General features: G+C 69.2%; 222 protein-coding genes, 4 tRNA genes and 1 pseudogene (1 of these 227 cut by a window edge). 110 read left to right on the forward strand and 117 right to left on the reverse strand.

All coding sequences use genetic code 11. The annotated features are described in order from the left end of the window. The first annotated feature begins 575 nt into the window (after nt 1–575). Complete coding sequence (locus LCL87_RS01280; protein WP_225015807.1) at nt 576–725, forward strand: hypothetical protein; 150 nt, start codon at nt 576–578, stop codon at nt 723–725. 52 nt (nt 726–777) lie between these two features. Here LCL87_RS01280 and LCL87_RS01285 read toward each other — a convergent pair whose 3' ends face one another. The 3 genes from LCL87_RS01285 to mca are packed head-to-tail and all read right to left on the reverse strand — an operon-like array spanning nt 778 to nt 4,032. After that, nucleotides 778–2,811 (reverse strand): thioredoxin domain-containing protein, encoded by a 2,034-nt coding sequence (locus LCL87_RS01285; protein ID WP_225015809.1) that lies wholly within the window; start codon nt 2,809–2,811, stop codon nt 778–780. Nucleotides 2,812–2,818: 7 nt separating this feature from the next. After that, complete coding sequence (locus LCL87_RS01290) at nt 2,819–3,154, reverse strand: hypothetical protein (protein WP_225015811.1); 336 nt, start codon at nt 3,152–3,154, stop codon at nt 2,819–2,821. After that, nucleotides 3,154–4,032 (reverse strand): mycothiol conjugate amidase Mca, encoded by an 879-nt coding sequence (mca, locus tag LCL87_RS01295; protein WP_225015813.1) that lies wholly within the window; start codon nt 4,030–4,032, stop codon nt 3,154–3,156. Before mca ends, LCL87_RS01290 begins: the two co-directional genes overlap by 1 nt. Before the next feature lie 206 nt (nt 4,033–4,238). Between mca and LCL87_RS01300 the strand changes: the two genes are divergently transcribed. Together LCL87_RS01300 and greA are read left to right on the forward strand one after the other, a co-directional pair. Continuing rightward, entirely contained in the window at nt 4,239–4,664 is a 426-nt protein-coding gene (locus LCL87_RS01300; protein WP_225015815.1) for a DUF4307 domain-containing protein, read from the forward strand. A 246-nt stretch (nt 4,665–4,910) separates the two neighbouring features. Further along, nucleotides 4,911–5,405 carry a transcription elongation factor GreA gene (gene greA / locus LCL87_RS01305; protein WP_005514653.1) on the forward strand — a complete coding sequence of 165 codons (495 nt, stop codon included), beginning with the start codon at nt 4,911–4,913 and terminating at the stop codon, nt 5,403–5,405. A gap of 91 nt (nt 5,406–5,496) precedes the next feature. Here greA and LCL87_RS01310 read toward each other — a convergent pair whose 3' ends face one another. The 5 genes from LCL87_RS01310 to LCL87_RS01330 all read right to left on the reverse strand — a co-directional run bounded on the left by LCL87_RS01310 (nt 5,497) and on the right by LCL87_RS01330 (nt 12,157). Next, complete coding sequence (locus LCL87_RS01310) at nt 5,497–7,368, reverse strand: SEC-C domain-containing protein (protein WP_225015817.1); 1,872 nt, start codon at nt 7,366–7,368, stop codon at nt 5,497–5,499. 10 nt (nt 7,369–7,378) lie between these two features. Further along, the gene (locus LCL87_RS01315; protein WP_225015826.1) at nt 7,379–8,743 is read right to left on the reverse strand and encodes a bifunctional lytic transglycosylase/C40 family peptidase; all 1,365 of its coding nucleotides are present in this window, start codon (nt 8,741–8,743) and stop codon (nt 7,379–7,381) included. Between the two features lie 162 nt (nt 8,744–8,905). Continuing rightward, nucleotides 8,906–10,060 carry a cystathionine gamma-synthase gene (locus LCL87_RS01320; RefSeq protein WP_225015828.1) on the reverse strand — a complete coding sequence of 385 codons (1,155 nt, stop codon included), beginning with the start codon at nt 10,058–10,060 and terminating at the stop codon, nt 8,906–8,908. A 39-nt stretch (nt 10,061–10,099) separates the two neighbouring features. Then, nucleotides 10,100–10,510, reverse strand: a complete 411-nt coding sequence (locus tag LCL87_RS01325; RefSeq protein ID WP_225015830.1) for a hypothetical protein — start codon at nt 10,508–10,510, stop codon at nt 10,100–10,102. Nucleotides 10,511–10,774: 264 nt separating this feature from the next. Beyond that, a complete protein-coding gene (locus tag LCL87_RS01330; RefSeq protein ID WP_225015832.1) occupies nt 10,775–12,157 on the reverse strand; it encodes a cystathionine beta-synthase in 1,383 nt (460 codons plus the stop codon). Nucleotides 12,158–12,298: 141 nt separating this feature from the next. Between LCL87_RS01330 and LCL87_RS01335 the strand changes: the two genes are divergently transcribed. Both LCL87_RS01335 and LCL87_RS01340 read left to right on the forward strand, forming a co-directional pair. Further along, a complete protein-coding gene (locus LCL87_RS01335) occupies nt 12,299–13,276 on the forward strand; it encodes an SGNH/GDSL hydrolase family protein (protein WP_225015834.1) in 978 nt (325 codons plus the stop codon). A gap of 38 nt (nt 13,277–13,314) precedes the next feature. Further along, entirely contained in the window at nt 13,315–14,532 is a 1,218-nt protein-coding gene (locus LCL87_RS01340) for an acetyl-CoA C-acetyltransferase (RefSeq protein ID WP_225015835.1), read from the forward strand. A gap of 68 nt (nt 14,533–14,600) precedes the next feature. Here the strand turns inward: LCL87_RS01340 and LCL87_RS01345 are convergent, their stop codons facing one another. Continuing rightward, nucleotides 14,601–15,446 (reverse strand): Bax inhibitor-1/YccA family membrane protein, encoded by an 846-nt coding sequence (locus LCL87_RS01345; protein WP_225015843.1) that lies wholly within the window; start codon nt 15,444–15,446, stop codon nt 14,601–14,603. A gap of 244 nt (nt 15,447–15,690) precedes the next feature. On the opposite strand from LCL87_RS01345, the gene LCL87_RS01350 reads away from it, so the two are divergent. After that, complete coding sequence (locus LCL87_RS01350) at nt 15,691–16,038, forward strand: hypothetical protein (protein WP_225015845.1); 348 nt, start codon at nt 15,691–15,693, stop codon at nt 16,036–16,038. Between the two features lie 3 nt (nt 16,039–16,041). Here the strand turns inward: LCL87_RS01350 and LCL87_RS01355 are convergent, their stop codons facing one another. Further along, nucleotides 16,042–17,178, reverse strand: coding sequence for a methyltransferase (locus LCL87_RS01355; protein WP_225015847.1), 1,137 nt, complete (start codon nt 17,176–17,178; stop codon nt 16,042–16,044). Between the two features lie 94 nt (nt 17,179–17,272). Here LCL87_RS01355 and LCL87_RS01360 point away from each other — a divergent pair, with 94 nt between their 5' ends. Next, nucleotides 17,273–18,070: an SDR family NAD(P)-dependent oxidoreductase gene (locus tag LCL87_RS01360; RefSeq protein ID WP_510850683.1), complete on the forward strand. Its 798-nt coding sequence runs from the start codon at nt 17,273–17,275 to the stop codon at nt 18,068–18,070. A 3-nt stretch (nt 18,071–18,073) separates the two neighbouring features. On the opposite strand, the gene LCL87_RS01365 is transcribed toward LCL87_RS01360, so the two are convergent. Together LCL87_RS01365 and LCL87_RS01370 are read right to left on the reverse strand one after the other, a co-directional pair. Beyond that, nucleotides 18,074–19,129, reverse strand: coding sequence for an alpha/beta fold hydrolase (locus LCL87_RS01365; protein ID WP_225015857.1), 1,056 nt, complete (start codon nt 19,127–19,129; stop codon nt 18,074–18,076). Between the two features lie 41 nt (nt 19,130–19,170). Then, nucleotides 19,171–20,265 carry an LLM class flavin-dependent oxidoreductase gene (locus LCL87_RS01370; protein ID WP_225015859.1) on the reverse strand — a complete coding sequence of 365 codons (1,095 nt, stop codon included), beginning with the start codon at nt 20,263–20,265 and terminating at the stop codon, nt 19,171–19,173. A 161-nt stretch (nt 20,266–20,426) separates the two neighbouring features. Here LCL87_RS01370 and LCL87_RS01375 point away from each other — a divergent pair, with 161 nt between their 5' ends. Both LCL87_RS01375 and LCL87_RS01380 read left to right on the forward strand, forming a co-directional pair. Beyond that, nucleotides 20,427–22,064, forward strand: coding sequence for an acyl-CoA dehydrogenase family protein (locus LCL87_RS01375; protein ID WP_225015861.1), 1,638 nt, complete (start codon nt 20,427–20,429; stop codon nt 22,062–22,064). Nucleotides 22,065–22,161: 97 nt separating this feature from the next. After that, nucleotides 22,162–22,668 (forward strand): SRPBCC family protein, encoded by a 507-nt coding sequence (locus LCL87_RS01380; RefSeq protein ID WP_225015863.1) that lies wholly within the window; start codon nt 22,162–22,164, stop codon nt 22,666–22,668. On the opposite strand, the gene LCL87_RS01385 is transcribed toward LCL87_RS01380, so the two are convergent. Together LCL87_RS01385 and LCL87_RS01390 are read right to left on the reverse strand one after the other, a co-directional pair. After that, entirely contained in the window at nt 22,622–23,887 is a 1,266-nt protein-coding gene (locus LCL87_RS01385; protein ID WP_225015865.1) for a DUF6596 domain-containing protein, read from the reverse strand. The two genes, LCL87_RS01380 and LCL87_RS01385, sit on opposite strands and share 47 nt — an antisense overlap. 13 nt (nt 23,888–23,900) lie before the next feature. Continuing rightward, complete coding sequence (locus LCL87_RS01390; protein WP_225015867.1) at nt 23,901–24,263, reverse strand: YciI family protein; 363 nt, start codon at nt 24,261–24,263, stop codon at nt 23,901–23,903. Nucleotides 24,264–24,367: 104 nt separating this feature from the next. On the opposite strand from LCL87_RS01390, the gene LCL87_RS01395 reads away from it, so the two are divergent. Continuing rightward, on the forward strand, nt 24,368–24,709 hold the full coding sequence (locus tag LCL87_RS01395; RefSeq protein ID WP_225015869.1) for a GNAT family N-acetyltransferase: 342 nt from the start codon (nt 24,368–24,370) through the stop codon (nt 24,707–24,709). Nucleotides 24,710–24,799: 90 nt separating this feature from the next. On the opposite strand, the gene LCL87_RS01400 is transcribed toward LCL87_RS01395, so the two are convergent. Together LCL87_RS01400 and LCL87_RS01405 are read right to left on the reverse strand one after the other, a co-directional pair. Beyond that, a complete protein-coding gene (locus LCL87_RS01400) occupies nt 24,800–25,003 on the reverse strand; it encodes a cold-shock protein (RefSeq protein ID WP_225015871.1) in 204 nt (67 codons plus the stop codon). A gap of 160 nt (nt 25,004–25,163) precedes the next feature. Continuing rightward, nucleotides 25,164–25,616: a hypothetical protein gene (locus LCL87_RS01405; protein ID WP_225015873.1), complete on the reverse strand. Its 453-nt coding sequence runs from the start codon at nt 25,614–25,616 to the stop codon at nt 25,164–25,166. Nucleotides 25,617–26,104: 488 nt separating this feature from the next. Between LCL87_RS01405 and LCL87_RS01410 the strand changes: the two genes are divergently transcribed. Beyond that, nucleotides 26,105–26,392: a hypothetical protein gene (locus LCL87_RS01410; RefSeq protein ID WP_225015875.1), complete on the forward strand. Its 288-nt coding sequence runs from the start codon at nt 26,105–26,107 to the stop codon at nt 26,390–26,392. Between the two features lie 488 nt (nt 26,393–26,880). On the opposite strand, the gene LCL87_RS01415 is transcribed toward LCL87_RS01410, so the two are convergent. The 6 genes from LCL87_RS01415 to LCL87_RS01440 all read right to left on the reverse strand — a co-directional run bounded on the left by LCL87_RS01415 (nt 26,881) and on the right by LCL87_RS01440 (nt 31,577). After that, nucleotides 26,881–26,954, reverse strand: a tRNA-Leu gene (locus LCL87_RS01415). Nucleotides 26,955–27,031: 77 nt separating this feature from the next. Next, entirely contained in the window at nt 27,032–27,988 is a 957-nt protein-coding gene (locus LCL87_RS01420; protein ID WP_225015877.1) for a Ppx/GppA phosphatase family protein, read from the reverse strand. Continuing rightward, nucleotides 27,985–28,521: a DUF501 domain-containing protein gene (locus LCL87_RS01425; protein WP_225015879.1), complete on the reverse strand. Its 537-nt coding sequence runs from the start codon at nt 28,519–28,521 to the stop codon at nt 27,985–27,987. Before LCL87_RS01425 ends, LCL87_RS01420 begins: the two co-directional genes overlap by 4 nt. Beyond that, nucleotides 28,518–29,240, reverse strand: coding sequence for a septum formation initiator family protein (locus LCL87_RS01430; protein ID WP_225015881.1), 723 nt, complete (start codon nt 29,238–29,240; stop codon nt 28,518–28,520). Before LCL87_RS01430 ends, LCL87_RS01425 begins: the two co-directional genes overlap by 4 nt. A gap of 8 nt (nt 29,241–29,248) precedes the next feature. After that, complete coding sequence (gene eno / locus LCL87_RS01435) at nt 29,249–30,535, reverse strand: phosphopyruvate hydratase (RefSeq protein WP_225015883.1); 1,287 nt, start codon at nt 30,533–30,535, stop codon at nt 29,249–29,251. Between the two features lie 181 nt (nt 30,536–30,716). Further along, complete coding sequence (locus tag LCL87_RS01440; protein WP_225015885.1) at nt 30,717–31,577, reverse strand: lytic murein transglycosylase; 861 nt, start codon at nt 31,575–31,577, stop codon at nt 30,717–30,719. A gap of 180 nt (nt 31,578–31,757) precedes the next feature. Between LCL87_RS01440 and efeU the strand changes: the two genes are divergently transcribed. The 6 genes from efeU to LCL87_RS01470 all read left to right on the forward strand — a co-directional run bounded on the left by efeU (nt 31,758) and on the right by LCL87_RS01470 (nt 38,111). After that, a complete protein-coding gene (gene efeU / locus LCL87_RS01445) occupies nt 31,758–32,669 on the forward strand; it encodes an iron uptake transporter permease EfeU (protein WP_225015887.1) in 912 nt (303 codons plus the stop codon). Then, nucleotides 32,666–33,826, forward strand: a complete 1,161-nt coding sequence (efeO, locus tag LCL87_RS01450) for an iron uptake system protein EfeO (RefSeq protein WP_225015889.1) — start codon at nt 32,666–32,668, stop codon at nt 33,824–33,826. Before efeU ends, efeO begins: the two co-directional genes overlap by 4 nt. Further along, nucleotides 33,807–35,120 (forward strand): iron uptake transporter deferrochelatase/peroxidase subunit, encoded by a 1,314-nt coding sequence (gene efeB / locus LCL87_RS01455; protein WP_225015891.1) that lies wholly within the window; start codon nt 33,807–33,809, stop codon nt 35,118–35,120. Before efeO ends, efeB begins: the two co-directional genes overlap by 20 nt. Before the next feature lie 106 nt (nt 35,121–35,226). Continuing rightward, nucleotides 35,227–35,445 (forward strand): class I SAM-dependent methyltransferase, encoded by a 219-nt coding sequence (locus LCL87_RS01460; protein ID WP_225015893.1) that lies wholly within the window; start codon nt 35,227–35,229, stop codon nt 35,443–35,445. A gap of 35 nt (nt 35,446–35,480) precedes the next feature. Then, nucleotides 35,481–35,984, forward strand: a complete 504-nt coding sequence (locus LCL87_RS01465) for a DUF6301 family protein (RefSeq protein WP_225015895.1) — start codon at nt 35,481–35,483, stop codon at nt 35,982–35,984. Between the two features lie 516 nt (nt 35,985–36,500). After that, a complete protein-coding gene (locus LCL87_RS01470; protein WP_225015897.1) occupies nt 36,501–38,111 on the forward strand; it encodes an ABC-F family ATP-binding cassette domain-containing protein in 1,611 nt (536 codons plus the stop codon). Between the two features lie 4 nt (nt 38,112–38,115). On the opposite strand, the gene LCL87_RS01475 is transcribed toward LCL87_RS01470, so the two are convergent. The 3 genes from LCL87_RS01475 to LCL87_RS01485 form a co-directional block, all read right to left on the reverse strand. Then, nucleotides 38,116–38,802: a nucleoside triphosphate pyrophosphohydrolase gene (locus LCL87_RS01475; protein ID WP_225015899.1), complete on the reverse strand. Its 687-nt coding sequence runs from the start codon at nt 38,800–38,802 to the stop codon at nt 38,116–38,118. Between the two features lie 5 nt (nt 38,803–38,807). Next, on the reverse strand, nt 38,808–42,485 hold the full coding sequence (gene mfd / locus LCL87_RS01480; protein WP_225015901.1) for a transcription-repair coupling factor: 3,678 nt from the start codon (nt 42,483–42,485) through the stop codon (nt 38,808–38,810). A 106-nt stretch (nt 42,486–42,591) separates the two neighbouring features. After that, complete coding sequence (locus LCL87_RS01485) at nt 42,592–43,182, reverse strand: TetR/AcrR family transcriptional regulator (protein WP_225015903.1); 591 nt, start codon at nt 43,180–43,182, stop codon at nt 42,592–42,594. A 219-nt stretch (nt 43,183–43,401) separates the two neighbouring features. Here LCL87_RS01485 and LCL87_RS01490 point away from each other — a divergent pair. From LCL87_RS01490 to LCL87_RS01515, 6 genes are all read left to right on the forward strand, one after another. Next, nucleotides 43,402–43,472: transfer RNA gene (locus LCL87_RS01490), tRNA-Gln, on the forward strand. 265 nt (nt 43,473–43,737) lie between these two features. Beyond that, entirely contained in the window at nt 43,738–45,207 is a 1,470-nt protein-coding gene (gene glmU, locus LCL87_RS01495; RefSeq protein WP_225015905.1) for a bifunctional UDP-N-acetylglucosamine diphosphorylase/glucosamine-1-phosphate N-acetyltransferase GlmU, read from the forward strand. Further along, nucleotides 45,204–46,184, forward strand: a complete 981-nt coding sequence (locus LCL87_RS01500; protein WP_225015907.1) for a ribose-phosphate diphosphokinase — start codon at nt 45,204–45,206, stop codon at nt 46,182–46,184. Before glmU ends, LCL87_RS01500 begins: the two co-directional genes overlap by 4 nt. A 66-nt stretch (nt 46,185–46,250) precedes the next feature. Then, on the forward strand, nt 46,251–46,886 hold the full coding sequence (locus LCL87_RS01505) for a DUF2461 domain-containing protein (protein ID WP_225015914.1): 636 nt from the start codon (nt 46,251–46,253) through the stop codon (nt 46,884–46,886). Between the two features lie 152 nt (nt 46,887–47,038). Beyond that, nucleotides 47,039–47,719: a hypothetical protein gene (locus LCL87_RS01510; RefSeq protein ID WP_225015916.1), complete on the forward strand. Its 681-nt coding sequence runs from the start codon at nt 47,039–47,041 to the stop codon at nt 47,717–47,719. Between the two features lie 12 nt (nt 47,720–47,731). Beyond that, nucleotides 47,732–48,220: a GNAT family N-acetyltransferase gene (locus LCL87_RS01515; RefSeq protein WP_225015918.1), complete on the forward strand. Its 489-nt coding sequence runs from the start codon at nt 47,732–47,734 to the stop codon at nt 48,218–48,220. Between the two features lie 12 nt (nt 48,221–48,232). Here the strand turns inward: LCL87_RS01515 and egtD are convergent, their stop codons facing one another. From egtD to egtA, 4 genes are all read right to left on the reverse strand, one after another. After that, a complete protein-coding gene (gene egtD / locus LCL87_RS01520) occupies nt 48,233–49,204 on the reverse strand; it encodes an L-histidine N(alpha)-methyltransferase (RefSeq protein ID WP_225015920.1) in 972 nt (323 codons plus the stop codon). A gap of 62 nt (nt 49,205–49,266) precedes the next feature. Further along, on the reverse strand, nt 49,267–49,995 hold the full coding sequence (egtC, locus tag LCL87_RS01525) for an ergothioneine biosynthesis protein EgtC (RefSeq protein ID WP_225015922.1): 729 nt from the start codon (nt 49,993–49,995) through the stop codon (nt 49,267–49,269). Further along, nucleotides 49,995–51,287 carry an ergothioneine biosynthesis protein EgtB gene (gene egtB / locus LCL87_RS01530; protein ID WP_225015923.1) on the reverse strand — a complete coding sequence of 431 codons (1,293 nt, stop codon included), beginning with the start codon at nt 51,285–51,287 and terminating at the stop codon, nt 49,995–49,997. Before egtB ends, egtC begins: the two co-directional genes overlap by 1 nt. Then, the gene (gene egtA, locus LCL87_RS01535) at nt 51,284–52,522 is read right to left on the reverse strand and encodes an ergothioneine biosynthesis glutamate--cysteine ligase EgtA (RefSeq protein ID WP_225015925.1); all 1,239 of its coding nucleotides are present in this window, start codon (nt 52,520–52,522) and stop codon (nt 51,284–51,286) included. The genes egtB and egtA overlap by 4 nt, the downstream gene beginning before the upstream one ends. An 87-nt stretch (nt 52,523–52,609) precedes the next feature. Here egtA and LCL87_RS01540 point away from each other — a divergent pair, with 87 nt between their 5' ends. From LCL87_RS01540 to pth, 5 genes are all read left to right on the forward strand, one after another. Next, nucleotides 52,610–53,785, forward strand: a complete 1,176-nt coding sequence (locus tag LCL87_RS01540; RefSeq protein WP_225015927.1) for an aminotransferase class V-fold PLP-dependent enzyme — start codon at nt 52,610–52,612, stop codon at nt 53,783–53,785. Nucleotides 53,786–53,886: 101 nt separating this feature from the next. Further along, nucleotides 53,887–54,408, forward strand: a complete 522-nt coding sequence (locus LCL87_RS01545; RefSeq protein ID WP_225015929.1) for a hypothetical protein — start codon at nt 53,887–53,889, stop codon at nt 54,406–54,408. A gap of 192 nt (nt 54,409–54,600) precedes the next feature. Then, nucleotides 54,601–56,076 (forward strand): FAD-dependent oxidoreductase, encoded by a 1,476-nt coding sequence (locus LCL87_RS01550; protein WP_225015931.1) that lies wholly within the window; start codon nt 54,601–54,603, stop codon nt 56,074–56,076. 258 nt (nt 56,077–56,334) lie between these two features. Further along, nucleotides 56,335–56,931: a 50S ribosomal protein L25/general stress protein Ctc gene (locus tag LCL87_RS01555; protein ID WP_225015933.1), complete on the forward strand. Its 597-nt coding sequence runs from the start codon at nt 56,335–56,337 to the stop codon at nt 56,929–56,931. A gap of 113 nt (nt 56,932–57,044) precedes the next feature. Then, nucleotides 57,045–57,623, forward strand: a complete 579-nt coding sequence (pth, locus tag LCL87_RS01560; protein ID WP_005514714.1) for an aminoacyl-tRNA hydrolase — start codon at nt 57,045–57,047, stop codon at nt 57,621–57,623. 25 nt (nt 57,624–57,648) lie between these two features. On the opposite strand, the gene LCL87_RS01565 is transcribed toward pth, so the two are convergent. Next, complete coding sequence (locus tag LCL87_RS01565) at nt 57,649–59,238, reverse strand: HNH endonuclease signature motif containing protein (protein WP_225015935.1); 1,590 nt, start codon at nt 59,236–59,238, stop codon at nt 57,649–57,651. Nucleotides 59,239–59,376: 138 nt separating this feature from the next. Here LCL87_RS01565 and LCL87_RS01570 point away from each other — a divergent pair, with 138 nt between their 5' ends. Further along, nucleotides 59,377–60,243, forward strand: a complete 867-nt coding sequence (locus tag LCL87_RS01570; protein WP_225015937.1) for a ribonuclease H family protein — start codon at nt 59,377–59,379, stop codon at nt 60,241–60,243. Nucleotide 60,244: 1 nt separating this feature from the next. Here LCL87_RS01570 and LCL87_RS01575 read toward each other — a convergent pair whose 3' ends face one another. Both LCL87_RS01575 and LCL87_RS01580 read right to left on the reverse strand, forming a co-directional pair. Further along, nucleotides 60,245–60,475 (reverse strand): hypothetical protein, encoded by a 231-nt coding sequence (locus LCL87_RS01575; protein WP_225015939.1) that lies wholly within the window; start codon nt 60,473–60,475, stop codon nt 60,245–60,247. A 1,042-nt stretch (nt 60,476–61,517) separates the two neighbouring features. Next, a complete protein-coding gene (locus LCL87_RS01580) occupies nt 61,518–63,146 on the reverse strand; it encodes a fatty acyl-AMP ligase (protein ID WP_225015940.1) in 1,629 nt (542 codons plus the stop codon). 168 nt (nt 63,147–63,314) lie between these two features. Here LCL87_RS01580 and LCL87_RS01585 point away from each other — a divergent pair, with 168 nt between their 5' ends. The 3 genes from LCL87_RS01585 to LCL87_RS01595 are packed head-to-tail and all read left to right on the forward strand — an operon-like array spanning nt 63,315 to nt 66,554. Beyond that, the gene (locus LCL87_RS01585; protein WP_225015942.1) at nt 63,315–64,991 is read left to right on the forward strand and encodes a peptide chain release factor 3; all 1,677 of its coding nucleotides are present in this window, start codon (nt 63,315–63,317) and stop codon (nt 64,989–64,991) included. Further along, on the forward strand, nt 64,988–65,656 hold the full coding sequence (gene pnuC, locus LCL87_RS01590) for a nicotinamide riboside transporter PnuC (protein ID WP_225015943.1): 669 nt from the start codon (nt 64,988–64,990) through the stop codon (nt 65,654–65,656). Before LCL87_RS01585 ends, pnuC begins: the two co-directional genes overlap by 4 nt. A gap of 28 nt (nt 65,657–65,684) precedes the next feature. Beyond that, entirely contained in the window at nt 65,685–66,554 is an 870-nt protein-coding gene (locus LCL87_RS01595) for an LLM class F420-dependent oxidoreductase (protein WP_225015951.1), read from the forward strand. 10 nt (nt 66,555–66,564) lie between these two features. Here the strand turns inward: LCL87_RS01595 and LCL87_RS01600 are convergent, their stop codons facing one another. Continuing rightward, entirely contained in the window at nt 66,565–67,014 is a 450-nt protein-coding gene (locus tag LCL87_RS01600; protein ID WP_225015953.1) for a MarR family transcriptional regulator, read from the reverse strand. Nucleotides 67,015–67,159: 145 nt separating this feature from the next. On the opposite strand from LCL87_RS01600, the gene LCL87_RS01605 reads away from it, so the two are divergent. The 5 genes from LCL87_RS01605 to LCL87_RS01625 all read left to right on the forward strand — a co-directional run bounded on the left by LCL87_RS01605 (nt 67,160) and on the right by LCL87_RS01625 (nt 71,780). Next, on the forward strand, nt 67,160–68,356 hold the full coding sequence (locus tag LCL87_RS01605; protein ID WP_225015955.1) for an MFS transporter: 1,197 nt from the start codon (nt 67,160–67,162) through the stop codon (nt 68,354–68,356). 43 nt (nt 68,357–68,399) lie between these two features. Then, entirely contained in the window at nt 68,400–69,227 is an 828-nt protein-coding gene (locus LCL87_RS01610) for an aldo/keto reductase (protein ID WP_225015957.1), read from the forward strand. Between the two features lie 120 nt (nt 69,228–69,347). After that, nucleotides 69,348–69,770, forward strand: coding sequence for a hypothetical protein (locus LCL87_RS01615; protein ID WP_225015960.1), 423 nt, complete (start codon nt 69,348–69,350; stop codon nt 69,768–69,770). A 22-nt stretch (nt 69,771–69,792) separates the two neighbouring features. Beyond that, nucleotides 69,793–70,494, forward strand: a complete 702-nt coding sequence (locus LCL87_RS01620; protein WP_225015962.1) for a response regulator transcription factor — start codon at nt 69,793–69,795, stop codon at nt 70,492–70,494. Next, the gene (locus tag LCL87_RS01625) at nt 70,491–71,780 is read left to right on the forward strand and encodes a sensor histidine kinase (protein ID WP_225015964.1); all 1,290 of its coding nucleotides are present in this window, start codon (nt 70,491–70,493) and stop codon (nt 71,778–71,780) included. The genes LCL87_RS01620 and LCL87_RS01625 overlap by 4 nt, the downstream gene beginning before the upstream one ends. A 6-nt stretch (nt 71,781–71,786) precedes the next feature. On the opposite strand, the gene LCL87_RS01630 is transcribed toward LCL87_RS01625, so the two are convergent. The 8 genes from LCL87_RS01630 to LCL87_RS01665 form a co-directional block, all read right to left on the reverse strand. Next, on the reverse strand, nt 71,787–72,821 hold the full coding sequence (locus tag LCL87_RS01630; RefSeq protein ID WP_225015966.1) for an enoyl-CoA hydratase/isomerase family protein: 1,035 nt from the start codon (nt 72,819–72,821) through the stop codon (nt 71,787–71,789). Between the two features lie 25 nt (nt 72,822–72,846). Continuing rightward, the gene (locus tag LCL87_RS01635; RefSeq protein WP_225015968.1) at nt 72,847–73,551 is read right to left on the reverse strand and encodes a pyridoxine/pyridoxamine 5'-phosphate oxidase; all 705 of its coding nucleotides are present in this window, start codon (nt 73,549–73,551) and stop codon (nt 72,847–72,849) included. A 9-nt stretch (nt 73,552–73,560) separates the two neighbouring features. Next, on the reverse strand, nt 73,561–73,971 hold the full coding sequence (locus tag LCL87_RS01640; protein ID WP_225015970.1) for a VOC family protein: 411 nt from the start codon (nt 73,969–73,971) through the stop codon (nt 73,561–73,563). Beyond that, on the reverse strand, nt 73,968–74,462 hold the full coding sequence (locus LCL87_RS01645; RefSeq protein WP_225015972.1) for a nuclear transport factor 2 family protein: 495 nt from the start codon (nt 74,460–74,462) through the stop codon (nt 73,968–73,970). The genes LCL87_RS01640 and LCL87_RS01645 overlap by 4 nt, the downstream gene beginning before the upstream one ends. A 120-nt stretch (nt 74,463–74,582) precedes the next feature. Further along, a complete protein-coding gene (locus tag LCL87_RS01650; protein ID WP_225015974.1) occupies nt 74,583–76,373 on the reverse strand; it encodes an ABC-F family ATP-binding cassette domain-containing protein in 1,791 nt (596 codons plus the stop codon). Then, the gene (locus LCL87_RS01655) at nt 76,373–77,308 is read right to left on the reverse strand and encodes a 4-(cytidine 5'-diphospho)-2-C-methyl-D-erythritol kinase (RefSeq protein WP_225015975.1); all 936 of its coding nucleotides are present in this window, start codon (nt 77,306–77,308) and stop codon (nt 76,373–76,375) included. The genes LCL87_RS01650 and LCL87_RS01655 overlap by 1 nt, the downstream gene beginning before the upstream one ends. 62 nt (nt 77,309–77,370) lie before the next feature. Beyond that, entirely contained in the window at nt 77,371–78,114 is a 744-nt protein-coding gene (locus LCL87_RS01660; RefSeq protein WP_225015977.1) for an ABC transporter permease, read from the reverse strand. Nucleotides 78,115–78,182: 68 nt separating this feature from the next. Beyond that, complete coding sequence (locus LCL87_RS01665; RefSeq protein ID WP_225015980.1) at nt 78,183–79,142, reverse strand: ATP-binding cassette domain-containing protein; 960 nt, start codon at nt 79,140–79,142, stop codon at nt 78,183–78,185. A 109-nt stretch (nt 79,143–79,251) separates the two neighbouring features. Between LCL87_RS01665 and LCL87_RS01670 the strand changes: the two genes are divergently transcribed. After that, on the forward strand, nt 79,252–80,220 hold the full coding sequence (locus LCL87_RS01670) for a helix-turn-helix transcriptional regulator (RefSeq protein ID WP_225015982.1): 969 nt from the start codon (nt 79,252–79,254) through the stop codon (nt 80,218–80,220). On the opposite strand, the gene LCL87_RS01675 is transcribed toward LCL87_RS01670, so the two are convergent. Next, entirely contained in the window at nt 80,205–80,702 is a 498-nt protein-coding gene (locus LCL87_RS01675; RefSeq protein WP_225015984.1) for a nuclear transport factor 2 family protein, read from the reverse strand. The genes LCL87_RS01670 and LCL87_RS01675 overlap by 16 nt on opposite strands. 137 nt (nt 80,703–80,839) lie before the next feature. Next, complete coding sequence (gene cspE / locus LCL87_RS01680; protein WP_137723532.1) at nt 80,840–81,043, reverse strand: transcription antiterminator/RNA stability regulator CspE; 204 nt, start codon at nt 81,041–81,043, stop codon at nt 80,840–80,842. Between the two features lie 333 nt (nt 81,044–81,376). Between cspE and LCL87_RS01685 the strand changes: the two genes are divergently transcribed. Genes LCL87_RS01685 through LCL87_RS01695 form a run of 3 tightly spaced genes read left to right on the forward strand, consistent with a single transcriptional unit; the run spans nt 81,377 to nt 84,794 of the window. Next, entirely contained in the window at nt 81,377–81,586 is a 210-nt protein-coding gene (locus tag LCL87_RS01685) for a cation transporter (protein WP_225015985.1), read from the forward strand. A gap of 8 nt (nt 81,587–81,594) precedes the next feature. Continuing rightward, nucleotides 81,595–82,524, forward strand: coding sequence for a DUF8832 domain-containing protein (locus LCL87_RS01690; protein ID WP_225015987.1), 930 nt, complete (start codon nt 81,595–81,597; stop codon nt 82,522–82,524). Continuing rightward, nucleotides 82,524–84,794, forward strand: a complete 2,271-nt coding sequence (locus LCL87_RS01695; RefSeq protein WP_225015989.1) for a heavy metal translocating P-type ATPase — start codon at nt 82,524–82,526, stop codon at nt 84,792–84,794. The genes LCL87_RS01690 and LCL87_RS01695 overlap by 1 nt, the downstream gene beginning before the upstream one ends. Nucleotides 84,795–84,868: 74 nt before the next feature. On the opposite strand, the gene LCL87_RS01700 is transcribed toward LCL87_RS01695, so the two are convergent. The 6 genes from LCL87_RS01700 to LCL87_RS25705 form a co-directional block, all read right to left on the reverse strand. Beyond that, nucleotides 84,869–86,479 (reverse strand): ABC transporter substrate-binding protein, encoded by a 1,611-nt coding sequence (locus tag LCL87_RS01700; RefSeq protein ID WP_225015991.1) that lies wholly within the window; start codon nt 86,477–86,479, stop codon nt 84,869–84,871. 124 nt (nt 86,480–86,603) lie between these two features. Beyond that, complete coding sequence (locus LCL87_RS01705) at nt 86,604–87,425, reverse strand: hypothetical protein (protein ID WP_225015993.1); 822 nt, start codon at nt 87,423–87,425, stop codon at nt 86,604–86,606. 151 nt (nt 87,426–87,576) lie between these two features. Further along, the gene (lppU, locus tag LCL87_RS01710; RefSeq protein WP_510850684.1) at nt 87,577–88,182 is read right to left on the reverse strand and encodes an LppU family putative lipoprotein; all 606 of its coding nucleotides are present in this window, start codon (nt 88,180–88,182) and stop codon (nt 87,577–87,579) included. A gap of 109 nt (nt 88,183–88,291) precedes the next feature. Further along, a complete protein-coding gene (gene rsmA, locus LCL87_RS01715; RefSeq protein ID WP_225015995.1) occupies nt 88,292–89,182 on the reverse strand; it encodes a 16S rRNA (adenine(1518)-N(6)/adenine(1519)-N(6))-dimethyltransferase RsmA in 891 nt (296 codons plus the stop codon). 29 nt (nt 89,183–89,211) lie between these two features. After that, nucleotides 89,212–90,339: a resuscitation-promoting factor gene (locus LCL87_RS01720; RefSeq protein WP_225015997.1), complete on the reverse strand. Its 1,128-nt coding sequence runs from the start codon at nt 90,337–90,339 to the stop codon at nt 89,212–89,214. 9 nt (nt 90,340–90,348) lie between these two features. After that, nucleotides 90,349–91,476 (reverse strand): resuscitation-promoting factor, encoded by a 1,128-nt coding sequence (locus tag LCL87_RS25705; RefSeq protein ID WP_510850678.1) that lies wholly within the window; start codon nt 91,474–91,476, stop codon nt 90,349–90,351. 200 nt (nt 91,477–91,676) lie between these two features. Here LCL87_RS25705 and LCL87_RS01735 point away from each other — a divergent pair, with 200 nt between their 5' ends. Beyond that, nucleotides 91,677–92,669, forward strand: a complete 993-nt coding sequence (locus LCL87_RS01735; protein ID WP_225015999.1) for a pirin family protein — start codon at nt 91,677–91,679, stop codon at nt 92,667–92,669. Nucleotides 92,670–92,673: 4 nt separating this feature from the next. On the opposite strand, the gene LCL87_RS01740 is transcribed toward LCL87_RS01735, so the two are convergent. Then, on the reverse strand, nt 92,674–93,513 hold the full coding sequence (locus LCL87_RS01740) for a TatD family hydrolase (protein WP_225016000.1): 840 nt from the start codon (nt 93,511–93,513) through the stop codon (nt 92,674–92,676). Between the two features lie 20 nt (nt 93,514–93,533). Between LCL87_RS01740 and metG the strand changes: the two genes are divergently transcribed. From metG to LCL87_RS01755, 3 genes are all read left to right on the forward strand, one after another. Then, a complete protein-coding gene (gene metG / locus LCL87_RS01745) occupies nt 93,534–95,120 on the forward strand; it encodes a methionine--tRNA ligase (protein WP_225016002.1) in 1,587 nt (528 codons plus the stop codon). Nucleotides 95,121–95,165: 45 nt separating this feature from the next. Further along, on the forward strand, nt 95,166–96,446 hold the full coding sequence (locus LCL87_RS01750) for a DUF2786 domain-containing protein (RefSeq protein ID WP_225016004.1): 1,281 nt from the start codon (nt 95,166–95,168) through the stop codon (nt 96,444–96,446). Between the two features lie 91 nt (nt 96,447–96,537). Further along, nucleotides 96,538–97,827: an aminodeoxychorismate synthase component I gene (locus LCL87_RS01755; RefSeq protein ID WP_225016006.1), complete on the forward strand. Its 1,290-nt coding sequence runs from the start codon at nt 96,538–96,540 to the stop codon at nt 97,825–97,827. On the opposite strand, the gene LCL87_RS01760 is transcribed toward LCL87_RS01755, so the two are convergent. Beyond that, on the reverse strand, nt 97,748–101,818 hold the full coding sequence (locus LCL87_RS01760) for an nSTAND1 domain-containing NTPase (protein ID WP_225016008.1): 4,071 nt from the start codon (nt 101,816–101,818) through the stop codon (nt 97,748–97,750). The two genes, LCL87_RS01755 and LCL87_RS01760, sit on opposite strands and share 80 nt — an antisense overlap. A gap of 222 nt (nt 101,819–102,040) precedes the next feature. Here LCL87_RS01760 and LCL87_RS01765 point away from each other — a divergent pair, with 222 nt between their 5' ends. Next, on the forward strand, nt 102,041–102,283 hold the full coding sequence (locus LCL87_RS01765; protein ID WP_225016010.1) for a hypothetical protein: 243 nt from the start codon (nt 102,041–102,043) through the stop codon (nt 102,281–102,283). 61 nt (nt 102,284–102,344) lie between these two features. On the opposite strand, the gene rsmI is transcribed toward LCL87_RS01765, so the two are convergent. After that, nucleotides 102,345–103,175, reverse strand: a complete 831-nt coding sequence (gene rsmI, locus LCL87_RS01770; RefSeq protein ID WP_225016012.1) for a 16S rRNA (cytidine(1402)-2'-O)-methyltransferase — start codon at nt 103,173–103,175, stop codon at nt 102,345–102,347. 23 nt (nt 103,176–103,198) lie between these two features. Here rsmI and LCL87_RS01775 point away from each other — a divergent pair, with 23 nt between their 5' ends. Together LCL87_RS01775 and LCL87_RS01780 are read left to right on the forward strand one after the other, a co-directional pair. Continuing rightward, the gene (locus LCL87_RS01775) at nt 103,199–104,758 is read left to right on the forward strand and encodes a phospholipid carrier-dependent glycosyltransferase (RefSeq protein WP_225016022.1); all 1,560 of its coding nucleotides are present in this window, start codon (nt 103,199–103,201) and stop codon (nt 104,756–104,758) included. A gap of 71 nt (nt 104,759–104,829) precedes the next feature. Beyond that, complete coding sequence (locus LCL87_RS01780; RefSeq protein ID WP_225016030.1) at nt 104,830–105,873, forward strand: phosphatidylinositol-specific phospholipase C domain-containing protein; 1,044 nt, start codon at nt 104,830–104,832, stop codon at nt 105,871–105,873. A 12-nt stretch (nt 105,874–105,885) separates the two neighbouring features. Here LCL87_RS01780 and LCL87_RS01785 read toward each other — a convergent pair whose 3' ends face one another. The 4 genes from LCL87_RS01785 to LCL87_RS01800 form a co-directional block, all read right to left on the reverse strand. After that, nucleotides 105,886–107,442, reverse strand: a complete 1,557-nt coding sequence (locus LCL87_RS01785) for a BCCT family transporter (protein WP_225016032.1) — start codon at nt 107,440–107,442, stop codon at nt 105,886–105,888. An 82-nt stretch (nt 107,443–107,524) separates the two neighbouring features. Further along, nucleotides 107,525–107,953, reverse strand: a complete 429-nt coding sequence (locus LCL87_RS01790) for a DoxX family protein (protein ID WP_225016034.1) — start codon at nt 107,951–107,953, stop codon at nt 107,525–107,527. A gap of 44 nt (nt 107,954–107,997) precedes the next feature. Continuing rightward, entirely contained in the window at nt 107,998–108,357 is a 360-nt protein-coding gene (locus LCL87_RS01795; protein ID WP_225016042.1) for a GntR family transcriptional regulator, read from the reverse strand. A 53-nt stretch (nt 108,358–108,410) separates the two neighbouring features. Then, the gene (locus LCL87_RS01800; RefSeq protein WP_225016044.1) at nt 108,411–109,097 is read right to left on the reverse strand and encodes an SDR family oxidoreductase; all 687 of its coding nucleotides are present in this window, start codon (nt 109,095–109,097) and stop codon (nt 108,411–108,413) included. Nucleotides 109,098–109,178: 81 nt separating this feature from the next. Between LCL87_RS01800 and arsC the strand changes: the two genes are divergently transcribed. Then, nucleotides 109,179–109,535, forward strand: coding sequence for an arsenate reductase (glutaredoxin) (arsC, locus tag LCL87_RS01805; protein WP_225016046.1), 357 nt, complete (start codon nt 109,179–109,181; stop codon nt 109,533–109,535). Between the two features lie 11 nt (nt 109,536–109,546). On the opposite strand, the gene LCL87_RS01810 is transcribed toward arsC, so the two are convergent. After that, nucleotides 109,547–110,773: an arginine deiminase gene (locus LCL87_RS01810; protein ID WP_225016047.1), complete on the reverse strand. Its 1,227-nt coding sequence runs from the start codon at nt 110,771–110,773 to the stop codon at nt 109,547–109,549. Nucleotides 110,774–110,865: 92 nt separating this feature from the next. Here LCL87_RS01810 and soxR point away from each other — a divergent pair, with 92 nt between their 5' ends. Further along, on the forward strand, nt 110,866–111,327 hold the full coding sequence (gene soxR / locus LCL87_RS01815; RefSeq protein ID WP_510850679.1) for a redox-sensitive transcriptional activator SoxR: 462 nt from the start codon (nt 110,866–110,868) through the stop codon (nt 111,325–111,327). A 10-nt stretch (nt 111,328–111,337) separates the two neighbouring features. On the opposite strand, the gene LCL87_RS01820 is transcribed toward soxR, so the two are convergent. Genes LCL87_RS01820 through LCL87_RS01830 form a run of 3 tightly spaced genes read right to left on the reverse strand, consistent with a single transcriptional unit; the run spans nt 111,338 to nt 113,701 of the window. Continuing rightward, nucleotides 111,338–111,847 carry a DUF2505 domain-containing protein gene (locus LCL87_RS01820; protein ID WP_225016051.1) on the reverse strand — a complete coding sequence of 170 codons (510 nt, stop codon included), beginning with the start codon at nt 111,845–111,847 and terminating at the stop codon, nt 111,338–111,340. A 22-nt stretch (nt 111,848–111,869) separates the two neighbouring features. After that, nucleotides 111,870–112,496, reverse strand: a complete 627-nt coding sequence (locus LCL87_RS01825) for a response regulator transcription factor (RefSeq protein WP_225016053.1) — start codon at nt 112,494–112,496, stop codon at nt 111,870–111,872. Next, a complete protein-coding gene (locus tag LCL87_RS01830; protein ID WP_225016055.1) occupies nt 112,493–113,701 on the reverse strand; it encodes a sensor histidine kinase in 1,209 nt (402 codons plus the stop codon). The genes LCL87_RS01825 and LCL87_RS01830 overlap by 4 nt, the downstream gene beginning before the upstream one ends. Nucleotides 113,702–113,828: 127 nt before the next feature. Between LCL87_RS01830 and LCL87_RS01835 the strand changes: the two genes are divergently transcribed. Both LCL87_RS01835 and LCL87_RS01840 read left to right on the forward strand, forming a co-directional pair. Then, the gene (locus tag LCL87_RS01835; RefSeq protein ID WP_225016056.1) at nt 113,829–114,896 is read left to right on the forward strand and encodes an ABC transporter permease; all 1,068 of its coding nucleotides are present in this window, start codon (nt 113,829–113,831) and stop codon (nt 114,894–114,896) included. Between the two features lie 29 nt (nt 114,897–114,925). Beyond that, entirely contained in the window at nt 114,926–115,618 is a 693-nt protein-coding gene (locus LCL87_RS01840) for an ABC transporter ATP-binding protein (protein ID WP_225016058.1), read from the forward strand. On the opposite strand, the gene LCL87_RS01845 is transcribed toward LCL87_RS01840, so the two are convergent. After that, entirely contained in the window at nt 115,602–116,441 is an 840-nt protein-coding gene (locus tag LCL87_RS01845; RefSeq protein ID WP_225016060.1) for an SDR family oxidoreductase, read from the reverse strand. The genes LCL87_RS01840 and LCL87_RS01845 overlap by 17 nt on opposite strands. Nucleotides 116,442–116,590: 149 nt before the next feature. Further along, nucleotides 116,591–116,734: a hypothetical protein gene (locus tag LCL87_RS01850; protein ID WP_225016062.1), complete on the reverse strand. Its 144-nt coding sequence runs from the start codon at nt 116,732–116,734 to the stop codon at nt 116,591–116,593. A gap of 236 nt (nt 116,735–116,970) precedes the next feature. Here LCL87_RS01850 and LCL87_RS01855 point away from each other — a divergent pair, with 236 nt between their 5' ends. Beyond that, nucleotides 116,971–117,387, forward strand: a complete 417-nt coding sequence (locus LCL87_RS01855) for a helix-turn-helix domain-containing protein (protein ID WP_225016064.1) — start codon at nt 116,971–116,973, stop codon at nt 117,385–117,387. 106 nt (nt 117,388–117,493) lie between these two features. Here the strand turns inward: LCL87_RS01855 and LCL87_RS01860 are convergent. Together LCL87_RS01860 and sepX are read right to left on the reverse strand one after the other, a co-directional pair. Further along, nucleotides 117,494–117,569, reverse strand: a tRNA-Ala gene (locus LCL87_RS01860). Between the two features lie 165 nt (nt 117,570–117,734). Continuing rightward, a complete protein-coding gene (sepX, locus tag LCL87_RS01865) occupies nt 117,735–118,529 on the reverse strand; it encodes a divisome protein SepX/GlpR (protein ID WP_225016066.1) in 795 nt (264 codons plus the stop codon). A gap of 515 nt (nt 118,530–119,044) precedes the next feature. Here sepX and LCL87_RS01870 point away from each other — a divergent pair. Beyond that, nucleotides 119,045–119,794: an MspA family porin gene (locus LCL87_RS01870; protein ID WP_225016068.1), complete on the forward strand. Its 750-nt coding sequence runs from the start codon at nt 119,045–119,047 to the stop codon at nt 119,792–119,794. 63 nt (nt 119,795–119,857) lie between these two features. Here the strand turns inward: LCL87_RS01870 and LCL87_RS01875 are convergent, their stop codons facing one another. From LCL87_RS01875 to LCL87_RS01885, 3 genes are read right to left on the reverse strand one after another with little or no spacing between them, the layout of a single operon-like run. Then, entirely contained in the window at nt 119,858–120,517 is a 660-nt protein-coding gene (locus LCL87_RS01875; RefSeq protein ID WP_225016069.1) for a GNAT family N-acetyltransferase, read from the reverse strand. Continuing rightward, the gene (gene glp / locus LCL87_RS01880) at nt 120,501–121,760 is read right to left on the reverse strand and encodes a molybdotransferase-like divisome protein Glp (RefSeq protein WP_225016071.1); all 1,260 of its coding nucleotides are present in this window, start codon (nt 121,758–121,760) and stop codon (nt 120,501–120,503) included. The genes LCL87_RS01875 and glp overlap by 17 nt, the downstream gene beginning before the upstream one ends. Before the next feature lie 53 nt (nt 121,761–121,813). Beyond that, nucleotides 121,814–122,737 (reverse strand): UTP--glucose-1-phosphate uridylyltransferase, encoded by a 924-nt coding sequence (locus tag LCL87_RS01885; protein WP_225016073.1) that lies wholly within the window; start codon nt 122,735–122,737, stop codon nt 121,814–121,816. A gap of 61 nt (nt 122,738–122,798) precedes the next feature. Here LCL87_RS01885 and LCL87_RS01890 point away from each other — a divergent pair, with 61 nt between their 5' ends. The 4 genes from LCL87_RS01890 (at nt 122,799) to mscL (ending at nt 125,113) form a co-directional block, all read left to right on the forward strand. Next, nucleotides 122,799–123,389, forward strand: a complete 591-nt coding sequence (locus tag LCL87_RS01890; RefSeq protein ID WP_225016074.1) for a 5-formyltetrahydrofolate cyclo-ligase — start codon at nt 122,799–122,801, stop codon at nt 123,387–123,389. A gap of 113 nt (nt 123,390–123,502) precedes the next feature. Continuing rightward, nucleotides 123,503–123,784 (forward strand): FmdB family zinc ribbon protein, encoded by a 282-nt coding sequence (locus tag LCL87_RS01895; RefSeq protein WP_225016077.1) that lies wholly within the window; start codon nt 123,503–123,505, stop codon nt 123,782–123,784. A 108-nt stretch (nt 123,785–123,892) separates the two neighbouring features. Next, nucleotides 123,893–124,597, forward strand: coding sequence for an SAF domain-containing protein (locus tag LCL87_RS01900; RefSeq protein WP_225016079.1), 705 nt, complete (start codon nt 123,893–123,895; stop codon nt 124,595–124,597). An 81-nt stretch (nt 124,598–124,678) separates the two neighbouring features. Continuing rightward, nucleotides 124,679–125,113, forward strand: a complete 435-nt coding sequence (gene mscL / locus LCL87_RS01905; RefSeq protein WP_225016080.1) for a large conductance mechanosensitive channel protein MscL — start codon at nt 124,679–124,681, stop codon at nt 125,111–125,113. A 19-nt stretch (nt 125,114–125,132) separates the two neighbouring features. On the opposite strand, the gene LCL87_RS01910 is transcribed toward mscL, so the two are convergent. The 9 genes and pseudogenes from LCL87_RS01910 to mrf all read right to left on the reverse strand — a co-directional run bounded on the left by LCL87_RS01910 (nt 125,133) and on the right by mrf (nt 131,966). After that, the gene (locus tag LCL87_RS01910) at nt 125,133–125,303 is read right to left on the reverse strand and encodes a hypothetical protein (RefSeq protein ID WP_225016082.1); all 171 of its coding nucleotides are present in this window, start codon (nt 125,301–125,303) and stop codon (nt 125,133–125,135) included. 2 nt (nt 125,304–125,305) lie between these two features. Further along, a complete protein-coding gene (locus LCL87_RS01915) occupies nt 125,306–125,800 on the reverse strand; it encodes a MogA/MoaB family molybdenum cofactor biosynthesis protein (protein ID WP_225016084.1) in 495 nt (164 codons plus the stop codon). Between the two features lie 80 nt (nt 125,801–125,880). Further along, the gene (locus LCL87_RS01920) at nt 125,881–127,263 is read right to left on the reverse strand and encodes a trypsin-like peptidase domain-containing protein (RefSeq protein ID WP_225016086.1); all 1,383 of its coding nucleotides are present in this window, start codon (nt 127,261–127,263) and stop codon (nt 125,881–125,883) included. 165 nt (nt 127,264–127,428) lie between these two features. Beyond that, nucleotides 127,429–128,895, reverse strand: a complete 1,467-nt coding sequence (locus tag LCL87_RS01925) for a sensor histidine kinase (protein ID WP_510850680.1) — start codon at nt 128,893–128,895, stop codon at nt 127,429–127,431. Then, complete coding sequence (locus LCL87_RS01930) at nt 128,895–129,581, reverse strand: response regulator transcription factor (protein WP_225016088.1); 687 nt, start codon at nt 129,579–129,581, stop codon at nt 128,895–128,897. Before LCL87_RS01930 ends, LCL87_RS01925 begins: the two co-directional genes overlap by 1 nt. Nucleotides 129,582–129,643: 62 nt before the next feature. After that, nucleotides 129,644–130,255, reverse strand: a complete 612-nt coding sequence (locus LCL87_RS01935) for a trimeric intracellular cation channel family protein (protein WP_225016090.1) — start codon at nt 130,253–130,255, stop codon at nt 129,644–129,646. A 33-nt stretch (nt 130,256–130,288) separates the two neighbouring features. Further along, nucleotides 130,289–130,461, reverse strand: a pseudogene (gene rpmF / locus LCL87_RS01940) (50S ribosomal protein L32). A gap of 3 nt (nt 130,462–130,464) precedes the next feature. Next, the gene (locus LCL87_RS01945; protein WP_225016092.1) at nt 130,465–130,734 is read right to left on the reverse strand and encodes a type B 50S ribosomal protein L31; all 270 of its coding nucleotides are present in this window, start codon (nt 130,732–130,734) and stop codon (nt 130,465–130,467) included. After that, entirely contained in the window at nt 130,731–131,966 is a 1,236-nt protein-coding gene (gene mrf / locus LCL87_RS01950) for a ribosome hibernation factor-recruiting GTPase MRF (RefSeq protein ID WP_225016678.1), read from the reverse strand. The genes LCL87_RS01945 and mrf overlap by 4 nt, the downstream gene beginning before the upstream one ends. Before the next feature lie 122 nt (nt 131,967–132,088). Between mrf and rpmB the strand changes: the two genes are divergently transcribed. From rpmB to LCL87_RS01985, 7 genes are all read left to right on the forward strand, one after another. After that, a complete protein-coding gene (rpmB, locus tag LCL87_RS01955) occupies nt 132,089–132,325 on the forward strand; it encodes a 50S ribosomal protein L28 (protein ID WP_225016094.1) in 237 nt (78 codons plus the stop codon). Nucleotides 132,326–132,330: 5 nt separating this feature from the next. Continuing rightward, entirely contained in the window at nt 132,331–132,495 is a 165-nt protein-coding gene (rpmG, locus tag LCL87_RS01960) for a 50S ribosomal protein L33 (protein ID WP_225016096.1), read from the forward strand. 3 nt (nt 132,496–132,498) lie between these two features. After that, complete coding sequence (gene rpsN, locus LCL87_RS01965; RefSeq protein ID WP_225016098.1) at nt 132,499–132,804, forward strand: 30S ribosomal protein S14; 306 nt, start codon at nt 132,499–132,501, stop codon at nt 132,802–132,804. A gap of 9 nt (nt 132,805–132,813) precedes the next feature. Further along, nucleotides 132,814–133,068 carry a 30S ribosomal protein S18 gene (gene rpsR, locus LCL87_RS01970; protein WP_225016100.1) on the forward strand — a complete coding sequence of 85 codons (255 nt, stop codon included), beginning with the start codon at nt 132,814–132,816 and terminating at the stop codon, nt 133,066–133,068. A 102-nt stretch (nt 133,069–133,170) separates the two neighbouring features. Continuing rightward, a complete protein-coding gene (locus tag LCL87_RS01975; RefSeq protein ID WP_225016102.1) occupies nt 133,171–134,358 on the forward strand; it encodes an ABC transporter substrate-binding protein in 1,188 nt (395 codons plus the stop codon). After that, the gene (locus LCL87_RS01980) at nt 134,355–135,392 is read left to right on the forward strand and encodes an iron ABC transporter permease (RefSeq protein ID WP_225016104.1); all 1,038 of its coding nucleotides are present in this window, start codon (nt 134,355–134,357) and stop codon (nt 135,390–135,392) included. Before LCL87_RS01975 ends, LCL87_RS01980 begins: the two co-directional genes overlap by 4 nt. Next, complete coding sequence (locus LCL87_RS01985; protein ID WP_225016106.1) at nt 135,389–136,165, forward strand: ABC transporter ATP-binding protein; 777 nt, start codon at nt 135,389–135,391, stop codon at nt 136,163–136,165. Before LCL87_RS01980 ends, LCL87_RS01985 begins: the two co-directional genes overlap by 4 nt. A 16-nt stretch (nt 136,166–136,181) precedes the next feature. Here LCL87_RS01985 and LCL87_RS01990 read toward each other — a convergent pair whose 3' ends face one another. Genes LCL87_RS01990 through LCL87_RS02005 form a run of 4 tightly spaced genes read right to left on the reverse strand, consistent with a single transcriptional unit; the run spans nt 136,182 to nt 137,544 of the window. Further along, nucleotides 136,182–136,517: a hypothetical protein gene (locus LCL87_RS01990; RefSeq protein WP_225016108.1), complete on the reverse strand. Its 336-nt coding sequence runs from the start codon at nt 136,515–136,517 to the stop codon at nt 136,182–136,184. Continuing rightward, on the reverse strand, nt 136,514–136,738 hold the full coding sequence (locus LCL87_RS01995) for a S1 domain-containing protein (protein WP_225016110.1): 225 nt from the start codon (nt 136,736–136,738) through the stop codon (nt 136,514–136,516). The genes LCL87_RS01990 and LCL87_RS01995 overlap by 4 nt, the downstream gene beginning before the upstream one ends. A gap of 40 nt (nt 136,739–136,778) precedes the next feature. Continuing rightward, nucleotides 136,779–137,174 (reverse strand): hypothetical protein, encoded by a 396-nt coding sequence (locus tag LCL87_RS02000; RefSeq protein ID WP_225016112.1) that lies wholly within the window; start codon nt 137,172–137,174, stop codon nt 136,779–136,781. Between the two features lie 49 nt (nt 137,175–137,223). Next, complete coding sequence (locus LCL87_RS02005; RefSeq protein WP_225016114.1) at nt 137,224–137,544, reverse strand: MerR family transcriptional regulator; 321 nt, start codon at nt 137,542–137,544, stop codon at nt 137,224–137,226. Between the two features lie 145 nt (nt 137,545–137,689). Here LCL87_RS02005 and LCL87_RS02010 point away from each other — a divergent pair, with 145 nt between their 5' ends. Further along, nucleotides 137,690–138,616, forward strand: a complete 927-nt coding sequence (locus tag LCL87_RS02010) for an AEC family transporter (RefSeq protein ID WP_225016116.1) — start codon at nt 137,690–137,692, stop codon at nt 138,614–138,616. 16 nt (nt 138,617–138,632) lie between these two features. Then, on the forward strand, nt 138,633–139,019 hold the full coding sequence (locus tag LCL87_RS02015; RefSeq protein WP_225016118.1) for a VOC family protein: 387 nt from the start codon (nt 138,633–138,635) through the stop codon (nt 139,017–139,019). A gap of 7 nt (nt 139,020–139,026) precedes the next feature. On the opposite strand, the gene LCL87_RS02020 is transcribed toward LCL87_RS02015, so the two are convergent. Next, nucleotides 139,027–140,976, reverse strand: a complete 1,950-nt coding sequence (locus LCL87_RS02020; protein WP_225016120.1) for a vWA domain-containing protein — start codon at nt 140,974–140,976, stop codon at nt 139,027–139,029. Next, nucleotides 140,973–142,367 (reverse strand): ATP-binding protein, encoded by a 1,395-nt coding sequence (locus LCL87_RS02025; protein WP_510850681.1) that lies wholly within the window; start codon nt 142,365–142,367, stop codon nt 140,973–140,975. Before LCL87_RS02025 ends, LCL87_RS02020 begins: the two co-directional genes overlap by 4 nt. Nucleotides 142,368–142,453: 86 nt before the next feature. On the opposite strand from LCL87_RS02025, the gene LCL87_RS02030 reads away from it, so the two are divergent. Next, entirely contained in the window at nt 142,454–143,419 is a 966-nt protein-coding gene (locus LCL87_RS02030; protein WP_225016123.1) for an alpha/beta fold hydrolase, read from the forward strand. Between the two features lie 359 nt (nt 143,420–143,778). Continuing rightward, nucleotides 143,779–144,051, forward strand: coding sequence for a hypothetical protein (locus LCL87_RS02035; protein WP_225016126.1), 273 nt, complete (start codon nt 143,779–143,781; stop codon nt 144,049–144,051). A 43-nt stretch (nt 144,052–144,094) separates the two neighbouring features. Here the strand turns inward: LCL87_RS02035 and purH are convergent, their stop codons facing one another. From purH to LCL87_RS02060, 5 genes are all read right to left on the reverse strand, one after another. Continuing rightward, nucleotides 144,095–145,648, reverse strand: a complete 1,554-nt coding sequence (gene purH / locus LCL87_RS02040) for a bifunctional phosphoribosylaminoimidazolecarboxamide formyltransferase/IMP cyclohydrolase (protein WP_225016128.1) — start codon at nt 145,646–145,648, stop codon at nt 144,095–144,097. Then, nucleotides 145,641–146,252, reverse strand: coding sequence for a phosphoribosylglycinamide formyltransferase (gene purN / locus LCL87_RS02045; protein ID WP_225016130.1), 612 nt, complete (start codon nt 146,250–146,252; stop codon nt 145,641–145,643). The genes purH and purN overlap by 8 nt, the downstream gene beginning before the upstream one ends. A gap of 84 nt (nt 146,253–146,336) precedes the next feature. Further along, the gene (locus LCL87_RS02050) at nt 146,337–147,848 is read right to left on the reverse strand and encodes a cell division protein PerM (RefSeq protein ID WP_225016131.1); all 1,512 of its coding nucleotides are present in this window, start codon (nt 147,846–147,848) and stop codon (nt 146,337–146,339) included. A gap of 97 nt (nt 147,849–147,945) precedes the next feature. After that, nucleotides 147,946–148,848 (reverse strand): DUF5336 domain-containing protein, encoded by a 903-nt coding sequence (locus LCL87_RS02055; protein ID WP_225016133.1) that lies wholly within the window; start codon nt 148,846–148,848, stop codon nt 147,946–147,948. 89 nt (nt 148,849–148,937) lie between these two features. Further along, entirely contained in the window at nt 148,938–150,335 is a 1,398-nt protein-coding gene (locus LCL87_RS02060; protein WP_225016136.1) for a DUF2252 domain-containing protein, read from the reverse strand. A gap of 74 nt (nt 150,336–150,409) precedes the next feature. Between LCL87_RS02060 and LCL87_RS02065 the strand changes: the two genes are divergently transcribed. Then, complete coding sequence (locus tag LCL87_RS02065; RefSeq protein WP_225016138.1) at nt 150,410–151,048, forward strand: YigZ family protein; 639 nt, start codon at nt 150,410–150,412, stop codon at nt 151,046–151,048. A 96-nt stretch (nt 151,049–151,144) separates the two neighbouring features. Here LCL87_RS02065 and sucD read toward each other — a convergent pair whose 3' ends face one another. Both sucD and sucC read right to left on the reverse strand, forming a co-directional pair. Beyond that, the gene (gene sucD, locus LCL87_RS02070; protein ID WP_127915149.1) at nt 151,145–152,047 is read right to left on the reverse strand and encodes a succinate--CoA ligase subunit alpha; all 903 of its coding nucleotides are present in this window, start codon (nt 152,045–152,047) and stop codon (nt 151,145–151,147) included. Nucleotides 152,048–152,062: 15 nt separating this feature from the next. After that, on the reverse strand, nt 152,063–153,232 hold the full coding sequence (gene sucC / locus LCL87_RS02075; protein ID WP_127915150.1) for an ADP-forming succinate--CoA ligase subunit beta: 1,170 nt from the start codon (nt 153,230–153,232) through the stop codon (nt 152,063–152,065). A gap of 544 nt (nt 153,233–153,776) precedes the next feature. On the opposite strand from sucC, the gene LCL87_RS02080 reads away from it, so the two are divergent. Beyond that, nucleotides 153,777–154,778: a M23 family metallopeptidase gene (locus tag LCL87_RS02080; protein WP_225016140.1), complete on the forward strand. Its 1,002-nt coding sequence runs from the start codon at nt 153,777–153,779 to the stop codon at nt 154,776–154,778. Between the two features lie 86 nt (nt 154,779–154,864). Here the strand turns inward: LCL87_RS02080 and pcrA are convergent, their stop codons facing one another. After that, nucleotides 154,865–157,339 carry a DNA helicase PcrA gene (gene pcrA / locus LCL87_RS02085; protein WP_225016142.1) on the reverse strand — a complete coding sequence of 825 codons (2,475 nt, stop codon included), beginning with the start codon at nt 157,337–157,339 and terminating at the stop codon, nt 154,865–154,867. Nucleotides 157,340–157,673: 334 nt separating this feature from the next. Here pcrA and LCL87_RS02090 point away from each other — a divergent pair, with 334 nt between their 5' ends. Continuing rightward, complete coding sequence (locus LCL87_RS02090; protein ID WP_225016144.1) at nt 157,674–157,967, forward strand: chorismate mutase; 294 nt, start codon at nt 157,674–157,676, stop codon at nt 157,965–157,967. Nucleotides 157,968–158,060: 93 nt separating this feature from the next. On the opposite strand, the gene LCL87_RS02095 is transcribed toward LCL87_RS02090, so the two are convergent. Next, a complete protein-coding gene (locus LCL87_RS02095) occupies nt 158,061–159,512 on the reverse strand; it encodes an NAD-dependent succinate-semialdehyde dehydrogenase (protein WP_225016146.1) in 1,452 nt (483 codons plus the stop codon). Nucleotides 159,513–159,601: 89 nt separating this feature from the next. Between LCL87_RS02095 and pgi the strand changes: the two genes are divergently transcribed. After that, entirely contained in the window at nt 159,602–161,251 is a 1,650-nt protein-coding gene (gene pgi, locus LCL87_RS02100) for a glucose-6-phosphate isomerase (RefSeq protein WP_225016148.1), read from the forward strand. Between the two features lie 2 nt (nt 161,252–161,253). Here pgi and LCL87_RS02105 read toward each other — a convergent pair whose 3' ends face one another. Then, nucleotides 161,254–162,054 carry an FAD:protein FMN transferase gene (locus LCL87_RS02105; protein ID WP_225016157.1) on the reverse strand — a complete coding sequence of 267 codons (801 nt, stop codon included), beginning with the start codon at nt 162,052–162,054 and terminating at the stop codon, nt 161,254–161,256. A gap of 172 nt (nt 162,055–162,226) precedes the next feature. On the opposite strand from LCL87_RS02105, the gene LCL87_RS02110 reads away from it, so the two are divergent. The 11 genes from LCL87_RS02110 (at nt 162,227) to LCL87_RS02160 (ending at nt 174,099) form a co-directional block, all read left to right on the forward strand. Next, nucleotides 162,227–162,994: a crotonase/enoyl-CoA hydratase family protein gene (locus LCL87_RS02110; protein ID WP_225016159.1), complete on the forward strand. Its 768-nt coding sequence runs from the start codon at nt 162,227–162,229 to the stop codon at nt 162,992–162,994. Between the two features lie 17 nt (nt 162,995–163,011). Then, nucleotides 163,012–164,283: a hypothetical protein gene (locus LCL87_RS02115; protein WP_225016161.1), complete on the forward strand. Its 1,272-nt coding sequence runs from the start codon at nt 163,012–163,014 to the stop codon at nt 164,281–164,283. Nucleotides 164,284–164,369: 86 nt separating this feature from the next. Continuing rightward, nucleotides 164,370–164,885, forward strand: a complete 516-nt coding sequence (locus LCL87_RS02120) for a hypothetical protein (protein WP_225016163.1) — start codon at nt 164,370–164,372, stop codon at nt 164,883–164,885. A gap of 44 nt (nt 164,886–164,929) precedes the next feature. Next, nucleotides 164,930–165,775, forward strand: a complete 846-nt coding sequence (locus LCL87_RS02125) for a DUF4097 family beta strand repeat-containing protein (protein WP_225016165.1) — start codon at nt 164,930–164,932, stop codon at nt 165,773–165,775. Nucleotides 165,776–165,807: 32 nt separating this feature from the next. After that, the gene (locus LCL87_RS02130; RefSeq protein WP_225016167.1) at nt 165,808–166,770 is read left to right on the forward strand and encodes an ATP-binding cassette domain-containing protein; all 963 of its coding nucleotides are present in this window, start codon (nt 165,808–165,810) and stop codon (nt 166,768–166,770) included. Beyond that, nucleotides 166,767–167,558 carry an ABC transporter permease gene (locus tag LCL87_RS02135; protein WP_225016168.1) on the forward strand — a complete coding sequence of 264 codons (792 nt, stop codon included), beginning with the start codon at nt 166,767–166,769 and terminating at the stop codon, nt 167,556–167,558. The genes LCL87_RS02130 and LCL87_RS02135 overlap by 4 nt, the downstream gene beginning before the upstream one ends. 50 nt (nt 167,559–167,608) lie before the next feature. Further along, nucleotides 167,609–169,063, forward strand: a complete 1,455-nt coding sequence (locus LCL87_RS02140) for a dihydrolipoyl dehydrogenase family protein (RefSeq protein ID WP_225016170.1) — start codon at nt 167,609–167,611, stop codon at nt 169,061–169,063. A 46-nt stretch (nt 169,064–169,109) separates the two neighbouring features. Then, entirely contained in the window at nt 169,110–169,706 is a 597-nt protein-coding gene (locus tag LCL87_RS02145) for a hypothetical protein (RefSeq protein WP_225016172.1), read from the forward strand. Between the two features lie 4 nt (nt 169,707–169,710). Next, the gene (locus LCL87_RS02150) at nt 169,711–170,349 is read left to right on the forward strand and encodes an RES family NAD+ phosphorylase (protein WP_225016174.1); all 639 of its coding nucleotides are present in this window, start codon (nt 169,711–169,713) and stop codon (nt 170,347–170,349) included. Between the two features lie 334 nt (nt 170,350–170,683). Further along, nucleotides 170,684–172,342 (forward strand): steroid-24-oyl-CoA synthetase, encoded by a 1,659-nt coding sequence (gene casG / locus LCL87_RS02155; protein ID WP_225016176.1) that lies wholly within the window; start codon nt 170,684–170,686, stop codon nt 172,340–172,342. Nucleotides 172,343–172,356: 14 nt separating this feature from the next. Continuing rightward, on the forward strand, nt 172,357–174,099 hold the full coding sequence (locus LCL87_RS02160; RefSeq protein ID WP_225016178.1) for an amidohydrolase family protein: 1,743 nt from the start codon (nt 172,357–172,359) through the stop codon (nt 174,097–174,099). A gap of 12 nt (nt 174,100–174,111) precedes the next feature. Here the strand turns inward: LCL87_RS02160 and LCL87_RS02165 are convergent, their stop codons facing one another. After that, complete coding sequence (locus LCL87_RS02165) at nt 174,112–174,516, reverse strand: DUF4259 domain-containing protein (RefSeq protein ID WP_225016180.1); 405 nt, start codon at nt 174,514–174,516, stop codon at nt 174,112–174,114. Nucleotides 174,517–174,629: 113 nt separating this feature from the next. On the opposite strand from LCL87_RS02165, the gene LCL87_RS02170 reads away from it, so the two are divergent. Genes LCL87_RS02170 through LCL87_RS02185 form a run of 4 tightly spaced genes read left to right on the forward strand, consistent with a single transcriptional unit; the run spans nt 174,630 to nt 178,804 of the window. Next, nucleotides 174,630–175,235 carry a hypothetical protein gene (locus LCL87_RS02170; protein ID WP_225016182.1) on the forward strand — a complete coding sequence of 202 codons (606 nt, stop codon included), beginning with the start codon at nt 174,630–174,632 and terminating at the stop codon, nt 175,233–175,235. A gap of 56 nt (nt 175,236–175,291) precedes the next feature. Next, nucleotides 175,292–176,833 (forward strand): carboxylesterase/lipase family protein, encoded by a 1,542-nt coding sequence (locus LCL87_RS02175; protein ID WP_225016184.1) that lies wholly within the window; start codon nt 175,292–175,294, stop codon nt 176,831–176,833. Continuing rightward, nucleotides 176,830–178,305: a carboxylesterase/lipase family protein gene (locus tag LCL87_RS02180; RefSeq protein ID WP_225016186.1), complete on the forward strand. Its 1,476-nt coding sequence runs from the start codon at nt 176,830–176,832 to the stop codon at nt 178,303–178,305. Before LCL87_RS02175 ends, LCL87_RS02180 begins: the two co-directional genes overlap by 4 nt. A 58-nt stretch (nt 178,306–178,363) precedes the next feature. Continuing rightward, nucleotides 178,364–178,804: a GtrA family protein gene (locus tag LCL87_RS02185; RefSeq protein ID WP_225016188.1), complete on the forward strand. Its 441-nt coding sequence runs from the start codon at nt 178,364–178,366 to the stop codon at nt 178,802–178,804. Here the strand turns inward: LCL87_RS02185 and LCL87_RS02190 are convergent. Next, nucleotides 178,787–179,653, reverse strand: coding sequence for a DNA-formamidopyrimidine glycosylase family protein (locus tag LCL87_RS02190; RefSeq protein ID WP_225016190.1), 867 nt, complete (start codon nt 179,651–179,653; stop codon nt 178,787–178,789). The genes LCL87_RS02185 and LCL87_RS02190 overlap by 18 nt on opposite strands. Nucleotides 179,654–179,693: 40 nt before the next feature. Beyond that, nucleotides 179,694–180,467 carry a precorrin-6A synthase (deacetylating) gene (gene cobF / locus LCL87_RS02195; protein WP_225016192.1) on the reverse strand — a complete coding sequence of 258 codons (774 nt, stop codon included), beginning with the start codon at nt 180,465–180,467 and terminating at the stop codon, nt 179,694–179,696. On the opposite strand from cobF, the gene LCL87_RS02200 reads away from it, so the two are divergent. The 3 genes from LCL87_RS02200 to LCL87_RS02210 all read left to right on the forward strand — a co-directional run bounded on the left by LCL87_RS02200 (nt 180,466) and on the right by LCL87_RS02210 (nt 182,226). Continuing rightward, nucleotides 180,466–181,308, forward strand: coding sequence for a thymidylate synthase (locus LCL87_RS02200; RefSeq protein ID WP_225016194.1), 843 nt, complete (start codon nt 180,466–180,468; stop codon nt 181,306–181,308). The genes cobF and LCL87_RS02200 overlap by 2 nt on opposite strands. Further along, nucleotides 181,308–181,790 (forward strand): dihydrofolate reductase, encoded by a 483-nt coding sequence (locus LCL87_RS02205; protein WP_225016196.1) that lies wholly within the window; start codon nt 181,308–181,310, stop codon nt 181,788–181,790. Before LCL87_RS02200 ends, LCL87_RS02205 begins: the two co-directional genes overlap by 1 nt. A gap of 109 nt (nt 181,791–181,899) precedes the next feature. Further along, the gene (locus LCL87_RS02210) at nt 181,900–182,226 is read left to right on the forward strand and encodes a cupin domain-containing protein (protein WP_225016198.1); all 327 of its coding nucleotides are present in this window, start codon (nt 181,900–181,902) and stop codon (nt 182,224–182,226) included. Nucleotides 182,227–182,243: 17 nt separating this feature from the next. Here the strand turns inward: LCL87_RS02210 and LCL87_RS02215 are convergent, their stop codons facing one another. Continuing rightward, the gene (locus LCL87_RS02215; RefSeq protein ID WP_225016200.1) at nt 182,244–182,858 is read right to left on the reverse strand and encodes a TetR/AcrR family transcriptional regulator; all 615 of its coding nucleotides are present in this window, start codon (nt 182,856–182,858) and stop codon (nt 182,244–182,246) included. Between the two features lie 201 nt (nt 182,859–183,059). Between LCL87_RS02215 and LCL87_RS02220 the strand changes: the two genes are divergently transcribed. The 3 genes from LCL87_RS02220 to LCL87_RS02230 all read left to right on the forward strand — a co-directional run bounded on the left by LCL87_RS02220 (nt 183,060) and on the right by LCL87_RS02230 (nt 186,707). Beyond that, nucleotides 183,060–183,956, forward strand: a complete 897-nt coding sequence (locus LCL87_RS02220; RefSeq protein ID WP_225016202.1) for an AurF N-oxygenase family protein — start codon at nt 183,060–183,062, stop codon at nt 183,954–183,956. Next, nucleotides 183,953–185,722 carry a DUF4873 domain-containing protein gene (locus LCL87_RS02225; protein WP_225016204.1) on the forward strand — a complete coding sequence of 590 codons (1,770 nt, stop codon included), beginning with the start codon at nt 183,953–183,955 and terminating at the stop codon, nt 185,720–185,722. The genes LCL87_RS02220 and LCL87_RS02225 overlap by 4 nt, the downstream gene beginning before the upstream one ends. A gap of 127 nt (nt 185,723–185,849) precedes the next feature. Continuing rightward, the gene (locus LCL87_RS02230) at nt 185,850–186,707 is read left to right on the forward strand and encodes an aldo/keto reductase (RefSeq protein ID WP_225016206.1); all 858 of its coding nucleotides are present in this window, start codon (nt 185,850–185,852) and stop codon (nt 186,705–186,707) included. Nucleotides 186,708–186,829: 122 nt separating this feature from the next. Here the strand turns inward: LCL87_RS02230 and LCL87_RS02235 are convergent, their stop codons facing one another. Further along, nucleotides 186,830–187,684, reverse strand: a complete 855-nt coding sequence (locus LCL87_RS02235; RefSeq protein ID WP_225016680.1) for an aldo/keto reductase family protein — start codon at nt 187,682–187,684, stop codon at nt 186,830–186,832. 362 nt (nt 187,685–188,046) lie between these two features. Between LCL87_RS02235 and LCL87_RS02240 the strand changes: the two genes are divergently transcribed. Further along, entirely contained in the window at nt 188,047–189,732 is a 1,686-nt protein-coding gene (locus LCL87_RS02240) for a GAF domain-containing protein (RefSeq protein ID WP_225016208.1), read from the forward strand. Between the two features lie 250 nt (nt 189,733–189,982). Here the strand turns inward: LCL87_RS02240 and LCL87_RS02245 are convergent, their stop codons facing one another. Together LCL87_RS02245 and LCL87_RS02250 are read right to left on the reverse strand one after the other, a co-directional pair. After that, on the reverse strand, nt 189,983–190,966 hold the full coding sequence (locus LCL87_RS02245) for a hypothetical protein (RefSeq protein WP_225016210.1): 984 nt from the start codon (nt 190,964–190,966) through the stop codon (nt 189,983–189,985). Nucleotides 190,967–191,605: 639 nt separating this feature from the next. Further along, nucleotides 191,606–192,244 carry a response regulator transcription factor gene (locus LCL87_RS02250; RefSeq protein ID WP_225016212.1) on the reverse strand — a complete coding sequence of 213 codons (639 nt, stop codon included), beginning with the start codon at nt 192,242–192,244 and terminating at the stop codon, nt 191,606–191,608. Between the two features lie 150 nt (nt 192,245–192,394). On the opposite strand from LCL87_RS02250, the gene LCL87_RS02255 reads away from it, so the two are divergent. After that, on the forward strand, nt 192,395–192,751 hold the full coding sequence (locus LCL87_RS02255; RefSeq protein ID WP_225016213.1) for a hypothetical protein: 357 nt from the start codon (nt 192,395–192,397) through the stop codon (nt 192,749–192,751). After that, nucleotides 192,744–193,382 (forward strand): Dabb family protein, encoded by a 639-nt coding sequence (locus tag LCL87_RS02260; RefSeq protein ID WP_225016215.1) that lies wholly within the window; start codon nt 192,744–192,746, stop codon nt 193,380–193,382. Before LCL87_RS02255 ends, LCL87_RS02260 begins: the two co-directional genes overlap by 8 nt. Nucleotides 193,383–193,405: 23 nt before the next feature. Here the strand turns inward: LCL87_RS02260 and LCL87_RS02265 are convergent, their stop codons facing one another. Continuing rightward, nucleotides 193,406–195,739, reverse strand: a complete 2,334-nt coding sequence (locus LCL87_RS02265; protein ID WP_225016218.1) for a LuxR C-terminal-related transcriptional regulator — start codon at nt 195,737–195,739, stop codon at nt 193,406–193,408. Nucleotides 195,740–195,898: 159 nt separating this feature from the next. Between LCL87_RS02265 and htpG the strand changes: the two genes are divergently transcribed. After that, nucleotides 195,899–197,863 carry a molecular chaperone HtpG gene (gene htpG / locus LCL87_RS02270; RefSeq protein ID WP_225016219.1) on the forward strand — a complete coding sequence of 655 codons (1,965 nt, stop codon included), beginning with the start codon at nt 195,899–195,901 and terminating at the stop codon, nt 197,861–197,863. Between the two features lie 163 nt (nt 197,864–198,026). After that, complete coding sequence (locus LCL87_RS02275; protein ID WP_225016221.1) at nt 198,027–199,016, forward strand: rod shape-determining protein; 990 nt, start codon at nt 198,027–198,029, stop codon at nt 199,014–199,016. A gap of 81 nt (nt 199,017–199,097) precedes the next feature. Here LCL87_RS02275 and LCL87_RS02280 read toward each other — a convergent pair whose 3' ends face one another. Continuing rightward, nucleotides 199,098–201,974, reverse strand: coding sequence for an FtsW/RodA/SpoVE family cell cycle protein (locus tag LCL87_RS02280; RefSeq protein WP_225016223.1), 2,877 nt, complete (start codon nt 201,972–201,974; stop codon nt 199,098–199,100). After that, entirely contained in the window at nt 201,971–203,185 is a 1,215-nt protein-coding gene (locus LCL87_RS02285; protein ID WP_225016225.1) for a hypothetical protein, read from the reverse strand. Before LCL87_RS02285 ends, LCL87_RS02280 begins: the two co-directional genes overlap by 4 nt. Before the next feature lie 293 nt (nt 203,186–203,478). On the opposite strand from LCL87_RS02285, the gene LCL87_RS02290 reads away from it, so the two are divergent. Then, nucleotides 203,479–205,053, forward strand: a complete 1,575-nt coding sequence (locus tag LCL87_RS02290) for an FUSC family protein (RefSeq protein WP_225016226.1) — start codon at nt 203,479–203,481, stop codon at nt 205,051–205,053. Between the two features lie 15 nt (nt 205,054–205,068). Here the strand turns inward: LCL87_RS02290 and LCL87_RS02295 are convergent, their stop codons facing one another. The 4 genes from LCL87_RS02295 to LCL87_RS02310 form a co-directional block, all read right to left on the reverse strand. Further along, nucleotides 205,069–205,761 (reverse strand): SDR family oxidoreductase, encoded by a 693-nt coding sequence (locus tag LCL87_RS02295; RefSeq protein ID WP_225016228.1) that lies wholly within the window; start codon nt 205,759–205,761, stop codon nt 205,069–205,071. A 188-nt stretch (nt 205,762–205,949) separates the two neighbouring features. Continuing rightward, complete coding sequence (locus tag LCL87_RS02300) at nt 205,950–206,846, reverse strand: universal stress protein (protein ID WP_225016230.1); 897 nt, start codon at nt 206,844–206,846, stop codon at nt 205,950–205,952. 141 nt (nt 206,847–206,987) lie between these two features. Next, on the reverse strand, nt 206,988–208,028 hold the full coding sequence (locus LCL87_RS02305; RefSeq protein WP_225016231.1) for an LLM class F420-dependent oxidoreductase: 1,041 nt from the start codon (nt 208,026–208,028) through the stop codon (nt 206,988–206,990). A 51-nt stretch (nt 208,029–208,079) separates the two neighbouring features. Continuing rightward, a complete protein-coding gene (locus LCL87_RS02310) occupies nt 208,080–209,006 on the reverse strand; it encodes a universal stress protein (RefSeq protein ID WP_225016232.1) in 927 nt (308 codons plus the stop codon). Nucleotides 209,007–209,258: 252 nt separating this feature from the next. On the opposite strand from LCL87_RS02310, the gene LCL87_RS02315 reads away from it, so the two are divergent. The 5 genes from LCL87_RS02315 to LCL87_RS02335 all read left to right on the forward strand — a co-directional run bounded on the left by LCL87_RS02315 (nt 209,259) and on the right by LCL87_RS02335 (nt 213,253). Then, a complete protein-coding gene (locus LCL87_RS02315) occupies nt 209,259–209,705 on the forward strand; it encodes an Rrf2 family transcriptional regulator (RefSeq protein WP_225016233.1) in 447 nt (148 codons plus the stop codon). Between the two features lie 25 nt (nt 209,706–209,730). Next, nucleotides 209,731–210,954, forward strand: coding sequence for a globin domain-containing protein (locus LCL87_RS02320; RefSeq protein ID WP_225016234.1), 1,224 nt, complete (start codon nt 209,731–209,733; stop codon nt 210,952–210,954). Nucleotides 210,955–211,049: 95 nt separating this feature from the next. Next, complete coding sequence (locus LCL87_RS02325) at nt 211,050–212,072, forward strand: Dyp-type peroxidase (RefSeq protein ID WP_225016235.1); 1,023 nt, start codon at nt 211,050–211,052, stop codon at nt 212,070–212,072. Continuing rightward, nucleotides 212,069–212,869, forward strand: coding sequence for a family 1 encapsulin nanocompartment shell protein (locus LCL87_RS02330; protein ID WP_225016236.1), 801 nt, complete (start codon nt 212,069–212,071; stop codon nt 212,867–212,869). Before LCL87_RS02325 ends, LCL87_RS02330 begins: the two co-directional genes overlap by 4 nt. A gap of 135 nt (nt 212,870–213,004) precedes the next feature. After that, nucleotides 213,005–213,253 carry a hypothetical protein gene (locus LCL87_RS02335; protein ID WP_225016238.1) on the forward strand — a complete coding sequence of 83 codons (249 nt, stop codon included), beginning with the start codon at nt 213,005–213,007 and terminating at the stop codon, nt 213,251–213,253. A gap of 66 nt (nt 213,254–213,319) precedes the next feature. On the opposite strand, the gene LCL87_RS02340 is transcribed toward LCL87_RS02335, so the two are convergent. Beyond that, complete coding sequence (locus LCL87_RS02340) at nt 213,320–214,171, reverse strand: M23 family metallopeptidase (protein WP_225016240.1); 852 nt, start codon at nt 214,169–214,171, stop codon at nt 213,320–213,322. A 521-nt stretch (nt 214,172–214,692) separates the two neighbouring features. Between LCL87_RS02340 and LCL87_RS02345 the strand changes: the two genes are divergently transcribed. After that, nucleotides 214,693–214,765, forward strand: a tRNA-Arg gene (locus LCL87_RS02345). A 435-nt stretch (nt 214,766–215,200) separates the two neighbouring features. Here the strand turns inward: LCL87_RS02345 and LCL87_RS02350 are convergent. The 5 genes from LCL87_RS02350 to LCL87_RS02370 all read right to left on the reverse strand — a co-directional run bounded on the left by LCL87_RS02350 (nt 215,201) and on the right by LCL87_RS02370 (nt 217,656). Then, nucleotides 215,201–215,410 carry a hypothetical protein gene (locus LCL87_RS02350; RefSeq protein ID WP_225016241.1) on the reverse strand — a complete coding sequence of 70 codons (210 nt, stop codon included), beginning with the start codon at nt 215,408–215,410 and terminating at the stop codon, nt 215,201–215,203. Between the two features lie 81 nt (nt 215,411–215,491). Beyond that, a complete protein-coding gene (locus tag LCL87_RS02355) occupies nt 215,492–216,421 on the reverse strand; it encodes a MaoC family dehydratase (RefSeq protein ID WP_225016243.1) in 930 nt (309 codons plus the stop codon). Between the two features lie 112 nt (nt 216,422–216,533). Continuing rightward, on the reverse strand, nt 216,534–217,025 hold the full coding sequence (locus tag LCL87_RS02360; protein ID WP_225016245.1) for a GyrI-like domain-containing protein: 492 nt from the start codon (nt 217,023–217,025) through the stop codon (nt 216,534–216,536). Between the two features lie 15 nt (nt 217,026–217,040). Then, the gene (locus LCL87_RS02365; protein ID WP_225016247.1) at nt 217,041–217,418 is read right to left on the reverse strand and encodes a hypothetical protein; all 378 of its coding nucleotides are present in this window, start codon (nt 217,416–217,418) and stop codon (nt 217,041–217,043) included. Nucleotides 217,419–217,512: 94 nt separating this feature from the next. Then, nucleotides 217,513–217,656, reverse strand: coding sequence for a hypothetical protein (locus tag LCL87_RS02370; RefSeq protein ID WP_225016249.1), 144 nt, complete (start codon nt 217,654–217,656; stop codon nt 217,513–217,515). 227 nt (nt 217,657–217,883) lie between these two features. Between LCL87_RS02370 and LCL87_RS02375 the strand changes: the two genes are divergently transcribed. Then, nucleotides 217,884–218,261 (forward strand): hypothetical protein, encoded by a 378-nt coding sequence (locus LCL87_RS02375; protein ID WP_225016251.1) that lies wholly within the window; start codon nt 217,884–217,886, stop codon nt 218,259–218,261. An 11-nt stretch (nt 218,262–218,272) separates the two neighbouring features. On the opposite strand, the gene LCL87_RS02380 is transcribed toward LCL87_RS02375, so the two are convergent. Further along, nucleotides 218,273–218,662, reverse strand: coding sequence for a hypothetical protein (locus LCL87_RS02380; RefSeq protein WP_225016253.1), 390 nt, complete (start codon nt 218,660–218,662; stop codon nt 218,273–218,275). 271 nt (nt 218,663–218,933) lie between these two features. On the opposite strand from LCL87_RS02380, the gene LCL87_RS02385 reads away from it, so the two are divergent. Further along, complete coding sequence (locus tag LCL87_RS02385) at nt 218,934–219,284, forward strand: MerR family transcriptional regulator (protein ID WP_225016255.1); 351 nt, start codon at nt 218,934–218,936, stop codon at nt 219,282–219,284. A gap of 8 nt (nt 219,285–219,292) precedes the next feature. Here LCL87_RS02385 and LCL87_RS02390 read toward each other — a convergent pair whose 3' ends face one another. After that, nucleotides 219,293–221,539, reverse strand: coding sequence for an ATP-dependent DNA ligase (locus tag LCL87_RS02390; RefSeq protein ID WP_225016257.1), 2,247 nt, complete (start codon nt 221,537–221,539; stop codon nt 219,293–219,295). A 79-nt stretch (nt 221,540–221,618) separates the two neighbouring features. On the opposite strand from LCL87_RS02390, the gene LCL87_RS02395 reads away from it, so the two are divergent. Beyond that, complete coding sequence (locus LCL87_RS02395) at nt 221,619–222,518, forward strand: ABC transporter substrate-binding protein (protein WP_225016259.1); 900 nt, start codon at nt 221,619–221,621, stop codon at nt 222,516–222,518. Nucleotides 222,519–222,548: 30 nt separating this feature from the next. Here LCL87_RS02395 and LCL87_RS02400 read toward each other — a convergent pair whose 3' ends face one another. Continuing rightward, nucleotides 222,549–223,694, reverse strand: coding sequence for an acyl-CoA dehydrogenase family protein (locus tag LCL87_RS02400; RefSeq protein WP_225016260.1), 1,146 nt, complete (start codon nt 223,692–223,694; stop codon nt 222,549–222,551). 122 nt (nt 223,695–223,816) lie between these two features. Between LCL87_RS02400 and LCL87_RS02405 the strand changes: the two genes are divergently transcribed. After that, on the forward strand, nt 223,817–224,440 hold the full coding sequence (locus LCL87_RS02405) for a TetR/AcrR family transcriptional regulator (protein ID WP_225016262.1): 624 nt from the start codon (nt 223,817–223,819) through the stop codon (nt 224,438–224,440). 34 nt (nt 224,441–224,474) lie between these two features. On the opposite strand, the gene LCL87_RS02410 is transcribed toward LCL87_RS02405, so the two are convergent. Together LCL87_RS02410 and LCL87_RS02415 are read right to left on the reverse strand one after the other, a co-directional pair. Next, on the reverse strand, nt 224,475–225,941 hold the full coding sequence (locus tag LCL87_RS02410; RefSeq protein ID WP_225016264.1) for a cellulase family glycosylhydrolase: 1,467 nt from the start codon (nt 225,939–225,941) through the stop codon (nt 224,475–224,477). A gap of 118 nt (nt 225,942–226,059) precedes the next feature. Further along, on the reverse strand, nt 226,060–226,684 hold the final stretch of the coding sequence (locus tag LCL87_RS02415; RefSeq protein WP_225016266.1) for a long-chain-fatty-acid--CoA ligase. It continues 920 nt past the right edge of the window; 625 of the gene's 1,545 nt are visible here — the last part of the coding sequence; its start codon lies off the right edge, out of view — the gene reads right to left on this strand; the stop codon is at nt 226,060–226,062.

The following is a 226,684-nucleotide window of genomic DNA, read 5'->3' on the forward strand; positions in this document are numbered from 1 at the left end:
GCCCGTGCAGACACGCACGGGCCCACGGCGTTTGTGGTGCCAGGCTTCGACCCGACGGAAAATAGGCACAATTCGTAATATCGCCCCATTTGCCCCGAACGTTACAGACTTAGAATTTGTTGCACTTGTTCCCGCCCAGTCAGCGGTCGAACAACCGCGCTACACGCACTCAAAGAGCGCGAATGGTACGTCACTGATTCCCGGAATCGACCGCTTTCACGAATTTCTGAAATCGCCACAAAACATACCAACTGATTGCTAGCGTCACACCCGTCACGAGTCGGACGACTCGCGGACAGACCGCGCACCGCTCGAGTAGCGGGAAGCGCAGACCGCACTGACGCAAGGAGATTCACATGGGATCGCTCGATACCGCGTTCGACAATTCCTCTGCCGCCCTGGACGGCCTACTCACCGCCGTCAAGGCCCTGTTCTCGGGCATCTTCGGCAGCCTCGACAGCTGAAACCCGATCGCGTCCGCCGAGTCGTAATCTCGGCGACCATGCTCCCCTAGGGAGCACCCCCTCAGTTCGCAGGCCGAAGATGCGGTCCTGCACCAATTTCGGAGGTTCAACATGGGTTCCATCGAGACCGCTATCCAGATTCCGCTCGGCAGCGCCGACGCCGCCCTCGCCGGCATCATCAACTCGGTGACGGTTGTCGTCAGCGGCATCGGCACGCTGTTCGGCGAGGCGCTCGGCAGCGTCAGCAGCATCAGCGGCTAGAACGCAGCTCTCGACGAGGGCCCGCGCGGATCACCGCGCGGGCCTTCGCTCGTCAGAGCTCCCGGAGCAGTTCCCGCAGACCGTCGACCTCGGTCACCGGCCGATCGCACACGAAGCCCCGGCATACGTAGGCCGCGGGCGCCCCGTCGATCTGCGGCCGGTCCGCCAGCAGCGGCGTCGAATCCGCCCGTCCCGCAACCACGACCGCCCCGCCGGGCGCGAGAACCCGTGCCTGCCTGGACAGCTCGGACGGCGCGTTCTCCGACACCGCGATCTGCATGGGTCCACGCACGAACGCTTCGGCCACGGCCAGCCAGTGCCCCGCGGATCGCGGCGCACGCTGCAGGGCCACCGCGGCACGATCCAACGAATCCGCCGCGGCGTCCGCATACTTCGCCGACCGATCGGCGTCCACCAGGCAGGAGGCCGTGAGCAGCGCCTCCGTCGTCACCGACGCACCGGACGGCGTCGCCCCGTCGAGCGGATCGCGTGGCCGCGTCACCAGCGTCTCGGCGTCGTCGGCAGTGTCGAACCAGCTTCCCGGCTCGTCGGGATCGGCGAAGTGCTCGATCGCGGCGTCCAGCAAGCCCGTTGCCGCGTCCAGCCACTCGACCGTGCCGGTCGCCTGGTGCAGTGCCAGCAGGCCCGTCGCCAGTGCCCCGTGGTCCTCGAGAATGCCGACCGGCTCCCCCACCAACCCGCCGAGCGACGCGCGCCGCAGCCGGCCATCCACGAGGTGCGTGGACAGCACCATGTGCGCGCATTCCTCGGCGGCCTCGACCCAGTCACCACGTCCGAGCGCGGCGCCGGCCTCGGCGAGGGCGGTGATCGCCAGCCCGTTCCAGGCGGTGACGACCTTGTCGTCCCGCCCGGGCTGCGGGCGCCGGGTCCGCGCAGCGAGCAGGCGCGACCGGACATCGGCCAGCCGATCCGCGTCCGCCGGAGCCGGATCGACTGGCAACTGCAGCACCGAGGTGCCACGTTCGAAGGTGCCCGCGTCCGTGACCGCGAACATCTCGGCAGCCCACGGCCCGTCGCCGTCTCCCACGACGTCGACAATCTGCTGTGGCGTCCACGCGTAGGTGAGGCCCTCCTCGCCGTCGGTGTCGGCGTCGAGCGCCGACGCGAACGCACCCGACGCGGTCCGCAGATCCCGGAGCAGGAAGTCGACGGTCTCCTCGGCCACCCGGTGCGCCAGCGGCGAACCGGTCCGGCGGGCGAGGTGCGCGTAGAACCGCACCAGCAGCGCATTGTCGTAGAGCATCTTCTCGAAGTGCGGCACCACCCACTCGGCGTCCACCGAGTAGCGGGCGAAGCCGCCACCGAGCTGGTCGTAGATGCCACCGCGCGCCATCGCCTCCGCGGTGCGCTCGACGGTACGGAGCGTCGGTTCGGCCGACGTGCGCTCGTACGACCGCAGGAGCCCCTCGAGCAGCATCGACGGCGGGAACTTCGGCGCCCCGCCGAACCCGCCGCGGTCGCGGTCCTCCTCGCGCAGCACGCTCGCGACGGCACCCGACAGCAGCGGGACGTCGATCGGCGCGCCGCCGACGGGCAGCGCGCCGCTGCTGCGCCGCAGCTCCTTCACCACCGACGCGGCCGCGTCGTCGACGTCACCCCGACGACCCCGCCACGTGTCGGTGACGGCGTGGAGCAGCTGCGTGAACGACGGCATCCCGCCGCGCGGTTCCTTCGGGTAGTAGGTGCCGCAGTAGAACGGTGAGCCGTCGTGGGTGAGGAAGCAGGTCATGGGCCAGCCGCCCTGCCCCGTCATCGCGACCGTGGCGTTCATGTAGACGGCGTCGAGGTCGGGCCGTTCCTCGCGGTCCACCTTGATGCACACGAAGTGCTCGTTCATGACCGCCGCGGTCGCGTCATCCTCGAACGACTCGTGCGCCATGACGTGGCACCAGTGGCACGCCGCGTAGCCGATCGACAGCAGGATCGGGACGTCACGCTCCCGCGCCCACGCCAGCGCCTCCGGCCCCCACTGGTGCCAGTGCACCGGGTTGTCGGCGTGCTGACGCAGATACGGGCTGGTCGCGTCGCCGAGCGTGTTGCGGTCACGTGCCCCCGGCGCGGTCACGAGTGTCCTAGCTCGCCGGCTTCGCGGGCGGGTCCTGCTCGGTCCCCGGATCCCCGGACTTGTGCCCGGCCGTCTGCTGCGGCTCGGTCACCTCGGCGATCGTCGCGGCGCCCCGGTCGGTGCCCTCGTCCGCGGCCTGATCGGCCTCGGGGTGCTCCGGCTGGAACGTGTCCGGCAGCTTCTTGAGCTGCTTGTTCATCGAACGGATCAACAGGACCGTGCCGACCAGCAGCGCCACGACGAGCACCAGACCGAGCGGTGACGCCTTGCCGAACTCCGGCCCCTGCGGGCTGCTCGGGGTGCTGGTTCCCTGAGCGAGGATCTCCCACGCCAACGTCGTCATCACTGCTGCTCATCCTTCACGATGCCCGCGAACAAATCGTTCTCCGGGATTGCGGTGTGTACCCGGGTCTTCGCCAACTCGAACTCTTCGGTCGGCCAGATCTTCTGCTGGATGTCGAGCGGCACCGCGAAGAAGGACCCGTTGGGATCGATCTGGGTCGCATGGGCGCGCAGGGCGTCGTCGCGCTGCGGGAAGTAGTCGCCGCACTCGATCTGCGTGGTGACCCGGGCCATCAGATCGCCCTGTTCGGTCTTCCACTTCTTGAGCCACTCGGCCATCGGGAATTCCTCACCGCGGCGCTCGTACTCCTCCTGGAACTGGACCAGGCGCTTCCGGATGAACCCGTGCGAGTAGTAGACCTTCTGCACCTCCCACGGCTCGCCGGCGTCCGGGAACTGCTCCGGATCCCCGGCCGCGTCGTAGGCGGCCATCGACACCTCGTGGCACTTGATGTGGTCCGGGTGCGGGTAGCCGCCGTTCTCGTCGTACGTGGTCATCACGTGCGGACGGAACTCGCGGATCACCTTGACCAGTGCCTCGGTGGGAATCTCGAGCGGTTCGAGCGCGAAGCATCCCTCGGGCAGCGGCGGCTTGGGATCGCCCTCCGGCAGGCCGGAGTCGACGAACCCGAGCCACGTCTGCCGCACCCCCAGGATGCGGGCGGCCTCGGCCATCTCCTCCTGCCGCACCTCGGTCATCCGCTCCCGGATGCCCGGCACGTCCATCGCCGGGTTGAGGATGTCGCCCCGCTCACCACCGGTGAGGGTCACCACGAGGACCTCGTTGCCCTCCGCGGCGTAGCGAGCCATCGTCGCAGCACCCTTGCTCGACTCGTCGTCGGGATGGGCATGTACGGCCATGAGTCGGAATCCGCTCACGTGTGTCTTCACCTCAGCTTCGCGTGTCACCGTCGTGGCGTGTCACCTGCAGTGTCCGACCGCTACCACTCGCGGGGCGCCGTCGTCCTTCCCCTATAGTTCCACCTGGCACATACGACCGTCTGTCGTACCCCCGCTACGCGCGGTAAACGGCGACTCCGACGGCCGCGCACAGCCCCCTTGACCGACGGCGCGAGAGCAGAGTGATGAGCAGTACCCCATCCCCGGACCGCTACGGAACCGCCCGACGACGGTCGGGTCCGCTGCCGTGGGGCAAGCTGCTGATGACCGGCCTCGTCGTTCTCGCCGGCATCGGAATCGCGTACATCGGCTACACGAAGTTCGCGGTCAAGGACGTCGAGGGCAAGCAGATCGCGTTCGACATCGTCGACGACCGGACCATGAACATCCAGTTCACCGTGACGCGCGACAACCCGTCCGAGCCCGCGGTCTGCATCATCCGAACCCGGTCCAAGGACGGCTCGGAGACCGGCCGCCGTGAGGTGTACGTCGGCCCGTCGGATTCGGACACCGTCGAGATCACCGCCCCGGTCTACGCCTCCAAGCCGCCCGCTATGGGCGATCTGTACGGATGCAGCACGACCGTTCCGGACTACCTTCACGCGGGCTGAACGGGCGACCGATCGGTCTTCGTTCCGATCGGTCGAAAACCCTCATCGTGCTAAAATAAGTCGATACACGGTTCCACTCGGAACCGTGTATTGCTGCATTGACGGCAGGACGAGTCTGCTCACGCGGTGGGCGTACCCGGGGGATTTCGCCACGGACTAGAGCCGGCCTGCCCGTTGATCGCTGCTGTTCGCAGCGATCTGCCGAGGGAGTCCACCCGGACTTCAACTACAAGGGAGTGATCGAGAATGACCGAGACCCAGGTGACCTGGCTTACTCAGGAGTCTCACGACAGGCTCAAGAATGAGCTCGACCAGCTCATCGCCAATCGTCCGGTCATTGCCGCCGAGATCAACGAGCGTCGCGAAGAGGGCGACCTCAAGGAGAACGGTGGCTACCACGCCGCTCGCGAGGAGCAGGGCCAGCAGGAGGCGCGCATCCGCCAGCTGCAGGAGCTGCTGAACAACGCGAAGGTCGGCGAGGCCCCCACGCAGTCCGGTGTCGCGCTGCCCGGCTCGGTCGTCAAGGTCTACTACGACGGTGACGAGTCCGACACCGAGACGTTCCTCATCGCGACCCGCGAAGAGGGCGCCCGCGACAACAAGCTCGAGGTCTACTCCCCCAACTCGCCGCTCGGTGGCGCGCTGCTGAACGCGAAGGTCGGCGAGACCCGCGAGTACACCCTGCCCAACGGCAGCCTGATGAAGGTCACGCTCATCAGCGCGGAGCCGTACCACGGCTGATCAAGCCGCGAACACCGACGAACCCCGGCCCGAGCCTCCGCTCGGACCGGGGTTCGCTCGTTCCCGGGGTTCGGTCGTTCCCGGGGCTCGGTCAGTTCAGAACGTCGATGACGTCCTCGGGTTCGACGGCGTCGCCGGTCAGCACGGCGAGCACCGCGTCCCGCTGATCCGGGGTGACCGGTTCGGCGCCACCGAGGACCTGCGTCCGCTCCCCGGTCGGCACGACCCGCGCGCACAGCAGATCTCCGACGGCCCATCCACCGTCCTCGACGACGGCCGTCTCGTCGGTGCCGAGATCCCGCAGCGTCGCAGTCGTCCCGTCGACCACCGTCACCTCGTGCACCGACCGCCGCACCTGCAGCCAGCGGTCGGCCAGTGCGCGTTCGTCCGCCGGCAGCAGGACCCCACGCCGGGCGACGAACAGTTGGAACAGGCCGCCCTCGAACAGTGCGGTGTCGATCACGAGCGGCTCGTCGAACGCCCGCGCAACGGCCTCGTCATCGTCCCAGTGCGCGGCCCGACGCTGCGCCAGCCCCAGAACCAGGTCGAACAGCATCGTCGACTGCGCGTACAGCGTCGCCTTCTCGTACAACCAGTGCGCGCGGTCGTCGAGCGTGGCGTCGGCTTTGCCGAGGTGACACGCCTTGTACTTGCGTCCCGACCCACACCAGCACTGGTCGTTGCGGCCGAGTTCGGGATGCTCGGTGGGCGCGAACCGCGTCAGCACGTGGTGCAGACGTTCGTCCCGGCCGCCCTCGATGCGCCCGAGCAGCGACAGCCCCCGCTGCGCGTCGCCGCGATCGGACGCGATCTGAGCCAGCTCGAACAGCGCCGGCGTCCACTCCTCGTCCATCGCCGCTGCGTCCGCGAAGTGGCGTTCCGCCTCCAACACGTCACCCAGGGTGTCCGCGGCCATCCCGGCCAGCCAGTGACCCGACGCCTTGGCTCGCCTCGGTCCTCTGCCGGACACCGCGAGTGCTGTCGTGTACAGCGCGGGGATGTAGTCGTCCTCGACCGCGTTGACCAGATCGAGCGCGGCGGCAGCTGCAGCCGGATCCTCGAGTCCGACAAAGGAATCCGCATCTTCACCGACCCGGCCACGGACCTCGTCGAGACCGAGCTCGTCGTCGTGCACGATGCCGACCAGCTGGACCAACGACACCACCGCGGCCGCCTCGTCCGGGTGCAACTCGTGGTCGCGTCCGACCAGCGCGACGTGAGACGCGAGGCGGTGTGCGTCGAAATCGAACCCGCGCGCCGCGACATAGTCGCCCTCGCGGTCGTAGCCCGCGGCCTCGATCAGCTCTCCGAGCGGCACCGTCGGCGCCGTGAACAGGGCATCGTCGTCCGCAAGCAGCTGCCAGGCAACGGTTTCCAGGTTGTCGGCACTGTCCACGCCGACGATCCCGGCGAGCCGGTCGGCCATGCCAGGAGTCTCGACGAGATCGGCTCCGACCGAGGACAATTCGAGCGTCCCACCGGAACCGACCGTCACCGCGACCACATCCCCGGACGAATAGCCCTGCAGTGCTTCGGATCCGAACAGAAGTCCGGCGCCGTCCGGGAAGTCCTCGTCCGCGATCCCGAGTGCCACGATCTCGTCGGCGTCGTAGTCCGAGAACAGGACCCGGACCGGACCGTCGTCGTGAGCCATCGCCAGCAACACCAGCGGTGCCAGATCGGGGTCGGCGTGCAGCAGTCCCGACGCGACTTCGCCGTCCGACAGTCGATGGGTGAACACCCGGCCTTCCAGCAGCGTGTCCAGGACGGCATTGCGGCCGTCCGCGAGCAGCACCACCTGGGGATGGTCGAGCAGTTCGACGAGCTCGGTCATCTCCTGTACCGAACCGTGTCCGGCATCGACGAGTCGACGCGTCCAGTCCTCGTTGGTCGACGGGCCGCACTCACGCAGGTCGGCGATGGCAGCGGAGGTCAGGTCACGGGGATCGGGCGTCGCACTCACCCTCGTGATCCTAGGCCAGCACCCGGCGCGCCTTCATCCCGTCGAAGACCGGGCCGATCTTGACCACGTCGCCGAACGTCGGCGCGTGCACCATCATGCCGTTGCCCATGTAGATGCCGACGTGTCCGGGGCCGCCCGCCTGCCAGTTGCCGAACACCAGGTCACCCGGCTGCGCGGCGGCCATCGGGATCTCGGTTCCGACGGCCCACTGCGTCTCCGACGTCCGCGGCAGCGCCACCTTGCCACCGCTGGCGGCGAAGATGGCGTACGACGTCAGCCCCGAGCAGTCGAAGCCGCCCGCCGTGGGACCGGTGATGTTGCCGCCACCCCACACGTACGGCAGGCCCAGGTACCGCATCGCGAGTTGGACGATGGCGCCGCCGATCCCGGTGGTGGGCAGGTTGATGTCGAGATTGAAGTTCGCGAACGGCGAGAGCAGTTGCTCGAACTGCCCCTCCGACGCCCGGATCTTCTGGATGTACGGACCGCTCTGGTCGGCGGCGTCGTCGGCGCCCGACGGCACCCCGCCCGCCTTACGGACCGCGCGGGTACCCGCGTTGAAGGCGGCCAGCGCGAGGTCGAGGGTGTCGCCCTGGACGAGCCCGTCATTCTTCCACGCCTCGACCTGAGCGTAGTTGTCGCACAACATGTGTCCGGCCGCCATGACGGAGTCGGCGACCCCGAGGATGTCGGCGTTGCCGTCACCGTCGGCGTCCTTGCCGTACTTGGCCCACTCGCTCGGCATGAACTTGGCCGGTCCGCGTCCGCCCGCGAGCGACACCGGCGCCGTGGGGCCGTACCGGAAGTCGTTCTCCACCGAGAACAGTGCCGCGAGCGTGGGCGCCTTCACGCCGCCACAGATCTCGCCGGCCTGACGCAGCCACGGCGCGAACACCGCGATCGCGCCGACCTGGCCGAGATTGGTGGTGGGCAGGATCGCCGGCAGCGTCGGCAACGTGAGGCTGCCGATCCCGGGCAGGGTGATCGCGGGGGCCGCAACCGGGGCAGTGTCCGCGACCGTGGCCGGCGCGGACACGACGGGCGCGGGAGCCGCGGCCACCGGCGGGGCGGGCTCGGGCGCAGCAGGTTCCGGCGCGGGCGCCGCCGCGGTGGACGGATCCGGCACGGGAGGCTTCGGGGCTTCGAGAGCGGGGATGGCCCGGACGAGATCGGTGGCCGCCTGCTGCCGCATCTCCGGCGGGAGCAGCGCGACGATGCTGTTGACCGGCTCGACGAGCTGCGGCGCGGACTGCAGGGCGGCCGGTACTTGTTGCGTCTCGGGAGCTTGATCGGGTGTTGCATTCGCAACGGCTGGGAACGCGACACCTGTTACTGCTGCGACAGCCACAACGGCGGCTGCGGGCTCCCATTTCATACACCGCTCCTGGGGTCGTACTTGATCCGAGGACTCACGGTAACGGGCAAACCGACTGCCGCGGGTGGGATTCAGGAAACCCTCAGCGTTTCGCGCACTTGTCGTCGAACGGCGTGGGCCGGATGCGACGACAAGTGCGCGAAACGCGGGATCAGGGGCGGATCAGCCGAGCGCCTGCTCGACGTCGGCGAGCAGGTCCGCCGCGTCCTCGATACCGACCGACAGACGCACCAGGTCCTCGGGAACCTCGAGCGCGGACCCGGCCGTCGACGCGTGCGTCATCGCACCCGGGTGCTCGATCAGCGACTCGACGCCGCCGAGCGACTCGGCGAGCGTGAAGATCTGTGTGCGCGCGCAGAAGTCGAGCGCCGCCTGACGGCCGCCCTTCAACCGCACCGAGATCATGCCGCCGAACCGGCGCATCTGCTTGGCCGCCACCGCATGGCCCGGATGCGACTCGAGACCCGGGTAGATGACCTGAGCGATCGCCGAGTGCCCGGTGAGCAGGTCGACGATCTTCTCGGCGTTGTCGCTGTGCCGCTCCATGCGCAGCGCGAGCGTCTTGATGCCGCGCATCGTGAGGAACGCGTCGAACGGGCCCGGCACCGCGCCGGCGCCGTTCTGCAGGAACGCGAACTTGGTGTCGAGTTCCTCGTCGTTCGTCACGAGCGCGCCACCGACGACGTCGGAGTGTCCGCCGATGTACTTGGTCGTCGAGTGCAGCGCGATGTCGGCGCCCAACTGCAGCGGCTGCTGCAGGTACGGCGACGCGAACGTGTTGTCCACCACCAGCTTCGCGCCGGCGGCGCGCGCCACCTCGGAGATCGCGGCGATGTCACCGATGTTGAGCAGCGGGTTGGTCGGGGTCTCGACCCACACCAGCTTCGTGTTCGGCCGGATCGCGGCGCGGACGGCATCGACGTCGGACACCGCCGCCGGGGTGTACTCGATTCCCCACTGTGTGAAGACCTTGTCGATCAGCCGGAACGTGCCGCCGTAGGCGTCGTTCGGGATCACCAGGTGGTCGCCGGGGCGCAGCAGCGACCGCAGCACGCAGTCCGTCGCCGCCATGCCCGAGCCGAAGGCCCGCCCGAACGTGCCCGATTCGAGCGCCGCGAGGTTGGCTTCGAGCGGACGACGCGTCGGGTTGCCGGTGCGCGCGTACTCGAACCCGCCGCGCATGCCGCCGACGCCGTCCTGCGCGAACGTGGAGCTGGCGTAGATCGGGACATTGACCGCACCGGTCTGCGGATCCGGCTCGTAACCGGCGTGGATGGCCCTGGTGGAGAAACCGCTGGAGATTCCCTGCTCACTCATGGCGACCAGCCTAGCGACCGGCGGCCGAGTGTCCTCGGCTCAGCCCGCGATTACCTTGCCGACGGCCACCAGAACCTCCGTCATCTGCTGGCGTGTCATCTGTTCGCCACCCCCGGTGTGGACGGACACCAACACACCCGGCATCGCGAGCGCGAGGTCACCCGTACCGAGGGGATCGGAGATGAACCCGCCCAGGCGCGTCGCGGCCGACGATTCGACGAGCTGTTCCGGCTTCGATTTCGCCAGGTACTCCTGGGTCCGGGACAGCTCGTCGGCGCTCTTGTCCGACACCCCCATGGCGACCGCGAAATCGTCCGCGCCCGTCTTCCCGTCCTTCATGAAGAAACACATCGTCGCGCCGCCGGCCCCGGGCTTGGCCGGGGCCGGGTCGAGCGCGTAGCGCCGCACCACTCCGGCGACGGCCGATCCGATGTCCGCGCACGGCGGCACACCGCCCACGCTCGACGGCGCTTTCGGTGCCCCCGTCGTTAGTGCCCCCGTCGTTGGTGCCCCACTCGATGGTGTCGCGATGCTCTGCGCTCGCGGCGTCCCCTCGACCGCTCCCCCGCATGCCGCTCCCGTGACCACCACTGCCGCCAGACATGCGGCAGCCCCCACTGCTCTCCCCCAATGCATGGCGCCGAGCGTAACCGACCCCCCGAAACGACGAATTCCCGGTGGGCGTCCACCGGGAATCCGTCACGATTCGGGCAATCAGGCTCCCGCGCTGAGGAACCCGAGCAGGTCGTGGCGGGTGATGACGCCGACGGGCTTGCCGTCGTCGACGACCATGAGCGCGTCGGTCTCGCCGAGCGCCTTGGTGGCCGACGACACCGGCTCGTGCGCGCCGATCAGCGGGAACGGCTTGCTCATGTGCTTCTCGACCGGGTCGGCGAGGGCCGCGCGGCCCTCGAACACAGCGCTCAGCAGATCGCGCTCGGACACGCTGCCCGCGACCTCGCCGGCCATGACCGGCGGTTCGGCGCCGACGACCGGCATCTGGGAGACGCCGTACTCGCGGAGGATCTCGATCGCGTCGCGCAGCGTCTCGGACGGGTGTGTGTGGACCAGGTCCGGCAGTTCACCGGACTTGCCGCGCAGCACGTCGCCGACGGTCCGCTCGCTGGTGTCGCCGTCGAGCGGGGTACGCAGGAAGCCGTACGACGCCATCCACTCGTCGTTGAAGATCTTCGACAGGTAGCCACGGCCGCCGTCGGGCAGCAGCACGACGACGACGGCATCCGGGTCGCGTTCGGCGACCTTGAGCGCCGCGACGACGGCCATGCCGCACGAACCGCCGACCAGCAGGCCCTCCTCGCGGGCGAGGCGCCGGGTCATCTCGAAGGAGTCGGCGTCGGAGACGGCGATGATCTCGTCCGGCACGGACGGGTCGTACGCGGAGGGCCAGAAGTCCTCACCGACACCCTCGACGAGGTACGGCCGGCCGGTGCCGCCCGAGTAGACCGAGCCCTCGGGATCGGCGCCGATGACCTTGACCTTGCCGCCCGAGATCTCCTTGAGGTAGCGGCCGGTGCCGGTGATGGTGCCGCCCGTGCCGACGCCGGCGACGAAGTGCGTCACCTTGCCGTCGGTGTCCCGCCAGATCTCGGGGCCGGTGGTCTCGTAGTGGCTGTCGGGTCCGCCCGGGTTGGCGTACTGGTTGGGCTTCCAGGCGCCCGGGATCTCCTTCACCAGACGGTCGGAGACGTTGTAGTAGCTGTCCGGGTGCTCGGGCGCGACCGCGGTGGGGCACACCACGACCTCGGCACCGTACGCGCGCAGGACGTTGCGCTTGTCCTCGCTGACCTTGTCGGGGCAGACGAACACGCACTTGTAGCCACGCTTCTGCGCGACCAGGGCCAGGCCGACGCCGGTGTTGCCGGACGTGGGCTCGACGATGGTGCCACCCGGCTTCAGCTCGCCCGACGCCTCGGCGGCGTCGATCATCTTGACCGCGATGCGGTCCTTCGAGCTACCGCCCGGATTGAGGTACTCGACCTTCGCCGCGACCAGGCCGGAGTTCGCGCCGACGACCGAGGACAGCTTGACCAGAGGTGTGTTGCCGATGAGATCGACGACATGATCCGCGATGCGCATGCCCCCATGTTTCCAGATCGAATTCGGACACGTGCCGCGAAGGGGGCATTACCTGCGCCGACGGTTCCCGGAGTCGTCGACTCCAGCTTGTCGAGGCGACTAGATTCAGGAGTCCGACGCGCTTCTCGGAGGGTGAGTCCGATGGACCGGTGGCGGACGGCTGCGAAGGCAGGGACGGCTGCCCTGCTGGCGGGCTCCGGTGCGGGTACCGCCTCCTGGGCCGCCTACACGTATCTCGTGTGGCAGGCCGGGCTCGCGCGGGGTCAGATCGTCCCGACCCGCCGGTGGCCCCCGGAGGCCGACGGCGTCTACACCGCCGGGTGTGCGCACCCCGAGCGGTGGCGCCGCGGCACCGACGTCGACCTGCACCTGATGTTGTTCGGCGACTCGACCGCGGCCGGACTGGGCTGCGACCTCGCCGAGGAGGTCCCCGGTGTCCTGCTGGCCCGCGACCTCGCCGACCGCACCGGAGCCCGGATCCGGCTCAGCACCAAGGCGCTCTCGGGAGCCACGTCGCGCGGTCTCGCCGGACAGGTCGACGCGATGCTGGTCGCCGGTCCCGCACCCGACGCCGCGGTGATCATGATCGGCGCCAACGACGTCACGGCCGGGATGCCGCTGCGCGGTTCCGCCCGGCGCCTCGGCAGGGTGGTGTCACGGCTGCGGGACGCCGGCGCCGTCGTGGTCGTCGGCACGTGCCCCGATCTGGGGGTGATCACCGCGATCCCGCAACCGCTGCGGGCCCTCGCCCACGGCTGGGGGATGCAGTTGGCGCGACTGCAGGCCGCGGCCACCCGAGCGAGCGGTGGCCATCCCGTCCCGATCGGCCGTCTGCTCGCGTCCCGATTCCTCGAGGACCCCACGACGATGCTGTCCGACGACCACTACCACCCGTCCGCGGCGGGCTACCGCCTGGCCGCCGAACGCCTCGCTCCGGCCCTGATGCGGGCTCTCGCTGAGTGGGACGGACCTTCGTCACGCGGCCGCCCCGAACACGTTCCAGAAGCCGGTTCGTTCTCGCAGGTCGACGCCCCGGCACCCCCTGGAAACATGCTTCGAGACCCGCTCCGGACACCGTTCGGGAGACGGCGAGGTGGTGATGCCGCCCCGGCAACGTAAGTTCAAGGGCGAAGAGACCACCGTACGAAGGAGTTTCCATGCCCGAGGCAGTCATTGTCTCCGTTGCCCGCTCGCCCATCGGCCGCGCCGTCAAGGGCTCGCTGGCCAGCATGCGCCCGGACGATCTGGCAGCTCAGATGGTTGCCGCGGCGATCGCCAAGGTTCCCGAGCTCGATCCCACCGAGATCGACGACCTGATGCTGGGCAGCGGTCTGCCCGGTGGCAAGGCCGGCTTCAACATGGGTCGCATCGTCGCCATCAAGCTCGGCTACGACACCCTCCCCGGCACCACGATCACCCGCTACTGCTCGTCGTCGTTGCAGACCACCCGTATGGCACTGCACGCGATCAAGGCCGGCGAGGGTGACGTGTTCATCTCCGCCGGTGTCGAGTCGGTGTCGAGCTTCGCGGCCGGCAACTCGGACTCGCTGCCGGACACGAAGAACCCGTTCTTCGCCGAGGCCATGGAGCGCACCGCCGTCGCCGCACAGGGTGGCGTGCAGTGGAGCGACCCGCGTGAGAACGGCATCGTCCCCGACGCGTACATCGCGATGGGCCAGACCGCCGAGAACGTCGCGCAGCTGACCGGCATCACCCGCGAGGACCAGGACCGCTGGGGCGTCCGCTCGCAGAACCGCGCGGAGGAGGCCATCAAGGCCGGCTTCTTCGAGCGTGAGATCACCCCGGTCACCCTGGCCGACGGCACCGTCGTCAGCACCGACGACGGCCCGCGTGCCGGCGTCACCTACGAGGCCGTCAGCCAGCTGAAGCCGGTCTTCCGCCCCGACGGCACCATCAACGCCGGCAACTGCTGCCCGCTCAACGACGGTGCTGCCGCGCTCGTCATCATGAGCGACACCAAGGCCAAGGCGCTGGGCCTGACCCCGCTCGCGCGCGTCGTGTCGACCGCCGTCTCCGGCCTGTCCCCCGAGATCATGGGCCTGGGCCCGATCGAGGCCACCAAGAAGGCGCTCGCCCTCGCCGGCAAGTCGGTCAGCGACATCGACCTGTTCGAGATCAACGAGGCCTTCGCGGTGCAGGTGCTGGGCTCGGCCCGCGCGCTGAACATCGACGAGGACAAGCTGAACGTCTCCGGTGGCTCCATCGCCATCGGCCACCCGTTCGGTATGACCGGCGCCCGCATCACCGCGACGCTGCTCAACAACCTGCAGACGTACGACAAGCAGTTCGGTGTCGAGACCATGTGTGTCGGCGGCGGCCAGGGCATGGCGATGGTGCTCGAGCGCCTGAGCTGATCCTCAGCTGAACCGCGAACGGGCGGCCACCGCAGATGCGGTGGCCGCCCGTTTCGTCTGGCGCGAGACTAGTCGTTGTTGAAGTAGCTCAGCAGGCGCAGGATCTCGACGTACAGCCAGACCAGGGTGACGGTCAGGCCGAGGGCGACGCCCCACGCGGCCTTCTCCGGCGCCTGGGCGCGGATCAGCTGGTCGGCAGCGTCGAAGTCCAGCAGGAAGCTGAACGCGGCGAGCGCGATGCAGACGAGGCTGAAGACGATCGCGACCGTGCCGCCGTCGCGCAGGCCGAAGCCGCCGTCGGTGAAGAAGCTGGCGATCAGGTTGCCGATCATGAGGACCATGACGCCGATGAGGCCGCCGATGATCATGCGGGTCAGGCGCGGCGTGACGCGGATGGCGCCGGTCTTGTAGACGACCAGCATGCCGAAGAACACGCCGAACGTGCCGAGGATGGCCTGGCCGATCAGGGCCGAGCCGCCGACACCACCGAATTCGACCTCGGTGAACATGAACGACAGCGCGCCGAGGAACACGCCCTCACACGCGGCGTAGGCGAGCACGATCGCCGGGTTGTCCATCTTGCGGCCGAACGACGCGACCATCACCAGCACGAAGCCGATGAGACCGCCACCGATGACGAACGGGGCCGCGAGGTCGGTGTTTCCGTCGACGAGGAAGTACGAGATGATCGCCGACACGGTGAGCACACCGAGCGTGATCGCGGTCTTGGTGACGACGTCGTCGATCGTCATCGCCCGCTGCGTGGTCTGCTGGTACTGCTCGGGAGCGCCGTACTGCTGGCCGTACTCCTGGGTGACCTGCGCGGCACCTGCCTGCGCCGATCCGAACGTGGCGTAGCCCGTGCCCTCCTGTTTGGGCAGGTTCTTGAACACCGGGTTGCTGGTGGTGCGCACCGTGCACATCCCTTCTCGTGGTCGTCTGTCGAGCGGGTCGGGCTCGAGTTCGGCCGGGTTCGACCGGCGTCGTTGTCCATAGAACGCACCGCACGGGAGGGAAAGTTCCCACACCACGAAGATGACTTGGACAATTCGGACCTTACCGGGCGCGCGCAATCACGTGCCATCCGAGCGCCTGATCAACCGTATCGTCGACGACCACAATCCAGCGCGAATTGGCGATCCGGAACAGAATGAAGTCATGGGCATCGAAGAAGGACCAGACGACACTCTGGACGTCAGCGAGAGCCTCGATTCGGACGAGGTCCGCAACCAGGACGGCGACGACGTCGTGGATCCGCCGGACCACTGGAGCGAGGCGGACCGGTTCGGCACCACCCTGCGCGAGGCCGAGCAGGGCGAGAGCCTCGACCAGCGACTTGCCGAGGAGGAACCCGACGTGCCGCCGTCCGGTGGCGAACGTGAGTACGCCGAGGACCCCGACGAACTCCAGGGGGCCGAGATCATCGACGGCGTCATCGTCGAGGACGTCGGCCTGCATCACGGACAGGTCGACGGCGATGAGGCGGGCGGCGGACCCGTCCAGTAGCGGCTACACTGCGCGCACGGACCGCGTGACGGTGAACTTCGGGTTGCGCCCGGCCACCTCCGTGCGGCCCACCGCGCGCGTCAACGCGCTCTTGTATTCCAGATGCGAGTTGAACACGGTCCACATCTCGCCGCCGGGGCGCAGGACGCGTCCGGCCTCGGTGAACATCTTCGTCGCAGCTCCGGTATGAACCGCAGCGCCCACATGGAACGGCGGGTTGCAGACGATCAGGTCGACGCTGGCATCCGGTAGAGACTTCATGGCGTCGTCGCGAAGTCCGCGCACCCGGTCGCCGACACCCGCGGCACGGGCGGTCGCCTCTGCGGACGCGACCGCTGCAGCGGACTGGTCGGTCGCGACGACCTCGATCTCGGGGCGCCACGACGCGAGGGCGACGGCCAGGATGCCGGTGCCGCAGCCGAGGTCCACCGCGGATCGTGCGTCGGGCATCGCGCGCGGCATGAACTCGAGCAGGTAGCGGGTGCCGATGTCGAGCTTGGTGCCGGCGAATACCGCACCGTGCGCGAAGACGTCGAGGTCCAGTTCGTCGAGATACCCGGAGATCGGGAACCGCGCTTCCGGAGAGATCTCCCGCGGCGTGTCCGCGATCAGCACGCGCGACTTCTGCCGACCGCGGCTGGCGCGGACGTTGACGAAGGACCGGGCCAGCACCTCGTTCATCGTCTGGGTGATGTGCTTCTCGCGTCCGCCGGCGAACACGACCACGTCGGGATCGGCGTGGCGCGCGACGGCGTCGGCGATCTCGTCGAGTTCGTCGAGGCTGCGGGGCAGCTGCAGCAGAACGACACGGGCTCCGACCAACAGCTCCTCGCCCAGGCCGCACGATCGGTAGCTGCCGGACAGTTCGAACGTGGACGCATTGTTCGCGAGCGCACGTTCCCCGGTGATCGAATCCTGATGCACCCGGATCCCGGTCGCCCCGAACCGCACCGCGGCGCCCAGCGTGAGCGCGCCGTAGTGATCACCGATCACGGACACCGACCCCGCCGGAGCCGACGTCAGGGCCTCCGCCGCCTCGTCGAGGATCAACCGGTCCGCTGCGTCGACGGCGAACAGGTTGGGGGCCTCGACGTCAGGGAATCGGCGCATGAGGCTGAACAGGTTTTCGGCGGAGAGCATGAGGACAAGTGTCCTCGACGGCGGGAAGGGCGCGGCCGTCGGCCCGACAGGCCCACACTGGTATCGGATGGGGACACCCGACGAAGGGATCACCATGAACCGGCTGGTCGACAAGAAGGTCGTGATCACCGGCGCCGCGAGCGGCATCGGACGGGCGGCAGCGGGCCTGATGGCCGCCGAGGGCGCGCGCGTGCTGATCGCCGACCTCGACGCGGACGCCGCAGGTGAGGCGGCCGAGCAGATCGGACTCGAGGGCGGGCGTGCCGTGGGCATCGCGGTCGACGTGATGGACGAGAAGTCGGTGGCCGCGATGATCGATCGGGCGGTCGCGGAGTTCGGCGGGCTCGACGTCCTGTGCAATCACGTTGGCGGCAGCAATCCGCGCACCGACCTGGATCTGCTCCGAATGGACCTGGCCGAGTGGGACCGGGCGATGGCACTCAACGCGCGCAGCACCGTCGTCGCGTCCCGCCTGGCACTGCCGCACCTGATCGAGGCGGGTGGCGGGTCGATCGTCAACACCGTGTCGGTCGCGGGCCTGACCGGCGACGTGCTGCAGTGCGCGTACGGGGCCTCGAAGGCGGCGGTGATCCGCCTGACCCAGTACGTCGCCACCCAGTACGGCCGGCACAACGTGCGCTGCAACGCCATCGCGCCCGGCGCGATCATGACGCCCGCCCTGCGCGACAACCTGCCGTCGGACGTCATTGCGGACATCCGCGATCACAACGCCCTGGACCTCATCGGCGAACCCGACGACATCGGTTGGGCGATGGTGTATCTCGCGTCCGACGAATCGCGCTACATGAGCGGGCAGACGCTCGTGCTCGACGGCGGCCTCACCGCGCAGAGCCCGATCGCGGCGAGCCGCCGCGTGCTGCTCGACGACTGACCGTCAGGCGTCGACGCGCTCGCCGAGGAACGCGTCGACGTGCCGCCACGTGGTGTCCCTCGCACCGGGGCCGGCGAGCAGGCCCAGGTGGCTGCCGGGTGCCGTCTCGAACCGAACCGACGGCGAACCGGTCAGGACGTCGACGATCGCGCCGACCGAGTCGGCGGTCGCGATGACATCGCCGGTGCCGCCGACCGCGAGCACCGGAACGGCCAGTTCGGCGAGCTTGATCGTCCTGCCGCCCAGGGTGATCCGGCCGTCGCGCAGACCGTTGCCGAGCACCAACTCCTCGGCCATCTGATAGAACAGGCGCGCCGGGTAGCCGGGCATCTCGGCCATGAACCGGTCGATGGCCTCCATCCGCGCCAGGGTCTCGGTGTCGTGCAGGTTGTTCGCGATGAACCACGGCTTGAGCAACTCCCGCTGCGGCGCGGTGGCCCGGTAGGCGATCTGGACCAGCGGCGCCGGCAGCCCGCCCATCAGTCGCGTCAGTTCGGTGACGGGGCGGTGCCCGGTGACCCGGCCGACGGTCTGCGCGACGGCCATCGTCGGGATCAACGAGTAGTCGATCGGCGTGCCGAGCGCGGTGACCGACGCGATCGGCAGGTCCGGATGCGCCGACGCGGTGAGCAGCGAGATGGTTCCGCCGAGGCTCCAGCCGACGACGTCGACGGGGACGCCGCCGTGCAGGGCGCTCACCCGCCGCAGCGCGCCCGGGACGATGTCGTCGATCCAGTCCTCGAACCCGAGGTTCCGGTCGGCGTAGCCGATGGTCCCGTAGTCGACGACGTACGGCGTGTGCCCGGAGTCGGCGAGGTGCGCGACGAGCGACTGCCCGGGGCGCAGGTCGTAGCAGTGGCGCGGAACCGCGAGCGGCGGCACCAGCAGTACCGGCGCCCCGGTGCTGCGGACCCCGTAGCGGTGCAGGTCCCGATGCGGTTCGCGATGCACCAGCACGGACGGCGTCCGCTCCACCGGCGCGACGCCGCCTCCGAACGTCAGCCCCCACGCATTGCGCAGCGACGTGTTCAGCCGCGATCCCCAGTTCGATTCCCGCACGACTCTCCCCTGCCCTGTCGACCTTCTTGCGGGAATCTTACTCAGGAGTCAGTTGAGGTGCGCACCAGGCGGTTCGCCCGCAGGCTCGCGTGCGTGGGCGCCTCCGGCACGTGCGCGGGACGCATCGCGTCCATCTCGCGCCGGAGCACCGGCACGACCTCCTCGCCGAGCAGGTCGAGCTGCTCGAGGACGGTCTTCAGCGGCAGACCGGCATGATCCATGAGGAACAGCTGACGCTGGTAGTCGCCGAAGCTCTCCCGGAACGTGAGGGTCTTGTCGATGACCTCCTGCGGGCTGCCGACGGTCAGCGGCGTCTGCTCGGTGAACTCCTCGAGCGACGGGCCGTGGCCGTAGACGGGCGCGTTGTCGAAGTAGGGGCGGAACTCGCGGACGGCGTCCTGCGAGTTCTTCCGCATGAACACCTGCCCACCGAGTCCGACGATCGCCTGGTCGGCCGAGCCGTGCCCGTAGTGCTCGTAGCGCCGGCGATACAGGTCGATCAGCTGGATGAAGTGTTCCTTGGGCCAGAAGATGTTGTTCGCGAAGAAGCCGTCGCCGTAGTACGCGGCCTGCTCGGCGATCTCGGGACTGCGAATCGAGCCGTGCCACACGAACGGCGGGACGTCGTCGAGCGGACGGGGCGTCGACGTGAAGCCCTGCAGCGGGGTGCGGAAACGCCCCTGCCAGTTCACGACGTCCTCGCGCCACAGCTTGTGCAGCAGGGCGTAGTTCTCGATCGCCAGCGGGATGCCCTCGCGGATGTCCTTGCCGAACCACGGATAGACGGGCCCGGTGTTGCCGCGGCCCAGCATGAGGTCGACCCGACCGTCGGCCAGGTGCTGGAGCATCGCGAAGTCCTCGGCGATCTTCACCGGATCGTTGGTGGTGATGAGCGTCGTCGACGTCGAGAGCACGATGCGCTCGGTGCGCGCGGCGATGTAGCCGAGCATCGTCGTCGGCGACGACGGCACGAACGGCGGATTGTGGTGCTCACCTGTGGCGAACACGTCGAGGCCCACCTCCTCGGCCTTCTCCGCGATCGCGACCATCGCCTTGATTCGCTCGGCCTCGGTCGGGGTCCGACCGGTCGTGGGGTCCGCGGTCACGTCGCCGACGGTGAAGATTCCGAACTGCATGCCCTACCTCCAAAGTATTTCAAGTTTCAACTATATGCCACGAACCGGGGCGCCACGCGGAATATTCCGCGCACGTCCTTGACGTTTCAGCCTTGACGTTCCCGCCGAACCGTCATTGACTGCAGTCGAGGATCACCGCCACCACCACTGCAGGGGGTCGTATGAGGGTCACGCACGAGGTCACCAACCAGGTTCCGCCGCTGATCGACTACGACGCCGCCGACTATCCGCCACTGCTCGAGGCCCTGCAGCGGGAGGGCGCGCACCATGCGCTCGACGAGGTGCATCGCGTCGGACGGCTCGCCGGCGGTTCCGAGGCCCAGGCGCTCGGCGACCTGGCCGAGGCTCATCCCCCGGTCCTGCGGACCCACGACCGCTACGGCAACCGGATCGACGAGGTCGAGTACGACCCCGCCTACCACCAGCTGATGGACACCGCGGTGGAGCTGGGCCTGCACGGCGCCCCGTGGGCGGATCCCCGGCCGCAGGCGCACCTGATCCGCGCCGCCAAGAACGCGGTGTGGGGGCAGGTCGACGCCGGGCACGGCTGCCCGATCTCGATGACGTACGCCGTCGTCCCCGCACTGCGCCACAATCCGGAACTGGCCCTGCAGTACGAACCGCTGCTCACCGCCAGGGTGTACGACCCCGAACTGCGCGCCCCGCTCACCAAGCCGGGACTGATCGCCGGCATGTCCATGACCGAGAAGCAGGGCGGCTCCGACGTCCGCGCCGGCACCACCCGAGCCGTCCCGCAACCGGACGGCTCGTACCTGATCACCGGGCACAAGTGGTTCACGTCGGCGCCGATGTCGGACATCTTCCTGGTCTTGGCGCAGGCACCCGGCGGGCTCACGTGCTTCCTGCTCCCCCGCGTCCTGCCCGACGGCAGCCGCAACGCGATGTTCCTGCAGCGACTCAAGGACAAGCTCGGCAACCACTCCAACGCGAGCAGCGAGGTGGAGTACGACGAGGCCGTGGCATGGCGGGTGGGCGACGAGGGTCGCGGGGTCCGCACCATCATCGAGATGGTCAACATGACCCGCCTCGACTGCACGATCGGCACCGCGACCGGCATGCGCGTCGGCGTCATGCAGGCCACCCACCACGCGGCGCACCGCAGCGCCTTCGGCGCGCACCTGATCGACCAGCCGCTGATGCGGAACGTGCTCGCGGACCTCGCCGTCGAGTCGGAGGCGGCGACCACCGTTGCGATGTGGCTCGCGGCGCTCACCGACCGCGCCGACAACGGCGATCCGCAGGCGTCGACCCTGCGCCGCGTCGCGCTCGCGGTGAGCAAGTACTACGTGTGCAAGCGTGGGCCGGTGCACGCCGCGGAGGCTCTGGAATGCCTGGGCGGGAACGGCTACGTCGAGGAGTCGCGGATGCCGCGGCTGTACCGGGAGGCGCCGCTGCTGTCGGTGTGGGAAGGCTCGGGCAACGTCGCGGCGCTCGACGTGCTGCGCGCAATGGCCCGTCAGCCCGAGTCGGTCGAGGCCTTCTTCGACGAACTCGACGACAGCGCGGGCGGCGATCACCGACTCGACACGGCGGTCGAAAAGCTGAAGGGAGCGTTCACGGACGTCGCCAGCCTCGAGCATCGCGCCCGCAGCGTGGTGGGCGAGATGGCCCTCGCGCTGCAGGGTGCGCTGCTGGTCCGGCACGGGCACCCGGCGGTCGCCGACGCGTTCTGCGCGAGCCGGCTGTCCGGCGAGTGGGGAACCGTGTTCGGCACGCTGCCGACCGGCCTCGATCTGACGTCGATCATCGACCGCGCAACCCCCAAGGTCGGATCCTGAGGGAAATCGGTGTGCGGCGCACGTGTCGATTCGCAGGCGGCCGTGCGTCATGTCGGTAAAGGGGCTCGGCCCCACCATCCGACGAAGGAGAACCGCCATGTCCCGTCCCTCTCCCGTGGCCGTTTCGGTGAGCAAGGAGATCCCTGCCCGGCCGGGCACGCTGTACGACCTGATCAGCGACATCACCCGGATGGGTGTCTACAGTCCGGAGACCGTGTCAGCGCACTGGCTCGACGGGGCCACCAGCCCGCACGTCGGGGCGAGATTCCAGGGCGACAACCGGATCGGCCGTGCCCGCTGGTCGACGAAGCCGGAGGTGGTCACCGCCGACCGTGGGCGGTGCTTCGCGTTCCGCGTGCCGGGCCGGTCGGGCGCCCTGTGGACGTACAGTTTCGAGTCCGCCGGGGACGGCACCCTCGTGACCGAGTCTATGCAGCAGGGGGTGCCGTCACCGTTGCTCGTCCGGATCATCCAACGCTGGAGCGGGGTGACCGATCGGGCCGAGCACCTGCGTCGGGGAATGACGACCACCCTCGACCGACTGGGCGACGACGCCGTCACGCTCGAACGTCGGGCGCAGAGCACTCCCCCAGACGCCGAGTGAGATGACGCCTTTCTGCGTCGTTGTCGGTGAGGGCGCGCGCGGCATCGAACGCGTCGCGTGCGCCCGCCGCATCGCCCGCCCGCACGAGCAGTTCCGCGCGGGCCGCATGGAACAGGTGGTACCGCTCGAGTCCGACGATCCGGTCGATCATCTCGATGGCGGGGGCCGGACCGCGCACCATCGAGACCGCGACTGCATGATTGAGTGCCACCACCGGCGAGTCCGTCATCTCGGCGAGCTGTCGATACGACCGTTCGATCCCATTCCAGTCCGTGTCGGCGGACGACGGTGCATTCGCATGGTGGGCGGCGATGATCGCCTGCACCTGATACCGCCCCGGCCGCATCCGGGTGAGTGCCCGCAGGAGGATCCTGTTCCCCCGCGCGATCATGGACTTGTCCCACAGCGACCTGTCCTGGTCGCCGAGCAACACCAGTTCACCGGTCGCGTCGACGCGGGTCCCCTGACGTGCCCGCGAGAATAGTTGCAGCGCAATCAAGCCCTCCACCTCGGGGTGGTCGGGCACCGCTTCGGCCGCCGCCTCCGTCAACCGGACGGCCTCGTCCACCAGATCGATACGGACCGGGTCCGCGTGCGCGCTCCGGGAGAGATAGCCCTCGTTGAAGATCAGATAGAGCACCTGCAACAGTGCATCGAGTCGCTCGTCGATGTTCTCGGGTAGCGCGAGCGGAATCCCGGCATCCCGAATCTTCCGCTTCGCCCTTGTGATTCGCTGCGCGAGGGTGGCTTTCGGAACAAGGTAGGCCGACGCGATCTCGTCGGTCCCGAGTCCACCCGCCAAGCGCAGGGTGAGCGCGACCTGGGTGTCGAGATCCAGCGCAGGATGACAGCACAGCAGCATCAGGCGCAGGTGTTCGTCACCGACGGCGCTTCCGGAGTCGGTGATCAGCGACGCACGCACCTCCTGTGGCTCACCCTCGAAGGTCAGCTCGCGCGCTGCCGCCATCGTTCGACGATGCGCGCTCGCCGCCCGCCTGATCCGATCCACCGCCTTGTTGCGCGCGACGGTCAGCAACCACGCCGACGGATTGCCGGGAATCCCCTTCTCCGGCCACGTTTCGGCCGCCTGCGCGAGCGCGTCCTGCACGGAGTCGTCGGCCAGATCGAGATCGCCGGTGCGGCTCGCGAGGAGCGCGACGATACGTCCGCCCTCCTCACGAGCCAGCCGGGTCAGAGCCGCGTCGACGTCGCGGTTCACTTGCGACCGATCGTCATCCGGCGTCGGGCCGGAACGCCACCGGCCGAACCTCGATGTGGGCGTTCGGCACCGGCACGTCGGACGCGAGCCGCAATGCCTCGTCCAGATCGGCCGCCGCGATCAGGTAGAAGCCGCCGAGTTGTTCCTTGGTTTCGACGAACGGCCCATCGGTCACCGCGGAGACGCCCCCGTCGACCCGTCGCAACGTGGTGGCCGTCGACGTCGGCTGCAGGTTGGCGCCGGCAACCCAGTGTCCGCCATCGATGAGCTTCTGGTTGTAGGCGAACCAGTCGTTCATCATCCGATCGAACGCCTCCGTGCCGGGCGCCGGCGACTCCTGCGTCTCGTCGCTGTGGATGAGGATCATGTACTCCATGCCACGCTCTCCTTCGAGTGGTCCGGACGCAGCCCTTCGCGTGCATCCTGCCCCAATGACGCATCGCATGGCCGAAATCGACAGCGACGCGTCATAGTGGAGGCATGAGCGATGAATTCGACGCATTGCCCGCAGTGAACCCCAATCCCGACCTCCGCCGTTACGAGATCCGAGTCGGCGACGCGACGGCCGGGTTCACCCAGTTCGTCGACAGCGGTGACCAGCGCATCTTCTTCCACACCGAGATCGAGGAACGCTTCGCGGGGAGGGGTCTGGCCGGGACGCTGATCCGGTCGGCGCTCGACGATACCGTCGCGCACGGCAAGCGCATCGTGCCGATCTGCCCGTTCGTCGCGGGCTTCCTCGACAAGCACGACGACTTCAAGGGGTTCGTCGACGCCGTCACACCGGCCGCGCAGCAAGCGGTCATCGATTCGCGACACTGACCGCCCTCCTCGAACGCGACAGGCCCCACTCCCGTGCCGGGAGTGGGGCCTGTGTCGTCCTGACCTCGCCCTATTCAGGCGACAAGCGGATCAGAGCGCGGTGATGTTGGTGGCCTGGGGGCCCTTGGCGCCCTGGCCCAGATCGTAGGACACGCGCTGGTTCTCCTCCAGGCTGCGGAAGCCGCCGCCCTGGATCTCCGAGTAGTGCGCGAACACGTCGGCGCTGCCGTCCTCGGGAGCGATGAAGCCGAAGCCCTTTTCAGCGTTGAACCACTTGACGGTGCCGTTTGCCATTTCGTACTCCTCTTGCTTGCCGATCACGAATCGCCGATGTTCGAGCGACCCGGGCCGGTACTGCCGAAAGCGATACCCGAAGAGGAGATCTGTCCCCCACAACTAAGGAATTGTGCGCGCCTGAACGCGGACACAAGACACTTTGACCACATTGAGTCAATCACACTCGGGTCGCGAAGTCGACGCGTTTCGGATCACGTTGTTGGACAGCAGCTTCTCCAGACCGGCCTCGCGCCCTGCCGACGCACCCTGCAGACGCGGCGACATGGCGAACCCCACGGTCCGTCCGACGGTGCTCACGGCCGAGCCGACGGATCTCGCGAAGCCAGAAGTGCGCAGCGAGCGTGACCTGCGTGTTCGCATCCGCCTCACGCGACCCACCGTCGACGACGGCGACGAGCGCCTCGGCGAGGGCGGCGATCCTGAGATTGTTCTCCTGCGAGTGCCGCAACAGTCGTTCCGACGCAAGATCGCCGTCACACCGATAGAGAATGCCGACGATCTCCAGCGCGCGGGCACGGACCGCCGCAGATCCGTCGCGCAGGGTTGCGCGAGGCACTCCTGCAGATGCCGGACGGTCCGCGTCCGGCGAAGAGATGAAGTTGTATTGCATGAGAATTCCTTCGTGGCCGTCGCGAGTTCACCTCGGCGACAACACGTATCGACGCAGCCGCGCCTGTGGTTGAGATGTGTCGGTCGACGATCGGCTCGACCTGCGAGCACTCGACCGATGAGTTCGTGGAGAGGTCAGGGTTTCGACGCTTCGTCAGCGGCGGCGGCTCAGGACCGAATTTCCGAGCCGGCACGCCACTCGAATGGCGCACCTGACCCCACCACTGTACGCGACCGACCCGCAGAGCGACATTCCATAATCCCGCGGACAGCGAACCGCCGATACAGTTCGAACGAATTCATCACCACGACAGAATGATTGGCGACCACGGCGGGGCTGCGAGGTTCGGAACGGAACAGACATCGGATGTGGCATCGGTCTCGATTCGCTGGAATGACCACCGACGAACACCTATCGTCGAACGAACGACGTCGACCCACGAGGAACCGTCGAAACACCACAGTCCACACACATGACTGAGGAATACATTGCCGCACAGAATCGAACCCCGCACCGAAGTGAGTCCCGAGTACGTCGGGCCCAATTTCCTCACTTCGCAGTTGCCGCCGTCGAGCCGTCCCGGGCACACCTCCTGCCACGTGGAGGCCGACGAACCCGCCCGCGCGCGTCGTCGCCCCGGCAAGCTCGCGCTCGCCGCGTCCGCCGGCCTGCTTCCCGCAGTGGTCGACATGGCCGTGACCGGCACACCGACCGAGGGCATCGTCGTCGGCGGCCTGTCAGCCCTCGCGGTAGGAGTCGCTGCGGTCGCGATCTGACCCCCGCCGTCCGCCGCGACTCGCGACCTTCTCCAGCACAGCCTCGGTCGATAGCATGGGAAGAGCGCCGCAACGGGCTGCGTCCGGACCGCTATCGGCGGGCCCACGCGAGCACGAGGGGCCCTGCGGTCATGCCGAAAGGATCGACCGATGACGCAGGAGCAAATTCAAGCCTCCACATCCGGATGGCGCACGCTGGCAAGGACTTTCGTTGCAGCCACCTTTTTGATCGCGCCGCTGGGGATACCGACGGCGACAGCCGACACGGTGACCGCCGCGAGCGATCTCCCCGCGGTCGCTGCCGCGCAGTCCGGTCCGGACCGAACCGCACCGTGCCGACGGTGGCAGAACCCCAACGCCTACGGACACTGGCACTGCCGATGAAGTGAGCGAGTACGCGTCGGCGACGGTGGCGGAAGGTCCCGCCCACCGGAAGTCCGGTGGACGGGATCCCCGATGCCATGTGCCGTCGGACGGCGGGACGGAGGTGCCCCCAGTGGGACTCGAACCCACACTCGGCGGATTTTAAGTCCGCTGCCTCTGCCAATTGGGCTATGGGGGCCCACCACCGGCCCGACTCCGGTGGCCACGACAGTGGAAACCAAGGAACAGTGTAGGCGGCACAAACAGTGAGCTAATTCACGACCCGCCCAGCAGGACAGACATTGCAATTCCGTCCAAGATGTCGTGCTCGCTGACCACCAGTTCGTCGATGCCGGCGCGCCGCGCGAGTTCGTCGGCGAGGACCGTGGTCACGATGGCGCCGCCGCCGATCACGTCCACCCGTCCCGGGTGCATCGGCCCGAGCGCGGCGCGCTCGTCGTGCGTCATGGAAACCAGCCGGTTGGCGACGTCGTGCAGCTGTCCGACCGTGAGCCGCGAGAGGTGGACCCGCTCGGGGTCGTACTCGGGCAGGTCCTGCGCGACCGCCGACAGCGTCGTCATGGTGCCGGCGACGCCGACCCAGGTGCGGGCCTGCTCGACCGGTACCCGCGCGAAGGCCTGAGCCAGGCGCTCGGACGCGAATTCGCGGGCGGCGTCGATCTGCGCGCCGGTGGGCGGGTCGTCGTGCAGGCAGCGTTCGGTGACCCGCACACACCCGACGTCGGTGGAGTACGCGGCGTGGACACCGGTGTCGTCGCCGAGCACCACCTCGGTGGACCCGCCACCGAGGTCCACGACCACGAACGGGCCCTCGGACGCGTCGAGTTCGCCGACGGCGCCGGAGAACGACAGGCGCGCCTCCTCGTCGCCGGTGATGACCTCGGCCTCGGCGCCGGGGATCACCGCGCCGAGGATCTCGCGGGTCATCGCGAAGAAGTCCTCACGATTGGACGCGTCGCGCGTGGCCGACGTGGCGACCATGCGCACCGCGGTGGCGCCGGTGTCACGGATGATCTCGGCGTACTCGCTCAACGCGACCCGCGTCCGCTCGATGGCCTCGGGCGCGAACGCTCCGGTCGCGTCCACTCCCTGCCCGAGGCGCACGATCCGCATCAGCCGGGTGACGTCGGTGAGGCGACCGTTCTCGTCGGCGTCCGCGACGAGCAGACGGATCGAGTTGGTGCCGCAGTCGATCGCGGCAACCCGAGTCACTCGTCGTCTCCGGCGGCGGCCGGTCCCTGGTACTCGGGCCAGTCGGCGGGAATGGCCGTGCCGCGCAGCTTGCCACGCGCGGCGAGCGAGACGGACTCGTCACCGAACGGGTTGACGCCCGGCCCCTTCGCGAGCGAGTGCGCCATCAGAACGTGCAGGCACTTCACCCGGTCCGGCATGCCTCCACCGGTGAAATCCGTTCCCAGGGAATCGATCTCGTTGCGCTCCGCGAGGTACGACTCGTGTGCGGCGCGGTAGGCGGCGGCGAGTTCCGGGTCGGTGCCCAGACGCTCGGTCATCTCGCGCATCACACCGGCCGACTCCTGACGGCTGGCCTCGGCGGTCAGGCGCGGGTCGGTCAGGTAGTAGAGGGTGGGGAACGGCGTGCCGTCCGGCAACCGGGGGGCGGTCTTCACCACACCGGGCCGGCCGTCCGGGCTGCGGTACGCGATCTCGAGCACGCCCCGCGGGACACGACCCAGCTGGGCCTCCACGGCATCGAGGTCTTCCTGGGGGACGGACGATTCGCTCACCCGGTGGGTACTCCTGGTTCTTCTGGTGCGGGTGCCGGCACCACGGGGGCCACCGGCGGTGTCTCTGTTTCGGCCTCGGCGACGGGTGCGGGTTCGGTGAGCCGCTGCCACAGATCGCTGTGCCAGGCGCCCGTGGAGGGCGGCGGCGGTGGTGCATCCTTCTTCGGCGGTTGCCAGTCGCCGGGCAACTGCACCTTGTAGGGCGTCTCGCCGGGACGGACCAGGCCGAGCCGCTCGCGGCCCTGCGCCGCGATCCACGCCGGATCCTCGATCTGTTCCTTCTGACGGCGCAGCTGGTCCAGTTGCTGCTCGAGTGCCACCTGCTCGGACGCGAGGCGATCGGCCTCCGCGCGCTGCGTGAGGTAGGTGCGCAACGGCATCGCGAGGGTGAGCGCGAGAGCGCAGACCACGACGCCGAGGATGACCGCGCGTCCGGTCGACAGCCCGAAGAATGTGCGCTCGGGCGGCGCCGACCGGCGTCCCGCGCCCGCTCGTGCAGAGCGGACGCGGGAGCCGGTGGCCTGGCCGTCGGATCCGGTCGTGTCGCCGTCGGCATCGAGCGGGCTCGATGCGTCCGGGGCGACCCGACCGGTCGCGGTAGCGGTGCCGGCACGGTTCCGGCGGGGCCTGCGAGAGCCCTGCCCGGTCCCGGCACCGTGGCGCTCGGGGCGTCCTCCCGGGGAGGGACGACCCGACCGCGACCTACCGCGCTGACTCATCTACGTGCTTAACCCTCGAAGGCGAAGCGCGGGAACGCCAGCTCGCCGGCGTAGCGGGCAGCGTCGCCCAGGCTCTCCTCGATGCGGAGCAGCTGGTTGTACTTCGCGACGCGCTCGCTGCGGGCCGGGGCACCGGTCTTGATCTGGCCGCTGCCGACGGCGACGGCCAGGTCGGCGATCGTGGTGTCCTCGGTCTCACCGGAGCGGTGGCTCATCATCGTCTTGTAGCCGCTGCGGTGCGCCAGGTCGACGGCGTCCAGCGTCTCGGTCAGGGTGCCGATCTGGTTGACCTTCACCAGGAGCGCGTTGGCGGCGCCCTTGGCGATGCCCTCCTCGAGGCGCTCCGGGTTGGTGACGAACAGGTCGTCACCGACGAGCTGGATCTTGTTGCCGATCTGCTCGGTCAGGGAAACCCAGCCCGCCCAGTCGTCCTCGTCCAGCGGATCCTCGATCGAGACCAGCGGGTACGCGGTGAGCAGCTCGGCGTAGAACGCGGCCATCTCGTCGGCCGTGCGGTTCTTGCCCTCGAACTTGTAGCCGGTGCCGTCGGTGTAGAACTCGGTGGCCGCGACGTCGAGCGCCAGCGCGATGTCGGTGCCCAGCTTCAGGCCGGTCTTGCCGACGGCCTCCGCGATCAGGTCCAGCGCTTCCTTGGTACCGGCCAGGTTGGGTGCGAAGCCGCCCTCGTCGCCGAGTCCGGTGGACAGGCCCTTGGCCTTGAGGACCGACTTCAGCGAGTGGTACACCTCGGCGCCCCAGCGCAGGGACTCCTTGAACGTGGGCGCACCGATCGGCGCGATCATGAACTCCTGGACGTCGACGCCGCTGTCCGCGTGGGCGCCACCGTTGATGATGTTCATCATCGGGACCGGCAGGATGTGGGCATTCGGGCCGCCGACGTAACGGAACAGCTCCAGACCGGACGTCTCGGCGCCGGCACGGGCCACGGCGAGCGACGCGCCGAGCAGTGCGTTCGCACCCAGGCGGGACTTGTCGCGGGTTCCGTCGGCGTCCAGCAGGGCCTGGTCGACGGTGCGCTGCTCGGTGGCGTCCAGGCCGATGATGGCCGGCGCGATCTCACCGAGAACGGCCTCGACGGCCTTCTGGACACCCTTGCCCAGGTAGCGGTCGCCGCCGTCACGCAGCTCGACGGCCTCGTGCTCACCGGTGGACGCGCCGGAGGGAACGGCGGCGCGAGCGAAGCTACCGTCCTCGAGCAGCACCTCGACCTCAACCGTGGGGTTGCCACGGGAATCGAGGATCTCGCGAGCTCCGACCTGCTCAATGATGGCCACGAATGGTTCTCCTTCGGCGGCTTCGTACGGCTGCTGCGGACGGCGGAAACGACCGGTCCGGACAGCAGCAACTGGGTTGTCTACGGGCAGGCGACCACGCTGAGTCGCCGGATGCATAGTGCCAGGTCTGAGCCTAGCGGGAGTAACCGACTCCCGCCTCCAGGCACGCCCGTCGCGCAGGTCACCTTCGCACCCCCACCGAGTACGCCGCCGCGCGGTCGCGAACGTCACGCAGATACTCCCCCGACAGGTTGTAGGCCATGAGGGCCGCGGTCCACCCGTCCGCGGTGGTGAGATCGCCGCCTCTGGCACACAGGTACCGCGCTGCGGTGAGGGCAGCGTCGTCGATGTTGTCGGGATCGACGACGCCGTCACCGTTGGCGTCGACGCCCCAACGCGCCCACGTCTCGGGGATGAACTGCAGCGGCCCCATCGCCCGATCGTGAGTGGCGTCGCCGTCCATCGCACCGCCGTCGGTGTCGGGGATCTCCGCGACCCCGGGCGACCCGTCGAGCGGGATGCCCCTGATCGCCGGGCTCACCTTCCCGTCGTCACCCACACTCGATCCCCGATACGTCCCGTGTTTGCTCTCGACGGCCGCGATGCCCGCCAGCGTCGTCCAGCCGATGCCGCAGTCGGGTTTGGTCGCCGTCATCACCGCGGCCGCGTACCCGTAGGCCTCGAGCGCGGTCGGCGAGATGGCCAGCGCGTCCGACAGCGGTGCCGCCCACTCCCCCAGCAGGGCCGCCGTCCGGCCGGGCCCGTTGATGTCGATCGGTGGCGTCGGCGCGCCCGGGCCGGGCGGGATGCCCTCCGGAATCTCGATGCGGGGCTTGCGCTGATCCAACTCGTCCAACCCGACCGAGAGCGCCACGACCGCCACGCCCACCAGGAGGGACGACGTCACCACCAGGAAGGTTCGCAGTGGTCGCCGGCGCTTGGGCGGTGGGGACGTCGGCGCGGCCGGTCCGTACGACCGACCGGTCCCGGATCTCGTCGCGGCTACGCGGGTCGCGGCTTCTCTCGTCACGCCGTCCATCATCCAGAACCGTACGGTCGCGACGCGTACCGAATCGGGACCAAAGCCCCATTCCAGACAAAAAGAACCTGGTCAGGGCCGGTTTCAGACCGAGCTTAGGGGATGCTACTTTCGGCGTGGCCGTTCGAGGTTTGGCTTGCCTTCGTCGCCCGCGCCGCCCCGACTCGTAGCAGGAGCACAAGAGTGTCAGTCCTCGCCGCCGGCACCGCCGCGCCGTCCATCGCAACCCAGTTGTTCGGCAGTGGCCTGATCGGTGTGCGCGAGGGGCTCGAGACCGGCATCGTCGTGATGATCCTGGTCGCCTTCCTGGTCAAGTCCGAGCGGCGCGACGCACTCAAATGGGTGTGGGTTGGCGTCGGCGCGGCCGTCGCGATGGTCGTCGCGATCTTCGTCGGCATCCACTTCGGCACCTCCACCGTCACCGGCATGGCCGCCGAACTCATCAGCGGACTCGCGTCGCTCGTCGCCGTTGCGATCGTCACCGCGATGGTCCTGTGGATGCGCACCGCGGCGGCATCGATATCGGGACACCTGCGCGCCGGACTCGATCGCGCGCTGGCGATCGGCCCGGTGGCCGTCGCAACCATGGCGTTCTTCGCCGTCGGCCGCGAGGGCGTCGAAACCGCGCTGCTGCTCGTCGGCTACGCCGAGAACGCCGCCGGCAGCGCGTGGCCGCTCGTCGGCCTGCTGCTCGGCATCGCGGTCGCCGCCGTCCTGACCGTGCTGCTGTACGTCGGCGCCGTCCGGATCGACTTCGCCCGCTTCTTCCGCTACACCGGTGCCTTCCTCGTGGTCGTCGCGGCCGGGATCCTCGCGTACGGAGTCCGGGCACTGCAGATCGCCGGGTGGCTGCCCGGCGGATCGACGCTCGCGTTCGACATCTCGTCCGTGTTCGACACCTCCAGCTGGTACGGCACCGTCCTGCAGGGCATCTTCAACTTCCGTCCCGATCCGACCGTCCTCCAGGCGGTTGCCTGGGTGGCGTACCTCGTGATCGTGATGCCACTGTTCCTGCGCCCGGTGAAGCCGAAGGCCACTGCACCGCATACCGATCCGACGCCGACCGGCGATCCCGAACTCAACGCTTCCCGATGACAGTCACCCGAAAGGTTCCGCTCGTGCGTCGTACCACCTCCGCGCTCGCCCTGCTCGCGATCGCTCCCCTCGCCCTCGCGGCGTGCACGTCCAAGTCGCCCGCGGACGCCGAGGCGATCACGGTGACCGCCACCGACACCACGTGTGACATCTCGGGGAACTCGGCGGAGACCGGCAACACCACGTTCTCCATCACCAACAACGGGTCGAAGGTCACCGAGTTCTACGTCTTCGGTGCCGGCGATCGCGTGATGGGCGAGGTCGAGAACGTAGGACCGGGTCTGACCCGTCAGCTCATCGTCAACCTCGCCGAGTCCGGGACCTACCACACCGCGTGCAAGCCTGGCATGGTCGGCAACGGCATCCGGGCCGAGTTCGTCGTCACCGGCGACTCGGTGGCCGCGACCGACCAGGACGGCCGCCTCACCGAGGCCGCCGCCGGGTACAAGCGTTACGTCGACAGCCAGCTCACCGCGCTGCAGGAGACCGTCGCCACGTTCGTCGCGTCGATCAAGGCCGGCGACATCGCCGCCGCGAAGGCCCAGTACCCGCTGACCCGCACGTACTACGAGCGCATCGAGCCCATCGCCGAGAGCTTCCCCGACGACCTCGACCCGCGCATCGACCTGCGCGAGGTCGACGTCGAGCCGGGCTGGAACTGGACCGGCTTCCACCGGCTCGAGAAGGACCTGTGGGTTCAGGGCCTGCAGCCCGACACCAACGCGATCGCCGACCAGCTCGTCGCCGACATCCAGGAGCTCGCCGACGGTGTCGCGGCCCCGGACTTCGTCGTCGACCCGATCCAGGTGGCCGGCGGCGCCCAGACGCTGCTCGACGAGATCGCGCGCACCAAGATCACCGGCGAGGAGGACATCTTCTCGCACACCGACCTGTACGACTTCCAGGCCAACGCCGACGGCTCGCAGGCCGCGATCGCGTCGCTGCGCCCGATCCTCGACGACCGCAACCCGGAACTGGCCGCGCGCATCGACCAGCGTTTCGCCGACCTCGACGCCGAACTCGCGCAGTTCCGTCAGGGCGACGGGTTCGTCTCCTACGAGACCGTGACCGAGCCGCAGCGTCAGGCGCTGTCCCAGAAGATCGACGCGTTGTCCGCCGAAGTGAGCCAGGTGCAGGGTGTCGTCGCAGGACAGTAATCCCCAGAGCAGTAACCAGCAGGACGGCGACAGCCGGCCCGAGCCACGTCCGGGCCTGTCCCGACGGCGCCTCTTCGGCGCCGTCGGGGCGGGCGCGGTGTTGGCCGGCGCGGGCGTCGCGGTGGGCCGTCTGACGGCCCCCGAGGCGTCTGCGTCGACCTCCGAGGTGGTGCCGTTCCGCGGCGCCAATCAGGCCGGAATCGTCACGGCCGCACAGGATCGCATGCACTTCGTCGCGTTCGACGTCATCACCGACTCGCGCGACGAACTGGTGGCGATGCTGAAGAAGTGGACCGAGATGGCCGCGCGGATGACCGCCGGCGAGGAGGCCGCCGAGGACGGCGCGATCGGCGCGGGCGAGTACAAGCCGCCCACCGATACCGGCGAGGCCCTGGACCTGCACGCGTCGAAGCTGACGCTCACGATCGGGTTCGGACCGTCGCTGTTCGAGGCGAGCGGCAAGGACCGCTTCGGGATCGCCGACAAGAAGCCGGCAGCGTTGACCGACCTTCCCAAGTTCACCGGTGACGCGCTCGAACCCGCCCGCTCAGGCGGCGACATCGCGATCCAGGCCTGCGCCGACGACCCCCAGGTCGCGGTGCACGCGGTGCGCAACCTGGCCCGTGTCGGCTTCGGCGTGGTGGCGGTGCGCTGGTCGCAGCTCGGGTTCGGCCGCACGTCGTCGACGTCGACGAGCCAGACGACGCCGCGAAACCTGTTCGGGTTCAAGGACGGAACGCGCAACATCAAGGCCGAGGATCCATCGGCGCTGTCGGAGTTCGTGTGGGTGGACCCGCAGGACGACCAGGCGTGGATGGCGGGCGGCTCGTACCTGGTGGCCCGACGCATCCGCATGCTGATCGAGCCGTGGGATCGCACCACGCTGCACGAGCAGGAGCGGGTGTTCGGACGCAGCAAGGGCAGCGGCGCACCGCTGGGCCGCAAGGACGAGTTCGACGACCTGCAGCTCGACGCCAAGGGGGCGGGCGGCAAGCCCGTGATCGACAAGGACGCGCACGTGCGCCTGGCGTCGGCAGAGGAGCTGAACGGCATCCAGATCCTGCGTCGCGGCTACAACTTCACCGACGGCACAGACGGTTTCGGGCATCTCGACGCCGGACTGTTCTTCATCGCGTACTGCCGCGATCCGCAGAAGCAATTCGTGCCGATGCAGCAGAACCTCGCCCGCAACGATGCACTGAACGAGTACATCAAGCACGTCGGCTCCGCGGTCTTCGCGGTGCCGCCGGGTGTCGGCGAGGGTGACTACTGGGGGTCGACGCTGTTCAGCTGAGCCGGACCTGCCCACGCCGGCGGAGGAATGTCTCGGTATGGACTGCAAGTGGTCCCGATTCGCCCCACTGTGTCCGCATCGACCGCTTCGGGTAGAAGGGGGGCACATGCAGAGCCAGTTCGACGAACTCGCCGATCTCTACGAGGGAACGGCCGGCCGGCCGTTCCGGAAGCACCTGGAGATCCCCAACGTGCTGGCCACGCTCGGGGACCGGGAAGGACGTGATGTCCTCGACTTCGGCTGCGGCAATGGGATTCTGCCATGGGCAGTGCGGTTTGATGAACTTCTGACGGATGCCATGCTCGGCGCAGACCGGACGCAATGACCACCGGTTCGGACTACGAGAAAGAGCTGTAAAAGATGCGAGCAGATATCGAACGCGCTGCCCAGGCGGTGCGCGCGGCCGCTGAGTTCGACTGGACGTGGACCGTCAATGACCTGCCGCCGTTCTGCGGTCAGGTCGGCTGGCAGGTCTGCGGCCTCGATGAGCAGTTTCCAGCAGCGGTGACCAATTTCGAAGTCAATCGCCCGGATGTGTCGGTGTCCGTCGCGGACATATCGACAACCGACTTGTCGCGAGCGATCGATAATATCTCCTTCCGTGCCAGTGATGTGGTTCTCGGTCGGAGCGACTTGGAGCCGGAGCTGGATGAAGTGTTCGATGCACTCGTGCAGCGGATGTTCGAACTGCTCGGGCAGCGGCCCACGGATTGGTGGATCGAACCGTCCCGCGGCCTGCGCTGGGACCTTCCGGGCGTGGTGGTGAGGGCCAAGATCGGTGTCTCATCGGTCTGGGTGTATCTGGTCAGTCCTGCGTACCAGCAATGGTGCGACGAAATCGAGCAGAGCGCCGAAGATGAGTAGACGTGAGGTCGGTTGAGGCAGGTGGCGCCTTTCTCGTCCGGCAGGACCTCCGAGTAGGCGAGCCTGGAATGGTCGTCGACGAGCGAGTGAACGTAGTCGAATCCAACCTTTGTCGAGTAGTCCCGCTCCCGGTGCTCGTCTCGGGAGCCGGGTACATCTAGAAGGGACTTGTTGCGCGGCTACTGGGAAAGGCCGCATGCATCGATCCTGAACTGCCGCAAGCCGTGACGTCCGGACCCTGCTGATAGAGTCCTCGCCATGGATATCGAGGTCGACAGAATCTAGCCACCGGACTGCCGGTGGCGTTGCCGATCAGGCGCGGATCGCGCCTCGGTTGACGACCCATGCCCTTTTCCGGGCCAACCCCGGCATGTCCGCCTTCGCGCCGATCACGCTTCCCGTGTGCACAGCGATGCCGCCCTTGCCGGACTACACATATCTGTCCCGGTGACCTCTCGTGATCGGTCGTTCCCTCGACCCTGCGCATCAGCAACTTCACGAAAGGGACGGCAACACATGAGTGCCTCCGCAATCACTTTGAGAGACATCACCTTCGAATGGCCCGACGGCACCGTCGCGCTCGACCGCGTCAGCGGCACCTTCACCACGGGCCGCACCGGACTCGTCGGCCGGAACGGAGCCGGCAAGTCCACGCTGCTCCGACTGATCGCAGGGCTGCTGCGGCCCGCGTCGGGGCGTATCGACACGGTCGGCGAGGTGGGCTACCTGCCTCAGACGCTGACCGCCCGCAAGGACTCGACCGTCGCCGAACTCCTGGGCATCGACAGGATCGTCGAAGCCCTCCGGGCCATCGAGTCCGGAGACCCCGATCCGCGCCACTTCGACACCGTCGGCGACGACTGGGACATCGAGGCGCGCGCCGACGAGGCACTGCACGAGATCGGGTTCACCACAGTCGATCTCGATCGCCGAGTCGACACGCTCTCCGGAGGTGAGGCCATGCTCATCGCCATAACCGGCCTCCGAATCCGGCGCACCCCGGTCACCCTGCTCGACGAGCCGACCAACAACCTCGACCGGCCCACGCGCGCACGTCTCGCGCAGATGATCGACAACTGGACCGGAACACTCGTCGTCGTCAGCCACGACCTGGAACTGCTCGAACACATGGACGCCACCGCAGAGTTGTACGACAGCCGGATCGAGGTGTTCGGCGGTCCGTACAGCGCGTGGAAGGAACATCGAGAACAAGAACAGGCGGCCGCCGTGCAGGCTGCGCGCTCGGCCGACCAGGCACTCAAGGTCGAGAAGCGCCAGAGGATCGAAGCCGAGACGAAGCTGGCCCGCCGGGAACGGACGGCGAAGAAGACCCAGCGAGACGGCGGTATCCCGAAGATCTTGGCCGGCAATCGTGCGAGCAAGGCGCAGGCTTCCGCGGGGGCCATGCGCTCGACACTCGACGACAAGGTCGAGAGCGCCAGGGCCGCAGCCGATGCCGCAGCCAGACGAGTCCGGGAAGACGAGCACATCCATCTCACACTGCCCGACCCGGACGTGCCACGGAGTCGACGCATCGCCGAGTTCCAGGACGGGGAGCGCACCATCGTCGTCCAGGGGCCGGAACGAGTCGCGCTCGTCGGCCCCAACGGCGCCGGCAAATCGACGCTCGTCGAGCATCTCCTCCGGGGCACCGTCGGCGACTCGGGCCGGGTGCGCGGAACGCTGCTCACCGAGCAGGTCGGCTATCTCCCACAGCGCCTCGACAATCTCGACGACGATCTGAGCGCACTCGAGAACGTGCAGGAAGTCGCACCCGGAACATCCACTGGGGACATCCGGAATCAGCTTGCCCGCTTGTTGATCCGCGGCAGCGCCGCAGATCGCGCGGTCGCGACGCTGTCGGGCGGCGAGCGCTTCCGGGTCTCACTCGCCAAGCTGCTGCTGGCAGACCCACCCGCGCAGCTGTTGATCCTCGACGAGCCGACGAACAATCTCGACATCAACAGCGTCGAGCAACTCGCGGAGGCGCTCGACGCCTACCGGGGCGCGATGATCGTCGTCAGCCACGACTACGAGTTCCTGCGCAAGATCGGCATCGACGTGACGTTGGAACTGGGCGAGAACGGTCGTATCGCAAAGCACCACAACGACTCCCCCGGTCGATAGGAGATCAGCGACTCCAGTAGGTACGCCAGTCGTCCGCCCCGAGTCCGCCCCACGCGACCCCGGCCGCGTGCGCGGCGGACTCGGCGGCCCGGATCCGCGCGACGAATCGCAGAGCGGCCTTGCGTAGTTCGTCCTCGGCGCTGTCGGGACCGCCCAGCCGCACCACCCGCAGGTCGTCGGGCACCAGCTCGTCCGGCAGTCCGGCCTTGCGGGCCCGCGAGATCACCTTCTCGGCGAGCGCCAGGGCGGGCTGTTGCAGCGCGATGCCGTCGATGCAGGATTCGCGCGCCTTCTCGGCCGCCTTCCGCACCTCCCACGCGCGTTCCTGCTCGGCGATGTCCACCGGGCCCACGATGTCGTCGGCCAGGTGCGGACTGCGGTGGGCCAGCTTGGTCACGAGCGTGGCGGCCACGTCGTCGACCGTGAACTCACCGGCGGCCTCCGCGATCCGGGAGTGGAACAGTACCTGCAGCAACAGGTCTCCGAGTTCCTCCCGAATCGCGACGGGATCGCCCGACTGGATCGCGTCGAGCAGTTCGTACGTTTCCTCGAGCAGGTACGGACGCAACGAGTCGTGGGTCTGCGTCACCTCCCAGCCGCCGAAACCCCACAGCTTGTCCATCACCTCCACGGCCTCGACGACGGCGTCGCCCGCGCGCCAATCGCCCTGACGCTCCTCGCCGGCACTCATCCGCGTCAGACCCCTGCCTGCACACCCGTGGGGGTGCGCACGTCGACCGAGTCCGCCGCCTTGCCGTCCATCGCGAGGAGGAAGTTCGCGATGTACTGCAGCAGTTCCACGTCGCGCACCCGCTCGGCACCGACGCCACCGGAACCGGCCCGCGGCAGCGGCATCTGCACCATCCCCGTGGTCGCCCGGTACTGCGCGCTCGAGTACATCCGCTTGAGCCGCAACTGCTTCGAGTCCGGCAACTGCATCGGCGAGATCTTGAGCTGGGTGCCGGTGACGGCCACCTCCTCGATGCCGTACTCGCGGCACAGCAGGCGGAGCTTGGCGACCGACACCAGCCGGCCCACCTCCTCCGGGAGCGGGCCGTACCGGTCGACGAGTTCCTCGACCACCGCGGCGATCGCCTCGGTGTCGGCCGCGGCGGCGAGCTTGCGGTAGCCCTCGAGCCGCAGCCGGTCGCTCGTGACGTAGTCGGGCGGAATGTGCGCGTCGACCGGCAGATCGATCCGCACCTCCTTGACCTCCGGTTCGGTCGTGACGGGCCGGCCGTCGGCCACCGCGCGGTACGCCTCGACCGCCTCTCCGACCAGACGCACATACAGGTCGAAGCCGACGCCCGCGACGTGACCGGACTGCTCCGCGCCCAACACGTTTCCGGCACCGCGGATCTCGAGGTCCTTCATCGCGACGGCCATGCCGGCGCCGAGATCCGAGTTCTGCGAGATCGTGGCGAGACGGTCGTATGCGGTCTCGGTCAGCGGCTTCTCCGGCGGATACAGGAAGTACGCGTACCCGCGCTCGCGGCTGCGGCCGACGCGCCCGCGCAACTGGTGCAGCTGTGACAGACCCAGCGAATCGGCGCGCTCGACGATGAGGGTGTTGGCGTTCGAGATGTCGAGGCCGGTCTCGATGATCGTGGTGCAGACGAGGACGTCGAACTCCCGCTCCCAGAAGCCCTGCACCGTCTTCTCGAGGGTGTCCTCGTTCATCTGGCCGTGCGCGACGACGACCCGCGCCTCCGGGACCAGTTCCCGAATCCGCTTGGCGGCCTTGTCGATCGAGCTGACCCGGTTGTGGACGTAGAACACCTGGCCGTCGCGCAGCAGTTCGCGGCGGATCGCCGCCGCCACCTGCTTGTCCGCGTACCCGCCGACGTACGTGAGGATCGGGTGCCGCTCCTCGGGCGGGGTGAGAATGGTCGACATCTCGCGGATGCCGGCCATGCTCATCTCGAGGGTTCGTGGGATCGGGGTGGCCGACATGGTGAGCACGTCGACGTGGGTGCGCAGCGCCTTGATGTGTTCCTTGTGTTCGACGCCGAACCGCTGTTCCTCGTCGACGATGACCAGGCCGAGGTCCTTCCAGCGGACTCCGGTCTGCAGCAGGCGGTGGGTACCGACGACGACATCGATCTCGCCGTCGGCCAGCTGCGCGATGATCTCCTTGGATTCGGCCGCGTCGGTGAAGCGGGACAGCCCCCGCACCTTCACCGGGAAGTTCGCCATCCGCTCGGAGAAGGTCTGCAGGTGCTGCTGTGCGAGCAGCGTCGTGGGCACCAGCACCGCGACCTGCTTGCCGTCCTGCACGGCCTTGAAGGCCGCACGGACCGCGACCTCGGTCTTGCCGTACCCGACGTCGCCGATCACGACGCGGTCCATCGGGACCGGCTTCTCCATGTCGGCCTTCACCTCGTCGATGACGGTCAACTGGTCGTGGGTCTCGGTGAACGCGAACGCGTCCTCCATCTCCTTCTGCCACGGGGTGTCCGGGCCGAAGGCGTGGCCGGGCGCCGCCTGGCGGGCGGCGTACAGCTGCACCAGCTCGCCGGCGATCTCGCGGACTGCCTTGCGTGCCTTACGTTTCGTGTTCTGCCAGTCCGAGCCGCCGAGCTTGGACAGCGCGGGCATCTCGCCGCCGACGTAGCGCGAGAGCTGATCGAGCGACTCCATCGGCACGAACAGCCGGTCTCCCGGATGGCCACGCTTGCTGGCGGCGTACTCGATGACGAGGTACTCGCGACGGGCGCCGCCGATGGTGCGCTCGACCATCTCGACGAACCGGCCGATGCCGTGCTGGTCGTGCACCACCATGTCGCCGGCGGTGAGCGCGAGCGGATCGACCTGGTTGCGCCGCTTGGCCGGCATCTTCTTGCCGTCACCGGCGGCGGCCACCCGGTTGCCGGTCAGGTCGGACTCGGTGACGATCACCAACCCCGGAATCCCGGCTGCATCGTCGCCCGGCAGGACCAGGCCCTCGTGCAGGGATCCGCGCAGGACCTGGACCAGGCCGCGGGCCGGTTCGGCGCCCGGCGCGAGTTCGCCGGCCGGGACGTCGGCCTCCTTGAGCCGCTCGAGCACGCGGTGCGCCGTGCCCGAACCGGCGACGACGACCACCGCGCGACCCCCGGTGGTCACGTGCGCCCGCAGATTCGCGAACAGCATCGACAGCATCTCTTCGGAGCCGCGCACCTCGGGCGCCGACTGCACCGGCAGGACCAGTTCGTCCTCGCTGCCCGAGGCCAGCGGGCTGATCGTCCACCACGGACGGCCCTGCGCCTCGGCGTTCTCCCGCACCTGCCGCAGCGATCGGTAGGCGGACGCCCCGAGGTCGATGCCGCCGCCGAGGACCGACGTGTCGATGGGGGCGGCCCCGCCGATCGACGCCGCCGTCCACGACGCCTCCAGGAACTCCTGCCCGGTGCGCACGAGGTCGGTGGCGCGGGTGCGGATCTTCTCCGGATCGCACAGCAGCACATGGGTCTCGCGCGGCAGCACCTCGGTCAGCAGTTGCAGCTCGCCCGGCTGCAGCAGCGGCAGCAGCGCCTCCATGCCCTCGACCGGAATGCCGGCCGAGAGCTTGTCGAGCATCTCGACGAGGGCCGCGTCGGCGGGGTTCTCGGTCGCGAGCTGCGCGGCGCGGTCGCGCACCGCCTCGGTGAGCAGCAGTTCGCGGCACGGCGGCGCGACGACGGTGGTGAGCTCGAGTTCCGGCAGCGACCGCTGATCGGCGACCGAGAACGCGCGCAACTCGGTGACCTCGTCGCCCCAGAACTCGACGCGCACGGGATGGTCGGACGTGGGCGGGAAGACGTCGAGGATGCCACCGCGCACCGCGAATTCGCCGCGCTTGCCCACCATGTCCACGCGGGTGTACGCGAGTTCGGCGAGCCGCGAGATCAGTCCGCCGAAGTCGTGCTCGGATCCCATCCGCAGGACGACCGGTTCGATGTCCCCGAGCCCGGGCGCCATCGGCTGCACGAGCGAGCGCACGGTTGTGACGATCACCTGTAGCGGCGGCCCGTAGGCGGCGTCGTCGGGACACGCGAGGCGCCGCAGCACCTGCAGGCGGCGGCCGACGGTGTCGGCGCTCGGCGAGAGCCGCTCGTGCGGCAGCGTCTCCCACGACGGGAACTGTGCGACACCGTCACCGATGACCTCGCGCAGTTCGGTGGTGAGGTCGTCGGCCTCACGACCGGTCGCGGTGACCAGCAGCAGCTGGGTCCGGCCGGCGAGGGCCGCGGCGACGAACGGACGCGCCGCGACCGGGGCGACGATGTCGACACCGGTCCGCCCGACGCTGTCCTGCACCCGGCCGATCGCGCCGTCCGCGAGCGCGGTCGACACGAGACCGGCGAGTGGCGTGGCTGCGGCGACAGGGGCCGAAGAGTTATCTGAAGAGGACACGGAAGACAACGACGGCGCTCCTGATGTCGTGAAATGCAGACCGTTCGATTCTAGGCGTGCCGACCGACACCGGGCCGGGGCACCCGGCGCCGCCCCACGGACTTCGTCACTCTCCGAGCTGCGGGTCGGCCTCGAGATTGGTCAGGCCGTTCCAGCACAGGTTCACCAGGTGCGCGGCGACGACCTCCTTGGAAGGGGTGCGGTCGTCGAGCCACCACGTGGCGGTGGTCGCGACCATCCCGACGAGGGCCTGCGCGTACAGCGGCGCGAGTTCCGGATCGAATCCGCGGCGGGCGAAGTCTCCGGCGAGGATGTGACCGACCTGCCGGACGGCCTCGTTGAGCAGGCTCGAGTAGGTGCCGTCGTCGGCGGCGACCGGAGAGTCCCGGACCAGGATCCGGAAGCCGTCGGTGCGTTCCTCGACGTACGTGAGCAGCGCCAGCGCGACCCGTTCGACCCGGATGCGGGAACGGTTCTGGGTGAGCGACGACGTGATCATCTCGAGCAGTTTCGACATCTCACGATCGACGACGACGGCGTACAGGCCTTCCTTCCCACCGAAGTGCTCGTAGACGACAGGCTTGGACACCTGCGCACGCGCCGCGATCTCCTCGATCGAGGCGGCCTCGTAGCCGCGTTCGGCGAACAGCGCCCGGCCGATCTCGATCAACTGCTCACGGCGCTGAGTTCCCGTCATCCGCGTCCGGGGCGCACGCTCGGCGGTCTGAGGTTCCCGCGATGGTCGTGACACTGGGGTCACCGTCCTTTCCGACACGCCGCGTCGAACGCATTCGGCGCTGGTAGAGGCCACCCTATCGCCCGGTCGCCGAGGAATTTCTCCAGCGGTTCGACGCACGGCGCGTCGGCATGCGAGGATCGTTCCCGCGTATCCGGGCGTCGACCCGGCGCGCGGTAATCCGCCGTAGTGTAATGGCAGCACCTCTGATTTTGGTTCAGATAGTTCAGGTTCGAGTCCTGGCGGCGGAGCCCTTCCGGCACAGTTCACCCCCCACCCACGTGCTGTGATCCTTCACACAGCTTGCAGACCGGTCGGTTCGAAGCTGTTACTCCCCCGTTAACTTCCGAGCCTGTTCGCGGGCACCCGAACGGTTCGCCGGACACCCGGACCAACGCGCGGTTAATCTCGGGCACGTTGCCTCCGCGGGTGCGACTCGCGATATTCTCTTTCGGAACGTGCGCGACCGTCGGGCCGCGCGAGCGGCTAAGCGTAGATCGACTTCGAGGGAGCTTCATGCCACCGCAGACCGCCGTCATCGTCCTTGCTGCCGGTGCCGGGACGCGAATGCGGTCGAAGACCCCCAAGGTGCTGCACACCCTGGCCGGGCGCTCGATGCTCTCGCACTCACTGCATGCCGCGTCCGGCATCGAACCCACCGAACTGGTCACCGTGATCGGCCACGATCGGGACGCCGTCGGCGCCGCGGTGGACGAGGTCGCCAAGGATCTGGGGCGCGCCGTCGCCACCGCCGTCCAGCACGAGCAGAACGGCACCGGCCACGCCGTCGGCTGCGGACTGACCGCACTCCCCGACGACTTCGACGGCACCGTGCTCGTCACCGCCGCCGACGTCCCCCTCCTCGACAGCGACACGCTGCACGCCCTCATCGCGACGCACACCGCCGCTCCCGCGGCCGCGGTGACCGTGCTCACCTCCACGGCAGCGGATCCCACCGGGTACGGCCGGATCCTGCGGACCACCGACGGCGAGGTCGCCGCGATCGTGGAGCAGGCCGATGCCACCGAGGCGCAGCGCGCGATCACCGAGGTCAACTCCGGCGTGTACGCGTTCGACGCCGCGACCCTGCGCGGCGCACTGTCGTCGCTGAGCGCCGACAACGCCCAGGGCGAGCTGTACCTGACCGACGTGATCGCGATCGCCCGGGCCGCCGGGAAAACCGTTCGCGCGCAGCACATCGTCGACGACCTGCTCGTCGCCGGCGCCAACGACCGCGTCCAACTCGCCACCCTCGCAGCCGAACTCAACCGCCGCATCCTCGAGCGCCACATGCGCGCCGGAGTCACCGTCGAGGATCCGTCCAGCACGTGGATCGACGTCGACGTGACGATGGAGCGGGACGTGACGCTGCGCCCGGGCGTGCAGTTGCGCGGCTCGACCCACGTCGCCGAGGACGCCGTCGTCGGGCCCGACACCACGCTCACCGACGTCACCGTCGGCGCGGGCGCGTCGGTGATCCGCACGCACGGCGAATCCGCCGAGATCGGACCGGATGCCACCGTCGGCCCGTACACGTACCTGCGGCCCGGCACGGTCCTCGGCGAATCCGGCAAGCTCGGCGCGTTCGTGGAGACGAAGAACGCCGACATCGGGGCGCACTCCAAGGTGCCGCACCTGACGTACGTCGGCGATGCGACCGTGGGCGAACACAGCAACATCGGAGCATCCAGTGTGTTCGTCAACTACGACGGAGTGAACAAGAGCCGGACCGTCGTCGGTTCGCATGTTCGCACCGGATCCGACACCATGTTCGTCGCCCCGGTCCGCGTCGGCGACGGCGCGTACACGGGTGCAGGCACCGTCCTGCGCAACGACGTGCCACCGGGGGCGCTCGCCGTCTCGGGTGGCAAGCAACGAAACATCGAGGGCTGGGTCGAGCGCAACCGACCCGGCACTCCCGCTGCCGACGCAGCGGCTCGAGCAGCCCAGCAAGATACCGATCCGAAGGATGGCGAAGACCAGTGAGCGCGATATCCAGCGACGTGCAGAAGAACTTGATGCTCTTCTCGGGCCGCGCACACCCCGAGTTGGCCGAGCAGGTGGCCAAGGAACTGGACATCCAGGTCACGCCGCAGACGGCTCGTGACTTCGCGAACGGCGAGATCTTCGTCCGGTTCGAGGAGTCGGTCCGTGGATCGGACGCGTTCGTGCTCCAGAGCCACCCGGCTCCGCTGAACCAGTGGATCATGGAGCAGCTGATCATGATCGACGCGCTCAAGCGTGGATCGGCCAAGCGCATCACGGCTGTGCTGCCCTTCTACCCGTACGCCCGTCAGGACAAGAAGCACCGCGGCCGCGAGCCCATCTCGGCCCGCCTGATCGCCGACCTGCTCAAGACGGCCGGTGCCGACCGCATCATCACCGTCGACCTGCACACAGATCAGATCCAGGGCTTCTTCGACGGCCCGGTCGACCACATGCACGCGCTCGGTCAGCTCGCGCAGTACGTCCGTGAGAACTACGGCACCGAGAACATCTGCGTCGTCTCCCCCGACGCCGGTCGCGTGAAGGTCGCCGAGAAGTGGGCCGACGCCCTCGACGGCGCGCCGCTCGCGTTCGTCCACAAGACTCGCGACCCGCTGGTCCCGAACCAGGTCAAGTCCAACCGCGTCGTCGGTGACGTGAGCGGCCGCACCTGCGTGCTGATCGACGACATGATCGACACCGGCGGCACGATCGCCGGTGCGGTCGAGGTGCTCAAGAACGCCGGCGCCGGCGACGTCATCATCGCGACCACGCACGGCGTGTTCTCGGATCCGGCCGCCGAGCGCCTCGCGAACTGCGGCGCCAAGGAGGTCATCGCGACCAACACGCTGCCGATTCCGGAGGAGAAGCGCTTCCCGACGCTGACGGTGCTCTCGATCGCACCGCTGCTGGCGCGCACCATCCAGGAGGTCTTCGAGAACGGTTCGGTGACCTCGCTCTTCAACGGCATCGCCTAGACGCTGTCCTACGCCCGTGCCCGGTTCGCCCTTCGCGGACCGGGCACGGGCGTAGTGTTTCCAAGTGTGTTCACCGGATTCCCGACGACCGCACTGGACTTCTACGAGGACCTCGAGGCCGACAACAGCAAGGCCTGGTGGGCGTCCCACAAGTCCGTCTACGACACGGACGTTCGTGCCCCCATGGTCGACCTGCTGGCCACGCTCGAACCCGAATTCGGGCCGGGCAAGGTCTTTCGGCCCTATCGCGACGTCCGGTTCTCGAAGGACAAGTCCCCCTACAAGACCCATCAGGGCGGGTTCGTCGAGTCGTGTCCCGGCGTCGGCTTCTACGCCCAGATCGACGCGTCGGGACTGTTCGTCGCCGGCGGCCACTACGCACACACCCCCGAGCAACTCGCGCGCTATCGCGAGGCCGTGGACGACGACCGCCGCGGGCGTGCTCTGGAGCGGTTGGTTCGCAAGCTCGGGAAGGCTGGATTCGAGATCGGTGGCGACCGTCTGGCCACCCGCCCGCGCGGGGTCTCGCCGGATCATCCGCGCATCGAACTGATGCGGCACCGGTCGCTCACGGCAGGGTTGAACTACGGCTGTCCGGACTGGCTCGGCACACCCGAGGCGGTCGACGAGATCCGGTCCGCGTGGCGTTCGATGCGGCCGCTCGTAGAGTGGTTCACAGACGTTTTCGATGCTCGCGACTGACGCACCCGGCGGATCTCACCGGAGCGGAGAACTCGTGTGCCACAAGACTTTGCCGACGTCGAGCGCTCTTGAACATGAGTTTGGTCACGCGCGCACAGAAAATTGGACCTCGGTGTAGCCGGGCGCGAACGGGTGCCCTATTCTGGCTCGTCGTGATCGACGCGCAGACCCTGCAGAACCCCGCCGCCGCCTCTGTTGTTCCGAACCCCCAGCCGGTTCGCCGTTGGACTCCCGGGTCGTGCGTGTGGTGCGGAAGCGATGATTCGATCGAGGAGTTCCGCAACGAGCCCCGGTGCGGCGTGTGCCGCGAGCACGAGACCGTGATCGACGAGGCCCGCAAGTTCATGGGAATGTACGGCCTGCGCCCCATCGGTGGCACCCTCCAGTCGGACGACGAGGAAGAGCGCGAGTGGCGCGTCAATGCCCGCGACGCCCGCGCGGCCCTCAACGGGATTCGTCTGCCCGAGCCCCCGGACCCGGCCCTCGTCCGCAAGTCGATGCGCCCCAAGGCCGCTCGTATCGTGAAGGCGTTCGAGGCGGAGTCCGCTCCGGCCCGCAAGGCGCCGTCCGCGCGTCCGCGCACCACGTCGGGACCCGCGCCGACCCCCACCGCCGCTGTGGCCCCCGCGAAGAAGCTCGACGTCGCGGCCCTCGAGGAGCGCGTCACCGGCCTGCTCGATCAGCTCACCAAGGTCGATTCGCAAATCGCGCTGGCCGAGGCCGCTCAGGGCCTGGCTGCCCGCGCGCGCCTCAACGATCTCAACGGGCAGAAGGCCACCATCCTGCGCACGCTCGCGGCGCTGGAGAAGGCCCGCCGCAGCGCCGGGGCGTAAGGCTTCCTCGACATGCTGATCCGCGACGCCGCCGAGAGCGACCTGCCCGGGATCCTCGAGATCCACAACGAGGCGATCGCCAACTCGACGGCGATCTGGGACGAGACGCTCGCCGATCTGGACGAGCGTCGCCGTTGGCTCGACGACCGTCGGGCCAACGGCTACCCGGTCCTCGTCGCCGATGTCGACGGCGCGGTCGCGGGGTACGCGTCGTACGGGGTGTGGCGAGCCAAGAGCGGCTACCGGCACACCGTCGAGAACTCGGTGTACGTCCACGTCGACTACCACCGCCGGGGCATCGCGACCGCGCTCATGACGGAGCTGATCGAGCGGGCCCGCACCGGCGGGATCCACGTGATCGTCGCCAGCGTCGAATCGACCAACGCCACGTCGATCGCCCTGCACGAGCGGTTCGGGTTCCGGATCGTCGCCCAGATGCCCGAGGTGGGCCGCAAGTTCGGCCGCTGGCTGGACATGACGTACCTGCAGCTGACCCTGTAGGCACCGGGCCCGTCAGCGGCGTTGGGCGCACACGAGCGCGAATCGCTGGTCGTCGTCGGTCCACGTCCGGATGTCCTCGAACCCCGCGGCGACGAGTTCCGCGCTGATCCCGCTCAGCCGGAACTTGGCCGAGATCTCGGTCCGCATCTGCTCGCCGGCCGCGAACGGCACCGTCAGACCGAGATCCGCCACGCGCACGGTCATGGCCGTGGTGGCCTCGAGTCGCATCTCGATCCACTCGTCGACCGGATCCCACACGGCGACGTGACGGAAGCCGTCCAGATCGAAATCGGCGCCCAATTGTTTGTTCAACACCGACAGCACGTTGAGGTCGAACTGCGCGGTTACACCGTCCGCGTCGTCGTACGCCGGGACCAGCACCCGGGGATCGGTGACCAGCGCGACGCCGAGCAGCAGGTGCTCCCCCGACTCGAGCACGGCGGCGATCTCGGCGAGGAACTCACGGCGTTCGTCGGGAACGAGGTTGCCCAGCGTGCCGCCGAGGAAGGCGATCATCCGACTGCCGCCGCCGGGCAGGTACTGCAGCGACTGGGTGAAGTCGCCCACCACCCCGTGCACGTCGATCTCCGGGAACTCCGCGGCGATCCTTCGGGTCGCATCACGCAGCGCGCTCTCCGACACGTCCTGCGGCACGTACTTCTCCAGCGTCCCGCGTGCACCGAGTTCGTGCAGCAGCAGGCGCGACTTCTCCGAGGAACCCGATCCGAGTTCGACGAGGATCTGCGGCATCGCGACGGCAGCGATCTCGCGCGCGTGCTCCTCGAGCAGCGCCCGTTCGGTGCGCGTCGGGTAGTACTCCGGAAGGCGCGTGATCCGCTCGAAAAGTTCGCTGCCGCGCGCGTCGTAGAACCACTTCGGCGGCAGCCACTTGGGCGTCGCGGTGAGCCCACGTTCGGCGTCCGCCCGCAGCCCGGCGTTCAACTGTTCGGGCGTGATGTGGACTTCCAGGGTCGGTGCTCGCATACCTCTCCGATCTCCGTGGTTGTTCTCGCGGGTTGTTCTCGCGTCGAGTTCACAGGCGGTGCTCACAGGGGCGTGACGATCAGATGCCCCGGCCGGGCCGTCACGATGTGTCCGTCCGGGATCTCCTTCCAGAGGTGGTTGTGGTCGAAGGGTTCGGAACTGAGCACGGCGCGGTCGTCATCCACCAGCGCCGACAACGAGTGGTCCCACGTGGTCGCCCACATCTGGTTCCCGTCACCGAGCAGCATGTTCAACCGCGACCCGGGTGCCGCCTCCGCGACCGCGGCGGTCACCCGCATCAGCGCCACCTCCGGGCTGTTGTCCCTGAGGGCGTGCCGAACCAGCAGCCACAGGAGCGCCGAGTCGGTGGGCGTCTCCAGGCCCAACAGGTCGAGCATCGGCAGACCCGCAGCGAGGCCCGTCATCGACTCGGGCCACTGCTCGATCCGACCGTTGTGGCTGAACGCCCAGTGCCCCGAGACGAACGGCGCACACGCACTACGTTCGACGGGCATGCCCACGGTCGCGGAGCGGACGGCGGCCATCACCGCATGCGAGCGGACCTTCGAGAGCATCTCCGGCAGAGCCGGATCCGACCAGATCGGCATCGCGCACCGATACCGTGACAGGGTCGATCCCCACCACGCGGCGCCGTAGCCGTCGGCATTGATGGTCCCGCCGCCACGCATGTCCCGCGGCGACCACGACTGCCGCAGCAGCGAGAACTCCCCCGCCGCGATCACCTCGCGCACCGAACGGGCGGGCCCGAGGTAGCCCAGGTGCCTGCACATCACAGGTCCCTGGCACAGCGGAAGCCCGCAAAGATCTGCCGGCGGATCGGGTGATCCCAGTTCCGGAACGTTCCCCGGCAGGCCACCGGGTCGGTGCCGAACGATCCACCCCGCAGCACGCGGTAGTCGCCGTCGAAGAACACCTCCGAGTACTCGCGGTACGGGAATGCCTCGAACCCGGGATAACCGGTGAACCGCGACGACGTCCACTCCCAGACGTCCCCGATCAGCTGGCGTACCCCGAGCGGCGACTGTCCGTCGGGGTACGACCCCACCGGGGCCGCGGCGAGGTGGCGTTGCCCCAGATTGGCGCGGGTTCGGTCGGGTTCGTCGTCACCCCAGGGGAATCGGCGCGACCGGCCACTCGCCGGATGCCAGCGAGCCGCCTTCTCCCATTCGGCCTCGGTGGGCAGTCGCTTGCCGGCCCAGCGCGCGTAGGCATCGGCCTCGAACCAGCACACGTGCATGACCGGTTCGTCGGCCGGCACGGGTTCGAGCACCCCGAAACGGTGCCGCCACCACCGACCGCTGCCGTCACCGGTCCAGAACTGCGGAGCCTCGAGGCCCGATTCGCGACTGTGCAGCCAGCCCCGTTCACTCCACAGTTCACGGCGCCGGTATCCGCCGTCGTCGATGAACTCCGCATACTCCGCGTTGCTGACCGGCACGGTGTCGATCGCGAACTCCGGAACGTGCACGCGGTGCGCGGGCCGCTCGTTGTCGAGCGCCCACGGATCATCCGACGTTCCCATCGTGAATTCGCCTGCGGGAATCACGGTCTCACGATCGGCAACGGGCGCCACCGCCCTCGGGACGTCCGGCGCGGTCAGCAGCGCCTGACCCTTCCGGAGTTGGTGGGTGGCGAGCATCGTCTCGTCGTGCTGCTGCTCGTGCTGCGCGATCATCGCGAAGGCGAACCCGTCGTGTTCGAGCCGGCGTCCACGGAACCTGCTCGCGTCCAGCACGTCCCACATCTTGTCCCGCACCTGACCGACGTATTTCCGGGCCTCGTCGGGCCCCAGGAGCGGCAGCGTCGGGCGGGTGGAGCGGGCGTGCTTGAAGGCGTCGTACAGATCGTCGATGTCGCGGCGGACCGGGTCACGCCCGCCGACATCGCGGATCAACCAGAGTTCCTCCTGGTTGCCGATGTGCGCGAGATCCCAGACGAGCGGGCTCATCAGCGGCGAATGCTGGGCGATCAGATCCGAGTCGTCGACGCAGTCCGTGAGTGTGTGGCTGCGATGCCTTGCCCTCAGCAACGCGGATTCCAACTGCTCGCGAAGACCGGTCACGACCTCTCCCCCATCGGATTCATCCCCCGCCGACACCGCGCCGATCCCGCACCCAGCCCCGCGGCCAACCGGGGATCCGGCGCCAAGTCGGCCGCCAGTTCCATCAGTTCCGCTGCGGTGCTCCGTAACTCGCCGTCCGCGAGCCCGTGCCGGGCCGCATCGACCCACCGCCCCCGGGTTTTCCCGGCGACTGCGGTCGCGGCGTCGACTGCCTCCCCCGACACCAGCAACGCCTCGAGCGCGGCGATCGGCAGCCGCCACTGATCGTCCGGCTGGGTGTCGAAGTACCGCACCTCCAGGTGCCCCACGGCCCGCACCGCGGGGAACACCGTCGTCAGGTGGTAGTCGAGGTCGTCGGCCGTCGGACGGCGGCCGATCTCGTCGTCGAGCGCGCCGTCGACCCAGTCCGCGAACGTCGCGCCGGGCGGTGCCGTCCAGCACGGTCCGTCACGGCGCACGCACAGCAGCGGGACGTCGAGCACCCAGCGCGCGTAGTCGCCGACCGGATCGGCCGAGAACGCCGCGGATTCGGGTGGGCCGATCGTGCGGGACCGATCGAGCTCGAACCACGTCCGCATCCGCTGCGACACCCAGTCCCCCGCTGGTATCCCCTCCAGCCGCGGTGAGCACGCGAACGCCGCGATCAGGGCCGGGCCGACGGCCTGCAGCAGGTTCCAGCGTCGAGCGACGTCGGCGACGTCCTCGCCGGCGTCGACACTCACCTGCACGGCGGCGGTGTTGCACATCATGAGCTTGCCGAACGGGCCGATCTCCTCGAAGCGCTCCTCCATCGCCCGATACCGCGGCAACTGGAGCAGGCGCCGCGCGGTGCGCCGGGAATCGGCCGCATGCGCGTGCGCGGTGATGGATCGGGTCGCGAGCAGCGCGCGGAGGGTTCGTTCGTCGGAGGCGAGGGCTGCGCAGAGGGCGACGGCACTGTCGCGAGGCGCACTGGAGAGTTCGATCTGACCGCCTGGTTCGACGGTGACGAGGCTGCCGGAGGGGAGCGGGCGCGCGGGAGAATCGGGAGCGAGAGATTTCGGGGCGTGAGGCCCGAGAGCTGCGGCGATGGTGGCGAGGTCGGGACGGTCGGACGAGGATCCGTCGTGGTGGGTGAGCCATTCGAGTTCGGCACCGATCAGCCTCGGCGGCCCCAGCTTGAAGCAGACTCCGCCGACGTAGGACTCGGCTGCTGGGCGCGAGGTGAAACCGGTGGACTCGACTGCGACAACCATGCCATCCTCCCCTCGGGAGCGGTCGAGTGTCCTTCTCGAGGGTAGAGCCCACTCCCTGTCGTGGCTACCGATCGGGAGGAATAGCCGATGCTCGATCTCGAACGCCTCCGGCTCGACACACCGGGTTGTCTGGAAAGAGTGTTTCTCGACAGCGCGGGGTCGTCGCTGCCACCGCAACCGGTGCTCGCGACCGTGATCGGGCATCTCCGCCGCGAGGCCGAGGTCGGCGGATATGTCGCGGCCGCCGAGCGGGCGGACGACCTCGCCGCCGTGCGCGATTCGATCGCGCGCCTGATCGGCGCCTCCGCGCCGGAGATCGCGCTCGTCGACAGCGCCACCCGCGCGTGGTGCGACTTCTTCACGTCGATACCGCTGGGTCCGGGCGACCGGGTGCTGCTCTCACAGGTGGAGTACGCGAGCAATGCGATCACCGCCCTGCACCGCGCGCAGGAGACCGGGGCGGTCGTCGACGTGGTCCCCAGCGACCCGACCGGCCGGATCGACCTGGACGCTCTCGAAGCGATGCTCGACGACCGCGTCAAGCTCGTATCGCTCGTGCACGTGCCCACCAACGGCGGACTGGTCAACCCGGTGCGCGAGGTAGTCGAGCTGGCGCACCGGCACGGAGCGCTGGTCCTGCTCGACGCCTGCCAGTCGATCGGCCAGATCCCCATCGACGTCGGCGAACTCGGCGTCGACGCCCTCTCCGCGACCGGACGCAAGTGGCTCCGCGGCCCCCGCGGCACGGGATTCCTGTACCTCCGGGGGGACCTCACCCGGGAGTTGAAGCCTGCGGCGATGGATCTCCATGGGGCACAGTGGTTGTCACCCACCGAATACCTACCCGCCGCGGACGCGTCCCGCTTCGAACTGTGGGAATGCGACGTGGCCGCCCGGCTCGGCCTGGGCGTGGCCGTCGAATACCTGATGAGCATCGGGATCGACTACGCGGCAAGCAGAATCGCCACCAGCGCCGAACAAATCCGGGGCGAGTTGGACGCACTGCCCGGGGTGCGGGTCCACGATCTCGGGACCGACCACTGCGGCATCGTGACCTTCACGATCGACGGCGAGGAACCGGCGAGCATTCGAGACCGATTGGCGGACAGCCGGATAACGGTGACCGTGAGCGGAAGGTCGTCGACACTGCTCGACATGAGCGCCCGCGGACTCGACGCCGTCGTGCGGGCGTCGCCGCACTACTTCGTCTCCGACGGCGACCTGGCACGGTTCGTCGAGGCCGTTGCTCAGCTGACCCCCTAGTAACAATTCGGACACCTAATTCGCAAAGCTCACTTCTTGCCGACCAACCGACTGGTATCTATTTGTCCGGCATGTACCAATCACTGGGGAGGAATTGAGTTATGCGACGTACCAAGGCTGCCGTTCTCGGGGCGGGCATCATCGCGTCGGCGCTCCTGCTGGCCGGATGCAACGACGACGGCGACACGACCTCCGAGACGACGACCACCACACCGTCCTCGACGACCACCGCACCGAGCACCACAACCGGGGCGCCGACCAGCCCGTCCGGCGAGGCCGGAGGCGCGGGTGCCGCATCCGGGGGATCCGGCACCGGCACGGGCGGCGGCTCCCGCCCGGCGGCGGGAACTGCGGGCGGCGGCAACATCCAGGCACCGGCTCCCGGGGCACCCGCGCCCGCGCCGGCACCTGCCCCCGGCGGCGACCAGCCCGCACCCCCGAACCCGGAGACGCCCGCCAACGGGGACCCCGAGAAGCCGGAGGACCCGAAGGACGGGACGGAGAATCCGGGAGAGAACCCCGACGACACCAAGCCCAAGGACGAGACGGCGCCCGGCGACGGCTCCGGCGGCGAGGCCGGAGACAAGGAGACCGGCGGCAACCCCGAGAAGCCGAACAATTGACACAGGCGCGGTGCGGCCATCCCCGTGCGGGATTGCCAGCGGGATCGCCGCACCGCGCACCCTCTCCGGCTCCTCCGCAACCGGCAAACCACAAAGTTCGTTCCCGCTGGGCGGGAACGGTATGACGCCACACTTTTGACACGTGTAAATGATCTGTGTCACATCTTTGTTTGCTTGTGAGAGGACATTCAAATGGCCGAGGCCACACCGATCCGCCCGATTCCCGTAGATCAGATCACCGAATGGGCCTACGAGGCCGATGTCGTCGTCGCCGGGTTCGGTGTCGCGGGCGCGTCTGCCGCGGTCGGCGCGGCGCAGAACGGCGCCGACGTCCTGGTGCTCGAGCGCACCGGCGGCTGGGGCGGCGCCGCAGCGATGGCCGGCGGCTTCATCTACATGGGCGGCGGCACCCCGCTACAGAAGGCGTGCGGGTTCGAGGACACCGTCGACAACATGAAGGCCTTCATGAAGGCCGCCCTCGGCCCGGGCACCGACGATGCCAAGATCGACGCCTACTGCGAGGGCAGCGTCGACCACTACCACTGGCTGGTCGACGAGTGCGGCGTCCCGTTCAAGATGTCCTTCTGGGGCGAGCCGGGCTGGGAGCCGCCGGGCGACGACGGCCTGCAGTACACCGGCGGCGAGAACGCGGCGCCGTTCAACGCGACCATCCCGCCCGCACCGCGCGGCCACGTCCCGCAGATGCAGGACAAGCACGTCAGCTCCGAGAAGGGCGGCGGCTACATGCTCATGAAGCCGCTCACCGACAAGGCCGCCGAACTCGGCGTCCGCTCCGCATACGACATGCGCGTGCAGGCCCTGATCGTCGACGCGGACGGCCGCGTCGTCGGCGTCCAGGCCAAGCAGTACGGCAAGGACGTCGCCGTCCGTGCCCGCAAGGGTGTCGTGCTCGCGACCGGCAGCTTCGCCTACAACGACACGATGCTCGAGGCGTTCGCGCCGCGCCTGATCGGCCGCCCGGCCGCCTCCATCGAGGAGCACGACGGCCGCGCGATCCGCATGGCGCAGGCACTCGGCGCCGACCTCGCCCACATGGACGCCACCGAGGTCGCGTACTTCTGCGATCCGCAGCAGTTCATCCGCGGCATCCTGGTCAACGGCCGTGGACAGCGCTACATCAACGAGGACACCTACCCGGGCCGCGTCGGCCAGGCCACGCTGATCGAGAACCACAACCAGTCGTTCCTCATCATCGACGAGGAGGCGTACGAGGAGAGCCTGACGACGCCGACGTCGAGCCCGCAGTTGCGCCACCAGCCCAAGTGGGTCGCCGAGACCGTCGAGGAGCTCGAGGCCGAGATGGGCCTGCCCGCCGGCGCCCTGCAGGCCACGGTCGACGTCTACAACCGTCACGCCGAGAACGGCGAGGATCCCCTGTTCGGCAAGAAGACCGAGTGGGTCAAGCCGATCGGTTCCCCCGTCGCCGCGATCGACCTGCGCGGCATGACCGGCGGCTTCACCCTCGGCGGCCTGCGCACCAACACCGACTCCGAGGTGCTGCACGTCTCCGGTGAGCCGATCCCCGGCCTGTTCGCGGCCGGCCGCTGCACCTCCGGCGTCTGCGCCGGTGGCTACGCGTCGGGCACGTCGCTCGGCGACGGCAGCTTCTTCGGCCGTCGCGCCGGCATCAGCGCTGCCAAGGCCTGACGCACAGCTGTAGTCCGTATCGGGCCCGGTCGGCGCATCTCGCGTCGACCGGGCCCGATTCACTTCCGCGTGACCATCCGGTAGACTGCTTCGAGTTGTCTCGGCGAGGGAGATTCGCGCATTGCGCTGAATCACCGTGATCGACGCGGCCACGGCTTCGTTAGAGCAGTTTGCTCCGGCCGTCGCGCCTTTCCGCCCCTCGTCGCGACGAACGACCGTCAACGAATATCTCACGTGAGTTGTAGGAGCCGTTTCACCATGTCTGACGACAACAAGCTCGTAGCCTCTGTCCGTTCCGAGTTCGGCAAGGGCGCTGCCCGCCGCGCACGCCGCGACGGGCAGGTCCCCGCGGTCCTGTACGGCCACGGCACCGACCCGCAGCACCTGAACCTCCCGGCTCGTGACTTCGCCGCCATCCTGCGCGCGCACGGCACCAACGTCGTCATCAACCTGGACATCGACGGCAAGGATCAGCTGGCGCTGACCAAGTCGGTCGTCGTCCACCCGATCCGTCGCCACATCGAGCACGCCGACCTGCTGATCGTCAAGAAGGGCGAGAAGGTCGCGGTCGAGGTTCCGATCGTCGTCACCGGCACCGCCGCTCCGGGCGCGCTGGTCACCGAGGAGACCACCACGATCAAGCTCGAGGTCGAGGCCCTGCACATCCCCGAGTCCGTCGAGGTCTCGGTCGAGGGCGCCGAGGTCGGCACCCAGATCCTGGCCGGCGCGGTTGCGCTGCCCAAGGGTGCGACGCTGGCCGACGACGCCGAGCTGCTGCTCGTGAACGTCGTCGCCGCTCAGGCTGCCGAGCCTGCCGCCGAGGAGACCGAGGCTGCTGCCGAGGCCGAGGCCTGATCAGCTCCACGCTGAACATCCAGCGGCGCGTCGATCCCGTTCGGGTTCGACGCGCCGCTGTTGTATGAGCACCGGCCGTATGAGCACCGTCGCATCGAAAGGACTCCCGAGCAGTGAGTGACGACACCGGCACCGCAGTGGTCGTCGGTCTGGGCAATCCGGGACCGCAGTACGAGAAGACCCGCCACAACATCGGTTTCATGGTGGCCGACGTCCTCGCCGGGCGCGTGGGCGGAAAGTTCAGCGCCCACAAGCGCAGCGGCGCCGAGATCGTGCAGACTCGGCTCGTCGGTCGGCAGGTGATCCTCGCCAAGCCCCGCTCGTACATGAACCTGTCGGGTGGCGCGGTGTCCGGGCTGGCCCGCTTCTTCTCCGTGAAGCCGGAGAACATCGTCGTCATCCACGACGAACTCGACCTCGACTTCGGCACCATCCGGTTGAAGCAGGGCGGCGGCGAGGGCGGCCACAACGGCCTCCGCTCGATCTCGCAGTCCCTCGGCACCAAGGACTACCTGCGCACCCGCGTCGGCATCGGCCGCCCGCCGGGCCGGCAGGACCCCGCCGACTACGTGCTCAAGCCGTTCTCGACCGTCGAACGCAAGGAACTCGACCTCGTCTGCGAGGAGGCCGCGGACGCAGTGGAACTGGTGCTGCAGCTCGGACTCGAGGCGGCGCAGAACCGGCTGCACTGAGGTGGCGCACGCGGGTTTCCGGCCCTCAGAACGGCGGATCCTCTTCGGCTGCAATGCCGGTCGATGCGGTTGCCGCTTTGCCGGTATGCCGCGGTGCGTGTCCCCGACGTCTGCGTTGGCGTGGCGGGATCAGGCTTTCGAGTAGGTAGTCGAGATCGCCCTCCGCGGCCGAATAGTTCAGCTTGGCAATGGTTCGGCCGTCAGTGAGTCGCGCGAGCAGTTCGCTGCCGACGCCGGCACGAAGATCGTCGCCACGAGATCCGTCGACGAACATCCCCTGCGGTTCGGTGATCGTGATCCGGCCCGTGGGGTCGGACCATTCCAACCGCCCCTGCCCGATCTGGCGGACGATCCAGTAGCCGAGAGTCTTGAGCCGGTGGTGTTTTCGACACAGGCAGGCCAGATTCGACTCGGCTGTGAGCCCACCACGAGACGCGTCGTCGTGGTCGAATGGAATCGTATGGTCGAGGTCGCACGACGCTGCCGGGGTTGCGCAGTTCGGAAAGCGGCACACGCCGTCCCTGGTTCGCACGATCTCCGCCAGTCGGCCGGTCGGCCGATACGTCAATTCCTGCAGTCGTTTCCGGGTTCGCGATGCGACCTGCTCCGGGGATTGCCGGGGCGCCGGGAGGCTTCGCCCTATGCCGAGAATCGAACCGGCATCGGTGGCGAGCTCGGCCCGATCTGCGTCGGACAACGTCAGGACCTGCTTCCACGTTGCATCGGCAGCCAGTTCGCGTGCCAGGTCCGCATCGATCGGACCGTAGCCCGACAGGTAGCCGGGTGCGTCGTCGAGGCCGAGCAGGGTCGAAGCACTGACCCCGACATGCACGTGAACCGCCACACCGGGTGTTCCGGTGGCATCGAGACCGGTTCGGGCCGTGCAGTTGTCGAAACCACACCGGCACTCGAGGTGCGCGTGGCCGGAGGCGAGTGCCACCAGCGCGTCGGCCCGCCGTTGCGGGTACGTGCGGGGATCACGGGCACACACGTCGAAACTCATCGCGCGTAACCTGCCGGCGAGGATCTGGCCACCTTCCGCCGGGAGCAGCCCGTCGACCTGAGCCATGGCGTCCTCACGCGCAATGACTCGCACGTCTCGATCTGCGACGGCGTGGCGGCGGCGCTCGCGCGCACCCTCGGGATCGAGACGAGCGATGAGGCGTCGGGCACGAGCCCTGAGTCCGGTGGTGCTGACACGTTCCGCGCCGTCGAGCAGCCTGCGCTCGATGTCGGCGAGCACGTCGTCCGAGACATTCGCCAGGGCCTCGGAGAGCGCGTGTGCCTTCGCGAGATCGATCCGGCCGCACGCGAACGCGGCCCGGACCTGATGCAGTCGCCAGCGCAGGTCGCAGCCGAGGCCGATCATCCGCTGGGCAGCCGCCTCGGTGAGGCCGAGGACACCGGCAACCTCCACGTGCGCGAACTCCCCGTGATGAGCCTCGTTGCGGCCGGCCCGCGCATCCTCCTCACAACGCATGACGAACAGGTCCGTCACCTGGTCGATTTCGAGAAACTGCTCGCCCGCGATCCGCGTATGACGGGCGACGAGCGCCTCGGACAACGCGGACAACCCCTCGTCCGCCGTCGCGATCGACACCCCTTTATCGAACATATTTTCGACTATAGTCTCGGCCGCCGACAAGAATGTGTGGAATCCCGAGAGCCGTCCATCGGGTGCACGCGAGCCGGCGATGTCAGACCCTTCGTGCATCGTGGCGAGCGTTCACCCCACCAGTGCGAAGGAGCGCCGTTGCTCGCAGTCATCCACATCCGCCGAAATCAGGGCGCCCGAGCCGAACTCGTCCGCGCAGTCGCCGCGTGGCGCACCGGCGGCGTTACCGAGAGCCGACTGTTCACGTACGGCGATGCGAGCGATGCGTCCTACTACGGCGCGGGTCTCGACGCCTTCGCCCAACTCCTGGAGATCTCGGTCGCCAGATCGCAGTCACTCGTTCTCCATGTCACCGACAACAGGCTGCGCAACGAGATCTGTGCGGTCGTCGAGGCGTTCCCGTCGGTGACGGTCGTAGGCGTGGCCCGCGGCGCGATCATGGAGCTCACGCTCGCGGCGCTCGACGTACTGGACTCCGACGACCGTGATCGTCTCGTGGCGTACGAGGCACGTGAATGCGAACGGATAGCCGCGCTTCCTGAACTGACGGTCGCCACCGACGCTTCCAAGTCACGCCGCCGGGGAGTCGGCGTGGCCTGCGTGAGCGAGGAGGGCACTCGGCACCAGAAGGTGTTTTCGAACGTCAAGACCGTGTCTGCCGGCGAACTTCTCGCCATCGAACTCGCGGTCGACCGGTTCACCAACCGTCGGCTGCACATCCTCACCGACAGCCAGGCTGCACTGCAGCATCTCGGAGTCATGCGCTCCGACCGTCCGTTGGCACGCGACGGCGAGGCCAACGCGGTGGCGGACCGGATCCGGCACTCGCTGATCGGCCGGGAAGTGCGATTCTCCTGGGTGCGCGGGCACAGCGGTCACCTGCTGAACGAGACCGCCGACCGACTGGCCGTGGCTGCCCGACGCGCATACGAGGCCGGCATTCCCACCGAGGCCCGGCGCGCCATCGCCGAGCAGATCGTCGAACCGCTGCTCACCGCAGCCTGACTCAGGACACGAGCGCACCGCGAAGGAGACGGTCGACGGCCCGCCCGTCGGCCAACTCCGGACGGTCCTCCGGATGCTCGAGGTAGTAACGGAGGAACCAGTACAGCGGTACCGCCCCGACGTCGAACTGGTCGGCCTTGATGGTGATCGTGGTCGGCGACTTCAGCGCACTCGCAAAGGGACCGCGGTAGTGCCTATCCGACTTCGGCTGCGAACCGTCAGCCGTGACCATGCTGATCATGGAATGACGAGGACCGCCGCTCATACTGAACGGCTCCAGTTTGTCGATCCGATCCCACTCGACCGACTGCGACTCTGTTGTGCTCCGCACGATCACTTCGACGGGTGTGCAGATGACCTGCGGACGCCGGATTCGACCGGCGAGGACGCAGGACAAATACGCGACCAGGTAGGCGCCCATTGCTCCGACGACATACGGGAACACACGCCCCTGCCCCGCCGTCATCGGAAATTCGTATGCCCGCGTGAACATTCCGATCGAGAACGCGAGGCATGCCCAACAGGCCGCTACGAGGTAAGTCATGAGCGTCCACCGTGCCCACCGACTTCGAGTGAAGGCGACTCCGCCCTCATTGAAGTGGACTGCGCGCGCTGGGGGCACCGACCTCATCCGCGCGCGAATCATGTCGGGGGCGTTCATGATCATCGCAGTTGCCGCGACAGCAGCCGGGAAGTAGAACAACCCGTAGACGTATCTGCCCTCGACGGTCGCAACGACTGCTTGGTAACCCCACAGGATCGCGAAGAATCCGAAGAAGACGACAGCGAGTCCGCCGAGCCACCGCTTGTCCCGAGATTGCGCCCAAGCAGCGGGAACCTGCCGGTATTCGGCGTCCATCAGCAACACACGGCCTTTCCGACTTCCGAGCCCAGCCAGCCGAACACCTACGAACCGGCTACCGAGCCGCCCCCTGCCGCAACAGGAAACCCGGTCATCGCTCCCGCAGCTCCGCCTGCCCAACCACCGGCGGTCCCCGCAACCCCCGCTATCGCGGCCTGACACTTCGCCTCCGCAGAATCCGCGGAGTAGACGTCGTACAACGCCGTCCTGACCCGGACGTGATCGGTTCGCCCAGATCCGTGGCCGCGATGGTGTCCGAGGCCGCAGCCGTCTCCTGCGTGAACGCACGCAGAACCGCCTGGTCCACCAGCATCGAACAGAATCCCCCTGCGTCGAATCCCCCACCGTCCGGCCCCCTGCCGATCGGTTCGGCCAGGATCGCACAGCCCCCGATACGGGGCAAACTCGTCCGTCAGAGCAGCCCGATCGAACTCGACCGCCGCAGCTTGCCCGACGACGTCTTGGGCAGCGAGCCGGGACCGAGGACGGCGACGGTGCGGGGCCGGACACCTACCTCGGCGACGACGGCGTGCGCGACCTCGCGCTCGATCCGCTTGACCTCATCGGCGTCGTCGATTGCGTTGGTCTCCACGGCAACTGCGAAGCTCTCGCGCTTGTCACCGGCGTCGAGGCGGATCGCGACGGCGTTGCCGGGACGCACGCCCGAGACGGATCCGGCGGCACGTTCGATGTCGGTGGGATAGATGTTGCGGCCGCCCATGATGATGACGTCCTTGGCGCGCCCGCACACGACGACAAGGTCGTCCTCGGTGAAGTAGCCGATATCGCCGGTGTTGATCCAGCCGTCCGCGTCCTGCGTCGCAACGGGCCCGTCGACCGTGAGATAGCCTGGGGTGACAGACTTTCCGCGCAATTCGATCACACCGACCGCCCGCCGCGGCAATTCCAGCCCGTCCCGCGCGACGACGCGTCCTTCGAGGCCCGGCACGAGTGGTCCGAGTGTTGCCAACGCGCGCGCGTTGCCACGGGTGGAGCGGACCGCGAGTCCACCGGCCTCGAGCAGGTCCGGGTCCACCCGGTCGACAATGAGGCCCTGCCCCGGTTCGGGCACCGAGACCGCAAGCGTCACTTCGGCCATCCCATAGGTCGGCGCGAGCGCGAGCGGGTCCAGACCGAACCGGGCGCCCGCGTCGGCGAGCGCGACCATCGTGTCCGGGTCGACCGGCTCGGCACCGTTGAGCAGGACCCGCATCGACGACAGGTCGTACTCCCCCACCGGCGCCTGCGTGAGCCGCCGGGCAAGCAGGGAGTACGCGAAGTTCGGTGCCGCGGTGACGGTTCCGCGGTACTTCCCCATCAGCTCGGCCCACAGCAACGGGGTCCGGAGGAAGTCGAGCGGCGTGATGTGGACGGTGGTGGCACCGATCTGCATCGGGACGGTGAGGAACCCGATCATCCCCATGTCGTGGAACAGCGGCAGCCAGCTGATCATCACGTCGCGGTCGGAACTGAACTTGACCCGGTCGATCATCGCGTACGCATTGGCGTAGAAGTTTCCGTGCGTCAGTTGCACAGCCTTGGGCGATCCGGTGGAGCCGGAGGTCAACTGCTGCAACGCGATATCGGACTCGGAGGTCGGGGCGGGGTCGATCTCGTCGCCCTCCCGCATCGTCTCGATCGTCACGACGTCGATGCCGCGCTCGACGAGAAGTGGCACCGCCGCCTCGAACGGCGCGCCGACGACGACGGCCGCGGCGGAGATCATCCGGATGATCGCCTCGGTGTCCTGTGCCCACACCTGCAGATCGGTGCGCGGGGTGGGCTGGTGCAGCATCGTCACCGATCCGCCGCGCATCCAGATCGCCTGACAGGCAGGTGCGATGTCGACGGGCATCCCGGCGAGGACGCCGATCGCGTCGCCGTGCCCGATTCCCGCGTTCGCGAGTGCGCCGGCCATCCGGCGGGCAATGCCGTGGACCTCGCCCCAGGTCTGACGGATCGGGGCGTCCGGTTCACCCGTGATCAGGGCCTGCGAACTGGTCGCGGCGGTGGCGTACATCTCGTCGGTGAACATACTCATGGAAGCTCCTGCAAGCTCCTGCCGGTCCTGTGCGGACACTACGGCGGACACTACGACTGCGCGGCCGACCCCCGACACGAATATCCGCAAGCGGTGCCGACCTGTTACTCCGGCGCACGCCCCGAGTACCCTGGTAGCGGCCCCGATTCCCTTCTGAGAGGTTCACCGTTGACCAGCGCGCCCGACTCGGCCGAGATCACGACCGCCGAGAAGGCGTCGACCACCGCACCCAAGAACCTCTCGAACGAGGCGGGTCGACGACGGACATTCGCCGTCATCTCCCACCCCGACGCCGGTAAGTCGACGTTGACCGAGGCCCTCGCGCTGCACGCGAAGATGATCTCGGAGGCCGGCGCCGTGCACGGCAAGGCCGGCCGCAAGTCGACGGTCTCCGACTGGATGGAGATGGAGAAGGCCCGCGGCATCTCGGTGTCGTCGACGGCCCTCCAGTTCAACTACCACTCGGACGAGACGCCCGACGACCAGATCAACGTCGTCAACCTCGTCGACACCCCGGGTCACTCCGACTTCTCCGAGGACACGTACCGCGTCCTCACCGCGGTCGACGCCGCCGTCATGCTCATCGACGCCGCGAAGGGTCTCGAGCCGCAGACCCTCAAGCTGTTCCAGGTGTGCCGCCACCGCGGCATCCCCGTCATCACCGTGATCAACAAGTGGGACCGCCCGGGCCGCACACCGCTGGAACTGCTCGACGAGATCGACGAGCGCATCGGCCTCACCCCCACGCCGCTGTACTGGCCGGTCGGCATCGCGGGTGATTTCCGCGGTCTCCTCCGGCGCGGTGAGGACGGCGTCGCGAGCGAGTACATCCGGTTCACCCGCACCGCGGGCGGCGCCAAGATCGCGCCCGAGGAGATCCTCGACGCCGAGGCCGCCGAGGCTCGAGAGGGCGAGGAGTGGGTGACCGCGGCCGAGGAGAGCGAACTGCTCTCGGCCAGCGGTCAGGACCACGACCAGGAGCTGTTCCTGGCCGGGCAGACGTCGCCGGTGATCTTCGCGTCCGCGATGCTGAACTTCGGTGTCCGTCAGATCCTCGACACGCTCGTCGCGCTCGCGCCCGCCCCGCGTGCCCGCAAGGACGTCGCGGAGAAGCCGCGCGAGGTCACCGACCCGTTCAGCGCCGTCGTGTTCAAGGTGCAGGCCGGCATGGACACCGCGCACCGCGACCGCCTGGCGTTCATGCGCGTCGTGTCCGGCGTGTTCGAGCGCGGCATGGTCGTCACGCATGCGCAGACCGGCAAGCCGTTCGCCACCAAGTACGCGCTGACGGTGTTCGGCCGCGACCGCAACACGGTAGAGAACGCGTACCCCGGCGACATCGTCGGCCTGGTCAACGCCAATGCGCTCGCCCCCGGCCACACGCTCTTCAGCGACAAGAAGGTGGAGTTCCCGCCGATCCCGTCGTTCGCGCCCGAGCACTTCTCGGTGCTGCGCGCCGAGAGCGCCAGCAAGTACAAGCAGTTCCGCCGCGCCGTCGACCAGCTCGAGTCCGAGGGCGTCGTGCAGATCCTGCGCAACGACATCCGCGGCGACGCGTCCCCCGTGATGGCGGCCGTCGGCCCCATGCAGTTCGAGGTGGTCGCGGCCCGCATGAAGGCCGAGTTCAACGTCGAGGCCCGGATGGAGCCGCTCGGCTACGCGCTGTGCCGCCGGACCGACGCCGAATCCTCGGTCGAGCTGGGCCGTCAGCGCGGCGTGGAGGTCTTCACCCGCACCGACGGCGTCCTGCTGGCCCTGTTCAGCGACAAGTGGCGGCTGCAGTACATCCAGAAGGAGATGCCGGAGCTGACGCTCGAGCCGTTGGTCGCCGCAGGCGATCAGTGAGTCTCCTCCAGACCCTGTTCGACGCCGAACTGCACATCGGCGGCGCCACGATCCTGTGGCGCGAGATCATCGGGAACGCGTTCGGCATCGCGTCGGCGATCGGCGGGATGAGGCGCGTCGTGTGGGCGTGGCCGGTGGGCATCATCGGCAACGCCCTGCTGTTCACGGTGTTCATGGGCGCGCTGTTCCACACCCCGCAGGACCTCAACCTGTACGGCCAGGCCGGACGCCAGCTGCTGTTCATCACCGTGAGCGTGTACGGCTGGACACGCTGGCTGCAGTCGCGCAACGACTCCGGCAAGGCGGTACTGCCGCACTGGGCGTCCACTCGTGCGCGTATCGGCATGATCGCGACGATGGCGATCGGCACCGTCGTGTTCGCGAAGGTCTTCGAGGCGCTCGGGTCGTGGGGTCCGTGGCCCGACGCGTGGATCTTCACCGGGTCGATCCTCGCGACGTACGGCATGGCCCGCGGCTGGACCGAGTTCTGGCTGATCTGGATCGGCGTCGACGCCGTCGGTGTGCCGCTGCTCTTCAGCGGCGGTTACTACCCGTCGGCGCTGCTGTACCTGGTTTACGCGGGATTCGTGCTGTGGGGTTTCGCGGTGTGGCTGCGGATCCAGCGACAGTCCGCGCAGCAGTCGACGGCGATCGCGGCGGAATGATCCACCGACCGGTCCGGTTGGAACCGGTATGGCAGAGGTCACACACGACACGGCAGGCACTCCCCACTACGGAAAGTTCGGCGTCTGGCGGCACGCCTTCGGGCTGCAGCCCGAGGTAGGCGCCGAGATCGAACGACTCGGCTACGGCGCGATCTGGGCCGGCGGATCCCCGCCCGCCGACCTGCAGGTGATCGAGGACCTGATCGCCGGCACCGAGAAGATCACCGTCGCGACCGGCATCGTCAACATCTTCTCCGCACCGGCCGACGAGATCGCGAAGTCGTACCAGCGCATCGAGTCCCGCCACCCCGGACGCTTCGTCCTCGGCATCGGCGTCGGACATCCCGAGGTGCCCGGTATGGGCGTCGACAAGCCGTACGACGCCCTCGTCCGCTACCTCGACGTCCTCGACGACGCGGGCGTCCCGAAGAACCGGCGTGTCCTGGCCGCACTCGGCCCCAAGGTCATGAAGCTCGCGGCCGACCGCACCGCCGGCGCCCACCCCTATCTGACGCCTCCCGACCACACGCGTGAGGCACGGGAGATCCTCGGCCCCGACCCACTGCTCGCCCCCGAGCAGAAGGTGGTGCTGAGCACCGACGCGGACGCCGCTCGGACGATCGGCCGCGACGCCGTCGAGAACCCGTACCTGCATCTACGGAACTACCGGCGCAACCTCGAGCGCCTCGGTTTCCCGACCGAGGAACTCGACAACGGCGGCAGCGACCGCGTGATCGACGCGCTCGTCGCGCACGGGGACGCGGCCGCGATCGCCCCGCGGCTCACCGCACATCTCGACGCCGGCGCCGACCATGTCGCGATCCAGGTGCTGCCGATGGCGGGCGACCCGCTGCCCGCACTGCGGGAACTGGCCGCAGCACTGAAGATTGGCAGTTAGACGCCGCGTCCTACGACGCGGCGTGCAGCAGCGGCAGCGCGTCGACGAGAGGTGCCAGTTCGGGCACCTCTCGTGCCTCGGCGAGCGCACGCTCGAGGGTCGCGTCGTGGACCGGTCGCGCCTCCTCGAGCAACTTCCGGCCGTCCGGCGTGAGCTCGGTGTAGATGCCGCGCCGGTCGTCCGCGCACAGGATCCTGGTCAGCAGCCCCCGATCCTCGAGTCGATTGACCAGGCGGGTGGTGGCGCTGGCGCTGAGCGCCGCCGCGCGGGCCAGCTGCTGCATCCGCATGTGCCATCCGTCCTGCCTGCTCAGGGCGTCCATCACCGTGTACTCGACAACCGAGAGCTTCGCCTCGGCCTGCAGTGATCGCTCGAGTTCGGACTCGATCAGCCCGTGCAGCGCGGCGAGCGTCCGCCACCCCTGCGACCTGATCTCGACCGCATCGTCCCTGATGCCCACGATGCCTCTTTCCTGGTGACGAGCCTTACATCTTCAGATAGTTGCTTGCGCGGCATATCTACTCATGCAACTATTTATCCAGCGCCTGCAACTAACAGCTTACGCGCCTTATCTGCTCTCACCGCGTTTCAAGGAGCACTCCAACATGCCCATTGGCCTGATAGCCCTCGCCCTCGGCGGGTTCGGCATCGGATTGACCGAGTTCGTCATCATGGGAATGCTGCCCGAGGTCTCCACCGACTTCGCCGTCAGCGAGGCCACCGCCGGCTGGCTGATCTCCGGCTACGCGCTCAGCGTCGTCGTCGGCGCGCTGATCCTGACCGCTGCCGTCACCCGACTCCCCCGCAAACCCGTACTCGCAGGACTGATGGTCCTGTTCATCGTCGGGAACGCCCTCTCCGCGCTCGCCCCCGACTTCCCCACCATGTTGCTCGGCCGGGTCGTCGCGGCGCTCTGTCACGGAGCCTTCTTCGGAATCGGCGCCGTCGTGGCGGCCGACATGGTTGCGCCGAAGAAGAAGGCAGGAGCGATCGCGATCATGTTCACCGGGCTGACCGCGGCGAACGTCCTCGGTGTCCCCTTCGGGACGCTGCTGGGCCAGGCCGCGGGCTGGCGTTCGACGTTCTGGGCGATCAGCGCGATCGGCGTCGTCGCCCTGATCGGCATCCTCGCCCTGGTCCCCGCCACCGAGAGCGGAACCGCGGGAGCCACCGGACTGCGCGGTGAGCTGCGCGCCTTCCGCTCCGGACAGGTGTGGGCGTCGATCGCCGTCACGGTTCTCGGCTACGGCGGCATGTTCGGCGCCTTCACCTACATCGCCTTCACCCTGACATCCGTCAGCGGCTTCGCCGGCGCGACGGTGCCGTGGCTGCTCATGGTGTTCGGCGTGGGGCTCTTCGTCGGAAACACGCTGGGCGGCAGGGCGGCCGATCGAAACGTCGACGCCACGCTCCTGGCGGCCCTGTCCGTGTTGACCGTCGTCCTCGCCGTCTTCGCGCTGACAGCCGCGAGTCCCGTCATGGCGGTCGTGTCCCTGTTGCTGATGGGCATCTTCGGCTTCGCGACCGTCCCCGGCCTGCAGATGCGCGTCATGAAGTACGCCAGCGAGGCGCCCACGCTCGCGTCCGGTGCCAACATCGGCGCCTTCAACGCGGGCAACGCGTTCGGCGCCTGGATCGGCGGCGTCACCATCTCGGCGGGCCTCGGCTACACCTCACCGATCTGGGCGGGTGCCGCCATCACCCTGGTGGCGGTCGCCGTCATGGCACTCGCGACCCGGAAGGCGAACAGCCGCAGGGGTATCGAACCCGCACCACGCACCGGGCATCTCGCCGGTGTCTGACCGTCCCGAACCGACGGACCTTCACATCCATCCGAGGAGAATCATGTCCACCCTCCCCACCATCACCCTGAACAACGGCGTCGCGATGCCGCAGATCGGCTTCGGCGTCTTCCAGGTGCCCGACGACGAGACGACGGCGGCGGTCACCGCGGCCCTCGATGCCGGCTACCGCTCGATCGACACTGCAGCCGTCTACGGCAACGAGTCCGGAACCGGAAAAGCCCTGGCCGCCTCCGGTATCGCGCGCGACGAGCTGTTCGTGACGTCCAAGCTGTGGAATACCGACCAGGGCTACGACGCCACCCTGGCGGCATTCGAAGCGAGCCTGGACCGGCTCGGCCTCGACTACCTCGACCTGTACCTGATCCACTGGCCGGCCCCCGCCCACGATCGATACGTCGACTCCTGGCACGCGCTCGAGAAGCTTTACGCGGACGGGCGTGTTCGGGCGATCGGCGTCTCGAACTTCCTGCCCGAGCATCTGCGGCGGGTGCTCGACGCCGGCACGATCGTCCCCACCGTCAACCAGATCGAACTGCACCCGGCACTGCAGCAGCGCGATGTGGTCGAGTTCGGCGACGCCCACGGCATCGCCACCGAAGCGTGGAGCCCACTGGCGCAGGGTGCGGTCCTGAACGAGCCGGCGATCACGCGGATCGCGGCCGACCACGATCGGACGCCCGCCCAGATCGTCCTCCGCTGGCACCTGCAGCAGGGGCGAATCAGCATCCCGAAGTCCGTGACGCCCTCGCGAATCCGCGAGAACCTCGACGTCCTCGACTTCGAACTGTCTGCCGCCGAAGTGGCGGAAGTCGACGCTCTCGACCGCGACGGACGGACCGGGCCGCACCCGGCTGAATTCAACGGCTAGTCCCCAGCCGACTTCCCTCATCAACCCCTAAGACTTCACCAACGGCCCCCAAGTTCTGCGCTCGTAACTTCGTCGGTGTCGGAGCCACCGGGGCTCCGACACCGAACGAGGAGCCAGCGCATGAACATGTCCTTCGTCAGCCGCTTCACCCGCCGCAAGGTCGCCGCCGTTGCCATCGGCGTCGCCGCCACAGCCGCCCTGGCCGTGCCGGGCGTCGCGTGGGCACAGAACGCGATCCCGGGCAGCTCGTCGCCGGTGGCTGTCGCCACCCCGGCCGCCGAGAGCACCCCGGCAGCCCAGCTCACCCCCGCGTCCGACGTCTCCGCGATCGACGCCGACGGCAAGAACTGCTCGGTGTCGGTGAATCCGATCACCGACGAGGAACTGCAGAAGCTGATCGACGAGGGCAAGGCCGCGGGGATCGAGATGTCGATCGCCACCGCGACCACCGAGTCCACTCCCGCCGACCGGGTCGGGCAGGACGACGTCTTCGTGGCGGACTCGAAGGACGGAGCGGTCACCGTCACATCGGTGAACTGCTGACCACTCGATGAACGCAGGCACTATGGATGCAGTGACCGCTAGTGCCCGCATCCTGCTCGTCGACGACGACCCCAAGGTCCTGTCCTCCCTCACGCGGGGGCTCCGCCTGTCCGGTTTCGATCTCGAGACCGCCGACGACGGGGCCTCCGCGCTGCGGGCCGTCGCGGCATCGCGCCCCGACGCGATCGTCCTCGACGTGAACATGCCGGTCCTGGACGGGGTGAGCGTGGTCACGGCGCTGCGGGCGATGGGCAACGACGTTCCGATCTGCGTGCTCAGCGCGCGCAGCACGGTCGGCGACCGGATCGCGGGACTCGAGGCCGGCGCCGACGACTACCTCACCAAGCCGTTCGAGCTGGGCGAACTGGTGGCCAGGCTGCGGGCCCTGCTGCGGCGGGCACCGCACACCCCGGCACCGGCCGGGACCGTCACGGTGGGTCCTCTGGAGGTAGACCTGCCGGGCCGCCGCGTCCACATGGGCGGCGAACGCGTCGACCTCACCAAACGGGAATTCGATCTGCTCGAGGTACTGGCCGAGAACGCCGGGATCGTGCTCAGCCGAGTGCGCCTACTGGAACTGGTGTGGGGCTACGACTTCGACGCGGACACCAACGTCGTGGACGTCTTCGTGACGTACCTGAGGAGAAAGCTGGAGGCGGGCGGAATGCCGCGCGTGCTGCATACGGTCCGGGGCGTCGGCTTCGTACTGAGGGAGAAGCCGTGACCGCGCGCCGACGCTCGCTGTCGCTCCGAGCCCGCGTCGCACTGGTGTCCGCCCTCGCCGCCACGATCGTGATCGGCGCGATCGGTGTGGCATTCGTGGTCTTCCTGCGGGTCAACGGTTCCGATCAACTCGACCGCGCACTCGATTCGGTGTCGCTCAGCATGTCGACGAACTCGGCGACGACCCACACGTTCACGGAGACTCCCGCAATCGAGACCATGCCCTCGAGCGTCGCCGCGGCAACGCTCGAGGAACCGGTGCGCACGACCACGATCGACGGTGCCGCCGTGCGCGCGAAGGACGTCCAGATCGCCGGCGGCCTCGGGCAGGTGGTGGCCGTGTCGGTCCCGGAGGACACGCTCAGTCGCGCCATCCGCGAGCAGCAGTGGCAGGTCGCCGGGGCCGCGGTCGTCGCGATCGCCGTCGCGGCCGGCCTGGGCTGGTTGCTCGCCGGGCGCGCTGTCCGGCCGCTCCAGCGCCTCGCCGCGGCCACGCACGACGTGCGCGACGACCTCCCGTCGCCACTTCCCCACATCCGCGGGTCCCGCGAAGCAGAGGACCTGGCCGAGGCCATCGAGCTCATGCTCGACCGGATCCGCAAGGCCCAGAACAGAACCCGGCAGGCACTCGGATCGGCCCGCGACTTCGCTGCCGTCTCGGCACACGAATTGCGTACCCCACTCACCTCGATGCGCACCGACCTCGAGGTGCTCGCCACCATGCCGCTCACCGCCGATCAGCGCACCGAGATCCTCACCGAACTGCGCGCCACGGAACGCCAGATCGAGTCGACCCTGACCGATCTGGAGAGCCTCGCGGTGGGTGAACTGTCCGACGTCGCCGATCACGAGGATCTCGACCTCGTCGAGGTAGCGGACCGGTGCGTGCAGGAGTCGAAGCGCCGGCTCCCTGACGTGGAGGTAGGACTGACCGCCCCGCCGACGCTGCCGATGCGCGGACTGCCGTCGGGGCTGCGCATGGTCCTCGAGAATGCCGTCACCAACGCCGTCCGGCACGGTCTCGCGGACCGGATCGAGATCGGTGTCGGCCTCGACGCACGCGGGATCACGATCACCGTCGACGACAACGGCATCGGCATCCCGGACCACGAGCGGACCACCGTGTTCGATCGCTTCGCCCGCGGAGCGTCCGCGCACCCCGACGGATCGGGGCTCGGGCTCGCGCTCATCGCGCAGCAGGCGGAGCTGCACGGCGGCACCGCCGAGCTGACCGACAGTCCGCTCGGCGGCGCCAGGCTACGACTCGAGCTGCCCCGGACCGTCTGACCGCGGTTACTCCGCCAGGTCGGCCGTGATCTCGGTGAACAGCGCCTCGATCGCCTCGGCGTCGATGTCGTCGACCGACGGCGGATTCCACGACGGGTTGCGGTCCTTGTCGACCAGCACGGCCCGCACGCCCTCGATGAAGTCGGCGTTGCGAGTGACCTCGGCGCCGAGTACCAGTTCGAGGTCGAGGCACTGCTCGAGGGTCAGGTCCGCGCCCCGGCGCACCAGCTCGGCAGTGATCCACAGGCTGCTCGGAGCCAGCGTCGTGAGGGCCTCACGGGTCTGCTTGGTCCACTCGTCGTCACCGGTCAGCCGCGCCACCATGTCGGTGATGTCGCCCGACCCGAAGACCCGATCGATCTCGCCCAGCTGATCCTTCAGCCCCGACGCCGGCGCATCGGTGGTGTGCCGCGCCAGCACCGCGTCCAGATCCGTGCCGCTCATCGCGCGGATGTCGTCAGCGAGTGCGCCGAGCTTGTCGCTCGGCACGAAGTGCGTGGCCAGGCCGGCGAAGACGGCGTCGGCCGCCGACGCGCGGGCCCCGGTCAGGCCCAGGTACATGCCCGTCGCGCCGGTCAGCCGCGGCAGGAAGTAGCTGGCACCGATGTCGGGGAAGAAGCCGATGGCCGTCTCTGGCATCGCGAGGCCGGCCTTCTCGGTGACCACGCGCACCGAACCGTGCACCGAGATTCCGAGTCCGCCGCCCATCGCGTGACCGTCGATCAGCGCGATGTAGGGCTTGGGGTAGTTCGCGATGAGCGCGTTGAGCTTGTACTCGGTTTCGAAGAACGCGTGGACCGCGTTGTGGTCGCGGTCGAGGGCGGACTGACGGACGGACTTGATGTCGCCGCCCGCGCAGAAGGCGCGCTCCGACGCGCTGGTCACCAGCACCGCCGTGATCGCGTCGTCGTCGCGCCACTTGGTCAACGCGGCATACATGTCGCGAATCATGCTGCTGTCCAAGGCGTTGAGCGCCCTCGGTCGATCGAGCACGATCTCCGCGACGTTTCCGTGCACCTGGGTCTGGATGAACGACGTCATCGCATCTCCCTTCCTGTCGAACTGTTCACGGCCACAACGCGTCGAGGCGCCAACCGGACCCTTCCGGGGGAAGGAGGCGCCGGTAGCGGACACGCAGGTGCCGTCGGCCCGGATCTGCGTGCCAGAACTCGACTGTCGCCGGAACCAGACACCAAGCCTGCCAGGTTGCCGAAACGAACGATCGGTCGGCCTCCATCTCGGATTCCGCGGCCCGGACAACGGCGTCGTACTCTGCAGCGTCGGCGAGGATCTCGCTCTGTCGACTGGCCGCGGCCACCGCTCGCGCGGTGACGGACCTCTCGCGGAAGTCGCGGGCGCTCACGTCGGCGTCGCCCCGCTCGATCCGTCCACGCACCCGCACCTGACGGCCCTGTTCCCGCCAGTAGAAGGTCAGCGCCGCGGCGGGGTGCGCCCCGAGCTGCGCGGCCTTCGGCGAACGCTCGTCACCCGAGAACCACCACCCGCGCTCGGTGACGTCCTTGAGCAGCAGCGTGCGGGCATCCGGGTCGCCCGACGGATCGACCGTCGACAGTGTCGCGACGTGCGGTTCCACGACGCTCGCGGCGACCGCCTCCTCGAGCCAGGACACGAACAGCGCGACCGGATCCGCGGGCAGGTCCGGATCGCCGGGCATCGGCAGACCGCTCGACGGGGGTGACGTGGTCGCGCCCGGAAACGCGCGGATCCAGCTACGGGTGTCGGGGAACTCGGCGGGGGACGGAACAGCCACCGATCGACCCTATCGAGCGGAGTCCTCCTTCGCCGGACCCGAGAGCATCCAGCGATGCCCGAACGGGTCGATCAGCGTCGCGTTGCGCCGGCCGTAGTTCTCGGAGATCCAGCGCTCGACGATGCCGCCGGCGTCGTGGGCACGCTCGAGCACCGCGTCGGTGTCGTCGACCGGGAGCATCAGGCTCACCGACGTCGCACCCGACTCGGGTGCCGTCAGGCCCATCTCCGGGAACTCCTCGGCCAGGTAGATCATCCCGGTCGGCAGGCGCACTTCGGCATGCCCGATCCGCCCGTCGTCCATCACGATCGGCTCACCCACGACCTCGGCCCCGAACGCCTTGCGGTACCACTCGAGCGCCTCCCGGGCCCCGCGCACCGTCAGATAGGGCAGGGCGCCTGCGGCCGGGAAATCGGTCACGGGGCCACCCCGGACACCCCCGGCTGCGGTGACCCGATCAGTGCCCATCGGTTGGAGGTGAGACGGAAACTCGGCACGTCGGCCAGCGAGTACACCGATTCGTAGGTGCGCTCGTACGAGGTGTGCGCGATCTTCCACCGTCCGGCGGCGTCGCGGGCGTAGCGGTCCTGATAGAACGCCGCGCCGTGCATCAACATCTGGTCGCCCGGCACCACGACGGTGTCGGACAGGTACCAGATGCCCGTCGCGGTGTCGCCGTGGACATCGATCTCGGGGTGCCCACAGTGGTGCTCGGTGATGACGTGCGGCCCGAGTGTGTCCTGCAGGAACGACACGAAAGCGTCCCGAGAGTCGAACCGCAGATGCTCGGCATAGGTGGCCGTCGCATCCGGTAGCAGCGTCTCTGCGAAATCCGCCCAGGACTTCGTGTCGAGGGCGCGCACGTACCGGTATTTGAGCCGACTGATCTCGGCTATCGCCTCCAGATCCACGATGCCCGCCCTCCACCCCGCATGTCGGTGACAACTGCAGGCTATCCGCCCACACGCCCGAATGGGGTGTGTAGTGCGATTATCGTTGCCCGGCAGCGACAACGGAGCGATTCGCCGCAGTCACTCGAGTTCGGACGCGAGCTCCATCCACTGCTCCTCGGCCGCTTCCTTCTCGGCCACCACCTGCTTGAGCTCGGCGTCGAGGGTCATCAGCTTCGACGGATCGGTCGAGGCCTCGGCCAGCTGGGCGTGCAGCTTCGTCTCGCGCTCGTCGAGCTTGGCGACCGCGCGCTCGAGCCGCGACAGCTCCTTGCGGGCCGCACGATCGGCGGCGCCGTCGCGCGCCACCTTGGGAGCGGCGGCACCGGCCGTGGACGCCACCGACTGCGCCACGTTCTCCGGCTTCTGCGCCAGCACCGCGCGCCGGCGCAGGTACTCCTCGATGCCACCGGGCAAGTTGGTCAGCTTGCCGTCGCCGAACAGCGCCCACGTGGTGTCACAGATCCGCTCGATGAGGTAGCGGTCGTGGGAGATGACGACCATCGTGCCCGCCCAGCCGTCGAGCAGGTCCTCGAGCTGCTGCAGGGTGTCGATGTCGAGGTCGTTGGTGGGCTCGTCGAGCAGCAGCACGTTGGGCTCGGCCATCAGGACGCGGGTGAGCTGCAACCGGCGACGCTCGCCGCCGGACAGGTCGCCGACCGGCGTCCGCTGCCGGGCCGGCGCGAAACCGAGCCGCTCGGCGAGCTGACCGGCCGAGATCTCCTTGTCGCCCAGCGTGATCCGCTCCGCGACGTCCTTGACGGCGTCGAGCACCCGCATGTCGGTGGGCAGGTCGTCGAGTTCCTGACGGAGCCAGCCGATCTTGACGGTCTGGCCCTGGATCCGCTTGCCGGACGCCGGTTCCAGCTCGCCCGCGAGGGTGCGCAGCAGCGTCGTCTTGCCGGAGCCGTTGACACCGACCAGGCCGACACGCTCGCCCGGCGCGAGACGCCACGTGAGGTCGTGGACCAGTTCGCGGCCGTCCGGCGTCGTGAGCTTCGCGTCCTCGAGTTCGATGACGACGCGGCCCAGCCGCCGCTTCGCGAACGACGCGAGCGCGATGCTGTCGCGCGGGGCGGGGACGTCGGCGATCAGGGCCTCGGCGGCCTCGACCCGGTACTTGGGCTTGGAGGTGCGGGCCTGCGGACCGCGGCGCAGCCACGCGAGTTCCTTGCGCGCCAGGTTCTGCCGCCGCTCCTCCGCGGCGTCCGCCTGGCGGGACCGCTCGGCGCGGGCGAAGATCCAGTCGTTGTAGCCGCCCTCGTAGCTCTCGACCTTGCCGCCCACCACTTCCCAGGTGCGGTTGGCGACGGTGTCGAGGAACCAGCGGTCGTGGGTGACGACGACCAGCGCCGAGCGCCGCGACACCAGGTGCTCGGCGAGCCACTGCACGCCCTCGACGTCGAGGTGGTTGGTGGGCTCGTCGAGCACGAGCAGATCGAGTTCCTGCACGAGCGCCGCGGCGAGTGCGACGCGGCGGCGTTCGCCACCGGAGAGTCCGTCGACCGACGCGTCGAGTCCGAGGTTGTCGATGCCGATGCCGGCGAGGATGCCGCGGATGCGGGCGTCACCGGCCCACTCGTGGTCCGCGACACCGAGCGGGCCCAGGACCACGTCGCCGACCGTCGAGCCCGCGGGCAGCACACCGCGCTGGGTCACGACCGCCATCCGCAGACCGCCGACCCGGCTGACCCGGCCCGAGTCGGGCTCCTCGATCCCGGCGAGCACCTCGAGCATCGTCGTCTTGCCGCCACCGTTGAGGCCGACGACGCCGATCCGTTCGCCCTCCTGCACACCGAGTGACACGGAATCGAGCAGCGGCTTGATGCCGAAGGACTTCGAAACCTGTTCGAGATTGATCAAATTCGCCATCAGTGGCTGCCTTCCGGCTCGGAGTCGATCAGGCGTGCGCCGGGCACCGGCCCGCTCGCGACGCGCACGGTGCGGCACACTCCCGCACCCGAGAGTTCCGCCCCCACCGCGACCGCGGCGTCCGCGTCCGCGCACAGGAACGCGCACGTGGGGCCGGAGCCGGACACGATGCCGGCGAGCGCGCCGGCCGTCACGCCGGCACGGAGCGTGCGACGCAGGTCGGGGGCCAGCGACAACGCGGCCGCCTGCAGGTCGTTGCCCAGCAGCGGCGCCAGCGCCTCGGCGTCACCGGACGCGAGGGCGTGCATGAGGTCGTCGACGTCGCCGACGCGCGGTGGGTCGCCCTCGGCGCGCAGTCGGTCGAGTTCACGGAACACTGTCGGCGTCGACAACCCGCCCTTGGCGAGCGCGAGTACCCAGTGGAACGAGTTGCGGGACAGCACCGGCAGCAGCTTCTCGCCGCGCCCGGTGCCGACGGCGGTGCCGCCGTGCAGCGAGAACGGGACGTCGCTGCCCAGTCGTGCCGCGAACTCGGACAGCGCGTCCCGGCTCAGATCGAGTCGCCACAGTTCGTTGAGGGCCACCAGCGCGGCGGCCGCGTCGGCGCTGCCGCCGGCCATGCCGCCGGCCACCGGGATGCCCTTGACGATGGAGATCTCCACGTCGGGCGCGATCCCCGCCTCGGCGGCCAGCATCTCCGCGGCCTTCCAGACGAGATTGGTGTGATCGGTCGGCACCGACCCCGCACCCTCCCCACGGACCCGGACCGACAACGCGTCGGACGGGATCACGGACACGTCGTCCGCCAGCGACAGCGCCTGGAAGACGGTGCTCAGCTCGTGGTAGCCGTCTTCCCTCAGGTCACCGACCGCAAGGTGCAGGTTGACCTTGGACGGCGCCCGAACCGTGACGGGGCGTGGAACGACGGAAAGCACAGGTTCCAACAATAGGCGGTGCGCCCGAGGTGACGAAAACGCACCTCAGGCGCCACTTCCGTCTAGCGGACGGACCGCACGCCGATGCCGAGTCCCACGACCGCGACGGTGAGGGCCGCGACGACGCCCGACAGCACCGTCCCGGACGCGAGATCACCCGCGAACAGGGCCCGCTCGGCGTCGACGACGTAGCCGAGCGGGTTGATCGCGACGAGCCCGCGCATCCAGCCCGGGGCGTCGTCGAGCGGGAGCATCGTGCCGGACAGGATGAGCATCGGGAACATCAGCGTCTGCTGCACCACCCAGAACATCCAGTCCTGGTCCCGCACGGCCAGCGCCAGCGCGTACGACAGCGCACCCAGGCCCACCCCGAACACGCCCAGCAGCACGATGCCCACGACCGCGCCCAGGGGATCGACGTCGAGCCCGAGAGGCAGGGCCACCAGGATGATCAGAACCGCCTGCGCCGCAAGGGGAACCATCTCCTTCGCGGCCCGGCCGATCAGCAGCGACGAGCGGTGCAGGGGCGTCACCAGCATCCGCTCGTGCGAACCCTGCTGCATCTCCATCAGCAGATTCGAGCCCGTCATCGACGTGCCGAAGATCGCGATCATCACCAGCACGCCGGGGATGAACCAGTTCCACACGCCCTCCCCCATGCCCGGGACGTTCTTCAACAGCGGGCCGAACAGCGCGAGCAGGATCAGCGGCTGAGCGAGGCTGAACACGACGCTCACTGGGTCGCGCAGCGTGGGCCGCAGTTCGCGGGCCATCACGATGCCGCTGTCGCGGACGATTCCGGTCATGAGAGGTCTCCTCGGGTCTGGCGGTCGAGTGGTGTGGGAGGGACGGAGTGGCACGGAGGGGCACAGCCTCACGCGGCGGCCGTCTCGCGCAGGCTGCGTCCGGTGAGGCCGAGGAAGACGTCGTCGAGCGTGGGACGCGCGATCTCGGCGGTCGCGACGCGCAGGCCGGACATCTCAGCTCGTCGCAGCAGCTCCGGTAGCGTCGCGTCGCCCTCGCTCGTGCGAATCCGCGCCGATGCCCCGGCCACCGTGACGTCGCGGACCGTGACGAGTTCCCCGGCCAGCCGGGCCGCCTCCGCCGCCGCGTCGGCGTCGTCGAAGCCCACCGTCAACAGATCGCCCGCGAGATCCGCCTTGAGCGCGGACGCGGTGTCGTCGGCGATCACCGTGCCGCGGTCGATGACGATCACCCGTTCGGCCATCGCGTCGGCCTCTTCGAGGTAGTGCGTCGTGAGCACGATCGTGGTGCCCATCGATTCCCGCAGTCGCAGGATGTGATCCCACAGGTTGGCCCGGCTCTGCGGATCCATGCCGGTGGTCGGCTCGTCGAGGAACAGTAGTGGCGGCCGGTGCACCAGTCCGAGCGCGATGTCGAGGCGTCGGCGCTGGCCGCCCGACAGGGTGCTGACCTTCCGGGTGGCGAGGTCCTCGAGATCGAGGGCCGCGAGCAGTTCGTCCGCGCGTGCATCCGACGCCTGCCTCGTCATGTCGTAGCAGCGCCCCTGCGTCACCAACTCGTCCCGGACGCGCTGGTTGTGCCCGGCCCCGCTCCCCTGCCCGACGTAGCCGATCCGGCGGCGGACCTCGTCGCGGTCCGCGGTGACGTCGAAACCGGCCACCTGCGCGCGGCCCGCGGTCGGTGGCAGCAGTGTGGTCAGCATCCGGAGCGTGGTCGACTTGCCCGCGCCGTTCGGTCCGAGCAGTGCCACCAGTTCGCCCTCCGCGACGTCGAGATCGACGTCCACGACCGCGTCGATCGTGTTCTTGCCCTGCTCGAAGCGTTTGGACAACCCCTCCGTGCGGATCATCGCGTGCATCGTCGTGCCTCCCCGTTTTCGTGGTTCGTTCTGTCTCACCACGAAAACTAGGAGCAATTGCGGACACCTAGCGTCCGCAATCTCTGGGATGCTCCGACGTATGCGGGAAACTTCGGCACGGCTGCTCCGGCTGCTCTCCCTGCTCCAGACCCGACGGGACTGGTCGGGCGTGGAACTCGCCGAGCGCCTGGACATCACCCCACGGACGGTGCGACGCGACGTCGACAAGCTGCGCGGCCTCGGCTATCCGGTCGACGCGACCGTCGGCGTCGGCGGCGGCTACCGGCTCGGCGCGGGCGCGGAGATGCCGCCTCTGCTGCTCGACGACGACGAGGTGCTCGCCGTCGCGTTCGGCCTGCAGTCCGGGGCGACGGGCTCTGTCGTGGGCATCGGCGAGTCGTCGGTGCGTGCGCTCGCCAAGCTGCGGCAGGTCATGCCGTCACGGCTGCGGCACCGGCTCGAGGCGCTGCAGGTGGACGTCGTGCAGCGCGAACCCGCCCCGAGCGCGGTGGACGCCGCGGTGCTGTCGGCGATCGCGTCGGTGTGCCACGGCCACGAGCGCCTCCGCTTCGACTACCGGGCCCACGACGGCAGCGAGAGCCGGCGCGAGGTCGAGCCGTATCGGCTGGTCCGTTCCGGGCCGCGCTGGTACCTCGTGGCGTGGGACCTGTCGAGGGAGGACTGGCGGTCGTTCCGCGTCGACCGCATGGACCCGAAGATTCCGACCGGGCCGCGCTTCACTCCGCGCGAGCTCCCGCCCGGGGGCGCCGCGGAGTTCGTCGCGCGCGGCATCGGCCGGGCGGTGACGCGCGTGCGCGCCCGGGTTCTGCTGCACGCTCCGATCGAGGACATCGCGCCGATGGTGGACGCCGCGTGGGGCACGCTCGAGGACGCGCCGGACGGCCGCTGCGTGGTGGCGTTGGGCGGCGAGTCCCCGTCCTCGATCGCGCGCTGGCTCAGCGCGTTCGACGTCGACTTCACGGTGCTCGATCCGCCGGAACTGCGCGACGAGTGCCGGCGCCGGGCCGAGCACCACGCGCTGGTCGCCGAGCGCTACCGCGGCGCCTGACCGGGCACGTCCATCCAACTGCCGCCGACGTCGTTGCGGATCCAGTCGACCTCGATCCGGCGGTCCGCGATCGCCCACCGGCCGTCGCGGCGCTCGAACCGGTCCAGGTAGCGCAGCCACACGACAAGGAAGTTGCGGGTGGAGTTGCCCGCGTCGGCCGCACTGGTGTGCTGTGCAACCGCGTAGGTCTCGGTGTCGGCCGTGTCACCGTCCAGTTCGATCAGCTGGTTACCGGCGAAATGGAAGGTGCGATCGAACAGTCCGAAGCCGCCCGGGTCGGCGAGGAACTGCATGAATTCGTCCACCCCGCCCTGGTAGAACGGCGCGTAGTCGTTGTGGGCGTCTGCGAAGAAGCAACCTCGCACCAGGTCCCAGTCGCGGCGATCGACGCCCCGGAAGTAGCGGAGCAGTACGTCGCCGATCTCGGCCCGGTCCGCGAGTGCACGGAGTTCGTCGGCAGTCACCGTCGTCCCTTCGGTCACGTGAGCACGGTTGCCGAACCCTACTTCCGAAGCGGCGGAGGCGCCGCGAAACCGCCCGCGAAACGCCGAAACGGGGCCCCATCCTCGCGGATGGAGCCCCGTTCACGTCAGATCCCGAGCATTGCCCGGGAGCGAAATCAGATCGCGGTGACGTCGGTGGCCTGCGGGCCCTTGTTGCCCTGGCCGATCTCGAAGCGAACGCGCTGGTTCTCCTCGAGGGTGCGGAAGCCGTTGGTCTGGATGGCCGAGTAGTGGACGAAGACGTCGGCGGAGCCGTCGTCGGGCGCGATGAAGCCGAAGCCCTTTTCAGCGTTGAACCACTTCACGGTGCCTTCTGCCATGTTTCTTTCTCTCCTCTTGCAAACTGCAAACTCGGGAAACCCAGGTCAGGGGTTCCCGGGCCGGTGTCACACGGCGGCTTTGCGATTCCCAAGAGAGAATCCATCCGCCCGCAACTTCAGGATTTGCGAGCGTGGACTAACACAAACACAAAAACTACGACCGACATCAGTCAACCACACCCTGCCCGCATGCGCCCGGGGACCCTCGTCACACTTTGCCGCCGTGACGCAAATCCGTCCCACCCCCCTTGCAAGTTGATACCCCCCAGGGGTACCTTTCGAGTATCACCGAAGTACCCACACGGGGTACTGGTACCAGAGCAAGGAGCCGACATGAGCACCGCCGAATACACCGTCACCGGAATGACCTGCGGACACTGCGTCTCCTCGGTGAAGGAAGAGGTCGGCGCGATCGCCGGCGTCTCGGACGTCGCGGTCGACCTGAAATCGGGCCGCCTCACCGTCACCTCCGCAGACCCGCTCGCCGTCGACGCGGTCACCGCCGCGGTCGAGGAAGCGGGCTACACCGCTCAGCCGATCTGAGGAATCCGATGCGAACGTCCACCACGCTCATCACCTACGCCGGAGGGCTCGCGGTCGTCTTCGCCGCGGCCCTCGGCGTGGGTGCCGTCACGGGAAGCCCGATCGACATGACGAGCACACACACCGACAGCCACGCGGCCGCCGACCCCGAGCCCGCCTCGGGCGTCCCCGCCGGGTTGCAGGTCTCGCAGGACGGCTACACCCTCGGCGAGGTCACCTCGCCCACCCTCGCAGGCCAGACCGGCACCCTGAGCTTCCGCATCCTGGACGCGAACGGCACGCCGGTCCGTGAGTACGACGACCTCCACGAGAAGCAACTGCACCTGATCGTCGTCCGATCGGACACCAGCGAGTTCCGGCACGTCCACCCCACGCTGGGCACCGACGGCACGTGGTCGATCGACTGGACCTGGCCGACCGGCGGCACCTACCGAGTCTTCGCCGACTTCCAGGCGAGCGACGCGCCCGGCCAGCTCACGCTGGGACGCGACGTCGACGTCGCCGGCGATGTCCAGCCCACACCGCTGCCGCCCGCGTCGCGCACCGCGACCGTCGACGGCTACACGGTCACCCTCGGCGGCGACCTCACCACGGCGGGCGGACCGCTGACGCTCACCGTCACGCGGGACGGCGTTCCCGTCAACGATCTCGACCCCTACCTCGGCGCCTACGGTCACCTCGTCGCGCTGCGCACCGGCGACCTCGCCTACCTGCACGTCCACCCGGAGGGCGAACCCGGTGACGGCGTCACCGCACCCGGCCCGGACGTCACGTTCCACGCGCAGGCCCCGAGCGCCGGCACCTACCGACTGTTCCTCGACTTCCAGCACGAGGGCACCGTCCGCACCGCGGAGTTCACCGTTCCGGTGGGCCCGACGACCACCCCCACCGCGGGATCCACACCCGCACAACATGACGGTCACGAAGGAGGACACTGATGACTACCGCCGATCTCACCACCGGCCGTAACGACACCATCGAACTCGCGATCGGCGGTATGACGTGCGCCTCGTGTGCCGCCCGAGTCGAGAAGAAGCTCAACAAGATCGAGGGCGTCACCGCCACCGTCAACTACGCCACCGAGAAGGCGAAGATCGCCTTCCCCGAGGGTGTCAGCACCGACGACCTCGTCACCGCGGTGGAGAACGCCGGCTACTCCGCGACCCTGCCGACTCCCCCGGCAGCCGACGGGCAGGGCACGGGCGACGATCAGAGTCACTCCGCAGGCGATCGCGAACTCGCCGCCCTGCGCACCCGGCTGATCGTCTCGGCGATCCTGTCGATTCCGGTGATCGCGATGGCGATGATCCCGGCCCTGCAGTTCGACAACTGGCAATGGCTGTCGCTCACCCTCGCCGCGCCGGTGATCGTGTGGGCCGGCCTGCCGTTCCACCGCGCCGCCTGGACCAACCTGCGGCACGGCACCGCCACGATGGACACCCTCATCTCGCTCGGCACCACCGCCGCGTTCGCGTGGTCGCTGTACGCGCTGTTCTTCGGCACCGCCGGTGCGCCCGGTATGAAGCACGCGTTCGAGCTGACCGTCAACCGGATGGACGGCGCCGCCAACATCTATCTCGAGGTGGCCGCCGGCGTCATCACGTTCGTGCTCGCCGGACGGTACTTCGAGTCCAAGTCCAAGCGGACCGCCGGCGCCGCGCTGCGCGCCCTGCTCGAACTGGGCGCCAAGGAAGTCTCGGTACTGCGTGACGGTGTCGAATCCCGCATCCCCGCAGACCAATTGCGCGTCGACGACCTGTTCGCGGTCCGACCCGGCGAGAAGATCGCCACCGACGGTGTCGTGGTCGAGGGCAACTCGGCCGTCGACATGAGCATGCTCACCGGCGAATCGGTGCCCGTCGAGGTGGGAGTCGGCGACGACGTCGTCGGTGCCACCGTGAACGCGGGCGGACGGCTCGTGGTGCGAGCCCGCAGGGTGGGCAGCGACACCCAGCTCGCCCAGATGGCCGCGCTCGTCGAGGACGCCCAGAACGGCAAGGCCGAGGTGCAACGCCTCGCCGACCGGATCGCCGGCGTGTTCGTCCCGATCGCGATCGCGATCTCCGTTGCCGCGCTCGGCTACTGGATCGGCACCGGCAATCCCCTGCAGATGGCCTTCACGGCCGCCGTCGCGGTGCTCATCATCGCCTGCCCGTGCGCCCTGGGCCTGGCCACCCCGACCGCCCTACTGGTCGGCACCGGCCGCGGCGCCCAGCTCGGCGTCCTCATCAAGGGACCCGAGGTCCTCGAAACCACCCGCGGCGTCGACACCATCGTGCTCGACAAGACCGGCACCGTCACCACCGGCAAGATGACACTGATCGACGTGGTCACCGCCGACGGCGTCGACCGCGACGAGGCGCTGCGACTGGTGGGCGCGCTCGAGAACGCGTCCGAGCACCCGATCGCCCAGGCTGTCGCGGCGGGAGCCGCCGACGGCGTCGGAACCCTGCCCGCCGTCGAGGATTTCGTCAACGTCGAGGGCAAGGGCGTGCAGGGCGTCGTCGACGGCCACGCCGTGGTCGCCGGACGCGAGAGCCTGCTCGCGGACTGGTCGCTGCACCTGTCCGACGACCTCGCCGACGCGAAGCGAGAGGCCGAGAAGCTGGGCCGCACCGCGATCGCGGCCGGCTGGGACGGACAGGCCCGCGCCGTGTTCGTGGTCGCCGACGCGATCAAGGACACCAGCGCGGACGCCGTGCGCCGGTTCAAGCAGCTGGGCCTGAACCCGGTCCTGCTCACCGGCGACAACGAGACCGTCGCCCGGACCGTCGCGGCACAGGTCGGCATCGACACCGTCATCGCCGAGGTGCTGCCCGGCGACAAGGTCGACGCCGTCAAGCGTCTGCAGGCGGACGGCAAGGTCGTGGCGATGGTCGGCGACGGCGTCAACGACGCGGCCGCGCTCGCCCAGGCCGATCTGGGTCTGGCGATGGGTACCGGCACCGACGTCGCGATCGAGGCCGCCGACATCACCCTGGTCCGCGGCGACCTCCGCTCGGCTGCCGACGCGATCGAACTGTCCCGCAAGACCCTGCGCACCATCAAGGGCAACCTGTTCTGGGCCTTCGCCTACAACGCGGCGGCGATCCCGCTCGCCGCGGCGGGTCTGCTGAACCCGATGCTCGCCGGTGCCGCGATGGCGTTCTCGAGCGTGTTCGTCGTCAGCAACAGCCTGCGACTGCGACGGTTCGCCCCGTCTGCCTAGTCGGAGAAGAACGAGGGCCCGGCGACCGTGTGGTCGCCGGGTCCTCGTCACGTCACCGTGTCAGTTGCGGTCGATCAGTTACGACCGGCCTTGTCGAGCAGCATGATTCCCGTCGCGGTGGGAACCACACCGCCGACGTTCTTCTGCCACGCCACGTAGATCATCACCGAGCTCACCGGGACGCTCGGAACGGTCTCGTTCCACAGCGTCTGGATCTCGGCCAGCACGCCGCGGATCTGGTCGTCACCGTCGGCCGCCTGCAGCTTGTCGAGCAGCCCCTCCATCTGCGGGTTCGAGTAACCCGCGAAGTTGGCCGTGGACGTCGCCGACAGAGTGGTGTCGAGACCCAGGTACGGAATGGCCTCGTACAGGCCGATACCGGCGTGCGCCATGTCGTAGTCACGCTGGACGTACACCTGCTTGACGATGTCACCGGCGTTGTTGGCATTGATGATGTTCACGGTGAAGCCGACCGCCTGCAGCAGCGACTGCACCGCCAGGCCGATCGCGGCCTCGCTCGGCTCCTGCAGCACGATGTAGTTCAGCTTGCCGTCGTAGCCGTCGGCCTTGGCCTCGTCGAGCAGCTTGCGGGCAGCGTCCGGATCGAACGGCACGCCCTCGACGTCGGTGGCCCAGCGGGACAGATCGTTGAACATGGCCTTGCCGGGCAGGCCCAGACCGTTGTCGCCGCGCTGACCGACCAGCTCCGGATCGATCGCCAGCGCAATCGCCCTGCGCACCCGCACATCCGCGCCCGGCCGGCCCTCACGGTTGTTGACCAGTTCGGCACCACCGCTGTTGAGGATGCTGAAGGAGCCGGGGTAGCCGGCGTCGATCGTGTCGTAGATCGCCTGCGGATTGCCGCGCAGGAAGCCGATGTCGATGCCGTTGGTGCGCATCGACTCCAGGTTCTCCCGCGAACCGCTCAGCGCGATGAACTTGACCTTGTCCGACTTGGGCTTGCCGTTCCAGTAGTCGGCGCGCGCCGTGAGCACCCGCTCCTCGTTGGGGGCGTAGTGATCCAGGACGAAGGGGCCGGCACCGATCGGCTTGAACGCCTCGCCCTCGCCCGCGCTGGGCGCGACGATCATGCCGTGGCCGAGCGCCAGCATCGACGGGAACGTCGGCCACTTCTTGTTCAGCCGGAACTCCACCGTCTGCGGGTCGACGGCAGTGGTCGACTCGACGGCGTCGATCCACACTGCGGCGCCGTTGCCCTTGTTGGTGTTGTAGCGGTTGATGCTCGCCACCACCGCGTTCGCGTCGAGCGGCGTTCCGTCGCTGAAGGTGACGCCGGGGCGCAGCTTCAGCGTCCAGACGTTCCCGGTCTGATCGGCAGTCAGCGACTGAGCCAGACGCGGCACGAAGTCGCCCGTCTTCTCGTCGTACCGGAGCAGGACGTCGTAGACGGCGGCCAGTTCGTCACCGCCGCTGCCGCCGCGCGCGGTGGTCCTGGCCGGATCGAGCACCGCCGCCAGCGCCTGCACGCTGAACGTGAGCTGCGGCGTGGAACCGGTCGGCTCCGCGGCCTGATCTCCTACCAAGCCCACCGCGGGCGGGGTGCGGGTACCGCTGGTCTCGCTGCTGTCGCCGCCGTTCTCCGAACTGGCGCAGCCCGCGAGCGCCAGCGCACCCACCACCAACACCGCCGTCAGGCTCTTACCGAACCTCGCCCTGCTACCCACGCACCCTCCAGCCGCTCAGGTGTGACTCCCGCCACACATCCGCGGAGACGTTATCCGGCGGCGGAACGTACGGAATGCCCGGTCCCATTGAGCGGGAGAAAGTGCGCGTGGATGGCGTGGGATGCTAGGAGAAGACGCTGCCGAACAGGCTGCCGAGGCTGCCCAGGGAACCCGCGCTGCCGGTCGGCTCGGGATCGTTCTTGGCAAAGTCGGTGGTGCAACCGTTGAACTGCACCGCATCCACCAGCGTCGACGTCGCCGCCGAGCCCGACCCGACGCTCACGCCGTAGTGCTCGACGGTCGCGTTCGGATTGGCCGCGGAGATCGCCGCCAGCGTGGTCGGGACACGATCCTTCGCACCGTCGATGTTCTGGGTGCTCCACCACTGACCCTTCTGGATCTGCGCGTGCTCCGCACCGTCGACGACGGCGGTGCCGGGCTCCGCGACCCACACGAGCGTGGTGAAGCCGTTGGCGAACTTGCCTCCGGTGGTGCCCAGCAAACGGATCTGGAACGACGCGGTGGACGTGGTCGCCTTCTCTGCGAAACCGATGTCCTTCGAGATGACGTCCGAGAGCTTGACGCTGTCGGCCTCGTGGTACCACGCGGTGCGGTCCGACGGCCCTGTGACGGCCAGCTCGAGGGAGCCGTTCTCGTCGAGGACGTTGCTCGCGGAGTACGCGGCCTCCTGCCCCTTCTCGTCGTCGAACGGAACACCCCAACCCGCGGGCGTCGACTCGGTCGACAGTGCGGCACAAGAGAATCCACCGGCGGGCTCTTCCGAGGAACTGCCGAGCGAACCGGAACTACCGAGGGATCCGGAGGCACTGCCCAGGGAGCCGCCGAGCGAGCCGGATGCGGCCGAGGACAGAGCCGGCGAGACCAGGATCGCGGTACCGGCGATCGCGACCACCGTGGCGACGCGACGAAGCGAGCTACTCGACATAGGAAGACCTTTCGGATGCGGAAACAGGCTGTACTCCAACGAAGTTAGAGAGCCACAGCCCGTTTCCGCTGCCCCGGAAGCCACCTTCGGTACGAAAGGAGGAGGAGTTTCCTACGAAAGTAGGAGGCCCCTCCGGGCCGCTCCGGGACGCCTACAGCGGACGGATCGTCTCCGTGCACACCGTGAATTCGCGCTCGTCGTGGACGTACCCACCCTCCGAGCACTGCTCGACGTCCGTGACGCCCTCGACGACCTCGATCGCGCGCTCGATACCCGGAGCGTACGGGTCGTTGCAGTCGACGCGCTGCGGTTCGTCGTCGTCGCCCTCCGGCACGCTCATGCACCCGCCCATCACCCAGTCGATGTCGAGGCACAGCGCACCACGCTCGTTGCCCCACTTGGTCTCGTAGTAGACCTGATCGACGTCCGACGCGCACTGCGCGTTCTTCGCAGCCTTGCCGACGACCTTGTAGTTGGATCTACTACTGCCACAGACTGCTTCGTCGATCGTTGCGGCGTCGGCCGTGCCACCCAGACGCACGCAGTCACCGATCTCGACGTCGATGTCGACCCGGCCGCCCTGGTCGGCACTCCGCGGCGCGGACGTCGCCGTCGATGTCGTCCCGTCCGTGGAGGTACTCGCGGCCGTCGCCGTGCCCTCCACGGACGTCCCGCACCCTGCCGCAGTCAACGCCGCGGCCACGACCAGCACGGCACCGGATCGTCGCAGAATCGTCCGAATTCCCTTGTTCACAATCACATTCCTCACACCAACCCCCTGACCGGGGACCACACATCGACGGTCCGGAACAACGGACCGTTCGGACCATTGTGGTCGAGAACGTTTCGGGGAGGTGCGTCGGACGCTACGAGACGTTCGCCAGGCGCACGAACGCGGCCGCGTCGAGTTTCTCACCGCGCGTCGACGGTTCGATCCCGGCAGCGACGAGACGCCGCTCGGCCTCGACCGGTGAACCGGCCCAGCCGGCGAGGGCCGCGCGAAGTGTCTTGCGGCGCTGAGCGAAAGCCGCGTCGATGACGGCGAAGACCTTGCGCCGGTGGTCGGCGTCGATGGGCCACGGCGCGTCCTCGTACCGGTCGATCCGCACGAGACCCGACTCGACCTGCGGCACCGGCCAGAACACCGCCCGACCGACATGACCAGCGCGCTTGACGGTGCCGAAGAAGTTCGCCTTGACGCTCGGCACGCCGTACACCTTGTTGCCGGGATTCGCCGCGAGGCGATCCGCCACCTCGGCCTGCACCATCACCAGCGCGGTGCGCAGGCTCGGGAACTCGGCGAACAGGTGCAGCAGCACCGGCACGGCCACGTTGTAGGGCAGGTTCGCCACGACGGCGGTGGGCTCCGCGGGGACGTCGTCGGGCATCACCCGCATCGCGTCGGCACCGACCACGGTGAGTCGATCCGCGAGTTCGGGCGCACGATCGGCGACCGTCGCGGGCAGCCGGGCGGCCAGCTTGGGGTCGATCTCGACGGCGACCACCCGGTCGACGACGTCGAGCAGGGCCAGTGTCAGCGACCCGAGACCCGGACCGACCTCGAGGACGGTGTCCTCGGGACCGACGCCGGCCACCGTGACGATCCGGCGGACCGTGTTGGCGTCGTGCACGAAGTTCTGGCCGAGCTGCTTGGTGGGGCGCACCCCGAACTCTTCGGCGAGCGCACGGACCTCGGCGGGGCCCAGGAGGGCTGCCTGTCCTCGCGGATGGATGGGGGGCGGCACGGCGTCTGACACCTGAAGAACCTAACGCACGGGGGAACGGGTCAGCGCAGGCCCAGCTTGCTGGTGCACGACGGCCACGCGCCCCAGCCCTGCGTCTGCTGCGTGCGGGACGCGATCGCGATCTGTTCCTCGCGGGTCGCGAGGTCGGCGCGGGGCGCGTACTTCAGGCCGCCCTGGCGCTCCCACGTGTTCTGGTCGAACTGCACGCCGCCGTAGAAACCGTTGCCGGTGTTGATCGCCCAGTTACCGGTCGCCTCGCACTGCGCCAGCGCGTCCCACGTGGCCCCGTTCTGCACCGGCGGCACCTCGGTGCCGGGCTTGGCGCCGACGCGGACGACCTTCGGCTGCGCCGCGACCGTGACGGTGGACGCGACCGGCTTGCGCCCGGTCTCGACCCCGTTGACCAGCGTGAACTCGTAGGTGACGTCCGCGACGCCGGCACTGCCCGGGTTCTCCACGACGGTGCGGCTCATGTTCATGGACGGATCCTCGATCCGCTGCTCCGGCGGCGCGACGGGCTCGGTCAGCACCCGCGTCTCGACGCGACCACGGGTCACGGTGACCTCCATGCCGTCCGCGAGCGCCGTGTCCGCGGCCGGCACGACGGTGTCGGCCTGCTCGAGGGGCGTGCCGTGGGCGGCGAGGAAATCGCCGACCGTGGGCGCGGCGAGACGGACGTCCGCGGGGGCGGCCGCGCCGTCGACCAGCTTCACCGTGCGGGGGCTCAGGACGTCGAGGTCGGCGCCCTCGATCGGCAGGCGCTGCGAGCGGTTCGCGGAGACGTGCACGTCACCGGCGAGCCGGAACTGGTTCAGGGCCTCGTCGACCGTGAGTGCCGTGGTCCACACGCTGCGCTGCTGACCGTCCACCGTCAGTGCGACCTCGCGGCCGCGGCGCAGGACCACCGTGTCGCCGTCGTGCAGACCCGAGTCCGCGGCCGGAGCGACGACGTCGTGCTCACCGACGCTGTAACCCGCCGCCGCGAGCGCCCCGTCGACCTTCGACGACATCGTGCCGACCGTGATCAGCTCACCGTCGACGTCGACCGTCACCGTCTTGTGTTGCGCCACCGCGACACCGCCACCGACGGTGAGGGTCACGAGCGTCGCCGCGACGACGCCGTACATCAGCGGCGAGCGGCTCGAGTTGATCTTCGACAGTGGCGACATCGCGATTCCTTACCGGAGACCCAACTTGCTCGAACATGACGGCCACGCACCCCAGCCCTGCGCGGCCTGAACCTTCTCGGCGACGGCGATCTGCTGCTCGCGCGACGCGCGGTCGGCCGTCGGCGCGTACTGCGTGCCGCCGTAGGCAGCCCACGTGCTCTGCGAGAACTGGAGCCCGCCGTAGAAGCCGTTGCCGTTGTTGATCGCCCAGTTGCCGGTCGCCTCGCACTGCGCCAGCGAGTCCCACACCGACCCGTTCGCGACCGACGGAACCGACGGCTTGGGCTTGGTGCCGACCCGCACGACGGCCGGTGCGGCCTCGCGGACCACTACCGACGACAACTCCTGTCGGTGCGTCTCGGCGCCGTTGACCGTCGTGACGCTCGCCGTCACCGTCCGCTCGCCCGGGGTGCCCGGGTTCTCGACGGTGGTCTTGCCCTGCTCGAGCGCCGGATCGTCGACACGGTTCTCGGGGGCCTGGATCGGCAGCGTCTCGGTGCGGGTCTCGGTGCGGTTCCGGGTCACGACGATCTCGAGGCCGTCGGTCAGCGGCGTCTCCGGCGCGGGCACGACCGTGTCGGCCTGTTCCAGAGGCACATTCGTGACGGTGAGGAGGTCACCGACCGTCGGGGCCGCGACCCGGACGTCCGCGTGCGGGGCACCGTTGTCGGAGATCCGCACCGCCTTCGCGTTCACGACGTCGAACTCGATGCCGTCGAGCGGGATCCGCTGGCCACGCGACGCGGATGCGTAGGCGTCGCCGGCAAAGTTCAGTTGACGCATCGCGTCGTCCACGGTGAGGGCGGTCGACCACACGGTGCGGCGCTCGCCGTCCACCGTGAGGACGATCTCCCGCGCGCGGCGCAGGACGACGGTGTCGCCGTCGGACAGCTTCGCGTCCACACTCGGCGCGACGACGTCGTGCTCACCGAGCGGGTAGCCGGCGTTGTCCAGCACGGACCCGACCTCGGAACGCAGCGTGCTGAGCGCGATCTTCTCCCCGTCGACGTCGAGGGTGACCGTCTTGTGCTGGGTGATGACGAGGCCGCCGCCGACCAGAAGGGTCACGAAGAGTGCGGCGACCACGACGTACAGGAGCGGCGACCTGGCGGTGTTGATCCGAGCAAAAGGCGACACGAGAAATCCTGGGGCAGACGACAGGTTCGATCACAGCACGGTAACGGCGGGGCTGTGATGTAGCAACCACATGATCACGATCAGCACAAATGCAACTACAAAGATATCGAGGAAAGCGCTGGTCGATCACGAATCGATTACGGAATATTCCGACCAGTTGCGCGCGTCACACCCGAACGGGCCCGTGGGAGGGTAGGGACATGAGCAACGTCGAAGCCGAACCCGTCGAGATCGAGTGCGAGAACGGCCCCTGCGCAAGCACCGCGGGCCGCCCGCTGGCCGAGATCATCACGTCCCGCGAGGTCCCGTTGGGCGGGCCGCGGGCGATGCCGGTGCGCCGGACGCTGCCGCAGCGACAGCGCTCCCTGATCGGCGCGTGGTGCTTCGCGGACCACTACGGCCCCGACGACGTCGCGCGGACCGGCGGTATGGACGTCGCGCCGCATCCGCACACCGGGCTGCAGACCGTGAGCTGGCTGTTCACCGGCGAGATCGAGCACCGCGACAGCCTCGGCATGCACGCGATGGTGCGGCCGGGCGAGGTCAACCTCATGACCGGCGGCCACGGCATCTGCCACTCCGAGGTCTCGACACCGGAGACGACGATCCTGCACGGCGTCCAACTGTGGGTGGCGCTGCCCGATGCGGCCCGCGACGCACCCCGCAACTTCGAGCACTACGTGCCGCCGATCCTGGATCTGGACGGCGGATGTGTTCGGGTCTTCCTCGGCTCGCTGGCCGGATCGACCTCCCCCGTCCACACCTTCACTCCCCTGCTCGGCGCGGAACTCGTCCTCGCGCCCGGCGCCGAGGTGCGGCTCGACGTCGATCCGACGTTCGAGCACGGCGTTCTGGTCGACACCGGCGCGGTCGGCGTCGAGGGCCTCGAACTCGCCCGCGCCGACCTCGGCTACGTCGGAACCGGGGCAGCCGATCTGACGCTGACGAACCGGACCGACGAACCGGCCCGCGTCGTGCTGCTGGGCGGCGAACCGTTCGGCGAGGAGATCGTGATGTGGTGGAACTTCGTCGGCCGCAGCCACGAGGAGATCGAGCAGTTCCGCGCCGAGTGGCAGGCCGAGTCGGACCGCTTCGGAGCCGTCGAGGGCTACACCGGCGACGTGGATCGGCTGCCGGCGCCGCCGTTGCCGAACGCGCGGATCAAGCCGCGGAAGAACCCGCCGTCGGCCTGACCGATCAGCCGCGCGCGGGCAGGCGGTAGACGCGCTCGGCGGTCGCGGTCGACGCCTTTGCCAGCTCGACGGGATCCTCGCCGCGCACCTCGGCGAGGGCCCGCAACGTGTACGGCAGGCAGTACGACTGATTGGGCGCGCCGCGGAACGGGTGCGGGGTGAGGTACGGCGCGTCGGTCTCGACGAGCAGTTGGTCCGACGGGACGAGCAGCGCGGCCTCGCGCAGCGCCTTCGCGTTCTTGAAGCTGACCGTGCCGGAGAAGCTGAGCACGTAGCCGGCGTCGACGCAGGCGCGGGCCATCGTCGCGTCGGACGAGAAGCAGTGGAAGATCACCGTGTCGGGGGCGCCTTCGGAGTCGAGGACGCGCAGCAGGTCGGTGTCGGCCTCGCGGTTGTGGATCATCAGCGGCTTGCCGAGACGCTTGGCGAGGTCGATGTGCCAGCGGAACCCGTCCTCCTGTTCCTCCGGCGTCGCGCAGCCGTCGAGCTTGCCGGGCCAGTACAGGTCGAGGCCGGTCTCGCCCACCGCGACGACGCGCGGGTCGGATGCCAGGCGCTCGATCTCGGCCTTGGTGGCACCGTCGAGCGCGTTGGCCCGGGTCGGGTGGATCGCGACCGCCGCGAAGACGCGCTCGTCCCAGTTCGCGGCGTCCACCGCGAACTGCGCGGCCGCCAGGTCGTCGGCCACCGTGACGATCCGCTCGACGCCGACCGACGCCGCGCGGTCGACGATCTCCCGCACACTCTCCGCGTCCGTGGCGCCGCACGCGTCGAGGTGCGTGTGGGCGTCGACAAGCGGGAAAAGCGGCTCGGGCAGGTCCGGGGCGGGACGATCTTTGCTCACGTCGATAGAGTAGGCGCACCATGACTGTGCCTTCCTCGCCCAACCAGATGCCTGCCCCGACGGACCGTCCGCCGTTCTATCTGACGACGGCGATCGCGTACCCCAACGGCGTCCCGCACATCGGGCACGCCTACGAGTACATCTCGTCCGACGCGATCGCGCGCTTCAAGCGCCTCGACGGGTTCGACGTGTTCTTCATGACCGGCACCGACGAGCACGGCCTGAAGATGCAGCAGACGGCAGCCAAGGAAGGCATCGACGTCCGCGACCTCGCGACGCGCAACTCCGACGTGTTCCAGGCCATGGACAAGGTCCTGAACATCTCGTACGACCGGTTCATCCGGACCACCGACGCCGACCACCTCGAGGCCAGCAAGGCGATCTGGGAGCGGATGGTCGCGGCCGGCGACATCTACCTCGACACCTACTCGGGCTGGTACTCGGTCCGCGACGAGGCCTTCCACGCAGAGGAAGAGACCAAGGTCCTCGAGGACGGCACCCGCATCGCCACCGAGACGGGCACGCCGGTCGAGTGGACCGAGGAGTCCAACTACACGTTCCGGCTGTCGAAGTACCAGGACCGTCTGCTCGCGCACTACGAGGAGAACCCGGACTTCATCGCGCCGTCCACGCGCCGCAACGAGATCCTCAGCTTCGTCAAGAGCGGGCTCAAGGACCTGTCGATCTCGCGCACCACGTTCGACTGGGGTGTGCCGGTGCCCGGCGACCCCGCGCACGTCATGTACGTGTGGGTGGACGCGCTCACCAACTACCTCACCGGCGCCGGCTTCCCGAACACCGATTCGGACGAGTTCAAGCGGTACTGGCCCGCGAACCTGCACATCATCGGCAAGGACATCACCCGGTTCCACACCGTGTACTGGCCGGCCTTCCTGATGTCGGCGGGCGTGGAGTTGCCGCAGCGCGTCTTCGTGCACGGCTTCCTCTACAACAAGGGCGAGAAGATGTCGAAGTCGGTCGGCAACGTCGTCGACCCGCTCGAGATGGTGGAGCAGTACGGCCTCGACGCCGTCCGCTTCTTCCTGCTGCGCGAGATCTCGTACGGCCAGGACGGCAGCTACAGCCACGAGGCGATCGTCACCCGCATGAACACCGACCTGGCGAACGAACTGGGCAACCTGGCCCAGCGGTCGCTGTCGATGGTGGCGAAGAACTGCGACGCGCAGGTCCCGACGCCGGGCGAGCTCACCGACGACGACCGCGCGCTGCTCGCACAGGCCGACGCGCTGCTCGCGAAGGTGCGCGCCGAGTTCGACGCGCAGGCACTGCACGTCGGTCTCGAGACGATCTGGCACGTGCTCGGCGAGACCAACCGGTACTTCTCGCAGCAGGAACCGTGGGTGCTGCGCAAGACCGACCCGGCCCGCATGGCGACGGTGCTGTACGTGACGCTCGAGGTGGTTCGCATCGTCGGCATCCTCGTCCAGCCGGTGATGCCGGACTCGGCCGAGAAGATCCTCGACCTGCTCGGTCAGTCCCCCGACGCCCGCGCCTTCGCCGACCTCGAGAACCGCATCGTCGCAGGTACGGCGCTGCCGAAGCCCGTGGGCGTGTTCCCGCGGTACGTCGAGGAGACCGAGGCGTAGCAACGCACCCGAAAGCTGTCGGTCCCCTCGTGCACACTGTCGCCCATGGGGAGCAATAGAACATACATTCGAGAAAACCTGACCGGCTCGACGTCCGAGGACTTCGACGAGTTCGAGGACGGATCGTTCGCGGATCCGTTCGACGACGGCATGTTCGACGACTTCGAGCGGTTCGAGTGCCCACCACCACGGGAGCGTTCCATCACCGGCCTACTGATCGCGCTGACCGACGCCTACGAGCGCGGGTGGCAGCCGGCCGACGTCATGCACGTGACGCGGCGCGCTCTCGGGGCGGACTCGACCGCGGTCACGGCCGCCACCCTGCTGTACCACTACCGGGTGACCGGCGCCGCGGAGCGGGCGCCGCTCACCTGGGCCACCCAGCTCGACCAGATCGTGGAGCGGGAGTCCGCGGCCGCGAAGTTCGCGGCCGGCCTCCCGGCCGACTGCGACAGCACCGCATTCGGTGCGGCGTTGGACGCGTCCGGGTGGCATCTCGGTGAGAACGAGTCGACGGCGATGACACTGCTGTGGCTCGAGCTCCCTCGGGTCACGGAACTGTGCGCGCCGCCGTCGACGTGGCCACGGATCCGCCTCGAGTCCGTGCCGACGGCCGGCGACGAGACTGCCGATCCCAAGGTTCTCAACAAGATCCGAGGACTGCTGGCCAAGGCGGAGGCCACCGAGTTCGTGGAGGAAGCCGAGACCTTCACGGCCAAGGCGCAGGAACTCATGACGCGGTACGCGATCAGTGCGGCCCTGCTGCACGCGGCCGCCCCGGGCTCCCCCACCGTGCGCAGCCGACGCATCCACCTCGACAATCCCTACGTCAAGGAGAAGGTGCACCTGCTCACCGCCATCGGCGACGCCAACCGGGTGCGCACCGTGTGGTTCGACAGGTTCGGCATCGCGACAGTCGTCGGCAGTCCCGTCGATCTCGACCAGGTGGACCTGCTGTTCACCTCACTGCTCATCCAGGCCACCCGCGCGATGCAGGAGTCGTCGCCGCGCGCGAAACGCGGGGCGCGCACCACGTCGTTCCGAAAGGCGTTCCTGTTCGGCTTCGCGGTCCGCATCGGGCAGCGCCTGAAGGAAGCCGGTAACCGCGCCACCGCGGACGTCGCCGCCGAGTCGGAGGTGAGCGTCGAGGAACTGCTACCGGTGCTGGCGGCACGGTCCGCGGCGGTCGACGCCGAGTTCGATCGACTGTTCCCCACCACGAAGGCGTCCCGGAGCCGATCGGTGGATGCGAGCGGGTGGTACGCGGGACAGTCTGCCGCCGACGACGCCTCGCTGGACCCGAGCAGTCGAGCTCTCCGGCCGTGACGACACGCGGACCCCGGATCGGCTGCCTCACCGGCCGGGGCCACCGCGGTCCGATGTCGGCGGAGACCGAGCCACATGGAAGGCTGGACCGATGCGATTGGAGCGACTCGGAGACGGCGGCAGCGCCGCCGACGTGTTCCGCGCACTGGCTCGGCGGGCTCGGTCGCGGAAGCTGGCACCGCCGGCCGGCCTGATCGGGAACTGGTTCGACGCCGCCGCCGTCATCGCGCCCAGCGTGCACGCCGCACCGCACGATGCGCGATCCGCGTACACGCTCCCGCCCCGCGAAACAGCACCGGCCCCCGGCGGCCCGGTGATCGGTGGCGGCTGGATCGGCTACCGCGCCTACCCGGACCGATCCGGCGTGCTGCCCGAGGCCGCCGGCGGATGGACCGATCATGTCCTGCGCCTGGACAACTCCGGCTGCTGGTGGTTCGAGAGCCTCCTCGACGAGCCGTGCCCCGACGACCTCGCGCACGTGGTGCGCCGACCCGACGCAACCGCCGGCCCCTGGCACATCGACTGGACCACCCCGGATCGCCACGCCCACCGACGCGGGGTCGAGGACTGCCTCGACGCGATCGCGCGCGGCGACGTCTACCAAGCCTGCGTGTGCGCCCGCTTCCACGGCACCAGCTCGGGCCGCCCGGTCGACTTCTTCGCCGATGCGGTCGACCGGACCCGGCCCAGCCGTGCGGCGTTCGTGCAGGGCGCGTGGGGTGCGGTCGCGTCGCTGTCACCCGAACTGTTCCTGTCCCGCCGCGGCGGCACCGTCACGTCCAGCCCTATCAAGGGCACCCTCCCGCTCGGCGAAGACCCTGCGCACCTGCGGAACTCGGTCAAGGATGTCGCCGAGAACGTGATGATCGTCGACCTCGTCCGCAACGACCTGGGCCGCGTCGCCGACGCGGGGTCGGTCAAGGTGGCCGACCTGTTGCGGGTCAAGCCCGCCCCCGGCGTGTGGCACCTGGTCTCGACCGTCACCGCCGAAGTGTCCGACCGAGTGAGTGCCGCGGACCTGCTCGACGCCGCCTTCCCACCCGCCTCGGTGACCGGGTGTCCAAAGCATTCGGCGCGGACGCTGCTCCGCTCGTGGGAGCCGGACCCCCGCGGCGTCTACTGCGGCGCCGTCGGAATGCACAGCCCCCTGGCCGGACTCGAACTGAACGTCGCGATCCGAACCGTCGAGTTCGACGCGTCCGGCCGGGTCGGGCTCGGCGTCGGCGGTGGCATCACCATCGACTCCGACCCAGACGCGGAATGGCAGGAGTGCCTGGACAAGGCGGCGAGCATCGTCACGCTCACTCCGACTCGCACGCTCCCCGGCCCGATTCCGGCATCTCGAAGTGCGCCGGCCGATCCTGTGTCAGCTCCGAGGTAGACGAACAGATCCGCTCGGTGATCGGGTCCTCGTCGAGACGCCACGTCCGCAACACACCGTCGCCGCCGCCAGCGATCACCGTGTCGGTCCGCGGCAGGAACGCGACCTGCCAGCGCCCGGTGCCGATCGTGGTGATCGGACCGCCCATCTCCTCGGAGTCACCCGCACCGTCGACGTTCCACAACCGCACCGAACCGTCGTCGCTGCCACTGACCACGTGGGTGCCGTCTGCGCCGAACGCGACGCTGTACACCGTGCCGGTGTGTCCGCGCAGTGGCACCGGACGCGGCGTGAAGCCACCGTCGTCGTCGCGGTCCCACAGCACGAGGGTGTGGTCGTCGCTCGCGGTGACGAGGGTGTCGCCGTCGGGGCCGAACGACAGCGCATTGACGCCGCCGTCGTGCCCTCCTTCGCGGACCGGGAGTGACACGGGACCGGCAGGCTCGGAGACGTTCCATGCATAGAGGTCGCCGTCGGCGCTGGCCGCGACCAGGACGTCGCCGTCGGGCCCGAACGCGACGCTCCGCACCAGGTTCCGCGGCCCGGTCAGGCGCCCGCCGAGTCGGACCGGGTTGCGCGGATCCTGGACGTCCCACAGCGCGACGCTGAAGTCGTCGTCGCCGATCGCGAGGGTCCGGCCGTCGGGACTGAACGCCATCTCCCACGTGAACCGTGTCGACGTCGTGATCGGCGGCCCCAGCGGCACCGGGTGCGCCGGATCGGCGACGTCCCACAGCTGGACGTGGCCGCCCGACGTCTGCGTGGTCGCCAGGACCTTGCCGTCCGGCGACAGCTCGGCCACGTTGCCGCCGCCCAGCGGGCGCGGCAGCTCGATCGTGCCGGCGCGGTCCATCTCACCGGCCGCCGACACCTTCCACAACCGCACCTGCGAGTCGTATCCCGCGGTCACCACCCGTGAGCCGTCGCTGTTGATCGACGGCAGGGTCATCGACGCATCCGATACCGGCACCGTCCCCGTCGGCAGCGTCCACATCCGCACGATCGAATCCTGGCCGCCCGTGACGATCGTCGTGCCGTCGGGTGAGAGCGCGAGTGCGGGGACACCGCCGCCGTTGCCGCTGAGCGCGGGCCGCAGTTCGTGCACGGCGCGCGTCGCCGGATCGACCGACCACAGCTTCGCGGTGCCGTCCCACGACGCACTCGCCAACGTCGTCCCGTCGGAGCCGAAGGCGACGGTCCAGATGCCGCCCGTGTGGGCCTGCACCGGGGCGCCGACCTGACGGACGTCCATGAGGTCCGTCGCATCGAAGACCCGGATCATGCCGTCGTCGCTGCTCGCCGCGAGGGTCGTGCCGTCGGGGCTGAAGGACACCGAGTGCGCGACGTCGTCGAAGCCGGTCAGGTCCCGCCCCAACTGGACCGGGCGCGCGGGATCGGCGATGTCCCACACCCGCACGGTGCGGTCGTCACTGGAGGTCGCCAGCACCGAACCGCCGCGGAACGACACCGTGCGCACCGCCCCGGAATGCGCCTTCAGGGTGGCGGCGGGAAACTCCCCGGAGTCGGGGTTCGTGGTGTCGAACAGCGTGACGGTGCCGTCGTCGTGCGGCACCGCGAGCAACCGCCCGTCGGGGCTGAACCGCACGTTGTGCACGGCGCCAGGCGCGCTGCGCAGTCCCGACATCAGCGCCCGCGGCGCAGCCCGGTCGCTGACGTCCCAGATCCACATCGTGCCGTCGCCGCCGCCGGCCGCGAGGAGACGTCCGTCGGGGCTGAACGACACCGACGCCATGTACTGGTCCGGCCCGGTCAGTTCGTCCCCGATCGGGACCGGGTCCGCCCGGTCGGTGAGGTCCCACAGCCGCACGCTCCGGTCGTCGCTCGCGCTGGCGAGGGTCCGGCCGTCGGCCGAGAACGCGACGCCGTACACCGGGCCGGTATGGCCGGTCAGGCTCCGGGAGATCGGGGTGTTCTCGGTGGCGACCAACCGGGAGAACGCGTCGTCGCTACCGGGCCGCATCCGCCACGCGGCCAACGACAACTGCGCCGACGTCGTCGGGTCGCTCTCGCGCAGCGCGTCGGCGAGGGCGACGACCTGCTGGAACTGCGCGGCACTCCGCTCGTCCTCGGCCCGCGACTTGGCGGCCAGCGCCATCGCGCCCATCACGATGGCGACGACGGTCGACAACGCCAGCGCAGTCATGACGGTGCGCTTGCGCCACGTCAGGCGCGCCACCTGCCGGACCGACGCCTCCAGGAAGTCAGCGGCCGCAGGCGTCAGCGTTGCCGCGACGGCATCGACGCCGGTCGGACCACCCGGGGATCCGTGATCGGACTGCTTGTCCGCGTGCTCGGCCAGCAGGTCGAGCCGGCCGCGATGGTAGAGCAGGCTGCTGTTGCGGTCGGCATCCTCCCAGTGCACGGCGTCCGTCTCGATCTGCTGGCGGAGGGCGGAGTAGGAGCGGTCCTCCTGGATCCACGCCCTCAACCGCGGCCACGTGTAGATGACCGCGTCGTGGATCAGCTCGACCGCGTCACCGTCCGCGACGAGCACCCGGGCATTGACGAAGTGATCGACGACGCGCCGGCCCGCTCCCGTATCGGAGCCCTCGAGCGCGACGAGCTGCGGCACCGTCCGGCGGATCTTCACGTCGGTGCCGGTGCTCGTGACGTAGACGAGGTGCACGAACATCGCCCGTGCCAGGACGCGACCGCATTCGTCGAGTTGCTCCCAGGCTCGCTCGGCAGCGGCCGCGATGGACCCCCGCACACCGCCGGTGGCGCGGTAGTTCGCGATCGTGAGCTGTCCGCCGCGGCGCCGCTCCCACATCGTGTCGAGCAGATGCGAGACCAGGGGCAGCACGGTGTCGCTGCCCTCGGACGGGTTGGGCGACGACGCGGTGAGCACACCGAGATCGTTGAGGATCAGATCCACCAGGCCCGGCTCGAGCTTGAGTCCGATCATGCGGGCAGGCTTCGTGATCACCTCGACGACGTCCTCCCGCAGGAGCGGCGACACCGTCTTGCTGCGCTGTTCGAGGGCCCGCGCGAGCACCGGATGGGCGAGCGCCTGCGGATAGAAGTCCGATCGCATCGTCGCGACGACCGACGTCGTGTCGGTCGCCCCGCCGCCGGCCGGTGCCGTCGCGGCCAGGTCGAGCACCGTGAGGAACGCCGCCCGCTCGTCGGCGTCGGAGCACTGCGAGAACAGCTCCTCGATCTGGTCGACCACGATCAGGAGATGGTGGGCGCCGAGCCGTTCCGCCGCGCGGGCCAGGGCGTCGTGCAGTTGTTCCGCACTCGGGGAATCCGCGGTCAGCTCGGGAACGGCGGTCCGCAACGACGTCAGGGGGTGCGCACCCGGTACGAAGACCACCGCCGCGAATGCGGAGCGGTCGCCGACCCGATCGAGGGCCTTCAGCTGCGGGATCAGCCCGGCCTGCACGAGCGACGACTTGCCGACACCCGAGGCGCCGGTGACGATCACGATGCCCTTGCCCTGCGCCGCCTCGACGGCGGTGACGAGTCCGTCGACGCTCTGGGTACGCCCGAAGAACAGCCGCTCGTCCTTCTCCCGGTACGGCGCCAGCCCGCGATAGGGCCGCACTCCCGCCGGCAACGTCGGCGGCGCCGCCTGCTCACCGGCCGCCGCTACCGCCGCCTTCGTGGCGGGAACGGAACTGGCGTTCCGCCACCACGCCTCCCACTGCCGCATCGAGAACAATCCGTCGGTGGGGGGTGGGCCCTCATGGAGCGCCCGGGCCATCCGGATGAGCACCGCGAGCACGGGGCGGACCGACTCGAACGTGGCCGGCATGCGCTTGCCCGACCGCCAGTCGCTGATGCGCTGGACCGAGGCCGGCTTCTCGCCTCCGACCGATCGGCCGAGGGTCGCCGCCTCTGTGACGACCTTCTTGAGCGGGGGGCCTCCAGCGGTGGCGAACAGCAGCCGCATCTGATCGGCGAACATCAGCCGCGCCTCCGCGCCGGACCGGTCCGCGTCGGGCTGGGCCTCGCTGTCCGCTGTCATCGCGTTGGTCGTTCCTTCCGTGTCACCGGCCCCGGCGTTCCTCCGGGTCTGCCCGATTTCCGCGCTCCGCAGCCCCTGCGGATTCCGCTGCGGAATAATTCCTCACCGCCTGCGAACTGGGATGATAGCTCGTCTTGCGAACCATCCAGTTCGTCCGTTCCGTCCAATGGGGCAAAGTCGTTGTCGACGCACAAAGGCCCTGCGCCAGCGGCGCTGCGACCGGTGGGGGTTGGAGAAATCCACGAGGGGTATCCCCTGCCGGGTGCAGCGTCCACGGAGGAGGAACTCGGAATGATCGCGATGGCGGCCAGACTGACGGCGAAGACACCGCCGGCTGTCGGGGCAGGTCTGGTCATCGCCGCGACCGTGGGCCTGATGGTGCTGTTGGGTGCGGCCCCCGCCGATGCGGTCGCTGCCCCGGTGGGGGGTGCTCCGGTTTCGACCGGAGCACCCACCCCCTGGTAGTCGCTCGACGGGGGTCGGCGGGAACCGCGGTCCCACAGCTCCGGATACCGCTCCGGAAGCGTCAGTCCTTCCGCGACGCCAGCACGGTCTCGTACAGCTCCCGCTTGGACACGCCCTCGGTGGCGACCTGAGCGCACGCGTCCTTCAATCTCACGCCGTCCGCGACGAGTCGCTCGACCTCGCCGACGAGATCCTCCGGATCAGCGGCCACGGGCTGCGCGCCCTCGAGAACCACCGTGATCTCACCGCGGGCACCCTCGACGGCCCACTCCGCCAGTTCGGCCAGTGTCCCGCGACGGACTTCCTCGTACGTCTTCGTCAATTCCCGGCACACCGCCGCTCGGCGGGTCCCGCCGAGCACCTCGACCGCATCCGCGAGGCACGCCGCCAGCCGGTGCGGCGCCTCGAAGAAGACACACGCCCGCGGCTCGGTCTTCAGGGTCTCGAACCACGACCGGCGCTGCCCCTGCTTGCGCGGCGGGAATCCGTCGAAACAGAACCGTTCCACCGGCAGCCCGGACAGCGCGAGGGCCGTAGTGACCGCCGACGGACCGGGCAGGCACGTGACGGGCAGATCCTTCTCGACACACGCCGCGACCAACCGATATCCGGGATCGCTCACCGACGGCATGCCGGCGTCGGTCACGAGCAGCACGGTCCGGCCCTCCTCGACGTCCGCGACGAGCACCGGCAGCCGGGACACTTCCACCTGGTCGTAGAAGCTGACGACGCGTCCGGTGATCGTGACCCCCAGCGCGGCGGCGAGCGACTTGGTACGGCGGGTGTCCTCGGCGGCCACGACGTCGGCCGATCCGAGGGCGGTGCGCAGGCGTTCGGAGGCGTCACCGATGTCCCCCATGGGAGTTGCGGCGAGGACGAGGCGACCAGTCATGGGTGACAGCCTACGATCGACACGTGACCCAGCTGACGGACGAGCACCCCGCGCCCTCGTCCGGCGGATCCCGGACCGTCAGCCCCGCTCCGGCCACGCCGCCCCCGGATTTCGGTCCGACCGACCGTCGGCGCGGGTGGATCGCGACACTCGTGGTCACCGCGCTCGCCGCGATCACCCGGTTCGTGATGCTGAACTACCCCACCGACGCGGGCACCCCCGTCTTCGACGAGAAGCATTACGTGCCGCAAGGATGGCAGGTCCTCACCGGTGGCGGGCTCGAGGACAATCCCGGCTACGGGCTGGTGGTGCATCCGCCGGTGGGCAAACAGCTGATCGCGATGGGCGAGGCGCTGTTCGGCTACAACGCGTGGGGCTGGCGGTTCGCGTCGGCCCTCGCCGGCACGATCCTGGTGCTGTTGGTGATGCGGATCGTCCGGCGCATGACCCGGTCGACACTGATCGGCGCGATCGCCGGCATCCTGCTGATCGTCGACGGCGTCACCTTCGTCTCGTCCCGCCTCGGCATGCTCGACATCTTCCTGGCCCTGTTCACCGTCGCGGCGCTGGGCTGCCTCGTCGTCGACCGGGACCAGGTGCGCGAGCGGATGGCCCGGGTGCGGGCCGAGGGACGCATCGGCCTCACCGAGTTCGGTCCACGACTGGGCGTGCGGTGGTGGCGATTCGGCGCCGGCCTGATGCTCGGTCTGGCGTGCGGCACCAAGTGGTCCGGCATGTACTTCATCGCGTTCTTCGGCCTGCTGTGCGTCGGGTTCGACATCGCCGCGCGCCGCGCCTACGGGGTCCGGCGGCCGTGGGTCGGCACCGCGATCCGCGACATAGTCCCGTCGCTGTACGCGCTCGTCGTGGTGCCGTTGGTCGTGTATCTCGGCACGTACGGGGCCTGGTTCGCGAGCGAGACCGGCGTCGACCGGCATGCCGCCGGCAATCAGATCGGCACGGGTGGGCCGTTCTCGTTCGTGCCCGAGGCCCTGCGCTCGCTGTGGTACTACAGCGCCAAGGTGCTCGAGTTCCATTCGGGCCTGACCAATTCGGCCGGCAACCACCATCCGTGGGAGTCGAAGCCGTGGACGTGGCCGATGGGCCTGCGCCCGATGCTCTACTACTTCGCCGAGGGCGAGCACGTGTCCGGCTGCGGCGGGCCCAGCTGCGTCAAGGCGGTGATGCTGATCGGCACACCCGCGATGTGGTGGCTCGCGGTGCCGGTCCTCGGGTGGGCGCTGTGGCGGACGTTCGTCAGCCGCGACTGGCGCTACGCGACGGTGCTCACCGGCTATGCGGCCGCGCTGCTGCCCTGGTTCGTGACGCTGGACCGCCAGATGTACTACTTCTACGCGGTCGCGCTGGCCCCGTTCTTCGTGATGGCGATCGCGCTCGTCCTCGGTGAGATTCTCGGCGCCGCCAAGGCTTCCGCCGAGCGGCGCGGCACCGGACTGCTCGCGGTGTGCCTCTACGTGGGGCTGGTGGTCGCGAACTTCGTGTGGCTGTGGCCGATCCTGACGGCCGTGCCGATCACTCCGGAGATGTGGCAGCAGCAACTGTGGTTGCCGAGCTGGCGCTGACCCGGCACGAACGGCAACTACTTCTCCGCGAAACGCCCCCGCACTCCCCCTCCGTGGGTAGTGTGCTCCGAATGTCCAGACCGTCCGCAATCGTGACGATCGTGCTCGCCGCGCTGACCGTGCTCGTACCGGCAACGGCGCGTGCGGATTCCGGCCAGACCGCACCACGCTTCTCCGACGTGACGTCGGTCGGCGTCCACAACACGTTCGAGAAGCACCGATACCCGTTCCTCGCCGATGCGCTCGACGCCGGCGCCGGCCTGATCGAGCTGGACGTCTGGACCAATGCCGTAGGTCCGGATTGGCGTGTGTCGCACTCCAACCCGATCGCGAACGACAACAACTGCGCGGGCGCGACCTCGGCCGACCGGCTGCGGACGGGACCGCGCGACCAGTTCCTGAGCGGCTGCCTCGACGACCTGCGCGCCTGGCACGACGCCAACCCCGACCACCCGCCCGTGGTGGTGAAGGTCGAGATGAAGGACGGGTTCACCGCGCCGTTCGGTCGCGGCCCGCGAGAGTTCGACGCGCTGGTGCGCAGCCGGCTCGGCGACGCGCTGTTCGGGCCCGCCGATCTTCTCGCGCACGGTGGTCCGTCCGCCGCGACACTCGACGACGCCGTCCGCACCGCGGGATGGCCCGGGGTGGACGCGCTGCGCGGCCGGTTCCTCGTGGAACTGATTCCGGGGACGGTGCAGGAGAACAATCCGCTCGACACGTGGTGGATCGATCGTGCGTATGCGACACATCTGTCGGATCTCGGCCGAGTCGGCGCGCTGGGGCTGGCGAGCGCGTTCCCGGCAGTGCACCGGGCGCAGGCCGGTGACCCGCGGATGCGGTACGACGCCGCGCTGCGGCCCTGGTTCGTGGTGTTCGACGTGGACGCGACGGAATTCACCCGCGGCGACATCGACACCGGGTGGTACCGCGACCACGGCTACCTGGTGGTCGTCACCGATGCACACAAGGTGTTTCCGCTGCTCGATCCGGTCGCGCCTTCCGAGGCCGACGCCCGGACCCGCGTGCTCGACCTCGCGGGCCGCTCGGCGTCCGTCGTCTCCACCGACTGGACCCCGCTGCCCCGGATCCTGTCGATGGTCACCGATCGCGGCTGACGGCAGCGGGCGTCACGTCCAGCGTCGCAGCGCCCGCGTCGACAGTCGTCGTTCCTTGCGCGAGGCCAGGATCATCGGATCGCGGGAAAGATCCCGGTACAGCGAGACGCACAGGCCGACCATGACGAGCACGAACGGCGCCGCGGCGATGATCGTCATGGTCTGCAGGCCGTTGAGCGCGTCCGCGCCGCCGGTCCACAGGATCAGCGCCGCGACACCGCCGGTGAGCAGACCCCAGAAGACGACGACCCACCTGGCCGGTGCGAGGGCACCGCGCTGCGACAGGGTGCCCATCACCATCGACGCCGCGTCGGCGCCCGAGACGAAGAAGATCGCGACCAGCACCATCACCAGCACGGTCGAGACCCCGAACAGCGGCAGGTGCTCGAGCATCCCGAACAGCTGACTCTCGGTGGTGTCCCGGCCGGCCAGGTCGATGCCCTCGCGCTGCTCGTTGATGCCGGCGCCGCCGAACACCGAGAACCACAGCAGGCTGACGAGACTCGGGATGAGGATGACCCCGACGACGAACTCGCGGATGGTGCGGCCGCGGCTGATCCGCGCGAGGAACATCCCGACGAACGGGGCCCAGGAGATCCACCACGCCCAGTAGAAGATCGTCCACGACGACAGCCACTCGGCGGTCTCGGGATTGCTCGACGCCGCGGTGCGCGCGGACATCGAGGCCAGGTCGGCGGCGTAGTTGCCGATCGTGGTGGGGATGAGATTGAGGATCAGCACCGTCGGCCCGAGCACGAACACGAACACCGCGAGGACGAGGGCCAGCACCATGTTGATGTTCGACAGCCACTGGATGCCCTTGGCCACACCGGACACCGCCGACGCGACGAACGCCAGGGTGAGGACCGCGACGACCGCGACGAGCAGGAACGTGCCGACCTCGCCCATCCAGCCGATCACCTCGAGCCCGGAACCGATCTGCAGCGCGCCCAGGCCCAGGGACGCGGCGGTACCGAACATCGTCGCGAAGATCGCGAGGATGTCGATGACCCTGCCGATCGGCCCCTCGCTGCGGCGGCCGAGAAGCGGGAAGAACGCCGCGCTGATCAGCTGCGGGCGGCCGCGGCGGTACGTCCCGTACGCGATGGCGAGTCCCATCACCGCGTAGATGGACCACGGGTGCAGGCTCCAGTGGAACATCGTGGTGGCCATCGCCGTTCCGACGCCGCCGTCGGTGCCGGGCGGCGGCGTGACGAAGTGCGCGAGCGGTTCGGCGACGCCGAAGAACATCAGTCCGATGCCCATTCCGGCGCTGAACATCATCGCGATCCAGCTGACGGTCGTGAACTCGGGCTTCTCGCCGTCCTTCCCGAGCGGGACCCGGCCGTACTTGCTCGCGGCGAGCCACAGGGTGAAGACGACGAACGACGACGCGGCGATGACGAACAGCCAGCCCATGTTGGTGACCAGCCAGTCGAGCATGTCGCCGGTGACGGATTGGAGGTTGTCGGGCGCCGCGAGTCCCCACACGACGATCGCGGCGACTGCGCTCGCGGCCACGCCGAACACCACACGGTCGGTCCCGGACAGCTCGCGTGCGCCTGCCATTCCTCAAACGGTGCTCATTCTCGCGCCCAAAAGCAAGCACCCGGCGCCCCGTGGCGGGGAACCGGGTGCGTGCGGATCGTCGTCAGGACGCGGACAGGACCCTCGAGTTCTTGCCGATGACGGCATCGACGCTGAACCGGCCGGCTCCGACGCCCGCGATCAGCAGCGACGCTACGCCGAGCGCCAGGACCAGCTCGTAGCCGCCGTCTCCGACGAAGATGCCGTTGCCGACGTGCACGATGAAGAACGCGCCGAGCATGTTCAGGAACAGCAGGCCGCCGGCGATGCGGGTGGCGAAGCCGATGAGCAGGGCGATGCCGCCGACCAGTTCGATCGTGGCGGCGACGATCGCGGAGACGTCGGCCAGCGGGACGTCCATTCCGGCGAAAGCGGCCTGGGTGCCGTCGATGCCCCAGGTGGAGAACTTCTGCCACCCGTGCGCGATGAAGATCACGCCCAGGCCGATGCGGGCGATGAGCACGCTGACGTCACGAAATGCGGTGGAGTTCATGACCCAACCCTGACACAGATTAGGTTGAAGCGTCAACTAACGGCTCAGGCGCCCTCCAGCGCACTCCCCACGAACGCCGCGGCGTCCTCGTCCGAGATCCCGAGCCGACGGACCACCCGGACGTACTCGGTCGCAGCCTCCTGGGCCTTGGCCCGCGTCGGGTCACCGGACGCCGCGACGAAGGAACCGAGCCGCCCGCGGGTCTCGATGACGCCGAGCTGCTCGAGCTCGCGATAGGTGCGCGCGACGGTGTTCGGCGCGATGTGGAGCTGGGATGCCAGGCCCCGAACCGTCGGGATCTTGGTACCGGCCACGAGCCGCTCGGACTTGACGAGTTCGAGTATCTGCGTGCGCAACTGCTCGAACGGCGGCGTCGACGACGCATGGTCGATCTCGATGTCCACGACTCCCCTTCCGGCCCCACGCAAGCCCCTCTGTCCGGGGCGAACGCGTGAATTCACGGTATCGCGGCGACCGCGTCCTCAATGGAAAACGAACCCTCCGTGAGCATCAAAGCGCGCCGGACCGCACGAGGTGGGCGGCCTTCCGAACCGGAGGCGATCAGGGCCGCGATCACCGCCGCGACGTCGCCGCGCGGCACCGTGCCCCGTTCGAGTGGAGGCTCCGTGAGCGTCACCTCGCCCGTCGGATCGTCGTCGGTCAGTCCGCCGGGCCGCAGGATCGTCCAGTCGAGGCCGTCCCGGCGTCGCAGATCGTCCTCGGCAGCGGTCTTCGCAACCAGGTACGCCGCGAACACGTCGTCGGTGCCGTCGGGAATCGGTTCGCCGGCACCGAACGAGCTGATCTGCACGAATCTCCGCACCCCGGCCCGTTCGGCGGCGTCGGCCATGAGGACCGCGGCGCCGCGATCGACGGCGTCCTTCCGGGCCGCGCCGCTGCCCGGGCCGGCGCCCGCCGCGAACACGACCGCATCCGCACCGCGCACGATCTCCGCCACCTCGTCGACGGTCGCGGTCTCGAGGTCGACGACCACCGGCAGCGCGCCGAGGGCCCGCACCGGCCCCGCATGATCGGGATTGCGGATCAGCGCCACCGCCCGATCACCCGACGCGGTCAACTCCTTGATCAGGTGCCTGGCGATCTTGCCGTGCCCGCCGGCGATGACGATGCGTCGATCGGTCATGTCCAACACTCCTCACGCTGGGTTCGTGACTAGCTGGTCTCCATGCTCCGTCATCCATTGTCCCCGTGCAGAATGGCAGGCATGGCAGGTACCGCAAAGAACGCAACGATCTATCACAATCCCCGCTGCAGCACGTCGCGGAACACGTTGAAGCTCATCGAGGAGGCCGGCCTCGAACCGACCGTCGTCAAGTACCTCGAGACGCCGCCGTCGCGGGACGGGCTGCGCAAACTCCTCGACGACGCCGGCCTGCGCCCGAGCGAGGCGATCCGCACGAAGGAGGCCGTCTACAAGGAACTCGGTCTCGCGACTGCCTCCGAGGACGAACTGCTCGACGCGATGGTCGACAACCCGATCCTCATCGAACGCCCCATCGTCGTGACCGACCTCGGCACCGTGCTGGCGCGGCCGTACGAGAAGGTGCGCGAGATCCTCTGATCCCGGCGGCGTCAGGGCAGCGGATCGCGCGCGATCGGGCACGACATGCAGCGCGGTCCGCCCCGCCCGGACCCCAACTCGGAACCCGAGATTCGCAACACCTCGATGCCCGACGCCTCCATCCGCGCGTTGGTCTCCACGTTGCGCTCGTAGGCCACCACGACGCCGGGTGCGAGCGCGAGAGTGTTGTTGCCGTCGTCCCACTGTTCCCGCTCGGCGGTGACGTGGTCGAGCCCGGTGTCGATCACCCGCAGCTTGCCGATCCCCATCGCCGCCGCGGCGGCCTCGAGGAACGGCTCCGGACCGCTGATTCGAGCGGTGCCGTCGTCGCTTCGAATCGTGAAGGCCGACAACGTTTCCCGCACTGCCGGGTACATCACGACGGCATCGGTGTCCACCATCGTCAGGACGGTGTCCAGATGCATCGACGCCCGCCGCTGCTCGATCGGCACCGCGAGCACGGTGTGTGCGAGCCCGTCCTCGAAGACGCTGCGTGCCAAGGCTTCCGCACCCGCGGGAGTGGTCCGCTCCCCCACCCCGACGGCGATCACTCCGGGCGCCAGCAGCAGCACGTCGCCGCCCTCCACCGGGGCCGTGTGCGATTCGTACGCGCGCCGCACCCCACGGAAGCGCGGGTGGTGGGCGTAGATGAGGTCGGTGAGCGACGCCTCCCGCACCCTCACCGGTAGTGCGAGGGTCGTGATCGCGACGCGTCCGCGCACCCAGAACGACGAGTCCCGGGTGAACAGCAGGTTCGGCAACGGGTCGATCACGAAGTCGCCGCCGTGGTGCATCAACCGGACCAGCGACGGCGTCGCGGCACCGGTCCCGATCGGCAACTCGTCGAAGGTCATCCCGGCGGTGAGAACGCCGGCCAGATCGGCCGGGGGGATCCCCCGCAGGTGCGCGGCCAGATCCTGCGCGAGCACGTGCCCCAGTTTGCGCGGGTCGACGGCGGCCGAGATGCCCTGTATCCGCGCCGCGCCGCTCGTCGTGAGCGTCTCGGCCAACAGGTCGGCGAGCAGCAGGACCTCGACGCCGCGTCCGCGCAACACGTCGGCGAACGCGTCGTGCTCGTCCTGCGCGCGGTCCAGCCAGGGCAAGCCGTCGAAGAGCAGTTGGTCGTTGTTGCGCGGCGTCAGTCTGCGCAGTTCGTCACCCGGCCGGTGCAGCAGCACCGTGCGCAGCGCACCCACCTCGGTGTCGACACCCGGCTTCGACGACTCCTGCGCGGTCATGCGTAAACGGTAGACCCGCGCGCGGCGGACGGCACCCCGCACCCAATCCTCGAGTATTGTCGAGGTTGCCGCATCGTGGAAGGGCAGAGGTCGTGGACATGCCGGAGTGGAACACCAAGGAACTGACGCCGGGACAACTCTCCGAGCGCAGCGGTGTCGCGGTGTCCGCGCTGCACTTCTACGAGCGCGAGGGCCTCATCTCGAGCCGCCGCACCAGCGGCAACCAGCGCCGCTACAAGCGCGACGTGCTGCGCCGGGTCGCGTTCATCCGGCTGTCCCAGCGGGTCGGGATCCCGCTCGCAGAGATCCGCGACGCGCTGTCGACGCTCCCGGACGGCCGCACCCCCACCCGGAGCGACTGGGCGAGGCTGTCGAGCCGCTGGCACGCCGACCTCGACCGACGCATCGAGCAGCTCACCAGGCTGCGCGACGACCTCACCAACTGCATCGGATGCGGGTGCCTGTCCCTCGCGAGCTGCACGCTCGCGAATCCGCACGACGAACTGGGCACCGCGGGCCCCGGGGCCCGGGTCATCGACATCGAGATCGACTGACCCGCGGCGGTCAGCCGGCTGCGGTGAGCCGGCGCAGCACCTCGTCACGGTCCCGGGCCACCATCTGCCCCACCATCTGGCGGACGAGCGCCTCGATGCTCCCGCCGATCACCGGAACCTTCGCGGTGATCGTTCCGCGCACCGCGAGCAGCGCCCCGCCGCTGTGCGGGCGCAGGTCGTAGTCCCCGGCGATCGCGACGGGTATACCGGTGGAGGTGCCCTCCACCCGCCCCGACGCCCGGCCGTCGTCGATCGGACTCCACGAGTCGACGCGCTGCATGCGCATCTCCCCGCGAACGACCCTGCGCACCAACGACGGAAAGTTACCCGGATCGACCGTTTCGGTCATCGTCACCGTCACCAGCGGACGCCCCTCGGGGTCGAGGGACTCGACCACCTCGACGGCACCGCCGGAGCTCGGAGCCAGGCGGGAGCGCCAGTACTCCTCGTCGGTCAGCAGGGCGTGCACACGCTCGACCGGATGCTCGAACTCGGCCGAGAACTCGAATCGCTTCGGCATCCGTCGGACGCTACCCGACGGATCAGGTGATCACGCCCCGTTCGCGGGCCGCCGCCACCGCCGCGGTGCGACTGTCGACGCCGAGCTTGGTGAACGCGTGCACCAGGTGGGACTTGACGGTGGCTTCACTCACGAACAACTGCTTCGCGATCGCCCGGTTCGACAGCCCCTGCGCCACCAGATCGAGAACCTCGACCTCGCGGGCACTGAGATCCACCCGTGGCTGCTGCATGCGACGGTAGAGCCGTTGCGCCACATCCGGATCCAGCACCGTATCGCCCCGCGCCGCCGCGAAGACCGACTCGATCAGCACCTCCGGGGCGGTGTCCTTGAGCAGATACCCGGAGGCACCCGCCTCGACCGCCCGCAGGATGTCCGCGTCGGTGTCGTACGTCGTGAGCACGACGACCCGCGGCGGATTCTCGACCGCCGTGATCTGTGCCGTCGCCCCCGCGCCGTCCAATCCGGAGCCGAGCCGCAGATCCATCAGCACGACGTCGGGCTTCGTGGACGCGGCCAGCAGCACCGCCTCCTCACCGGACGTCGCCTCGGCCACCACCTCGACGTCGTCGTGCGACGCGAGCAGCGCGCGCAGCCCCGCCCGCACGACGGGATGGTCGTCGACCAGCAGCACCCGTACGCCGCTCACAGTGGCCTCCCCGCCGGAAGTGTTGCCGCAACAGCAGTTCCGTCACCCGGAGCACTTTCCACGACCAACGTTCCTCCCAACTCCGTGAGTCGTTCACGCATGGCACGGAGACCGAATCCGCCGGCCTCCCGCGTATCGAAACCGATGCCGTCGTCGACGACGTCCAGGCGCACCTCGTCGGCCTCGTAGGTGAGCGTCACCCGCACCCGCTGCGCCCGCGAATGCAGTCGCACGTTCGCGAGCGAACTCTGGGCGACCCGCAGCAGCGCGACGTCGTACTCCATCGGCATCGGAAGAGGGTCGCCGTCGGTGTGCAACTCGCCGACGATGCCGGTCTGGTCGCCGAGCTGGGCGACCAGACGCCGCAACGCCGATTCGAGCGGCGCCGATTCCAGGTCGGCGGGCGCGAGTGCGGCCACCACCCGTCGCGCCTCCACCAGGTTCTCCTGTGCGGTGTCGGCGATCTGGCCGAAGATCGGCGCGGGGTCGTTGCCTCGTTGACCGGCGCGGGCCAGCAGCAGGATCGACGAGAAGCCCTGCGCGAGGGTGTCGTGGATGTCCCGGGCGAGCCGCGAACGCTCTTCCAGCGCACCCGATTCACGCTGCAGGGCCACCAGTTCGTCCTGTGCGCCGAGGAGCTCGCGGTGCGCCTCGGTGAGTTCGTCGACCAGCAGTTGCCGTTCCGCGGCCTCGCGCACCAGCAACTGGTACACCGTCGCCATGCCTGCGGCGACGGCCGCGCCGATCAGCGGTCCCACGATCGACGGCACCGTCTCGGTCACGCCGTGCCACAGGCTCGCCGCGATCGACACCACGGTGAGTGCACCGGTCGCCCCGAACGCCTGCGGAATCGTCAGCAGGTGGAAGCACAGGAAGAACAGCGCGAACACGAGCCACACGAAGTTGGGATCCGAGACCACCAGCAACAACCAGCCGAGGACGAGGATGCCCAGCCACGACCGCCCCGACGCCTTGTCGACCGTGCCACCGTCCCGGGCGCCGCGGGCGAAGATCACCCCGCATCCGTACCAGAGGAGTTCCGCAACCGCGATCGCCACGACCCACCAGCCGCCCACGCCCTGCGTGACGAGGACCCGTCCGACCCCGATCGCGAGGAGGAGCACGAAGAGGGTGTGCGCGCCGATCTGCATGGCGCGCAGCACCGGGGCGACACCGCCCGGATGGTACGCGTCGGAGGTCTGCATTTCACTCACGCTAACACCGCCGGCGCACTGCTCGCCGCCGCGAACCCGCACTCCAACTTTCGATGGACCGGGGAAGTCAACCGATGCGCGATGCCCCGATCACCCCTTCTCGGCGACGCTGGATCACATGTTCCTCAGTATTCGAGATCTCCGCTTCGCCAAGGGCCGGTTCGCTCTCATGAGCTCGGCCTTGTTCCTGATCTCCCTGATGGTCGTCATGCTGTCGGGGCTGACCACAGGACTGGGCAATCAATCGATCGCCGCGGTCAAGCACCTCGGCGCCGACAACTTCGCGTTCGGCGAACCCGCCGACGGCCAGTCGCTCTCGTTCGGCGAATCCACCGTCACCGAGCAGCAGCGTGACGCGCTGGCCGCGACGCCCGGAGTCGACGAGGCCGCGATCGTCGGGATCGCGCCGGTCCGGATCAGCACCGGCAGCAGGGAGGTGGCCGCGTCCGCATTCGGCGTCGACGGCAGATCCTTTGCCGCCCCCGTCCCGCTCGACGGCGCATCGGCCGCGGTCGACGCCGACCTCGCGAAGGACAACGGGTGGGATGTCGGCAGCCGGATCACCATCGGCGCACAGACGTTCACGATCGCCGCGCTCGTCGACGACTCCCTCTACAGCCACCAGCCCGTGGTGTGGATGGACCACCAGCCGTGGACGCAGTTGCCGTCCGCCGGCGGCAGCGACGGCACCGTCGTCGCGCTGCGCACGTCGGGCGGATTCGACGCCGACAGCGCCGCCGCGGCGACCGGCACGTCGATCACCGACGAGAAGGGTGCGCTCGACGCGATCGGTTCCTACACGTCGGAGCGGGGCTCGCTGCTCCTCATGCAGGCGATGCTGATGACCGTCAGCGCCCTCGTCGTCGGCGCGTTCTTCACCGTCTGGACCATCCAGCGCAGCCAGGACCTCGCGGTCCTCAAGGCCGTCGGCGCATCCACGAAGTACCTGCTCAAGGACGCACTCGGTCAGTCGCTGATCGTGCTCGTCCTGGGCGCCGGCCTCGGCAGCCTCGCCGCGTTGGGCCTCGGCGCAATCGCGTCGCAGTTCGTGCCGTTCACGCTGACCCTGTCCGGCACCCTCGTCCCGTTCGTCGCGCTGATCGTCATGGGCATGGTGGGCGCCACCGCCGCCCTCGCTCGGATCGTCTCGATCGACCCGCAGGCCGCGCTCGCGACCGCACGCTGAGCCCGCCGACACCTCACGAAAGGACTCCCATGAGCATCGACCTCCGCGACATCGTCCTCACCTACCCCGACGGCGATACCCGGCTCCGCGCCCTCGACGACGTCAATCTCCACGTGGACCGCGGCGAACTGGTCGCCGTGACCGGCCCGTCCGGGTCCGGCAAGTCGAGCGTCCTCGCGGTCGCCGGACTGCTGACCACGCCGGACTCCGGCACCGTGACGATCGACGGCACCGACGTCACGGGCCTCGACCGCGGCGCCCGCACCGACGTGCGGCGCGAGAAGCTCGGCTTCGTGTTCCAGCAGTCGAACCTGCTGCCGTCCCTCACCGCGACCGAGCAGTTGGAGATGATCACGCACCTCAATGGCGGCAAGGTGCGGGAGAGCCGCCGTCGCGCCCGGGACCTGCTGAGCAGCCTGGGCCTCGAGGGTCAGCTCGACCGGCGCCCGAATCAGCTCTCCGGCGGGCAGCGTCAGCGGGTCGCGATCGCCCGCTCGCTCGTGAACGATCCCGCGGTGCTGCTGGTCGACGAGCCGACGTCGGCGCTCGACGAGGAACGCAGCCGAGAGATCGTCGCGCTGCTCGCCGACCTGAGCCGCGAACGCTCCGTCGCGACGGTCATGGTCACCCACGACCTGAGCCAGCTCGATCTCGTCGACGCGGCATACGAGATGCACAGCGGCGCACTGCGCCCGCGCCGGATTCCTACAACAGCGAGCTGAACCGGTCGTTGGCCTTCTGCATCACGAACTCGTACGGCGGGGCGAACTTTCGGGCCCACCAGTAGCCGAACCGGATGTCGCCCGACGTGTAGACCAGGAAACGGTTCTTCACGATCCCGGCGAGGATGCAGTCGGCCACCTTCTCGGGTGAGACGGCGTGCTTCTCGAAGCGCCGGGTCAGCTTCTGCACCCGCGGATCCTGCCGATCGACGCCGGCGATCTGCACCGTCTCGACGAGCGGTGTCTTGACGCCGCCCGGAACCACCAGGCTCACCCCGATGCCGTGCCGCTTGAGGTCGAACCGGAGGACTTCCGACACCCCACGTAGTCCGAACTTGCCGGCGCTGTACGCGGCGTGCCACGGCAACGCCAGCAGACCGGCCGCCGACGAGACGTTCACCAGGTGTCCCCCGCGACCGGCGGCGATCATCGGCGGCACGAATCGCTCGATGATGTGGATGGGGCCCATCAGGTTGACGTCGACCATCGACTTCCAGTGCCGGTGTTCGAGGTTCTCGACCGTGCCCCACGCAGAGATCCCCGCGACGTTCATGACGACGTCGAGGCTGCCGAACTCCTCGTGGACCTCGTCCGCGAAGGCGGTGACGGCGTCGAAGTCGGTGATGTCGAAGGCGCGCGCCGACAGCACCTTCCCGCCGGCGGCGCCGCACAGTCCGACAGTCTCCGCCAGTCCGACCTCGTTCACGTCGGTGAGCACCAACTCGGCGCCCCGGCCGGCCGCCGCGACGGCCGTCGCCCGCCCGATTCCGCTGGCCGCACCCGTGACGAGACACTTCTTTCCGTCGAGCGTTCTGATCGCCATCGTCTGCAGATCCCCCACCTTCGCCGATCGGTTCGTCCGTTCCGGCAGTGTACGTCGCACACGGCGCATCGGCGCCGAACACGACGTCGGCGCGGGGCAGCACGAAATGAACGCCTCGGCGCGTCGGCTGCGTCGGGGCGTCAGGGTCTTCAGAGGCGCTGCGCCATCTCGTCCTGATAGTCGCGGATGGTCTTCTCGATGCCGTCCGCGTCCTCGGGGCGCCCGTGGCTGCGGGCCTCGTCGGCCCGATCGCGCAGCACGCGAATCGCCCTGCGCAATTCGTTGTCGCTCATTCTGCGGTCCATGATCCAAGTCTCCCCGGTGCCGCCGGGGTTCGCCAGCCGATCCAGAATTCGCCGGCGCGTGCCGGAATTGCCGGATCAGGATTCGAGCAACGATGAGGTTATTCGGACGGTTTCCGCATCCATTCCCACCCCTCGTCTACCGCATTCCTCGAGCCCGCCGAACATCTGACCAGCCAACGCTTTCGAGCTACCTACGGGCTATCGCCGGTGCTACTATCATCGCGATGTCTGATTTCGCCGCACGGCTGAACAAGCTCTTCGATACGGTCCATCCGCCTGGCCGGAAGCCGCACACCAACGCGGAAGTGGCGAATGCCCTCATCGCGGACGGCCACAAGATCTCGAAGCCGTACATCTCGCAACTGCGCTCCGGTCAGCGGAGCAATCCGTCGGACGAGACGGTCGCCGCGTTCGCGAAGTTCTTCAAGGTCAAGCCGGCGTACTTCTTCAACGACATCTACGCCTCCAAGATCGATCACGATCTCGAGTTGCTGAATCAATTGCAGGGCTACGGCCTGCGGAGGCTCGCGACCCGCGCCTTCGACCTGTCCGAGGAGTCCCAGACCCTGCTGACGACGCTCGCGGAGAAGCTGCGGGCTGCGGAGGGTCTACCGGAGATCCCTCCGGACGCTTCACGCTGACCACGGTCCGGCGGGACGGTCGCCGTCCCGCCCAGGGCGGCCACCCGGCCGCGCCATCGGCCCAGACACGAAGAAGGCCCCCTCCCGCGGGAGGGGGCCTTCTTCTTGGTGGAGCTGAGGGGAATCGAACCCCTGACCTCTTCGATGCGAACGAAGCGCGCTACCAACTGCGCCACAGCCCCGAACCACGGTCCATCGTTCCCTGACCGCTCCGAAACTCTAACAGGCGATGCCTCCGGAAAACGAATCGGCTGGTCAGCGGCCACAATTCGCGGCCGAGGACGCACAACGCGAAGGGCGCCCGATCGATGATCGGACGCCCTTCGCAAAGCCTGAAAGCCGGACGGCTACTGCCCCGACGCTCGGCGCAGATCGTCGCCGCGGTGGCGACTGTCGTCGTAGCCGTGCCCGGCGGCCTCCGCGTCGTAGTAATCGAGGTGATCGAACGCCGGGTCCCCGTCGTCGACCTCGAGAACCACCGCGCCGGGCCGACGCAACCGCGACGGCACGAGACGCAGTTCGTCGTCGGAGAGCGACTCCACTCCGAGCCGCGACCGGCCGACCCGCGCCATCCGGCGCCGGCGGATGGTCTGCTCCATGTGGACCTGGCGACGCAGGTACGCGAGGTAGAACCCCAGTCCCACGAAGGTCAGTGCGCAGACCCACCACATGACGGGGGTGAGCGCCACGGCCAGTCCCGCAGTGAGGAGGGACGCGAACACCAGACCGAGCACCGAGCGCTGGCGGAACTGGTATCGCGCCGCCTGCGCAATCGCATCGGCCTCGGGGTCGAATCCGCCCCGGCCACGTCGGTCCGGAACGTACTCCCCCGCGGCGCCGCGATCACGCGCCCTCAGGTCGTCGTCGGCGTGAGCGTCCATTCGATCCTCCGCGTCCGTGCCGTAGTGGTCGTCGCTGTGGGTGTCACCGTGATGCGGTGCGGGTCGCCAGTTCGGGTCGCTGCGGTGCCCCGCCGCGGGACCCCGCGCCGTCCGCTTCGCCCCGCCCCGGAACAACACTCGAGTCGCAAGCGCCGCGTCGGTCGTCTGCCGGATGCGAGGCCGCCTGCTGACAAGCATCGGAACAAGGACGAACAGCCAGACGGCGACGAGCGCGATCCAGATGATCGAGGAACTCGGCATACCGGCGACCTCCTCCCATTCGTCTACCAGCACTGATGTCGCCAATGACCCGTTCAGGGTAGTGGCAGCCAGGCCTCCATCGTCGCAGACGCGCCGACTCAGGATTCGCAGGTGTCACACCCGTCACTCGATTATCACCTCTCGAGGAAGAAATTGCAGCCTCGAGATTCCCCTGTGCCGCGAGGCGTCCGGGCCGCGCAGCAATCGAGTCCCGGATCGAACAGTCGTGCCGGCATCGATCCGGTCCTCGCCGGGCGACCCGGCGTCTCGACGAAACGCGGCACTGCGCCCGAAGCGCCCTGTAGCCGTCCGAAAAAGCGACAAAACTCGGCGCCGATTCCAAATCGTTAGCGCCCCTTAATCAAATCTAGGAAAACAAGTCGCCAAAATCTTACGAATCGGTGATGCAGCGCCAATACTGCATCCGGGACAGGCGCCCTCGGAGGAGACCGTCCCACACCGCCCGAGGCCGGAGTTCGCTCCGGTCGCGCAACAAACGAAGACGAGGAATTCCCATGCACGTGAATCACCGGTCTTTCCTTCGCCAGTTTCGCCGCCGCACCTTCGCGCGCTCGGCCACCGCGGTCATCGCGGGCACGGCGGCCCTGATCCTGACGGCCAATGTGGGTACCGCAGGCGCCGAGGTGACTCAACAGGAAGACACCTCCGCGCACACCGTCAGCTTCGACGGCTGGGATCTCAACGTCGCGCAGACCGGGCAATCCATCAACAGCGTGCAACCGCTGTCGGGCAACCAGTTCACGCGCGACCTCTTCGCCAGCCAGCGCGCGCTCGCCACGGTGAGCGGCAACGGCAGCTCGCCCTACACCGGCGGCACCCTCGAGGTCGGCTACCAGATCGGCTACCAGGCCGACGTCTCCAACGGAGCCGTCATCACCGGCAACGCCGGTCTCACTCCGGGTGCGGTCTTCATCCCGGAGGTCTCGGAGAACCTGATCCTCACAGCCGACCCCAACGTCCCTGCCGTGGTCGAACTGTTCAACGGGCAGGCACTCGAGCTGGGTGTCGAGGCACCGGTTGAGGGCAACCTCTCGACGCAGGTCGCGCCCGGCACCATCGCGACCGTGCCGGTGCAGAAGAAGGAGTGCAAGTCCACGCAGTGCGCCATCACGCTGCGCGACGTGCACCTCGAGGTCAATCACGCACTCGGCACGGTGTCGGTGCGGTCGTACGCGATCTTCACCGCGTCGACCGACGTGGCCGACGACGTCGTGGTCAGCTACGGCCCGCCCGTCATCGTGTGATCGACGGCCGAGCGGCCTCGTCGGGCGTCGGGCCCCGGCGGGGCCGCTCGGCCGTTTGCGCCGTCAGCCCCAGGTGGCGCGGCCGGAGCGCACCAGCCGGTCCGAGATCGAGCCGGGCACCTCCTCCACAGTCATCGCGACCAGCAGGTGGTCCCGCCACTGGCCGTCGACGTCCAGGTAGCGGCGCAGCAAGCCCTCCTCGCGAAACCCGGCATGCTCCAGAACCGCCCGGCTCGCAACGTTTTCCGGGCGCACGGTGGCCTCCACCCGATGCAGGCCCATCGGGCCGAAACAGTGGTCCAGGCCCAGCGCGAGCGCCCCGGTGGCAACGCCCTGACCGCCCACGTCTTTCGCGACCCAGTAGCCGATCCACGCCGAACTCAGAGCGCCGCGGATGATGTTGCCGACGGTGATCTGTCCGCAGTAGTGGCCGTCGAGTTCGATGACCATCGGCAGCATGCGGCCCTTGCGGGCCTCCGAGCGCAGACTCGAACACAGTCCCGGCCAGGCCGTGACGTGGTGCCGGTCGTCCCACGACGCGTGCCCCGTGGGTTCCCACGGCTCGAGGTGGTCCCGATTCACGATCCGCAGCCGACTCCACGTCGCCGCATCACGTAACCGAATGGGCCGCAACGTCACTCGACCCGCCGGCACTCGCAGCGGCCCGACCCGGGCCGGCCACCCCGGATGAATCGATCCGCCCCGCTCAGCCCCGCTGCGCAAGGAACGCGACTTCCACCTCTTCACCGGCACGAACCTCGGTGACCTCGGGATCGACGAGCACCAGGCAGTTGGCCTCGGCCAGCGTGGCCAGCAGGTGCGACGACGCCCCCGGGGCGCCACCGAGCGCCTGCACGAGGTATTCGCCGGTGGATTCGTCCCGCATCAGCTGCCCGCGCAGGAAGCCCTTGCGGTTCGCGATGGACGTGATGGGGGCGACCGAGCGGGCCGTGACGATCCGCCGCATCGGCTGTCGCCGGCCGAGGGCGATGCGGATGAGCGGCCGCACCATCACCTCGAACACGACGAGCGCGCTCACCGGGTTCGACGGCAGCAGGAACGTCGGAACCTCGTCCCGCCCGAGCTGCCCGAAGCCCTGCACCGATCCGGGGTGCATCGCCACCCGCTCCACCTCGAGGTCGCCCAGATCGGCGAGCGCCTCGCGCACCTCGTCGGAGGCTCCGCCACCGACAGCGCCTGCGATGACGACGATCTCGGAGCGGATCAACTGTCCCTCGACGACCTCGCGCAGGCGGCGCGGGTCCATCGTCGCGATGCCGACCCGGTTGACGTCGGCGCCGGCGTCGCGCGCGGCGGCCGCGAGCGCGTACGAGTTGACGTCGTACACCTGGCCCGGGCCGGGGGTGCGGTCGATGTCGACGAGTTCGCCACCGACCGAGATAACCGACAGCCGCGGGCGCGGATGCACGAGGACCTTGTCCCGGCCGACCGCGGCGAGCAGCCCGACCTGGGCCGCGCCGATGATCGTGCCCGCCCGGACCGCGACGTCGCCCGGCTGGACGTCGTCCCCGGCCCGCCGGACGTAGTCGCCGGACCGGACCGGCTTGTAGACCTTGACCCGCACGTGGCCGCCGTCGGTGCGGTCCATCGGCAGGACCGCGTCCGCGAGTGTCGGCAGCGGCGCACCGGTGTCGACCCGCACCGCCTGACGCGGTTGGAGCCTGATCGGCTGGCGCGAGCCCGCGGTGACCTCACCGACGACCGGAAGGGTGAGTTCGGTGGGTTCGCCGTCCTCGCCGCGGATATCGGTACCCGCGGCGAGGACGTCGACACTGCGAACTGCATAGCCGTCGATGGCGGCCTGGTCGAAGCCGGGCAGTGGCCGTTCGGTCACCACTTCCTCGGCGCAGAGCAATCCCTGCGCCTCGGAGATCGCCACCCGGACGGGCCTGGGTGCCACCGCCGCAGCAGTCACTCTCGACTGCTGCTCCTCAACCGAGCGCATGTGGTTTCTCGTCCTCCAGACCCTGTCGACCCGACCTGCACTGCTGCGAACCGCTATTCGGCGGAGGGCTGCTCCAGTCGGTCGGTCAGCCACTCGCGCAGCGACGGGCCGTACTCCTCGCTGTTCAACGCAAAGTCAACCGCAGCGCGCAGGTAACCGCCGGGATTTCCCAGATCGTGTCGAGATCCGCGGTGGACCACGACGTGGACGGGATGCCCCTCGGCGATCAGCAGCGCGATCGCGTCGGTGAGCTGCAGCTCGCCGCCCGCGCCCGGGGTGATCCGGCGCAGCGCATCGAAGATCGCGCGATCGAGCAGGTACCGGCCCGCCGCGGCGAACGTGGACGGTGCGTCCTCCATCGCCGGCTTCTCGACCATTCCGACGACCTTGAGGACGTCCGGGTTGGTCGCGTCCGGCACGGTCTCGACGTCGAACACGCCGTAGGCGCTGACCTGCTCCTTGGGGACGTCGATGGCGCACAGCACGCTGCCGCCACGCTTGGCGCGCACGCGGGCCATCGTGTCGAGCACACCGCGCGGCATCACCAGGTCGTCGGGCAGGAGCACCGCGATGGCGTCCTCGTCGTCGTCGAGTACGGCCTCGGCGCAGCCGACCGCGTGACCGAGGCCCAGCGGCTCCGCCTGCACGACGGAATCGACCTCGAGCAGACCCGGAGCCTTCCGGACCTTCTCGAGCAGGTGGTACTTGCCACTGGCTTCGAGCTTGCTCTCGAGGACGAGGTCCTCGACGAAGTGAGCGACGACACCGTCCTTGCCTGGCGACGTCACGATGACGAGGCGGTTGGCTCCGGAATCGGCCGCCTCTCCTGCCACCAACTCGATGCCCGGGGTGTCCACGACCGGGAGTAACTCCTTCGGGACGGTCTTCGTCGCAGGTAGAAACCGCGTTCCCATGCCTGCAGCGGGCACGACCGCCGTCCGGAAGCACCTGTTGTCATTGGTGACGGCATCTGTCATAACTCACCACCCTATCCATCCGGCCCCCGCGGCCGGACGGAGCGATCCTAAGGTGGCGGTCATGAATTCGCTCTCCAAGGCGGAATGGCGTGCTCACGTCCTCCGCGCGCGCCGCGAAGTGACCCCCGATACCCGGGCGTCGGAGGCTCGGTCGCTGGCCGAGGCCGCAGTTGCGCTCGCCGCCGCATCGGCCCCCGCGGGCGCGACGGTGTGCGCGTACGTGCCCGTCGGCTCGGAACCCGGTTCCATCGAGATGCTCGACGCACTGCGCGCGGCCGGGTTCCGAGTGCTTGTTCCGGTCACCGGCGAGCCCGGCCCGCTCGAGTGGGCCGAGTTCACGGGCGCCGACGATCTCGCGGCAGCGGGACACGGCCTCCGCGAGCCCACGGGGCCGGTGCTGCCGACCGGCGAGGTCGCGTCGGCGGCTGTGATCTTCGTGCCGGCGCTCGCCGTGGACGAGTGCGGCGCCCGACTGGGCCGTGGAGCCGGGTTCTACGACCGCACCCTCGGTTCCGCCGATCCCGGCGCCGCCCTCGTCGCGGTGGTCCGGGACTCCGAGCTGGTGCCGTCGCTGCCGGCCGATCCGCACGACGTGCCGATGAGGTACGCGCTCACCCCGGGTCGAGGGCTGGTCCCGCTTCGAAACGAGTGACGTTCGCGACGTTCGGGCACCTGCGGAAATAGGATGCTGGTTTTCGCTGTTGGCACTGTCGACTGTAGAGTGCCAACACCTGCGGTTTGACTACACAGTGCGGAGGAAACCCAGTGCCCACCTACTCGTACGCCTGCACCGAGTGCGACAACAAGTTCGACATCGTGCAGTCGTTCAGCGACGACACCCTGACCGTGTGCCCGGCGTGCTCGGGCAAGCTCCGCAAGCTGTTCAACTCGGTCGGCATCGTGTTCAAGGGCAGCGGCTTCTACCGCACCGACAGCCGTGGCGGCAGCTCGAGCACCGTCAGCGAGCCCGCGAAGAAGTCGGAGTCGACCTCGGCGTCGTCTACGTCCTCCACCACGAGCGGGTCGAGCACGGCCGCCGCGAGCTAGTCTCCGCCGGACCCACTTTCTCCACAGCCCCCGGCCCATCCACAGGCCGATCGGTTTCCCCACGAACGCCTCGGCCGGTTCCTCGCACCCGGCCGTAGCGTCCGGGGCATGCCGAAGTATTCCGTCCGTTCTCGGGGGCCGAGTCACGATTCGCCACTGGCGCCGACCCTGCTCAGCAGGATCGGCGCCGCTGTGCGTCCGGACTGGGCCCGCACCGACACGGCACGTCGCATCACCGCCGGTGTCCTGATCGTCGCCGCCGCGGCTCTCCTGCTGCGCGACGGCCTGCGCGACTCGGGAGCGCCCGTCCTCGTCGCGGCGCGCGATCTGACGCCCGGCACCATCCTCACCCCCGACGACGTCCGGGCGGTCGATCGCTTGGATCCGGACCTGCCCGAGGGGTCCGTGCGCGTCGTCGCCGACGCCTCCGGCCGCACCGTCGCCTCACCGGTCCGGGCGGGCGAGATCCTCACCGACGTCCGCCTACTCGGCCCTCGACTCACCGAGGCCGCCGCCGGATCACCCGACGCGCGCATGGTGCCGGTCCGGCTGACGGATCCGGGTCTGTCCGAGCTCATCCGCGCCGGCGACCGTGTCGACGTCCTCACCGTGGATCAGACGTCCGGGACCACCGAAGCGCGACGCCCCACCGCCACCGTGCTGGCGACCGATGCCACGGTCGTCCTCGTCGCCCCCGAATCGTCGGGTGGCGGACGGCGCGACCGCGTGGTGATGCTCGCGCTGCCGGCACCGGCCGCGGGCGCGGTGGCGACGGCGTCGCTGACCGACGCGCTCACCGTGACACTGCGCTGACGACCCCCGCCTCGCATCCCGGTCAATTAGGGTCGCTGGTGCACTCGACATCCGCATGACATCCGCACCGAGGGGGCACAGATGCTCAAGGGATTCAAGGACTTCCTGCTCCGGGGAAACGTTCTCGATCTGGCCGTCGCCGTCGTGATCGGCGCGGCATTCACCGCGATCGTGACCGCGTTCACCGGGAACATCATCGAACCGCTCATCGCGGCGCTCGGCGGCGACAACGACCTCGGCTTGGGAAAGGAGCTCGTCGAAGGAAACCACGCGACGTTCGTCGACATCGGTGCCGTGATCACCGCGATCATCAACTTCGTCATCATCGCGGCGGTGGTCTACTTCGTCCTGATCGTGCCCGCGAACGCCGCGAAGGCCCGTTTCGCGACGGTGAAAGAGGACAAGAAGGCCAGCGAGGCCGATCTCCTCATCCAGATCCGCGACATCCTGGCCGAGGGAAGGATCGGCAAGTCGTCGGCCTCACCGGACGGCAAGCACACCCAGGTCGACGACTGACCTTTCCGCAGAACCGATCTCAGCCGTGGTGCGGCGGCACCTGACGACGCAGCCAGTCGTCCTGGGTGCCGCCTGCGTCGCCGCGTGAGTCGCCGTCACGGGACCGCTCGTCCGACGTCTGGTCGGGCAGGACCGTCCCGAACACGGCGTCCAGCCGTGCCCGGTCGATTCCCTTCTTCTTTTCCTGCATCACTACTCGTCGATCGCCGACAACTGGCCGATGACGTGGCTCGCGAGCGGCGTCAGCGTTGCCATGCCGTCACGCACGGCCGCGCGCGACGACGCGAGGTTGGCGACCAGGGTGCTGCCCGAGATGCCGACCAGCCCACGCGAGATCACCGCGTCGACCGCGCCGGCCGCCAGACCCGACGACCTGAGCGCCTCACTGATACCGGGCAACTCGCGATCGAGCACGTCGGCGGTCGCCTCCGGTGTGACGTCGCGCGGGGTGACGCCGGTGCCGCCGACCGAGATCACCAGGTCGACACCGCCGATGACCGCGGTGTTGAGCGCGTTGCGGATCTCCACCTCGTCCGCGGTCACCGCGACCGTCGCGTCCACCAGGAATCCGGCTTCGGTGAGCAGTTCGGTGACCAGCGGGCCCGTCGAGTCGAGGTCGCCGTGGGCGGTGCGATCGTCGACGATGACGACGAGTGCCCGCCCGGCCATCGGTGATTCGAGTTCCATGGTTCCCACCGTAGTGGCAGCGCCCGACGACGTCCGGACGTGGCGGCGAATCCGCGGCGCCGGGCGCCTTCCGGAGTCCATCAACGGCCGGCCGTGGTCGGCGCGGTGCCGAGTTCGACGTCGACGGTCTTGGTGTTGCCGGACTGGTCCTTGTACGTGACGCTCACCTTGTCGCCGGGCGCGTGCGACCGGATGGCGGCGATCAGCGAATCGCCGCTCGTGATCACCCGATCGTCGACCTTGGTGACGACAGCACCCTTGGGGATGCCGGCCTTCTCGGCCGGCCCGCCGCCGGTGACGTCGACGACCGTCGCGCCGCCCGCCGATTCCTTGGCCGACACCTGGACACCGATGATCGCCTGCGTCGCCTTGCCGGTCTTCACCAATTCGTCGGCGATGCGCCGGGCCTGGTCGACGGGGATCGCGAAGCCGAGGCCGATCGAACCGCCCTGTCCGCCGGCCGTCGCGATCGCCGTGTTGATGCCGATCAGCTGGCCATCCATGTTCACCAGCGCGCCACCCGAGTTACCCGGGTTGATCGCGGCATCGGTCTGGATCGCGTCGATCACGGTGTTCTGGTTGCCGGTCTCGCCGCTGGTCGACACCGGTCGGTCGAGCGCGGAGACGATGCCGGCCGTGACGGTGCCCGCCAGGCCGAGCGGCGAACCGATCGCGACGACCTCCTCGCCGACCTTGACGTCCTCGGAGGAGCCCAGTTCGATCGGCGTCAGCCCCGACTTGCCGTCGACCTTGATGACCGCGATATCGGACGTCGGGTCGGTGCCGACGAGTGTGGCCGGCGCCGTGCTGCCGTCGGCGAACGCGACCAGCAGTTTGCCGTCGGTGCCGCCGCCGGCGATGACGTGGTTGTTGGTCATGATCAGTCCGTCGGACGAGAGGATCACGCCGGAACCCTCGCCTTCACCGCGGGTGCCCGCGACCTGGATCTGCACGACGCTCGGGACGACCTTCTCTGCGACGGCCTCGACCGAGCCCGCCGGCGCGTTCGACGCGGGGCTGGTGCTGGCCTTCGGCGCGTCTAGCGCGTTCGAGACGGGAGCGTTGCTGCCGTTGTTCGACGATGCGAGCGAGCCCACGACACCACCGATGCCGCCGCTCACGAGCGCGAGCGCGACGGCGCCGGCGACGAGGGCCGTCCGGCCCACCCGGCGAGGCTCGGAGGAGGGCAGCGGAGCACCCGTGGTGGGGAGGGTTCCCGTGGAGCCGACCGTCGGGATCTGCTCGGTCGGGCGGTAGCCCGCCTGGTAGCCGGGCTGCTGCGGGTAGCCCGGGTAGCCGGCGCCCTGCGGCGTCGTCGGGTGGTATCCGGCGCCTTGGCTCCACGGGTCGCGGGGAGCGGACGGCTGCTGCCCTTCGCCCTGCTGGTGGGCGTTCGGGGCGGGATGACCCTGGTAGGGATTGCCCTGGTTCGGGTCACCGTGAGGATTACGGTCGTCGGTCATCGCACCGCTTTCTGTCCGGACCGCCTGTGTCGGGCGGCGCTGGTGGTCGCTGACTACCAGACTGCCCGGCCCGTCTGAGAGGCCGCTGAGACGGTCCTTTCAGTTTCCCGTGACCTTATCGCCCTGGCCAACAGGTCAATTCGGACACGAAACCGACCGGACGGGTCAGCGCCCGTCGGCCTCCGGCTCCCCCGGCAACACGATGCGGATCCGGGCGCCGCCCCGATCCGACGTCTCGACCGCGATCGTGCCGCCGTGCTTGACGACGACCTGCCGGACGATGGCCAGACCGAGGCCCGATCCCGGCATCGAGCGGGATGCGGTGGACCGGTAGAACCGCTCGAAGACCAGTTCGCGGTCCTCGATCGGAATGCCGGGACCGGCGTCGTCGACGACGAGTTCGAGCAGCCGGTCGCCGATCTGCCGCATCGTGACGTCGACCCGTTCCCCGGTCGGGCTCCACTTGGCCGCGTTGTCGAGGACGTTGAGGACCGCACGGGACAGCCCGGCCTGGTCGCCGTAGATGAACCACGGCGTCGTCTGCGCCTCGAAGTCGATCTCGTTGCGGCGGCGCCGCGCCTTCTCCAGAGATCGTTCGACGACCTCGCTCAGATCGACGAGTTCGAACACCGTCTCGGGGGCGTCCTCGCGGGCCAGGTCGACGAGGTCGCCGACGAGCGTGGACAGCTCCTCGATCTGCGCGACGACGTCCGCGCGCAGATCGGCCATGTCCTCGTCGGGGATGCTCGGCGCACCGGGGCGGCTGGACGCGATCAGCAGCTCCATGTTGGTGCGCAGGGACGTCAGCGGCGTGCGCAGTTCGTGCCCGGCGTCCGCCACCAGGCGGCTCTGCCGATTCCGCGACTCCCCCAGTGCACGGAGCATCGTGTTGAAACTGGTGGTGAGTCGGGCGAGTTCGTCGTTGCCGGTCACCGGGATGGGCGTGAGGTCGTCGGTGCGGGCGACGCGTTCGGCCGCGGCGGTCAGCCGGGCGATCGGCCGCAGACCGGTCCGTCCCACAGTGGTGCCGGCGGCCGCCGCGAGCACGACGCCGCAGCCGCCCACCACGAACAGCACCCATGCGAGGCGGTCGAGCACGTCCTCGGTGGGTTCGAGGCGCTGCGCGATCACCAGGGTGCTGCCGTCGCGGGTCCGCTCGGCCAGTACCCGGTTGCCCTCGACGGTCCGCAGCGACGAGTCGAGTTGCCCGCGGGCGACGGCGAGTTCGGCGGGTCCGATCGGCACCACGGAACCCGGCGGAATGTACTTGTTCAGGTCCGGGAAGATCAGCGCCACACTGATATCGGTGGTGTAGAGGGTGGCGCCCGCGATGTACCGCGGATCGAACGTGATGAGGTCGTTGTCGACGATCGCCGATGCGCGGGAACGCAGTTGGTGGTCCACGTCCGCGTACAGCGCCCGCGACACCACCGCGTACGCGGCGAACGCCATCAGCGCCACAGCGATCGCGACGACCGACGTCGCGAGCAGCGTCACGCGCCAGCGCAGCGACACCGACCGCGTCAACGGCATCGGGGGCCGCATCTCGTGCTGCACGGGCCGCATGGGGCGGAACGGGGGCAGCGGACCGGGCTGTGGCGCCGGACCGGACCGGCCGAAGGGCGTACCCATCACGGAGGCGTCTCCCGCAGGACGTAGCCGACACCGCGCACCGTGTGGATGAGGCGCGGCTCGCCGTCCGCCTCGGTCTTGCGGCGCAGGTAACCGACGTACACCTCGAGCGCGTTGCCCGACGTCGGGAAGTCGTAGCCCCACACCTCCTCGAGGATGCGGCTGCGGGACAGGACCCGGCGCGGGTTCGCCATCAGCATCTCGAGCAGCGAGAACTCGGTGCGGGTGAGGCTGATCGATCGCCCGCCGCGGGTCACCTCCCGGGTCACCGGATCCAGCGTCAGGTCCTCGAACGTCATCGCCTCGGAGTCGTCACCGGCCACCGGCGCCGTCCGGCGCAGCAGCGCGCGCAGGCGGGCCAGCAACTCCTCGAGCGCGAACGGCTTGGGCAGGTAGTCGTCGGCTCCGGCGTCCAGGCCGGCCACTCGCTCCGACACCGAATCACGGGCGGTGAGAACGAGAATCGGCAGATCGTCGCCGGTGCTGCGCAGGCGACGGCAGACCTCGAGGCCGTCCAGGCGCGGCATCATCACATCGAGCACGAGCGCATCGGGGCGCGACGCCGTGACCTTCTCGAGGGCGTCCATCCCGTCGACAGCGAGGTCGACCGTGTAGCCGTTGAAGCTCAGGGATCGCCGCAGCGACTCCCGCACCGCCCGGTCGTCGTCGACCACCAATATGCGCATGCCGACATTTTGACCCCACCGACTGAGATCCCGCTGAGAGGATCCCGTTCACGCGTGTCGGGTCACTCCCGGGACAACCGCGGACCGGGCAGGGACCATCGCCGCCACATCGCGAGCAGGCGCAACCCCGACGCCACCACCGTGCCGATCACGAGCGAGGTGTCGTCGGTCAGACCCGCCGACGTCCCCGCCACCACGAGCCCGGCCCCCAGCAGCGCCGGGATGGCGTACAGGTCGCGGTGCAGCAGCAGCGGCACCTCGTTCACCAGGACGTCGCGCAGGATGCCGCCGCCGATGGCGGTGGTGGCCCCGATCAGCACCGACGCGAGTACCCCGGCACCGGCGTCGAGCGCGATCACGGCGCCGGTGCTCGCGAACAACCCCATGCCGAGCGCGTCGAGCACCAGGATCTCCCGGCGCAGCTTGCCGAGCGCCGAGTGCAGGAAGAACACCACGACGGACGTCGCGACCGCCGTCCCGAACAGCGGCCAGCTGGTCAACGACGTCGGCGGATGGATCCCGAGCAGGATGTCACGCACGATACCGCCGCCGATGCCTGTGAAGACTCCGACGACGCACACCCCGAAGACGTCGAAGCGCTTGCTGACCCCGACGAGGGCACCGGACGCGGCGAACGCGACGATGCCCACCAGCTCGAGGATCTTCAGCAGCACGCCGACAGCCTCGCACGGACGCCGTGTCGACGATCACAGGCGCGACGGATCGATCACCCCCAGTCGAATACCGCGGACCAGCCGTCGCGGTACGCGGAACGACTGTCCGCCCACGGTCACCGTCACCAGATCGGGGCAGCCGTCTTCCACTGTGCTCGCCGGCTTCGGGTGTTGGCACGCGACAGGCGCCGCTTCGGTACCGCCATCGCTCAGTCCCCCAGGCTTCCACGACGGACCCGGCGGCCGTATCGGCGCTCGAACCTCTCGACCCGGCCCTCGGTGTCGACGATGCGGTCCGCTCCCGTCCAGAACGGGTGGGACGCGCAGGTGACGTCGACGACGACCAGCGGATAGCTTCGACCGTCCTCCCACACCACGGTGCGGTCGGTGCGTGCCGTCGACCTCGTCAGAAACGCCGTCCCGGTGTTCGCGTCCTGGAACACCACGGGTCGGTAGTCGGGATGGATTCCGGTTTTCACGATGCCTTCTCTCCGTTCTTCTCGAGCGCGCCCAGGGGTGCCCCGGCGCACGGGTCGGTGTGGAACTCGCCGAACGGGTCGTCCCAGGTGGGCCACGACGCCTCGTCGACGAGTTCGCGTTCGGTGAGCAGCGCCCACCCGAGTGCGGCGGTGATCTCCGCGGGTTCGACGTCGTGAACCAGGGCCACGATCGAGGTGTCCCGGTCGCCGAACCGCGCATCCCACCCGAGGGCCGCGAGAGCCAGGCGCTCCGGATCGACGACCGAAACTTCTTCGTCGGTCATGTCGGCGCGCCAGCGGTCGGCAGCGGCCACTCGTAGTCCCCCGCCGGCGGATTCGAGCCACAGCGCGACGTCGGGGCGGGTCGCGAGCCAGAGTCGACCGCGGGCGGTGACGACACCGTCGAGCAGGACGTCGATCGCCTCGTGCAGTCGGCCCGGATGGAACGGGCGGCGCGCCGTGAACTCGACGAGCGCGACGCCGTGATCCTCGTCGAGCGGCGGGCGCCCGCGCAGCAGCGGCGAGTGGGCACCGTCGACTCGACCGCGCCGGGCGTCGGCGCCGATGCGCGGCACGAGCGCGGGTCCGTCCGCGACCGACGAGATCGGGGCGCCCGGCGCGAGCCGGGCGAGCACCGCGCGAACCCTGTGTATCGACCACGGGTCGGACGCGGCGTCGTCGACCACGAGCGCGTCGGCGAACGCGACCTGCCCCACCGCGACCTGCGCGACGGTCCGGTCGTCGTCGAGGTCCTCGTCGCCGGTCACCGCGTCCCACCACCCGTCGACGTCGAGGCAGGTGACGACGCCCTCGACCCGGACGTCGCGGGCGGCCGGCCCGTCGATCTGCCCGACGACGCCTACCACCGGCACGTGTTCGATCGCCCAGCACACCGCCTCGGGCTCGAACGCGGGGTCGAGTTCGAGGACGACCCGATGCACCGAGCTGCGCGCATGCAACTTCCGTAGCAATGGCAGCAGGTCGTACCGCAGCGTGCAGGACACGCACCCGTGGGCGAGTTCGAGGATCTCCACGGTCACCGCCGGGGCGTCGACCGATCCGGTCGTGATCGTCCGGCGCACGACCCCCTGCCCCAGGTCGGCGAGATCGTGACGGACCACGACGGTGCCCGTGTCCGCGTCACCGAGGAACGAGCGGGCCGTTTCGTGCACCGGCCCGCTCCACCCGCTCACGAGCACCAGTGGAGTGCGGCCGTCCGGTAGCTCCGACAGCGCAGCCACAATCAACCCCTTTCGAAAACGATTGTCATTAACGATTGAGGAGGATACGCTCATTCCGTGTTATCGACAACTGTTTTCAACAACCCGCCGTTCGTGGCCGGAAAGGAGCCCCCGTGTCCGCTCACTGCCAGGTGACCGGCAGACGCCCCGGCTTCGGCCGATCCGTGTCGCACTCCCATCGACGGACCAGTCGGCGCTGGAACCCCAACATCCAGAGCAAGACGTACTTCCTGCCCGGGGAGGGCCGCCGCGTCACCCTGCGCGTGACACCGAAGGGCATTCGAACGATCGACCGCGACGGCATCGAAGCCGTCGTCGCCCGCATCCGGGCGTCCGGAGAGAAGGTCTGAAAACCATGGCAAGCAACGAGATCCGCCCGCTCACCAAACTCGTCTCGACGGCGGGAACCGGCTACCGCTACTACACCCGGAAGAACCGGCGCAACGACCCCGATCGGCTGATACTCCGCCGCTACGACCCGGTGGTTCGCCGACACGTCGACTTCCGAGAGGAGCGCTGACCCGTGGCGAAGAAATCGAAGATCGTCCGGAACGAACAACGCAAGGTGATCGTCGCGCGCTACGCGCCGCTCCGCGCGGAACTGAAGGAGACGATCCGGCGTCCGTCCAGCACGCCGGAGGAACGCGCCGCAGCACAGTTTCTGCTGGCAGGGCTGCCGCGGGACGCGAGTCCGGTACGATTGCGCAATCGAGACACCGCGGATGGACGTCCGCGCGGTCACCTGCGAAAGTTCGGCCTCTCCCGCATACGGGTACGCGAGATGGCCCACCGCGGGGAGCTGCCAGGCGTGCACAAGTCGAGCTGGTAAGGAAGAACAATGGCAGTCAAGAGATCACCGTCGAGGAAGCCGCGCGGCGAGCAGGGCCGCCGCCCCAAGAAGAACCCGCTGTTCGCGGCCAAGATCGAGTACGTCGATTACAAGGACGTCAACCTGCTCCGCACGTTCATCTCGGATCGCGGCAAGATCCGCAGCCGCCGCGTGACGGGCCTGACGCCGCAGCAGCAGCGCCAGGTCGCCATCGCCGTGAAGAACGCCCGCGAGATGGCGCTCCTTCCCTTCACCAGCCGCTAGACACTTCCCCGAGAGGCCGCGCAGTCCGAGTGACCGCGCGGCCTCTCGGCGTTCCGGGCGAGTGCCGCACGGACCGTCGCCGCTGCACGCTAGATTCTCCGGGTGTCGTTTTCGTTCCGTACCGCTGTTCTTCTCGCCGCGACTGCCCTGACCGTGGGCGGTGTCGCGGCGTGCTCGTCCGATGGCTCGGGTGATTCCGCGTCCGCCGCCGGCGCCGACTGCATCACCGACTTCGATGCGAGCACCGACTACTTCCCGGACAAGCAGACCGTCGAGTACGCCGAGAACTTCGACATCGAGTACCACAACTCGTACCAGGTGGTGACGGTCCGTCAGCCGGGTCAGGCCGACGAGTCGTACGTGCTCACCCGGTGCGGCGCCCCGGCGCCCGAGCTGACCGGCGATCTCGCCGACGCGCAGCAGGTATCCACGCCGGTGACCAGCCTGTTCGCCGAGTCGACCACCCACCTGCCCAGTCTCGAAGCCCTCGGCAAGCTCGACGTGCTCACCGGTTTCGCGAGCGCCGACTACGTCTACAGCGAGGCCGCGCGCGAGCACATCGCCGACGACGGCGTCACCCAGTTCGCCACCGCCGGGCAGGTCGACGCGGAGGCCGTCGTCGCGCAGGCGCCGCAGGCGTTCGTGACCGGCGGCTTCACCGATCCCGCCTTCGCGGTGATCGAGCGCTCGAAGATCCCGGTCCTCGACAACTACGACTGGCTGGAGACCGACCCGCTGGGCCGCGCCGAGTGGATCAAGTTCTTCGCGGCACTCACCGGCACCGAGCAGCAGGCCACCGAGGCGTTCGACGGGATCGTCTCCGAGTACGGCAAGTACACGACGCTCGCCGCGAACGCCGAGGCCGCGCCGATCGTGCCGGGTCTGCCCTACCAGGGCGCCTGGTCGGTGCCGCTGGCCAGCTACTCCAACGCCCTGTACTCCACCGCCCGCATCACGCACCCGTGGATGACGGAGCCTGGCACCGGCAGCCTGCAGACCGACCTCGAGACGGTGTTCGCGAAGGCCGGTGGGTACCCGCTGGCGATCAGCACGTCGTCGAACAAGACCAAGGCCGAGGCGATCGCCGCCGAACCGCGGCTCGCCGAGTTCGCGGCGTTCCGCGACGGCCAGGTGTGGACGTCGTCGGCGCGGATGACCGACGCCGGCGCGCTCGACATCTACGAGCAGGGCGTGCTGCGACCCGATCTGGTGCTCGCCGATCTCATCGCGATCGCCCACCCGGGCCTGCTGCCCGGTCACGAGTTCACCTTCTACCGCCAGCTGCAGTGAACCGCACCGCCGCTGCCGTCACCGCGCTGGTCGCGTTCGTCGTCGCGGCCACGATCCTCGCGGTGTCGGTCGGGTCGGTGACGATCCCGTTCGGCACCACCGCGCGCTACCTGTTCACCGGTGACGCGGGATCCGAACGCTGGACCACGCTGATCGCGGACATCCGCCTGCCCCGCGTGGTCACCGCTGCGTGCGCGGGCGCGGCGCTCGCGGTCGCCGGCCTGCTGATGCAGACGCTGTTCGCGAACCCCCTCGCCGACCCGTACATCCTCGGGGTGTCGTCCGGCGCGAGCCTGGGTGTCGCGCTCGTGGTGCTGGGCTCCGGCACCGGCGCCGGTGTCTTCGCCGCCGTCGCAGGCACCGGCCGGCTGGGCGTCGCGGCGGCCGCCGCGATCGGCGCGCTGGCGGTGCTGCTGCTCGTGCTCGCCATCTCGCGCTGGATCCGCTCGGTCGTCACGCTGCTCATCGTCGGTGTGATGGTCGGGTCGGTCACCAGCGCGATCGTCTCGCTGCTGGTCGCCTTCTCGCAGCCCGCGCAGATGCAGCAGTTCATCCTGTGGACCCTGGGGTCGTACGCGGGCGCGTCGTGGTCGGACCTGCGGGTGCTCGTGCCTGCCGTGATCGTCGGTATCGCGCTGGCCGCGACGCTGGTGCGGCCGCTCAACGCGATGCTGCTCGGCGAGGACTACGCCCACTCGATGGGCGTCCACCTGGTCCGCACCCGCACGATCGCGATCACGGCGGCGGCGCTGCTGGCCGGTGCCGTCACCGCATTCTGCGGCCCCATCGCGTTCCTCGGCATCGCGGTTCCGCACCTCGCCCGGCTCGCGCTCGGCACGTCCGATCATCGGATCCTGCTGCCCGGCGCCGTGCTGATGGGCGCCGGAGTGTCGCTGCTGTGCTCGGTGGTCGCCCAGTTGCCCGGACGGGACGGCGTCCTGCCGCTCAACGTGGTCACCGCACTCGTCGGCGCCCCCGTCGTGATCCTCGTGCTGCTGCGGTCGCGGCGCGCGCAGGCCGGGAGCGTCTCATGACACTGGTCCTCGACGACGTGACCGTCGGCTACCCGGGCCGTCCGGCGCGCACGATCCTGCGGGACGTGCGGCTGACCGCGCACGCCGGCCAGGTCACGGCCCTGCTCGGCCCCAACGGCGCGGGCAAGTCGACGCTGCTTCGGTCGGTGGCCGGACTGCAGCGGGTACTCGGCGGGTCGGTGCTGCTGGACGGCGACGACGTCACGAAGCTGTCCCCGGCGCACCGCGCGCGGAGGATCGCGGTGGTCCTCACCGACCGCGTCGACGGCGGCCTGCTCACCGGCGGCGAAGTGGCCGCGCTCGGACGGCTCCCCCACCAGGGCTTCACGTCGCGGCTCAGCGCAAACGAAAAGCAGTTGATCGCCGAGAGCCTCGACCGGTTGGGCGCCGCCGATCTCACCGACGTGCGCCTGCACGAGATGTCCGACGGTCAGCGCCAGCGCATCCTCATCGCGCGGGCCCTCGTGCAGCAACCGGCGCTGCTGGTGCTCGACGAGCCGAGCGCGTTCCTCGACGTGGCCGCCCGGGTCGAACTGTTGGCGCTGCTCGACGAGATCGCCACCGACACCGGGATCACCGTGCTGCTGTCGACGCACGACGTCGAGCTGGTGCTGCGCACGTCGCAGCACGTGTGGCTCGCGGCCGGCGACGGCACCGTCGTCGACGGCAGTCCCGCCGCCCTGGTCGAATCGGGCGCCATCACACGGGCCTTCGACTCGCGGCGCGTCCACTTCGACGCGCGCGACGGAATCTTCCGCCTGGGGGACATCTAGCGGACACCGCGCCAGGTCAACCGGATTGCGGGCTGTCCCGCTCGGCGATGAACAGTTCCATCATGGCCGCCGACCTGTCGGCCGGGCTGCCTTCAGTGAAGATGGCGTCCACCAGTTCTGTGACAGGAAGTGGCTCGGCGATCTCGTCGAACCGATCGCTGACCCGTCCCAGCCGCAATCGGTCGCTGGTATCGACGCAGTCGAGGATGCGTCGAACGTCGTCTCGGTCGGCCACCCAGGACGTCGTCCCCATCGCCTTGAGAACATCGGCGATGGAGACCCAGTCCTCGAACGCACGCATCTCGTCGAGGACCAGCTCCGTCAGGTTCATCGCCTCAGCTCCCGTCGTCACAGGTCCAGCGGATCCACCCGGACCGCACGGAATCGGAACCCGTCCTGCTCCGCGAGTTCCCAGTCGAGTTCGACTGCGGCTCCCACCGTCAACGCGCGGTAGCCGGTCCCCTCGATGTTGCTGAAGTGCGCCCAGCATCCACCGGGTGTTTCAGGAGAGTCCAGAACTCCCCATCCCAGCTCACCGTGCCACTCACGTACCGTTGCCGTCGTCCGCCCCACGGCACCGAGGATGCCACGATCCGATCGTCGGAGGCGTCGATCAGGCGTCCGCGTCGTTCTCCGGCTCCGGCCTCGGCGCGATCTCGTGGAACATCGCGTCGGACGACACCCACTTGCCGGTGCTGATCAGTTCGGCGATCACGAGGTCGAACGCGTCGGCGAGCCATTCGTGACGCGCCCGGACGAGTTCGATGTCACCCGTCGATTCGTCCGGTGTCTGCTCGAAGAATCGCACCAACCAGAAGTCTCGCGCGTCGGGGTCGCTGCTCAGGCCGTGTTCGGTATTGGTCGCGAGCACGTACATCCCGAAGGCGAAGTCGACCCGGATCGCGTACTCGCCGCCGATGTTGACGACGTTGGTGGGTCGATGCGTCGCGGCGGCCAGCGCGGTCAACGCGTCGGCGTAGCGGTCTGCGTGTTCCTGTGTGCGTGGCACTCGATCGTCCTCTTCGGTTGGCGCGGGATCGGACTCGGCGGTCTCGCCACTACACGGCCGATTCGGCCGCCGCCCTCAACCGGGCGTTCTCTGCGCTCAGCTGGTCGCGCTCGTCCTCGAGCGCCAGGATCAGTCCGATGCCGGTGAGGTTGACCCCGAGCGCGACGAGTTCACTGATCCGGGTCAGCCGGTACAGGTCGTCCTCGCTGTACCGGCGGGTGCCGCCCGAAGTGCGCGACGGCGTGATCAGTCCGCGGCTTTCGTACAGACGAAGCGTCTGCGGACCGATACCGGACAGCTCCGACGTCACCGAGATGCCGTAGACGCCACGCTTCGAGCGTGAAGATTCCTCCGGCGGTTGAATTCCCACGAAACGAACGGTAGCAGTGCCGGACACGCCGAATGAGCAGCGGCTCGTGCAACCGGCCCGGCGCGGCGCGGCGACGGCCCGCGAGTAGAGTTCCCCGCGGTATGTGCAGTTCAGCGGCGCCTCGGTAGATCGGCGGATGTAGGCAGTGTCGGGTGTGGTCGCAGGCTTCACGGTCATCTTCGTCGTCATCGCGATCGGGTACTTCCTCGGTCGCAGCGGCACTCTCGGCGAGCACGGGCAGTTCGTACTCAGCCGGCTCGTGTTCTTCGTCGCGACGCCCGCGCTGCTGTTCGACACCCTCGCGAACTCCGACCTGTCGGTGGTGTTCTCCCCCACCCTCGCGGTCGCGGCAGCCACCGCCTTCGCGGTCGCCGGCCTCTATCTCGTGATCGCGAAGCTATGGCTGCGCCGGCCACTGCCGGAACTGACTATCGGCGCGCTCTCGTCGTCGTACGTGAACTCGGCGAACCTCGGCATCCCCATCGCCGTCTTCGTGCTGGGCGATGCGTCGTTCGTGGCGCCGCTGCTGCTGTTCCAGATCATGATCTTCTCGCCGATCGCGCTGACCGTGCTCGACGTCAGCACGATGCGTCAGGGCGCGTCCCGGCTCGAGACGATCACCGCGCCGTTCAAGAACCCGATCGTGCTCGCCGGCGCGGCCGGCCTCGCGGTGGCCGTGTCGGGGTGGACGGTGCCCGAGGCGCTGATGCAGCCGTTCCGGCTCATCGGCGGCGCCTCCGTCCCCGGCGCCCTGCTGGCCTTCGGCCTGTCCCTGTACGGGGTGCGGGTGCTCGAGAAGGGTGCGAGCCCGCGCCGCGACGTCGCGCTCGCGTCGGTCCTCAAGATCTGCGTGCAGCCGGTGCTCGGTTACCTGATGGCCCGCTACCTGCTGGGCCTGGAGGGCCACGAACTGTTCGCGATCGTCGTCGTCTCGACACTGCCCACCGCGCAGAACGTGTTCGTCTACGCCAGCCGCTACCAGCGCGGCATGGTCCTCTCCCGTGACGCGGCCTTCGTCACCACGCTGGCATCGATCCCGGCGATCGCGCTCGTCGCGGCCCTGCTCACCTGATGACATACTCGATGCCATGAAGATCAGCCTGACCAGCGTGTATGTGGACGATCAGGACAAGGCCCTCGCCTTCTACACCGACGTCCTCGGCTTCATCAAGAAGAACGAGATCCCTCTCGGCGAACACCGGTGGCTCACGGTCGTCTCGCCCGAGGAGAGCGACGGCGTCGAACTGGTGCTCGAGCCCGACCAGCATCCGGCCGCGAAAGTGTTCAAGGAAGCCCTCGTCGCCGACGGCATCCCGTTCACCGCATTCACCGTGCCGGACGTCCGGGCCGAGTACGAGCGGCTGAAGGAACGCGGCGTGGTCTTCACGCAGGAGCCCCTGCAGATGGGCCCGGTGACCGTCGCAGTCCTCGACGACACGTGCGGCAACCTCATCCAGATCGCCAGTCAGGGCTGACGCGCCGTCACCGACCCGGGCGGCGCATCCGCATGTAGTCGCTGACCACGGCGGCGCCGAGTCCGTCGAGGTCGGGGGCGACGACGCGGCCGCCGACTCGCTGCGCCATCCGGTCCACGACGCGCGCCAGTCCGGGATCGTCGCCGAGCCGGAAGATGGTGACCTGCGCGCCGAGCCGGGCGAGGGTGTCGAGTTCGCGCACCGTCAGCCCCAGCGTCCGCACGCTCGGCGGGTAGTCGAAGAAGGCCTGCCCGTCCGGCTCGAGGTGCGCGGTCGGCTCGCCGTCGGTGACGATCAGCACGACGGGCTGGGCGTTGGGATGTTTGCGCAGGTGCCGGGCCGCGAGCAGCAGCGCGTGGTGCAGGTTGGTGCCCTGATCCCAGGCACCGTCCAGGCCGGCGAGCTCGGTGGCGGACAGGGCCTGCGCATAGCGTCCGAAACCGATGAGCTGCAACGCGTCTCCCCGGAACCGGGTGGTCACCAGGTGGTTCAGCGCGAGCGCGGTGCGTTTCATCGGCACCCAGCGCCCGTCCATCACCATCGAGAACGACGTGTCCACCAGCAGCGCGACCGCTGCCTGCGCGCGCTGCTCGGTCTCGGCGACCTCCACGTCGGCGACCGTCATCCGCACCGGCATCCGGCCGGGCTCGCGCAGGATCGCATTCGTCAGTGTCCGGGTGACGTCCCACGGTTCGGTGTCGCCGAACTCCCACGCCCGCGACGCCCCGGTCGGCTCCCCCATCGACCCGGCGCGGCGGGTCTCCCGCTGGCCGCCGCGGTGCGCGAGACTCCCGGCGACGTCCCGCAACGCGCTCTGCCCCAGCTGGCGCATCGCCTTGGGCGAGAGCCGCCACTGGCCGTCGGGGGCCCGGTCGAAGAAGCCCTGCTGCTGCAGCGCCTTCTCGAGGTCGGCGAGGGTGCGGGCGTCGGCGACGGCCTCGTTGCCGAGCTGCCGGGCCAGCGCCTCGGTGTCGATGTCGTCGAGCTGGGCACCCGGATACTGTTGCGACAGTTGCTCGGACAGCCGTTCCAGATCGGCGACGTCCGCGACCGCCGATGTCCCTTCCCCCAGCCCGAGGCCCTCGTCGCCGCGGAACTCCGCCGAGCCGGTCCAGTCCTCACCGGGCCGGGCCGCCTGCAGGTGCGCGTCCAGACGGTCCAGCTGGTTCATCAGCGACGGATCGCCGAACGCCTGCTGCGCCAACGCATCCAGCTCCGCGCGCTGGTCCGGGGTGAGCGAGTTCCGCAGCCGCTGCGCGGCGGCCGCCCGGCGGGCCAGCGAGTCCAGCAGTTCCTCGGTGTTGCGCGGGTTCTCGGGGAAGAACTCACCGTGCCGGTCCATGAACTCGTCGAACTGCCGCGTTGTGTCCTCGCCGCGAGCATGGCTGTCCAGCAACGAGTTCAGATCCTCGAGCATGTCCCGGATGCGCTGGCGGTCCTCCTCGGTGGCACCCTCGAGGGCCTGCTTCATCCCGTCGAACCGCTGGTCCAGCAGTTCGCGGCCCAGCAGGTCGCGGATCTTCTCGTAGTCCTCGAGGGCCTGGCTGCTGCGCCACTCGTAGTCGGCGAGGTCCGCGACGGCCTGCGCCGTCGACGGCGGCAACTCCTCGATCCGCATCTCCGCGAACCGGGCGTCGTCGTCCAACGCGCGGGCCAGCGCCTTGCGTTCCTCGAGCACCGCCCGGTCGAGCAGTTCACGCACCTCGTCGAGGGTCCCACCGAGGTTGTTGCGCTGCAGCAACTCCCGACGTCGCCGGTTGGCCTGCGCGGCGAGGTCGTCGAGCCCGTTCCGGTCCCCGAAGCCGCGCCGCAGCAGCTCGCGCAACGCCTGCCGGGGCGAGGCCCCCTCGAGCACGTCGTCCCCGATCGCGGCCAGCGCGTCGCGCAGATCCACCGGCGGCGCCAGTGGATCGCCGCCCTCGTACGGGCCGTACCGTGCGCCGCGGGACGGGCTCATGAGTAGACGGCCTGCCCGTTCTCGTCCGGATTCTTCGAGATCCGCCGGGCCAGGTAGAGCCCCTCGAGCGCGAGTTCCGCCGCCGACGCCCGTTCCCCGTCGGTCTGCGCCGCGAGCCGGGTCGCGACCTCGTCGAGCACGTCGAGTTCCGGCAGTTCCCCGAGCAGCGCCTTCGCGGTGACCCGCTCGCCGGTGACGACCGGCCGGCCCTGTTCGACGGCGGTGACGAGGGGTGCCAGATCGATGCCGCCGAGCCGGGTGCGGGCGGTGTCCGCGGTCGCGCGCCGCAGCAGGTGCTCGAGGATCTCCAGTTCCCTTCCCTCCTCACCGGATTCGAACTCGACCTTGCCGCGCAGCACCTCCACGATGGTGCCGAGGTCGATCGGCCGGGCCACCGCCTCCGCCTCCCCGAGCACCGCGCTGCGATGCACCGCGGCGGCGCTCACCGTCTCGGCCCCGGCCACCGCGAAGCGAGCCGAGACACCAGACCGCTGGTCCACCGACGTCGATTCGCGCAGCAGCCGGGTGAACCGGGCCAGCACCTCGAGCAGGTGGTGCGGCACCGACGCCTGCAGGTTCGCCTCCTGCCGGATCACCGCGATCTCGTCGTCGAGCAACGACGGGTAGTGCGTCCGGATCTCGGCGCCGAACCGGTCCTTGAGCGGGGTGATGATGCGGCCACGATTGGTGTAGTCCTCGGGGTTGGCGCTGGCCACCAGCAGCACGTCGAGCGGCAGCCGCAGCGTGTACCCGCGGACCTGGATGTCGCGCTCCTCCATGACGTTGAGCAGTGACACCTGGATCCGCTCGGCCAGATCGGGCAGCTCGTTGATCGCGACGATGCCGCGATGCGCCCGCGGCACGAGCCCGAAGTGGATGGTCTCCGGATCGCCCAGGCTGCGCCCCTCGGCGACCTTGATCGGGTCGACGTCGCCGACCAGGTCGGCCACCGACGTGTCGGGCGTCGCGAGCTTCTCGGCGTAGCGCTCGGTGCGGTGCCGCCACACCACGGGCAACCCGTCACCGAGTTCGGCGGCCCGCCGCAGCGAGATCGGCGTGATGGGTTCGTACGGGTGCTCGCCGAGTTCGGATCCGTCGATCACCGGAGTCCACTCGTCGAGCAGCAACGGCAGCGTGCGCAGCAGCCGCGTCTTGCCCTGACCGCGTTCGCCGAGCAGCACGACGTCGTGGCCGGCGATGAGCGCGCGCTCGAGCTGCGGCAGCACCGTCTCCTCGAAACCGACGATGCCGGGCCACGGATCGACGCCGTCGCGGAGGGCTGCGAGCAGGTTCTCGCGCATCTCGTCCTTGACGGAGCGCTGGACGTGGCCGGACGACCGGAGTTCGCCGAGAGTCCGGGGCAGGTGCGCGGGCGGTGTGGCAGTCACCACTCCAAGTTACGAGTGTTCGGGTGATTCGGCACGTGGTCCCGTCGCCGCATACGAATCGGACGTGTCGCTCTGAGAGACTCGATCTCATGGCCGACACCGAGATCACCTTCACCACCGGCGCGATCACCCTGCACGGCAGCCTGCGCCTGCCGGCCGGGTCGGGTCCCGACGCACCCGCCCCCGCCGTCCTGCTCCTGGCCGGCAGCGGGCCGACCGACCGCAACGGCGACAGCGCCCTGCTCCCGGGTTCGATCGGCACCCTCGAGTTCCTCGCGGACCTGCTCGAGCAGCACGGCTTCGCGAGCCTGCGCTACGACAAGCTCGGCAGCGGCTCCACCGGCCTCGGCCCGTACGAGCTCGAGGACATCGGTGACCTCGGCTTCTCGGTGTTCACCGACGCTGCCGGCGCCGCGCTGACGTTCCTGTCCGACCGCGCCGCGGTCGACCCGGACCGGGTGTACGTCGTCGGGCACAGCGAGGGTGCACTCATCGCGCTCGCACTCGCCGACAGCGGTGCGAAGGTCGCCGGCATGGGGCTGCTCGAACCGCTCGCCGTCCGGCTGCTGGACCTGCTCACCACCCAGATCGACGGTCAGCTCACCGCGGTCGTCGGCGCGGGGCATCTGCCGGTGGAGCTGGCCGACGAGCTGCGGGTCGCGCTCGCCGGCGCCGTCGAGTCGCTGCGCACCGACGGCACCCTCAGCGACGACCTGCCCGACCCGCTGCGCGCCGCGGGCCTGGTCCCGGCCAACGCCAAGGCGCTCGCGGAGGAGGACGCGCTCGACCCGCGCGAGCTGGCCGGACGCCTGCCCGCGGGCCTGCCGGTGGTGACCAGTTGCTCGGCCAAGGACATCCAGCTGATCAGCAGCGACGTCGACGCGCTCGACGCCGCCCTCGCCCACACCGCCCTGACGCCGGTGCGCATGACGACGGCGAACCACGTGCTCAAGGAGATCGGCGACGCCCCCTCCACGGGCGCAGACTACGTCGAGCCGCTGCCGTGGTCGACCGAGTTCACCAAGGGTTTCGAGGGCTGGCTCCGCAGCCTCTGATCCCCCTCCGATCCGGGACTCCGACGGCCCGGCGACACGCTCGACGCAGAAACCGAGATGTCGCCGGGCCGTCACTGCTGTATGGTTCTCCGTTAACCAACGGGCACACACGAGAAAGGTACGGTCGCGATGCAGTCGATGAGCTCGGCAAACGCCTTGAAGCACGTAGGCACCAAGCACATTTCACAGCACATCTCCGAGCACGCGTATCCGGCCGTACCCGCCTGGCACAGCCACGCAGCCTTCTTCAGGTGGCCCCGAGAGACGAGTTCCCCGTAACCGGAACCTCTCTCGGGCACCCGAAGGCACACCGCCTCGGGTGCCTTTTCTTTTACCTACTTCCAGTCAGGAGAAATCACATGAAGCTTCGACTCGGCGCCGGTGGCGCCACGAGACACGGTGCCGGTGGCACCACCACCCAGGATCTGCCCGGCGATCTCACCGGACAGATCGTCACGATCGACCTGCGGCACGTCGAACCCGGCCAGGACGCCGGTGCTGCGGCACTGCTCAACGAGCTGATCGCCCGCGGCGCGGCCCGCCTGGTCGTCGAGGGCACCGACGCAGCCCGCGCCCGCGCGCTGGTCGAGTCCGCACAGCACAGCGCTCCCCCGTCCGGGCTCGCGGCCTGAGGCTCGCGAACTCCGGACGAGGGAGCGCTGCGGAAGGTGTCGATCAGTGCGCGAAGTGGCGCGCACCGGTCAAGTAGAGGGTGACGCCGGCCTCGCGGGCGGCCTCGATGACCTCGTTGTCGCGGACCGAGCCGCCCGGCTGGACGACCGCGCGGACACCGGCGTCGAGCAGGACCTGCAGTCCGTCGGGGAACGGGAAGAACGCGTCGGACGCGGCCACCGAACCCTTGGCGCGGTCACCGGCACGCTGCACCGCGAGATGCGCGGAGTCGACGCGGTTGACCTGGCCCATGCCGACGCCCACCGAGGCGCCGTCGTTGGCGAGCAGGATCGCGTTGGACTTCACGGCGCGGCAGGCGCGCCACGCGAACTCGAGGTCCGCGAGGGTCTTCTCGTCCGCGGCCTCGCCGACGACCAGCGTCCAGTTGGCGGCGTTGTCGCCCTCGGCGTCGAGGACGTCGCGGTCCTGCAGCAGCGCGCCGCCGGAGATCGGACGCAGCTCGATACCGGTCTCGGTGGGGGCAGCCGCCTCGAGAACGCGGACGTTCTTCTTGCGGGCCAGCACCTCGACGGCGCCCGGTGCGTACGACGGGGCGATGATGACCTCGGTGAAGATGTCGGCGACCTGCTCGGCCATCTCGACGGTCACCTCACGGTTGGCGGCGATGACGCCACCGAACGCGGAGACCGGATCGCACGCGTGCGCCTTGCGGTGCGCCTCGGCGATGTCGGAGCCGACCGCGATGCCGCACGGGTTGGCGTGCTTGATGATCGCGACCGCGGGCTCGGAGTGGTCGTACGCGGCACGCCATGCGGCGTCACCGTCGGTGTAGTTGTTGTACGACATCTCCTTGCCGTGGAACTGCTTCGCCTGCGCGAGGCCCGCCGGACCTGCCGGGCTGTCGTACAGCGCCGCGGCCTGGTGCGGGTTCTCGCCGTAACGCAGCACCGCGGAGCGGTCCCAGGTGGCACCGACCCAGCGCGGGAACTTGTCGTCCGTCTCGATCAGGCTCTCGGTCATCCAGGTGGCGACCGCGACGTCGTAGGACGCGGTGTGCTGGAACGCCTGCGCCGCCAGCGCGGTGCGCTCGAAGAGGTTGAAGCCACCGGCCTCGACCGCAGCGAGCACGCCCTCGTACTTCGCGGGGTCGACGACGACCGCGACGGACGGGTGGTTCTTGGCGGCGGCGCGCACCATCGACGGGCCGCCGATGTCGATCTGCTCGACGCACTCGTCCGGGGTGGCACCCGACGCGACGGTCTGCGTGAACGGGTACAGGTTCACGATCACCAGCTGGAACGCCTCGATGCCCAGCTCCTCGAGCTGCGCGAGGTGCTCCGGCTTGCGGGTGTCCGCGAGGACACCGGCGTGCACGCGCGGGTGCAGCGTCTTGACGCGGCCCTCGAGGCACTCGGGGAAGCCGGTCAGGTCCTCGACCTTGGTGACCGGGATGCCGGCATCGGCGATCTTGGCTGCGGTGGAGCCGGTGGACACCAGCTCGACACCGGCCTGGTGCAGGCCGGTGGCCAGTTCGACCAGTCCGGTCTTGTCGTAGACGCTGACAAGTGCGCGGCGCACAGCCTTGCGTTCACTCACTGGGGATCACGGCCTTTCGTCCGTCGGAAACAACACCTCGGAGGGCGACGGCGGCCACGACCTGGGCCAGCAGTCGCCGCTCGACAATCTTGATGCGCTCGTGCAGCGCGGCCTCGTCGTCGTCGACGCGGACCTCGACCGGCTCCTGCGCCAGGATCGGTCCGGTGTCGACGCCGGAATCGACCAGGTGCACCGTCGAGCCGGTCACCCGCACGCCGTAGGCGAGGGCGTCCCGCACCGCGTGCGCGCCGGGGAACGACGGCAGCAGCGCGGGATGCGTGTTGATGATGCGGCCACCGAAGCGCTCCATGAACGCCGGGCCGAGGATCTTCATGAAGCCGGCGCTGACGACCAGGTCCGGTTCGTGCGCGGCGACGGCCTCGGTGAGCGCGACGTCCCACGCGGCACGGTCGGCGTGATCGCCGAGCGAGACCTTGAAGTGCGCGACGCCGGCATTCGCGGCATGGTCGGTGGCGGCGCAGTCCCGGTCGACCCCGACCGCGACGATCGCCGCGGGGTAGCCGTCGGTGCGCGTGGCCTCGAGGAGTGCCTGCAGCAGGCTGCCCGTCCCCGACGCGAGTACGACAATCCGAGCGGGCACCATGGGCCGCAGCTGGTCACGCGTGGCAGTCAGCGCACTACTCCTGGTTTTCGAGACGATCCGGCCGCGTCACGGGCCGCCCCAAGCCTAGTCTCTGGGGGTCACCGGACCGTCCGGCAGGTCGCCTTCCGCGTCCGTCTCGACGGCGACCTCCACCTCGACGACGTCGAGAGCCTCGTCCTCCGACTCTCCGTCCGCGGGCTGAGGGTCGGGTGTCTCGCCCTCGACGACCTCGGCCTCGAGCGGCTCCTCGACGCCGTCCGCGCCATCCGGGGTCTCGCTGTCGGATTCAGGCTCGGGCTCCGAGCGGTAGCGCATCGACGGCAGTTCGAGGCGCTTCACCTCGAACCCGAGTTCCTCCCCCGCTCCGGGTTCACCGGACTCGCCCGGCGATGTCTCCGCGACTCCGTCGGTGGACTCGGCGTCCACGGCATCGCCGCCGTTCCGGCGCGCGAGCACGGTCGCGACGGCCAGGCCCGGCAGCACCAGCCACCCGAACGTCAGCAGGCCCAGGGCCCACGGCTCCACCCCGACGAATCCGTAAGCACCCAGTTCGCCGCCCGCGGCGAAACCCACGACGGTGGCGAGCACACCGGCGACGGCCGCCGCGGCGAGCACCGCGAACGCGGTGTCCTGCACGGCGAGCCGGAGCCGACCGCAGTCCCGTCCGAGGAGGACCCCGACGGCCACCGGAACGAGGAGCAGGACCGGCCACGCCGGACCGGCCAGATCCGCCGGAACTCCGCCCAGGACGGGCACCGGAGGCACCGGGCCGGAGACGATCTCGAAGACACTCAGCGACGTCCCGCCGGCACTCGCCGTCCCACCGAGGAGCACCGCGACGCCGCCCACGGCGACGTTGGGCAGGTACAGCACCGACAGCAGGGTCAGCCCCAGCACCCCGACCACACCGCCGCCCTCGCCGAGCAGCTCGCCGACCTCGGACCACGACCACACGAGCGACGCCAGCGCGAGCACGCTTCCGGCCGCGAACAGCAGCAGCGCGGCGCGCACCGCGGGCCGCACCACGGACGGCAGCCACGCGGGTGCCCCCAGCGCTGCGCACTGGGTGCGTCCGACGACCGACACGACGCCGGCCCCCGCCGCCAGGACGTGGATCGCCATCACCCAGGCGAGTGCCGCCGCGGCGTTCGGGGAGCCGAGCGGCGTGACGGCGGACGCGTCGGTCACGACCGCGAGCGCGATGAGCGTCGCGACGAGCGGCCCGGCGACAGCGGCACCGACGACCTTCGCGGCCTCGCGCAGATCGGTGTCCGGTTCCACCGCCCGCGCGCAGCCCCGCGCCACCACCCACATCAGCACCGCAGTGGGCAACAACGGGAGGATGCCGAGCGGCGCGTCGGTGATCGTCAGCGAAACCTGGTGCAGCGCGAGCCAGCTCGCTGCGATCGCACCGATCGCCCCTGTCAGGTCGCTGTTCGACGACACCAGCGTGACGAGCACGACCGCGGACAACAGCACGATCGCGGTGCCGGTCGGTCGCAGCGCGACACCGACGAGCGCGCGTGCGTCGCCGGGACTCGGGTCGGGACGGGTGGGGGTGTCGCGGCGGGTGCCGCGACCAAGCAGAGAAGTCATCGATTCGAGGGTCGCACCCTGGCGCGGCGCGGCCGATCAGGCGCGCCGGGACGTGGTCTTCCCCACTGCCCCACGAAACGCGTGACGCCGCGGCGGGTCACTTTCCGTCGTCGCTCTCCTCGTTCTTGTCGTTCTTGTCGCTCTGGGCACCGAAAGCCTGGGTGGGCGCGCTGCCGGCCGCGTCGTCCTGCGCGGGCTCGGGCCGCGCCGACGTGGGCGCCGACGGCTCCGGTTGCTGCTGCTGGGACATCTGCTGCGTCGGCTGCTGCGACTGGTAGGGCTGCCCGGCCTGGAACTGTCCGTAGCCGGCCGTGGGCTGCGGAGCCTGCTGGGACTGCGGGTAGCCGTACTGCTGCTGCGGCTGTCCGTACCCCGGCACCTGCGGGTAGCCCTGCTGCGGCCCGTAACCCTGCTGCGGCGCATAGCCCTGGGGCGGCCCGTAGCCCTGGGGCGCGGCGTAACCCTGCTGCGGTGCGTAACCCTGCGGGTGGCCGTAGGCAGCGGGATGGACGTGCGTGCGACTGGGGCGAGTCGTCGGCTCGCTCACGATGCCGGCAGAGAACAGGAACACGGCGACCGCGAGAACGGTCTGGACGAACCCGAGAACGAGGATCGCGATTCCGCCGCCGGCGAGTTCACTGTTGCCGGGAAGGTTGAGCATGAGCGCGAACGCCGAGAAGAAGCCGGCCACCGCGGCCGCTGCAGCAGGACCGGCGAAGTTCTGCTTCGGCAGCAGCGAGATGCCTGACAGCAGACCGCCCAACAGCAGCAGCGCCAGTGGTACCACCGCGTTGCTGAGAGGCTCGAACGCGTTCAGCGTCATCCCGTACATCGTCGCGGAGCCCGGTGAATCGAGATACGGCGCGAAGCCGAGGAGAAAGATCACGACGCCCAACGCCGCCGCCCCGAGTCCGAGGTAGAAGGAGAGTCCCCGCGAATCGGACTCTCCCGACGTCTGCGGGGGCTGGCTGTAGCCGGACCCTGCATCGCTGTAAGTCATCTGCGCTCCTCGTCGATGTGTCGAAACCCCCATGAACGCTACCCCGATCCGGCACGGCTCTCACCGGACAGCACAGCGCCCCCGCCGCGTCAGGTCGAGGTGTCGACCGCCACCCGGCCATCCGCGACAGCCTCGGCGAGCAGAGCGTGATCCCGCTCCGTCCGGTCCGCGTAGACCCGCGCGAAGGCGGCCATCGCCTCGTCGAATCCGGTGCCCGCTCCGAGATAGTCGGCGATGGCGAACCGGTCGCCCCCACGAGCGTGCGCGTAGCCGAGCACACGGCCGCACAACCTCGCATACTGTTCCATCCCGGTCGGGGTCATCGACTCGACCGTCGCCGATCCCTTGCCGTCGCGCAATTGCCTGACGTAATAGTCCCGTTGCACGCCGTCGTGGCCGACGCCCTGCTGCCAGCCGAGGAAGATGTCGCTTGCGGCCTGCATGATCCGCTGCCCCTCGACTACCCGCTGCCCTTGGTTCGAGTGTTCCGGTCCGTCGAGGTAGTCCGCCAGGACCGCGGGGCCGGCCTCCTTCGCCTGGAGGAACAACGGGTCACTGTCGTCCGCACCCAGCAGCAACAGGATCCAGCTTCGCGTCCCCACACTGCCCACCCCGACAACCTTGCGGGCGGCCTGCACGAAGGTGTACCGGTCGAACGGCACACGGTGGTCGGGGCGCAGCGTCTCGCTGTACTCGGCGAGACGCTCGGACAACTCCCGGTACAGCGCACGCGCGTCCTGTGTCGCGAACACCTCCTCGATCGGCACCAGCAGCGGTGGCCGGGAGACGATCCGGCGGTGGCCGTCGGTCACCGTGGTCAGCTTGCCGAGAGCCTGGAGACTGTCGCGCCGCCACGACTTCGCGACCAGCTTCCGGGAACTCCGTCGGCTGGCCGCATCGAGCGTCTCGCGCAGGTCGGCGAGTTCCTGCTCGGCCTCGACGTGGGAGTACCAGACCGCCAGGTTGCCGCGTCGCGCCTGGGCCAGCATCGTCTCGCGGTAGGCAGCCGCGCACGCGAGGGCGATGCGATGACGTCGCTTGCCACCGAACGACAATGCCCTCGCCGCAACCTCGACGCTGGCCACGAGCCGCTTGACGTCCCATTCGAACGGTCCCGGGTAGGTCTCGTCGAAGTCGTTGACGTCGAAGGCCAGCCGTCGTTCCGGGGTCGCGAAGATCCCGAAGTTGCCCAGGTGCGCGTCACCGCACAGATGCGTGTGCAGTCCCGAGTTCGGCGTGCGGGACAGATCGTCGGCCATCAGCGCCGCGGCGCCACGGTAGAACGCGAAAGGCGTCGAGACCATGCGCCCGTAGCGGATGGGAAGAAGTTCCGGAATTCGTTGCAGATCTTGCTTCTTCAGAATATCGACCGGATCACGGTCGCTCTCCGCGAGATCCGCCAGCGCATCGAACGGCACGCGGGGGCGGGCCGCCTCGCCACGGTCGGCGCGGTCGGTCCGGATCGAAGACTCGGCGACGTCTGACATCGTGCCTCGCTCGGGTGGGGACCCCATTGTCTCCCCCCGACGGCGGTCCGGGGCCGGAAAGGGAAGATGAAATCATGCCTTTCACGCTGCCCGCCGGGTCCGACGTCGTCGAGGAGACCGAGGTCAAGCACTCCCGGTTCATCGCGGCGCTGCGACGGGTCGACTCCCCCGCCGACGCGCAGGCGTTCCTCGACGAACAGCGGCGGGTCTACCCGGACGCCCGGCATCACTGTTGGGCGTACGTGACGGGCAACGAACCGTCCGAGCGGGCCGAACGGTCGGGCGACGACGGTGAACCCGGCGGCACCGCCGGCGTGCCGATGCTGCAGGTGCTGCGGGCGCGCGACCTGGTGGACGTCGCCGTGGTGGTGACCCGCTACTTCGGCGGCATCAAGCTCGGCGCGGGTGGACTGGTGCGCGCCTATTCCGGCGCGGTCGCGGTGGCCGTCGATACAGCTGCAGCGGCCGGCACAGGTCTGCTCAGCCGTGAGCGCCTCGATCTGCTGTCGCTCGAAGTCGGGCACGACACCGCGGGCCGGATCGAGGCCGAACTGCGCGGCCGCGGGATCCCCGTCGTCGATACCGCCTACGGCGCCGAGGTCACCTTCACCCTGGCGACGAAGGACCCCGCGCAGCTGGCCGCGGTCGTCGCCGAACTCACCTCCGGCGCAGGCGAACTGGAGCCTGCCGGTGTCCGGTGGGTGGACGTGTGAGACGCCGAACGGCGCCCGTAGCCGGACGAAACGTCCTGGCTACGAGCGCCGTTCGCTCGATCGCTGCGCGGGCGCGAGCGCCCGCTACACAGCGGATCAGAGGGTCTTCAGGATCTCCCGAGCGAGAGCCGCGGTCTCGGACGGCGTCTTGCCGACCTTGACACCGGCAGCCTCGAGGGCGTCCTTCTTGGCCTGCGCGGTGCCCGAGGAACCGGAGACGATGGCGCCGGCGTGGCCCATGGTCTTGCCCTCGGGAGCGGTGAAGCCCGCCACGTAGCCGACGACCGGCTTGGTGACGTTGGCCTTGATGTAGTCGGCGGCACGCTCCTCGGCGTCGCCACCGATCTCACCGATCATCACGATCAGCTTGGTCTCGGGATCCTTCTCGAACGCCTCGATGGCGTCGATGTGGGTGGTGCCGATGACCGGGTCGCCGCCGATGCCGATGGCGGTCGAGAAGCCGTACTCACGCAGCTCGAACATCATCTGGTAGGTCAGGGTGCCGGACTTGGAGACCAGGCCGACCGGGCCCTTGCCCGCGATGTTCGCCGGGGTGATGCCGACGAGGGCCTCCTCCGGGGTGATGATGCCCGGGCAGTTGGGGCCGATGATGCGGGTCTTGTTGCCCTTCTCCACGTTGTAGGCCCACGCGTAAGCGGAGTCCTGCACCGGGATGCCCTCGGTGATGACCACGAGCAGCGGGATCTCCGCGTCGATGGCCTCGACGATGGCGTCCTTCGAGAAGGCCGGGGGAACGAACGCGATCGAGACGTCCGCGCCGGTCTCCTTCATGGCCTCGGCGACGGTCGCGAAGACCGGCAGCTCGACAGCGTTGCCGTCCTTGTCGGTGTGCGAGACCGTGGTGCCGGCCTTGCGGGCGTTGACGCCACCGACGACCTGGGTGCCGGCCTTGAGCATCAGCGCGGTGTGCTTGGTGCCCTCGCCGCCGGTGATGCCCTGGACGATGACCTTGGAGTCCTTGGTCAGGAAGATAGCCATTGTTGTGTGTGTCCCTTACTTCGCGGCGAACGCGAGCTCGGCAGCCTTGTCGGCAGCCTCGTCCATGGTTGCGACGACCGTCACCAGCGGGTGGTTGGCCTCGGCGAGGATGCGGCGACCCTCTTCGACGTTGTTGCCGTCCAGGCGCACGACGAGCGGCTTGTTGGCCTCGTCGCCCAGGGTCTCGAGGGCGCCGACGATGCCGTTGGCGACCGCGTCACACGCGGTGATGCCACCGAAGACGTTGACGAAGACGCTCTTGACCTGCGCGTCGTTCAGGATGACGTCCAGGCCGGCAGCCATGACGGCAGCCGAGGCGCCGCCACCGATGTCGAGGAAGTTGGCGGGCTTGACGTTGCCGTGCTTCTCGCCCGCGTACGCGACGACGTCCAGGGTCGACATGACCAGGCCGGCGCCGTTACCGATGATTCCGACCTCGCCGTCGAGCTTGACGTAGTTGAGGTCGTTCTCCTTGGCCTTGAGCTCGAGGGGATCGGTGGCGTCACGATCCTCGAAGGCCTCGTGGCCGGGCTGACGGAACCCAGCGTTCTCGTCCAGCGTCACCTTGCCGTCGAGGGCCAGGATCTGGTCGTCGGGCGTACGGACGAGCGGGTTGACCTCGACCAGGAGAGCGTCTTCCTTGATGAAGACCTCCCACAGCTTCTGGATCGTGTTGGCCGCGGCGTCGAGCACCTCGGCGGGCAGCTTGCCGGCCTCTGCGATGCTGCGCGCGAACGCGAGGTCGACACCCTTGACGGCGTCAACGGGGATCTTCGCGAGAGCGTCGGGGTTCTCCTCGGCGGTGACCTCGATCTCGACGCCACCCTCGACCGAGCACATGGCCAGGTAGGTGCGGTTGGTGCGGTCGAGCAGGAAGGAGATGTAGTACTCCTCAGCGATGTCGCTCGCCTCTGCGACCAGCAGCTTCTTGACGACGTGGCCCTTGATGTCCAGGCCCAGGATCGCCTCGGCGTTCGCCTGTGCGGCGTCCGCGTCGGGCGAGTACTTCACGCCACCGGCCTTGCCGCGGCCGCCGACCTTGACCTGCGCCTTGACCATGACCGGCTTGCCGATTTCCTCCGCGATCTCGCGGGCACCGGCAACCGTGTCGGTAACACGGCCGGCCGACGTCGGCACGTCATGCTTGGCGAAGAGTTCCTTCGCCTGGTATTCGAAGAGATCCATCTGCTCACCGTCTCGTCTGCGTTGACGCCCGCTCGGGGTAGGAGCGGGTCCGTGTCGGACTTTAACTAGTTCAATCAATCGACTATCGCTCGCCTATGCGCCATGTGGCACATATCACGCACTCCAGTCGACGGCGGCACTCCGTCGCGGCCACCACATCGGAGGAGCGGCGGCACCACGATTCGAACCGGGTGCGCACTCGGTGCGGCCGCGCCAGAAGGCGCCCCCTCAAGGATTGCAGGTGCCTCGAAGCCTGTCGCGATCGGTCCGCCCGAAAAGCCCCCGAGAAGCCCCCGAGCCACCACCCCGGAACGCCACTGCGACCGTCCCGGCGATTGCCGAGATTGGGCTGTAACAAAGACGCGCCGTCCCGATATATGAACGAGACCATTTGGGATGTTCGGCATCCCCCCAGCTCACGGTGTGACACCGGTCACATCTCCATGTTGCGTGCGCGGTACAGGTTGCCCCGCCGCAACCGTTTCGTTACCGTCGCCAGGGTCTAAGTCACAGGCAGGTCACGAGCAGGAGGACGGCAGGGCACATGCACCACCGCACTCAGTTCACCGCCAGCCGATTCGTGAAACAGCACGCCGACGCGGAGCCCACCCGGGCGTTCCCACCCGCGGCAGGTCCGGAAGCCACTGGCTCCGGGGCGGAAAGAACCGAGATTCACAGCGTCATGCTCCACAGCACCGAAGTTCCCACCGCCCGCGAGGATGCCCCCGGCACCGGCGAGGCCCCCACCGAGATCACCGGCGTCACCACGATCGCCGACGTGACCCCCTCCGGACACGGCGGTCGCCACCGCCTCCCCACTCCCCCCACCGCCCTCAAGGGCCGCGCAGCGGTCATAGCAGTGGCAGCCGGCGCAGTCGTCGCCGCCGGGCAGGCCGCAGTCAGCGGGCCGTCCCAGAATTCCGATCATTCCGAGGTCGCCCTCGACGAGGCCGGGTCGGTCGCCACCACCGCGACGCCCCAGGCGGCACAGTTCAGCAACGTCGCGCAGACGACCTCCACCAGTTCCGCCCCGCAGGTGCTCGCGCTCGCGAATCCGACGGATCTGAACCAGTTCTCCAACCTGCTGGCCAAGGGCCAGCGCTTCAGCGAGGAGCGGGCCGCCCGCGAGGCCGCCGCCCGCCGCCCGCTGTTCGTCCTGCCCGCCAAGGGCACCTACACCTCGTCCTTCGGATCCCGCTGGGGCACCCTGCACGCCGGCGTCGACATCGCCAACGCGATCGGCACCCCGATCTACTCGGTGGCCGACGGTGTCGTCGTCGACTCGGGTCCGGCCTCCGGCTTCGGCATGTGGGTCCGCGTCCAGCACGCCGACGGCACCATCACCGTCTACGGCCACATCAACGAGACCCTCGTGACGGTCGGCCAGAAGGTCATGGCCGGCGATCAGATCGCCACCATGGGCAACCGCGGCTTCTCCACCGGCCCGCACCTGCACTTCGAGGTCCACCTGGCCGGCGACAACAAGATCGACCCGCTGCCGTGGCTCGCGACCCGCGGCATCAGCCTCGGCGTCGAGCAGCCCTGATCCGGCTGCCACCCAGAACCGCAAAACGCCTCCGGCCCAAGCATTTCGCTTGGGCCGGAGGCGTTTTCACATCCTGAGAGGACGCCTCAGAGCTTGACCATCGGCACGCCGCCGATCAGCATCAGACGCACCTTGCCCGCCGAGCCGAAGTCGATCGTCACCGTCGCGGTGGGACCTGCACCCTTGGTCTCGAGCACCTTGCCGAGGCCGTACTTGTCGTGGCTGACGCGGTCGCCGACCGCGAGCACCAGGTTGTTGTTGCGACCGCGTGGCGCCCCGAAACTCGGCGACGCGCCGCCGGAGCGGCCCGTGGAACCGAAACCCGACCCGCCACCGAAGCCCCCGCCGAAGCCGGAACCGCCGTAGCCCTGTCCGCGGGGCCGACCACCACCGATCGCACCGCCGGCACCGAGGACACCGGGATCCTCCCGGCGCCAGTTCACGAGATCAGCCGGAATCTCTTGCAGGAAGCGCGATTCCGGATTGGTGACCGGCTGCCCCCAGGCCGACCGCACGATGGCACGAGTCAGGTACAGCCGGTGCCGCGCACGGGTGATCCCGACGTACGCCAGGCGCCGCTCCTCGGACAGTTCCGCTGGATCGCCGAGTGCCCGCATGTGCGGGAACTGACCGTCCTCCCAGCCCGTGACGAACACGACGGGGAACTCGAGGCCCTTCGCGGTGTGCAGCGTCATGAGTGTCACCACGCCCTCACCTTCGTCGGGCACCTGGTCCGAGTCGGCGACCAGCGACACCCGCTCGAGGAACGCGGCGAGCGAGCCGGGATCGGGCTGCCCCTCGTCCTCGACGACGTCGTCCTCGGTCGCGTTCTCCTCGGCGAACGCGGCGGCGTTGCGGGCGTCGGAGCTGAACTCCCGTGCGACGCTAACCAATTCGTTGAGGTTGTCGAGGCGCGCCCCGTCCTGCGGGTCGCTGCTGGCCTCGAGTTCGCGACGGTACCCGGTGCGGTCGAGCACGCCCTCGACGACCTCGCCGATATCGGTGAGATCGTTGCCGTCGGCGTCGGTGCTCGCCATCAGCACACGCAGTCCGTCGAGCAGTTCGAGGAACGACGCGATCGCCTTCTGGGAGCGGGTGTTGAGCAGCGGCACCGCGCCCTCGGCACCGGCCCGCAACGCCTGCGCGAACCCGATGCCCTTCTGCTCGGCGTACACCGACACGCACGCCTCGGCGCGGTCACCGATGCCGCGGCGCGGGGTGTTGAGGATCCGGCGCAGGCTCACCGCGTCGTCCTCGTTCGCCAGCACCCGCAGGTACGCGACGATGTCGCGCACCTCCTTGCGCTCGTAGAACCGGGTGCCGCCGACCACCTTGTACGGGATGCCGAGCCGGATGAAGATCTCTTCCAGCGCGCGGGAGGAGTTGTTGGTCCGGTAGAACACCGCGACGTCGCCGAACTTCGCGTCGCCGGCGTCGACCAGACGGTCGATCTCCGACGCCACGAACTGGGCCTCGTCGTGCTCGTTGTCGGCGACGTACCCGGTGATGAGCTCGCCCTCGCCGGAGTCGGTCCACAACCGCTTGTCGCGGCGGCCGGTGTTCCGGGAGATCACCGAGTTCGCCGCGGACAGGATGTTCTGCGTCGACCGGTAGTTCTGCTCGAGCAGGATGGTCCGGGCGTCCGGGTAGTCGCGCTCGAACTCCTCGATGTTGCGGATCGTCGCACCGCGGAACGCGTAGATCGACTGGTCCGCGTCACCGACGACGCACAGCTCACCCGGCGGCACGGCGTACGGGTCGTCCGACTCCTCGCCCACGAGCTCGCGGACCAGGACGTACTGGGCATGGTTGGTGTCCTGGTACTCGTCGACCAGCACGTGCCGGAACCGGCGCCGGTAGTACTCGGCCACCTGGGGGTTGGCCTGCAGCAGGCCCACCGTCTCGCCGATCAGGTCGTCGAAGTCGAGCGCGTTCGCGGCCCGCAGTCGCTGCTGGTAGTGCGCGTACACCCGGGCCACCAGCTTGTCGAGGTCGTTGGAGTCGCGGTCGGCGTCCGCCGCGGCCTCCTCCGGGTCGATCAGCTCGTTCTTGAGGTTCGAGATCTTGGTCGCGAGCAGCCGCGCCGAGTAGCGCTTGGTATCGATCTCGAGATCCTTGGAGATCATCGTCAGCAGACGGCGCGAGTCGTCGGCGTCGTAGATCGAGAAGTTCGAGTTCAGGCCCTGCAGCAGACCCGCCTGCGCGCGCAGGATCCGCACGCAGCTCGCGTGGAACGTCGACACCCACATGCTGTTGGCGCGCGGACCCACGAGCTGGGCGACGCGCTCACGCATCTCCGCCGCGGCCTTGTTGGTGAACGTGATCGCGAGGATCTGGCCGGGCATGACGCCGCGCTCGGCCAGCAGGTACGCGATCCGGCGCGTCAGCACCGCGGTCTTGCCCGACCCGGCTCCCGCGACGATGAGCAGCGGCGATCCCGCGTGCTCGACCGCCTCGCGCTGGTGCGGGTTGAGCCCCTCGAGCAGTGCGTCGACAGGGACGCGCGATCCGCCCTGGGAACTGCCGGGAGTACCGAGCGTGGAACCGGAAATTGTGTTCATCGTCTGTCCACGCTACCGGCGAAGTCCGACACTCCGGCAGGTACCCGATCGTGCTGGTCGTGAAGGCAGTCACCCTTGCTTGGGTTGGCCTTGTACGCGTGGCAAACTGGAGTGGTGATCATGGCCGCAACGACGCGAGCATCCGGTGCACGATGGCGCGAGTGCCGTCTGCACTGGCGATTTCCCAGCGGGTACCGACCGATGGTGCCCGCGGCCTGATCCCCCGCGAGCCCCGAGGTCCACATGGATCCCGGGGCGTTCTTGTGAGCAGGACCCGGATTCGTAACGACTCGAGGGAACCGAACGAACCTAGTTCCGACACGAGGAGCAGACTATGAGCAGCCCCACCACGACTTCTTCATCCGATTCGCCGCTGCCCGCGAGCGAAGCCGAGATCGCCGAACTCCGCAAGGAGATCGACCGCCTCGACGCCGAGATCCTCGCCGCCGTCAAGCGCCGCAGTGAGGTGTCGCAGATCATCGGCCGCACCCGCATGGCCTCCGGTGGTCCGCGTCTGGTGCACAGCCGGGAGATGAAGGTTCTGGAGCGGTTCAGCGAACTGGGCCAGGAGGGCCACACCCTCGCGATGCTGCTGCTGCGTCTCGGACGCGGCCGCCTGGGGCACTGACCGCTACCAGCTCACAACCTCCACAGCGCGAACTCGAGAAACGCCCGGTCCGTTCGGACCGGGCGTTTCTCGTCGCTCACTGCTTCTCGTGGCTCACTGCAGCGCGATGTACTTGGTCTCGAGGTACTCGGCGATCCCCTCGCTGCCGCCCTCACGTCCGAACCCGGAGGACTTGACGCCTCCGAACGGCGCGGCGGTGTCGGAGATGACGCCGCGGTTGACGCCGACCATGCCGGTCTCCAGGGCGTCGGAGACACGCAGCGCCCGGTCGAGGTCGCGGGTGTAGATATAGGCGGCGAGACCGAACTCGGTGTCGTTGGCGGCCGCGACGGCTTCCTCCTCGGTGTCGAAGCCGGTGATCGCGGCGACCGGGCCGAACACCTCCTCACGCAGGATCCGCGCCGACGCGGGGACGTCGGCGAGGACGGTCGCGGGATAGAACCAGCCCGGCCCGCCCGGGGCCTCGCCGCCGAGCAGCACCTTCGCTCCGGCCTGCACGGCGTCGTCGACCAGTTCGGACACGGTGGCGAGCTGGTCACGATTGATCAGCGGGCCGAGCGTCGTCTCCGGGTCGATACCGGGGCCCATCTTCGACGCTGCCATCCGTTCGGTCAGTTTCGCGGTGAACTCCTCGCGGACGCTGTTCGCGACGTGGAAACGGTTCGCGGCCGTGCACGCCTCGCCGCCGTTGCGGAGCTTCGCGAGCATCGCACCGTCGACCGCGCTGTCTACGTCGGCGTCGTCGAACACGACGAACGGCGCGTTGCCGCCGAGCTCCATCGACGTGCGCAGCAGCCCCTTCGCGGACTTCTCGACCAGCAGCCGGCCGACGCCGGTGGACCCGGTGAAGGTGAGCTTGCGCAGCCGCGGATCCTCGAGCAACGGCTCGGTGACCGCACTCGAATGTGACGTCGGCAGCACCGACAGCACACCCTGCGGCAGCCCCGCCTCGACGAACAGTTCGGCGAGCGCGAGCATCGTCAGCGGCGTCTCCGACGCGGGCTTGACGATCATGGTGCAGCCGGCGGCCAGCGCGGGCCCGATCTTGCGGGTACCCATCGCGAGCGGGAAGTTCCACGGAGTGATCGCCAGGCACGGCCCCACCGGCTGCTTCGAGACGAGGATGCGGCCGTTGCCCGCCGGTGCGGCCTGGTAGCGGCCCTCCATCCGGACCGCCTCCTCGGCGAACCACCGGAAGAACTCGGCGCCGTACTTCACCTCGGCACGGCTCTCCGGCAGCGCCTTGCCCATCTCGAGCGTCATCAGTTGAGCGAACGTCTCCGCCCTGGTCGTGATCTTGTCGAACACCGACCGCAGCAGCTCGCTGCGCTCACGTGCGGGGGTCGCGGCCCAGTCCGCCTGCGCGGCGGCCGCGGCGTCGAGGGCCTTGACGGCGTCGCCGGGACTGGCGTCGGCGACCTCGGTGAGGACGTCACCGGTCGCGGGGTCGTATACGGGGAACGTGGCGCCGTTCTCGGCATCCACCGGGGTGCCCCCGATCCACAGCTTGGTAGGAACGGCACGAATCAGTTCGGCTGGGTTCATGACCTCCATCATGCGCCGGATGAGCGTGCCGCGTGTCGCTCAACGAGAGTCGGCAAGATGTTCGGGAGGACTGCCGATAAGCTTCCTCCATGAGCACAGACATCACCGGTACCGCAGCCTGGAAGAACCTGGATGCGCATCATCGAGTGATCGAATCTGCCCATCTGCGAGACCTGTTCGCACAGGATCCCGCCCGAGGTACCGATCTGACGGTGTCGGCGGGCGACCTGTACGTGGACTACAGCAAACATCGCGTCACCCGCGAAACCCTTGGCCTGCTGGTGGATCTGGCGCGCGCCGCGCAGGTCGAGCAGCGCCGCGACGACATGTTCGCAGGCGCCCACATCAACACGTCCGAGGACCGCGCGGTGCTGCACACCGCGCTGCGTCTGCCCGCGGACGCGCAGCTCACCGTCGACGGGCAGGACGTGGTCGCCGACGTGCACGACGTGCTGCGCCGGATGGGCGAGTTCACCGACCGGCTGCGATCCGGGCAGTGGCGCGGCGCGACGGGCGAGAAGATCCGCACTGTCGTCAACATCGGTATCGGCGGTTCGGACCTGGGCCCGGTCATGGTGTGCGGCGCGCTGCGCCACTACGCCGACGCCGGCATCTCGGCGCGCTTCGTCTCCAATGTCGATCCCGCCGACCTGGTGGGCACGCTGGCCGACCTGGACCCGGCCACGACGCTGTTCGTCGTCGCTTCCAAGACGTTCTCGACGCTCGAGACGCTGACCAACGCGTCGGCGGCACGCCGTTGGCTGGTCGACGAACTCGGTGAGGACGCGGTACCCAAGCACTTCGTCGCGGTCTCCACCCATGCGCAGCGGGTCGCGGAGTTCGGCATCGACACCGCCAACATGTTCGGTTTCTGGGACTGGGTCGGCGGACGCTACTCGGTGGACTCGGCGATCGGGCTGTCGGTGATGGCGGTGATCGGCAAGGAGCGGTTCGCGGAGTTCCTCGACGGTTTCCACACCGTCGACGAGCACTTCCGGACGGCGCCGCTCGAGCAGAACGCGCCCGCACTCCTGGGCCTGATCGGGGTCTGGTACTCGAGCTTCTTCGACGCCGAATCCCGTGCCGTTCTTCCGTATTCGAACGATCTGGCGCGATTCGCGGCATACCTGCAGCAGCTCACGATGGAGTCGAACGGCAAGTCGGTGCGCGCCGACGGCTCCCCCGTCACCACCAAGACGGGCGAGATCTTCTGGGGCGAGCCTGGCACCAACGGCCAGCACGCCTTCTACCAGTTGCTGCACCAGGGCACCCGTCTGGTGCCGGCCGACTTCATCGGGTTCGCCGAGCCCACCGACGACCTGCCCACGTCCGACGGCACCGGCAGCATGCACGACCTGCTCATGAGCAACCTGTTCGCGCAGACCAAGGTGCTCGCGTTCGGCAAGACCGCCGAGGAGATCGCCGCCGAGGGCACGCCCCCGGAATTGGTGCCGCACAAGGTGATGCCGGGCAACCGTCCGACCACCACGATCCTGGCGCCGCGGCTGACGCCGTCGGTGATCGGTCAGCTCATCGCGCTGTACGAGCACCAGGTGTTCGTCGCGGGCGTCATCTGGGGCATCGACTCGTTCGACCAGTGGGGCGTCGAACTCGGCAAGACCCAGGCACTCGAGCTGGGCCCCGTGCTGACGTCCCCGGAAGCACCTCCGCAGCAGGATGATTCGTCGACCGACACGCTGGTGCGCTGGTACCGGAGCCAGCGCGGGCGAGCAGTCTGAGATCACGCGGCGTGCGGATGGCTCCATCCGTACGTCGTGTAGACGCGTCCGTCGCGGTCGACGAGCCGGGCAGCCAGTTCCTGCTGTTCGAGCCACGTGACGGCACCGACGCCGCGCCGGAGCGCCGCTCCGGCCGCGCCGTGAGCCCACAGCGCATCCTCCGCCAGCACCGACACCTGCTCCCACTCCCCGCCGACAGGGTCGTGGCCGGCGAACGTGGCGTCCGTGCCGGCGGTGGCGAGGGCAGTCTCCGTCGGCAGTTCGATCGCACCGTTGCCCGGCACCGGTACCTGCCAGCCACCGGCCGGGCAGTGTCCCTCGGTGGCGACGTCGAAGCCGATCCGCACCAACACCCCGCACTCGAGTTCGTGGGCCACGAGCGCCGCCGCCCGATCGACCGTGTCGGCCTTCGCGATGCCCGCGATGTCGAACGACGCACCCCACGGCGCGAGGACGGTGTCGTCGTCGATCTGGACGTCCGCGAACGTCGGCGTCGGATGGATCGACGGCACGCCGGCCAGTGAGTCCTCGACCGCGAGCGGACTGACCGCCCCGTCCGTCATCCGCGCCACCCACAGCGCCGACCGCAGCAGTCTCGCCAGACGGACACTGACCCGGACGGGCAGCCCCTGGGCCAGGTTGACGGCGTGGATCTCGGCGTCACCCCGCTGCAGGCTGCAGGCGGCTTCCGCCTCGGCGACCAGGGAGCCCACCAGCGCCACCGCGGGCCCGAGGGCCGCTCCCTCCGTCACCTGGACTTCGATCTCCTCGCCCCAGGCGCTCCATCGCGTGTCGACCAACATGACGTGCTCCGTGCCTCCGTGCGAACCGGTTGGGCACCGGCGCGGACAAACGGGTTCATTTCCTCCAATTATGCGCTCGCAGGCAACGGACCGGATCGGCCGCGATGCCGATTCGACGTCGAACTCGCTGATTCGGCCCAGCCGCGCGGACGGCCGCGGGTAGCGTCGAATCATGCCGGTACGCAGCGAGAAGACCGGGCCCGTCACGACGATCGTGCTGTCTCGACCCGAGGTCCGCAACGCCGTGGACGGTCCCACCGCCGCGGCCCTCGCCGCTGCCTTCCGGGAGTTCGACGACGATCCGGACGCCGCGGTCGCGGTGCTGTGGGGCGAGGGCGGCACGTTCTGCGCCGGTGCCGATCTCAAGGCGCTCGGGACCGAGCGGTCCAACCACGTCACCCCGGACGGTGACGGCCCGATGGGACCCACGCGGATGTGCCTGTCCAAGCCGGTGATCGCCGCCGTGTCCGGCCATGCGGTGGCCGGCGGCCTCGAGCTGGCGTTGTGGGCGGACCTGCGAATCGCGGAGGCGGACAGCGTCTTCGGAGTGTTCTGTCGGCGCTGGGGAGTACCGCTCATCGACGGGGGCACCGTGCGTCTGCCGCGCATCGTCGGCGCCGGGCGGGCGATGGACCTCGTGCTCACCGGGCGGGCGGTCGGCGCCGAGGAGGCCCTCGCGATCGGCCTGGTGAACCGCGTGGTGCCACCCGGTCGGGCCCGCGCCGCCGCCGAGGAACTGGCGGCCGAACTGGCGGCGTTCCCGCAGACGTGCCTGCGGGAGGACCGCATGTCGGTGCTCGAGCAGGAAGGCCTGTCCGAGCAGGACGCGCTGGCAGGCGAGTTCCGGCACGGGATGGTGGCCGTGACCGTCGACGCCATGTCCGGTGCGGCGCGATTCACGGCCGGCGAGGGACGGCACGGCAGCTTCGACAACGCCTGACGGTAACGTCCGCCCTCATGGACCGGCTGACGATGGTGGACGAGATCTTCCTGCGCAGGCACCACGGCTACGGGATGCCGATCGTGATGCAGGGCCTGTGGCGCACCGCCGACGCGGTGGACATCCGGGTGCTCGAGGCGGTGCACGACGCCCTCTCGCGGGGTGCGCTCGGCCGCCGTGTGGTCCGGCCCCAGGTGCCGGGCGCCCGAATGCGGTGGGAGGCGTCCACCGCCACCCTCCCGCTGCGCTACGAGACGCACCCGGTCGACGACGTCGTGGCGTGGGCCGACGCGCGCGCCGACGTGGACGTCGATCCGGAGCACGGGCCCGCGTGGGCCCTGTCCGCGGCGCCCACGCCCGACGGCGGCACCGCGATCTCGCTGGTGTGTTCGCACGTCGTCGCGGACGCGCGCGGGCTCATGGCGGCCGCGGGCGCCGCGATCACCGGCAGGTCCCCGGCCCCCTCCCCGGCTCGGACCTCGGACGTCGCCGATGCCGCGCGGACCGTCGGTGCCGTGCTGATCGACGGCGCGACGGCCTCGCTGGGCCTGGCGTTCAGCGCGAACCGGCGCCGGGAGCTGCGCGAATTCCGCGCGGCCGCGGCGGCCGATCGCCGGCCGGACAGCACGCACGTCACGACCGGGACGGTCACCGCGATCGTCGACGTCGACGCCGCGGCGTGGGAGGCGGCGGCCGCAGCGGAGGGCGGCACCGCGAACGGCCTGTTCATCGCGCTGGTCACTGCGATCGCGGACGCGGCCGGTGTTCCGATGCCGCTGCACATCAGCGTGCCGGTCGACACCCGCGCGTCCGACACCGTCGACAACGCGATGGTGATCACCGAAGTGGTTGTGACACCGAACGATTCGCTGGCCGACATCCGCCGGCTGAGCCGGGAAGCGTTCGCCCGGCCACCGATGGGTGCCCCGTCGGGCTTCCCCGAGGAGATCGCGCAGATCCTGCCCGACCGCATCGCGAACCGCCTGACCGCCGGGGCCGGGGAGCGCGACGCGCTGTGCTCGAACATCGGCCGGATCCCCGACTCGCTGGCATCACTCGGCCCCTATCGGACCACCGGCGTCGCGACCCGCGCGATGCACCCGGGACTGTCCGCGGATCGTCCGGCGTCGACGACCACGCGAGTGTCGGGCTACCTCTCCTCGCACGGCGACACGTACACGTTGTCGCTGGTCGGGGTGGATCCACAGCATTTCGGAAACTCCGAACGTCTCCGCGACCTGGCCGTCGCGCAGCTCGAGAAGTGGGGGCTCGCGGCGCGCCCGTGGTGAGGAGTGGTGCCACGCGGCACCAAACTGGCACCACATTTTTCTCGATGATCATTTACATGGCACCAAACTGATGCCATAGTGGTGCCATGAACCTGGAACCGTACGTCAGCGCCCTGCAACACGACCTCGCGGTCGCGGCCGAGGCCGGCGGCCCCGAAGCCCGCGACCTTGCGGAGCGACTGACCGCGCCGCTCGACTCGGCGGTGCGCCTGGCTCTGCTCGACGCCCTGTCCGCGGCAGCCGGCGAGATCACCCGCGATCTCGCGCCGGGCTCGGTCGATCTGCGCCTGCGTGGTCGCGAGCCGAGTTTCGTCGTCACTCCCCCGCCCGCGGAACCCGCGCGCGACAGCGACGAACTACCGAGCCCCGAACCGTCGTCCCGGGGCGCCGAGGTCGACGAGGGCCCGATGACCCGGATCAATCTCCGCCTGCCGCAGGACCTCAAGGACCGGGTCGAGGATGCGGCCCGAGTCGCCGGGATGTCCGTCAACGCCTGGCTCGTCCGCTCCGCCGCAGCAGCCCTCGAGGAGGTCGGCGGACCGCGCCGGCCCGAGCGTCGCGCCCCGACGGGCGGCGACCGCTTCACCGGCTGGGTCCGCTGACCTCTCGCCGCCCGCATCCCGAACATCACACACCGAGGATCACGATGCCCACTTTCAGTACCACCGAACCGATTTCGGCCACGCTCTCGTTCGTGGTCGGCGAAGCCACCGTCACCGCCTCCGACCGCGACGACACGGTCGTGGAGATCCGCCCGAGCGACCCGCACCGCGAACTGGACGTACGCGCGGCCGAGCAGACCCGCGTCGAGTACGCGTCGGGACGACTGGTCGTCAAGGCGCCCCGGCCCCGCGTGCTCGGCGTGTGGGGCAAGGTCGGGTCGATCGACATCGCCGTCGAACTGCCGACCGGCTCCGCGGTCGAGTCCGACACGTCCGTGGGCGCATTCCGTTCCACCGGCCGACTCGGCACCTGCCGACTGAAGACCGCGACGGGCGACATCCGGCTCGACGGCACCGGCGATCTGACCGTGAACACCGGCGCCGGCGCGATCACGGTCGAGAGCGTCGGCGGTGACGCCGATCTGTCGACCGCTTCGGGCCGGATCGAGGTCCGCCGCATCGACGGCAACGCCCTCGTCGAGAACTCCAACGGACACAACCGGATCGGCTCCGTCGCCGGGAATCTTCGGGTCAAGACCGCCAACGGCGACGTCGTCGTCGGCAGCGCCGGGGGTGACGTCGACGCCGCGACCGCCAACGGCGAGATCCGGATCGGCGAGGTGACGCGGGGCGTCGTGGCGCTGCGCACCGGGAACGGCGAGGTCGAGGCCGGTATCCGCGCGGGCACCGCCGCGCGCGTCGACGCCCACACCTCGTTCGGCCAGGTCCACAACCTTCTCACCGAGGCCTCCGGCCCCGCTGCGACCGAGGAGCGGGTCGAACTGCGGGCGCGGACGAGCTTCGGCGACATCATCGTTCGCCGCTCCTGACCGGGGCGGACCACCACTCGAAAGGCGGAACTATGACGGCCACGGTTTCCACAGCATCAGCAGTTCGAGTTCGATCCCTCCGGAAGTCGTTCGGGGACAAGGTGGTTCTCGACGGCATCGACCTCGACATCACCGAGGGCACCATCTTCTCCCTACTCGGCCCCAACGGCGCCGGCAAGACCACGGTGGTAAGTATCCTGTCCACACTCGTCCGGCCGGACGCCGGCGAGGTTCGGGTGGCGGGCCACGACCTGGGGCGCAATCCCGACGCGATCCGGTCGGCGATCGGTGTCACCGGCCAGTTCTCGGCGGTGGACGGCCTGCTGACCGGCGCCGAGAACCTCACGCTCATGGCGGATCTCCATCGCCTCGATCGGCGCGACGAGCGCCGGCGCACCGCGGAACTGCTCGAGCGGTTCGACCTCACCGAGGCCGCGTCCAAGCCGGCGGCGAGCTACTCGGGCGGCATGCGGCGCCGACTCGATCTCGCGATGACGCTCGTCGGGCGTCCGCGCATCATCTTCCTGGACGAGCCGACGACGGGACTCGACCCGCGCAGTCGCCGCACCATGTGGGACATCGTGCGAGAACTGGTGGCCGACGGCGTCACCATCTTCCTCACCACGCAGTACCTCGACGAGGCCGATCAACTGGCGGACCGGATCGCGCTGCTCGATCAGGGCCGACTGGTCGCCGACGGCACCCCGGCCGATCTCAAGCAACTCGTGCCCGGCGGCCACGTCCGCCTGCGATTCGCGGACATCGACGAACTGTCCTCGGCTGCACTCTCGCTCACCGATTCCACCCGCAACGACGAGACGCTCACCCTGCAGGTCCCCGGCGACGGGAGCATCCCGTCGCTGCGGTCGATCCTCGACCGTCTCGACGCCGATTCGATCGAGGTCGCCGACCTCTCGATCCACACCCCCGACCTCGACGACGTGTTCTTCGCTCTCACCGCCCGATCCGACTCCCCGCAGGAGGCTTCACGATGACCACGCTCTCCTATGCCGTCCAGGATTCGACGACGATGCTGCGGCGCAACCTGCGGCACATGATCCGGTACCCGTCGATGACGGTCATGCTGATCGGGATGCCCGTCGTGCTCCTGCTGTTGTTCGTCTACGTCTTCGGCGGCACGCTCGGCGCCGGACTCGGCGACCCGGCCGGTGGACGCGGCGCCTACATCGACTACGTCACGCCCGGCATCCTGCTGATGACCGTGGCCAGTTCCGCTCAGGGAACGGCGATTTCGGTCGCGACCGACATGACGGAGGGCATCATCGCCCGGTTCCGGACGATGGCGATCTCGCGCGCGTCGGTCCTGACCGGGCACGTCGTCGGCAGCCTGATCCAGACGATGCTCAGCCTGGCCGTGGTGACCGGCGTCGCCGTTCTCATCGGTTTCCGGCCCACCGCCGACCCGGTGGAGTGGGCGGCCGCGATCGGGCTGCTCGCGGCCTTCACGCTCGCGATCACGTGGCTGTCCGTCGCGCTCGGGCTGGTCTCGCAGAGCGTCGAGACGGCGAGCAATCTGCCGATGTTCCTCATCCTGCTGCCGTTCCTGGGCAGCGGCTTCGTCCCCACCGACTCGATGCCCACCGCGGTGCGCTGGTTCGCCGAGTACCAGCCGTTCAGTCCGATCATCGAGACGCTGCGCGGCCTGCTCCTCGGCGCGCCGATCGGCGCGAACGGCGCGCTCGCGGCGGCGTGGATCGTCGGGATCGGCCTGTTCGGGTACGTCTGGGCGAAGCGTCTGTTCGAGCGTCGCTCTCCCCGCTGACGCCGTCCGGAACCAGCGCGAAACCGTTCTCCCCGGCCTACCGTGGATCCATGGCTCCCGAAGAATTCGACGTCATAGTGATCGGAGGCGGGCCGGCCGGGGAGAACGCGGCGGCCTACGCCATCGCCGGAAGCAACCGCACCGCGGCACTCGTCGAACACCAGTTGGTGGGCGGCGAGTGTTCGTATTGGGCGTGCATGCCGTCGAAGGCGCTGCTCAGACCCGTCGAGGTGCTGAGCACCGCCCGACACATGCCGGGCGTGGAGGAGAAGGTCAACGCGTACGGCCTCGACACCGAGGCCGTCCTGGCCCGCCGGGACGGGTTCACCCACAACCTCGACGACTCCTCGCAGGTGCTGTGGGCGGATTCGGTCGGCATCGACGTGATCCGCGGCAGTGCGGCGATCACCGGGGTCCGCGAGGTGACGGTGGGCGAGCGCGTGCTGCGGGCCCGGCACGCGGTGGTCCTCGCGACCGGCACCACGGCGAGCGTGCCCGACCTGCCGGGCCTGCGGGCCGCGCTGCCGTGGACGTCGCGGGATGCCACCAACGTCCGGGAGGTGCCGAAGCGTCTCGCGGTCGTCGGCGGTGGAGTGGTGGCGTGCGAGGCCGCGACGTGGCTGCACGAGCTCGGCGCCGACGAGGTGACGCTCCTGGTCCGCGGGCCGGCGCTGCTCGACCGGACCGAACCGTTCGCGGGCGAACTGGTCGCCGAGAAGATGCGCAAGCACGGCGTGAACATCCGCTTCGGCACGTCGGTGCAGTCGGTGTCCCGACCCGACGTCGCCGACACCGGCATCGGCCGGGTCCACGGCGGACCGGTCACCCTGAACGTGAGCGGCGACGGCTCCGACCCCGAGCTGACGGTCGACGAGATCCTCGTCGCGGCCGGTCGCACGCCCGCCACCGCGGGCCTGGGCCTCGACCGGGTCGGGCTCCCCGATCACGGCTACGTCACCGTCGACGACCACCTCACTGCGACCGGGGTGGACGGCGATTGGCTGTACGCGGTGGGCGACGTCAACGGCCGGGCCCTGCTCACCCACATGGGCAAGTACCAGGCCCGGGTCTGTGGCGACGTGATCGCGGCCCGCGCGGAGGGCCGGCCGTTGGACGGTCCCCGGTTCGTCGCGTCGGCCGACCACGGCCAGGTGCCGCAGGTGGTGTTCACGACGCCGGAGGTCGCGGCCGTCGGACGCACCGAAAGCCAGGCCCGCGCAGACGGATTGGATGTCGAGTCGGTCGCGGTCGACATCGATGTCGCGGGTGCCGCACTGTCCCGCGACGACTACTCCGGGCGGGCGTCGCTGGTGATCGACCGCGCGACCGACACGGTCGTGGGCGCGACGTTCGTCGGCTCGGGTGTGGCCGAACTGGTGCACGCCGCGACCGTCGCGGTCGTCGGCCGGGTGCCGCTCGAGAGCCTGTGGCACGCGGTCCCGTCGTATCCGACGGTGAGCGAGGTGTGGCTGCGGCTACTCGAGGCGCGGCGCGCACCTTCCTGAGACAGCCGGTACGCGGTACGCTGGTGGCACATCTGGAGGTGTGACCATGCTCGCCAACCGTGACCGTGCCCGCGACTCGATCCACGCCCTGTCCGATCAGGACCTGGTGGAGCTGCTGTCCGAGGAGTTCTCCCGGCGCCCCAACCTGCGCCCGGTACGCGACGACGTCACCGCGCTGCTGGCGATGGGACCGGCGCTGGCCCTGCAGCACGAACGCGCCGTCGCCAACCCGGCCGCCGCCGCGGTCGCCCGGACCCGCATCGTGTCGTCGGCGCTGCGCTCGTTGGTCGACGAGCACGAGATGCTCGACTCCACGGCCGTCAGCCGAGCTCTCGGCAAGGCGGCGACCAGCCGGAACACCGCCAGTCGCCTCGCGGCGGCGGGCACCGTCGTCGCGCTGCCCGCCGCCGGGCACAAGCTCTTCCCGGCCTTCCAGTTCGACCTCGAGCGGCGCGAGGTGCGGCCGATCGTCGCCGAGATCAACCAGACGATCGGCACCAAGGACGATCCGTGGGGCGCGGCGTCGTGGTGGCTCAATCCGACCGCCTTCGCGGACGATCCCCGCTCCCCGGCAGAACTCGCCGCCGCCGGCGGCCACGACCAGGATCTACGGGACATGGCCGACGACCTCGTCGCGGACTGACCCGGTGGACTACCCGGACCCGCCCGCCGTTCTGCCGTCCGCTCTCATCGCAACCGTCCCCGCCGACACGTCGGTGTGGCGCATCCACAGCGCCACACGTGGCGCTGCCGATCTCAACCCGACCCCACGTCCACGCGTGCGGGTCGGCGGCCGGTTCGACAGCCTAGATGGCTCGTACGCGTACCTCTACGTGGGCGACAGCCCCGCGGCCGCCGTGGCCGAGACGCTGTGCCGCAACCTTCCGGTCGACCAGTCCCCCAGGCTGATTCCGCGCATCCAGGTCCGCGGCCGGGTCCTGAGTGAACTGCGCACCACCCGCCCGGTGCGGGTGGCCGACCTGACCGGCACCGGGTCCGCGCGCCTCAACGCCGACGTGTGGCTCACCAAGTGCGATCCGTCCGGCTACCTCGCCACCCGGCGCTGGGCCGCCGCCGTCCTGGCCGCCAACCCCGGTATCGACGGACTGCAGTACCGGCCGCGGCACGACGAGAACAATCTCGCGTGGATGTTCGCCGCCGCACCGGCGACCACCGCGCACCCCGCAGTCGCCGCGGTGGGCGGCGTCGTCCCGCTCGATTCGGCGGACGGGCACTATCTCCTCGGGGCACTGCTCACCGCCCACAACGCCGCGCTCGCACCCTGATCCGACCCGCGGCCGATTACCCGCGTGCCACACTCGCGGGGTGTCGTCGACCAGAGTGGTCCGGGTCCTGCGTGCCCCGCGGGAACGGGTGTTCCGCGCGCTGATCGACCCGGACGCGATCGCGACGTGGCGCGTCCCGGCCGGGATGACCGCCGAGATCCACCGGGCGTCGATCCCGCGGACAACGAACTGGGCTGGAACGAGGCGCTGGATCGGCTGGCCGCGCTGGTCGAGGATTCCGACCCCACTCACCGAGACCTCCCTTGACAGGAAATCGGGCACCCTCGACTATGACGCACGTCACTCGAGAGTTGCCCGTCGAAAGGATCCATCCGTGACCCAGTCTGTCGACCCCCAGGCCTACATCGCATCGGTCATGGCCGGGCTGACCGGCCCCGGCGGCCGTTTCGAGTTCGCCCCGGAGGAAGTCCTCGGCACGACCATGCCGGTCATGAAGAACCGCGACAAGGCCCTGGGCGACGTCCTCGCCGCGTCCGCCGCGTACGGCGACCGCGACTACCTGGTGACCGAGGACCGCCGCATCAGCTACGCCGACCACCTGCGCGACGTCGCCGCCCTCGCGACCGCGCTGCGGGACCGGTACGGCGTCGGCCAGGGCGATCGGGTCGGACTCCTCGCCGCCAACACCCCCGAGTGGGTCGAATCGTTCTGGGCCGCGCAGGCACTGGGCGCGATCGCGGTCGGCTTCAACGCGTGGTGGGTGCCGCGCGAGATCGAGTACGGCGTGGAGCACACCCGCCCGTCGGTCCTGATCGTCGACGCCAAGCGCGCCGCCCTGCTCGACGGCCTCGACCTCGACGTCCCGGTCCTCACGATGGAGGACGACCTCCCCCGCCTCATCGCGGAGTTCGCGGGTGCCGAGCTGCCGAACACCGACGTCGCCGAGGACGACCCGGCGGTGATCCTCTACACGTCCGGCACCAGCGGCCGGCCGAAGGGCGCGGTGCACTCGCAGCGCAACCTGCTGGCCGTCATCGACTACCACCGCTACAGCGACGCCCTGCTCGCGGCGTTCTCCGGGTCGGCGCCGAGCGACGGCCCGAGCGACCTCCGGTACCTGCTGACCTCGCCGCTGTTCCACATCGCGAGCCTGCACAACCTTGTCGTCCCGCGCCTGGCGACCGGCAGCGCGGTGGTGCTCTACCAGGGCTCGTTCGACGCGGACCGGGTGCTGCGCCTCATCGAGCGGGAGAAGGTCACCAACTGGGGCTGCGTCCCCACGATGGCGGGCCGCCTGCTCGAGCACGAGGACGTCTCGCGCTACGACACGTCGTCGCTCACCGCGTTCGCGCTCGCGTCGGCCCCGTCGTCCCCCGGTTTCCAGCAGCGACTGCGCGAGAAGCTGCCGTTCGCGTCCAACGCGCTGGTCGACAGCTACGGCCTCACCGAGTGCAGCACCGCGATCTCGGTCGCCACCCCGATGGACCTGCAGGCCTTCCCCGGCACGCTGGGCCGCCCGATCGTCGGCGTCGCCGTCGAGGTGCGCGACCCGTTCGGCGACCCGGTCCCCGAGGGCACCGAGGGCGAGATCTGCGTGCGCAGCCCGTACGTGATGCTCGGCTACTGGGAGAACGACGCCGCCACCTCCGACGCGATCCGCAAGGACCGCTGGCTGCACACCGGCGACTTCGGCGTGATCGAGAACGGCATGGTCCGGCTCACCGGCCGGCGTTCCGACCTGATCCTGCGTGGCGGCGAGAACGTCTACCCCGTGGAGATCGAGCAGTGCCTCGACGAGCATCCGGCCGTCGCCGAGTGCGCGGTGATCGGCGTCGACCACCCCGACCTCGGACAGGAGGTCGCCGCGGTGGTCGTGCTGAAGCCCGGCGCCACGGCCACCGAGGACGAGCTCCGCGAGTTCGCCGCCGACCGGCTCTCGTACTTCAAGGTGCCGGCGCGCTGGCGGATCTCCGGGGAACCGTTGCCGCGTAACGCGACCGGCAAGACCATGCGCAAGCAGATCGTCATCTGAGCGAAGGGGTCCCGATGAACTACGACGCGATCGTCAAGAACGGCCGGTGGTTCGACGGGACCGGAGCGGGTTCGGCGACACGGAATCTCGGCATCCGGAACGGCCGGGTCGCCACCGTGTCGCGCGAACCGCTCGACGAAACCGGCTGTCCGCGGGTGATCGACGCGGCCGGCAAGTGGGTGATGCCGGGGATGCTCGACATCCACACCCACTACGACGTCGAGATCCTGGTGCGGCCCGCACTCGACGAATCGGTCCGCCACGGGATCACGACGGTGTTCGTCGGCTCGTGCTCGCTGTCGACGGTGCACGTCGAACCGTCCGACGCCGGTGACCTGTTCGGCCGGGTGGAGGCGATCCCGCGCCGCCACGTGGTCGAGGGGCTCGCCGCGCACAAGACGTGGGGTTCGGCGCGCGAGTACGTCGGCGCGCTCGAATCGCTGCCGTTGGGGCCGAACGTCGCGGCGTTCATCGGGCACTCCGACATGCGGGCCGCGCTGATGGGTCTGGACCGCGCCACCCGCAAGGAGGTGCGTCCGACCGCGGCCGAACTCGCCACGATGGAGGCACAGCTGACCGAGGCGCTCGACGCCGGCTTCGTCGGGATGTCGTCGCAGCAACTGATGTTCGACAAGCTCGACGGCGAGGTGTGCCGCTCCCGCACCCTCCCGTCGACGTACGCGACGACGCGGGAACGACGGCGGCTCAACGCCATCCTGCGTCGGCGCGGTCGGGCGCTGCAGGGCGGACCCGACGTGGCCCGCCCGCAGAGCCTGGTCGCGATGGCACTGAGCAGCCTCGGCATCGGCCGCAAGCGGTTGAAGGTGAGCCTGCTGTCGGCTGCCGACGTCAAGGCCATTCCGGCTGTGGCGCACATCTTCCCGACCATGGCGCGGGTCATCAACCGGCTCGGTGGCGACTTCCGGTGGCAGCACCTGCCGGTGCCGTTCGAGGTGTACTCGGACGGCATCGATCTGCCGGTGTTCGAGGAGTTCGGCTCGGGCGCCGCGGCGCTGCACCTGTCGAATCAGCTCGACGGGCGCCGCGCGCTGCTCGCCGACGCGGACTACCGTCGCCGCTTCCGCAAGGACTACGACAAGAAGTACGGGCCGCGGGTGTGGCACCGCGACTTCTTCGACGCCGAGATCGTCGAGTGCCCGGACGAATCCGTGATCGGGAAGACGTTCGGGCAGGTCGGGGTCGATCGCGGCGGGCTGCATCCGGTCGACGCGTTCCTCGACCTGGTCGTCGAGCACGGCACCAAGGTGCGCTGGCGCACCACGATCTCCAACCACCGGCCCGAGGTGCTCAACGTCTTCGCCGCCGATCCCGGTGTGCAGTTGGGCTTCTCCGACGCCGGCGCGCACCTGCGGAACATGGCGTTCTACAACTTCGGGTTGCGGTTCCTGCGCCGTGTCCGCGATGCCGAACGCGACGGCCGGCCGTTCATGACGGTCGAGCACGCGGTGCACCGGCTCACCGGCGAACTCGCCGACTGGTACGGCCTGGACGCCGGACACCTGCGCGAGGGCGACCGCGCCGACCTGGTGGTGGTCGATCCGGAGCACCTCGACGCCACGCTGGACGCGTACGCCGAGTGCCCGATCCCGCAGTTCGACAACCTCTCCCGGATGGTCAACCGCAACGACGACGCCGTCACCGCGGTGTTCGTGGGCGGCGAGTACGTCTTCGGAAACGGCCGGTCCGCCGAGGCCCTGGGGACACGGCGGACCGGGCAGTTCCTGAAGGCCCGGTGACGCGCGGAGCTTCTAGTTCAGCGCCCTGAGGCTTTCGAGCCTGCGCGCGACCGGGGCGCGCCATTCCTCGAGATCCTCCGGACCGTTCTCGGCCCACAGCTCGTGCAGTTCCGAGGTGTCGCTGTCCGCGATCGCGCGTTCGAGGATGGTGAGGATCCACGCCCGCTGCTCCGGCGTCAGGGACGCGCTGAAGGCGGCGGCGTCGATGCCGTCGAGATGCGGGGACGCCGGCTGGATGCCGTGGCCCACCGCCACGACCTCCGCGAACGCGATGGCCGCCTGTGCGTCGTCCGCCTCGAGATACTCGTCGTCGACGTGACCGGTGAAGTCGTCGATGGCGAAATCACCCGCCCGCAGCCCCGCGAGCAGGTCGCCCGCTCCGTCGTTCTCGAACGGTCCCGAACCCCATGTCCCCATGCCGGACTCCTCGTCGCTACTCGGATGATCTGTCGCGTGCCGAGCCTAAGGTCCAGCACCGACAGCCGCCAGACCGTCGACACCTCGCCTGCGCGCGATGTCATGCTGTCGCGGTGGCCTACAAAGGATCTCGCACCAAGTCCACCGCGATCTGGCTGGCACCCGAGGACGAGGCGCGCTTCGGCCGCGCCCTCGCGGAGGCGGCTCCCCGTGCAACCTGGCTCTGCAGCCAACCGGGCCCGGTCGGCCTGCATCCGGTTCACCTGCACCGGAACCCCGGGGAGGCGCTCGAGTGTGGGCCCCTGCAGGCGTTCCTGCTCCTTCCCTTCGGAGCCGAGCCGCCCGGCGACGTCCGGCCGGGCCCCGACGTCGAGGTCACGCCGGGGCTGACCGCGCGGGCGCTCGTGCAACTTCTGCGTTCCCGGCACGTGGACGACGAGTGGAGTCAGCCCGGCGGGCGCGGGAGTACCTTCCTGGCCGGGCGGCTCGCGGTGCGCTGGTCCGAACCCGAGGCGGGCCCGGAGGGGCATCGGCTCCTCTCCGAGCAGTCCGACATCGTGTGGGCGGCGATGCGCTCGACCACGCGTCCGGCGAGGCTCCTCGGCCCGGACGGACGTATCACTGCCGCCGGACGCATCGGAGGGGCGGCGTACGACGTGGCCACGACGACCGGGATCCCACTGACGCGCGGCGGGCCGGAGCGCTGCGCGCTCGCCTAGCGACACCGCTCGCGACCCACCCGGCCGCGGCGCTCTGCCGCCGTATAGTCGCGAACATGACCCCGAGTCTGGACGTGACCACCTCCGACGGCGTCGTCCGGGGCCGCCGGCTCGGTGACCTGCTGACCTGGCGCGGGATTCCGTTCGCGGCACCGCCCGTGGGGCCGCTGCGGCTGCGGGCGCCGCAACCGGCGGCGCCGTGGACCGGGGTCCGCGACGCCACCGAGTTCGGCAACGCCGCCCCGCAGTCCCGCATGGGCGTCACGCTGCGACCGGGGAAGTACCAGCCGATCTCCGAGGACTGCCTCACGCTCAACGTCGTCGCGCCGGCGACACCCAGCAAATCGCCGCGGCCGGTGATGGTGTTCGTGCACGGCGGCGCGTTCGTCCTCGGGACCACCGCGATGGGCATCTACCGCGGCGATCGTCTGGCCCGCCGCGGCGACGTCGTGTACGTGTCGGTGAACTACCGGCTCGGTGCCCTCGGCTACCTCGACTTCACCGAGTTCTCCACGCCCGAGCGGCCGTTCGACGCCAACCTCGGTCTGCGCGACCAGGTCGCCGCGCTGGAGTGGGTGCAGCGCAACATCGCGGCGTTCGGCGGCGATCCGGACAACGTCACGGTGTTCGGCGAGTCGGCGGGCGGCACGTCGGTCACGACGCTGATGGCCACCCCGGCGGCGCGGGGCCTGTTCGCCCGCGCGATCGCCGAGAGTTCCGCCCCGAGCCTCGTCGGCGACGCTGTCCGGGCGCGGGAATGGGCCCGGCAGTTCCTGACGCTGCTCGGCAGCGACGATCCGGCCGATGCGGCGCGGGCCCTCGACGCGGCAACACCGGCCGAACTCGGCAAGGCCGGGACCCGGCTGGGCGCGAAGGTGCTGGCCGAGACGCCGGGCCTGCACCCGTTCGGCCCCGTCGTGGACGGTGACTTCCTGCCCGTCGCACCGCTGCAGGCGTTCACCGACGGGAGCGCGCACCCGGTGCCGTTGATCATCGGCACCAACGCCCGCGAGGGCACTCTGTTCCCCAAGGTGATGGACGGTCTGCCCACGAACGCGGCCCGGATCGACGCGATGTTCGCGCTCACCGATCCCGACGCCCGGGATCGCGTCGTCGCCGCGTATCGCGGCTACCCGGAGGCGGCGGCAGCGATCGATCTGGGTGGCGACCTCACGTTCTGGAAGCCGTCGGTCGACATCGCCGACGCGCATTCGGTCCACGCCCCCACCTACAGCTACCGCTTCGACTACGCGCCGCGGCTGCTGCATCGGCTCGACCTCGGAGCCACCCACGCGTTCGAGTTGTTCGCGGTGTTCGGCTACGGCGAGTCCGCGGCCGGGCGGGCGCTGACCGCCTACGGCGGCCGACGCGGACTGCGGGCGGTCACGGATCGGGTGCAGGAGAACTGGATCTCGTTCGCCCGCGGCGGCGTTCCGGAGCCGTGGTGGCCGCGCTACGACTCCGAGGACCGGCGCACCCTGATGTTCGACGTGCCCACCCGGGTCGAGCGGGATCCCAACCGGGACCGTCGAATCGCCTGGTCCGGCTACCTCGGCTACCTCGGCGAGGGCACCGCCGAAACCGAACAACGGCAGTGACCGACGTCGACGCGGACGTCACCCTCGCGGACGGAACCGTCCGTGGCCGACGGATCGCCGACCTGATGTCGTGGCGTGGGATCCCCTACGCCGCACCACCCGTCGGGCCGCTGCGGCTGCGCGCGCCGCAACCGGTCATACCGTGGACGGGCGTGCGCGAGGCCCTCGAGTTCGGCCCGCCGGCACCGCAGCAGCGCCGCCCCGGCAGCGAGGACTGTCTCACCCTCAACGTCCTGCGGCCGGCCGCACCGAGTACCACCCCACGCCCCGTCATGGTCTACATCCACGGCGGGGCGCACACGGCCGGGACGTCGGCATCACCGATGTACAGCGGGGCCTCCCTCGTCCGCCGCGGCGACATCGTGTTCGTCTCGCTCAACTACCGGCTCGGCGCGCTCGGCTACATCGATTTCCGCGAGTTCTCCACGCCGGAGCGACCTTTCGACGTCAACCTCGGCCTGCGCGACCAGATCATGGCGCTCGAGTGGGTGCAGCGGAACATCACGAGTTTCGGTGGGGATCCGTCGAACGTGACGCTGTTCGGTGAATCGGCCGGCGCGGACGCCGTCGTCACGCTGATGTGCACCCCGGCGGCACGGGGTCTGTTCGGCCGCGCGATCGCACAGAGTCCGCCGCCCGCCACCTCCAACGGCACCGAGCTGGCGCGGCTGTGGGCGCGGGAGTTCCTGGACCTCGCGGGTGTGGCGCGGTCGGACGCCGCCCACTACCTGACGACGGCGGCGCCGGCCGCGCTCGTGCGGACCGCCGTGAACCTCAGCGAGCGGGGGGCCGACGAGGTTCCCGGTGTGCGCCCGTTCGCGCCGGTCGCCGACGGCGAACTCCTGCCCACCCATCCGCTGGACGCGTTCGAGGAAGGCACCGAGCACCGCGTGCCGCTGATCATCGGCACCAATGCGGAGGAGGGCCGGATCTTCCCGCGGATGCTCGACATCCTGCCGACGAATCGCGCACGCATCGAGACGATGTTCGAGGGCACCGACCCGGCGATCGCGGCGCGGGTGATCGCGGCGTATCCCGGCTACCCGCGGCGGCGGGCGGCCGCCGACCTCGGCGGGGACGTCGTGTTCTGGGAGCCGTCGCTGCGGTGCGCGCACGCGCACACCCGGCACACCGAGACGTACATGTACCGGTACGACTTCGCGCCGCGACTGCTGCGCCTGGCCGGGCTGGGCGCGACGCACGCGACGGAACTGTTCCCGGTGTTCGGCCGGCAGGGTTTCGGGGTCCGCACCCTGACCGCTCTCGGCGGGCGCCGCGGACTACGCGCGGTGACCGATACGATGCAGCGCCACTGGCTCGAGTTCGCCCGCTCGGGCCGCCCGCTGGAGTCGTGGCCGCGGTACTCGTCCGAGCGTCGTGACACCTTGATCATCGACGAGGTCTGCCGAGTGGAATCGGACCCACTGGGGCACCGCCGCGAGGCGTGGCTCGGATACCGACACCGCCATTAGATCTCGAATGGGTTACCGTTGCGAACTGCAACCAAATTTCAGGCTGTGGGAGACCTCGATGGCGATGCTCGACCTGCGTCTGGGCGGCGACGGCTGGATCGCCCAGCTGACTCGGTTCGCCCTCGTCGGCGGATCGAGCAATGTCGTGTACGCGCTGTCGTTCGTCGTCCTCGACGCCTACGGGACCTTCCTGGCGAACGCGGTGGGCGTCGCGACCAGCACGATGCTGGCCAACGAGCTGCACCGCCGCCGCACGTTCCGCGCCGCCGACCGGGTCCGCTGGTTCTCCGCGCAGTGGGAGGGCGGCGCCCTCGCGCTGCTGGGCCTGATCGTCAGCTCGCTGGCCCTGGCGGGGCTGCACTTCTTCTTCCCCGACGCCACCGACCTCGTGTCGATCACGCTGGTGATCGCCGTCAGCGCCGTCGTCGGCGGTCTCCGCTTCGTCGCGCTGCGCGGGTGGTGGTTCGGCCGCCGGGATCCGCTACTTCAGCAGTCGTGACATCCGCCGGTCGGCGAGGATCTTGCCGCTGGTTTGACACGTCGGGCAGTACTGGAACGACCGCTCGGCGTACGCCACCTCCCGCACCGTGTCCCCGCACACCGGGCACGGCATCCCGGTCCGTGCGTGCACGGTCATCCCGGCGCGCTTCTCGCCCTTGAGCCGGGCGGCCTCCTGTCCCACCGAACGTTCGACGGCGTCGGACAGCTCGGCGCGCATCGCGTCGTACAGCCGGTCCGCCTCGTCGGGCGTCAGTTTGGACGTCGTCGCGAACGGCGACAGCCGGGCCGCGTGCAGGATCTCGTCGGAGTAGGCGTTGCCGATCCCGGCCAGCAGCGACTGATCCACCAGCGCCGTCTTGATCCGGGCGGTGGTCCCGGCGAGGATCTCGCCGAACTGCGGACGGGTCACCGCGAGCGCGTCCGGCCCGAGTCGCGCGATGCCCGGCACCTCCCGCGGGTCGGCGACCACCCACACCGCGAGCCGCTTTTTGGTGCCGGCCTCGGTGAGATCGAACGCGGGTGTCTCCCCGTCCGGGGTGAAGAAGTGCACGCGCAGCGCCAGCGGGCCTTTCCCCGGCTTGGGCGGCGCGGGGCTGGGATTGTCGATCCAGCGCAGCCACCCGCCGCGGGACAGGTGCGCGATCAGCCACAGCCCGTCGCAGTCCAGCGCGAGATGCTTGCCGAACCGGCCGGCCCCGGTCACGTTGCGGCCCTGCAGCGCGCTGATCGGCGGATCGAACGTCTTGAGCACGCTCAGCGCGGCGACGTCCACGCGTCCGACCACCGCGCCGACGGCATGGTCGCGCAGGAACTGTGCCAGGGCCTCCACCTCGGGCAGTTCGGGCATGGGGTCAGCGTAGGCCCGGGCGCCGACAGCCGTCGGGTGTTCAGCGACGGATCAGGTAGATGTCCATGATCCAGCCCTTGCGCTCGCGCAGTTCGGCGCGCACGCGGACGATCTCGTCCTCGACGTCGCGGAGCCTGCCGGAGATGAGCACCTCGTCGGGCAGGCCGAGGTAGGCGCCCCACCAGATCTCCGCGTCCTTGTCCGGGACGTGGGTGAAGCTGCACTCGGCGTCGAGCATCACGACGGCGGTGCCGACGCCGTCGGGCAGGCCGTCGCGCAGTCGGCGCCCGGTGGTGACGTGGACCGGCTCACCGATCCGGTTGAGCACGATCCGGTGCTGCGCCGCGAGCGACTGGATGCTGGTGACCCCGGGGATCACCGTGTAGTCGAACGCGACATTGCCGCGGGCGAGGACGCGTTCGACGATCCGCAGCGTGCTGTCGTACAGCGACGGGTCGCCCCACACCAGGATCGCGCCGACGCCGCCCTCGGCCGCGAACTTCTGCTCGAACACCTCCGCGCGACGGTCGTGCCAGTCGTCGACGACGGTGCCGTAGTCGGCCTGAGCAGAGCCTGCGGAGCGAACAGAAGGCACGTTCGTCCGGTCCCGCGGCGGGTCGAGGATGTCGACGATCCGGTAGTCGCGGTCCATGTGCTCGGACAGGATCGTGGTCCGCAGATCCACCAACTCCTGCTTCTCGTCACCCTTGCCGATGACGAAGAACACGTCGGCCCGGTTCATCGCCTTGACGGCCTGGATCGTCACCTGGTCGGGATCGCCGGCACCGATGCCGATCACGAGAAGCTCACGCATGGGGCAATTGTCCCGGCAGCCGATCGACCCACATAGACTCGGGTCCGTGCACTCCCCGTATGAAGATCTGCTCCGCCTGGTCATGGACACCGGAACCGCCAAGGCGGACCGCACCGGAACCGGCACGCGCAGTGTCTTCGGGCACCAGATGCGCTGGGACCTCGCCGAGGGTTTCCCGCTGATCACCACCAAGAAGGTGCACCTCAAGTCCATCGTCTACGAGCTGCTGTGGTTCCTGCGCGGCGAGTCCAACGTCAAGTGGCTGCACGAGCACGGCGTCACCATCTGGGACGAGTGGGCGGACGCCGACGGCGAGCTGGGCCCGGTGTACGGCGTGCAGTGGCGGTCGTGGCCGACGCCGTCGGGCGAGCACATCGACCAGATCACCAAGGTCGTCGAGACGCTGAAGGCCAACCCGGATTCGCGCCGGATCATCGTCTCGGCCTGGAACGTGGCCGACCTCGACGACATGGCGCTGCAGCCGTGCCACGCCTTCTTCCAGTTCTACGTCGCCGACGGCAAGCTCAGCTGCCAGCTGTACCAGCGCAGCGCCGACCTGTTCCTGGGTGTGCCGTTCAACATCGCCAGCTACGCGCTGCTCACCCACATGGTGGCGCAGCAGGCCGGGCTCGAGGTGGGCGACTTCATCTGGACCGGCGGCGACTGCCACATCTACGACAACCATGTCGAGCAGGTCACCGAGCAGCTGTCCCGTGAGCCGCTCCCCTACCCGACGCTGAAGCTGAACAAGCGCGACTCGATCTTCGACTACACCTTCGAGGACGTCGAGATCGTCGACTACCGGCACCACCCGGCGATCAAGGCTCCGGTGGCCGTCTGATGATCGGCCTGATCTGGGGCCAGACGACGGCCGGGGTGATCGGCCGCGACAACACCATCCCGTGGCGCGTCCCCGAGGACATGGCCCACTTCAAGGACACCACGATGGGCCATCCCGTGGTGATGGGTCGGCTCACGTGGGACTCGCTGCCGCCCAAGTTCCGCCCGCTGCCCGGCCGCCGGAACATCGTCGTCACCCGGCAGGACGGGTGGAGCGCGGACGGCATCGAGACCGCGCACGGCATCGAGCAGGCGCTCGCGCTCGCCGGCGACACGGCCTGGGTGATGGGCGGTAGCCAGATCTACACGGCAGCAATGCCGTTCGCGGACCTGCTGTCGGTCACCGAGATCGACGCGGACATCGAGGGCGACGCCTTCGCCCCCACGATCGGCGACGAGTGGGTAGTCGGCGACGAGGGCGACTGGCACATCTCCGAGAAGTCCGGGCTGCGCTACCGGTTCCTCACCTACGTGCGGGGCTGACGCACCGGAGACGGTGGCCGAACCGTTAGGCCGATAGCCGGACCTTTCGCCGCGCGGTGGGTCATACTGCGGGAACCACCGTCCCTGCAGTCACCGGGAGTGACCTTTGATGGACAAGACCTCGCTGACCGCACTCGCCCGCCAGCAGCTCAAGCTGGCGGCCACGTCGTCGAGCGGACGCAGCTCGCAGACCGTGTTCGGCGGTCACCAACGCCACCTGCGCCAGACCGTCATCGCGCTGGGCGCCGGGAAGTCGCTGGCCGAACACGACAGCCCCGGGGAGGCGACGCTCCTGGTGCTCAGCGGCAAGCTCGCGCTGATCTGCGGTGAGGACTCGTGGAAGGGGTCGACGGGCGACCTGCTCATCATTCCCGCGGCGCGGCACAGCGTCGAGGCGCTCGAGGACGTGGCGTTCCTCCTCACCGTCGCGAAGTAGTCACACCGGCGAAGCAGTCACACCAGCTGGGCGGCGGGGGCCGGGACGACGCCGATCGACAGCAGTCCGGACACGAACTCGCGCAGCGCGGCATCGCTCGACGTGTCGACGACGCCGCCCGTCGTGATGAGCGAGGCCACCAGCCGGAACGCCCACTCGCACACCGCCCGCGGATCGATCGACGTCAGCTGCTCGGCGGTCATCAATCGTTCGAACACCGGTGCGAGGTAGTCGGTGCCGCGCTCGACGAACGGTCGGGCCAGCACCGTGAACCACGGCAGCACGACGGCCGGATCGTCGCGAAGACCCTTCTGCAGCAACATGTGCCGGCGCGCATAGCCGACGGCGAAGACGACGCAGTCGGTGAGTCCGGTGTCGAGCCGGTCGCTGTCCCGCAGCACGGGTGCCAGCAGCGTGAAGAACCGGGTGATCTCCCGCTGGAACAGCGCCTCGAAGATCTCGGACTGGTCGCCCACGTACTTGTAGACCGTCGGCCGGGACAGCCCGGCGCGTTCGGCGATCACCGCGTGCAGTCGCGAGCTGTAACCGGACTCGACCAGGCAGGCCTCTGCGGCGTCGAGGATTCGTTCGCGAATCGCCACGGGGCTCAGATCTTGTGCGCGGGATCTCATTCGCGGGAGTGTAGCGCCGACGACACCTACCGGCCGGTTCAAATCTCGTCGATAAGTGTGCCACTGGATCACAGACACCATTGACGTTCGCGCCGGACACGCTTACGTTCGATGTGACACCGGCAACACCACGCCGCGTGGACGCGGCGCTCGTTCCCACCCCCACCGCACCCGGCGGGGGTCCTCCGAGGAGGGACGATCATGACACGCACGGTAGGCGCGCCCGATCGGGAAGCGTTCGCGGACAGACTGCTCCGGGGTTCGGTCAAACGCTCGTACGCCCCGGTCGTCGACATGGACTGGGACGCGCCGCTCGAGGACGGCAAGTACTTCCTCCCGCCGGACGTGCTCTCGCTCTACGGCACCCCGCTGTGGGAGTCGATGACCGAACCGCAGCGGATCGAACTGTCCCGCCAGGAGGCCGCGAACATCCTCAGCGTGGGCATCTGGTTCGAGAACATCCTCAACCAGGCGCTGCTGCGGCACCTGCTGCACAACGACCCGGGCTCCCTGCACACCCGGTACACGCTCACCGAGATGGGCGACGAGTGCCGGCACATGGCGATGTTCGGCCGCACGATCGAGCGGATGGGGGCCAAGCCCTTCCAGTTGCGGTGGTACCAGGCGGCCGCGGTCAACGTGCTGCCCAAGACCTTTCGCGGCACCATGCTGTGGGTTGCCGCGTTGATCGGCGAGGAGATCTTCGACGCCACCCAGCGTCGCGTGGTCGACGATCCGGAATTGCAGCCCCTGATCTCCCGGCTGATGCGGATCCACGTCACGGAAGAGGCCCGCCACATCCAGTTCGCCCGCGCGGGCGTGCGGCGCCGGATCGCCGAGACCCACCGCCTCGAGAAGGTCTGGGTCGGCACCGCGCAAGGACTCGGCGGGGTACTGCTCGAGCGCCTGTTCACGAATCCCGCCATGTACAAGCGGGCCGGCCTCGATCCGCGGGAGGCCCGGCGGCAGGCGCGGGCGAACCCGTGCTTCCGCGAGAACCAGCGTCGCGGCTTCGCCGATCTCGCCGCGTTCCTCGAGGACACCGGGATGATGCGCCGCACGTCGCGCGCGCTGTGGCGCCGAGCCGGGTTCCTGTGACCGTCACCGCCGCCCCGGACGTCGTGGTCGTCGGCACCGGGTTCTCCGGCCTGTGCATGGCGATCCGGCTGCAGGAGGCCGGGTTCGACGACTTCGTCGTCCTGGAGAAGGCGTCGGAGGTGGGCGGTACGTGGCGCGAGAACACGTATCCGGGCTGCGGGTGCGACGTGATGTCGCTGATGTACTCGTTCTCGTTCGCGCCGAACCGGCGGTGGACGCGAATGTATGCGCGCCAGCCCGAGATCCTCGACTACATCCGGCGCATCGTCGACGACTACGGGCTGGCCCCGCACATCCGCTACGACGCCGCGGTGGTGAGCTACGACTTCGACGAGACCGACGACCGGTGGACGCTGCGCACCGCGTCCGGCGCGGTGTACCGGCCACGCGTCGTGGTGGCCGGGCCCGGCCCGCTGCACAAGCCCAGCATTCCGGCCTTCGCCGGCCGGGAGCGGTTCGCGGGCAAGGCCTTCCACTCGGCGGAGTGGGATCACACCGTCGATCTGACCGGCAAGCGTGTCGCGGTGATCGGCACCGGGGCGAGCGCGGTGCAGTTCGTTCCCGAGGTCGCGAAGCAGGCTGCGCACGTGGACGTCTTCCAGCGCACCGCGCACTGGATCCTGCCCAAGATGGACCGCCCCATCACGCCCACCGAGAAGCGCCTGTTCCGCACGGTGCCGGGCGTGCAGAAGGCGTATCGCGGCGCGATCTACTGGAGTCACGAGTCGCTGATCGCCGGCTTCATGCACCCCCGCCTGATGACCGTCCTCGAGCGGGCCGCCCGCGGCCTGCTCCGACGCCAGGTGCCCGATCCGGACCTGCGCGCGACGCTGACGCCGGACTACACGATCGGCTGCAAGCGGATCCTGGTGTCCAGCAACTACTACCCGGCGTTGCAGCGCGACAGCGTGGACCTGGTGACGGCCGAGATCGCCGAGTTCACCGCGTCCGGCATCCGGACCGTCGACGGCGTCGACCACCCTGCGGACGTCGTGGTCTTCGGCACCGGCTTCGACCTCGCGGACCGGTTCGAGAACGAACACATCGCCGGGCGCGGCGGGCTGACCATCCAGGAGGCGTGGCGCGACGGCATGGAGGCGTACCTCGGCGTCGCGGTGAGCGGATTCCCGAACTTCTTCCTGATGATGGGACCCAACTCCGGCGGCGGGAACCAGTCCATCGTGTTCATGATCGAGGCCCAGGCCCGCTACATCGTCGAATGCCTGCGGGCGATGAAGGCACGCGACGCCACCCGCATCGAGGTCCGGGCCGGGACGCAACGCGACTTCAACCGTCGGATACACGAGAAACTCGAAGGCTCGGTGTGGAACTCGGGTGGCTGCGACAGCTGGTACCTCGACCGGTCCGGACGCAACCGCGCGGCGTGGCCGGGTTCGAGCGTGTCGTACTGGCGGCGGATGCGTCACCCCGACCTCGACGCATTCGATCTCGGTTCGCCGTCCGAACGCGACGAGGAGGACTACCGCGGACCGGCCGTGCTCGACGGCGCAGGCCTGTCACTCGACGTCGACGTCCATCTGGCCGGCCACCTGGATCCCATCGACGGGCGCTACCACTGGTACGGGCAGGTCCGCGGCGACGAACGCGTCGCCCACCTGAACCGGCCCGACGCCGGCGTCCCGACGCTGCGGATCGGCGCCGGCCCCGCCGTGGACGCCACGCTCACCGAGCGTGACCCGTGGGGGCACTTCCGCGTCACCGGGGTCGGTACGCCGCCGTTCGCTCTCGACGATCTGGTGGTTTGACGCTCGCCCGCCACCGGGGTCCGGGGGTCCACGGTCGAGCGTGGGTTGTTCGAACGGGACCCCGTGTGCTCCCCAGAGCCGGAACACTGGATCGAGAACAACCGCGTTCTTCGAAGGGAGCACCATCATGCAGACCGTGACCCTCGACAACGGCATCGAGATGCCGATCCTGGGCTTCGGCGTCTTCCAGATCCCGGACGCCGACACCGTGCGCGTCGTCACCGACGCCATCGCCGCCGGCTACCGACTGTTGGACACCGCAGTCAGCTACGGCAACGAAGAAGCGGTCGGCCGTGCAATCGCGGCCTCCGGCGTCGCGCGTGAGGAGCTGTTCGTCACCACGAAGTTGTGGATCCAGGACTCGCGCGACGGCGCCGCCGAGGATGCCACTAAACGATCCTTCGACGCCTCCCTGAACCGTCTCGGCCTGGATTACCTGGATCTGTATCTGATCCACCAGCCCTTCGGCGATTACTACGGGGAATGGCGGGCGATGCAGGACCTGCACCGTCAGGGACTGATCCGGGCGATCGGGGTCGCAAACTTCTACCCCGATCGGCTGGTCGATCTCATCGAGCACAACGAGATCGCTCCTGCGGTCAATCAGATCGAGACACACCCGTTCTTCCAGCGGAGCGATTACCAGCAGCAGATGACCGCGCTCGGTGTGCAGATCCAGTCGTGGGGGCCCTTCGCCGAGGGCCGCAACAACCTGTTCACCGACCCCACCCTGACCGCGATCGCCGACGCCCACGGCAAGTCTGTGGCCCAGGTCGTGCTGCGCTGGCTCACCGAACGCGGCGTCGTCGTGATCCCGAAGTCTGTCCGCCCCGAACGCATGGCGGAGAATTTCGACATCTTCGACTTCGCCCTCAGTGACGAGGACATGGCGCGCATCGCCGAGCTGGATGCGGGCGCCTCGCTGTTCTTCGACCACCGCGACCCCGAGATGGTGCGCTGGCTCAGCAGCCGCAAATACACCTAACCCACGGGCCGCGTCGATATCCGGCAAACGCGATCTCGCGTCCGGCCCTTTGGCGGTGGCGGCGACAGGTACGAGTTCAGGGTACGGTCGCCACCACGGCATGGGAGGTCGTGTGAGGACTACTACTTGCCGCTGTAGACCGGAAAAACGCTGTCCTCGCCGTAGTCTCGGGCGCGCATGCCACGCAGGGTGTCCATGTCCTCGCCGGAAATGACGAAGTCCACCTCGGCGTTGCTGCGCATGTGCTCCGGATTGGCCGTCTTGGGCAGCGACACGGTTCCCAGCTGTACGGTGTAGCGGATACACAGCTGTGGCACCGTCACCGAGTACCGATCGGCCATCGCTGCGACCTCCGGGTTCTTCAGGATCCTGCCATGAGCGATCGGCGAATACGATTCCACGAGAATGGAATTGCTTTCGCAGTAGGCGAGGAGTTCGGTCGGGGTGTTGCCCGCGTGGACCAGCAACTGGTTCACGTGCGGTGCAACGGTACAGACTTCGAGGACGTTCTCGAGATCCTGCTGCTCGAAGTTGGACACCCCGATGGAGCGAAGCTTGCCCGCGTTGAAGGCGTCTTCGAGGGCCCGCCAGGCCTCGCGGTTGCCCTCGGCGTAGTCACCGCCCCGGAAATCGTCCCACGGCTGCGGGCTGTGGATCAGCATCAGATCGATGTAATCGAGCCCCAGGGCGGCAAGCGAACCTTCGATGGCGGCGACCGCCCCGTCGTAGTTCTTGATCTCGGCGGCCAGCTTGGTGGACACGAACAGTTCGTCACGCGCGACGCCGCAGGTGCGGACTCCTTCGCCGACTCCACGCTCGTTGCCGTAGGCCTGCGCGGTGTCGATGTTGCGGTATCCGATCGCGACAGCGTCCTTCACCGCGCGAGCAGCTTTGTCGTCGTCGATGAACCAGGTACCCAAACCCAGCTTGGGGATCTGGACCCCACCCGTCAGTGTGTATGCCTCGTTCAAGATCATGCGGCTCCGCTCCTTCCTATCCTTCGGAGCGCACCATCGAGGCCCGCGCGGTTCCGGGCGCCACGAACGCTCACCCACTTCACGCTACGGCGCGACACCCGTCGGCGGCAGACCCTGTCAGGACCCCTCACGGCCGGCTTCAATCAGATCGAGATCGGAGAGCTGCACATTCGGCTCTACAAAAGGAAGTCCGGCGCCGACCCCCTCCCCCGAGGATCGACGCCGGACAGTCAAAGGCGGGAGCGGGCCACCACGATCCGGCTCCCGTGCACTTCACCCCCTACATCGGGCGCCCACTGCAACGTGTTACACCCGGACACGACCAAATTTTCGGAAGAATTTCGGGCGCCTATGCTGCGTGCATGGTGGAGAGCGGCAACTGGGACCTCGGGGAGTTCGACAACCTGGAGGAGCTCCTCGCCGACATGCGCAGTCGCCTCGTCGAGAGCGTCGCGACACCGGCCCGGCTGCGGGAACTGCTCGAAGCTGTCCTCGTCGTCGGCGCGGGGCTGGAACTCGACTCGATCCTGCAACGCATCGTGCAGGCGGCGACGACGCTGCTCGACGCCCGCTACGGCGCGCTCGGCGTCCGCGATCCGGACGGCGGGCTGTCGGAGTTCGTGTACGAGGGCATCAGCACCGAGCAGCGGGCCCGGATGGGTCACCTCCCGGAGGGCCACGGACTCCTGGGGCTGCTGATGGAGCACCCCCGTCCGGTCCGCGTCTCGCACCTGGGCGCGCACCCGGCGTCGGTCGGCTTCCCACCGAACCATCCGCCGATGGACAGCTTCCTGGGCATGCCGATCATCGTGCGCGGCCAGGTGTTCGGCAGCATCTACCTCACCGAGAAGCGCACCGGACCCGAGTTCACCGACGAGGACGAGACGATCCTCGACGCGCTGGCCACCTCGGCGGGCGTCGCGATCGACAACGCGCACCTGTTCGAGGAATCCCGTACCCGGGAGCGCTGGGTGACCGCACTCCGGTCGGCGAACGCGCGCCTGCTGTCCGGCGGCTCCATCGACGAGGCGCTCGATCTGCTGGTGACCCGCACCCGCGACCTGTGCTCGGCCAGCGGGGCGTACGTCATGGTCGTCGAGCACGACGACGACGCGACCATCGAGGCGGCGTCGTCCGACGGCGGGCCCCGGCCCGGCAGCCACGTCGACCTGTCCGAGACCGACCTGATGTCCGTGGTCCGCGGGCGGCGCCCGGCGCTGCTCGACGAGCACGACCGGATCGGACCGTTCGGCACCGACGAGCCGGTGCGGATCGCCGCGCTACCGCTGTCGACGACGTCGGGCGTCGCCGGAATGCTGGTGGTGACGCGTGCGGGTACCGCGAGTTGGGCCGCCGACGAGATCACCCGGCTCGGATCGATGGCCGATTCGACGGCGCTCGCGGTCGAGTTCGCCGATCAGCAGCAGCGCCGACGCCAGCTCGATGTCCTCGCCGACCGGGACCGCATCGCCCGCGACCTGCACGACAACGTCATCCAGCAGTTGTTCGCGACCGGGATGAGCCTGCAGAGTCTGCTGCTCGACACCAAGTCGCCGCTTCCCGAGGCCACGGCCGGCACCATCGTCCAGTCGGTGTCCCAGCTGGACCGGATGATCCACGAGATCCGCACCACGATCTTCGATCTGCAGACCACCGGCGACCAGGCCGAAACGAGTCTGCGCCGACGGCTGCTCGACGCGATCGGCGACCTGACGACCCGCTCCGAACTGGTGCCGAACGTCCAGTTCACCGGCGCGATCGACACGCTGGTGCCGTCACGGATCCACCCACACGCCGAGGCGGTGCTGCGAGAGGGGCTGAGCAACGCGCTCCGGCACGCCGGCGCCACGACGATCGACGTCGTGATCGACGCGGCCGACCGACTCACCATCCGGATCTGCGACGACGGCGTCGGGGTGCCCGAGACCACGCGGCGCAGCGGCCTGGACAACCTGGCCCGACGCGCCGAGCAGTGCGGTGGCACCTTCACTCTGCTGCCCGGAGTCAGCTGCGGCACCGAACTGACGTGGCGGGTGCCGCTGCGGTAGGCAAATACGTGCCCAACAAGGCAATTCGTCGACCGATGCCTGGTATCGCATCAGGGAGAAAGTCACCCTTCGATGGGCACCGCTACACCATCGGCACTTGCGTCGGATTACACAGGTCCGGGCGGCCGTCAACACCGCTGGCTGCAGCGAGAGAGGCAGTGGATCCGCACCTCTTCAAGACTTCGGCAGCATTCAGTTCGGCTTGGAGTGTGGCGATGAAGCGCATTCGAGCCATCACAACTGTAAGAGATCAGACCATCGGCTTATGACCGTGCTCGATATTCCACAGACGATTTGCGATGTCCTTCTCATGACTGACGGACTGTTTGGCCACACGAACCAACTCAGCGTTCTGCGATGCGGCCGCCGAGACGTGGCCACGCAGAACAGCAGATTGATTGTTCACCGCGCCCGCCAACGAACCAATCTCTTGGGACATACTCCCCAGACTGGCGTTCAAGGAAGAGATCCGACTGGAGATGTTGATGGACATTTGGTTTACTGCCGTACGCAGATCACTGAAGCCTGCTGCCATAATTCGGTTTCCGTGCCAGTTTTCGTAGATACTTGCGAATTCAATGTCGCCCAGAGCTCGGCGCGTGTTCTTGGCAAGGGTGTCGTAGATCTTCTTGTAGGCATCCATCGCGTCGACCGATACTGACGAGACCACGAACGGCGGAACTGGCCGGTCATATGCACTGGCAGCACTCTGGTACTGCCGAGCCAACGAGTGGATTAGCTCCACGTCCTTTTCGAAATCAGTCAACTTCACAGCACAGCCTTCGACTGAAGCCCAGAATGGGTTGTAGACACGCTCTTCCCAATCGACCTCAGCCTGACCCAGAAGGTTCGCGGCTTCCTCCAGGTGGACCGGAAGGCGATCAAGAGCTTGCGATGCACTCTGATTCGACCGCGTTACGGTCGCGAGGAGGTCCTCTTGACTCTTCGCATAATCCTCAGCAGCTCGCCGCTGTCGATCTTCTTCGCGTTCCCTCTCGGCGGCTTCACTCGCTGCCCGCGCCTCTGACTTCCTGAACTGTGATGCAGCGATGCTAAATGCAATCCCGCCGGCCAGCATGAAAACTGATAGGAAGAACCAGTTCGCTCCAGTCATTACGAGCCACTTGTCGGTGAACAAATAGCCCACAGCGCTAACGAACATCATCACGAAACTTGCCGCCGCGCCAAAGTACGCCAAACCGGCGAACCGTGCCAACACCGTCGAGTTCTCCATGGCACTCCCTGTCCGTACGCATCCGGGCGGTTAACCACGCCCTGGCGGAATGGTTCGCGCGCCACACTAGCATCGAGCACCCCACTCGAATGGCTCAATGATGTCATTCAAACAGCCGATACCCGACAGCATCCAAGCACCTGAAATGTTAGCTATTTTAAGCAGTTCGACGTCAGCCACTCCTGCTAGCGCTCACGCTCCGTGAGTACCTGTCTGACGTCCTCCGAATCACACTCAATCTGAGGCTTGCGGGTTTGAAGCTCGGCTGTGAACTAAGGTTCGGTCATCACAGCAGTAAGGGGGCGGTGCGCGGGTAGGGTCCCGATCCCTGCCGCACCGGTCGAGATCCTCGACCAGGAGGACATCAAACCGCTCGGAATACCGCAGAGCACCTAGCGGTCGCGATCGAAGTTCCACCACGCAGCATCAACGAGGTCGTGCACGGTAAGCGCCGCATCTCCACGTGGTGCCCCACGACTGGCGCAGCACTTCTTGATCAGCGAACGGTTATGGATGAGCCTGCACGACCGCCGCGACATCGAAGTCGCGCGAATTGCGTCTCAGCTGACGCCATCGTCCCGGCCCTGTCGGCTTACGCGGAGCGCCCAGCTTTAGCGGCCCCACATCGTTGCTCCGCGCCTAGCTCCGCCGGTTGTTCCGCAGCTCCGTAGCGAGGACCGCGGCCTGGGTGCGTCGCTGCATGCCGAGCTTGGCGAGTAGGCGCGAGACGTAGTTCTTGATCGTCTTCTCGGCGAGGAACAGCCGCTCGGCGATCTCGCGGTTGGTCAGGCCCTGGCCGATGAGGTCGAAGACAGCCCGCTCCTGATCGGACAGTTCGGCGAGCGGGTCGGCGGTGCGCTCGGAGCGCATGCGCTGCATCAGCGCGGCGGTGGCGCGGCTGTCGAGCAGCGATCCGCCGGCGCCGACGGTCCGCACGGCCGAGATCAGGTCGGTGCCGAGGATCTGCTTGAGCACGAACCCGGATGCGCCGGCCATGACGGCGTCGAACAACGCCTCGTCGTCGGCGAACGACGTGAGCATGAGGCAGCGCAGGTCGGGGAGCACGGTGCGCAGGTCACGGCACAGTTCGACGCCGTTGCCGTCGGGCAGTCGGACGTCGAGGACAGCCACGTCGGCGCCGCTGGACGGGATCCGGGCCATCGCCTCGCCGACCGACGCGGCCTCGCCGACCACGGTGAGGTCGGGCGCGCTGCCGAGTAGATCCACCAGTCCGCGCCGCACGATCTCGTGATCGTCGACGAGAAAGACCCGAGTCATCGGTGTCACCTCCATGTCCGTTCTGGAAACGCTACCGCGCCGCGGTCCCTTTCCGGGCGTCGGACCTCCCGCTGCATGGAATCGGCCGTGGCGATGTCTCACACGCCACACCTAGCGTCGGCGTCGAGTTGCTGTGGTGAGAGGAGCCCGATGACGCACACGGCGGAGGCCACCGTCTACATCGTCGACGAGATGGTGGTCCGGCCCGGCCGGGCCCGCGCCTTTCTCTCTGCCTATCTCGAGCGGTACGCACCGGGCGCGGAGAGCCGCGGCCTCACGCTCGAACGCGCCCTCGTCAGTCCGCCGGTGTGGCTCGACGACCAGTCGAACACCGTGACCGTCACGTGGACGGTCCCGGGAGCGGACGCATGGTGGCAGCAGCGATGGGCCGCCGGTCGCGACCCGGACGTCGCGCGGTGGTGGGCCGACGCCGACGACTGGCTGATCAGCCGCACCCGCAGCACGTCCTGCGCGGTCGAGGATCTCGCGGCGGTGGCCGGTGTTTGAGGTCACCAAGCTGATCCGGTTCGGCGACGGCATCGACGAATCTGAAAGAGAGACAGTGCTTTCGGGCCTCGCGTCCGACGTCGCGCCGCACGCGCACAGCGTCCTGATCCGGCCCACGCTACCGGGCGGCATCGCCGCCGGTGACGCCATCGCACGGTTCCGGTTCGACGTCGAATCCGATTGGCGCGCAGCACAGAACGACGTCGAACGACGGCTGTGGACGGCGGCGGTGGAGCACGTGGATTCGGTCACCCACACCGGGACGGCCCGGCCCGCGAAGCACGACGCACGGCCGACCGTATACCGGACGCTGCTGGTCGCGGTCGATCCGTCGACGGACCCGGAGTTGTTGCGGCAGTTCGAAATCGAGACCGCCGCCATGCCGGACTACATCAGCTCGATCGGTGCGTCGCAGCTCAGCCGCGTGCACGACGCGTCGGGCTCGGCCCGGTGGACGCACGTGTGGGAGCAGGAGTACGCGAGCCTCGACGGACTGACCGGCCCGTACATGGCGCACCCCTACCACTGGGCGCACGTCGACCGGTGGTTCGACTCCGAGACCGGACAACGCGTCGTGACCGCGCTGTGCCACAGCTTCTGCCGGATCGAGGAGCCGATCCTGCTCCCCTGACACGGGTACCCGAACACGACCGATCAGCGGGCTCCCCCTCGCTGCGCGACCATCCACGCCGCCACCTGTGTGCGGGACGTGAACCCGAGTTTGGCGAGGATGTGGTCGACGTGGCCCTCCACGGTTCGCGGGGCGATCACGAGCCGCTCGGCGATCGCCCGGTTGGTCATGCCCTCCGCGACGAGTTCGGCCACCTGCATCTCGCGGCGGGTCAGGCTGTGCGCGCTGTCGGTGGCCGACTCCGGGACGCCCAGTGGCTGTTCCCCGAGCGCATACGCGATGACCTCCTCGGTGTTCATGTCCACGCCGCGCTGCCGGGCCGCGTCGAAGGCGCCGTCGCCGAGCGCCTCGCGGGCCCGGCGGACGCACTGCTCGTGGTAGGCCACCAACGGCTGGAACGTCTCGATGGGACTGCCCGTCGCGGTGAACAGCACCTCGGCGGCGCCGAGGAACACCGCTGCCCGTTCCGGATCCTCCTCGACCGCGGTCCAGGCGAGCTGTTCGAAACACCAGGCCCCGCCGAACTGATTGTCCAGTGCCCGCAGAAGGGGAAGCGCCCCCTCGAGCATCGCCACACCACGCTCGTGATCCCCGTGCCGCCAGATCGCCGACCCGTAGTCGGACATGATCATCGCGCGCCACATGATCTCGCCGTGGGCTTCCGTGAGCGCGAGCGCCTCGTCGTAATGCGCGGACGCATTCGCGGGATCCCCCAGGATGTCGATCACATAACCCTGCCAGTAGAGCGCCGGCACGAGGTCGTAGAGATCGTCGCCGGCGCGGAACTCCGCGATGGCCCGCCCCAGTCCCGCCTGCGCCGGTTCCAGGTCGCCCCGAGTGACTGCGGCATAGGCCACTGCCGCCTCCGCCCGCGCAACCGAAACCTCGTCTGGTGATTCCTCCGCCAGGCGACGCGCCCTGTCCGCCAACACTGTTGCCGCGACGATGTCCTGCTGCAGCGCAGCGAGCATGCTGTTCACGCACAGCGCCTCGATCCGATCGTCGATCGGCCCATCTTCGCTGTCCAGCGACCGACCCAACCAGTAGCGGCCCTCGTTGAACCTGCCCCGCACGATCCACGCCGGGTACAGCGCGGCCGTGATCCGCAGCGCCGCAGCCGAATCGGCCTCCGCCAGAGCGAACTCGATCGCCTCGCGGAGATTCGACTGCTCGACGTCCACAGCAGCGGCCCACTGGACCTGCCGGGGACCGATCCAGTCGGCCTTGGCGCGCAGGACGAGTCGCTCGAACCAGTCCAGATGCCGACGCCGCACGATGTCCGTCCAGCCGAAGGCGTCCAACTTCTCCTGTCCGTACTCACGGATGGTGTCGAGCATCCGGTATCGGGCGGGCACCCCGGCCGCGCCGGCCTCGTCGCGCCCCAGTATCGACTTGTCCACCAGCGCGGTCACGACGTCGAGGACGTCCACCGGTCCGGCGTCGTCGTGCAGCACGCTCTCGGCCGTCTCGAGATCGAAGCCGCCCGCGAACACCGACAGGCAGGCCCACAGCCGCCGTTCCGGATCCGTGCACAGGTCGTAGCTCCAATCGATACTCATCCGCAGGGTCTGCTGCCGGCCCGGACTGGTGCGCCCGCCGAGCGTCAGCAACCGGAAACGGTCACTCAGCCGGTCCCGGATCTGCTCCACGGACAGCGCGCGCAGGCGGGCGGCCGCCAACTCGATCGGCAGCGGCAACCCCTCGAGCCGCGCACAGATCTCCTCGACCACCGACCGGTTCTCGTCGGTGACGCGGAAATCGGGTACTGCGGCGCGCGCCCGCTCCTCGAACAGGAGGACCGCATCGGACATCTGCTCGTCCGAACCGGACCCCGCCGAATCCCCCGCCACCGTCAGCGGCGGCACCCGCACGACGGCCTCACCGCCGATACCGAGCGGCTCCCGACTCGTCGCCAGCATCGACAACCCCGGGCACGCGCGGAGCAGCGTGTCTGAGAAGTTCGCGACGGCGTCGACGAGGTGCTCGCAGTTGTCGAGGATCAGCAGTGCGCGGCCGTCCGCGAGGTGCTCGACGAGCACGGCCTCCGGGGGACGTGCCGACCAGTCCTGCAGACCGAGGACGTCCGTCACCGTCTGCCACAGCAGGTCGGGGTCGCGCAGGTCCCCCAACTCGACGAACCAGGTGCCGCCGGTGAACACCTTCCGCGATTCGCGGCCCACCCGGAGCGCGAGCCGGGTCTTGCCCACACCACCGGGGCCGGTGAGCGTCACCAGACGCGACTCGGACAGCAGCCGCCGGGTCTCGGCCACCTCGCTCTGCCGTCCCACGAAGCTGTCCAGCTCCTCGGGAAGACTCGACCTGCCGATCCCCGCGTCGGTCCGCACAGCACCGCGCACGATTCCAAGATACGTCGCACGGCGCCGTCGGAAAGCCACTCCGACCAGCGGGCGAGCGTAACGTTCGCGTCACGCGAACAACCGGCTCGTGCGGGCGTGGGCGGGCCGCTCAGCCGCTACCATCTGCGTCGAACGTTCTGCTGTCGAAGGGGACCACGAATGACCACGGGTATCGAACAGCGCGAGTTCCAGACGGAGACTCGCCAGATTCTGGATCTGATGATCCACTCGGTGTACTCCAACAAGGACACCTTCCTCCGCGAGCTCGTCTCGAATGCGTCCGACGCGCTCGACAAGCTCAAGCTGGAGGCCTACCGCGACAAGGATCTCGAGGCGGACACCTCGGATCTGCACATCGAGCTCGAGGTGGACGCCGACGCCCGCACGCTGACGGTGCGCGACAACGGTATCGGCATGTCCCGCGACGAGGTGATCGACCTGATCGGCACCCTCGCCAAGTCGGGCACCGCCGAGCTGCGCCGCAAGCTGCGTGAGGCGAAGGACGCGGCGGCCTCCGAAGAGTTGATCGGCCAGTTCGGCATCGGCTTCTACTCGACGTTCATGGTCGCCGACAAGGTCACGCTGCTCACCCGTAAGGCCGGCGAGAAGCACGGGACGCGGTGGGAGTCCAGCGGCGACGCCACCTACACGATCGAGACCGTCGACGACGCGCCGCAGGGCACGTCGGTGACGCTGCACCTCAAGCCCGAGGACGTAGAGGACCATCTGTACGACTACGCGTCCGAGCGCAAGCTCCGCGAGATCGTCAAGCGCTACTCGGATTTCATCGCGTACCCGGTCCGGATGCAGGTCGAGCGGCCGGCCCCGAAGACCGACGACGAGTCCGACGAGTCCGACGAGAACACTGCCGCCGAGACGGTGACCGAGACCGAGACCCTCAACTCGATGAAGGCACTGTGGGCCCGGCCGCGCAGCGAGGTCTCCGACGAGGAGTACAACGAGTTCTACAAGCACGTCAGCCACTCGTGGGACGACCCGCTCGAGGTCATCCCGATGAAGGCCGAGGGCACCTTCGAGTACCAGGCGTTGCTGTTCATTCCGACGCACGCGCCGTTCGACCTGTTCTCCCGCGAGCACCGTGCCGGCATCCACCTGTACGTCAAGCGGGTGTTCATCATGGACGACTGCCAGGAACTCATGCCCGAGTACCTGCGCTTCGTCACCGGTGTCGTGGACGCGCAGGACCTGTCGCTCAACGTCTCTCGCGAAATCCTGCAGCAGGATCGGCAGATCCGGGCGATTCGGCGCCGGCTCACCAAGAAGGTCCTCACCACGATCAAGGACATGCTCTCGTCCGAGGACGAGGCGGCCCGGGAGAAGTACCGCACCGTGTGGTCGCAGTTCGGCCGGGTCCTCAAGGAGGGTCTGCTCTCGGACTTCGACAACCGCGACACCCTGCTGGAGATCTCGTCGTTCCCGTCGACGCACAGCGAGGACGAACAGACCACCTTGGCGCAGTACGTCGAGCGGATGAAGGACGGCCAGGAGCAGATCTACTACCTCACCGGCGAGTCCCGCCAGCAGCTCGAGGCGTCGCCGCACATGGAGGCGTTCCGCGCCCGCGGCCTCGAGGTGCTGCTGCTGACCGACCCGGTCGACGAGATGTGGGTGACGTCGGTCCCCGAGTTCGACGGCAAGCCGCTGCAGTCGATCGCGAAGGGCGAGGTGGACCTCGACACCGAGGAGGAGAAGAAGGACGCCGAGGCCAAGCGCGAGGAGCAGGACAAGCAGTTCGCCGACGTCCTCGGCTGGCTCACCTCGACCCTCGAGGATCAGGTCAAGCAGGTGCGCCTGTCGACCCGCCTGACCGACTCCCCCGCCTGCATCGTCGGCGACGAGTTCGGCATGACACCGTCGCTCGAGCGGATGTACCGGGCGTCGGGCCAGGAGGTCCCGCACTTCAAGCGGATCCTCGAACTCAACCCGACGCACCCGCTGGTCGAGGGTCTGCGCGCCGCGCACGCCGAGCGCGGCGACGATCCGAGTCTCGCCGAGACCGCCGAATTGCTCTACGGCACCGCGCTTCTCGCTGAAGGTGGCGAGCTGGAAGACCCGGCACACTTCGCGAAAATGCTCGCGAATCGCCTGGCACGGACCATCTAGACACGCTCACATGTTCGACGCAGCGCCCGCGGGAGTCAGCTTCCGCGGGCGCTGTCGCGTACGACGCCAATCGCTCCGAGCGCTGCCTCGGAAACCGGCCATGAACCTCCACGGTGTGCGTAGCATCTAACCCATCTCGTTCGATTCCCTTCGGGAGGCCGACGTGCGTGGACTTGGCATCGATCTCGGAACTACCAATACTGTCGTCGGAACCCTCGACGGCGGAATCGTCCTGAACGAACCGTCTTTCATGCTGGTGCGGAACAAAGATCCGCACAGAGCTCTCGCGATCGGCCAGGATGCGCGCAATCTCGTCGGCCGCACCCCGGCCGGCATCACACAGGTTCGGCCCATGCGCGACGGCGTGATCGTGGACCTGGAATCGGCCCGGGCATTCGTCACGGCCGTCATCGAGCAGGTCGCCCCGAACCGCCGATACGGTCGGCGGCAGACGGCCGTCTTCTCGGCTCCCGCCGGGGCCACCCCGCTCGAACGCCGGGCGCTGCTCGAGGTCGGGCACGAGGCCGGCCTGCGCAAGGTCGGTCTGATCCCGGAACCGGTGGCGGGCGCTCTCGGATGCGGGGTCAACCCGCTCGAACCCCGCGCCCACCTCATCGTGAGCGTCGGTGGCGGCGTCTCGGAGGTCACCGCCATCAGCTTCGGCGGCGTGATCTCGCACCGCAGTTGCCAACTCGCGGGCGAGGAACTGACCGAGGCGCTGCACCACTACCTGCGCGAGGAGCACCAGATCATCGTCGGTGAGCTCACCGCGGAGCGCGCGAAGATGGGCGCCCCCGACACCGCCGACGACCAGTCACTCGTGGTGGAGGGACTGGACGCCGTCACGGGCCGTGCCCGGCTGATCTCCCTCGACATCGAGGAGATCGTGGAGGCATTGCGGCCGACCACGACCGGCATCGTGCAGACGCTCACCGCCTGCCTGGAAGACCTTCCGCCGCAGGCGATCAGCGACGTGATGTCCGAGGGTGTCCTGATGATCGGGGGCGGCGCGATGCTCCGCGGGCTGTCCCAGCTGTTCGAAGAGTCGTTCGGCCTCCCGGTGAAGACCGCCGAGCGCCCGCTCACGTGCGTCGCCGAGGGCGCCACCGCCTGCCTGGATCACCCGGAGGTCGTCGCCGCATACAGCGGCTGATCTCGGTTCCCCTTGATCCCCCGCAGCATCCGATCTGCTGCGGGGGATCATCTGTGTTCCGGGATCATCGGCGACAGCTGATCACCGACCGGGCTCCGGAGCCGGCGCGGGAGCAGGCAGGGGACCCGGCCGCTCCGCGAGGTAGCGCTCGAGGATGGCCTTGACCACGGGACCGGATGTCGCCGAACCGAATCCACCGCCGCGAACCAGCGCTGTCACAACGATTTCGGGGGACTCGAAGGGCACTACGGCGGAGAACCAGGCGTTGAGGCCGCCCGGCGCCGACGGATCCTCCGCCGTGCCGGTCTTGGCGCCGGCGGTCACCGGCAGGGTGGCGAGCTGACCGGCGGTGCCGGCGGAGGCCGACGCCCGCATCCCGGCACGGACGGGACCGAGCTTGTCGGCGAACGGAAGCCGCTGCGGCTCCCCCGTCGGAATCGGGGCGCCGTCGCCGGTCGCGTCGGCCGCGGCGATCTGAGGGGTGACGAGCGCGCCGGTGGCGATGCCGGACGTCCACCGCGCCACCTGGATCGGGGTTGCGATCACGGTGCCCTGCCCGATGCCCATCAACAGCGTCGAGCCGGGATACCAGGTGCCACCGATGTCGCCGACGTTCTCCGGGGTGCCGAGGAAGCCCGCGGACTCGCCGGGCAGATCGATCCCGGATCGGCTGCCGACGCCGAGCTCGGAGGCGGTCCTCGCCATCCGCTCGGGGCCGAGCAGTTCACCGAGCTTGTAGAAGTACACGTTGTCCGACCACTGGATCGCGCCCAACAGTTTGTTGGGCCCCATCGGTTGCCAGTTCGCGAACGTGTGCCCGCCGTAGCTGTAGGCGGCGCCGGTCTCGATCACCTGCTCCGGGTCCAGGACCTGATCCTCCTGGTTCGCCGACGCCACGACGATCTTGAATGTGGAGCCGGGCGGCGCGGCGGTCTGGTAGGCGTGGTTGAGCATCTTGCCGGGCCCGGCCCCCTCGGTCTGCGCGGCCAGCGCAACGGCGTCGACGGGGGGACCGTAGACGTTGTTGTCGTACCCGGGCACGCTGGCGAGCGCGAGCACCCCACCGGTGCGCGCGTCCATCACCACCGCCGCGCCGAGGTCACCTCCGCTGCTGCGGACCGCCTGGGCCAGCGCGTCCGTCGCCAGCGTCTGCAGACCGATGTCCAGGTGCAGCCGCAGGTCGTGACCCGGCACCGGGTCGACGCGCTCGGCGGGTCCGACGAGGTTGCCGGCGGGATCGACGTAGACGCACTGCCTGCCGTCGGTGCCGCGGAGCAGCGCGTCGTACTGCTTCTCGAGACCCGCCCGGCCCACCCGCGACCCCAGGGCGAGCTGCGGCCAGCGCTCCATGTCCTGCGGATCACCGACGCCGACGTAGCCGAGGACGGAGGCGAGCGTGGCACCGTACGGGTAGTGCCGCTTTCCGGACGGCACGACGAGCACCCCGGGCAGCTTCGCGTCGATGATCCGACGCGCCTGCTCGGGGGGAACCCGGCCGACGACGGCCTGCATCTCCCCGTCGCCGCTGTCCCCCAGGGTCTTCGCCAGCTCGGCGTCCGGTTCACCGAGCAGCCCGGCCAGCATGATGCGCTCCCCGGTGTCGTCCTCGTCGAACATTCGGCTGACCACCGAGATGGAGTACTCCGGCACGTTGGTCGCCAGCGGCACGCCGTTCCGGTCGAGGATCTCGCCGCGTTCGGCGGGCAGTCGGATGCACCGGGTCATCTGGGTATCGCTCAGCGCGCGCAGCTCCGGACCGCGGCCGCTCTGCAGTTGCCACGCGAACACCGACATCGCCACCAGCAGCGCGGTGACGGCGAGCGAGCCCGCCGTGACACCCCGCGGCCGCCCGCGCCGCGTCGACGGCTGCGCCCACAGCGGCCGCCCGACACCGTCGCGGCGCACAGCGAGCACGAGCCCGATGGCGACGAATCCGACGACCGCGACGGTACCGCCGTAGCTGAACATCGGGAGCGGCATTCCGGTCTGGGGCAGCACCGACAGGCTCGCCCCGATCGACAGCACGGCGTGGATCCCGAACAGCCCGCCGATACCCGCGGCCACGAGCGCGGCTTCCCGGGTCCGGGCGCGGCGCGCGGCGAGCGCGGCCCGCCACGTGATCACCAGGCTGGCCGCGATGACGGCGATACCGGCGAACAGTCCCCACCCGTACACGACGCTCGCGAACGCGAGGTCGTGCTCGGCCTCGGGAAGGTATGCCGCCCTGAGGTCGTAGATGGGGTCTCGCGCCAGGCCCCACAGACCGCCGCTGCCGATCGCGATGTCGGCCTGCATCGACGCCCAGCCCGAACCGCTCGGATCGGCATCGCTCGAGATGAACGTCTGGATCCGTTCGAGTTGGTACGGGCGGAGGAAGAGCACGGCGATGGGCAGCGCGGCGATCCCCAGTGCGAACAGCGGCATCAGCGGCGCCGCCGGCACCCGGGCCAGGACCAGCATCAACAGCGCGATCGCGACGAGCACCACGGCACTCGACAGGTCGGGCTGCAGCGCGACGAGCGCGACGACGCCGCCCGCGATCGCCAACGCCGCCGTCAACCGACCGAACGTGTAGCCGCCGGCCAGGATGGTCGCCGACACCATGACCAGACCGAGCTTGGCGATCTCCGACGGCTGCACGGTGAACAGGCCGAAGTCCAGCCACCGCTGCGCGCCCTTGACCGCGACGCCGACGAGCGGCACGGCCGCCAGCATCACGACCGAGACCCCGAGCGTCACCCACCCGAACCGGGCCAGATTGTTCACCCGCATGCGCGAGACGACCCACATCAACCCGAGTCCGATCACGGTGAAGAACGCATGGCGGATCGCCTGCGACGTGAAGCCGATCGATACCAGATTGAGCAGACCGAGGACCGCGAGAACGATCGCCGCCCCGACGATCCAGGGGTCGGACTCCCGATCGTGTCCCCGAACCCGGCCGCCGTCGCCACTCATCGGCAGACCGCGTTCTCGGCGGGCACGTACAGCGGCGCCGACGCGGCGACCGCCGGGGCGCTCGTGATCGCCGCGACGGCGAGTGCGGGACTGTTCGGCAGCGTGGTCCGGCTCAGGCCGTACACACCGTCCCGCCCCTGCTCGGCCGGGATGGTGACGTCACCGCCCTCGCGCACCTCCCCGGTGCAGCGGTCGTAGACGTTCAGCTTCCAGGTGACCGCACCGGCCGCCGACGGGTCGAGGCGGACATCCACCCGTACCGCGCACGGCTTGCCGGGGCTGCACGAACCGTCGGCGAAACTTGCTGTGACCCCGGTGATCTGGCCCGCGGAGGCGGGGGCACCGGTATCGACCGGCGCCGGTGCGACGCCGCCCGCGGCGGCCGGGTCCTCGGGTGCGGGCGGCGGCGGCGACACCGGCTCGATGCGGTTCTGCGCGGACGAGGTGTTCACCGGATGGACCAAGGCATCCCAGCCCCGGCTCAACTGATCCCAGGCGCGTGGAGCCGCCACCGCCGATCCGGCGAGAACGACGAGGGCGAGTACGGCGTACAGGCCCTGACGTCGGGACGGGCGGCGCCGACGACTGTGCCAGGGGCTCCGCACCGGCGGATACCAACCGGTGCTCGTCACGAGCGATCCGGCCGGCACGGACGGACCGTTCCGTACCTCGGACCGATCGCGTTGCTCCTCCACGGCCTGGTCGCCCGGTGCGGGCCGGACGGTCGTCGCCCTGACGAGGTCACCGATCCGGCGTCGTCGTCGGGCCTCGCCGACGGGGTCGAGCTCGGGATCGATCACCCGACGAACCCGACGAATCAGCTCTTCCGGATCCGTTGCGCCGGAGACTGATTCACGCAGAAGATCACCGAAGCCCGAACCGCGACAGTTGGTCGCGACACTCCGGATCAGGCCGACGAGCCCGTCGTCCGGCTCGATACGGGAGGCGACACCGTCGATCGTGAGCCGCCCGCCGTCGGACACCGTGACGGCGTCGCCCCGCAGCGTCACCGGTCTGCCCCGGCGTGTACCTGCGAGTTCGACCTGGTCGACGAGGTCCGCGACCAGTTGTGCGGCCTGCGGCGGCGTCAGGCGGACGACCGCGAGCAGCGACGGTAGTGCGACGCCGGCACGGGTGACGTCGACGCCTGGGGCGGCGTCACCGCCACCCGAGTCGTCGTCGATCGGTTCGGACGATTCCGGTCGAGTCACGGCGGGCTTGCTCCCGTTCGCGTGGACTCCCAAGGCTGCTTCGTTCATCGCACACCCCGAAACGATCTGCCACCCGCAGACGGCAACCAGACCGGAGCGGGTAGGCGGTGGACTGGGCTCTGCCGTACTGACTCCTGTCGAAATCCCTTGCGCCTGTTCGAATCTATTTAACTCCGATCCGGTCTGTCCAGGGGAGGAATCGAGAAGGCGATGAGACCCGAACGCCCGTTCGGCAACATTCCCGGTTTGCCTGATTCGATCGCACCCCCGGACGTTTCGTAACGTAAGGACCCGTGTCGATCGAAGCCCCTCCCCCGATTCCCACACCTGCGCGGCCCTGGCCCGCGCTGGTGCGCGTGCCGCGGGACGGGCGCCGGTGGCCGGGAACGGCACGGGCAGCCGCCGCCGTCGCGCTGCCCGGACTGCTCGGCATAGCGCTCGGCCACGGCCCGGCGGCCGCGACGGCGGCCCTCGGCGCGTTCGCGGTGGTGTACGGCGAGGGCCGGCCGTACCGGGTGCGGTGGCGGGCGGTCTCGGCGGCGGCGGGCGTGATGGTGGTCGCTGCCGCCCTCGGCGCGGTCGTCGGCAACGCCGTCCACGATGCGGCGTCCGCCGGTGGGTCCGCGCTGTGGCCGATGGCGCTGGTGCTCGCGATGTCGGTGTTCGTGGCCGTCGCCGCCTTCGTGGTCGACGCGCTGCGCATCGGCGCACCGGGCGCGTTCCTCCCCCTGCTCGCGGTGGAGATCGCGTCGGCCCTGCCCGCGGCCGGTGTTCCCGTCGGTCACGTCGTCGGCTGGACCGCGATCGGAGCTGCCACCGCCGTGCCCGTCGCGATGTCGGGATGCGTGCTGCGGCCACGCACCCCCGAACGCGCCGCGGTCGCATCGGCGATCGCGGCGGTCGCGGCCCTCGACCACGATCGGGGATCGACGGCGCGACGGCACGCGGCCGTCAAGTCCGTCCACGCCGCGTGGCAGTGCCTGCACGATGCCGGACTCGCCGCCCGCGACCATCCCCTCACCCGGGATCTGCTGATCGCGCAGGACCGCTGCGTCGCGCTGCTGCACGGCAGCGCGCCGATGCTCGACGCCGACGGCGAGGATCTGTCGCGGCGCGTCCCGGCTCCACGGCCGACGGTCCGGTTCCGGCTCGGTCGCGCGGCGCACCTGCGCGGCCGGTCGACGCTCATCGTGGTGCGCCTGCTCGTCGCCTGTCCGGCGGCGGGTGCGATCGCGATGCTTCTCGGTGTCGCCCGGCCGGACTGGGCCGTCATCACCGCGGCGATGATCCTGCACCAGGGTCCGGACCGGATCCTGGGCACGTACCGGGCGGTGCACCGCTTCGCGGGAACCGTGCTGGGCCTGGCGATCCTCGCCGCACTGGCCCCGCTCGACCCGACCGGCGTGACGCTGGTCCTCGTGCTGGCCGCGTCGATGGCCGGGATCCAGGCCTACCTCGTCCGCAACTACGGGTTGGCCATGGTGTTCATCACGGTCCTCGCGCTGCTGCTCGCCGGGCTCGGGTCGCCGGACGATCTCACCGGAGTGACGCGGGATCGACTGATCGAGACGGTGATCGGTGTGGTCGTCGCAGTCGTCGTGCTGTGGACGGTGCTGCCCGCGTCGTATCGTCGGATCCTCGACGACGCCGACGACCGGGTCGCTGCCACGATCGCGCAGATCGACGCCGCGCCCGACCCGGACGCGGCGCGCCAACTGCGACGCGGACTCGAGTTCGACCTGCACTCGGCCACGACGGCCGCGCTGGTGGCCGCGCACACCGACCCCGGGTGGACCGAGACTCGGTGGGCGCGTCATCACGAACTCAACGAGTCCGGCTATCGAGCCCTGGCACCGTCCGGGAACTGACCCGGGGAGACGGAGCTAGGCGATGACCAGGCTGTCGCGCGAGAGCGGTGTGCCGAAATAGCCCGCCTCGGGGTCGACGACCACGGTCTTGTTCTCCCCCTGCCGGGCGAGGACCTCGCGAGCCATCTGCTCGAACGGGATCTTCTCGGGTCCGCCGATGTTCTCGACGGCACCCAACGGCTCGCCTTCCGCCACTCCCGCGACCTCGGCGGCGAGGTCGTCGACGGCGATGGGCTGGATCAGCGCGTCCGGCACGCGCACCTCGTCGCCGACGGTCATCGAGGCCGTGATCCGGTCGGTGAACTCGGCGAACTGGGTGGAGCGGACGATCGAGTAGGGGATCCCCGCCTCCGCGATGAGCTTCTCCTGCGCAACCTTCGCCCGCAGGTATCCGCTCAGCGGCAGTTGGTCGGCGCCGACGATCGACACCGCGACGTAGTGCCCCACGCCGGCCGCCTTCGCAGCCGCCTCCAGATTGGTGGTCGAGGTGGTGAAGAAGTCCATCACCGGACCGTCTTCGAACGACGGCGAGTTGGACACGTCGACCACCACGTCGGCTCCGGTCAGGGCCTCGGCGAGGCCGTCCCCGGTGAGCGTGTCGATCCCGGTGTTCCGTGATGCCGCGACGGCTTCGTCGCCGCGCTCCCGCAGTTTGTCGACCACCTTCGATCCGAGCGTCCCGGTGCCACCGATCACGACGATCTTCATGGCTTTCCCTCCGTACATCTCGGCCGGAGCACCCGGGATTCACGCGGTCGTCCGCGGCATCGGGCGCAGAACCAGGCTAAGCCGTCCGGTGCCGGCGCCACAGCACGATCGGGTATCGCGCCCGGTATGTCGCTCGACGACGCCGGGGCCGCGCGGCGAACCGCACGGCCCCGGTCGAAGGGTCGGCTCTAGGTGCCCGACGGCACGATCAGCACCGGGCAGTCGGCGGTGTGCAGCATCGCCCGGCTGGTGGAGCCGAGCAGCATGCCCTTGAAGCCGCCGCGGCCACGGGTGCCGACGACGATCAGCTGCGCCTGCTCGGCGAACTCGCTGAGTACCCGGACCGGCCGGTCGCGGGCGACGACGCGCTGCACGTCGACATCCGGGTACCGCTCCTGCCAGCCCGCGAGGCGCTCGGCGAGCACCACTTCCTCGCCGGTCTGGATGCGGCTCCAGTGCGGGTCGTCCGGCGTCGCACCGAGCGACGGCTGCACGCTCACATCGCTCCACACGTTGACCGCGACCAGCGTGGCGCCGCGCATCGCGGCCTCCTCGAACGCCGCGGCGACCGCGGGCTTGCAGGATTCGGAGCCGTCGACGCCGACGACGATCGGCCCCGTGGTGGGCGGGCGGCCGTCGAGGGTGCGGCCACGGACCACGGCGACCGGGCACTCGGCGTGCGCGGCCACCGAGGCCGTCACCGAGCCGACGACCAGACCGGTGATCTCACCGTGGCCGTGCGAGCCGAGCGCCACCATCCACGCCTGCTTCGACAGGTCGATGAGCAGCGGCGCCGGCCGGCCCTCGAGTTCCTCGGTCGTGATCTCGATCGACGCGCCGTCGTCCACCGACTGCTTGGCCAGCACCTGCGCGCTGTCGAGTCGGGCCCGGGCGGTGTCGTGCAGTTCGTCCTGGAAGCTGCGCGCCAGGTAGGGCTCGGAGTAGTAGAACGCCGGGATGTGCACGGCGGTGACGATGTGCAGGCGACGCTGGTGGGCGGCGGCGGCACGAGCCGCCCACGCCACCGCGTTCGATGCCGCCTCGGAGCCGTCTACGGCGACGACGATCGCATCTGTTGCGCTCATGGATTCTGCTTCTCCTTCACACCCGTGGTGTGTTCCGGGACCTGTCGAGACCCATTGTCCTGATTTCTGGTCGTCCCGGTGTGGGTCTTCGGTCCCGGGCGAGCCGTGACGCTCGGCACGTCACGGCGCGCCCGGATTCCGTCAGTCGACGATCGCGCGCAGCTGCTCGATCAGCGCGACCCGACCGGCGCGATCCGCGGCCAGCGGCATCACGTTCAGCGTGGTGACGCCGGCGGCGGCGAACGCCGCGACCCGTTCCTTGACGTAGCTCTCGGTGCCGATGAGCGAGATCGCCCGGACGAGTTCGTCGGGCACCGCCGCGGCAGCCTCGTCCTTCTTGCCGGCGAGGTAGAGATCCTGGATCTTCTCGGCCTCCTCCTCGTAGCCGTAGCGGCACGCGAGGTCGTTGTAGAAGTTCTTGCCCTTGGCACCCATGCCGCCGATGTAGAGCGCCAGGTGCGGCTTGATCCACTGCAGCATCGGCTCGACGTCGTCGCCGATCGCCAGCGTCGGGCTCGCATAGATCTGCAGGTCGCCCAGGCTCGGATCCCGCTTGGCCTTGCCCGCCGCGAGCGCGTCACCCCACACCGCGTCGGCCTTCTCGGGGTGGAAGAAGATCGGCTCCCAGCCCTCCGCGATCTCGGCCGTCAGCGCCACGTTCTTCGGCCCGAGCGAGGCGATGACGATCGGAATGCGATCGCGCACAGGGTGATTGATCAGCTTGAGCGGCTTGCCCAGGCCCGTGCCCTGATCGGCGGGCAGCGGCACCTGGTAGTACTTGCCCTGGTACTCGACCTTCTCGCGCCGCCACACCTGACGGCAGATGTCGACGAGTTCGCGGGTGCGGCCGAGCGGGGCGTCGTACTTGACGCCGTGGAAGCCTTCGATCACCTGCGGTCCCGACGCCCCGATGCCCATCACGAAGCGGCCGTTCGAGACGTAGTCCAGACCCGCCGCGGTCATCGCGGTCAGGCTCGGGGTGCGGGTGTAGATCTGGAAGATGCCCGACGCCAGTTCCACCGTCGACGTCTTCGCCGCGAGGAATCCGATCTGGCTGACCGCGTCGAACGAATACGCCTCGGGGACGAAGACGATGTCCAGGCCCGCCCGCTCCAGGTCGGCGACCTCCTCGACGGTCTCCGTGAATCCACCGCTGTAGTTCAAGCCCATACCGATGCGCACTTGGGCGACCCCATTCCGTAATTACCTGTGACGGACGTTACGAAGTGGACTCTACGACCGCTCGGGCCGAACCACCATCACGGGGCACTGCGCCTTCTGGACCAGCTCGTTACTGGTGGAGCCCAGCAGCAGTCCGCGGAATCCGCCGCGCCCGCGGCTGCCCACGACCACCAGCTGTGCCTTCTGCGACCACGCCATCAGGTGGGTGCGCGGGCCGTCGATGTACAGCTCGCGCTGGACCTCGACGTCCGGGTACCGATCGCGCCAGCCCGCGAGCCGCTCGGAGAGCACCTCGCGTTCGGCGTCCTCGAAGGCCCGGGGATCGCGGATGGCGCTGCGTCCGCCGGCGAGGGTGCCGTGCGGGGTGTCGCTCCACGCGTGGACGGCGATCAGCGGGACCCCGCGCAGCGCCGCCTCCTCGAACGCGACCGCGGTGGCGCGCTCACTCGTCTGGCTGCCGTCGATGCCGACGACGACCGGGCCCTCGCTGGGTACCTCGCCGTCACGCTGATGCACCACGACCACCGGGCACACGCCGTGGCTGGCGGCGTTGACCGCCGTCGAACCGATGCCGCCCGCCGAGCCGCTGCCGGACGCGCCGAGGACGAGCGCGCGCGAGTCCTCCGACAGCGACACGAGCCAGCGCGCGCCGCCCATCGTGGAGATCTCGGTGGAGAGCTTCAGATCGGTGGAGACCTCGCGGGCCGCCGTGGCCGCGCGGGCGAGGATCTCCTTGCCCTCGTCCTCCATCCAGTCGTAGATGCCGGCGACGTCGAGGTACGGCGCGCCGTAGGTGTAGGGCGAGAAGTTGAGAGCGTGGATGATCCGCAGGGTGAGGTTGCGCTCCGCGCACATGCGCGCGGCCCAGACGACGGCCGCCTGCGCGGCGTCCGATCCGTCGACACCCACGATCACCGAGTTCTCGTCCCGCGCGATCGACGGCTCCCTGACGCCCTGCTCCATGCCCTCTGCGGTCATCCCGCTCACCCTCTTCCGTTTGCGACGAATCGGTGCGGCATTCGTGGTCGATCCTGCCTCGGATCGATCCGATCGAGGTGCCGCCTTCGACGTTAGTCACTCGAACCGGTTTGCGCGTGGATGCGACGGTCCCGAGTGGTTCGGGACCAAAGTCCCGCCGGTCCGGGCCCAAGGTCGGGACTTCGTCCAGGTCGGCGCGACCCGCGTCACATTTAATTGGAATCTGAGATACCAATTTCCTACGGTCGAGGCATGCAGCTGACGCAGTTCACCGATCTGGGCCTGCGGATCGTCATGCGCCTGGCCGCCGATCCGGCCGGGTCCGGCGGCCCCAGCACCCGGACGGTCGCCGAGCAGCTCGCCGTCTCGTACACCCACGCGACGAAAGTGGTTGCGCGGCTGAGCGAACTCGGCGTGGTGACGACCCGCCGCGGCCGCGGCGGCGGGCTCGCGATCACCGAACTGGGCCGCACCGCATCGGTGGGCTGGCTGACCCGCCAGCTCGAGGGCGACGGCGAGGTGGTCACCTGCGAGGGCGACAAGCCGTGCCCGCTGCGCAAGGGCTGCCGATTGCGGTCGGCACTGCGCGACGCGCAGGAGGCCTTCTACTCCGCGCTCGACGCGATGACCGTCCGCGACCTCACCTCCCCCACAACCGTGCTGCCGACACCCGTCGTGCCGGCAGTGACCGAACCGTAGAAACCCGACCGACAAGGAGAATCCGATGCTCTCGGAGGCCTCGAAGGAAACCGTCCGCGCGACCCTGCCCGCCGTGGGCGCGGCGATCGGCGACATCACGACGCTGTTCTACCGCAAGATGTTCGACGCCCATCCGGAGCTCGAGCGGGACCTGTTCAACCGGGGCAACCAGCGTCAGGGTGAGCAGCAGAAGGCACTCGCGGGAGCGATCGCGGCCTTCGCGACACTGCAGCTCGACCCCGATCCGGAGCGGGTCGACGCGATCCTCTCGCGCATCGCGCACAAGCACGCCTCGCTGGGCATCACTGCCGACGAGTACTGGATCGTGCACAAGCACCTGTTCGAGGCGATCGTCGAGGTGCTGGGCGAGGCCGTCACGCCCGAGGTGGCGTCGGCCTGGGACGAGGTCTACTGGCTGATGGCGAACACGCTGATCGCGATGGAGGCCGGCCTGTACGAGAAGGCCGGGGTGGCCGCCGGTGACGTGTGTCGCTCCGTGCGGGTGACCGGCCGGGCACACCAGTCCGCGGACACGGTCTCCTTCACGCTGGCGGCCGCCGACGGCTCCGCGCTCCCGACGTTCGCACCGGGTCAGTACATTTCGGTCGCCGTCCACCTGCCCGACGGCGCCCGCCAGATCCGGCAGTACAGCCTCGCGTGCGGTCCCACCGACGCACAGTGGCGGATCACCGTCAAGCGCATCGCCGGCCAGGTACTGCCCGACGGCAGCGCCGCGCCCGCGGGTGAGGTGTCGAACTTCCTGTACGACAACGTCTTCGAGGGTGACGAGCTGACCGTGTCGCTGCCGTTCGGCGACCTGGTCCTGCCCGACGACGACGCCCCGCTGCTGCTGGTCTCGGCCGGTATCGGCTGCACCCCGATGATCGGCATGCTCGAGCATCTCGCGTCCACCGAGGACAAGCGCAGCGTGTCCGTGCTGCACGCCGACCGCTCCGCCGCACAACACGCGCACCGCGCCGAGCTCACCGAGCTGGTCGAGAAGCTGCCGTCGGGCGTGGTACACCGTTGGTACGAGGACCTGGGGGCGCGTGAGGCGTTCGCCGGAACCCGTCTGGGCCGTGCGGATCTGACCGACGTCACGCTCGAGCCGGGCACCCGCGCCTTCCTCTGCGGCCCGCTGCCGTTCATGTTGGCGATGAAGGAATCGCTGATCGCCCGCGACGTGCCGGAGGCGAACATCCACTACGAGGTGTTCGGCCCCGACAGCTGGGCCGGCGCCACCGCGTAGCGCCCCACCCCCCTCGACCACGGCCGTCGGCGACATCACGTCGCCGGCGGCCGTGGTTCCCGGGCGTCGCCGGGACGAGTGTTCTAACGTGAGGTGTGGCCCGATCTCAGTTGATCCTGACGCCGCTGACGCCAGCGGCGATCTTCCTCGTGCTCACCATCGACGAGGGCGGTGAGAACGCCGTCCGCGACGTGCTCTCCGACGTCGACGGCCTGCGGAAGGCGGTCGGATTCCGAGTGCCCGACTCGGGATTGGTGTGTGTCACCTCGATCGGGTCGTCCGCGTGGGGCCGCCTGTTCGACGGCCCCCGGCCCGCGGAACTGCACGAGTTCGTCGAACTCGACGGCGGCCGGCACCGCGCCCCCGCGACCCCGGGCGACCTGCTCCTCCACGTCCGCGCGGTGTCGATGGACCTGTGTTTCGAGCTGGCGTCGAAGATCGTCGGACGGCTCCGCGGCGCCGCGACCGTCGTCGACGAGACGCACGGCTTCCGCTACTTCGAGCAGCGCGATCTCCTCGGGTTCGTCGACGGCACCGAGAACCCGGAGGACATCGAAGCGGCCGAGGCCGCGCTCGTCGGCGACGAGGACCCCGACTTCACCGGTGGCAGCTACGTGATCGTGCAGAAGTACCTGCACGACATGGATGCCTGGAACGCGATCTCGACCGAAGAGCAGGAGCGGGTCATCGGCCGCACCAAGCTCGACGACATCGAGCTCGACGACGACGTGAAGCCCGCGAATTCCCATGTCGCGCTGAACACCATCACCGACGAGAACGGCGACGAGCGCCAGATCCTGCGCGTGAACATGCCGTTCGGCAGCCTCGGCGACGACGAGTTCGGCACGTACTTCATCGGATACGCGGCCACGCCGTCGGTCACCGAGGAAATGCTGCGCAACATGTTCATCGGCAAGCCCGAGGGCAACACCGATCGCATCCTCGACTTCTCCACGGCCGTCACCGGCGGCCTGTTCTTCTCCCCCACCGTCGAGTTCCTCGACGACCTCCCACCGGCGCCGGGCATTCGGCAGGCCGGCACCGAAGACACGAGCCCGTCTCCCGCCGCTGACGGATCACTCGGAATTGGCAGTCTGAGAAGGAGTTCCACACGATGAACAACCTCTACCGCGGTCTCGCCCCGATCACCGACGCCGCCTGGGCGTCGATCGAGGAGGAGGCGACCCGAACCTTCAAGCGGCACATCGCGGGACGCACCGTCGTCGACGTCTCCGGCCCGCACGGCACCGACTTCTCGGCGGTCGGACTCGGACGCACCACCACGATCGACGCCCCCGCCTCCGGCGTGCTGGCCCGGCAGCGCCGCGTCGCCCCGCTCGTCGAGCTGCGGGTGCCGTTCACGTTGTCGCGCGAGGAGATCGACAACGTCGAGCGCGGCGCGCAGGACGCCGACTGGGACGCGGTGAAGGATGCCGCCAAGAAGATCGCGTTCGCCGAGGACCGCGCGATCTTCGAGGGCTACGCCGCGGCCGGCATCGAGGGCATCCGGGCGAGCTCGTCGAACCCGCCGCTGCAGCTGCCCGAGGACGTCCGCGACGTGCCCGAGGTCATCAGCCAGGCCCTGTCCGAACTGCGCCTGGCCGGCGTCGACGGCCCGTACTCGGTGCTGCTGAGCGCCGAGGCGTACACGCAGGTGAGCGAGACGTCGGACCACGGCTACCCGATCCGCGAGCACATCCGCCGGCTCATCGACGGCGACATCATCTGGGCCCCGGCCATCGACGGGGCGTTCGTGCTCACCACCCGCGGCGGCGACTTCGACCTGCAGATCGGGCAGGACCTGTCGATCGGCTATCTGTCGCACGATTCGGAGACCGTCGAGCTGTACTTCCAGGAGTCGCTGACGTTCCTCACCTACACCGGCGAGGCCTCGGTCGCCCTGGCGACGCGCTGATCGACCCCGGAGTCGTTGCTCACACGAACGAAACAAGGGGTTGACAGCTCGCCAGGAGCGAAGGCTAACCTAATCTCCGTTGCCTGAACGGTGACGGAGGACCCGGGCGACCCGGGGGTACGAGGAGCAGCTTTCGTGATCGAGGACCTGATCGAACTCGCCCATAGCCAGGGCGTCGTGCGTGAGATGCTGGCCGGCCCCGACGGTTGCGACGAGTACGTCCTGGCCTGCGCGGACGGCGTGACGGCGATCCGGTTGTGGGTGCGCCCCGACGGCCGGTTCTCCCGCGCCCAGGGCAACGCGGGATCACTGAGCCTCGGTCAGGTCATGACGGTGTGCGGGCTGTCCTACTCGGCCCGCACCGCCACCGCCCCGGCCGCCTGAGCATCCACTCGAACGAGAAAGTCCCCGCCCATTCGGGCGGGGACTTTCCTTGGTTTCGGGGCCGGATCACATGGTGGCGGAGGCGCCTCGCCACGTGACCGCGACGCCGCGCTCCTCGAGCCACGAGGACGGATCGATCTTGGCGCCGCCCGGGCTCCACACCTCGAAGTGCAGGTGCGGGCCGGTGGACTGGCCGCGGTTGCCGACGGTGGCGATCTGCTGACCGGCGGCCACGTGCTGGCCGACGTGCACCTGGTAGTCGTTGACGTGGCCGTAGACCGTGGTGGTGCCGTCATCGTGCTTGACGCGCACCCACAGGCCGAAGCCGGACGCCGGACCGGCGTCGACGACGACACCGTCCGCCGCCGCGTAGACCGGGGTGCCGATCGGCGCCGCGATGTCGAGGCCGCCGTGGTGGCTGCCCCAGCGCGGGCCGAAGTCGGAGGTGAGGGTGCCCGAGACCGGCTTCACGGCACGCGCGTTGGCCTTCCCCACCGAGCCGAAGGCGGCCTCGGCCGCGGCGGTGAGGTTGTCGACGACGTCCTGCACCTGCGGAAGCTCGGCCGGGATCTCGATCGCCTTGGCCTGCTGGATCAGGTCCTGCGCCGACGGCAGCACCGGCGCCGCCGGGAGGGCGGGCAGCTCGAACTGCGGGAGCGCGGGCAGCGACGGGAGTTCGACGCCCGCGGGCAGCAGGCCGGCGGGGATCTGGAGCGGTGCGGGAGCCGGGGCGGCGGCGGCACTGCCGGCACCGAGCTGGGCGCCGGCGGTGAGGATCGCGCCCGTTGCCGCGGCGACCGTGGCGGCCTTCAGGCCTGCGCCGGGACCGGAGGTCTCCTCACGGTGGCGGCCGCGCCGGAGCGTCGGGTCGAGCTCGATGAGAACAGCGTCTGCTGACGTCCGGTGATGGCGTCCCACAGTCAAATACCTCGTCAATCGGTTTCTTCGGCCGCACACTCCGGAGTGCACTCGATCTTGCTGCCGGGCCAAGGTAACAAATCCATATACGTCCCCGCCAGCGTTACCTGATCTTTATTTTCGGTGAATCCGTATAGATGCTGGGAGGGCAGGTCGATCACGTCTCGGCCCGATCCCCGATGCCGGGCGTGTCGGCCTCCTGGTGTCACGAGAGTGAGCGCAATCCTGGACCGGACGCGACCGTCGGCGGTTCTCGCAGCGGTACTGACGGCCGCCTCCGTGGCGATGGCCGCGCCCCCGGACGCCGCCATGGCGGGCCCAGGCACCCGCCGCAGGAGAGCACGGTCGGTATGGGGCCGCCGCAGACCAGGCACGGGCAGGTGGTCAGCTCGCCGTTCATGCTGGCGCTCAACGCGGGCGGCGACACCGGGGTGACCACCCGACCGATTCATCGCCGACGCCCCGCGGCCGCTACACTCCCTAACTGCGGAACAGCGCGAACCCGGTTCGCCCCCGCCCCCGCCCTCGTAGCTCAGGGGATAGAGCACGGCTCTCCTAAAGCCGGTGTCGCAGGTTCGAATCCTGCCGAGGGCACACGGATTGTGCAGGTCAAAGGCCTGTTCAGCCTTCATCGCGCCTCATGTGCCTATTACATGCCGAATCGCTTCGCGTTCGTGCGTCCAAACAAGTGCGGCCCCGGCAGGTGTTCCCACACCGGCTAGTGCCTTGGACCAATCCATTGAGGATTGAGTGAGAAGCGTTGTGACCGCCGCCGTAATGGCAGTGGCCGTTTGTGTGTTCCGGGGTCACCACCTACGCATCCACCGGACCTGTGACCCTCAAGATCGAGAACACGCGGGGTCCGTGGACGCTGCGCTTCGCGCCTCTGACGTAGCACCGTCGAACGACGCTTCTCTCACTCGAACGGGGTCACACCGGGATTCCGAGCGCGCCGAGGTCGGAGTGCAACTACAAGAAAGTGGCCCGCCACAACCCATCAGTGGAGGTGGCGGGCCACTCTCATAGTTGTCAGGCCGCGAGTTGATCAGTCCACACCTTGACCCGCGCCTCACGGTCCTCACTCCGCTTGCGCACGAGTTGAGCGACCGCACCCGCGAGGACTGCACCCCACACCGCAGCCAGCGCCATGTCGAACCACCCGAGTTGACGGTCACCGACCAGCACGAACGAGATACCAATCAGGACAAGGGAAACGACGGGCAGCGAGTAGCGCAGCATGGCGGGGGCCTCTCTGTTGGTCCTGCAACCAGGTTACTGCACGTCAACCCTCGAACATGCGAAAGGAGGCCCGTCGGACGGCTAGTCGACCCGCACCTCCGCGGCACCGCTGAAGACCGGCACACCCTGCTGATTCCTCGTCATGAGTGCGAGGTCCGCGACGGTCCCGCCGTCGTCGCTCTTCCGGATTGCGATGATCTCGACGCGGGCGGTGAGGGTGTCCCCCGGCCACACCTGCGAGATGATCCGTCCGCCGAACGACAGGACATTCGCGTGGCCGAACCGGTCGGTGACGGCCCGGCCCGTCATGCCCATCGTGAGCATGCCGTGCGCAAAGACACCCGGGTGCCCGCGATCGCGCGCGTACACGTCGTCGCTGTGAAGAGGATGGAAGTCGCCGGAGGCCCCCGCATACATGACGATCTGGGCGCGGGTCAGCTCCTCGACCAGGACGACGGTCCACGCACTGCCGACCGCGAGATCCTTTGCCGCCGAGCATTCGTCGACGACCGGAACGTACGGATCCGACGAGCGCCCGGCCGTCGCAGTGGCCGCCGGCGCGTCGGGGTTGCGTTCGACCATGGCCGACACCCAGCGCGCCGTCGCGACGAGTTCGCCGTCGGAATCGCAGTAGTCAGTGAAGGTCTCACTGAACGTCATGGTTCCCGCGCGGCGTCCGCTCTTCTCCCACGTGGCACCGGGCCGCGATTCGGCCGTCAGGACGTCGCCCGCGCGGACGGGTCGACGAAACGTGAAGTGCTGCTCCATGTGGAACCCGGACTGCTGCTCACTGCTGACCGGTCGCGACCCGAGCCACGACGCTCCCGGCCGCGGGCGACGGGCATAGCTGGGATCGAAGTGGTCCGCCGCCATCAGGAAGGTCGGCGGCGCGACCAGCGCGTCCGGACCGGTGGTGGACAGACGCCGAACATCCTCGAAGGCGGGATCGAAGTCGCCGACCGCACGCGCGAACTGCATGAGATGAGAACCGTGCACAACCAACCCGAACATGCCACCTGCTTTCAGAGGGAGGAACGACCCGTGTACGCAAACGTGTTCAGGACAAAGTCACACAACGCCGACTCCGCGCGCGGAACGAGACTCGGTGAGTGGGATTGCCGACTCACACCCGTGTGACCGGTTGCTGCAGTTCGGTCACCCACTCCGCTGGATCGTCCGAGTAGACGACGTACCGTTCCCGAGCCGGTCCGTCCGCGCGGTATCCGTTGACCTCGATCCAGTGATCCACCGACCGCCACGCCGGCAGCACGTCGTCCATCGCTCCGCGGTACTCGAGCGTCACGGCCCGGGGAACGCGAGGCAGGTCGAGGATCGCGAAGTCGGTGCCCGCCCGGACGGAATCGGGAACCGGCACCGCCGCGTGGACCACGACATCCCCGCCGACGGGAGTGCGCTCGTAGTAGGCCACCGCCGGTCCCGCCGGCTCGATCCCCTCGCGCGCCAGCCGCGCCATCAGCTCGCCGAACAGCGGACGCACCACCGGACCGATGTGAACCGGGTCGAATCCCGCTGCGGTCGAGGTCAACTCGGCCACCCTCACGCCGGGGATCGGCTTCACCACGATCTCGCCCTTCGGCATTACGTACCCCTCCATGGCAGGGCTCCGAGGTCAGGACACCGGATCCGCGGTCTGCAGCACCACAGGGTCGACCGCCTCGTCACACGCCGCGACGACGAAGCTCTCGTGCGCCAGCGCCGCCTCTTCCTCCGTTGCGTACCAACGGTGTTCGAGCGTCGCGTGATCCCGATCGAACACCGCCGACTCGAAGATCAGCGGGGGCCCGGGTTCGCCGCCCTCATCGAAAGCGAGGCCGATCCACACGGTCGAGACGTCCCGAATCCAGTCCAGGTCCGCCATGTCCATAACCGTGGTCGACCCGACCTTGTCGTAACCGGGTTGCCCGAGGAGACGCGCGGCCTCGTCCGCCGAGATGGGGCGTCCGGCGCGGTCGTACCACTGCCGGTTCGCATCCACACGATCCGTCATCGCCACCTCCGTCATCCGGCACAGGCGCGGCGCGCACGCCCGGTCACCCGAAATGTACCCGGCACGCGACAGCCCTGGTGTCACCACAACTCATTCACACCGCGATCGCCCCCAGCACCGACACCCCGAACACGACGAGCCCGCTGACGAACCCCGCGACGACCACGAACCCCGACGTCGGGTGATCGAGCAGCGAATCCACCCGCGCCTCTTGCCCCGAACTAGACACCGTCTTCATCACGCACCACCGAATCTCACGACACCACCGACCGGACCGGTCGGACGGAAGAGCATTAATCTATGCCGTATGGTATAGATTTACTAAGCGAAATGATTGAGACAAGATGCGCGGCATCAGATAGGAAAGCGACGAACCTCAGTTCACACGACGCGGACCCGGCACATGGATGCCGAGATTCGCGACCCGCCGGCAAGGTTCGGTGGCCCGAGAGAGAGACGAGCGACATGGCACGCAAGCACGAGTACTTCACGGACCTCTACACCGACGCCCTGATCGGGTTCGCCGCTTTCACCCACCTACCGGCATCCGTCGTGCAGACCGGCTCCGGATACGCGATCCGCGCCGACGCCGGATTCGGGCGCATCCTCCTCGCCACGAACAGCGAGCAGGGCTTGGCGCACACCCGCAGCGACCTCGACGTCTGGACCGTCCGGGTCCTGCAGAACTCCCCCGCAGGGGCGCATCCGATTGCGACGGAGTCCGACCGCGACCTGCTGGCCGCCTACGGCCGCGCGGTGGAACGCCTCGAACTCGAGGGCGCGTGGTCACCCGTCGAGGTCGCCCTCGACCGCCCGGTCACCCTGGTGGAGGGCGCCGCGTAGCACGAAACCGCTCAGGCCCCGTCCGCCGCGGCGACCGGCGACTTCACGAGCTCCCCGAACTTGGCGTCGGAATCGATCCAGTTCACCGAGCAGCGGAGGGCATCGAGTGCCTGATCGAAGGCGTCAGCCAGCCACTCGTGCTCGGCCTCCGCGAGCAGTTCGTCCGCGGCCTCGTCGTCGGACTGCTGGAAGAACGCGACATGCCAGGCCTCGATCGCGTCGACGTCGCTGGTCAGACCGTCATCCGAGTTGGTTGCCAGAACGTAGCGATTGAACTCGAAGTCGACGCGAATCGCGTACCGATCGATGATGTTGACGATATTGGCGGGGCGGTGGGTGGCGGCCGCAAGAGCAATCAGAGCGTCGTTATAGCGATCGACATGTTCCTGCGTGCGGGGCATATGCCCTCATCTCTGACTTGAAGTGGCCACCGCAGAGCCCGCGGTGGCAGCCGGCGCACCGGGGTGGGTCCAAGCTTCCCCTTGCGTTTCGCCCGATCGATCGTAACGGCACCGACGACGATTCCGGCAAGTCACGGACCAAGGTTGACTCGAGCGGAGGAGGTTACCTGTGTAGAAGAGAAACAGGTTTCGACCACAGGATCCGCATGCCCGACCGCTGCAATCAGCGTCCCCCGCACGATTCGCAGCACTGCACGAAGCGGAGGATTCGATGCGTACTCACACTCACGGGCGGTCGACCCGCTCCCCCGGTCCCACTGCCGCCCGCGTCGACCGCGGCGCGTACGACATCTCGGTCACCGCCGAACTCTCCGGGGTCGGCCCCCAGACCCTGCGCCTGTACGAGCGCCGCGGACTGCTCGCCCCGGACCGCACCAGCGGTGGCAGTCGGCGGTACAGCCGAGACGATCTCGAGCGGCTGCACCGCATCACCGAACTCGTCGAACTCGGTGTCAACCTCACCGGCGTCCGCGAGGTACTCGTCCTCGAAGACCAGCAGTCCGAATTGCGTGCGGAGATCGCGCAACTCACGCACCGCCGTCCGGACCCGAGCGCCCGCTGATCGACGGTTCAGGCCTCTTCGAGTCGAACGTCCGAGGGAGACTTGTCGTCCCGCAGCCCACGCCACGCCGGGTGCCGCAGGCGCCCGGCGTCGGTGCGCTCCCGGTACCGCACCTCACCGACGACGCTCGGCATCACCCACACGGTGTCCCGGTCGACGTCCGGTATGTCGCCGGCGAAGGGACTGGAGTCGCGTTCGAGGGGCTTCAGCAACTCGTACAAACGTTCGCGTTCGCGCTCACTGAATCCGGTGCCGACCCGCCCGACGTACTGCAGTCCGGCCTTCTCGGGAATGCCGAGCAGCAGTGACCCGATGCCGGCGCCACGCGCGCCCCGGCCCCGCCGCCACCCGCCGATCACCACTTCCTGCGTGAGCCAGTTCTTCGTCTTGATCCACGCCGACCCGCGCCGTCCCGGCAGGTAGATCGAGTCGCGACGCTTCGCCACGACGCCCTCGAGGTCCGCGCTCTGCGCGCGCACGTCCGCGACGGTGCCGGTCAGTTGCGCCGGCACGTCGAGCCCGTCGGTGGCCGCCGCCAGGGCGTCGAGGATGCGCCGACGGTCGTCGTAGCGTTTTCGCAGCAGCGAGACACCGTCGAGGTACAGCACGTCGAACGCCCAGAACTGCGGCGCGCCACCGGCCTGCAGCGCGGGAAAGCTGGTGCGGCCGCGGGCGTCCAGACTCACCACCTCGCCGTCCAGTACCACCCGATGATCGTCCAGGATCGTGGCAAGCTCCTGCAACGCCGGATAGCGATCGGTCACATCGTTGCCCGCGCGACCCCGCAATCGCACTGTCGTACCGTCGAATTCGACGATCAGGCGGATACCGTCCCACTTGCCCTCGAATGCCCACTGCTCGGGGTCCAGCCCGTCGAGGGTGCCGGCGGTGGCGAGCATCGGGGCGAGTCCGCGGGGCAACTCGGCCGCGCCGTCGTCGTCCCTCATCAGGTGCATCAACCACTGGTCGCCCTCGGTGCGGATGAGCGCATACCGCCCCCGCACCCGCTGCCCATCCAAACGCACGATCACTTCGTCGTCGAGCCACTTCTCCGGCTCGTACGTTCCCGCGTCCCAGATGCTCACGGATCCACCGCCGTACTCGCCCTTGGGGATCGAGCCCGCGAAGCTCGCGTACTCGAGCGGGTGATCCTCGGTGTGGACGGCGAGACGGTTCTCCTTCGACGACGTCGGCAGTCCCCGGGGCACGGCCCACGACACCATGACGCCGTCGCGTTCGAGGCGGAAGTCGTAGTGCAGGCGTCGGGCGTGGTGCTCCTGGATCACGAACGAATTTCCCTCGCCGCCTTCGTCCGCGGTCTGCGGGATCGGCTCGGGTGTACGGTCGGCGTCCCGCTTGCGGCGGTACTCGGTGAGCGCGTCCATCCGCGGGTCGAGGTCGGCGATGAGGTCGCCGTCCCGTCGGAACCGGTCGAGCACCTCGTCGAACCGCAGATGCCGCAGCTCCGGATCCTCGAGTTCGTCCCACGTCCGGGGGGCCGCGACGGTGGGTGCGCTGCGCCCGCGCAGCGAGTACGGCGCGATGGTGGTCTTGGCCGCGTTGTTCTGGCTCCAGTCGACGAACACCCGGCCCGCCCGTACCGATTTCGCCATCGTCGCCGTCACCAGATCGGGGTGCAACTGTTCCAGGCTGGTCGCGACCTTCCGCGCGACGGTGGACGCACCGCCCGGCGCCAGCGTCCGGTCCAGCGGCACGTAGACGTGGATTCCCTTGCTGCCGCTGGTGACCGGGTACGCCGTCCAGCCGAGGGTCGCCACCAGGTCCCGTACCGCGGCGGCCACCCGCGCGCACTCCGGAAGGCCCACCCCGTCGCCGGGATCGAGGTCGAACACCAGCCGCGTCGCCGGTCCCGGTTCGCCGTCGACGAACCGCCACTGCGGGACGTGGACCTCGAGCGCGGCCTGCTGACCGATCCACACCAGGGCCGCGGCGGAATCGATCACCGGGTAGCGCACCGTCCGGTCCTTGTGGTGGACGGCGTGGCGCGCGAGCCAGTCCGGCGCGGACGCCGCGAGATTCTTCTCGAAGAACGACGGCTCGTCGACCCCGTTGGGCCAGCGCTTGCGGGTCACCGGACGATCCACGACGTGCGGCAGCATCGCCGGGGCGATCGCGGCGTAGTAGTCGATCACCTCGCCCTTCGTCACGGCGGGGTCGGTCGCGGTGGCCGGATAGAGCACCTTGTCGAGGCGGCTCAGCGCCACCCGTCGTCCGTCGATGGTGCGCGTCGGCATCGGCCACCTCCCGTCGCAGGTACGCACATTGTGCGCCCGCGGGCACCCGTTCTTGTCGCATTCCGGGCGCGAAGGCAAGATGACTGCGGTGTTGACCCCTCGACGACGCTCCGCGGTTCTCGCCGCGATCTGCCTCGCCGTCGTTCCCGCGACCGCGTGCACCATTTCCGACCCCGCCGACGCGGCGGACACCTCCGCTGCCGGGGACACCGCATCGCAGTCGGGCACGTGCGGCCCCGGGGGCGGGCTCACCTGGGCGCCCGGTGTTCTCACGATCGCAGCCGACGACCCCGCGCACGCGCCGTGGATCGTCGACAACGACCCCTCGAACGGTCTGGGCTACGAGGGCGCCGTGGCACGCGCGGTGTCGCAGCGCCTGGGGTACGCGCCCGATCAGGTGCGGTTCACCCGCGTCGACTTCGAGGACGCCCTCGCCCCGGGGCCGAAGAGCTTCGACTTCGACATCAACCAGTTCACGATCGTCGGCGACCGGCGGGACAGCGTCGACTTCTCGGCGCCGTACTACGCGGTGGCGCAGTCGGTGGTGGCGTTGTCCACCAATCCCGCGGCGCGGTCACGTTCCCTCGCCGATCTGACGGAGCTGCGCCTGGGCGCCCAGCGGAATTCGACGAGCCTGGCCGCGATCGAGGGCACCATCCGTCCCGCGAAGGCACCGAAGCCGTTCGACACCACCGACGCCGCGAAGGCGGCGCTGCAGGCCGGCGAGGTCGACGCGATCGTCGTGGACCTGCCCACCGGATTCCACATCACCAAGGAGCAGATCCCGGGCAGCGTCATCGTCGGGCAGTTCCCCCGCCCCAACGATGTCACCGAGTTCTACGGCGTGGTGCTCGAGAAGGACAGCCCGCTGACCGGGTGCGTGTCCGCAGCACTGGACGGCCTGTACGACGACGGCACCCTCGACGCCCTGATCGGGCAGTGGCTCACCGACAGCGCCGGTGCGCGGGTGCTGCAGTAGCAGGCCCCGCGGCCGGCGCCGCCGATCGGCTCAGAGGTCGAGATCGCGACCGATGATCTCCTTCATGATCTCGTTGGATCCGGCCCAGATCTTCGTGACGCGGGCGTCCATCCAGGCGCGCGCGACGCGGTACTCGCGCATGAACCCGTAGCCGCCGTGCAGCTGCACGCAGTGATCGAGCACCTCGTTCTGCACCTGCGCCGACCACCACTTGGCCTTGGCCGCGTCGACGGCGCTCAGACCGGCGTCGGCGTGCTCGGCCACCGCGGCGTCGATGTACGCCTGGGCGACCTCGATCTTCGTGACCAGTTCGGCCAGCAGGAACTTGTTGTGCTGGAACGAGCCGATCGAGTTCCCGAATGCCTTGCGCTCCTTGGCGTACTCGATCGTCTCGAGCAGGATCTGCTTGGCGTGCGCGACGTTGGTGATGGCGGCGCCGATCCGCTCCTGCGGCAGGCGCTCCATCATGGAGACGAACCCGGTGCCGGGCTCGCCCAGCATCGCGTCGGCGGGCAGCCGGACGTCGTCGAAGAACAGTTCCGCGGTGTCCGCCTCGGGCTGGCCCACCTTGTCGAGCTTGCGTCCGCGCTCGAAGCCGGGCAGCGAGGTGTCGACGAGGAAGAGGCTGATGCCCTTGGACCGCTGGGTCGGGTCGGTGCGCGCCGCCACCACCACGACGTCGGCGGTGTAGCCGTTGGTGATGAACGTCTTGGAGCCGTTGAGGATCCAGTCGGAGCCGTCCCGGACCGCCGTGGACTTCAGGCTGGCCAGGTCCGAGCCGGCGGACGGCTCGGTCATGCCGATCGCGGCCACCGCCTCACCGGCGGCCATCCGCGGCAGCCACTGCTGCTTCTGCTCCTCGGACGCGAGATCGACGACGTACGGGGTGACGATGTCGAAGTGGATGCCGAAGCTCGACGCCAGCGCCATGTTGACGGCGGCCAGCTCCTCGGTGGCGACCGCGTTGAACCGGTAGTCGCCGGCCTCGCCGCCGCCGTACGCCTCCGGGATCTCGAGCCCGAGGATGCCCTGCTTGCCGGCCTCGTGCCAGACCTCGCGCGCGATGAGCTTGTTCTCCGCGTACTCGTCCACGTTCGGCACCACATCGCGGGCCAGGAAATCGCGGACGGCCGAACGGAACTCCTCGTGATCGGCCGTGAAAACTGCTCTCTTCACTTCGCAACCCTTTCCGACTGAGCACTATCTGCTAAGCGTTCGCTTAGTTTGCGATGAGAGTGTGCGAAAGTCAACGCGGAAACGTCGACACCGGGTCGACGGAGCGGCGGAGGTCGGAACGGATGACATCGCGAACAGGAACCCGATCGGGCACGGCGGAGACGGACCGCCCGGCGGTCGAGGCCGAACAGCGACTGCTCGACGCCGCCCGCGACGCGTTCGCCGCGAAGGGCTACCACGGCACGAGCACGCGGGAGATCGCCGCCGGGGCCGGCATGAGCCCCGCCGCGATGTACATCCACTTCCGGTCCAAGCAGGACGTCCTCGCGAGGCTGAGCATCGAGGGGCACATCTCCGCACTCGCCGATCTCACCGCCGCCGTCGAATCACCCGGATCGCCTACCAAACGCCTGCGTGCGGCGGTGTATGCGTTCGCCTACTGGCACGCCGAGAACACCACGACCGCCCGGGTGGTGCAGTACGAATTGTCCCATCTGGACCCCGACAGTCATGCGCAGGTGGTGCGGTTGCGCCGCGACATTGTGAACACCGTGCGCTCGATCGTCGCAGACGGGTCGCGCAGCGGCGAGTTCGCGGTGGCCGACGTCGACGCCACCACCCTGGCGGTGCTGTCGCTGTGCATCGACACCGCCCGCTGGTACCCGTCGCGTGAACTGCACACCCCCGACGCGGTCGGCGCCGCGTTCGCGGCCCTCGCGGAGCGGATGGTCGGGGCGAACGGCTGAGCCCGCCCTCCCCGACCCACCGCTAAGCGATCGCTCAGAGTGCGGCGACCGAGTACTCCCCGGCGGCCTGACCGGTCAGGCGCCAGCCGCCGTCGATGCGGGTGAGCTCGGCGTCGGTGACGTTCACCGTGTCCAGTCGTGGCTGCTCGGCGCCCGGGTACCAGGCCTCGATGCGTCCGGTGCCGTTGCCGTGGAACCCTGTCCCCGTCACCTCGGTCAGGCCTGGAACGGCCCGCGGGTACGCGCGGGAGAGCGGCTCCGCGAACCCCTCGACGAGCCCCTGCTCTTCACCCGACGGGCAGTCGATGCGATTGAGGTTGCCCTGCGGCTTGGCCGTGTTGCCGTCCTTCACCGCGTGCGGGTCGCCACACGCCTGAGTCCACGACCACCACGCGCCCCCGATCCGGTGCGCGTTCATCGCATCGACGAACCGATGGACCTCACCCGCCTGGTCGTCCGGCTCACCGAACCAGCCCCACTCACCGGTCCACAGCGGCGCGCCGTACCAGTCCGCCGCCATCGCGGCGATCCGGAATCCGTCTTCGATCGAGGGGAATTCACTGCTGACGTTGATCGACTGGCTGTAGAGGTGCGGCGAGAACACGACCAGCGGATCGGCGAGATAGTGCCGCGGCGGCAGCGCATCGAATCCGAACGCCGACCAGAGCGCGCTGGGCTCGAAGATCACCAGATGCGGGAAGCCGCCCGCCTCGGCCTGCCGGATCGCCGCGATCGCCCGCTGGTAGAAGCGTCCGATCTGATCGGCCGCGGTGAACGGGTCCCGCAGGCCGGGGTTCGGCTCGTTGAGCAGGTCGTAGCCCACCACCGCAGGCTCGTCCTTGAACTCTGCGGCCAGGCGCGCCCACGTCTGCACCAGGTGGCCCTGCACGCCCTGTTCGTCGTCGTAGAACGCCTGGAATGCCCTGGCGACGGCCGGCGATGCCTCCCGCTGACCGCCGATGTTGCACGTCGTCCACCCACCGGTGAGCGTCGCCCATTCGGGAGCCCCGTCCCACCCGATCCCACGCTGCAGGAGCGGCGGGCAGTCCTGACCCTCGGGCGTTCCCACGTAGGGCCCCCACGCGTCCTGATGCATGTCGAGGACGGTGTAGATGCCGTTGTCCTTCGCATCCTGCACGGCGTCACGGATCCGGCCGACGTACGCGGCGTCGAAGGCGCCGGGGGTCGGCTCCAGCGCCGACCACGCGACGTTCAACCGCACCACGTTGAAGCCGAGCGCCGCCATATCTTCGAAGTCCGTCCGGTCCAGCGGCGCGACCGTCGGCAGTCCGGTCCCGTTGGACGCGTAGTCGTTGAGCCCGTTGACGTTGGCACCGCGCAGCAGCACAGTCCGCCCGTCGACGTCCTTGATGGTGCCGTCCTCGACAGTCAGCCGCGGAAGCGTCCAGCCGTCGGACACCGGCGGGACCGGCGCCGCTACCGCGGCCGGCACGGCCTGGAGAGTCAGAGCCGCGAGGGCGACCATCAGCAGTACGCGCACGAGGAGCCTTCCTGTACAACCGTCCAAGTGAACGAGAGCTTAGGTCGACGCCCGGGGCAGTACGGGTGAAACGTCCAAAGTCTCACTCACGAAACGTCTCTCGCCAGGCTTCCGCGAATCACGCCAGCTCGCGCTTGAGGATCTTCCCGGTAGCGGTCATCGGTAGTTGCTCGACGAGCCGGACCTCGCGCGGGTACTTGTAACTCGCCATCCGCTCCTTCGACCACGCGATGAGATCCGCGGCGGAGACCTCGGTTCCGGGTGCCGGGATCACATAGGCCCGCACCTCCTCGCCGTGGCGCTCGTGTGGGATGCCGACGACGGCGGCCAGCGACACCGCGTCGTGCGTCATGAGGACCTCCTCGATCTCGCGCGGGTAGACGTTGAACCCACCGCGCACGATCATGTCCTTGGCCCGGTCCACGATGTAGTAGAAGCCGTCCGCGTCCCGGCGTGCGAGGTCGCCGGTGCGGAACCACCCGTCCCGCATCGCCTCCGCGGTCGCCTCCGGTCGGCCGTGATAGCCCTTCATGACGTTGTGACCGCGGATGGCGATCTCGCCCACGGTGTCCGCGCCCTCGACGGTGTTCCAGTCCCGGTCGACCAGGCGCACGTCCACGCCCCACAGCGGGACGCCGATCGATCCGGCCCGCGGGGCCTGCTCCGGATCGCTGAACAGCGCGACCGGCGACGTCTCCGACAGCCCGTAGCCCTCCAGGATCTGCACCCCGAACCGCGCCGCG

Origin of the sequence: Prescottella equi, assembly GCF_020171745.1 — a bacterium.
In the GTDB taxonomy this organism is placed as follows: Bacteria; Actinomycetota; Actinomycetes; order Mycobacteriales; family Mycobacteriaceae; genus Prescottella; species Prescottella equi_A.

Bases quoted from the DNA above. Each gene is read 5' to 3' on its own strand.
- LCL87_RS01280 (WP_225015807.1), top strand. From the start codon at position 576: ATGGGTTCCATCGAGACCGCTATCCAGATTCCGCTCGGCAGCGCCGAC.
- LCL87_RS01290 (WP_225015811.1), bottom strand. From the start codon at position 3,154: ATGACGACGTTGGCGTGGGAGATCCTCGCTCAGGGAACCAGCACCCCG.
- LCL87_RS01300 (WP_225015815.1), top strand. From the start codon at position 4,239: ATGAGCAGTACCCCATCCCCGGACCGCTACGGAACCGCCCGACGACGG.
- greA (WP_005514653.1), top strand. From the start codon at position 4,911: ATGACCGAGACCCAGGTGACCTGGCTTACTCAGGAGTCTCACGACAGG.
- LCL87_RS01315 (WP_225015826.1), bottom strand. From the start codon at position 8,743: ATGAAATGGGAGCCCGCAGCCGCCGTTGTGGCTGTCGCAGCAGTAACA.
- LCL87_RS01320 (WP_225015828.1), bottom strand. From the start codon at position 10,060: ATGAGTGAGCAGGGAATCTCCAGCGGTTTCTCCACCAGGGCCATCCAC.
- LCL87_RS01330 (WP_225015832.1), bottom strand. From the start codon at position 12,157: ATGCGCATCGCGGATCATGTCGTCGATCTCATCGGCAACACACCTCTG.
- LCL87_RS01335 (WP_225015834.1), top strand. From the start codon at position 12,299: ATGGACCGGTGGCGGACGGCTGCGAAGGCAGGGACGGCTGCCCTGCTG.
- LCL87_RS01340 (WP_225015835.1), top strand. From the start codon at position 13,315: ATGCCCGAGGCAGTCATTGTCTCCGTTGCCCGCTCGCCCATCGGCCGC.
- LCL87_RS01350 (WP_225015845.1), top strand. From the start codon at position 15,691: ATGGGCATCGAAGAAGGACCAGACGACACTCTGGACGTCAGCGAGAGC.
- LCL87_RS01355 (WP_225015847.1), bottom strand. From the start codon at position 17,178: ATGCTCTCCGCCGAAAACCTGTTCAGCCTCATGCGCCGATTCCCTGAC.
- LCL87_RS01360 (WP_510850683.1), top strand. From the start codon at position 17,273: ATGAACCGGCTGGTCGACAAGAAGGTCGTGATCACCGGCGCCGCGAGC.
- LCL87_RS01370 (WP_225015859.1), bottom strand. From the start codon at position 20,265: ATGCAGTTCGGAATCTTCACCGTCGGCGACGTGACCGCGGACCCCACG.
- LCL87_RS01375 (WP_225015861.1), top strand. From the start codon at position 20,427: ATGAGGGTCACGCACGAGGTCACCAACCAGGTTCCGCCGCTGATCGAC.
- LCL87_RS01380 (WP_225015863.1), top strand. From the start codon at position 22,162: ATGTCCCGTCCCTCTCCCGTGGCCGTTTCGGTGAGCAAGGAGATCCCT.
- LCL87_RS01390 (WP_225015867.1), bottom strand. From the start codon at position 24,263: ATGGAGTACATGATCCTCATCCACAGCGACGAGACGCAGGAGTCGCCG.
- LCL87_RS01395 (WP_225015869.1), top strand. From the start codon at position 24,368: ATGAGCGATGAATTCGACGCATTGCCCGCAGTGAACCCCAATCCCGAC.
- LCL87_RS01400 (WP_225015871.1), bottom strand. From the start codon at position 25,003: ATGGCAAACGGCACCGTCAAGTGGTTCAACGCTGAAAAGGGCTTCGGC.
- LCL87_RS01405 (WP_225015873.1), bottom strand. From the start codon at position 25,616: ATGCAATACAACTTCATCTCTTCGCCGGACGCGGACCGTCCGGCATCT.
- LCL87_RS01430 (WP_225015881.1), bottom strand. From the start codon at position 29,240: ATGAGTCAGCGCGGTAGGTCGCGGTCGGGTCGTCCCTCCCCGGGAGGA.
- LCL87_RS01440 (WP_225015885.1), bottom strand. From the start codon at position 31,577: ATGATGGACGGCGTGACGAGAGAAGCCGCGACCCGCGTAGCCGCGACG.
- efeO (WP_225015889.1), top strand. From the start codon at position 32,666: ATGACAGTCACCCGAAAGGTTCCGCTCGTGCGTCGTACCACCTCCGCG.
- LCL87_RS01460 (WP_225015893.1), top strand. From the start codon at position 35,227: ATGCAGAGCCAGTTCGACGAACTCGCCGATCTCTACGAGGGAACGGCC.
- LCL87_RS01465 (WP_225015895.1), top strand. From the start codon at position 35,481: ATGCGAGCAGATATCGAACGCGCTGCCCAGGCGGTGCGCGCGGCCGCT.
- LCL87_RS01470 (WP_225015897.1), top strand. From the start codon at position 36,501: ATGAGTGCCTCCGCAATCACTTTGAGAGACATCACCTTCGAATGGCCC.
- LCL87_RS01475 (WP_225015899.1), bottom strand. From the start codon at position 38,802: ATGAGTGCCGGCGAGGAGCGTCAGGGCGATTGGCGCGCGGGCGACGCC.
- LCL87_RS01485 (WP_225015903.1), bottom strand. From the start codon at position 43,182: ATGACGGGAACTCAGCGCCGTGAGCAGTTGATCGAGATCGGCCGGGCG.
- glmU (WP_225015905.1), top strand. From the start codon at position 43,738: ATGCCACCGCAGACCGCCGTCATCGTCCTTGCTGCCGGTGCCGGGACG.
- LCL87_RS01515 (WP_225015918.1), top strand. From the start codon at position 47,732: ATGCTGATCCGCGACGCCGCCGAGAGCGACCTGCCCGGGATCCTCGAG.
- egtD (WP_225015920.1), bottom strand. From the start codon at position 49,204: ATGCGAGCACCGACCCTGGAAGTCCACATCACGCCCGAACAGTTGAAC.
- egtC (WP_225015922.1), bottom strand. From the start codon at position 49,995: ATGTGCAGGCACCTGGGCTACCTCGGGCCCGCCCGTTCGGTGCGCGAG.
- egtA (WP_225015925.1), bottom strand. From the start codon at position 52,522: ATGGTTGTCGCAGTCGAGTCCACCGGTTTCACCTCGCGCCCAGCAGCC.
- LCL87_RS01540 (WP_225015927.1), top strand. From the start codon at position 52,610: ATGCTCGATCTCGAACGCCTCCGGCTCGACACACCGGGTTGTCTGGAA.
- LCL87_RS01545 (WP_225015929.1), top strand. From the start codon at position 53,887: ATGCGACGTACCAAGGCTGCCGTTCTCGGGGCGGGCATCATCGCGTCG.
- LCL87_RS01550 (WP_225015931.1), top strand. From the start codon at position 54,601: ATGGCCGAGGCCACACCGATCCGCCCGATTCCCGTAGATCAGATCACC.
- LCL87_RS01555 (WP_225015933.1), top strand. From the start codon at position 56,335: ATGTCTGACGACAACAAGCTCGTAGCCTCTGTCCGTTCCGAGTTCGGC.
- LCL87_RS01565 (WP_225015935.1), bottom strand. From the start codon at position 59,238: ATGTTCGATAAAGGGGTGTCGATCGCGACGGCGGACGAGGGGTTGTCC.
- LCL87_RS01575 (WP_225015939.1), bottom strand. From the start codon at position 60,475: ATGGTCACGGCTGACGGTTCGCAGCCGAAGTCGGATAGGCACTACCGC.
- LCL87_RS01580 (WP_225015940.1), bottom strand. From the start codon at position 63,146: ATGAGTATGTTCACCGACGAGATGTACGCCACCGCCGCGACCAGTTCG.
- LCL87_RS01595 (WP_225015951.1), top strand. From the start codon at position 65,685: ATGGCAGAGGTCACACACGACACGGCAGGCACTCCCCACTACGGAAAG.
- LCL87_RS01605 (WP_225015955.1), top strand. From the start codon at position 67,160: ATGCCCATTGGCCTGATAGCCCTCGCCCTCGGCGGGTTCGGCATCGGA.
- LCL87_RS01610 (WP_225015957.1), top strand. From the start codon at position 68,400: ATGTCCACCCTCCCCACCATCACCCTGAACAACGGCGTCGCGATGCCG.
- LCL87_RS01615 (WP_225015960.1), top strand. From the start codon at position 69,348: ATGAACATGTCCTTCGTCAGCCGCTTCACCCGCCGCAAGGTCGCCGCC.
- LCL87_RS01620 (WP_225015962.1), top strand. From the start codon at position 69,793: ATGGATGCAGTGACCGCTAGTGCCCGCATCCTGCTCGTCGACGACGAC.
- LCL87_RS01630 (WP_225015966.1), bottom strand. From the start codon at position 72,821: ATGACGTCGTTCATCCAGACCCAGGTGCACGGAAACGTCGCGGAGATC.
- LCL87_RS01650 (WP_225015974.1), bottom strand. From the start codon at position 76,373: ATGGCGAATTTGATCAATCTCGAACAGGTTTCGAAGTCCTTCGGCATC.
- LCL87_RS01660 (WP_225015977.1), bottom strand. From the start codon at position 78,114: ATGACCGGAATCGTCCGCGACAGCGGCATCGTGATGGCCCGCGAACTG.
- LCL87_RS01665 (WP_225015980.1), bottom strand. From the start codon at position 79,142: ATGATCCGCACGGAGGGGTTGTCCAAACGCTTCGAGCAGGGCAAGAAC.
- LCL87_RS01670 (WP_225015982.1), top strand. From the start codon at position 79,252: ATGCGGGAAACTTCGGCACGGCTGCTCCGGCTGCTCTCCCTGCTCCAG.
- cspE (WP_137723532.1), bottom strand. From the start codon at position 81,043: ATGGCAGAAGGCACCGTGAAGTGGTTCAACGCTGAAAAGGGCTTCGGC.
- LCL87_RS01685 (WP_225015985.1), top strand. From the start codon at position 81,377: ATGAGCACCGCCGAATACACCGTCACCGGAATGACCTGCGGACACTGC.
- LCL87_RS01690 (WP_225015987.1), top strand. From the start codon at position 81,595: ATGCGAACGTCCACCACGCTCATCACCTACGCCGGAGGGCTCGCGGTC.
- LCL87_RS01695 (WP_225015989.1), top strand. From the start codon at position 82,524: ATGACTACCGCCGATCTCACCACCGGCCGTAACGACACCATCGAACTC.
- LCL87_RS01705 (WP_225015993.1), bottom strand. From the start codon at position 87,425: ATGTCGAGTAGCTCGCTTCGTCGCGTCGCCACGGTGGTCGCGATCGCC.
- LCL87_RS01720 (WP_225015997.1), bottom strand. From the start codon at position 90,339: ATGTCGCCACTGTCGAAGATCAACTCGAGCCGCTCGCCGCTGATGTAC.
- LCL87_RS01735 (WP_225015999.1), top strand. From the start codon at position 91,677: ATGAGCAACGTCGAAGCCGAACCCGTCGAGATCGAGTGCGAGAACGGC.
- metG (WP_225016002.1), top strand. From the start codon at position 93,534: ATGACTGTGCCTTCCTCGCCCAACCAGATGCCTGCCCCGACGGACCGT.
- LCL87_RS01750 (WP_225016004.1), top strand. From the start codon at position 95,166: ATGGGGAGCAATAGAACATACATTCGAGAAAACCTGACCGGCTCGACG.
- LCL87_RS01755 (WP_225016006.1), top strand. From the start codon at position 96,538: ATGCGATTGGAGCGACTCGGAGACGGCGGCAGCGCCGCCGACGTGTTC.
- LCL87_RS01760 (WP_225016008.1), bottom strand. From the start codon at position 101,818: ATGACAGCGGACAGCGAGGCCCAGCCCGACGCGGACCGGTCCGGCGCG.
- rsmI (WP_225016012.1), bottom strand. From the start codon at position 103,175: ATGACTGGTCGCCTCGTCCTCGCCGCAACTCCCATGGGGGACATCGGT.
- LCL87_RS01780 (WP_225016030.1), top strand. From the start codon at position 104,830: ATGTCCAGACCGTCCGCAATCGTGACGATCGTGCTCGCCGCGCTGACC.
- LCL87_RS01785 (WP_225016032.1), bottom strand. From the start codon at position 107,442: ATGGCAGGCGCACGCGAGCTGTCCGGGACCGACCGTGTGGTGTTCGGC.
- LCL87_RS01790 (WP_225016034.1), bottom strand. From the start codon at position 107,953: ATGAACTCCACCGCATTTCGTGACGTCAGCGTGCTCATCGCCCGCATC.
- LCL87_RS01800 (WP_225016044.1), bottom strand. From the start codon at position 109,097: ATGACCGATCGACGCATCGTCATCGCCGGCGGGCACGGCAAGATCGCC.
- arsC (WP_225016046.1), top strand. From the start codon at position 109,179: ATGGCAGGTACCGCAAAGAACGCAACGATCTATCACAATCCCCGCTGC.
- LCL87_RS01810 (WP_225016047.1), bottom strand. From the start codon at position 110,773: ATGACCGCGCAGGAGTCGTCGAAGCCGGGTGTCGACACCGAGGTGGGT.
- LCL87_RS01820 (WP_225016051.1), bottom strand. From the start codon at position 111,847: ATGCCGAAGCGATTCGAGTTCTCGGCCGAGTTCGAGCATCCGGTCGAG.
- LCL87_RS01830 (WP_225016055.1), bottom strand. From the start codon at position 113,701: ATGCAGACCTCCGACGCGTACCATCCGGGCGGTGTCGCCCCGGTGCTG.
- LCL87_RS01835 (WP_225016056.1), top strand. From the start codon at position 113,829: ATGTTCCTCAGTATTCGAGATCTCCGCTTCGCCAAGGGCCGGTTCGCT.
- LCL87_RS01840 (WP_225016058.1), top strand. From the start codon at position 114,926: ATGAGCATCGACCTCCGCGACATCGTCCTCACCTACCCCGACGGCGAT.
- LCL87_RS01845 (WP_225016060.1), bottom strand. From the start codon at position 116,441: ATGGCGATCAGAACGCTCGACGGAAAGAAGTGTCTCGTCACGGGTGCG.
- LCL87_RS01850 (WP_225016062.1), bottom strand. From the start codon at position 116,734: ATGAGCGACAACGAATTGCGCAGGGCGATTCGCGTGCTGCGCGATCGG.
- LCL87_RS01855 (WP_225016064.1), top strand. From the start codon at position 116,971: ATGTCTGATTTCGCCGCACGGCTGAACAAGCTCTTCGATACGGTCCAT.
- sepX (WP_225016066.1), bottom strand. From the start codon at position 118,529: ATGCCGAGTTCCTCGATCATCTGGATCGCGCTCGTCGCCGTCTGGCTG.
- LCL87_RS01870 (WP_225016068.1), top strand. From the start codon at position 119,045: ATGCACGTGAATCACCGGTCTTTCCTTCGCCAGTTTCGCCGCCGCACC.
- glp (WP_225016071.1), bottom strand. From the start codon at position 121,760: ATGCGCTCGGTTGAGGAGCAGCAGTCGAGAGTGACTGCTGCGGCGGTG.
- LCL87_RS01885 (WP_225016073.1), bottom strand. From the start codon at position 122,737: ATGACAGATGCCGTCACCAATGACAACAGGTGCTTCCGGACGGCGGTC.
- LCL87_RS01890 (WP_225016074.1), top strand. From the start codon at position 122,799: ATGAATTCGCTCTCCAAGGCGGAATGGCGTGCTCACGTCCTCCGCGCG.
- LCL87_RS01900 (WP_225016079.1), top strand. From the start codon at position 123,893: ATGCCGAAGTATTCCGTCCGTTCTCGGGGGCCGAGTCACGATTCGCCA.
- mscL (WP_225016080.1), top strand. From the start codon at position 124,679: ATGCTCAAGGGATTCAAGGACTTCCTGCTCCGGGGAAACGTTCTCGAT.
- LCL87_RS01910 (WP_225016082.1), bottom strand. From the start codon at position 125,303: ATGCAGGAAAAGAAGAAGGGAATCGACCGGGCACGGCTGGACGCCGTG.
- LCL87_RS01915 (WP_225016084.1), bottom strand. From the start codon at position 125,800: ATGGAACTCGAATCACCGATGGCCGGGCGGGCACTCGTCGTCATCGTC.
- LCL87_RS01920 (WP_225016086.1), bottom strand. From the start codon at position 127,263: ATGACCGACGACCGTAATCCTCACGGTGACCCGAACCAGGGCAATCCC.
- LCL87_RS01925 (WP_510850680.1), bottom strand. From the start codon at position 128,895: ATGGGTACGCCCTTCGGCCGGTCCGGTCCGGCGCCACAGCCCGGTCCG.
- LCL87_RS01930 (WP_225016088.1), bottom strand. From the start codon at position 129,581: ATGCGCATATTGGTGGTCGACGACGACCGGGCGGTGCGGGAGTCGCTG.
- rpmG (WP_225016096.1), top strand. From the start codon at position 132,331: ATGGCAAGCAACGAGATCCGCCCGCTCACCAAACTCGTCTCGACGGCG.
- rpsR (WP_225016100.1), top strand. From the start codon at position 132,814: ATGGCAGTCAAGAGATCACCGTCGAGGAAGCCGCGCGGCGAGCAGGGC.
- LCL87_RS01985 (WP_225016106.1), top strand. From the start codon at position 135,389: ATGACACTGGTCCTCGACGACGTGACCGTCGGCTACCCGGGCCGTCCG.
- LCL87_RS02015 (WP_225016118.1), top strand. From the start codon at position 138,633: ATGAAGATCAGCCTGACCAGCGTGTATGTGGACGATCAGGACAAGGCC.
- LCL87_RS02020 (WP_225016120.1), bottom strand. From the start codon at position 140,976: ATGAGCCCGTCCCGCGGCGCACGGTACGGCCCGTACGAGGGCGGCGAT.
- LCL87_RS02030 (WP_225016123.1), top strand. From the start codon at position 142,454: ATGGCCGACACCGAGATCACCTTCACCACCGGCGCGATCACCCTGCAC.
- LCL87_RS02035 (WP_225016126.1), top strand. From the start codon at position 143,779: ATGAAGCTTCGACTCGGCGCCGGTGGCGCCACGAGACACGGTGCCGGT.
- purN (WP_225016130.1), bottom strand. From the start codon at position 146,252: ATGGTGCCCGCTCGGATTGTCGTACTCGCGTCGGGGACGGGCAGCCTG.
- LCL87_RS02050 (WP_225016131.1), bottom strand. From the start codon at position 147,848: ATGACTTCTCTGCTTGGTCGCGGCACCCGCCGCGACACCCCCACCCGT.
- LCL87_RS02055 (WP_225016133.1), bottom strand. From the start codon at position 148,848: ATGACTTACAGCGATGCAGGGTCCGGCTACAGCCAGCCCCCGCAGACG.
- LCL87_RS02060 (WP_225016136.1), bottom strand. From the start codon at position 150,335: ATGTCAGACGTCGCCGAGTCTTCGATCCGGACCGACCGCGCCGACCGT.
- LCL87_RS02065 (WP_225016138.1), top strand. From the start codon at position 150,410: ATGCCTTTCACGCTGCCCGCCGGGTCCGACGTCGTCGAGGAGACCGAG.
- sucD (WP_127915149.1), bottom strand. From the start codon at position 152,047: ATGGCTATCTTCCTGACCAAGGACTCCAAGGTCATCGTCCAGGGCATC.
- sucC (WP_127915150.1), bottom strand. From the start codon at position 153,232: ATGGATCTCTTCGAATACCAGGCGAAGGAACTCTTCGCCAAGCATGAC.
- LCL87_RS02080 (WP_225016140.1), top strand. From the start codon at position 153,777: ATGCACCACCGCACTCAGTTCACCGCCAGCCGATTCGTGAAACAGCAC.
- pcrA (WP_225016142.1), bottom strand. From the start codon at position 157,339: ATGAACACAATTTCCGGTTCCACGCTCGGTACTCCCGGCAGTTCCCAG.
- LCL87_RS02090 (WP_225016144.1), top strand. From the start codon at position 157,674: ATGAGCAGCCCCACCACGACTTCTTCATCCGATTCGCCGCTGCCCGCG.
- LCL87_RS02095 (WP_225016146.1), bottom strand. From the start codon at position 159,512: ATGAACCCAGCCGAACTGATTCGTGCCGTTCCTACCAAGCTGTGGATC.
- pgi (WP_225016148.1), top strand. From the start codon at position 159,602: ATGAGCACAGACATCACCGGTACCGCAGCCTGGAAGAACCTGGATGCG.
- LCL87_RS02105 (WP_225016157.1), bottom strand. From the start codon at position 162,054: ATGTTGGTCGACACGCGATGGAGCGCCTGGGGCGAGGAGATCGAAGTC.
- LCL87_RS02110 (WP_225016159.1), top strand. From the start codon at position 162,227: ATGCCGGTACGCAGCGAGAAGACCGGGCCCGTCACGACGATCGTGCTG.
- LCL87_RS02115 (WP_225016161.1), top strand. From the start codon at position 163,012: ATGGACCGGCTGACGATGGTGGACGAGATCTTCCTGCGCAGGCACCAC.
- LCL87_RS02120 (WP_225016163.1), top strand. From the start codon at position 164,370: ATGAACCTGGAACCGTACGTCAGCGCCCTGCAACACGACCTCGCGGTC.
- LCL87_RS02125 (WP_225016165.1), top strand. From the start codon at position 164,930: ATGCCCACTTTCAGTACCACCGAACCGATTTCGGCCACGCTCTCGTTC.
- LCL87_RS02130 (WP_225016167.1), top strand. From the start codon at position 165,808: ATGACGGCCACGGTTTCCACAGCATCAGCAGTTCGAGTTCGATCCCTC.
- LCL87_RS02135 (WP_225016168.1), top strand. From the start codon at position 166,767: ATGACCACGCTCTCCTATGCCGTCCAGGATTCGACGACGATGCTGCGG.
- LCL87_RS02140 (WP_225016170.1), top strand. From the start codon at position 167,609: ATGGCTCCCGAAGAATTCGACGTCATAGTGATCGGAGGCGGGCCGGCC.
- LCL87_RS02145 (WP_225016172.1), top strand. From the start codon at position 169,110: ATGCTCGCCAACCGTGACCGTGCCCGCGACTCGATCCACGCCCTGTCC.
- LCL87_RS02160 (WP_225016178.1), top strand. From the start codon at position 172,357: ATGAACTACGACGCGATCGTCAAGAACGGCCGGTGGTTCGACGGGACC.
- LCL87_RS02165 (WP_225016180.1), bottom strand. From the start codon at position 174,516: ATGGGGACATGGGGTTCGGGACCGTTCGAGAACGACGGAGCGGGCGAC.
- LCL87_RS02175 (WP_225016184.1), top strand. From the start codon at position 175,292: ATGACCCCGAGTCTGGACGTGACCACCTCCGACGGCGTCGTCCGGGGC.
- LCL87_RS02185 (WP_225016188.1), top strand. From the start codon at position 178,364: ATGGCGATGCTCGACCTGCGTCTGGGCGGCGACGGCTGGATCGCCCAG.
- LCL87_RS02190 (WP_225016190.1), bottom strand. From the start codon at position 179,653: ATGCCCGAACTGCCCGAGGTGGAGGCCCTGGCACAGTTCCTGCGCGAC.
- LCL87_RS02200 (WP_225016194.1), top strand. From the start codon at position 180,466: ATGGGGCAATTGTCCCGGCAGCCGATCGACCCACATAGACTCGGGTCC.
- cobF (WP_225016192.1), bottom strand. From the start codon at position 180,467: ATGCGTGAGCTTCTCGTGATCGGCATCGGTGCCGGCGATCCCGACCAG.
- LCL87_RS02205 (WP_225016196.1), top strand. From the start codon at position 181,308: ATGATCGGCCTGATCTGGGGCCAGACGACGGCCGGGGTGATCGGCCGC.
- LCL87_RS02210 (WP_225016198.1), top strand. From the start codon at position 181,900: ATGGACAAGACCTCGCTGACCGCACTCGCCCGCCAGCAGCTCAAGCTG.
- LCL87_RS02215 (WP_225016200.1), bottom strand. From the start codon at position 182,858: ATGAGATCCCGCGCACAAGATCTGAGCCCCGTGGCGATTCGCGAACGA.
- LCL87_RS02220 (WP_225016202.1), top strand. From the start codon at position 183,060: ATGACACGCACGGTAGGCGCGCCCGATCGGGAAGCGTTCGCGGACAGA.
- LCL87_RS02230 (WP_225016206.1), top strand. From the start codon at position 185,850: ATGCAGACCGTGACCCTCGACAACGGCATCGAGATGCCGATCCTGGGC.
- LCL87_RS02235 (WP_225016680.1), bottom strand. From the start codon at position 187,684: ATGATCTTGAACGAGGCATACACACTGACGGGTGGGGTCCAGATCCCC.
- LCL87_RS02240 (WP_225016208.1), top strand. From the start codon at position 188,047: ATGGTGGAGAGCGGCAACTGGGACCTCGGGGAGTTCGACAACCTGGAG.
- LCL87_RS02245 (WP_225016210.1), bottom strand. From the start codon at position 190,966: ATGGAGAACTCGACGGTGTTGGCACGGTTCGCCGGTTTGGCGTACTTT.
- LCL87_RS02250 (WP_225016212.1), bottom strand. From the start codon at position 192,244: ATGACTCGGGTCTTTCTCGTCGACGATCACGAGATCGTGCGGCGCGGA.
- LCL87_RS02255 (WP_225016213.1), top strand. From the start codon at position 192,395: ATGACGCACACGGCGGAGGCCACCGTCTACATCGTCGACGAGATGGTG.
- htpG (WP_225016219.1), top strand. From the start codon at position 195,899: ATGACCACGGGTATCGAACAGCGCGAGTTCCAGACGGAGACTCGCCAG.
- LCL87_RS02280 (WP_225016223.1), bottom strand. From the start codon at position 201,974: ATGAGTGGCGACGGCGGCCGGGTTCGGGGACACGATCGGGAGTCCGAC.
- LCL87_RS02295 (WP_225016228.1), bottom strand. From the start codon at position 205,761: ATGAAGATCGTCGTGATCGGTGGCACCGGGACGCTCGGATCGAAGGTG.
- LCL87_RS02300 (WP_225016230.1), bottom strand. From the start codon at position 206,846: ATGAGCGCAACAGATGCGATCGTCGTCGCCGTAGACGGCTCCGAGGCG.
- LCL87_RS02310 (WP_225016232.1), bottom strand. From the start codon at position 209,006: ATGACCGCAGAGGGCATGGAGCAGGGCGTCAGGGAGCCGTCGATCGCG.
- LCL87_RS02315 (WP_225016233.1), top strand. From the start codon at position 209,259: ATGCAGCTGACGCAGTTCACCGATCTGGGCCTGCGGATCGTCATGCGC.
- LCL87_RS02320 (WP_225016234.1), top strand. From the start codon at position 209,731: ATGCTCTCGGAGGCCTCGAAGGAAACCGTCCGCGCGACCCTGCCCGCC.
- LCL87_RS02330 (WP_225016236.1), top strand. From the start codon at position 212,069: ATGAACAACCTCTACCGCGGTCTCGCCCCGATCACCGACGCCGCCTGG.
- LCL87_RS02350 (WP_225016241.1), bottom strand. From the start codon at position 215,410: ATGCTGCGCTACTCGCTGCCCGTCGTTTCCCTTGTCCTGATTGGTATC.
- LCL87_RS02355 (WP_225016243.1), bottom strand. From the start codon at position 216,421: ATGTTCGGGTTGGTTGTGCACGGTTCTCATCTCATGCAGTTCGCGCGT.
- LCL87_RS02360 (WP_225016245.1), bottom strand. From the start codon at position 217,025: ATGGAGGGGTACGTAATGCCGAAGGGCGAGATCGTGGTGAAGCCGATC.
- LCL87_RS02365 (WP_225016247.1), bottom strand. From the start codon at position 217,418: ATGACGGATCGTGTGGATGCGAACCGGCAGTGGTACGACCGCGCCGGA.
- LCL87_RS02370 (WP_225016249.1), bottom strand. From the start codon at position 217,656: ATGAAGACGGTGTCTAGTTCGGGGCAAGAGGCGCGGGTGGATTCGCTG.
- LCL87_RS02375 (WP_225016251.1), top strand. From the start codon at position 217,884: ATGGCACGCAAGCACGAGTACTTCACGGACCTCTACACCGACGCCCTG.
- LCL87_RS02380 (WP_225016253.1), bottom strand. From the start codon at position 218,662: ATGCCCCGCACGCAGGAACATGTCGATCGCTATAACGACGCTCTGATT.
- LCL87_RS02385 (WP_225016255.1), top strand. From the start codon at position 218,934: ATGCGTACTCACACTCACGGGCGGTCGACCCGCTCCCCCGGTCCCACT.
- LCL87_RS02390 (WP_225016257.1), bottom strand. From the start codon at position 221,539: ATGCCGACGCGCACCATCGACGGACGACGGGTGGCGCTGAGCCGCCTC.
- LCL87_RS02395 (WP_225016259.1), top strand. From the start codon at position 221,619: ATGACTGCGGTGTTGACCCCTCGACGACGCTCCGCGGTTCTCGCCGCG.
- LCL87_RS02405 (WP_225016262.1), top strand. From the start codon at position 223,817: ATGACATCGCGAACAGGAACCCGATCGGGCACGGCGGAGACGGACCGC.